220 protein-coding genes, 1 tRNA gene, 1 other RNA gene and 2 pseudogenes (1 of these 224 cut by a window edge) are annotated in these 222,211 nt (G+C 68.6%); 99 read left to right on the top strand and 125 right to left on the bottom strand.

The annotated features are described in order from the left end of the window. Positions 1 to 579 carry the 5' portion of a rod shape-determining protein RodA gene (rodA, locus tag EZ313_RS01105; RefSeq protein ID WP_135261383.1) on the bottom strand. 576 nt of this gene lie to the left of the window's left edge, so 579 of the gene's 1,155 nt are visible here — the first part of the coding sequence; it begins with the start codon at positions 577 to 579; its stop codon lies off the left edge, out of view. 119 nt (positions 580 to 698) lie between these two features. On the opposite strand from rodA, the gene EZ313_RS01100 reads away from it, so the two are divergent. The 5 genes from EZ313_RS01100 to EZ313_RS01080 all read left to right on the top strand — a co-directional run bounded on the left by EZ313_RS01100 (position 699) and on the right by EZ313_RS01080 (position 5,820). After that, on the top strand, positions 699 to 1,289 hold the full coding sequence (locus tag EZ313_RS01100) for a YqiA/YcfP family alpha/beta fold hydrolase (RefSeq protein ID WP_135261382.1): 591 nt from the start codon (positions 699 to 701) through the stop codon (positions 1,287 to 1,289). 25 nt (positions 1,290 to 1,314) lie between these two features. Further along, positions 1,315 to 3,372 (top strand): ribonuclease catalytic domain-containing protein, encoded by a 2,058-nt coding sequence (locus EZ313_RS01095; protein WP_135261381.1) that lies wholly within the window; start codon positions 1,315 to 1,317, stop codon positions 3,370 to 3,372. A gap of 62 nt (positions 3,373 to 3,434) precedes the next feature. After that, positions 3,435 to 4,223 carry an energy transducer TonB gene (locus EZ313_RS01090; RefSeq protein ID WP_135263518.1) on the top strand — a complete coding sequence of 263 codons (789 nt, stop codon included), beginning with the start codon at positions 3,435 to 3,437 and terminating at the stop codon, positions 4,221 to 4,223. Between the two features lie 3 nt (positions 4,224 to 4,226). Next, the gene (gene aroE, locus EZ313_RS01085) at positions 4,227 to 5,060 is read left to right on the top strand and encodes a shikimate dehydrogenase (RefSeq protein ID WP_135261380.1); all 834 of its coding nucleotides are present in this window, start codon (positions 4,227 to 4,229) and stop codon (positions 5,058 to 5,060) included. Positions 5,061 to 5,064: 4 nt separating this feature from the next. After that, on the top strand, positions 5,065 to 5,820 hold the full coding sequence (locus EZ313_RS01080) for a transglycosylase domain-containing protein (RefSeq protein ID WP_135261379.1): 756 nt from the start codon (positions 5,065 to 5,067) through the stop codon (positions 5,818 to 5,820). Between the two features lie 13 nt (positions 5,821 to 5,833). Here EZ313_RS01080 and EZ313_RS01075 read toward each other — a convergent pair whose 3' ends face one another. Then, positions 5,834 to 6,655, bottom strand: coding sequence for a CAP domain-containing protein (locus EZ313_RS01075; protein WP_135261378.1), 822 nt, complete (start codon positions 6,653 to 6,655; stop codon positions 5,834 to 5,836). 206 nt (positions 6,656 to 6,861) lie between these two features. Between EZ313_RS01075 and EZ313_RS23525 the strand changes: the two are divergent. Next, positions 6,862 to 7,007, top strand: a pseudogene (locus EZ313_RS23525) (phosphatidate cytidylyltransferase); the annotation flags it as partial. A gap of 13 nt (positions 7,008 to 7,020) precedes the next feature. Here EZ313_RS23525 and EZ313_RS01070 read toward each other — a convergent pair. After that, positions 7,021 to 7,338, bottom strand: a complete 318-nt coding sequence (locus EZ313_RS01070) for a BON domain-containing protein (protein ID WP_135261377.1) — start codon at positions 7,336 to 7,338, stop codon at positions 7,021 to 7,023. Positions 7,339 to 7,467: 129 nt separating this feature from the next. Between EZ313_RS01070 and ruvC the strand changes: the two genes are divergently transcribed. Continuing rightward, positions 7,468 to 8,016, top strand: coding sequence for a crossover junction endodeoxyribonuclease RuvC (gene ruvC, locus EZ313_RS01065; RefSeq protein ID WP_135261376.1), 549 nt, complete (start codon positions 7,468 to 7,470; stop codon positions 8,014 to 8,016). Here ruvC and EZ313_RS01060 read toward each other — a convergent pair. The 24 genes from EZ313_RS01060 to EZ313_RS00945 all read right to left on the bottom strand — a co-directional run bounded on the left by EZ313_RS01060 (position 8,010) and on the right by EZ313_RS00945 (position 35,161). Continuing rightward, complete coding sequence (locus EZ313_RS01060; RefSeq protein ID WP_135261375.1) at positions 8,010 to 8,192, bottom strand: hypothetical protein; 183 nt, start codon at positions 8,190 to 8,192, stop codon at positions 8,010 to 8,012. The genes ruvC and EZ313_RS01060 overlap by 7 nt on opposite strands. A gap of 8 nt (positions 8,193 to 8,200) precedes the next feature. Then, positions 8,201 to 9,124: a UDP-3-O-acyl-N-acetylglucosamine deacetylase gene (gene lpxC, locus EZ313_RS01055; protein ID WP_135261374.1), complete on the bottom strand. Its 924-nt coding sequence runs from the start codon at positions 9,122 to 9,124 to the stop codon at positions 8,201 to 8,203. Between the two features lie 114 nt (positions 9,125 to 9,238). Then, complete coding sequence (locus EZ313_RS01050; RefSeq protein ID WP_135261373.1) at positions 9,239 to 9,856, bottom strand: FHA domain-containing protein; 618 nt, start codon at positions 9,854 to 9,856, stop codon at positions 9,239 to 9,241. A gap of 170 nt (positions 9,857 to 10,026) precedes the next feature. After that, a complete protein-coding gene (ftsZ, locus tag EZ313_RS01045; protein WP_135261372.1) occupies positions 10,027 to 11,274 on the bottom strand; it encodes a cell division protein FtsZ in 1,248 nt (415 codons plus the stop codon). Between the two features lie 148 nt (positions 11,275 to 11,422). Further along, positions 11,423 to 12,652 (bottom strand): cell division protein FtsA, encoded by a 1,230-nt coding sequence (ftsA, locus tag EZ313_RS01040; RefSeq protein WP_135261371.1) that lies wholly within the window; start codon positions 12,650 to 12,652, stop codon positions 11,423 to 11,425. A gap of 12 nt (positions 12,653 to 12,664) precedes the next feature. Beyond that, positions 12,665 to 13,456, bottom strand: coding sequence for a cell division protein FtsQ/DivIB (locus EZ313_RS01035; RefSeq protein ID WP_135261370.1), 792 nt, complete (start codon positions 13,454 to 13,456; stop codon positions 12,665 to 12,667). Further along, a complete protein-coding gene (locus tag EZ313_RS01030; protein ID WP_135261369.1) occupies positions 13,453 to 14,469 on the bottom strand; it encodes a D-alanine--D-alanine ligase in 1,017 nt (338 codons plus the stop codon). Before EZ313_RS01030 ends, EZ313_RS01035 begins: the two co-directional genes overlap by 4 nt. A gap of 139 nt (positions 14,470 to 14,608) precedes the next feature. After that, a complete protein-coding gene (murC, locus tag EZ313_RS01025; protein ID WP_135261368.1) occupies positions 14,609 to 16,021 on the bottom strand; it encodes a UDP-N-acetylmuramate--L-alanine ligase in 1,413 nt (470 codons plus the stop codon). Continuing rightward, positions 16,018 to 17,061: an undecaprenyldiphospho-muramoylpentapeptide beta-N-acetylglucosaminyltransferase gene (murG, locus tag EZ313_RS01020; protein WP_240788603.1), complete on the bottom strand. Its 1,044-nt coding sequence runs from the start codon at positions 17,059 to 17,061 to the stop codon at positions 16,018 to 16,020. Before murG ends, murC begins: the two co-directional genes overlap by 4 nt. 113 nt (positions 17,062 to 17,174) lie before the next feature. After that, entirely contained in the window at positions 17,175 to 18,395 is a 1,221-nt protein-coding gene (gene ftsW / locus EZ313_RS01015) for a putative lipid II flippase FtsW (RefSeq protein ID WP_135261367.1), read from the bottom strand. Next, positions 18,392 to 19,984 (bottom strand): UDP-N-acetylmuramoyl-L-alanine--D-glutamate ligase, encoded by a 1,593-nt coding sequence (gene murD / locus EZ313_RS01010; RefSeq protein ID WP_135263515.1) that lies wholly within the window; start codon positions 19,982 to 19,984, stop codon positions 18,392 to 18,394. The genes ftsW and murD overlap by 4 nt, the downstream gene beginning before the upstream one ends. A 71-nt stretch (positions 19,985 to 20,055) precedes the next feature. Then, on the bottom strand, positions 20,056 to 21,234 hold the full coding sequence (mraY, locus tag EZ313_RS01005; protein ID WP_135261366.1) for a phospho-N-acetylmuramoyl-pentapeptide-transferase: 1,179 nt from the start codon (positions 21,232 to 21,234) through the stop codon (positions 20,056 to 20,058). Continuing rightward, positions 21,224 to 22,606 (bottom strand): UDP-N-acetylmuramoyl-tripeptide--D-alanyl-D-alanine ligase, encoded by a 1,383-nt coding sequence (locus EZ313_RS01000; RefSeq protein WP_135263516.1) that lies wholly within the window; start codon positions 22,604 to 22,606, stop codon positions 21,224 to 21,226. Before EZ313_RS01000 ends, mraY begins: the two co-directional genes overlap by 11 nt. A gap of 2 nt (positions 22,607 to 22,608) precedes the next feature. Beyond that, entirely contained in the window at positions 22,609 to 24,084 is a 1,476-nt protein-coding gene (locus EZ313_RS00995; protein WP_135261365.1) for a UDP-N-acetylmuramoyl-L-alanyl-D-glutamate--2,6-diaminopimelate ligase, read from the bottom strand. Continuing rightward, on the bottom strand, positions 24,084 to 25,817 hold the full coding sequence (locus EZ313_RS00990) for a peptidoglycan D,D-transpeptidase FtsI family protein (protein WP_135261364.1): 1,734 nt from the start codon (positions 25,815 to 25,817) through the stop codon (positions 24,084 to 24,086). The genes EZ313_RS00995 and EZ313_RS00990 overlap by 1 nt, the downstream gene beginning before the upstream one ends. Next, complete coding sequence (ftsL, locus tag EZ313_RS00985; RefSeq protein ID WP_135261363.1) at positions 25,814 to 26,092, bottom strand: cell division protein FtsL; 279 nt, start codon at positions 26,090 to 26,092, stop codon at positions 25,814 to 25,816. The genes EZ313_RS00990 and ftsL overlap by 4 nt, the downstream gene beginning before the upstream one ends. Continuing rightward, on the bottom strand, positions 26,089 to 27,000 hold the full coding sequence (gene rsmH, locus EZ313_RS00980) for a 16S rRNA (cytosine(1402)-N(4))-methyltransferase RsmH (protein ID WP_135261362.1): 912 nt from the start codon (positions 26,998 to 27,000) through the stop codon (positions 26,089 to 26,091). Before rsmH ends, ftsL begins: the two co-directional genes overlap by 4 nt. A gap of 9 nt (positions 27,001 to 27,009) precedes the next feature. After that, complete coding sequence (gene mraZ, locus EZ313_RS00975) at positions 27,010 to 27,438, bottom strand: division/cell wall cluster transcriptional repressor MraZ (RefSeq protein ID WP_135263514.1); 429 nt, start codon at positions 27,436 to 27,438, stop codon at positions 27,010 to 27,012. Between the two features lie 243 nt (positions 27,439 to 27,681). Then, a complete protein-coding gene (gene hslU, locus EZ313_RS00970) occupies positions 27,682 to 28,983 on the bottom strand; it encodes an ATP-dependent protease ATPase subunit HslU (RefSeq protein WP_135261361.1) in 1,302 nt (433 codons plus the stop codon). Then, on the bottom strand, positions 28,980 to 29,531 hold the full coding sequence (hslV, locus tag EZ313_RS00965) for an ATP-dependent protease subunit HslV (RefSeq protein ID WP_135261360.1): 552 nt from the start codon (positions 29,529 to 29,531) through the stop codon (positions 28,980 to 28,982). Before hslV ends, hslU begins: the two co-directional genes overlap by 4 nt. 43 nt (positions 29,532 to 29,574) lie before the next feature. After that, a complete protein-coding gene (locus tag EZ313_RS00960) occupies positions 29,575 to 31,470 on the bottom strand; it encodes an STAS domain-containing protein (RefSeq protein WP_135261359.1) in 1,896 nt (631 codons plus the stop codon). A gap of 42 nt (positions 31,471 to 31,512) precedes the next feature. Further along, positions 31,513 to 32,517, bottom strand: coding sequence for an RNA polymerase-binding protein DksA (dksA, locus tag EZ313_RS00955; RefSeq protein ID WP_135261358.1), 1,005 nt, complete (start codon positions 32,515 to 32,517; stop codon positions 31,513 to 31,515). 329 nt (positions 32,518 to 32,846) lie between these two features. Next, entirely contained in the window at positions 32,847 to 33,905 is a 1,059-nt protein-coding gene (locus tag EZ313_RS00950) for a CobW family GTP-binding protein (protein WP_135261357.1), read from the bottom strand. Between the two features lie 74 nt (positions 33,906 to 33,979). Next, positions 33,980 to 35,161 (bottom strand): class I SAM-dependent rRNA methyltransferase, encoded by a 1,182-nt coding sequence (locus EZ313_RS00945; RefSeq protein WP_135261356.1) that lies wholly within the window; start codon positions 35,159 to 35,161, stop codon positions 33,980 to 33,982. A gap of 35 nt (positions 35,162 to 35,196) precedes the next feature. Between EZ313_RS00945 and EZ313_RS00940 the strand changes: the two genes are divergently transcribed. Then, a complete protein-coding gene (locus EZ313_RS00940; protein ID WP_135261355.1) occupies positions 35,197 to 36,939 on the top strand; it encodes a sensor domain-containing diguanylate cyclase in 1,743 nt (580 codons plus the stop codon). Here EZ313_RS00940 and EZ313_RS00935 read toward each other — a convergent pair. Genes EZ313_RS00935 through dapF form a run of 4 tightly spaced genes read right to left on the bottom strand, consistent with a single transcriptional unit; the run spans position 36,926 to position 41,030 of the window. Then, complete coding sequence (locus tag EZ313_RS00935; protein ID WP_135261354.1) at positions 36,926 to 38,476, bottom strand: FAD-dependent monooxygenase; 1,551 nt, start codon at positions 38,474 to 38,476, stop codon at positions 36,926 to 36,928. The genes EZ313_RS00940 and EZ313_RS00935 overlap by 14 nt on opposite strands. A 54-nt stretch (positions 38,477 to 38,530) precedes the next feature. Next, on the bottom strand, positions 38,531 to 39,457 hold the full coding sequence (locus tag EZ313_RS00930; RefSeq protein WP_135261353.1) for a tyrosine recombinase XerC: 927 nt from the start codon (positions 39,455 to 39,457) through the stop codon (positions 38,531 to 38,533). A 2-nt stretch (positions 39,458 to 39,459) separates the two neighbouring features. Continuing rightward, positions 39,460 to 40,164, bottom strand: a complete 705-nt coding sequence (locus EZ313_RS00925) for a DUF484 family protein (protein ID WP_135261352.1) — start codon at positions 40,162 to 40,164, stop codon at positions 39,460 to 39,462. Continuing rightward, positions 40,161 to 41,030 carry a diaminopimelate epimerase gene (gene dapF / locus EZ313_RS00920; RefSeq protein WP_135261351.1) on the bottom strand — a complete coding sequence of 290 codons (870 nt, stop codon included), beginning with the start codon at positions 41,028 to 41,030 and terminating at the stop codon, positions 40,161 to 40,163. The genes EZ313_RS00925 and dapF overlap by 4 nt, the downstream gene beginning before the upstream one ends. A gap of 144 nt (positions 41,031 to 41,174) precedes the next feature. On the opposite strand from dapF, the gene EZ313_RS00915 reads away from it, so the two are divergent. Next, entirely contained in the window at positions 41,175 to 42,809 is a 1,635-nt protein-coding gene (locus tag EZ313_RS00915; RefSeq protein ID WP_135261350.1) for an MBL fold metallo-hydrolase, read from the top strand. A 5-nt stretch (positions 42,810 to 42,814) separates the two neighbouring features. On the opposite strand, the gene rnpB is transcribed toward EZ313_RS00915, so the two are convergent. Beyond that, positions 42,815 to 43,185: RNase P RNA component class A (rnpB, locus tag EZ313_RS00910), an RNA gene on the bottom strand. Positions 43,186 to 43,247: 62 nt separating this feature from the next. Here rnpB and EZ313_RS00905 point away from each other — a divergent pair. From EZ313_RS00905 to EZ313_RS00895, 3 genes are all read left to right on the top strand, one after another. Then, entirely contained in the window at positions 43,248 to 44,903 is a 1,656-nt protein-coding gene (locus EZ313_RS00905; RefSeq protein WP_135261349.1) for an NAD(P)/FAD-dependent oxidoreductase, read from the top strand. Next, positions 44,900 to 45,550: a ProQ/FINO family protein gene (locus EZ313_RS00900; RefSeq protein ID WP_135261348.1), complete on the top strand. Its 651-nt coding sequence runs from the start codon at positions 44,900 to 44,902 to the stop codon at positions 45,548 to 45,550. Before EZ313_RS00905 ends, EZ313_RS00900 begins: the two co-directional genes overlap by 4 nt. A gap of 101 nt (positions 45,551 to 45,651) precedes the next feature. Continuing rightward, entirely contained in the window at positions 45,652 to 46,743 is a 1,092-nt protein-coding gene (locus EZ313_RS00895) for a GSU2403 family nucleotidyltransferase fold protein (protein ID WP_135261347.1), read from the top strand. A gap of 65 nt (positions 46,744 to 46,808) precedes the next feature. Here EZ313_RS00895 and htpX read toward each other — a convergent pair whose 3' ends face one another. From htpX to EZ313_RS00870, 5 genes are all read right to left on the bottom strand, one after another. Then, positions 46,809 to 47,678: a protease HtpX gene (gene htpX / locus EZ313_RS00890; protein ID WP_135261346.1), complete on the bottom strand. Its 870-nt coding sequence runs from the start codon at positions 47,676 to 47,678 to the stop codon at positions 46,809 to 46,811. A 107-nt stretch (positions 47,679 to 47,785) separates the two neighbouring features. Then, a complete protein-coding gene (locus EZ313_RS00885; protein WP_135261345.1) occupies positions 47,786 to 48,517 on the bottom strand; it encodes a DUF3025 domain-containing protein in 732 nt (243 codons plus the stop codon). Further along, entirely contained in the window at positions 48,510 to 49,295 is a 786-nt protein-coding gene (locus EZ313_RS00880; protein WP_167772455.1) for an NYN domain-containing protein, read from the bottom strand. Before EZ313_RS00880 ends, EZ313_RS00885 begins: the two co-directional genes overlap by 8 nt. A gap of 4 nt (positions 49,296 to 49,299) precedes the next feature. Beyond that, positions 49,300 to 50,331: a dihydroorotase gene (pyrC, locus tag EZ313_RS00875; RefSeq protein ID WP_135261343.1), complete on the bottom strand. Its 1,032-nt coding sequence runs from the start codon at positions 50,329 to 50,331 to the stop codon at positions 49,300 to 49,302. Between the two features lie 29 nt (positions 50,332 to 50,360). Further along, positions 50,361 to 51,311: a helix-turn-helix domain-containing protein gene (locus tag EZ313_RS00870; protein ID WP_135261342.1), complete on the bottom strand. Its 951-nt coding sequence runs from the start codon at positions 51,309 to 51,311 to the stop codon at positions 50,361 to 50,363. Between the two features lie 160 nt (positions 51,312 to 51,471). Here EZ313_RS00870 and EZ313_RS00865 point away from each other — a divergent pair, with 160 nt between their 5' ends. The 6 genes from EZ313_RS00865 (at position 51,472) to EZ313_RS00840 (ending at position 57,848) form a co-directional block, all read left to right on the top strand. Next, entirely contained in the window at positions 51,472 to 52,689 is a 1,218-nt protein-coding gene (locus EZ313_RS00865; protein WP_135261341.1) for an amino acid ABC transporter substrate-binding protein, read from the top strand. A 55-nt stretch (positions 52,690 to 52,744) separates the two neighbouring features. After that, entirely contained in the window at positions 52,745 to 53,635 is an 891-nt protein-coding gene (locus EZ313_RS00860; RefSeq protein WP_135263513.1) for a branched-chain amino acid ABC transporter permease, read from the top strand. Next, positions 53,632 to 54,648 carry a branched-chain amino acid ABC transporter permease gene (locus tag EZ313_RS00855; protein WP_135261340.1) on the top strand — a complete coding sequence of 339 codons (1,017 nt, stop codon included), beginning with the start codon at positions 53,632 to 53,634 and terminating at the stop codon, positions 54,646 to 54,648. The genes EZ313_RS00860 and EZ313_RS00855 overlap by 4 nt, the downstream gene beginning before the upstream one ends. Positions 54,649 to 54,712: 64 nt before the next feature. Next, positions 54,713 to 55,510 carry an ABC transporter ATP-binding protein gene (locus EZ313_RS00850; RefSeq protein ID WP_420849295.1) on the top strand — a complete coding sequence of 266 codons (798 nt, stop codon included), beginning with the start codon at positions 54,713 to 54,715 and terminating at the stop codon, positions 55,508 to 55,510. Next, a complete protein-coding gene (locus EZ313_RS00845; RefSeq protein ID WP_135261339.1) occupies positions 55,507 to 56,370 on the top strand; it encodes an ABC transporter ATP-binding protein in 864 nt (287 codons plus the stop codon). Before EZ313_RS00850 ends, EZ313_RS00845 begins: the two co-directional genes overlap by 4 nt. A 23-nt stretch (positions 56,371 to 56,393) precedes the next feature. Continuing rightward, positions 56,394 to 57,848, top strand: coding sequence for an aldehyde dehydrogenase (locus tag EZ313_RS00840; protein WP_135261338.1), 1,455 nt, complete (start codon positions 56,394 to 56,396; stop codon positions 57,846 to 57,848). An 84-nt stretch (positions 57,849 to 57,932) separates the two neighbouring features. Here EZ313_RS00840 and EZ313_RS00835 read toward each other — a convergent pair whose 3' ends face one another. From EZ313_RS00835 to EZ313_RS00785, 11 genes are all read right to left on the bottom strand, one after another. Next, positions 57,933 to 58,670, bottom strand: a complete 738-nt coding sequence (locus EZ313_RS00835) for an amino acid ABC transporter ATP-binding protein (protein ID WP_135263511.1) — start codon at positions 58,668 to 58,670, stop codon at positions 57,933 to 57,935. A gap of 45 nt (positions 58,671 to 58,715) precedes the next feature. Then, positions 58,716 to 59,387, bottom strand: a complete 672-nt coding sequence (locus EZ313_RS00830; RefSeq protein ID WP_135261337.1) for an amino acid ABC transporter permease — start codon at positions 59,385 to 59,387, stop codon at positions 58,716 to 58,718. Between the two features lies 1 nt (position 59,388). Further along, positions 59,389 to 60,144, bottom strand: a complete 756-nt coding sequence (locus EZ313_RS00825) for an amino acid ABC transporter permease (RefSeq protein ID WP_135261336.1) — start codon at positions 60,142 to 60,144, stop codon at positions 59,389 to 59,391. Between the two features lie 112 nt (positions 60,145 to 60,256). Next, complete coding sequence (locus EZ313_RS00820) at positions 60,257 to 61,156, bottom strand: amino acid ABC transporter substrate-binding protein (RefSeq protein WP_135261335.1); 900 nt, start codon at positions 61,154 to 61,156, stop codon at positions 60,257 to 60,259. A 119-nt stretch (positions 61,157 to 61,275) separates the two neighbouring features. Continuing rightward, positions 61,276 to 62,703: an aspartate ammonia-lyase gene (locus EZ313_RS00815; RefSeq protein ID WP_135261334.1), complete on the bottom strand. Its 1,428-nt coding sequence runs from the start codon at positions 62,701 to 62,703 to the stop codon at positions 61,276 to 61,278. Between the two features lie 125 nt (positions 62,704 to 62,828). Continuing rightward, entirely contained in the window at positions 62,829 to 63,761 is a 933-nt protein-coding gene (locus tag EZ313_RS00810; protein ID WP_135261333.1) for a LysR family transcriptional regulator, read from the bottom strand. A gap of 54 nt (positions 63,762 to 63,815) precedes the next feature. Continuing rightward, the gene (locus tag EZ313_RS00805) at positions 63,816 to 64,277 is read right to left on the bottom strand and encodes a metallophosphoesterase family protein (RefSeq protein ID WP_135261332.1); all 462 of its coding nucleotides are present in this window, start codon (positions 64,275 to 64,277) and stop codon (positions 63,816 to 63,818) included. A 7-nt stretch (positions 64,278 to 64,284) separates the two neighbouring features. Then, positions 64,285 to 64,686: a hypothetical protein gene (locus tag EZ313_RS00800; RefSeq protein ID WP_135261331.1), complete on the bottom strand. Its 402-nt coding sequence runs from the start codon at positions 64,684 to 64,686 to the stop codon at positions 64,285 to 64,287. A 3-nt stretch (positions 64,687 to 64,689) separates the two neighbouring features. Further along, a complete protein-coding gene (locus EZ313_RS00795) occupies positions 64,690 to 65,631 on the bottom strand; it encodes a threonine/serine dehydratase (protein ID WP_135261330.1) in 942 nt (313 codons plus the stop codon). Next, positions 65,628 to 66,563 carry a 4-hydroxy-3-methylbut-2-enyl diphosphate reductase gene (gene ispH, locus EZ313_RS00790; protein ID WP_135261329.1) on the bottom strand — a complete coding sequence of 312 codons (936 nt, stop codon included), beginning with the start codon at positions 66,561 to 66,563 and terminating at the stop codon, positions 65,628 to 65,630. The genes EZ313_RS00795 and ispH overlap by 4 nt, the downstream gene beginning before the upstream one ends. After that, positions 66,560 to 67,036, bottom strand: coding sequence for an FKBP-type peptidyl-prolyl cis-trans isomerase (locus EZ313_RS00785; RefSeq protein WP_420849273.1), 477 nt, complete (start codon positions 67,034 to 67,036; stop codon positions 66,560 to 66,562). The genes ispH and EZ313_RS00785 overlap by 4 nt, the downstream gene beginning before the upstream one ends. A 79-nt stretch (positions 67,037 to 67,115) precedes the next feature. Between EZ313_RS00785 and radC the strand changes: the two genes are divergently transcribed. Together radC and EZ313_RS00775 are read left to right on the top strand one after the other, a co-directional pair. Continuing rightward, positions 67,116 to 67,793, top strand: a complete 678-nt coding sequence (gene radC / locus EZ313_RS00780) for a RadC family protein (protein ID WP_135261327.1) — start codon at positions 67,116 to 67,118, stop codon at positions 67,791 to 67,793. A 198-nt stretch (positions 67,794 to 67,991) separates the two neighbouring features. Further along, positions 67,992 to 68,639 (top strand): Smr/MutS family protein, encoded by a 648-nt coding sequence (locus EZ313_RS00775; RefSeq protein WP_135261326.1) that lies wholly within the window; start codon positions 67,992 to 67,994, stop codon positions 68,637 to 68,639. A 15-nt stretch (positions 68,640 to 68,654) separates the two neighbouring features. Here the strand turns inward: EZ313_RS00775 and EZ313_RS00770 are convergent, their stop codons facing one another. From EZ313_RS00770 to EZ313_RS00760, 3 genes are all read right to left on the bottom strand, one after another. Continuing rightward, positions 68,655 to 69,650, bottom strand: coding sequence for a M48 family metalloprotease (locus EZ313_RS00770; protein WP_135261325.1), 996 nt, complete (start codon positions 69,648 to 69,650; stop codon positions 68,655 to 68,657). A 6-nt stretch (positions 69,651 to 69,656) separates the two neighbouring features. Further along, the gene (locus EZ313_RS00765) at positions 69,657 to 70,250 is read right to left on the bottom strand and encodes a LemA family protein (protein WP_135261324.1); all 594 of its coding nucleotides are present in this window, start codon (positions 70,248 to 70,250) and stop codon (positions 69,657 to 69,659) included. 91 nt (positions 70,251 to 70,341) lie between these two features. Beyond that, positions 70,342 to 70,746 (bottom strand): group II truncated hemoglobin, encoded by a 405-nt coding sequence (locus EZ313_RS00760; protein ID WP_135261323.1) that lies wholly within the window; start codon positions 70,744 to 70,746, stop codon positions 70,342 to 70,344. Between the two features lie 61 nt (positions 70,747 to 70,807). On the opposite strand from EZ313_RS00760, the gene EZ313_RS00755 reads away from it, so the two are divergent. Next, the gene (locus EZ313_RS00755; protein WP_135261322.1) at positions 70,808 to 71,131 is read left to right on the top strand and encodes a hypothetical protein; all 324 of its coding nucleotides are present in this window, start codon (positions 70,808 to 70,810) and stop codon (positions 71,129 to 71,131) included. Between the two features lie 16 nt (positions 71,132 to 71,147). Here the strand turns inward: EZ313_RS00755 and EZ313_RS00750 are convergent, their stop codons facing one another. Both EZ313_RS00750 and EZ313_RS00745 read right to left on the bottom strand, forming a co-directional pair. Next, positions 71,148 to 71,357, bottom strand: coding sequence for a hypothetical protein (locus EZ313_RS00750; RefSeq protein WP_135261321.1), 210 nt, complete (start codon positions 71,355 to 71,357; stop codon positions 71,148 to 71,150). A gap of 124 nt (positions 71,358 to 71,481) precedes the next feature. Beyond that, a complete protein-coding gene (locus tag EZ313_RS00745) occupies positions 71,482 to 73,323 on the bottom strand; it encodes an ABCB family ABC transporter ATP-binding protein/permease (protein ID WP_135261320.1) in 1,842 nt (613 codons plus the stop codon). A gap of 112 nt (positions 73,324 to 73,435) precedes the next feature. Here EZ313_RS00745 and EZ313_RS00740 point away from each other — a divergent pair, with 112 nt between their 5' ends. Then, positions 73,436 to 73,798 (top strand): acyl-CoA thioesterase, encoded by a 363-nt coding sequence (locus tag EZ313_RS00740; RefSeq protein WP_240788602.1) that lies wholly within the window; start codon positions 73,436 to 73,438, stop codon positions 73,796 to 73,798. A 69-nt stretch (positions 73,799 to 73,867) separates the two neighbouring features. Continuing rightward, positions 73,868 to 74,965, top strand: coding sequence for an AI-2E family transporter (locus EZ313_RS00735; RefSeq protein ID WP_135261319.1), 1,098 nt, complete (start codon positions 73,868 to 73,870; stop codon positions 74,963 to 74,965). Positions 74,966 to 74,970: 5 nt separating this feature from the next. Here EZ313_RS00735 and EZ313_RS00730 read toward each other — a convergent pair whose 3' ends face one another. Continuing rightward, positions 74,971 to 75,456, bottom strand: a complete 486-nt coding sequence (locus EZ313_RS00730; RefSeq protein ID WP_135261318.1) for a thioesterase family protein — start codon at positions 75,454 to 75,456, stop codon at positions 74,971 to 74,973. Positions 75,457 to 75,571: 115 nt separating this feature from the next. Here EZ313_RS00730 and EZ313_RS23135 point away from each other — a divergent pair, with 115 nt between their 5' ends. Continuing rightward, positions 75,572 to 75,838 (top strand): H-NS family nucleoid-associated regulatory protein, encoded by a 267-nt coding sequence (locus EZ313_RS23135; RefSeq protein ID WP_167772454.1) that lies wholly within the window; start codon positions 75,572 to 75,574, stop codon positions 75,836 to 75,838. 13 nt (positions 75,839 to 75,851) lie between these two features. On the opposite strand, the gene EZ313_RS00720 is transcribed toward EZ313_RS23135, so the two are convergent. From EZ313_RS00720 to EZ313_RS00645, 16 genes are all read right to left on the bottom strand, one after another. After that, on the bottom strand, positions 75,852 to 77,120 hold the full coding sequence (locus tag EZ313_RS00720) for an RNA polymerase sigma factor (protein ID WP_135261316.1): 1,269 nt from the start codon (positions 77,118 to 77,120) through the stop codon (positions 75,852 to 75,854). Between the two features lie 10 nt (positions 77,121 to 77,130). After that, positions 77,131 to 77,544, bottom strand: a complete 414-nt coding sequence (locus EZ313_RS00715; RefSeq protein ID WP_135261315.1) for a VOC family protein — start codon at positions 77,542 to 77,544, stop codon at positions 77,131 to 77,133. Between the two features lie 19 nt (positions 77,545 to 77,563). Next, positions 77,564 to 77,986, bottom strand: a complete 423-nt coding sequence (locus EZ313_RS00710; protein WP_135261314.1) for a YciI family protein — start codon at positions 77,984 to 77,986, stop codon at positions 77,564 to 77,566. A gap of 14 nt (positions 77,987 to 78,000) precedes the next feature. After that, positions 78,001 to 78,396 (bottom strand): VOC family protein, encoded by a 396-nt coding sequence (locus EZ313_RS00705; RefSeq protein ID WP_135261313.1) that lies wholly within the window; start codon positions 78,394 to 78,396, stop codon positions 78,001 to 78,003. Between the two features lie 25 nt (positions 78,397 to 78,421). Further along, a complete protein-coding gene (locus EZ313_RS00700) occupies positions 78,422 to 78,874 on the bottom strand; it encodes an SRPBCC family protein (protein WP_135261312.1) in 453 nt (150 codons plus the stop codon). A 132-nt stretch (positions 78,875 to 79,006) separates the two neighbouring features. Continuing rightward, entirely contained in the window at positions 79,007 to 79,363 is a 357-nt protein-coding gene (locus EZ313_RS00695) for a YciI family protein (protein ID WP_135261311.1), read from the bottom strand. A gap of 51 nt (positions 79,364 to 79,414) precedes the next feature. Next, the gene (locus tag EZ313_RS00690) at positions 79,415 to 80,296 is read right to left on the bottom strand and encodes a cytochrome c oxidase assembly protein (RefSeq protein ID WP_135261310.1); all 882 of its coding nucleotides are present in this window, start codon (positions 80,294 to 80,296) and stop codon (positions 79,415 to 79,417) included. 183 nt (positions 80,297 to 80,479) lie between these two features. After that, entirely contained in the window at positions 80,480 to 81,247 is a 768-nt protein-coding gene (locus EZ313_RS00685) for an enoyl-CoA hydratase (RefSeq protein WP_135261309.1), read from the bottom strand. Further along, on the bottom strand, positions 81,244 to 81,834 hold the full coding sequence (locus EZ313_RS00680; protein ID WP_135261308.1) for a 2-hydroxychromene-2-carboxylate isomerase: 591 nt from the start codon (positions 81,832 to 81,834) through the stop codon (positions 81,244 to 81,246). The genes EZ313_RS00685 and EZ313_RS00680 overlap by 4 nt, the downstream gene beginning before the upstream one ends. Then, complete coding sequence (locus EZ313_RS00675) at positions 81,834 to 82,556, bottom strand: SDR family oxidoreductase (RefSeq protein ID WP_135261307.1); 723 nt, start codon at positions 82,554 to 82,556, stop codon at positions 81,834 to 81,836. The genes EZ313_RS00680 and EZ313_RS00675 overlap by 1 nt, the downstream gene beginning before the upstream one ends. A 3-nt stretch (positions 82,557 to 82,559) precedes the next feature. Beyond that, positions 82,560 to 83,366: an acyl-CoA thioesterase gene (locus tag EZ313_RS00670; protein WP_205960305.1), complete on the bottom strand. Its 807-nt coding sequence runs from the start codon at positions 83,364 to 83,366 to the stop codon at positions 82,560 to 82,562. A gap of 11 nt (positions 83,367 to 83,377) precedes the next feature. After that, the gene (locus EZ313_RS00665; RefSeq protein WP_135261306.1) at positions 83,378 to 84,583 is read right to left on the bottom strand and encodes an acetyl-CoA C-acyltransferase; all 1,206 of its coding nucleotides are present in this window, start codon (positions 84,581 to 84,583) and stop codon (positions 83,378 to 83,380) included. Positions 84,584 to 84,603: 20 nt separating this feature from the next. Continuing rightward, the gene (locus EZ313_RS00660) at positions 84,604 to 84,936 is read right to left on the bottom strand and encodes an endonuclease domain-containing protein (protein WP_240788493.1); all 333 of its coding nucleotides are present in this window, start codon (positions 84,934 to 84,936) and stop codon (positions 84,604 to 84,606) included. 107 nt (positions 84,937 to 85,043) lie between these two features. Further along, positions 85,044 to 87,503, bottom strand: a complete 2,460-nt coding sequence (locus EZ313_RS00655; RefSeq protein ID WP_135261304.1) for a 3-hydroxyacyl-CoA dehydrogenase/enoyl-CoA hydratase family protein — start codon at positions 87,501 to 87,503, stop codon at positions 85,044 to 85,046. A gap of 98 nt (positions 87,504 to 87,601) precedes the next feature. After that, positions 87,602 to 89,398: an acyl-CoA dehydrogenase C-terminal domain-containing protein gene (locus tag EZ313_RS00650; RefSeq protein ID WP_135261303.1), complete on the bottom strand. Its 1,797-nt coding sequence runs from the start codon at positions 89,396 to 89,398 to the stop codon at positions 87,602 to 87,604. A gap of 7 nt (positions 89,399 to 89,405) precedes the next feature. Continuing rightward, positions 89,406 to 90,107 carry a TetR/AcrR family transcriptional regulator gene (locus tag EZ313_RS00645; protein WP_135261302.1) on the bottom strand — a complete coding sequence of 234 codons (702 nt, stop codon included), beginning with the start codon at positions 90,105 to 90,107 and terminating at the stop codon, positions 89,406 to 89,408. A gap of 209 nt (positions 90,108 to 90,316) precedes the next feature. On the opposite strand from EZ313_RS00645, the gene EZ313_RS00640 reads away from it, so the two are divergent. From EZ313_RS00640 to EZ313_RS00630, 3 genes are all read left to right on the top strand, one after another. Continuing rightward, positions 90,317 to 91,384, top strand: coding sequence for an alpha/beta fold hydrolase (locus tag EZ313_RS00640; RefSeq protein ID WP_135261301.1), 1,068 nt, complete (start codon positions 90,317 to 90,319; stop codon positions 91,382 to 91,384). A 121-nt stretch (positions 91,385 to 91,505) separates the two neighbouring features. Further along, entirely contained in the window at positions 91,506 to 91,796 is a 291-nt protein-coding gene (locus EZ313_RS00635; protein WP_135261300.1) for a hypothetical protein, read from the top strand. 423 nt (positions 91,797 to 92,219) lie between these two features. Next, positions 92,220 to 92,927: a hypothetical protein gene (locus EZ313_RS00630; protein WP_135261299.1), complete on the top strand. Its 708-nt coding sequence runs from the start codon at positions 92,220 to 92,222 to the stop codon at positions 92,925 to 92,927. Between the two features lie 56 nt (positions 92,928 to 92,983). Here the strand turns inward: EZ313_RS00630 and EZ313_RS00625 are convergent, their stop codons facing one another. Both EZ313_RS00625 and EZ313_RS00620 read right to left on the bottom strand, forming a co-directional pair. Further along, complete coding sequence (locus EZ313_RS00625) at positions 92,984 to 93,832, bottom strand: fumarylacetoacetate hydrolase family protein (RefSeq protein WP_135261298.1); 849 nt, start codon at positions 93,830 to 93,832, stop codon at positions 92,984 to 92,986. A gap of 81 nt (positions 93,833 to 93,913) precedes the next feature. Continuing rightward, positions 93,914 to 94,651, bottom strand: coding sequence for an SDR family oxidoreductase (locus EZ313_RS00620; RefSeq protein ID WP_135261297.1), 738 nt, complete (start codon positions 94,649 to 94,651; stop codon positions 93,914 to 93,916). Positions 94,652 to 94,755: 104 nt separating this feature from the next. Here EZ313_RS00620 and EZ313_RS00615 point away from each other — a divergent pair, with 104 nt between their 5' ends. The 6 genes from EZ313_RS00615 to EZ313_RS00590 all read left to right on the top strand — a co-directional run bounded on the left by EZ313_RS00615 (position 94,756) and on the right by EZ313_RS00590 (position 101,125). After that, entirely contained in the window at positions 94,756 to 95,487 is a 732-nt protein-coding gene (locus EZ313_RS00615; protein WP_135261296.1) for a FadR/GntR family transcriptional regulator, read from the top strand. A 31-nt stretch (positions 95,488 to 95,518) separates the two neighbouring features. Next, positions 95,519 to 96,496 (top strand): sialic acid TRAP transporter substrate-binding protein SiaP, encoded by a 978-nt coding sequence (locus EZ313_RS00610; protein WP_135261295.1) that lies wholly within the window; start codon positions 95,519 to 95,521, stop codon positions 96,494 to 96,496. A gap of 80 nt (positions 96,497 to 96,576) precedes the next feature. Continuing rightward, positions 96,577 to 97,131, top strand: coding sequence for a TRAP transporter small permease (locus EZ313_RS00605; RefSeq protein WP_135263508.1), 555 nt, complete (start codon positions 96,577 to 96,579; stop codon positions 97,129 to 97,131). Between the two features lie 19 nt (positions 97,132 to 97,150). Next, positions 97,151 to 98,548 (top strand): TRAP transporter large permease, encoded by a 1,398-nt coding sequence (locus EZ313_RS00600; RefSeq protein WP_135261294.1) that lies wholly within the window; start codon positions 97,151 to 97,153, stop codon positions 98,546 to 98,548. Positions 98,549 to 98,552: 4 nt separating this feature from the next. Further along, entirely contained in the window at positions 98,553 to 100,067 is a 1,515-nt protein-coding gene (locus tag EZ313_RS00595) for a UxaA family hydrolase (protein WP_135261293.1), read from the top strand. 2 nt (positions 100,068 to 100,069) lie between these two features. Then, positions 100,070 to 101,125: a malate/lactate/ureidoglycolate dehydrogenase gene (locus EZ313_RS00590; protein ID WP_135261292.1), complete on the top strand. Its 1,056-nt coding sequence runs from the start codon at positions 100,070 to 100,072 to the stop codon at positions 101,123 to 101,125. Between the two features lie 8 nt (positions 101,126 to 101,133). Here the strand turns inward: EZ313_RS00590 and pdeM are convergent, their stop codons facing one another. From pdeM to EZ313_RS00560, 6 genes are all read right to left on the bottom strand, one after another. Beyond that, positions 101,134 to 101,820, bottom strand: a complete 687-nt coding sequence (pdeM, locus tag EZ313_RS00585) for a ligase-associated DNA damage response endonuclease PdeM (RefSeq protein WP_135261291.1) — start codon at positions 101,818 to 101,820, stop codon at positions 101,134 to 101,136. Between the two features lies 1 nt (position 101,821). Beyond that, complete coding sequence (slmA, locus tag EZ313_RS00580) at positions 101,822 to 102,487, bottom strand: nucleoid occlusion factor SlmA (protein WP_135261290.1); 666 nt, start codon at positions 102,485 to 102,487, stop codon at positions 101,822 to 101,824. A gap of 110 nt (positions 102,488 to 102,597) precedes the next feature. Continuing rightward, a complete protein-coding gene (locus tag EZ313_RS00575) occupies positions 102,598 to 103,965 on the bottom strand; it encodes an ATP-binding protein (RefSeq protein ID WP_135263507.1) in 1,368 nt (455 codons plus the stop codon). 50 nt (positions 103,966 to 104,015) lie between these two features. Beyond that, complete coding sequence (locus tag EZ313_RS00570) at positions 104,016 to 104,720, bottom strand: response regulator transcription factor (RefSeq protein WP_135261289.1); 705 nt, start codon at positions 104,718 to 104,720, stop codon at positions 104,016 to 104,018. A 22-nt stretch (positions 104,721 to 104,742) separates the two neighbouring features. After that, positions 104,743 to 105,633, bottom strand: coding sequence for an acetylglutamate kinase (gene argB / locus EZ313_RS00565; RefSeq protein WP_135261288.1), 891 nt, complete (start codon positions 105,631 to 105,633; stop codon positions 104,743 to 104,745). Positions 105,634 to 105,681: 48 nt separating this feature from the next. Further along, positions 105,682 to 106,605 (bottom strand): NAD-dependent epimerase/dehydratase family protein, encoded by a 924-nt coding sequence (locus tag EZ313_RS00560; protein WP_135261287.1) that lies wholly within the window; start codon positions 106,603 to 106,605, stop codon positions 105,682 to 105,684. 48 nt (positions 106,606 to 106,653) lie between these two features. Here EZ313_RS00560 and EZ313_RS00555 point away from each other — a divergent pair, with 48 nt between their 5' ends. After that, positions 106,654 to 107,715 carry a CDP-6-deoxy-delta-3,4-glucoseen reductase gene (locus EZ313_RS00555; RefSeq protein ID WP_135261286.1) on the top strand — a complete coding sequence of 354 codons (1,062 nt, stop codon included), beginning with the start codon at positions 106,654 to 106,656 and terminating at the stop codon, positions 107,713 to 107,715. Between the two features lie 27 nt (positions 107,716 to 107,742). Here EZ313_RS00555 and EZ313_RS00550 read toward each other — a convergent pair whose 3' ends face one another. Then, the gene (locus EZ313_RS00550; protein ID WP_135261285.1) at positions 107,743 to 108,747 is read right to left on the bottom strand and encodes an NAD(P)-dependent oxidoreductase; all 1,005 of its coding nucleotides are present in this window, start codon (positions 108,745 to 108,747) and stop codon (positions 107,743 to 107,745) included. Between the two features lie 106 nt (positions 108,748 to 108,853). Here EZ313_RS00550 and galU point away from each other — a divergent pair, with 106 nt between their 5' ends. Continuing rightward, on the top strand, positions 108,854 to 109,741 hold the full coding sequence (gene galU / locus EZ313_RS00545) for a UTP--glucose-1-phosphate uridylyltransferase GalU (protein WP_135261284.1): 888 nt from the start codon (positions 108,854 to 108,856) through the stop codon (positions 109,739 to 109,741). Positions 109,742 to 109,809: 68 nt separating this feature from the next. On the opposite strand, the gene EZ313_RS00540 is transcribed toward galU, so the two are convergent. Then, positions 109,810 to 110,037, bottom strand: a complete 228-nt coding sequence (locus EZ313_RS00540) for a sulfurtransferase TusA family protein (RefSeq protein ID WP_135261283.1) — start codon at positions 110,035 to 110,037, stop codon at positions 109,810 to 109,812. A gap of 94 nt (positions 110,038 to 110,131) precedes the next feature. Here EZ313_RS00540 and rfbB point away from each other — a divergent pair, with 94 nt between their 5' ends. The 5 genes from rfbB to EZ313_RS00515 are packed head-to-tail and all read left to right on the top strand — an operon-like array spanning position 110,132 to position 113,847. Continuing rightward, on the top strand, positions 110,132 to 111,193 hold the full coding sequence (gene rfbB / locus EZ313_RS00535; RefSeq protein ID WP_135261282.1) for a dTDP-glucose 4,6-dehydratase: 1,062 nt from the start codon (positions 110,132 to 110,134) through the stop codon (positions 111,191 to 111,193). Beyond that, the gene (gene rfbD, locus EZ313_RS00530; protein ID WP_135261281.1) at positions 111,190 to 112,113 is read left to right on the top strand and encodes a dTDP-4-dehydrorhamnose reductase; all 924 of its coding nucleotides are present in this window, start codon (positions 111,190 to 111,192) and stop codon (positions 112,111 to 112,113) included. The genes rfbB and rfbD overlap by 4 nt, the downstream gene beginning before the upstream one ends. A 1-nt stretch (position 112,114) precedes the next feature. Then, positions 112,115 to 113,002, top strand: a complete 888-nt coding sequence (rfbA, locus tag EZ313_RS00525; RefSeq protein ID WP_135261280.1) for a glucose-1-phosphate thymidylyltransferase RfbA — start codon at positions 112,115 to 112,117, stop codon at positions 113,000 to 113,002. Between the two features lie 6 nt (positions 113,003 to 113,008). Further along, positions 113,009 to 113,566 carry a dTDP-4-dehydrorhamnose 3,5-epimerase gene (gene rfbC, locus EZ313_RS00520; RefSeq protein ID WP_135261279.1) on the top strand — a complete coding sequence of 186 codons (558 nt, stop codon included), beginning with the start codon at positions 113,009 to 113,011 and terminating at the stop codon, positions 113,564 to 113,566. Beyond that, positions 113,560 to 113,847: a hypothetical protein gene (locus tag EZ313_RS00515; protein ID WP_135261278.1), complete on the top strand. Its 288-nt coding sequence runs from the start codon at positions 113,560 to 113,562 to the stop codon at positions 113,845 to 113,847. The genes rfbC and EZ313_RS00515 overlap by 7 nt, the downstream gene beginning before the upstream one ends. Before the next feature lie 6 nt (positions 113,848 to 113,853). Here EZ313_RS00515 and EZ313_RS00510 read toward each other — a convergent pair whose 3' ends face one another. Both EZ313_RS00510 and cysM read right to left on the bottom strand, forming a co-directional pair. Continuing rightward, positions 113,854 to 114,387, bottom strand: coding sequence for an NUDIX hydrolase (locus EZ313_RS00510; RefSeq protein WP_135261277.1), 534 nt, complete (start codon positions 114,385 to 114,387; stop codon positions 113,854 to 113,856). Further along, positions 114,384 to 115,295 (bottom strand): cysteine synthase CysM, encoded by a 912-nt coding sequence (gene cysM / locus EZ313_RS00505; protein WP_135261276.1) that lies wholly within the window; start codon positions 115,293 to 115,295, stop codon positions 114,384 to 114,386. The genes EZ313_RS00510 and cysM overlap by 4 nt, the downstream gene beginning before the upstream one ends. A 41-nt stretch (positions 115,296 to 115,336) precedes the next feature. Here cysM and EZ313_RS00500 point away from each other — a divergent pair. Next, positions 115,337 to 115,423, top strand: a tRNA-Leu gene (locus EZ313_RS00500). A 44-nt stretch (positions 115,424 to 115,467) separates the two neighbouring features. Here the strand turns inward: EZ313_RS00500 and pyk are convergent. From pyk to EZ313_RS00465, 7 genes are all read right to left on the bottom strand, one after another. Next, positions 115,468 to 116,916: a pyruvate kinase gene (gene pyk / locus EZ313_RS00495; protein WP_135261275.1), complete on the bottom strand. Its 1,449-nt coding sequence runs from the start codon at positions 116,914 to 116,916 to the stop codon at positions 115,468 to 115,470. 42 nt (positions 116,917 to 116,958) lie between these two features. Then, a complete protein-coding gene (glxR, locus tag EZ313_RS00490; RefSeq protein WP_135261274.1) occupies positions 116,959 to 117,867 on the bottom strand; it encodes a 2-hydroxy-3-oxopropionate reductase in 909 nt (302 codons plus the stop codon). Next, positions 117,864 to 118,667, bottom strand: coding sequence for a hydroxypyruvate isomerase (gene hyi / locus EZ313_RS00485; protein ID WP_135261273.1), 804 nt, complete (start codon positions 118,665 to 118,667; stop codon positions 117,864 to 117,866). The genes glxR and hyi overlap by 4 nt, the downstream gene beginning before the upstream one ends. Positions 118,668 to 118,678: 11 nt before the next feature. Then, the gene (gene gcl / locus EZ313_RS00480; protein WP_135261272.1) at positions 118,679 to 120,469 is read right to left on the bottom strand and encodes a glyoxylate carboligase; all 1,791 of its coding nucleotides are present in this window, start codon (positions 120,467 to 120,469) and stop codon (positions 118,679 to 118,681) included. A gap of 101 nt (positions 120,470 to 120,570) precedes the next feature. Then, positions 120,571 to 121,485, bottom strand: a complete 915-nt coding sequence (locus tag EZ313_RS00475) for a LysR family transcriptional regulator (RefSeq protein WP_135261271.1) — start codon at positions 121,483 to 121,485, stop codon at positions 120,571 to 120,573. A gap of 15 nt (positions 121,486 to 121,500) precedes the next feature. Then, positions 121,501 to 122,208, bottom strand: coding sequence for a GntR family transcriptional regulator (locus EZ313_RS00470; protein WP_135263506.1), 708 nt, complete (start codon positions 122,206 to 122,208; stop codon positions 121,501 to 121,503). A gap of 74 nt (positions 122,209 to 122,282) precedes the next feature. Further along, entirely contained in the window at positions 122,283 to 123,008 is a 726-nt protein-coding gene (locus EZ313_RS00465) for a maleate cis-trans isomerase family protein (protein WP_135261270.1), read from the bottom strand. Between the two features lie 308 nt (positions 123,009 to 123,316). Between EZ313_RS00465 and hydA the strand changes: the two genes are divergently transcribed. From hydA to EZ313_RS23420, 10 genes and pseudogenes are all read left to right on the top strand, one after another. Then, positions 123,317 to 124,741 (top strand): dihydropyrimidinase, encoded by a 1,425-nt coding sequence (hydA, locus tag EZ313_RS00460; protein ID WP_135261269.1) that lies wholly within the window; start codon positions 123,317 to 123,319, stop codon positions 124,739 to 124,741. A 10-nt stretch (positions 124,742 to 124,751) separates the two neighbouring features. Further along, positions 124,752 to 125,498 (top strand): aspartate/glutamate racemase family protein, encoded by a 747-nt coding sequence (locus tag EZ313_RS00455; RefSeq protein WP_135261268.1) that lies wholly within the window; start codon positions 124,752 to 124,754, stop codon positions 125,496 to 125,498. A gap of 28 nt (positions 125,499 to 125,526) precedes the next feature. Further along, a complete protein-coding gene (locus EZ313_RS00450; protein WP_240788492.1) occupies positions 125,527 to 126,579 on the top strand; it encodes a TRAP transporter substrate-binding protein in 1,053 nt (350 codons plus the stop codon). 14 nt (positions 126,580 to 126,593) lie between these two features. Further along, positions 126,594 to 127,235, top strand: a complete 642-nt coding sequence (locus EZ313_RS00445; protein ID WP_135261266.1) for a TRAP transporter small permease subunit — start codon at positions 126,594 to 126,596, stop codon at positions 127,233 to 127,235. A gap of 5 nt (positions 127,236 to 127,240) precedes the next feature. Continuing rightward, positions 127,241 to 128,524, top strand: a complete 1,284-nt coding sequence (locus tag EZ313_RS00440) for a TRAP transporter large permease (protein ID WP_240788600.1) — start codon at positions 127,241 to 127,243, stop codon at positions 128,522 to 128,524. 1 nt (position 128,525) lies between these two features. Further along, entirely contained in the window at positions 128,526 to 129,932 is a 1,407-nt protein-coding gene (locus tag EZ313_RS00435) for an amidase (protein ID WP_135261264.1), read from the top strand. 31 nt (positions 129,933 to 129,963) lie between these two features. Further along, positions 129,964 to 130,941 (top strand): Bug family tripartite tricarboxylate transporter substrate binding protein, encoded by a 978-nt coding sequence (locus tag EZ313_RS00430; protein WP_135261263.1) that lies wholly within the window; start codon positions 129,964 to 129,966, stop codon positions 130,939 to 130,941. Beyond that, positions 130,934 to 131,713 (top strand): fumarylacetoacetate hydrolase family protein, encoded by a 780-nt coding sequence (locus EZ313_RS00425; RefSeq protein ID WP_135261262.1) that lies wholly within the window; start codon positions 130,934 to 130,936, stop codon positions 131,711 to 131,713. Before EZ313_RS00430 ends, EZ313_RS00425 begins: the two co-directional genes overlap by 8 nt. A 12-nt stretch (positions 131,714 to 131,725) precedes the next feature. Further along, positions 131,726 to 132,997 (top strand): annotated as a pseudogene (locus tag EZ313_RS23425) (malic enzyme-like NAD(P)-binding protein); the annotation flags it as partial. Between the two features lie 96 nt (positions 132,998 to 133,093). Then, complete coding sequence (locus EZ313_RS23420; protein WP_205960303.1) at positions 133,094 to 133,807, top strand: ankyrin repeat domain-containing protein; 714 nt, start codon at positions 133,094 to 133,096, stop codon at positions 133,805 to 133,807. 74 nt (positions 133,808 to 133,881) lie between these two features. Here EZ313_RS23420 and EZ313_RS00415 read toward each other — a convergent pair whose 3' ends face one another. Continuing rightward, a complete protein-coding gene (locus EZ313_RS00415; protein ID WP_135261261.1) occupies positions 133,882 to 135,117 on the bottom strand; it encodes a pyridoxal-phosphate-dependent aminotransferase family protein in 1,236 nt (411 codons plus the stop codon). A 276-nt stretch (positions 135,118 to 135,393) separates the two neighbouring features. Here EZ313_RS00415 and EZ313_RS00410 point away from each other — a divergent pair, with 276 nt between their 5' ends. The 3 genes from EZ313_RS00410 to EZ313_RS23130 are packed head-to-tail and all read left to right on the top strand — an operon-like array spanning position 135,394 to position 138,400. Beyond that, positions 135,394 to 136,884 carry a DUF7125 family protein gene (locus EZ313_RS00410; protein ID WP_135261260.1) on the top strand — a complete coding sequence of 497 codons (1,491 nt, stop codon included), beginning with the start codon at positions 135,394 to 135,396 and terminating at the stop codon, positions 136,882 to 136,884. Further along, positions 136,884 to 138,164, top strand: a complete 1,281-nt coding sequence (locus tag EZ313_RS00405) for a sensor histidine kinase (RefSeq protein WP_135261259.1) — start codon at positions 136,884 to 136,886, stop codon at positions 138,162 to 138,164. The genes EZ313_RS00410 and EZ313_RS00405 overlap by 1 nt, the downstream gene beginning before the upstream one ends. After that, positions 138,071 to 138,400 carry a response regulator gene (locus EZ313_RS23130; RefSeq protein WP_338106277.1) on the top strand — a complete coding sequence of 110 codons (330 nt, stop codon included), beginning with the start codon at positions 138,071 to 138,073 and terminating at the stop codon, positions 138,398 to 138,400. The genes EZ313_RS00405 and EZ313_RS23130 overlap by 94 nt, the downstream gene beginning before the upstream one ends. 63 nt (positions 138,401 to 138,463) lie before the next feature. On the opposite strand, the gene EZ313_RS00395 is transcribed toward EZ313_RS23130, so the two are convergent. Next, a complete protein-coding gene (locus EZ313_RS00395; RefSeq protein WP_205960302.1) occupies positions 138,464 to 139,387 on the bottom strand; it encodes a class I SAM-dependent methyltransferase in 924 nt (307 codons plus the stop codon). Between the two features lie 249 nt (positions 139,388 to 139,636). Between EZ313_RS00395 and EZ313_RS00390 the strand changes: the two genes are divergently transcribed. Continuing rightward, positions 139,637 to 140,707, top strand: a complete 1,071-nt coding sequence (locus EZ313_RS00390) for an FkbM family methyltransferase (RefSeq protein ID WP_167772451.1) — start codon at positions 139,637 to 139,639, stop codon at positions 140,705 to 140,707. A 222-nt stretch (positions 140,708 to 140,929) separates the two neighbouring features. On the opposite strand, the gene EZ313_RS00385 is transcribed toward EZ313_RS00390, so the two are convergent. Further along, positions 140,930 to 141,259: an H-NS histone family protein gene (locus tag EZ313_RS00385; protein WP_135261255.1), complete on the bottom strand. Its 330-nt coding sequence runs from the start codon at positions 141,257 to 141,259 to the stop codon at positions 140,930 to 140,932. Positions 141,260 to 141,388: 129 nt separating this feature from the next. On the opposite strand from EZ313_RS00385, the gene EZ313_RS00380 reads away from it, so the two are divergent. From EZ313_RS00380 to EZ313_RS00370, 3 genes are all read left to right on the top strand, one after another. After that, positions 141,389 to 142,435 carry a S1C family serine protease gene (locus EZ313_RS00380; protein WP_240788490.1) on the top strand — a complete coding sequence of 349 codons (1,047 nt, stop codon included), beginning with the start codon at positions 141,389 to 141,391 and terminating at the stop codon, positions 142,433 to 142,435. A 115-nt stretch (positions 142,436 to 142,550) separates the two neighbouring features. Then, complete coding sequence (locus EZ313_RS00375) at positions 142,551 to 142,733, top strand: hypothetical protein (protein ID WP_135261254.1); 183 nt, start codon at positions 142,551 to 142,553, stop codon at positions 142,731 to 142,733. Then, positions 142,730 to 144,850, top strand: coding sequence for a hypothetical protein (locus tag EZ313_RS00370; protein WP_135261253.1), 2,121 nt, complete (start codon positions 142,730 to 142,732; stop codon positions 144,848 to 144,850). The genes EZ313_RS00375 and EZ313_RS00370 overlap by 4 nt, the downstream gene beginning before the upstream one ends. A 25-nt stretch (positions 144,851 to 144,875) precedes the next feature. Here EZ313_RS00370 and EZ313_RS00365 read toward each other — a convergent pair whose 3' ends face one another. The 5 genes from EZ313_RS00365 to EZ313_RS00345 are packed head-to-tail and all read right to left on the bottom strand — an operon-like array spanning position 144,876 to position 149,734. After that, positions 144,876 to 145,559 (bottom strand): class I SAM-dependent methyltransferase, encoded by a 684-nt coding sequence (locus EZ313_RS00365; RefSeq protein ID WP_135261252.1) that lies wholly within the window; start codon positions 145,557 to 145,559, stop codon positions 144,876 to 144,878. Then, entirely contained in the window at positions 145,552 to 145,995 is a 444-nt protein-coding gene (locus EZ313_RS00360) for a GtrA family protein (RefSeq protein WP_135261251.1), read from the bottom strand. Before EZ313_RS00360 ends, EZ313_RS00365 begins: the two co-directional genes overlap by 8 nt. Then, positions 145,992 to 146,972: a glycosyltransferase gene (locus EZ313_RS00355; RefSeq protein ID WP_240788489.1), complete on the bottom strand. Its 981-nt coding sequence runs from the start codon at positions 146,970 to 146,972 to the stop codon at positions 145,992 to 145,994. Before EZ313_RS00355 ends, EZ313_RS00360 begins: the two co-directional genes overlap by 4 nt. Position 146,973: 1 nt before the next feature. Continuing rightward, a complete protein-coding gene (locus EZ313_RS00350) occupies positions 146,974 to 148,599 on the bottom strand; it encodes a hypothetical protein (protein ID WP_135261250.1) in 1,626 nt (541 codons plus the stop codon). 25 nt (positions 148,600 to 148,624) lie between these two features. After that, positions 148,625 to 149,734: a glycosyltransferase family 4 protein gene (locus tag EZ313_RS00345; protein WP_135261249.1), complete on the bottom strand. Its 1,110-nt coding sequence runs from the start codon at positions 149,732 to 149,734 to the stop codon at positions 148,625 to 148,627. Between the two features lie 190 nt (positions 149,735 to 149,924). On the opposite strand from EZ313_RS00345, the gene EZ313_RS00340 reads away from it, so the two are divergent. The 8 genes from EZ313_RS00340 (at position 149,925) to EZ313_RS00305 (ending at position 160,534) form a co-directional block, all read left to right on the top strand. Then, entirely contained in the window at positions 149,925 to 151,343 is a 1,419-nt protein-coding gene (locus EZ313_RS00340; protein WP_135261248.1) for a mannose-1-phosphate guanylyltransferase/mannose-6-phosphate isomerase, read from the top strand. Then, the gene (locus tag EZ313_RS00335) at positions 151,343 to 152,134 is read left to right on the top strand and encodes an ABC transporter permease (protein ID WP_135261247.1); all 792 of its coding nucleotides are present in this window, start codon (positions 151,343 to 151,345) and stop codon (positions 152,132 to 152,134) included. The genes EZ313_RS00340 and EZ313_RS00335 overlap by 1 nt, the downstream gene beginning before the upstream one ends. Continuing rightward, a complete protein-coding gene (locus tag EZ313_RS00330) occupies positions 152,134 to 153,423 on the top strand; it encodes an ABC transporter ATP-binding protein (RefSeq protein WP_135261246.1) in 1,290 nt (429 codons plus the stop codon). The genes EZ313_RS00335 and EZ313_RS00330 overlap by 1 nt, the downstream gene beginning before the upstream one ends. An 11-nt stretch (positions 153,424 to 153,434) precedes the next feature. Then, entirely contained in the window at positions 153,435 to 154,655 is a 1,221-nt protein-coding gene (locus EZ313_RS00325) for an FkbM family methyltransferase (protein ID WP_135261245.1), read from the top strand. After that, the gene (locus EZ313_RS00320) at positions 154,652 to 157,153 is read left to right on the top strand and encodes a glycosyltransferase family 4 protein (RefSeq protein WP_135261244.1); all 2,502 of its coding nucleotides are present in this window, start codon (positions 154,652 to 154,654) and stop codon (positions 157,151 to 157,153) included. The genes EZ313_RS00325 and EZ313_RS00320 overlap by 4 nt, the downstream gene beginning before the upstream one ends. 72 nt (positions 157,154 to 157,225) lie before the next feature. Next, complete coding sequence (gmd, locus tag EZ313_RS00315; protein ID WP_135261243.1) at positions 157,226 to 158,281, top strand: GDP-mannose 4,6-dehydratase; 1,056 nt, start codon at positions 157,226 to 157,228, stop codon at positions 158,279 to 158,281. Continuing rightward, entirely contained in the window at positions 158,281 to 159,156 is an 876-nt protein-coding gene (locus tag EZ313_RS00310; protein ID WP_135261242.1) for a GDP-mannose 4,6-dehydratase, read from the top strand. The genes gmd and EZ313_RS00310 overlap by 1 nt, the downstream gene beginning before the upstream one ends. A 76-nt stretch (positions 159,157 to 159,232) precedes the next feature. Continuing rightward, a complete protein-coding gene (locus EZ313_RS00305; protein WP_135261241.1) occupies positions 159,233 to 160,534 on the top strand; it encodes a glycosyltransferase family 4 protein in 1,302 nt (433 codons plus the stop codon). Here EZ313_RS00305 and EZ313_RS00300 read toward each other — a convergent pair. The 4 genes from EZ313_RS00300 to EZ313_RS00285 all read right to left on the bottom strand — a co-directional run bounded on the left by EZ313_RS00300 (position 160,510) and on the right by EZ313_RS00285 (position 165,753). Next, complete coding sequence (locus tag EZ313_RS00300; protein ID WP_135261240.1) at positions 160,510 to 161,625, bottom strand: glycosyltransferase; 1,116 nt, start codon at positions 161,623 to 161,625, stop codon at positions 160,510 to 160,512. The genes EZ313_RS00305 and EZ313_RS00300 overlap by 25 nt on opposite strands. 70 nt (positions 161,626 to 161,695) lie before the next feature. After that, on the bottom strand, positions 161,696 to 163,570 hold the full coding sequence (locus tag EZ313_RS00295) for a class I SAM-dependent methyltransferase (RefSeq protein WP_135261239.1): 1,875 nt from the start codon (positions 163,568 to 163,570) through the stop codon (positions 161,696 to 161,698). Next, positions 163,554 to 164,927 carry an ABC transporter ATP-binding protein gene (locus tag EZ313_RS00290; RefSeq protein ID WP_135261238.1) on the bottom strand — a complete coding sequence of 458 codons (1,374 nt, stop codon included), beginning with the start codon at positions 164,925 to 164,927 and terminating at the stop codon, positions 163,554 to 163,556. The genes EZ313_RS00295 and EZ313_RS00290 overlap by 17 nt, the downstream gene beginning before the upstream one ends. Next, entirely contained in the window at positions 164,917 to 165,753 is an 837-nt protein-coding gene (locus EZ313_RS00285) for an ABC transporter permease (RefSeq protein WP_135261237.1), read from the bottom strand. The genes EZ313_RS00290 and EZ313_RS00285 overlap by 11 nt, the downstream gene beginning before the upstream one ends. A 315-nt stretch (positions 165,754 to 166,068) precedes the next feature. Here EZ313_RS00285 and EZ313_RS00280 point away from each other — a divergent pair, with 315 nt between their 5' ends. The 5 genes from EZ313_RS00280 (at position 166,069) to EZ313_RS00260 (ending at position 168,916) form a co-directional block, all read left to right on the top strand. Then, entirely contained in the window at positions 166,069 to 166,593 is a 525-nt protein-coding gene (locus tag EZ313_RS00280; protein ID WP_135261236.1) for a phasin family protein, read from the top strand. 12 nt (positions 166,594 to 166,605) lie between these two features. Next, positions 166,606 to 167,283: a TetR/AcrR family transcriptional regulator gene (locus EZ313_RS00275; RefSeq protein ID WP_135261235.1), complete on the top strand. Its 678-nt coding sequence runs from the start codon at positions 166,606 to 166,608 to the stop codon at positions 167,281 to 167,283. A gap of 16 nt (positions 167,284 to 167,299) precedes the next feature. Further along, positions 167,300 to 168,073, top strand: a complete 774-nt coding sequence (locus EZ313_RS00270; RefSeq protein WP_135261234.1) for a tetratricopeptide repeat protein — start codon at positions 167,300 to 167,302, stop codon at positions 168,071 to 168,073. 71 nt (positions 168,074 to 168,144) lie between these two features. After that, positions 168,145 to 168,600, top strand: coding sequence for a hemerythrin domain-containing protein (locus tag EZ313_RS00265; RefSeq protein WP_135261233.1), 456 nt, complete (start codon positions 168,145 to 168,147; stop codon positions 168,598 to 168,600). Positions 168,601 to 168,661: 61 nt separating this feature from the next. After that, positions 168,662 to 168,916 (top strand): acyl-CoA-binding protein, encoded by a 255-nt coding sequence (locus tag EZ313_RS00260; protein ID WP_135261232.1) that lies wholly within the window; start codon positions 168,662 to 168,664, stop codon positions 168,914 to 168,916. A 15-nt stretch (positions 168,917 to 168,931) separates the two neighbouring features. On the opposite strand, the gene EZ313_RS00255 is transcribed toward EZ313_RS00260, so the two are convergent. The 3 genes from EZ313_RS00255 to EZ313_RS00245 form a co-directional block, all read right to left on the bottom strand. Next, entirely contained in the window at positions 168,932 to 169,306 is a 375-nt protein-coding gene (locus EZ313_RS00255; protein ID WP_135261231.1) for a polyhydroxyalkanoic acid system family protein, read from the bottom strand. Beyond that, a complete protein-coding gene (locus EZ313_RS00250) occupies positions 169,299 to 170,318 on the bottom strand; it encodes an aminopeptidase (protein ID WP_135263503.1) in 1,020 nt (339 codons plus the stop codon). Before EZ313_RS00250 ends, EZ313_RS00255 begins: the two co-directional genes overlap by 8 nt. 80 nt (positions 170,319 to 170,398) lie before the next feature. Further along, entirely contained in the window at positions 170,399 to 172,465 is a 2,067-nt protein-coding gene (locus tag EZ313_RS00245) for a molybdopterin-containing oxidoreductase family protein (protein WP_135261230.1), read from the bottom strand. Between the two features lie 67 nt (positions 172,466 to 172,532). Here EZ313_RS00245 and EZ313_RS00240 point away from each other — a divergent pair, with 67 nt between their 5' ends. Then, a complete protein-coding gene (locus EZ313_RS00240) occupies positions 172,533 to 173,666 on the top strand; it encodes an ABC transporter substrate-binding protein (RefSeq protein WP_135261229.1) in 1,134 nt (377 codons plus the stop codon). Positions 173,667 to 173,790: 124 nt separating this feature from the next. Beyond that, positions 173,791 to 174,132: a hypothetical protein gene (locus tag EZ313_RS00235; protein ID WP_135261228.1), complete on the top strand. Its 342-nt coding sequence runs from the start codon at positions 173,791 to 173,793 to the stop codon at positions 174,130 to 174,132. Between the two features lie 51 nt (positions 174,133 to 174,183). Here the strand turns inward: EZ313_RS00235 and argE are convergent, their stop codons facing one another. Further along, on the bottom strand, positions 174,184 to 175,356 hold the full coding sequence (gene argE, locus EZ313_RS00230; RefSeq protein ID WP_135261227.1) for an acetylornithine deacetylase: 1,173 nt from the start codon (positions 175,354 to 175,356) through the stop codon (positions 174,184 to 174,186). Positions 175,357 to 175,442: 86 nt separating this feature from the next. Between argE and EZ313_RS00225 the strand changes: the two genes are divergently transcribed. After that, a complete protein-coding gene (locus tag EZ313_RS00225; protein WP_135261226.1) occupies positions 175,443 to 176,639 on the top strand; it encodes a M20 aminoacylase family protein in 1,197 nt (398 codons plus the stop codon). Further along, positions 176,636 to 177,730, top strand: coding sequence for a M14 family metallopeptidase (locus tag EZ313_RS00220; protein ID WP_135261225.1), 1,095 nt, complete (start codon positions 176,636 to 176,638; stop codon positions 177,728 to 177,730). The genes EZ313_RS00225 and EZ313_RS00220 overlap by 4 nt, the downstream gene beginning before the upstream one ends. Before the next feature lie 7 nt (positions 177,731 to 177,737). Here EZ313_RS00220 and EZ313_RS00215 read toward each other — a convergent pair whose 3' ends face one another. Next, a complete protein-coding gene (locus EZ313_RS00215; RefSeq protein ID WP_135261224.1) occupies positions 177,738 to 178,778 on the bottom strand; it encodes an adenosine deaminase in 1,041 nt (346 codons plus the stop codon). Positions 178,779 to 178,898: 120 nt separating this feature from the next. Here EZ313_RS00215 and EZ313_RS00210 point away from each other — a divergent pair, with 120 nt between their 5' ends. After that, a complete protein-coding gene (locus EZ313_RS00210; RefSeq protein ID WP_135261223.1) occupies positions 178,899 to 181,094 on the top strand; it encodes a type IV pilus assembly protein FimV in 2,196 nt (731 codons plus the stop codon). Then, complete coding sequence (locus EZ313_RS00205; protein ID WP_167772449.1) at positions 181,091 to 181,495, top strand: surface-adhesin E family protein; 405 nt, start codon at positions 181,091 to 181,093, stop codon at positions 181,493 to 181,495. Before EZ313_RS00210 ends, EZ313_RS00205 begins: the two co-directional genes overlap by 4 nt. Positions 181,496 to 181,601: 106 nt before the next feature. On the opposite strand, the gene EZ313_RS00200 is transcribed toward EZ313_RS00205, so the two are convergent. The 5 genes from EZ313_RS00200 to EZ313_RS00180 are packed head-to-tail and all read right to left on the bottom strand — an operon-like array spanning position 181,602 to position 187,395. Further along, positions 181,602 to 182,795: a BMP family ABC transporter substrate-binding protein gene (locus tag EZ313_RS00200; protein WP_135261221.1), complete on the bottom strand. Its 1,194-nt coding sequence runs from the start codon at positions 182,793 to 182,795 to the stop codon at positions 181,602 to 181,604. 41 nt (positions 182,796 to 182,836) lie between these two features. Next, complete coding sequence (locus tag EZ313_RS00195; RefSeq protein WP_135261220.1) at positions 182,837 to 183,757, bottom strand: ABC transporter permease; 921 nt, start codon at positions 183,755 to 183,757, stop codon at positions 182,837 to 182,839. Further along, positions 183,757 to 184,929 (bottom strand): ABC transporter permease, encoded by a 1,173-nt coding sequence (locus tag EZ313_RS00190; RefSeq protein WP_167772448.1) that lies wholly within the window; start codon positions 184,927 to 184,929, stop codon positions 183,757 to 183,759. Before EZ313_RS00190 ends, EZ313_RS00195 begins: the two co-directional genes overlap by 1 nt. After that, the gene (locus tag EZ313_RS00185) at positions 184,922 to 186,460 is read right to left on the bottom strand and encodes an ABC transporter ATP-binding protein (protein WP_135261219.1); all 1,539 of its coding nucleotides are present in this window, start codon (positions 186,458 to 186,460) and stop codon (positions 184,922 to 184,924) included. Before EZ313_RS00185 ends, EZ313_RS00190 begins: the two co-directional genes overlap by 8 nt. Further along, complete coding sequence (locus EZ313_RS00180; protein WP_135261218.1) at positions 186,457 to 187,395, bottom strand: LysR family transcriptional regulator; 939 nt, start codon at positions 187,393 to 187,395, stop codon at positions 186,457 to 186,459. Before EZ313_RS00180 ends, EZ313_RS00185 begins: the two co-directional genes overlap by 4 nt. Positions 187,396 to 187,488: 93 nt before the next feature. On the opposite strand from EZ313_RS00180, the gene xdhA reads away from it, so the two are divergent. From xdhA to EZ313_RS00165, 3 genes are read left to right on the top strand one after another with little or no spacing between them, the layout of a single operon-like run. Beyond that, the gene (gene xdhA / locus EZ313_RS00175; protein WP_135261217.1) at positions 187,489 to 188,958 is read left to right on the top strand and encodes a xanthine dehydrogenase small subunit; all 1,470 of its coding nucleotides are present in this window, start codon (positions 187,489 to 187,491) and stop codon (positions 188,956 to 188,958) included. After that, entirely contained in the window at positions 188,955 to 191,348 is a 2,394-nt protein-coding gene (gene xdhB, locus EZ313_RS00170; protein WP_135261216.1) for a xanthine dehydrogenase molybdopterin binding subunit, read from the top strand. Before xdhA ends, xdhB begins: the two co-directional genes overlap by 4 nt. 29 nt (positions 191,349 to 191,377) lie before the next feature. Next, entirely contained in the window at positions 191,378 to 191,707 is a 330-nt protein-coding gene (locus tag EZ313_RS00165) for a hypothetical protein (RefSeq protein ID WP_135261215.1), read from the top strand. Positions 191,708 to 191,734: 27 nt separating this feature from the next. On the opposite strand, the gene EZ313_RS23125 is transcribed toward EZ313_RS00165, so the two are convergent. The 3 genes from EZ313_RS23125 to EZ313_RS00155 all read right to left on the bottom strand — a co-directional run bounded on the left by EZ313_RS23125 (position 191,735) and on the right by EZ313_RS00155 (position 192,637). Then, positions 191,735 to 191,902 (bottom strand): hypothetical protein, encoded by a 168-nt coding sequence (locus EZ313_RS23125; protein WP_167772447.1) that lies wholly within the window; start codon positions 191,900 to 191,902, stop codon positions 191,735 to 191,737. A 164-nt stretch (positions 191,903 to 192,066) separates the two neighbouring features. Next, positions 192,067 to 192,273, bottom strand: coding sequence for a hypothetical protein (locus EZ313_RS00160; RefSeq protein WP_135261214.1), 207 nt, complete (start codon positions 192,271 to 192,273; stop codon positions 192,067 to 192,069). Between the two features lie 76 nt (positions 192,274 to 192,349). Then, the gene (locus EZ313_RS00155; protein ID WP_135261213.1) at positions 192,350 to 192,637 is read right to left on the bottom strand and encodes a hypothetical protein; all 288 of its coding nucleotides are present in this window, start codon (positions 192,635 to 192,637) and stop codon (positions 192,350 to 192,352) included. 200 nt (positions 192,638 to 192,837) lie between these two features. Between EZ313_RS00155 and EZ313_RS00150 the strand changes: the two genes are divergently transcribed. Together EZ313_RS00150 and EZ313_RS00145 are read left to right on the top strand one after the other, a co-directional pair. Next, positions 192,838 to 193,017, top strand: coding sequence for a hypothetical protein (locus EZ313_RS00150; protein WP_135261212.1), 180 nt, complete (start codon positions 192,838 to 192,840; stop codon positions 193,015 to 193,017). Positions 193,018 to 193,383: 366 nt separating this feature from the next. Then, positions 193,384 to 193,629 (top strand): hypothetical protein, encoded by a 246-nt coding sequence (locus tag EZ313_RS00145; protein WP_135261211.1) that lies wholly within the window; start codon positions 193,384 to 193,386, stop codon positions 193,627 to 193,629. A gap of 185 nt (positions 193,630 to 193,814) precedes the next feature. Here the strand turns inward: EZ313_RS00145 and EZ313_RS00140 are convergent, their stop codons facing one another. Both EZ313_RS00140 and EZ313_RS00135 read right to left on the bottom strand, forming a co-directional pair. Further along, the gene (locus EZ313_RS00140; RefSeq protein WP_135261210.1) at positions 193,815 to 194,960 is read right to left on the bottom strand and encodes an alpha/beta hydrolase family protein; all 1,146 of its coding nucleotides are present in this window, start codon (positions 194,958 to 194,960) and stop codon (positions 193,815 to 193,817) included. Positions 194,961 to 195,003: 43 nt separating this feature from the next. Then, on the bottom strand, positions 195,004 to 195,909 hold the full coding sequence (locus EZ313_RS00135; protein WP_205960301.1) for a LysR family transcriptional regulator: 906 nt from the start codon (positions 195,907 to 195,909) through the stop codon (positions 195,004 to 195,006). Positions 195,910 to 195,994: 85 nt separating this feature from the next. Between EZ313_RS00135 and EZ313_RS00130 the strand changes: the two genes are divergently transcribed. The 6 genes from EZ313_RS00130 (at position 195,995) to EZ313_RS00105 (ending at position 203,836) form a co-directional block, all read left to right on the top strand. Beyond that, positions 195,995 to 198,145, top strand: a complete 2,151-nt coding sequence (locus EZ313_RS00130) for a thiamine pyrophosphate-dependent enzyme (RefSeq protein WP_135261209.1) — start codon at positions 195,995 to 195,997, stop codon at positions 198,143 to 198,145. 4 nt (positions 198,146 to 198,149) lie between these two features. Continuing rightward, positions 198,150 to 199,793 carry an indolepyruvate oxidoreductase subunit beta family protein gene (locus tag EZ313_RS00125; RefSeq protein WP_135261208.1) on the top strand — a complete coding sequence of 548 codons (1,644 nt, stop codon included), beginning with the start codon at positions 198,150 to 198,152 and terminating at the stop codon, positions 199,791 to 199,793. Positions 199,794 to 199,829: 36 nt separating this feature from the next. Beyond that, the gene (locus EZ313_RS00120; protein ID WP_135261207.1) at positions 199,830 to 200,834 is read left to right on the top strand and encodes a Bug family tripartite tricarboxylate transporter substrate binding protein; all 1,005 of its coding nucleotides are present in this window, start codon (positions 199,830 to 199,832) and stop codon (positions 200,832 to 200,834) included. Continuing rightward, positions 200,834 to 201,247, top strand: coding sequence for an acyl-CoA thioesterase (locus EZ313_RS00115; RefSeq protein ID WP_135261206.1), 414 nt, complete (start codon positions 200,834 to 200,836; stop codon positions 201,245 to 201,247). Before EZ313_RS00120 ends, EZ313_RS00115 begins: the two co-directional genes overlap by 1 nt. Positions 201,248 to 201,317: 70 nt before the next feature. Continuing rightward, positions 201,318 to 202,277, top strand: coding sequence for a DUF2243 domain-containing protein (locus EZ313_RS00110; RefSeq protein ID WP_135261205.1), 960 nt, complete (start codon positions 201,318 to 201,320; stop codon positions 202,275 to 202,277). A gap of 1,289 nt (positions 202,278 to 203,566) precedes the next feature. Then, positions 203,567 to 203,836 (top strand): YkvA family protein, encoded by a 270-nt coding sequence (locus tag EZ313_RS00105; RefSeq protein ID WP_135261204.1) that lies wholly within the window; start codon positions 203,567 to 203,569, stop codon positions 203,834 to 203,836. A gap of 136 nt (positions 203,837 to 203,972) precedes the next feature. Here the strand turns inward: EZ313_RS00105 and EZ313_RS00100 are convergent, their stop codons facing one another. The 4 genes from EZ313_RS00100 to xdhC are packed head-to-tail and all read right to left on the bottom strand — an operon-like array spanning position 203,973 to position 207,768. Further along, positions 203,973 to 205,295 (bottom strand): glycerate kinase type-2 family protein, encoded by a 1,323-nt coding sequence (locus tag EZ313_RS00100; RefSeq protein WP_135261203.1) that lies wholly within the window; start codon positions 205,293 to 205,295, stop codon positions 203,973 to 203,975. Positions 205,296 to 205,297: 2 nt separating this feature from the next. Next, positions 205,298 to 205,714: a secondary thiamine-phosphate synthase enzyme YjbQ gene (locus tag EZ313_RS00095; RefSeq protein ID WP_135261202.1), complete on the bottom strand. Its 417-nt coding sequence runs from the start codon at positions 205,712 to 205,714 to the stop codon at positions 205,298 to 205,300. Positions 205,715 to 205,744: 30 nt separating this feature from the next. Further along, positions 205,745 to 206,950, bottom strand: a complete 1,206-nt coding sequence (locus tag EZ313_RS00090; protein WP_135261201.1) for a urate hydroxylase PuuD — start codon at positions 206,948 to 206,950, stop codon at positions 205,745 to 205,747. An 11-nt stretch (positions 206,951 to 206,961) separates the two neighbouring features. Further along, the gene (gene xdhC, locus EZ313_RS00085) at positions 206,962 to 207,768 is read right to left on the bottom strand and encodes a xanthine dehydrogenase accessory protein XdhC (RefSeq protein ID WP_135261200.1); all 807 of its coding nucleotides are present in this window, start codon (positions 207,766 to 207,768) and stop codon (positions 206,962 to 206,964) included. A 149-nt stretch (positions 207,769 to 207,917) separates the two neighbouring features. Between xdhC and EZ313_RS00080 the strand changes: the two genes are divergently transcribed. Further along, positions 207,918 to 208,454: a hypothetical protein gene (locus EZ313_RS00080; RefSeq protein WP_135261199.1), complete on the top strand. Its 537-nt coding sequence runs from the start codon at positions 207,918 to 207,920 to the stop codon at positions 208,452 to 208,454. A 4-nt stretch (positions 208,455 to 208,458) separates the two neighbouring features. On the opposite strand, the gene uraH is transcribed toward EZ313_RS00080, so the two are convergent. Next, on the bottom strand, positions 208,459 to 208,812 hold the full coding sequence (gene uraH, locus EZ313_RS00075; RefSeq protein ID WP_135261198.1) for a hydroxyisourate hydrolase: 354 nt from the start codon (positions 208,810 to 208,812) through the stop codon (positions 208,459 to 208,461). Positions 208,813 to 208,876: 64 nt separating this feature from the next. On the opposite strand from uraH, the gene EZ313_RS00070 reads away from it, so the two are divergent. From EZ313_RS00070 to EZ313_RS00055, 4 genes are read left to right on the top strand one after another with little or no spacing between them, the layout of a single operon-like run. Beyond that, positions 208,877 to 209,545, top strand: a complete 669-nt coding sequence (locus tag EZ313_RS00070) for a GntR family transcriptional regulator (protein ID WP_135261197.1) — start codon at positions 208,877 to 208,879, stop codon at positions 209,543 to 209,545. A gap of 19 nt (positions 209,546 to 209,564) precedes the next feature. Beyond that, the gene (gene puuE, locus EZ313_RS00065) at positions 209,565 to 210,545 is read left to right on the top strand and encodes an allantoinase PuuE (RefSeq protein ID WP_167772446.1); all 981 of its coding nucleotides are present in this window, start codon (positions 209,565 to 209,567) and stop codon (positions 210,543 to 210,545) included. A gap of 2 nt (positions 210,546 to 210,547) precedes the next feature. Then, positions 210,548 to 212,329 (top strand): 2-oxo-4-hydroxy-4-carboxy-5-ureidoimidazoline decarboxylase, encoded by a 1,782-nt coding sequence (gene uraD / locus EZ313_RS00060; protein WP_135261196.1) that lies wholly within the window; start codon positions 210,548 to 210,550, stop codon positions 212,327 to 212,329. Beyond that, positions 212,326 to 213,606, top strand: a complete 1,281-nt coding sequence (locus EZ313_RS00055; RefSeq protein ID WP_135261195.1) for a M20 family metallopeptidase — start codon at positions 212,326 to 212,328, stop codon at positions 213,604 to 213,606. The genes uraD and EZ313_RS00055 overlap by 4 nt, the downstream gene beginning before the upstream one ends. Before the next feature lie 210 nt (positions 213,607 to 213,816). Here EZ313_RS00055 and EZ313_RS00050 read toward each other — a convergent pair whose 3' ends face one another. Further along, positions 213,817 to 214,083 (bottom strand): GlsB/YeaQ/YmgE family stress response membrane protein, encoded by a 267-nt coding sequence (locus EZ313_RS00050; RefSeq protein WP_055891594.1) that lies wholly within the window; start codon positions 214,081 to 214,083, stop codon positions 213,817 to 213,819. A gap of 333 nt (positions 214,084 to 214,416) precedes the next feature. Here EZ313_RS00050 and EZ313_RS00045 point away from each other — a divergent pair, with 333 nt between their 5' ends. The 6 genes from EZ313_RS00045 (at position 214,417) to EZ313_RS00020 (ending at position 219,003) form a co-directional block, all read left to right on the top strand. Continuing rightward, a complete protein-coding gene (locus EZ313_RS00045) occupies positions 214,417 to 215,454 on the top strand; it encodes an ABC transporter substrate-binding protein (protein ID WP_240788598.1) in 1,038 nt (345 codons plus the stop codon). Positions 215,455 to 215,459: 5 nt separating this feature from the next. Further along, entirely contained in the window at positions 215,460 to 216,278 is an 819-nt protein-coding gene (locus tag EZ313_RS00040; protein WP_240788488.1) for an ABC transporter ATP-binding protein, read from the top strand. Then, complete coding sequence (locus EZ313_RS00035) at positions 216,275 to 217,045, top strand: ABC transporter permease (RefSeq protein ID WP_135261192.1); 771 nt, start codon at positions 216,275 to 216,277, stop codon at positions 217,043 to 217,045. Before EZ313_RS00040 ends, EZ313_RS00035 begins: the two co-directional genes overlap by 4 nt. Before the next feature lie 6 nt (positions 217,046 to 217,051). Then, positions 217,052 to 217,882, top strand: a complete 831-nt coding sequence (locus EZ313_RS00030) for an urease accessory protein UreD (protein ID WP_135261191.1) — start codon at positions 217,052 to 217,054, stop codon at positions 217,880 to 217,882. 147 nt (positions 217,883 to 218,029) lie between these two features. Beyond that, positions 218,030 to 218,536, top strand: a complete 507-nt coding sequence (locus tag EZ313_RS00025; RefSeq protein ID WP_135261190.1) for a hypothetical protein — start codon at positions 218,030 to 218,032, stop codon at positions 218,534 to 218,536. Positions 218,537 to 218,721: 185 nt separating this feature from the next. Further along, positions 218,722 to 219,003, top strand: coding sequence for a hypothetical protein (locus EZ313_RS00020; protein ID WP_135261189.1), 282 nt, complete (start codon positions 218,722 to 218,724; stop codon positions 219,001 to 219,003). Positions 219,004 to 219,222: 219 nt separating this feature from the next. Here EZ313_RS00020 and urtE read toward each other — a convergent pair whose 3' ends face one another. From urtE to urtC, 3 genes are all read right to left on the bottom strand, one after another. Next, positions 219,223 to 219,915 (bottom strand): urea ABC transporter ATP-binding subunit UrtE, encoded by a 693-nt coding sequence (urtE, locus tag EZ313_RS00015; RefSeq protein WP_135261188.1) that lies wholly within the window; start codon positions 219,913 to 219,915, stop codon positions 219,223 to 219,225. Positions 219,916 to 220,035: 120 nt separating this feature from the next. After that, entirely contained in the window at positions 220,036 to 220,911 is an 876-nt protein-coding gene (gene urtD / locus EZ313_RS00010) for an urea ABC transporter ATP-binding protein UrtD (RefSeq protein ID WP_135261187.1), read from the bottom strand. Positions 220,912 to 220,993: 82 nt separating this feature from the next. Next, positions 220,994 to 222,085, bottom strand: a complete 1,092-nt coding sequence (gene urtC, locus EZ313_RS00005) for an urea ABC transporter permease subunit UrtC (RefSeq protein WP_135261186.1) — start codon at positions 222,083 to 222,085, stop codon at positions 220,994 to 220,996. Between the last annotated feature and the right edge of the window lie 126 nt (positions 222,086 to 222,211).

Here is a 222,211-nt window from a genome sequence, read left to right as displayed (position 1 = left end):
CGCCAGCGGCGGCAGGATCAGCTTCCAGGACAGGCCGGCGAAGAAGATCACCGACAGCCCCGCCGCCAGCACCAGCAGCGAGGTGCCCAAGTCCGGCTGCTTCATGATCAGGCCGACCGGCGCGACGAGGAGGAGGACGGCCATGACGTAGTCCAGCGGCCGCAGGTGCCCTTCGCGCTTCTGGAACCACCAGGCCAGCATCAGCGGCATGGCGATCTTCATGATCTCGCTGGGCTGGATGACGACGCCCACGTTCACCCAGCGCCGCGCACCCTTCTTGGCGATGCCGAAGACGGCGACGGCCACCAGCAGCGCCACGCCCACGGTGTAGAGCGGCACGGCCAGGCTCATGAGCCGCTGGGGCGAGATCTGCGCCACCACGAACATGATCGCGCCGGCGATGAGCATGTTGCGGCCGTGGTCGCGAAAGCGCGTCCCGTGGTCGAAGCCGGACGAGTACATCACCAGCAGCCCGGCGCAGGCGAGCAGGAAGACCGCGAAAGCCAGCGGGCCGTCGAAGCCCTGGAACATCGGCGCGGCGCGTTGCCAGATCGGGGGCTTTTCGAGGACGGCGGACATGGCCGCGATTATCGGGGCGGCGGCGCCCGTTTCCCCAGTGTCCGCGCCTGGAGCGGAATGGGTGCGATGTTCGTCACGCCCGCGTGTCCGGCGCTGCGAAGCCGCCGCTACGATGGCGCATGCCCCTCACCCACCTGCTGTACCTGCACGGCTTCCGCTCCTCGCCGCAGTCCGCCAAGGCGCGGCAGGTCGCGGCCCGGGTCGCCGAGCGCCACCCGGAGGTCCACTGGTGGTGCCCGCAGCTGCCGCCCTCGCCGCGCGCGGCGATGGACACGGTGATGCGGGGCATCGAAACCTGGCCGCGGGACCGCATGGGCGTGATCGGCTCGTCGCTCGGCGGCTTTTACGCCACCCATGTGGCCATCGAGACCGGCTGCCGCGCGGTGGTGCTCAATCCCGCCGTGCACGCGGCCCGGGACCTGGCCCGCCACATCGGCGAGCAGACGTCCTGGCACGACCCGCAGCAGCATTTCTACTTCGAGCCGCGCTATGTGGACGAACTGCGCGAGCTGGAACACGGGCCGCTGCCGCATCCGGAGCGCCTGTTCGCCGTCATCGCCAAGGGCGACGAGGTGCTCGACTGGCGCGAGATGACCGGCCGCTACCCGGGTTCCCGCATCAAGCTGCTCGAAGGCGGCGACCACGCGCTATCGGATTTCGGCGAGCACATCGACGACGTGCTGGCCTTCCTCGGCCTGCCGCCGCGCTGAACCCCGGGATGTGACAATCCCGGCGATGTATGCATTGTTCGAAGAGGCCGGCAAGTTCCAGGCGGGCCGCGTGCTCTCGCAGGCCGATGCCTCGGCGCAGGTCGAGCTCGACAGCGGCAAGCGGGTCAAGGTCAAGGCCGCCAACCTCCTGCTGACATTCGAAAAGCCGCAGCCGGCCGAACTGGTGTCGGCCGCGCAGGCGCTCTCGCAGAGCATCGAACTGGAACTCGCCTGGGAGTTCGCGCCCGACGAGGAATTCGGCTTCGCCGACCTGGCGCGCGACTACTTCAGCGACAAGGCCACGCTCGAACAGCAGGCGGCCGCCCTGTTCCGCCTGCACGAGGCGCCGCACTACTTCCGCCGCGCCGGCAAGGGGCGCTTTCGCAAGGCGCCGGCCGAGATCGTGCAGCAGGCGCTGGCCGCGCTGGAGAAGAAGAAGCAGGTGCAGCAGCAGATCACCGCCTGGGCGGCCGAACTCGCCGCCGGCCGCTGCCCGCCGCCCGTGCGCGACCAGCTCTTTCGCATCCTGTTCAAGCCGGACAAGAACGCACCCGAATACAAGGCGGTGGTCGAGGCCGCGCGCAGCACGCAGCTGGCGCCGCTGGCGCTGCTGCAGAAGGCCGGCGCGATCGACTCGCCCTACCAGTTCCACTGGAAGCGTTTCCTGTTCGACTTCTTCCCCAAGGGCACGGGCTTTCCGCCGCTGGCCGCCCCCGCGATCGCGGACGACCTGCCGCTGGCGCCGGTGAAGGCCTTCTCTGTGGACGACTCCAGCACCACCGAGATCGACGACGCGCTCTCGGTCGAGGGGCTGGGCACCGGCACGGTGACGGTCGGCATCCACATCGCGGCGCCGGGGCTGGCGCTGCAGCCCGGCACGCCGCTGGACCAGGTCGCGCGCCAGCGGCTGTCCACCGTCTACATGCCGGGCCACAAGATCACCATGCTGCCCGACGAGGTGGTGCAGGCCTACACGCTGCTGGAAGGGCGCGACTGCCCCGCGGTGTCGCTGTACGTTTCCTTCGACGAGGAAAGCCTGGTGGTGAAGGAGACGCAGACGCGCCTGGAGCGCGTGCCGATCGGGGCCAACCTGCGGCACGACCAGCTCGACGAGCACATCACCGAGGACTGGCTGCAAGGCGCCGCCACCGCGCATGCGGTGCCCGAACCCGCCGCCCACCTGCGCGAGCCGCTCTCGTTCCTGTGGCGCCTCGCGCGTCACCTGAAGGCGCTGCGGGAACTGGTGCGCGGCAAGCCCGAGACGTTCAACCGGCCCGACTACAACTTCCACCTGGTGGGCCACGACGGCAGCGAGCCGCGCGGCAACGAGCAGGTCGAGATCACCGTGCGCCGGCGTGGCGCGCCGCTGGACATGATCGTCGCCGAGGCCATGATCCTGGCCAACAGCAGCTGGGGCCAGTGGCTGGCCGAGCTGGGCGTGCCGGCCATCTACCGCAGCCAGGCCAGCCTCGCCCCGGGCATCAAGGTGCGCATGGGGACCAAGGCGGCGCCGCACGCGGGCATCGGCGTCAAGTGCTACGCCTGGAGCACCTCGCCGCTGCGCCGCTACACCGACCTGGTGAACCAGTGGCAGATCATCGCGGCCGCCCGCCACGGGCGCACCGCCGCGCTGGCCGCGCCCTTCAAGCCGAAGGACGCCGACCTGTTCTCCATCATCTCCAGCTTCGACGCGGCCTACACCGCATACAACGGCTACCAGGCCGGCATGGAGCGGTTCTGGACGCTGCAGTACCTGCGCCAGCACGGCGTCAAGGAGCTGGCGGGCACGGTCTTCCGCGAGGGCCTCGTGCGGGCCGACGAGCTGCCGCTGGTGCTGCCCGTGCTCGGCACCGAGCAGTTGCAGCGCGGCGCCCGCGTGCGGGTGCGGCTGGGCGACATCGACGACATCACCCTGGACGTGTCCGGCACGCTGCTGGAGCGGCTGGACACCGCGCCCCAGCCGCTGTCGGCGGAAGACGACACCGGGGAGGAGGAAGAACCCGTGGCCGGACCCATCGCCATCGCGGTGGACGTCGCGGAAGGTGGCGAACTCGACAATGCGGCGGATAATCCGCCTTCGTGAACCTCAAGTCCCTCAGCACCCTGCAGATCGCGCTGGGCGTCTCGTTCGCGGCCCATGCCGCGATGCTGACCGTGCGCATCGTGGACCCGGAAGGATTCAACCGGGTGTTCCAGGACACGCCGCTCGAGGTGGTGCTGGTCAACGCCCGCAGCACCGAGAAGCCCGAGAAGGCGCAGGCGATCGCCCAGGCCGCGCTGGCCGGCGGCGGTGAGGCCGCCAGCGGGCGGGCCACGTCTCCCCTGCCGCCGTCGGCATTGACCGCAACCGGCGATGCGGACGAGGACGCGCAGCGCCGCGTCGAGGCGATGCAGGAACAGCAGATGCTGATGCTCGCGCAGGTCAAGCGCATGCTGGCCGCGATGCCGCCGCCCGACCCGAAGCAGCCCACCCGCACCGCCGAGGCGAAAGCGCGCGAGGAAAAGCGCCGCCAGCTGGTCAAGCTGCTGGCCGAGATCGAGCGGCGCATCAACGAGGAGAACGCGCGCCCCAAGAAGCGCTACGTCAGCCCTTCCACGCGCGAGGAGGTGTACGCGGTCTACTACGACCAGCTGCGCCGGCGAATCGAGGAGCGCGGCACGCACAATTTCCCCGAACTCGCCGGCCGCAAGCTGTACGGCGAGCTCACCATGATCGTCACCGTCAACTTCGACGGCCGCGTGCTCGAGACCGAAGTCGTCGAGACGTCCGGCAACAAGACCCTCGACCGGCGCGCGCAGAGCATCGCGCGCGCGGCCGGTCCGTTCGGGCGCTTTTCGTCCGCGATGCGCCAGCGCGCCGACCAGATCGTGGTGGTCTCGCGCTTCAAGTTCACGCGCGACGAGACGCTCGAGACCAAGCTCACCGCCCGATAGAAGATGGACCGGTATTGCGTCGTCGGCCACCCGGTCGAGCACAGCCGCTCGCCGTGGATCCACGCGCGCTTCGCCCAGCTCACCGGCGAGCCGGTGCAGTACGGCAAACTCCCCGCGCCGCGGGACGGCTTCGCGGCCACCGTGCGGCGCTTCCGCGATGAAGGCGGCCGCGGCTGCAACGTCACCGTGCCGTTCAAGTTCGAGGCGGCCTCGCTCGCGGACACGCGCAGCGAGAGGGCGCGTCTGGCCGGCGCCTGCAACACCTTGCGCTTCGATCCGGACGGCGTGTTCGGCGACAACACCGACGGCGCCGGGCTGGTTCGCGACATCCAGGCGCAGGCGGGCGTCGATCTCGCCCGGCGTGACGTGCTGCTGGTGGGTGCGGGCGGGGCCGCCGCCGGCGTGCTCGGCCCCTTGCTGCACACCGGGCCGGCGCGGGTAGTGATCGCCAACCGCACGGTCGACAAGGCCAGGGCGCTGGCGGACTCGCACGCGGCGCTCGCGAGGTCGGCCTCCGTTCAACTCTCGGCCACCGGGCTCGACGCAGCGCCCGGCGCTTTCCACATCGTCGTCAATGCAACGGCCAGCAGCCTCGCGGGCGGCGCCGTCCCGGTGCCGGGGTCCGTGCTGCGGCCCGGCGCGCTGGCGTACGACATGATGTACGGCCCGGCCGCCGAAGGCTTCCTCGCCTGGGCGCGCGAGCACGGCGCGGTGCCCCGCGACGGGCTCGGCATGCTGGTGGAGCAGGCGGCCGAAGCCTTCCTGGTCTGGCGCGGCGTCCGGCCCGATACCGCGCCGGTGCTGGCCGAACTGCGGGCCCTGCTCGCGGCGGAGTGATGCCTTGAAGGCGGTGTTGCGCTGGTTGCTGCTGGTGGTCGTGGCCGCCATCGGGCTGCAGCTGTTCTTCCTCCTGAGCATCGCCGCCGCGGTGGTGATGGACCCGGTGTCTACGACTTTCCAGCGTTCCGAAGCGTGGCGCATCGCCACCGAACGCGATCGCCTGCGCTGGCGCCAGCAGTGGGTGCCGTACGAGCGGATTTCCGATCACCTGAAGCGCGCCGTCATCGCGGCGGAGGACGACGGCTTCGCCACGCACGAGGGCGTCGACTGGGAAGCGCTCGAAAAGGCCTGGGAGAAGAATGCAAAAGCGGAGGAGCAGGCGGCGAGGCTCGCGCTGCGGCTGCGCTCTTCTTCGTCGCAGTCCCGCCTGAGGCCGGTGCGTCCGCCCAAGGTGGTCGGCGGCTCCACCATCACCCAGCAGCTCGCCAAGAACCTGCTGTTGTCCGGCGAGCGGACCCTGCTGCGCAAGGGGCAGGAATTCGTGCTGACCTTCGCGCTGGAGGCGATGCTGTCGAAGCAGCGCATCCTCGAGATCTATCTCAACAGCGTCGAATGGGGCGAGGGCATCTTCGGCGCGGAGGCTGCCGCGCACCACTACTGGCGAAAGCCGGCCAGCCAGCTCTCGGCGTACGAAGCCGCGCGTCTCGCCGTGATGCTGCCGCGGCCGAAGTTCTTCGAGAAGGTGCCGAACTCGGGGTACCTGGCCCACCGCGCCGGCCTGATCGCCGGACGCATGCGGCACGCCGAGCTGCCTTGATCCGCAAGCGGCCTCACCTGCGCCCGAACGTCTGGGCCCAGTAGATGCCGCCCTCGCTGGCGGTGTTCACGGCGAAGGCCACGCCCATCTCGGTGAAGCGCGCCTCCATGATGTTGGAGCAGTGCTCCGGGCTTTTCAGCCACTCCTGCACCACGCGCTCGGGCGTGGTCTGGCCCATGGCCACGTTCTCGCCGACGCTGCGCCAGTTGTAGCCGGCCCGGCCGATCCGGTCGGCCGGCGAACTGCCGTCGCGGCCGTGGTGCTCGAGGTAGCCGAAGCGCGCCATCGACTGTGCGTGGACGGCGGCGGCCTGCGTGAGCTGGGCATTGAGCGCCAACGGCCCCGCCGGCGAGAACGACTCGCTGCCGCAGCGGCGCGGCTGCGAGCGGGCCTGGTTCACCAGGGCCAGCACCCGCTCGGCCACGCCGTTGGCCTCGGCCACGGCCGGCGGGTCGAACGGGACGGCCGCGATGATCCAGTACGAGTTCCCCGAGCGCTGCACGCCCACTTCGCGCAGCGCCGCGTCGCCCAGCGCGCGGCATTGCGAAGGCGCGAGCGCCTGCGCCACGGCCTGGGGCGAGCGGTAGCCGCTGAAGTTCCACTGGAAGCTGCGCTGGGCGCGGTAGCCGCTGCCCTGCAGCGCGCGCTCGAGCGATGCGCCCTGCGACAGCCGGCGCGCGGCATCGTCGAGCCGCGCGTTCGGCTTCAGCGGTGCAGGCGCGCCGCACTGCTGCCGCGCCCGACCCAGCGCCGCCAGCAGGTCGTCCTGCTGCGCGGTGGCCGCGCAGGCAGCCAGGCCCAGCGGCACGCACGCGAACAAGGCATGCCAACTCATTGGGCCAGCATAGGGTGGGCCGCAAGCCGGCTTTTGTCGGCCGCGTGCGCGTCCGCTTGAAGGCAGCTGGCGACGCACGGGACGAAGCCCGGCACGAAAGCCTGCGCGACTTCCGCAAGCTACTCCCCAAGTCTTGTGGTGGTGGTCGTGTTCTGGATCGCGTGGATCGCCGGGACCACCGTGGCCGCGCTACTGTTCGCGCTGATCGCGCCGCGCTGCGCGATCACGGTGTCCCCGCCTGGGGACACGCGCTTCGGTCACGGGCGCCAATGGGCTGTTGGACCGGGTGGATGCGCTGTGCTTCGGCGCACCGGTGTTCTTCCACTCGGTGCGCTGGTACTTCGGCGCCTGACGTCAGCCGGCGGTCAGCCGGTGATCACCAGCTGGTTGTCGACCGACTTCACGCCTTCGACCTTGCGGGCCACGTCGCCGGCCTTGCGCCACAGCTGCATGTTCTTCACTTCGCCGCGCAGGCGCACGTTGCCTTGCGTGGTGTCGACGTTGATCTTCAGCGCGCTCAGCTCGGGGTCGGCGGCCAGGGCGGCCTTCAGCTTGGTGCCGATCGTCGCGTCGTCGACCGCCTGGCCCGCGGTGCGCGTGCCGGTCGTGGTGTTGCCGCTGCCCATGCCGGCGCAACCGGCGAGGCCCAGGGCGATGAAGCAGGCGATGAGGATTTTGTTCATGAGTTCTCCTTCTTGGATGAAAGCGCAGGCCGTACTTTGCAGCCCTGCAACACGAGGGCCTGTAGGACACCGCCGTTAGAGCATACACGCGGCTGAGCCACCCCCTGCGCAGGTAGACTCGCCTCGCACATGCGCATCCTCGGCATCGACCCCGGCCTGCAGACCACCGGTTTCGGCGTGGTCGACGTGCAGGGATCATCGCTGCAGTACGTCGCCAGCGGCACCATCACCACGACCCATCTGGCGCGCGGCGACCTGCCGGCGCGGCTGAAGGTGCTGTTCGACGGCATCCGGCAGGTGCGTGACAGCTACCGGCCGGACGCCGCCGCGGTCGAGATCGTTTTCGTCAACACCAATCCGCAATCCACGCTGCTGTTGGGACAGGCGCGCGGCGCATGCGTCACCGCGCTGGTCGCCTGCGAACTCGCGGTCGCCGAATACACGGCCGTGCAGATGAAGCAGGCGATCGCCGGCCATGGCCGGGCCGCCAAGGCCCAGGTGCAGGAGATGGTCAAGCGGCTGCTGAAGCTGCCCGGCGTTCCGGGCGAGGACGCCGCCGATGCGCTGGGCCTGGCCATCACCCATGCCCATGCGGGGCAGTCGATGGCCCGCATCGCGCAGGCCACCCCGACCGCGCGCCGCACCAGCGGCATGTACCGGGCCGGGCGAACCTACTGATCGATCAGCCGTTCGGCGATCAGCACGGCGAAGAAGCCGAACGCGGCCACGAGGGTCCACTTGAGGGTAGCCAAGCCCATCCGCTTGTAGCGCGGCTGGCCCGTGTACGCGTACATGCCGAACAGGACGGCGGCGGCCAGCAGGAGCAGGAAGACCGCTGTGCGGACGACGGCCATCGCCGCCGCTACCAGGCGCGGGCGAGTTGCCCGAAGCCGGCGGGCGCCTGGCGCTCGTCCTCGAAGCTCACCACCTCCCACGCGTCCCGCTGGGCCAGGAGCGCGCGAAGCAGCTTGTTGTTCAGCGCGTGGCCGGAGCGGAAGGCGCTGTACGCGGCCAGCAGCGGCTTGCCCAGCAGGTACAGGTCGCCCATGGCGTCGAGGATCTTGTGCTTGACGAACTCGTCCTCGTAGCGCAGGCCTTCCGTGTTCAGGACGCGGTAGTCGTCCATCACGATCGCGTTGTCCATGCCGCCGCCCAGCGCCAGGCCGTTGGCCCGCATCATCTCCACGTCCTTGGTGAAGCCGAAGGTGCGGGCGCGGGCGATGTCGCGCTGGTAGTTGCCCTTGCCCAGGTCGAACTCGACGCGCTGGCCGGTGGAATCGACCACGCGGTGGTCGAAGTCGATCTCGAAACTGAGCTTGTAGCCGTGATAGGGCGACAGGCGCGCCCACTTGACCGCATCGCCCTCGCCTTCCCGCACTTCGACGGGCTTGAGCACGCGGATGAAGCGGCGCGGCGCGTTCTGTACCTCGATGCCCGCGCTTTGCAGCAGGAACACGAAGGACGATGACGAGCCGTCGAGGATGGGCACTTCCTCGGCCGTGATGTCGATGTAGAGGTTGTCCAGGCCCAGGCCGGCGCAGGCGGACATCAGGTGTTCGACCGTGTGCACCTTGACCGCGCCGTTGGAGATCGTGGAGGCGAGCCGGGTGTCCGTCACCGCTTCGGCCGACACCGGGATGTCCACGGGCTGCGGCAGGTCGGTGCGGCGGAACACGATGCCGCTGTCGGGCCGCGCAGGGCGCAGCGTGAGTTCCACCCGCTGGCCGCCGTGCAGGCCCACGCCCACCGCGCGGGTGAGGGTCTTGAGCGTGCGCTGGGCGAGCATGGAACGAATTTTAGAGGCGAGGGACGAGGGACGAGGGATGAGGGAGAAGTTCATTTAGCTATGCCACCCATTGATTGCAAAGGTCAACCGCGAGCGCATCCTCATCCCTCGCCCTCAATTGGCCAACACGAACTGCATCTGCGTTCCCGCCAGTTCCAGCACGTCGTGGTGGGCCAGCAGCACCGGGTCCTGTCGCAGCGGACGGCCATTGAGCTGGGGAACCTCCTCGCCGTCGAGGTGGGCCGCGTAGTAGCCGCTGGGCCGGTGCGCCACCACGATCACCGCCACGCCCGGCTTGCCGAAGGTGGACACGGCCTTGTTCACCGGCACCTCGAGGCCGGCGGAACTGCCCGTGAGCACGCGGAAGCTGGCATGCGCCGCGGCGGCCGGCTGCGACGGCGAGAACGCCATCGCCGCCGTCGCGCGGAAGCCCGAGTCGGCGCTGGCGGTCAGGAAGCGGATGCGGAAGCTCGAGATCGCGACCACGTCCTCGTCACGCAGCCTCTGCCGCTTGACGCGCTTGTTGTTGACGAAGGTGCCGTTGGTGCTGCCCAGGTCCTCGACGAACACGTCCGACAGGCGCTTGAGGTCGAAAGCGCAGTGCTGGCTGCTGATCGCGGGGTTCTGCAGCACGATGTCGTTCTCGGGCGCGCGGCCCAGCGTCGTGCGGTCCCTGGAGAGGTAGACCTGGCGAACCTCGACGCCTTCCACCGTGATGATCAACTGCGGCACGAATCCTCCTCGCAAACTCCATGCGGCGCTGACGCCGCACCCTCTCCGCAGGGGCACCGTCCGCGCGGAATAACATGCAGCGCGGACACCCCTTGAGCGAGGATCCGGCTTTGCCGGTCCTCGCTCAACCGTTCAGAACACGGCGAAAACGCGCAGCGTTTTCGTCGTGATCAATCGGCCTGCTTGCGCAGGAACGCGGGGATCTCGAAGTCGTCCATGCCGCCCGAAGACAGCGCGTCGACCTTCGCCGCGGCCTGCGTGCGGTTGGTGCGCCACACGCTGGGCACCGTCATGCCGCCGTAGTCCGGCTGCTGCGGGGCGCCCATGCCGCCCGTCTCGCGCGTGGCGATGGCGCCGGGGCCGGCGACGGCATGGTTCACCGTGGGCACGTTGAACGGCACGTTGTCGGTGCCGGTGCGCAGCACCTGCAGCGGAGGCGCCGTGCGGCGCTGCTGGCCCTGGCGCGACAGGCCGGTGGCCACCACCGTCACGCGCACCTCGTCGTCCAGGCTGTCGTCGTAGGCCGTGCCGTAGATGACGTGAGCGTCCGGCGAGGCGTAGGCGCGGATGGTGTTCATCGCCAGCTTGGACTCGGCCAGCTTCAGGCTGCCCTTGGCCGCGGTGATCAGCACCAGCACGCCCTTGGCGCCCGACAGGTCGATGCCGTCCAGCAGCGGGCAGGCCACGGCCTGTTCCGCCGCGATGCGCGCGCGGTCCGGGCCCGACGCGACCGCCGTGCCCATCATCGCCTTGCCCGGCTCGCCCATCACGGTGCGCACGTCCTCGAAGTCCACGTTGACGTGGCCCGGCACGTTGATGATTTCCGCGATGCCGCCCACCGCGTTCTTCAGCACATCGTTGGCGTGCGCGAACGCCTCGTCCTGCGTGATCTCGTCGCCCAGCACGTCGAGCAGCTTCTCGTTGAGCACCACGATCAGCGAGTCGACGTTGGCTTCCAGCTCCATCAGGCCCTGGTCGGCGTTCGTCATGCGGCGGCCGCCTTCCCAGTCGAACGGCTTGGTCACGACGCCCACGGTGAGGATGCCCATCTCCTTGGCGATGCGCGCGATCACCGGCGCCGCGCCCGTGCCGGTGCCGCCGCCCATGCCGGCGGTGATGAACAGCATGTGCGCGCCATCGATCGCGTCGCGGATGCTTTCAGCCGCGGCTTCGGCCGCGTCGCGCCCGCGGTCGGGCTTGCCGCCCGCGCCCAGCCCGTTGTTCCCCAGCTGGATCACCTTGTGCGCCGCGCTGCGCACCAGCGCCTGCGCGTCGGTGTTGGCGCAGATGAACTCCACGCCCTGGACCGCGCGCGAAATCATGTGCTCCACCGCGTTGCCGCCGCCGCCACCGACACCGATCACCTTGATCTGGGTGCCCAGGTGGAACTCCTCGACTTCGATCATTTCGATGCTCATTTGAATCTCCTGTACTTCGTTGCAGTTGCCACTTGCTGATTTGTTGGATGAGGGGTGAACGCTCATGAGGGCGGATCGGTGCACCGCCATCGCTCCCTTCGTCGCAAAGGCGGGCTGCCCCGCGCGAGCCAGCGTTTCATGGTGAACATCAGAAGTTCCCCACGATGAAATCCTTGAACCGCGAGAAAGCGGTCTTCATCGACCCGTTCTTCTGCGCGACCTTGTGCCCGCGCACGCGTGCCAGCCGCGCTTCCTCGAGCAGGCCCATGACGGTGGCCGCACGGGGCTGCGCCACCATGTCGGCCAGCGCGCCGGTGTACTGGGGCACGCCCCGGCGCACCGGCTTGAGGAAGATGTCTTCGCCGAGTTCGACCATGCCCGGCATCACGGCGCTGCCGCCGGTGATCACCACGCCGGAGGACAGCACCTCCTCGTAGCCGGACTCGCGCACCACCTGCTGCACCAGGGAGAAGATCTCCTCGACGCGCGGCTCGATCACGCCGGCCAGCGCCTGGCGCGACAGCATGCGCGGGCCACGGTCGCCCAGGCCCGGCACCTCGACCTGCTGCTCCGGGTCGGCCAGCAGCTGCTTGGCGTAGCCGCTCTCGACCTTGATGTCCTCGGCGTCCTTGGTGGGCGTGCGCAGCGCCATCGCGATGTCGCTGGTGATCAGGTCCCCGGCGATCGGGATCACCGACGTGTGGCGGATCGCACCGCCCGTGAAGATGGCGACGTCGGTGGTGCCGGCGCCGATGTCCACCAGCGCCACGCCCAGTTCCTTCTCGTCCTGCGTCAGGACGGCCTGGCTGGAGGCCAGCGGGTTGAGCATCAGCTGCTCGACCTCCAGCCCGCAGCGGCGCACGCACTTGATGATGTTCTCGGCCGCGCTCTGCGCGCCGGTGACGATGTGGACCTTGGCTTCGAGCCGGATGCCGCTCATGCCGATCGGCTCGCGCACGTCCTGCCCGTCGATCACGAACTCCTGCGGTTCGACCAGCAGCAGGCGCTGGTCGGTCGAGATGTTGATCGCGCGCGCCGTCTCCACCACGCGGGCCACGTCGGCCGGGGTCACCTCGCGGTCCTTCACCGCCACCATGCCGCTGGAGTTGATGCCGCGGATGTGGCTGCCCGTGATGCCGGTGTAGACGCGCGTGATCTTGCAGTCGGCCATCAGCTCGGCTTCCTTCAGCGCCTGCTGGATGCTCTGCACCGTGGCGTCGATGTTCACCACCACGCCGCGCTTCAGGCCGTTGGAGGGCGCCACGCCCAGCCCCGCCAGCTTGAGCTCGCCGCCCGGCAGGACCTCGGCCACCACCGCCATCACCTTGGCGGTGCCGATGTCCAGGCCGACGACGAGGTCCTTGTATTCCTTCGCCATGTTCCCGTTCCCCTATCCCTTCCTCGACTCGGCCGTCACCGTGCCGACGCCCCTCAACCGGATCGCAAAGCCGTCGCCGTAGCGCAGGTCGGCCGAGACCAGCGCCTCCGGCCGGCGCCCGTAGCGCGACGTCACCTGGGTCAGCGTCTGCGCGAAGCGCTGCACGCGCGGCAGCACTTCGGCGATGTCGCCGCGGCCCAGTTCGACGGTGGCGCCGGTGTCCAGCGACAGCTGCCAGCTGCCGCGCCCGGTCAGCACCAGCTCCTCGGCCGCCAGCTCCAGCGGCTCGAACAGCGGCGCGATCGCCCGGTACATCGCCAGCACCTGGGCCGCGTGGCCGTCCGGCCCCGCCAGCCGCGGCAAGCCATCGGCCTCCACATCGCCCGCGTTCGCTTCGAACAGTTCGCCGTGGCTGTTGACCATGCGCGAGCTGCCCTCGTCGCCCCAGAAAGCCACGGCCTCGTGCTCCTGCAGCACCACGCGCAGCCGGTTCGGGAACTCGCGCCGCACGATGGCCTGCCGCACCCAGGGCACGTCCTCGAATGCACGGCGCGCGGCGTCGAGATCGACGGTGAAGAAGTTGCCGCGCAGCCGGGGGGCCACGTTGGCGCGCACCGTCGCCACGTTGTTGTGCGTGACGTCGCCCTGCAGGCTGATGCCGCCCAGCGCGAACGCCGGGTGCCGCACCGCCCACCAGCACAGCGCCGCCAGCAGCAGCACGCCGAACGCCGCGAACAGCACCATGGCGGTGTTGTTCATCAGGCGCACGTCCAGCGGCGGCGGGGCGGCTTTTTTCTTCTTCATGCGCTCGCGCCCTCCCCGTTCGCCGTGCCGCGGGGCGTCTTGCGGCGCTCGACGCGCTCGTGGTCGAGCGCCGCCGACGCCAGCAGCTGCAGGCACAGCTCTTCGTAGCTGATGCCCGCCGCGCGCGCCGACATCGGCACCAGCGAGTGCCCGGTCATGCCGGGCGAGGTGTTGATCTCCAGCAGGTAGGGCTTGCGGGTGGCGCCGTCGATCATCACGTCGATGCGGCCCCAGCCGCGGCAGCCGAGCACCCGGTACGCCTTGACCACGAGTTCCTGGATCGCGGCCTCCTCGCCTTCGGGCAGGCCGCAGGGGACCAGGTACTTGGTGTCGTCGGTGAAGTACTTGTTCTGGTAGTCGTAGTTGCCCTCGGGCGCCACGATGCGGATGACCGGCAGCGCGCGCGCCGAATCGCCCGTGCCCAGCACCGGGCAGGTGACTTCGTCGCCGGCCACGAACTGCTCGCACAGGATGTCGCTGTCCAGCGCGGCGGCCGCTTCCACCGCGGCCTGGATCTCGGAGTAACCCTGCACCTTGGCCACGCCGATGGACGACCCCTCGCGGGCCGGTTTCACGATGAGCGGCAGGCCGAGTTCGTCGGGGATCGCGCGCACCTTCTCGCGGTCGAAAGCGCCGCGGCGCAGCAGTTGGTAGCGCGGGGTCGGGACGCCTTCGGCGATCCAGATCCGCTTGGTCATCACCTTGTCGATGGACACGCTGGAGGCCATGACGCCCGAGCCGGTGTAGGGGATGCCCAGCAGTTCCAGCGCGCCCTGCACCGTGCCGTCCTCGCCGAAGCGGCCGTGCAGCGCGATGAAGCAGCGCTTGAAGCCCTTGCGCTTGAGCTCGCCGATGTCGCGCTGGGCCGGGTCGAACGCATGCGCGTTCACGCCCCTGGACTGCAGCGCCTTGAGCACGCCGGCGCCCGACATGAGCGACACCTCGCGCTCGGCCGACTTGCCGCCCATCAGGACGGCGACCTTGCCGACGGACTTGGGGTCGATGGTGCTCATGCGATGTCCCTTGCATGCGGACTGCCGTACGCAGAAAACGCAGAAAGGACGCAGAAAAGAAGCGAGGAAGAATCCATGAAGATTTCCGCGCTTTCTGCGTTCTTTCCGAGCTTTCTGCGTACCGGATTTCCTGCGGCCTTCATGCAGCCCCCCCTGCTTCCACCAGCCGCGCCGGCACGCCGCCGATCGAGCCGGCGCCCATGCACATCACGACGTCGCCGTCGCGAACCATGTCCAGGATGGCCTGCGGCATCGCGCCGATCTCGTCGACGAACAGGGGCTCCACCTTGCCGGCCACGCGAACGGCGCGGGCCAGCGAGCGGCCGTCGGCCGCGACGATGGGCGCCTCGCCCGCGGCGTAGACCTCGGCCAGCAGCACGGCGTCGGCCTGGCCCATCACCTTGACGAAATCCTCGAAGCAGTCGCGCGTGCGCGTGTAGCGGTGCGGCTGGAAGGCCAGCACGAGGCGGCGGCCCGGGAAAGCGCCGCGCGCTGCGGACAGCGTGGCGGCGATCTCCACCGGGTGGTGGCCGTAGTCCTCGATGACCGTGAAGCGCCCGCCGCCGTTGGCCGCCGGCACCTTCACGTCGCCGTAGCCCTGGAAGCGCCGGCCGACGCCGCGGAATTCGGCGAACGCCTTCTGGACTGCGGCATCCGGCACGTTCAGCTCCACCGCTACTGCGATGGCGGACAGTGCATTGAGCACGTTGTGGTGGCCCGGGAGGTTCAGCTTCACCGGCAGGTCGGGCAAGGTGATGCCGTTGCGGCGCTGGGCCGTGAAATGCATCTGGGCGCCGACCGCGCGGATGTTCACCGCGCGAACCTGCGCGTCCTCGCTCACGCCGTAGCTGGTGATCGGGCACTGCACGTCCGGCACGATGGCGCGCACCGCGGGATCGTCGACGCAGAGGATCGCCGTGCCGTAGAACGGCATGCGGTGCAGGAAGTCGAGGAAGGCGCCCTGCAGCCGGCCGAAGTCCTGGCCGTAGGTCTCCATGTGGTCGGCGTCGATGTTGGTGACGACCGCCATCACCGGCATCAGGTTCAGGAAGGAGGCGTCGGATTCGTCGGCCTCGACCACGATGTAGTCGCCCGCCCCCAGCTTGGCGTTGGCGCCCGCGCTGTTCAGGCGGCCGCCGATGACGAACGTGGGATCCAGGCCCCCTTCGGCGAGCACGCTGGCCACGAGGCTGGTCGTCGTCGTCTTGCCGTGCGTGCCGGCGATGGCGATGCCCTGCTTCAGGCGCATCAGCTCGGCCAGCATCATGGCGCGCGGCACCACCGGGATCTTCTTCTCGCGCGCGGCGACCACCTCGGGGTTGTCGGCCTGCACGGCGGTGGACGTGACCACCGCGTCGGCGCCCGCGATGTGCGAAGCCTGGTGGCCGATGCAGGTCTTGATGCCCAGGCCCTGCAGGCGGCGCAGCGTGGCGCTGTCCGACAGGTCGGAGCCGGAGATCGTGTAGCCCAGGTTGCGCAGCACTTCGGCGATGCCGGACATGCCGGCGCCCCCGAGGCCCACGAAGTGGATGTGTTTGACGGCGTGTTTCATGCCTTCGCGAGCTCCTCGCAGGCTTGCACCATGTCGGCCGTGGCGCTGGTGCGCGCCACTTTCTGCGCGGCTTGCGCCTTGCGCAGCAGTTCGGTCCGGTCGATGCCTTGGATCAGTCGGGCCAGGCCCTCGGGCGTGAGGTCGCGCTGCTGGATCAGCCAGCCGCCTCCCGCGTCGACGATGAACCTGGCGTTGGTGGTCTGGTGGTCGTCCACCGCATGCGGAAACGGCACGTACACCGCCGCGGCGCCGACGGCCGCGATCTCGGTGACGGTGCTCGCGCCGGCACGGCAGATCACCAGGTCGGCTTCAGCGAAGCCTTCGGCCGTGTCTTCGATGAAGGGCGTGAGTTCGGCGTGCACGCCGGCGGCGGCGTAGTTGGCGTGCAGTTCGTCGATCTGTTTTGCGCCGCTCTGGTGCAGCACGTAGGGGCGCTGCTCGGGCGGCATGAGCGCGAGCGCCTTGGGCACGATCTCGTTCAGCGCCTTGGCGCCGAGGCTGCCGCCCACCACCAGCACCTTCAGCGGACCGGTGCGGCCGGCAAAGCGCTCTTCGGGCGAGGGCTGCTGCAGGAAACCTGTGCGCAGCGGGTTGCCGATCCAGCGGCCCTTGGACATCACCTTCGGGAAGGCGGTGAACACGCGGTCGGCCACTTCGGCCAGCACGCGGTTGGACATGCCGGCGATCGAGTTCTGTTCGTGCAGCACCAGCGGCTTGCCCAGCAGCACGGACATCATTCCCGCGGGGAAGGTGATGTAGCCGCCCAGGCCGATCACCACGTCGGGACGCACGCGCCGCACCACGCGGATGCTTTGCCAGAAGGCGCGCAGCAGCCGCAGCGGCAGCAGCGCCAGCGTGACCGGCCCTTTGCCGCGCACGCCGCCGAAGTCGATGGTCTCCAGCGTGAATCCGCGCGGCGGCACCAGCCGGCTTTCCATGCTGCCGGGTGCGCCCAGCCAGTGCACGCGCCAGCCGCGCTCGCGCAGCGCTTCGGCCACGGCGAGTCCCGGGAAGATGTGGCCGCCCGTTCCGCCAGCCATCACGAGCGCCACGCGCCCTTCACGCTGCGAGGCGGCGGGGGCGGGCTCGCCATGGCTCGGCTCCGCGCCGCCCTGCGGCGGCACGGCGTCCTTGGCCAGCATGAGTCCGGTGATCATCTGGAGCGCCCTCCCCGCATGAGGACGCGGTTCTCGTAGTCGATGCGCAGGACGACCGCGATCGCGACCAGGTTCATCAGGATCGCGGAACCGCCATAGCTCATGAGCGGCAGCGTCAGGCCCTTGGTCGGCAGCGCGCCGAGGTTCACGCCCATGTTGATGAAGGCCTGGAACCCGATCCACAGGCCGATGCCCTGCGCCACCAGCCCGGCGAACACGCGGTCCAGCGCCACGGCCTGCCGTCCGATATGCATGATGCGGCGCGTCATCCAGAGGAAGCAGAGGATGACGGCCAGCACGCCGACGAGGCCGAACTCCTCCCCGATCACGGCCAGCAGGAAATCGGTGTGGGCCTCGGGCAGCCAGTGCAGCTTCTCCACGCTGCCGCCGAGGCCCACACCGAAGATCTCGCCGCGGCCGATGGCGATCAGCGAATGTGACAGCTGGTAGCCCTTGCCGAGCGCGTGCGCTTCGCTGAACGGGTCGAGGTACGCGAAGATGCGCTCGCGGCGCCACTCCGACAGCGCGATCATGAGCACGAACGCCACCACGATCACGGCCGCGATCAGGAAGAACATGCGGGCGTTGACGCCGCCCAGGAACAGGATGCCCATGGCGATGACGGCGATCACCATGAAGGCGCCCATGTCGGGTTCGGCCAGCAGCAGCACGCCGACAACCGCGACCGCGCCGGCCATCGGCAGCACCGCGCGGAAGAACCGCTCCTTCACGTCCATCTTGCGGACCATGTAGTCGGCGGCGTACAGCAGCACGGCGAACTTGGCCAGCTCCGAGGGCTGGAAACTCATCGCACCCAGGCTGATCCAGCGGCGCGCGCCGTTCACGCCCTTGCCGACGTGCGGGATGAGCACCACGATCAGCAGGGCGAGGGAGGCGACGAACAGCCACGGGGCCGCCTTCTCCCACGTGCCCACCGGCACCTGGAACGCGATCAGCGCGATGACGAAACCCAGAACCAGCGACAGCAGGTGGCGCACGAGGAAATGCGTGTGCGCGTAGCGCGCGAACTTCGGGTTGTCCGGCAGCGCGATCGAGGCCGAATACACCATCACCAGCCCGAACGCGAGGAGGGCCACCGTGACCCAGAACAGCGGCTGGTCGAAGGCCTGCACGCGCGATGGCGCCGCACGGCCCGGATACCTTTCGCGGCTACCGCCGCCGAACCAGCCGCCCACGCGCGACACCAGCGCGTTCATGCCTCACCTCCCAGCTGCACGCCGGCTTCGTCGGCCAGCGCCTGCACGGCGGCGCGGAACACCTCGGCCCGGTGCGGGTAGTTGCGGAACATGTCGAAGCTGGCGCAGGCGGGCGACATCAGCACCGCGTCGCCGGCATGGGCGCGCTCGGCGCACAGGCGCACAGCGTCTTCCATCGAGCCGGCGTCCAGCAGCGGCACGCCGGTGTTTTCCAGCGCCGCGCGGATGCGCGGGCCATCGCGCCCGATCAACACCGCGGCGCGGGCGAAGCGCGCCACGGGCTCGGCCAGGGGCGAGAAGTCCTGGCCCTTGCCGTCGCCGCCGAGGATCACGACCAGCTTGCGGTCCGCGCCGAGGCCCGACAACGCGGCCACCGTGGCGCCGACGTTGGTGCCCTTGCTGTCGTCGAAGTACTCGACATCGTTCAGCACGCCGACCGATTCGACCCGGTGCGGCTCGCCCCGGTATTCCCGCAGGCCGTAGAGCATGGGCGCGAGCTGAGCGCCGGCGGCCGTGGCCAGGGCCAGCGCCGCGAGCGCGTTCACTGCGTTGTGGCGGCCGCGGATGCGCAGCGCGTCGGCGGGCATCAGGCGCTGGATGTGCAGTTCCTCTTGCTCGCCGCGGCGCTTCTTCTGCGTCTCGTCCGCTTCCAGCGCGCGCACCAGCCACGCCATGCCGTTGACCACCTCGATGCCGAAGTCGCCCGGGCGCTGCGGCATGTCGGCGCCGAACGTGACGTGGTCGCGCTGTTCCATCCGCCCGCCCTTGAGCCGCACGGGCGCGGGCAGCATGCGCATCACCAGCGGATCTTCGCGGTTGAGCACCATCAGCGATCGCGCGCCGAAGATGCGCGCCTTGGCGGCGCCATACGCGTCCATGCTGCCGTGCCAGTCCAGGTGGTCCTGGGTGACGTTGAGCACCGCGGCGGCCGTGGGTTCGAAGCCTTCGACGCCTTCGAGCTGGAAGCTGGAGAGCTCCAGCACCCAGGCCTGCGACAGCGACTGCGCCTGCGTCTTCGCGGCGAGCGTGTCGAGCAATGTCGGGCCGATGTTGCCGGCGACGGCCACCGTGCGGCCGGAGCGCTCGACCAGTTGCCCGGTGAGCGAGGTCACGGTCGTCTTGCCGTTGGTGCCGGTGACGGCCAGCACCGCGGGCGCATAGCCTTGCTCGTGGCGCAGCCTGGCGAGGCCGCGCATGAAGAGCGTCAGCTCGCCGGACATCGCCATGCCGCGCGCGGCGAGGGCGCCGGCCAGCGGCTCCACCTGCGCGGGCGAAAGGCCGGGGCTGCGGTACACGGCCTCGACGCCGTCGAGCAGCGATTCGGAAAAGGCGCCGGACACGAACCGGGCTTCGGGAAATTCCTGGCGCAGCGCCTCCAGCCCCGGCGGCTGCTCGCGCGTGTCGGCCACCGTGACCTGCGCGCCCTCGCGCGCGCACCAGCGGGCCATCGCCAGGCCCGACTCGCCGAGGCCCAGCACCAACACCGAGTCCGGAAACGCCGGAAAGGGCTGCGGGGCCGCGGGCGGCCCGGCCTGAGGCACGACAGGCTCCTGCTCGCCCGAACCTTGCACGGGCGCGAAATCCTCCATCGGCTCGTCCGCCGACGGCGCGCCGTTCGGCTCGTCGGGGGGTTGGAGGTCGTCGTATCCGGTCGCCACGATCACCTCAGCTTCAGCGTCGTCAGGCCCGCCAGGCACAGCAGCATGGTGATGATCCAGAAGCGCACCACGACCTGGGTCTCGGTCCAGCCGCTCTTCTCGAAGTGGTGGTGCAGCGGCGCCATCTTCAGGATGCGCCGGCCCTCGCCGAAGCGCCTGCGCGTGTACTTGAAGTACGCGACCTGCGCCATCACCGACAGGGCCTCGACCACGAACACGCCGCCCATGATGGCCAGCACGATCTCCTGCCGCACGATCACGGCGATCGTGCCCAGCGCGCCGCCGAGCGCCAGCGCGCCGACGTCGCCCATGAACACCTGCGCGGGATGGGTGTTGAACCACAGGAACGCCAGACCGGCGCCCGCCATCGCGGCGCAGAAGATCAGCAGCTCGCCGGAGCCGGGGATGTGCGGGAAGAACAGGTAGCGCGAATACATTGCGCTGCCCGTGACGTAGGCGAAGACGCCCAGCGCGGAACCCACCATCACCACCGGCATGATGGCCAGCCCGTCGAGGCCGTCGGTGAGGTTGACCGCGTTGCTGGACCCCACGATCACCACGTAGGTGAGGAACACGAAGCCGAACACGCCCAGCGGATAGCTCACTTCCTTGAAGAAGGGCACCAGCAGGCCGGCCTTGGGGGGCAGGTTCACGTCGAAGCCGGAGCGCACCCACTGGAAGAACAGTTCCACCACGCGGACGTTGTTGCTCTCCGAGATGCTGAACACCAGGTACAGCGCGGCGATCAGGCCGATGACCGACTGCCAGAAGTACTTCTCTCGCGAGCGCATGCCTTCCGGGTCCTTGTTGACCACCTTTCGCCAGTCGTCGGCCCAGCCGATCATCCCGAAGCCCAGCGTGACCACCAGCACGATCCAGACGAACCGGTTCGACAGGTCGAACCACAGGAGCGTGGCGATCGCGATCGACATCAGCACCAGCACGCCGCCCATGGTGGGCGTGCCCTTCTTGGACAGGTGCGTCTGCATCGCGTAGTCGCGCACCGGCTGGCCGATCTTCAGCTCGGTCAGGCGGCGGATCACCCACGGGCCGGCGACGAGGCCGATCAGCAGCGCCGTCATGGCCGCCATCACGGCGCGGAAGGTGATGTACTGGAACACGCGCAGGAAGCCGAACTCCGGACTGAGCCCCTGCAGCCACACGGCCAGGCTAAGCAGCATCGCCGTTGTCTCCTCGTTGTCGTTGTTGTGCCTGCTGCTGGATGGCCTCGACCACCCGCTCCATCTTCATGAAGCGCGAGCCCTTGACCAGCACGCTGGCGCTGGCCGGCAGCGCTTCGATCACGGCAGCATTGAGGGCGCCGATGTCGTCGAAGTGCTTGCCGCTCATCGCAGTCGATTGCTCGCCCAGCGTGTAGAGCCGCTCGATGCCGCGTTCGCGCGCGTAGCGGCCCACCTCGGTATGGAACTGCGGCCCCTGGTCGCCGACCTCGCCCATGTCGCCCAGCACCAGCAGGCGCGGCCCGGGCAGTTCGGCCAGCACGTCGATCGCGGCGCGCACCGAATCGGGATTGGCGTTGTAGGTGTCGTCCACCAGCGTGAGCGTGCGGCTCCCCACCTGGACGGCCTGCGCGCGCGAGCGGCCCTTCACCGGCTCGAAGGCAGCCAGGCCGGCCTGGATGGAAGGCAGCGGAACGCCCGCGGCCAGGGCGCACGCGGCCGCTGCCAGCGCATTGCGCACGTTATGGCGGCCGGCGATATGGAGTCGGAAGTCCAGCGGGCCGGCGGGCGTCTTTGCCCGTACCGTCCACCGGCCCTCAAGCCATTCAGACCCGGCCAGAACGAGGTCGGCGCCGCTGCCCGCGTCGCCGAAAGTGAGGCAGGCGCGGCCGCCTGCGAGTCGTGTCCACAGCGCGCTGTACTCGTCGCTCGCCGGGAACACGGCGGTGCCGGTGCGATCGAGCGAATCGAACACCGCGGCGTTCTCGCGCGCCACGGCTTCCACCGTGGCCATGAACTCCTGGTGCTCGCGCTGGGCGTTGTTGACCAGCGCGACGGTCGGTTGCGCGACATCGGCCAGGTACGCGATCTCGCCCGGGTGGTTCATCCCGAGCTCCACCACCGCGACGCGGTGCTCCGCGCGCAGGCGCAGCAGCGTGAGCGGAAGGCCGATGTCGTTGTTGAAGTTGCCCTGCGTGGCCAGGTGGTTCTGCGGCTGCCAGGCGCGCAGGATGGAGGCGACCATCTGCGTGACGGTCGTCTTGCCGTTGCTGCCCGTGACGGCCACGAGCGGCAGCCGGAACTGCTGGCGCCATGCGCGCGCGAGCTTGCCGAGCGCCGCCTTGCTGTCGTCGACCTCGACGCCCGGCAGCCCGCCCGGCAGTCGGCCGGGCTGCGCGATGGCGGCCACGGCGCCCTGGGCGCGCGCCTCGGAGAGGAAGTCGTTGGCGTCGAAACGCTCGCCCCGGATGGCGACGAACAGGTCGCCGGGCTGCAGGGTGCGGCTGTCGGAGTGCACCCGCTCGAACTGCACGTCGCCGTCACCGATCAGGCGGCCGCCGGTCCATTGGGCCACTTGGGACAGGGTCGTCATGCTCATGCCCTCGCCTCCAGCGCCTTGCGCGCATGCACGCGGTCGTCGAACGGGTGCTTGACGCCCGCGACCTCCTGGTACGTCTCGTGGCCCTTGCCGGCGAGCAGGACCACGTCCTGGGGTGCGGCAGCGGCCACCGTCTCGGCGATGGCCTGCGCGCGGTCGGCCTGCACTTCGACGCTGGCGTGGTGCGTGAGGCCGAGAAGGATCTGGCTGATGATGACCTCGGGTTTCTCGCTGCGCGGGTTGTCGCTGGTGACCACGACGCGGTCGGCATTCTTCTCGGCGACCGCCGCCATCACCGGACGCTTGGTCGGATCGCGGTCGCCGCCGCAGCCGAACACGCACCACAGGCGCCCCTGGCGCTGCTCGGCGAGCGGCCGCAGGGCCAGCAGCGCCTTGTCCAGCGCGTCCGGCGTGTGCGCGTAGTCCACCGCCACCAGGGGCTGGCCCGGGTGCTGCAGGCACTCCATGCGCCCCGGCACCGGCATCAGTCCACAGCAGGCGCGCGCCGCGTCCGCGAGGGAGACGCCGAGGGTGCGCATCGTCGCGATCACGCCCAGCAGGTTGGCGACATTGAACTGGCCGATCAGGCCCGTCGTGACGCCGTGACGCTCCTCGCCTTCCGCGACGGTGAAGCGCAGCCCCTGGGGGCCGTAACCGATGTCGACCGCTTGCAAGCGGGCCTCGCGCTCGCAGGAGACGGACCACAGGTCCAGGCCGCTGCCCTGCATGTCGGCCAGCAGTTCGGCGCCCTTGAGGTCTTCGATGTTCACCACCGCGGCGCGCAGGCCCGGCCAACGGAACAGCTCCGACTTGGCCGCCCAGTACGAGTCCATCGTGCCGTGGTAGTCCAGGTGGTCCTGCGTGAAATTGGTGAACACCGCCACGGCGATGCGCGTGCCGTCCAGACGGCGCTCGACCAGGCCGATGGAGGAGGCCTCGATCGCGCAGGCCTTCAGGCCCTGGTCGGCGAAGCGGCGGAGCTCGGACTGCAGCAGCACCGGGTCGGGCGTGGTGAGGCCGCTCGATTCGAGGTGCGGCGGACGGCCCGTGCCCAGCGTGCCGATCACCGCGCACGGCCAGGCATCGCCTTCGAGCTGCGACAGCGCCTGCGCCAGCCACCACGCGGTGGACGTCTTGCCGTTGGTGCCGGTCACGGCCAGCACCTGCAGTTGCCCGCTGGGATGGCTGAAATACTCGGCGGCGATCGGGCCGGTGGCCGCCTTCAGCTGCGCATAGGTGGCGACGGACTCGTCCCGGAAAGCGAACGCTTCGACGCCCTCGTGCTCGACCAGGCATGCGGCCGCGCCGTTCGCGAGCGCGGAGCCCACGTGCTTGCGGCCGTCGGTCGCGGCGCCCGGCCAGGCTATGAAGCCGTCGCCGGCGCGCACGCGGCGGCTGTCGCAGCTGAGCGAGCCGCGCACGCGGCCGCGCAGCCAGCGAGCGGCTTCCTCGGGCGTGCGCAGCTGCTGCATCAGAACGACTCCTCCACGGCGTCGACCACGACCTGCGGCTTGACGTTCATGTCGGGCTGCACGCCCAGCATGCGCAGCGTCTGCTGCACGGTGGCGCTGAACACCGGCGCGGCGACGTCGCCGCCGAAGTACTTGCCCCCGCTGGGCTCGTCGATCATCACGGCCACCACGATGCGAGGCTGCTCGATCGGCGCCATGCCGACGAAGAAGCCGCGGTACTTCTTGTCGGCGTAGCCGCGGCCTTCCTGCTTGTGCGCGGTGCCGGTCTTGCCGCCCACCGAGTAGCCCATGGCCTGCGCCTTGGGCGCCGTGCCGCCGGGGCCGGTGGCCATGTGCAGCATCTTGCGCACCGCCTGCGCGTGGCCGGGGTCGAGCACGCGCAAACCTGCGGCCGGGCCCTGCGCCTTGAGCATCGTCACGGGCACCAGCTCGCCGTCGCGAGCGAACACGCTGTAGGCACGCGCCAGCTGGAACAGGCTGGCGGACAGGCCGTAGCCGTAGCTCATGGTCGCCTGCTCGATCGGCTTCCACGTCTTGGCGGGACGCAGCCGGCCGCTCACGGAACCGGGGAAAGGCACCTGCGGCTTCTGGCCGAAGCCGACCTGCGTGTACAGCTCCCACATGTCGCGCGGCGCCATCTGCATGGCCATCTTCACCGTGCCGACGTTGCTCGACTTCTGGATCACCTGGCTGACGGTGAGCACGCCATGCGGGTGCGCGTCGGTGATCGTGGATCCGCCGATGGAGATGCGGCCCGGCGCGGTCTGGATCGGCGTGTCGGGGCGCACCAGGCCTTTTTCCAGCGCCAGCGCCGCGACGAAGGGCTTCATCGTCGAGCCCGGCTCGAAGGTGTCGGTGAGCGCGCGGTTGCGAAGCTGGGCGCCGGTGAGGTTCTGGCGCCTGGCGGGCGAGTAGCTCGGGTAGTTGGCCAGCGCCAGCACCTCGCCGGTCTGCACGTCCAGCACCACCACGCTGCCCGCCTTGGCCTTGTGCTCGGCCACCGCGTCGCGCAGCTTCTGCCAGGCGAAGAACTGCACCTTGCTGTCGATCGACAGCTGCAGGTCGCGGCCGTCCACCGGCGGCACCTGCTGGCCCACGTCCTCGACGATGCGGCCGAGGCGGTCCTTGATCACGCGCCGCGAGCCGGGCCGGCCGGCCAGGTCGTCGTGGAACGCGAGTTCCATCCCTTCCTGTCCCCGGTCCTCCACGTTGGTGAAGCCGACCACGTGCGCGGCGGACTCGCCCTCGGGGTACTGGCGCTTGTATTCCTTGCGCTGGTAGATGCCCTTGAGGCCGAGCGCCGAAACCTGCTGCGCCACGGATTCCTCGACCTGGCGCTTGAGCCAGACGAACGTCTTGTCCTCGTCTTCCAGCTTCTTCCCGAGTTCGGCCGGCGTCATCTCCAGCAGGCGCGCCAGTTGCGCGAGCTTGACCTTGTCCCGCTCGATGTCCTCGGGGATCGCCCAGATGCTGGGCGTCGGCACGCTGGTGGCCAGCAGCAGGCCGTTGCGATCCAGGATGCGGCCGCGATTTGCCGGCAGTTCGAGGGTGCGAGCGAACCGCACTTCACCTTGGCGACGGAAGAAGTCGTTGCCCAGCACCTGCACCCACGCGGCGCGGCCGGCCAGCACCGCGAAGCCGAGCGCGAGCCCGGCCACGATGAACTTGCTGCGCCAGACCGGCGTCTTGCTCGCCAGCAGCGGGCTGGAGGTGTAGAGCACGCTCCGGGTCATGGCTGCACCCTCCCGTCCGGCGAGACGTACTGGGTGATGGCCGGCGTGGCCGGCCGCATCTGCAGCTGGTCCTTGGCCAGGCGCTCGACACGCAGCGGCGTGGCCTGGGCGCGCTTTTCCACCTGCAGGCGTTCGTGCTCGATCTCCAGCCGCCGGGCGTCGCCCTGCGCGCGCTCGATCTCCGTGTAGAGCCGGCGCGACTCGTACTGCACCTGCACCAGGTGCATGGCGCTGAGGAGGACGGCGAGCAGGAGGACGAGGTTGAGGCGGGTCACGCTTGCGTCCTCTCGGCAACCCGCAGGATCGCGCTGCGCGCGCGAGGATTCGCGGCCACTTCTTGCGCCGACGGCTTGATGCGATCCAGCGCGCGCAGCTTCATCGCACGCGGCGCGGCGAAAGGCACGCGGCGGTCGACCACCTCGCGCGAATGCTTCGCGATGAACTGCTTGACGATGCGGTCTTCCAGCGAATGGAAGCTGATCACCACGAGCCGTCCCTGTGGTTGCAGGATGTCCAAGGCGGCCCCTAGCGCTTCCTGCAGCTCTTCAAGCTCGGCGTTGATGAAAATCCGAAGAGCCTGAAATGTGCGCGTTGCAGGATCCTGGCCCGGCTCGCGGGTTTTGACCGCGCCAGCCACGAGGTGGGCCAGCTCGGCGGTGGTTGAAACAGGGCCCCGTTCCTGTCGGCGAGCGACAAGCGCCTTTGCAATCTGAACAGCAAACCGTTCTTCGCCGTAGTCACGAATCACCTCCGCGATCTGGCCCTGCTCGGCCGTTGCCAACCACTGCGCCACGCTCTGCCCCCGCGTGGGATCCATGCGCATGTCCAGCGGCCCGTCGGCGCGGAACGAGAAACCGCGCGCCGGGTTGTCGATCTGCGGCGAACTCACGCCCAGGTCCAGCAGCACGCCCGCGACGCTCGCCGGCGGCAGCGCGGCGATCGACGTGAAGGCTTCGTGCCGGATGGAAAAGCGCGGGTCCGCGATGCGTGACGCTTCGGCCACGGCTTCCGGGTCCTTGTCGAAGGCGATGAGGCGCCCCTGCGGCGCCAGCTTCGAGAGCAGCAGGCGCGAATGCCCGCCGCGGCCGAACGTGGCGTCGACGTAGGTTGCATCCGGCCTGGTGATCAGCGCTTCGATCGCTTCGGTCAACAGGACGGTGGTGTGTTGCCATTGGGTGTCCACCGCCTGCGATCAGAAAGAGAAGTCCTTGAAGACGTCGGGCATCTGGCCGCGCATTGCCTCGGCCTCCTTGGCCTCGTACGTGGCCTTGTCCCAAAGTTCGAAGTGGTTGCCCATGCCCAGCAGCATGGTTTCGCGCTCGATGCCGGCGGCGGCGCGCAGCTCAGGAGAGACGAGAACGCGTCCGGTGCCATCGAGCTCGACGTCCATCGCGTTGCCCAGGAAGATTCTCTTCCACCACTGCGCGTCCATCGGTAACGCTGCGATACGGGCGCGAAATTGTTCCCACTCGGGTCGCGGGAAGATCATCAGGCACCCATGCGGATGCTTCGTGATCGTCAGCTGGTTGCCGGCAGTCGCGGACAGCACGTCGCGGTGCCGGGTCGGCACGGAGAGCCGACCCTTGGCATCGAGACTGACCGACGAAGCGCCCTGGAACACGGCTGAGCCTGCTTTGGTGGAAACCGGTGCGACGTGGGCTGCGAAGGCAGCTTTCACCACTTAATTGCACTTTTTTCCACTGTAGCAGGAAAACTCGGCTGTGCAAGACTTCTCGCGTGCGAAATTTCCAATGAAATCAAGGACTTAGAGGCGATTCTGGCAGCTCTTCGGCAGCCAAAAGTGCTCTAAATCAACGACTTAGCGGTGCGACTGAAAGTGGAACATGAAGCCCAGCGGGCTTTGTCAAAGGATGTACCGCGAGAGATCTTCGTTGCGGCTGAGCTCGCCCAGCCGTGCATCGACATACGCAGCGTCGATGTTCACGGTTTGCCCGCCCAGGCGCGCTGCCTCGAAGCTCACCTCATCCAGCAGGCGCTCCATCACCGTCGCGAGCCGCCGCGCGCCGATGTTCTCGGTGCGCTCGTTGACGTCGTAGGCGATGTTCGCCAGCCGCGTGATGCCTTCGGGCGTGAAGGCGAGCTGCACGCCTTCGGTGGCGAGCAGCGCCTGGTACTGCTTGACGAGCGAAGCGTGCGTGCTGGTGAGGATGGCTTCGAAGTCCTGCACCGAGAGCGACTGCAGCTCGACGCGGATCGGCAGCCGGCCTTGCAGCTCGGGGATCAGGTCGCTGGGCTTGGAGAGATGAAACGCGCCGCTCGCGATGAACAGGATGTGGTCGGTGCGCACGGGCCCGTATTTGGTGGAGACGGTCGTGCCCTCCACCAGCGGCAGCAGGTCGCGCTGCACGCCTTGGCGGGAGACATCGGCGCCGGCGTGCTCACTGCGTGAAGCCACCTTGTCGATCTCGTCGATGAACACGATGCCGTTCTGCTCGGCGTTGTGGATCGCCTGGGCCTTGATCTCGTCCTCGTTGACCAACCGCGCGGACTCCTCTTCCACCAGCAGCTTCATCGCTTCGGCGATCTTCAGCTTGCGCGTCTTGCGCCGCTGCCCGCCGAATTGCGAGAACAGGCCGCGCAGCTGCTCGGTCATCTCCTCCATGCCGGCAGGGCCCATCACTTCGAGCTGCGGCCGCGCCTCGGCGACGTCGATCTCGATCTCCTTGTCGTCCAGCTGGTTCTCGCGCAGCTTCTTGCGGAACGACTGGCGCGCCGCGCTGTCGGCGGAGACACCGGGGATCAGCACGTCCAGCACCCGGTCCTCGGCCGCGTCCTCCGCGCGGGTGCGCACCTTTCGCATCTCGGCCACGCGCGTCTGCTTGACGGCGATCTCGGCCAGGTCGCGCACGATCGAGTCCACGTCCTTGCCGACGTAGCCGACCTCGGTGAACTTCGTCGCTTCGACTTTGATGAAGGGCGCATCGGCCAGCCTGGCCAGGCGCCGCGCGATCTCGGTCTTGCCCACGCCGGTGGGGCCAATCATGAGGATGTTCTTGGGCGTGATCTCCGGGCGGAGCTTCTCGTCGACCTGCTGGCGGCGCCAGCGGTTGCGCAACGCGATGGCCACGGCCCGCTTCGCCTCGGCCTGCCCGACGATGTGGCGGTCCAGCTCGGACACGATCTCCTGGGGCGTCATGCTGCTCACTCGAGCACCTCGATCGTGTGGTTCATGTTCGTGTAGATGCACAGCTCGCCCGCGATTTCGAGCGACTTCTTGACGATGTCGCGAGCGCCAAAGTCGGTGTTCTCCAGCAGAGCGCGCGCCGCGGCCTGCGCATACGAGCCGCCCGAGCCGATGGCGATGATCCCCTGCTCCGGCTCGAGCACGTCGCCGTTGCCGGTGATGATCAGGGACGACTCTCGGTCGGCCACCGCCAGCATCGCTTCCAGCCGGCGCAGCACGCGGTCGGTGCGCCAGTCCTTGGTGAGTTCGATCGCCGAGCGCACCAGGTGGCCCTGGTGCTTTTCCAGCTTGCCTTCGAAACGCTCGAACAGCGTGAAGGCGTCGGCCGTGGCGCCGGCGAATCCGGCGAGCACCTTGTCGTGGTAGAGCCTGCGCACCTTGCGGGCCGAGCCCTTGACGACGACGTTGCCCAGGGTCACCTGGCCATCGCCCCCGATCGCCACCTGCCAGCGGCCGTCCGGCATCTTGCGCCGCACGCTGACGATGGTCGTGCCGTGAAATTGTTCCATCGGCGGCAAATGGGGCCGCTGCACCCGAATGCAAGCGGGACGTTCAGTCGCGCCGGGCGATGACGCGCGAGTGCTCGCTGATGCCGATGACGTTGTAGAACGCGGCGACGAGGCGGTGCACTTCGACGAACTGGACCTGCCGGCCCTCGTGCTGCCGCGCGCTCACCCAGTTGAGCAGCGTGCCGGCCGCGGTGAAGTCGATGCGGATGAGGCGCGCACACGAGATCACCATGATGTCGGCGCCGACCAGCTTGCTGTCGAGCATGTCGATGGCGTCCTTGGCATCGCCGAGGATCTGCCCAGCGAGTTCCACCGTCGCCACCTGCGCCATCTGCGACGAGAGCCCGGCCGCCTGCGTGTCGCCGAAGCCGATGTTGGAGCTCAGCGAGTCGCGGAACGCCTCGCCGATGATGGTGTGGCCCGCCACCGCGCTGCCATCGGCCTGCAGCGGCTTGTAGTCGCATCGCGCGCTCTCCCACGAGGGCGGAGAGACCTCGTAGGTCACGCAGTAGTCCAGCGCGACCAGCTCGAACTCGTCGGGCCGGTGCATGACGCGCAGCACCTCCATGCGCAGGCGCCACCAGGCGGGATTCACGCCCTTGTCGCCCGACGGCGTGGCGGCGCGCAGCAGGTTCTCGAGATTTTCCGCGCCGATGAAGCGCAGCTGCACCGGTTGCGTCGCCCACTGCGTGAACAGGCGCGTGAGGCCTTCGAGCGCCGGCTCTTCGATCGTCACCAGCTTGGTCCACGACAGCCGCCACGGCTGCGGGAAGCGGGCCAGCGCGGCGTTGAGCGCGGCCAAGGTCTGCGTGCCCAGGCTCGAGGGGCAGGTCCAGTCCGCCGAGAAGGCGCCGCCACTGGCGGGCGACGCGGCGGCGCCCATCCTGCCCACCGCCTCGGGCAGCGAGATCCACTGCGGCGCCGAGCGGCCGAAGCGGCCGGCGAATTCGATGGCCACGCTCTCGAAGCGATCCTGCTGCCCGGTGGCGCGGTACAGGTCGAACAGCGTCAGCCACGTCTCGTCGTGGTCGATGCGCGAGCCGCCCGGGCGCAGCACTTCCATCAGGCCGGCTTCGGCTCCGGCGTCATCGCCGTTGGCGAAGCGGATGGCGGCTTCTTCCAGTTCGGGGTCGTGCGCGAATTCCTCGACGTCGACCGCGGCCAGCTTGGAGGACGAGAAGCCGCCACTGGGTGGGACGGATTCGGCGGGCGCGCCGGTTCCCGGAGCCGCGACGGGCCGAGCGGCCGCCGGCGCGGGTGGCTTGACGGGCGCACGCACCGCAGCGGCGGGGACCACTGAAGGTGCACGCGCGGCGGGGGGCGCGGCAGCCGGAACATCCCACTCGAGCGCGTCGAGGACCGGCGGCGCGGCCTTCGGCTGCGCGGGGGCCGGCGTCGCCAGTGGCATCGGTTCGGTGCGCTGCTGGAAGTGGTTGAGCGCTGCAGGTGCCGCCGCCGGCCGCACGGGCGCAGGTTGCGGGCGCGGCACGCCGCCGTGCTCCGTTGCGACCGGGGCGCGACTGGACTCGGGCGGCACGCTGGAGGTGGGAAAGGCGCTGCTGCCGGTGCGCACGGCCTCGGCGCCATGCTTGGTCTTCCACCACTGCATGGACATCTGCGCCTCGATCTCGTCGATCTTCTTGAGCGTGCTGGCGCGGTCGTCCGGCTTGGACGGCATAGAGCTCTGGAAGAACGAGGGGCGCGCCGCCGGGTCCTGGCCCGCCATCACCTCGCTGCGGCGCATCTTGCGGAGCATGTCGAACTCGCGCTTGCGGACGAAGTCGTTGCGCCGCTTGCGCTCGATCATCTCCTTGAGCATCTGCTTGGAGTAGTTGCTCTCCTGCTCGGAATCGGGCGCGCCCTCCGACCAGCTCGATGCCGGGTTGCGGACGAACTTGACGACCTTGGAAAGGATTCCGGAGCTCTCGTCCTTGGGCATGGTCTGCGGGGCTCGGTACTGCAGCGGCGCGAAGGAGCGGCGTCAGTCGCCGAACATCTTCTGTTTCAGCTCGCGCCGCTGCTGCGCCTCCAGCGACAGCGTGGCGGTCGGGCGCGCCAGCAGGCGGCCGACGCCGATCGGCTCGCCGGTCTCGTCGCAGTAGCCGTAGTCGCCGGCATCGATGCGCGCGATGGACTGCTCGATCTTCTTGAGCAGCTTGCGTTCGCGGTCGCGCGTGCGCAGCTCCAGGGCGTGTTCTTCCTCGATGGTGGCGCGGTCCGCCGGGTCGGGGACGATGACCGTGTCCTCGCGCAGGTGTTCGGTGGTCTCACCCGCGTTGTTCAGGATGTCCTGCTTGAGCTGGACAAGCTTGCGGCGGAAGAACGCCATCTGCTTGTCGTTCATGTACTCCGAATCGGGCATCGCCATCACCTCGGCGTCGGTCAGTTCCTCGGCCGGCTTGGTTTTCCAGTTGTTGGCGAGCTTCGGGTCTTTCTTGACGTTGACGAGGGGAGGAGGTGTCAGCACGGATGGAGCAGTCGTCTGGATGTAGCTCGCCTTGGCGGCGGTGGACGCGACCGATTGCGCCATCGAGGGCACGGTGATCTGCGCCAGGCGCGCGGACGGCTTGGCCGCACGCGGCGGCGTGGCCTGGGCCGGGGGCCGCGGCGGCATCGCCGAGACGGGCGCCGGCGCGGGAGCTACGGGGGTTGGTCGGGCGTTCGCCCCGTGGGCAGCGGCAGGGGCGGCGGCCTTGGGGACGGCGGTCGTGGTTTTCTTTGCGGGCGCCTTGGCGGGCGCCGCCGCTTTCTTTGCGGGAGCCGCCGTCTTGGGCGCGGCTTTCGCGGGCGCCGCCTTCTTGGCGGCTACCGTCTTGATCGGGGCCTTGGCGGGGGTCTTGGCCTTCGCGGCCGGTGCAACCTTCTTGGCGGGGGCCTTCTTCGCGGGGGCCTTGGCGGCCGGCTTGGCGGTCTTGGCCGGGCTCTTGGCCTTGGCCTTCGGGGCCGTCTTTGCGGTCTTCGCCGGCGCCTTGGGCTGGGGCTTCACGTCCTGTCTCCTCGCAGCGCCGGCTCGGGGATGCGGACTCCCGGCAAGCGTCGTTTCTCTGGGGTGGCCTTCATCGGTGCGAGTTATACCCTGATTGTCGGGCACGCCTCTGCGGGAATTCGGCTTTTGCGCGCCTGCGTGGCCGGGGTGTTCCCCCGAGGACACAGGCCCTCCAAGGGGAAACCCCATCATTTGCAAAAGCGAGACAATCATGTGGCCGGCTCCTCCCTTCGTGGACGCGCGAGCCTAACTCAAGCGCAGCCCCTTTCCGCGGGAAATCAGCGCCGAAGCATCGAATCCGCCGCGGGCCGAGAACTTCCGAACAGGCCTCACGCCAGACATTGCTCCAGTCCCTGCAGGAAGATGTCGCGCGGCAGGTCGATGCCGATGAACACCATCTTGCTCATACGCTGCTCGCCCTCGGCCCAGTTCGGCCCCAGGTCGCTGCCCATCAACTGGTGCACGCCCTGGAAGATCACCTTGCGGTCGGTGCCGCTCATGTTCAGCACGCCCTTGTAGCGCAGCATGCGCGGGCCGTAGATGTTCACGATCGCGCCGAGGAAGTCCTCCAGCCTGGCCGGGTCGAACGGCCGCTCCGACTTGAACACGAAGCTCTTGACGTCGTCGTCCACGTGGTGGTGATGCCCGTGGCCCTCGTGCGCGTGCGAGGGGTGGTCGCAGTGCTCGCCATGCTCGTGGTCATGGTCGTGGTCGTCGTGGTCGTGCGCGTCGTCCTTCAGGAAGTCCGGGTCGATGTCCAGTTTCGCGTTCAGGTTGAAGCCGCGCAGGTCGAACACCTCCTTGATCGTCACGTCGCCGAAGTGCACCGGCTTCTGCGGCGCGCGCGGGTTCATGTGCTTGAGGCGGTGCATCAGCGCCTCGGTCTCGTCCTTGGCCACCAGGTCGGTCTTGCTGATGAAGATCTGGTCGGCGAACCCGACCTGGCGCCGCGCCTCCTGCCGGTCGTTGAGCTGCTGGGCCGCATGCTTGGCGTCCACCAGCGTCAGGATGGAGTCCAGCAGGTAGGTCTCGGCGATCTCGTCGTCCATGAAGAAGGTCTGGGCGACCGGGCCGGGATCGGCCAGGCCGGTGGTCTCGATCACCACCCGGTCGAAGTCCAGCAGGCCCTTGCGCTTCTTGGCCGCCAGCAGCTGCAGCGTGGAGCGCAGGTCCTCGCGGATGGTGCAGCAGATGCAGCCGTTGCTCATCTGGATGATCTGCTCCTTGGTCTCGGTGACGAGGATGTCGCCGTCGATGTTCTCCTCGCCGAATTCGTTCTCGATCACGGCGATCTTCTGGCCGTGCGCCTCGTTGAGAACGCGCTTGAGCAACGTGGTTTTTCCGGACCCGAGGAAGCCGGTGAGGATGGTGGCGGGGATGAGGCTCATGGCATGGCTCTTTCGCGGGGAGGCGGGAGTTTAGCGGGCATCGGCCCGCCGTGCCGAGCGTCGGGGACGCTGGCTCATCTGCGCACGATCACCAGCCCCTTGAGGTATTCGCCCTCGGGGAAGACCAGCGTCATCGGATGATCGGGCGCGCCGCCCAGTCGCTGCGTGACATAGCCGTCGACCCCGGCGTCGATGGCCGCGGAGGCCACGATCTTGTGGAACAGGTCGGCGCTGATGCCCCCCGAGCACGAGTAGGTGAAGAGCACGCCGCCCGGCTCCAGCAGCTTCAACGCCAGCCGGTTGATGTCCTTGTAGGCCCGCGCGGCTCGCTCGGCATGCGCCACCGTCGGCGCCAGCTTGGGCGGGTCCAGCACGATGGCGTCGAACCGGCGCCCTTGCTCGCCGAGGCGGCGCAGGCTCGCGTTGGCGTCGGCATCGAGGAACTCCGCTTGCGCGGTGTCAAAGCCGTTCAGCGCCAGGTTGGCGCGGGCGCGCTCCAGGGCGGGCCCCGACGAATCGATCGACGTCACCTGCGCCGCGCCGCCGGCCAGGGCGGCAACCGTGAAGCCGCCGGTGTAACAGTAGCAGTTGAGCACGCTTTGCAGCCCCAAGCGGCGGGTGTGCTCACTGAACAGCCGGCGGCTGTCCCGCTGGTCCAGGTAGTAGCCGGTCTTGTGTCCGGTGGCGATGTCCAGGCCCAGGCGCCAGCCGTGCTCACGCAGCACCAGATCGGTCGGCCCCTCGCCACGCAGCCAGCCCGCCTCCATGGGCAGCCCTTCGAGCGCGCGCGAGCTGGTGTCCGAACGTTCGTAAAGGCGCGACAGGCCGGTCGCGCGCAGCAGCGCGTCGGCCAGGACTCCTTTCCAGCGCTGTGCGCCGGCCGAGAGGAATTGCGCCACCAGCGTGTCGCCGTACCGGTCGACGATCAGGCCCGGCAGGCCGTCGGATTCCCCATGCACCAGGCGCACGCCGTCGCTGTCGACGAAGAAGCGCTCGCGCGCCTTCACCGCCGCCGTGATGGAGGCCTCGAAGAACGACGGATCGATGCGCTGGCCTGCCTCGAAGCTCCAGCAGCGCGCGCGGATGCGGGAAGCGGGGCTGAACGCCGCCCAGGCCAGGAAGCTGCCGTCGTGGGCCTCGATGCGCACGGTCTCGCCGGCGTCGGCGCTGCCCTTGCCGATGGCCGATTCGAAGACCCAGGGATGGCGCCGCAACAACGAACGCTCCTTGCCGGGCCGAAGTCGGATGGATTTCACGGGGCCGATTGTCCAACCGGCGCAAAATCAGCCGAATGGATGACCTAGGAACTTGCCGGACGGCGTTTTCCAGGTGGCTGGGTGTCGCCGCCCTCGCGGCGTTTGCGCTGGCGCTGCTGCTGGCGGGCGTGCCGCGGCCGGCCTGGGCGGAAGGCGCGGTCGTCACGCTCGATGGGGCCGCCGGCCAGCAGTCGCTCGACGCGGCCGGCCACGCCTGGCTCGATGTGACGGGCAGGTCCGGGGTCGACGCCGTTGCGCGCGATGCGGGGATCGCCTGGTCGTCCACCCAAGCCGGAACCATCTACCCGCTGCGCAGCGGCCAGTCGCTCTGGATCCGCTTCACGCTCGCGGAGCTGGACGACAGCGAACGGTGGTACCTGGAGATCCCCTATCCGGCGGTGAACCGGGTCACGCTGTACACGCAGGATCGCCTCGGCCAGTGGTCGTCGCTGTCGGCCGGTGACGCGCTGCCCGTGGCGGAGTGGCCGCTGCCGCACCGGCATCCGATGCTGCCCCTGATGCTCTCACCCGGCCAGCCGCAGCAGTTCTACCTTCACGTCCAGAACGGCCAGAGCTTCAGCGCGCCGCTGCACTTCACCAGCGAGCGCCAGTTGATCCGGCAGGAGCAGCGCACGGCGCTGGTGCTGGGCCTGTATTTCGGGCTCGCCGGACTCTCGGTGCTGGTGGGCGGGGTGGTGGCCGTGGCGCTGCGCGACGCGGCCTTCGGCCTGTATGCGCTGGCGGTGGTGATGCTGGCGCTCACGCAGGCGTCCATCACCGGGATCGCGGGGCTGCACCTCTGGCCGCGGCTGCCGTGGTGGAACGACGTCTCGGTGATGGTGCTGCCCATGCTGGGCATGGCCGCCCTGCTCTGTTTCTTTGCGGCGGCGGTGTCCGTCGCGCAGCGCTCGCCGCGACTGAATCGCGCGCTGCTGGCCCAGGCCGGAACCACCGTGCTGGCCGCCCTCGTGCTCATGGCGGTCGAACCCTCCTGGCGCTTCCAGATCATGGTCATGGCCGTGGTGATGGGCACGGTGGTCGGGATCGGAGTCCTGTTGTGGGCGGCGCGGCTGGGGGATCGCCACGCAGTCTGGCTGCTGGTCGGCCTGGCGCCGGTGGCCATCGGCTCCATGTTCCCGATGGCCCGTTCGGCCGGCCTGCTGCCGGTGGGCTTCTGGACCACGCATGCGATGCAGATCGCCATCGCGATGGAGCTGCCGCTGCTGCTGGCCGTGCTGATCGTGCGCAGCCAGGACCGTCGCGAGAACTGGCGCCGCCTGCACGCACTCGAGCGCACGGATCCGGCGACCGGCCTGATCAACGGGCAGGTGTTCCGCGAACGCTTGTCGCGGCTGGTCGACCGCTGCGAACGCCTGAAGCAGCAGGGCGTGGTGCTGCTGGTCGACATCGCCAACATCGAGCAGCTCCGGCGCGACTTCGACCGCCGCTCGGCCGAGGAGATGCCGCTGCAGGTCGCAGGGCGGCTGCTCTCGGTGGCACGCGACATCGACAGCGTCGCGCGGCTCTCCGAACACCGCTTCGGCATGATCGTGGAAGGACCGCTCAGCCCCGAGCAGGCGACCGGCACCGGCCCCAAAGTGGTGGCGCGTTGCCTGATGCCATTCAAGGGCAAGCCGCTCGAATGGGTGGCGCAGGTGCGGGTCGCCCAGAGCATCGTGCCCTCCGAAGGGGACGCGAAGAGCCTGGTGGACCGGCTGGAAGCGGTGCTGGCCGGCGTGCCGGCGCAGAGCCGCCGGGCGGTGTTCACGCTGCGCTGAAGCCGGCCTTGGCCCGGAGGAAGCGCCGCAGCGCCTGCGGGTCGGCCTGCGGATCGGCCAGGGCTACGTAGCCATCGGGTCTGACCAGGTAAGCGGCCCCGCGCCGCAGCCCTACGCGCCCCATGACGGGCTGCCACGCGAAGATGTGGGTTGCCAGGCCGAGGTCCGTGCAGGCCTGCTCCAACTCCCGCCGCGCCTCTCCGTAAACGTGCACCTGCCAGCGCAGCGAACGCAGCGCGGCGAAGTTGTCCTCCGCTGCCGCGACCTGCACCCACGGCAGCCGATCGCCGCCGTGCACCCTGCCCGCCACGCCCTCGCTCAAGGCGCTGCCGCGGTACTCGATCGCGGTCTGCGACACGGTCGCGAACAGCAACCGGCGCGTCACCGCCAGGCGCGGCATCAAAGGCACCACCAGCGGGAAGAGCCGCGTGCGGACGATGCGCGCCACCGGACCGCGCGCACTCACCGCCGTGAAAGCCCGGTCCGTGGTCGCGACCAGCCGGCGCGCGAAGGCGATCCGCTCCGGCTCGAAGGTGTCGAGCAGCGCGGGCGAAGCCTCGCCCTTGACGACGGCGGCGAGCTTCCAGGCCAGGTTGATCGCGTCCCCGATGCCCGTGTTCATCCCCTGGCCGCCCACCGGGCTGTGGATGTGCGCGGCGTCGCCGAGCAGGAACGCGCGCCGGTCACGCAAACGCTGCGCGACGCGGTGGTGGACGCGGTAGGTGGAAAACCAGTTCACTTGCTCGACCTGGAGCCGCATCTGCTCCAGCGCCTTGCCCCGCACGTCTTCGAAGGTGAGCGGACCACGGTCCGGTCCCGGGACCTCGTGCACCATGCCCACCAGCCGCGCGTGGCCCCTTGCCTTCAAGGGGAAGACCAGCAGGAATTCGGCGTCCTCCAGGTCGACGTGGATTTCATCGTTGACCGGCGGCCCGGCCGCCTGCACGTCGGCGACGTAGAACAGGCCGGTGTACGTGCCGCCGGGAAAGTCGATGCCCAGCACCTGCCGCACCGTCGACGACGCGCCGTCGCAGCCCGCCAGGTAGGACGCTTCGCAAGTCTCGCGCGAGCCGTCCGGACGCCCCAGCGTCGCGCGCACGCCGCGCTCGTGCTGCTCGAAGTGCAGCAGCGACACGCGCCGCTCGACCCGCACGCCGTGCGCCTCCAGCTGCGCGATCAGCAGCCGCTCGTGCGCGTCCTGCGGGAAGATGAGCGCGAACGGATGCGGGCTGCGCCCTTCGCCGATGCGCCGCAGCGGCATGCGGGCGGCGCGCCGGCCATGGGCCCAGATGTTGACGTTGCCGACCTGCACGCCGCCGTCGATCACCTCGCCCGCGATGCCGATCTGGTCGTAGAACTCCAGTGTGCGCGCCTGCACCGCCAGGGCGCGCGAGGTGGTGCCCGGCTCCGCCAGCTGTTCGACGATGCGCACGCGGATGCCCAGGTGCGTGAGCCAAAGCGCCAGCACCAGTCCGGTGGGCCCGGCGCCGACGATCAGGACGGGCAGGTCGCCCGCCGGCCGAGGGTCGTTGTCCATTTTTCTTGGCGTTCGTTCGGCCCGAATCCTAGGGCCGGCCGGCGCCGAAGTGGCTCAGCGCTTGCGGTGCGCCCGCGGATGAGCCGCGTCGTAGGCGTTGGCCAGGTGCTGGAAGTCCAGCCGCGTATAGACCTGCGTGGTTGCGATGTTCGCGTGGCCCAGCAGTTCCTGCACCGCGCGCAGGTCGCCGCTGGACTGCAGCACATGGCTCGCGAAGGAATGCCGCAGCATGTGCGGATGCACGGGTACGGGGAGCCCTGCCCGCAGGCTGCGCTGCTTGAGCCGCAGCCAGATGGATTGCGAGCTCAGGCGCTTGCCGCGCTGGCCGACGAACAGGGCCGGGTCATCGGCGGCCACCTGACCGCGAAAGTCCATCCAACGCTGCAGGGCCTCCACGGCCTTGCGGCCCACAGGCACGGTGCGACGCTTGCTGCCCTTGCCCAGGACGTGCGCCTCGCCGGCTTCCAGGTCGATCCAGCCGCGCGCCGCGTTGCTGGCCACGGCGTCCAGGCCCACCAGTTCGCCGACGCGCAGCCCGCAGCCATAGAGCAGCTCGATCATGGCAACGTCGCGCGCTTCCAGCACCGGGTCGGCCTCGCCGTCCTGGTGGTCGGCCAGCTGCATCGCGTCGTCCACGCCCAGGGCCTTGGGCAGCGGCCGCGGGGAGCGCGGCGCGCGCACGTCCTGCACCGGGTTGCTGGTCACTTGGCCATTTCGGCCGAGCCAGGCGTAGAAGCCACGCCAGCCCGAGAGGATGAGAGCGATGCCGCGGCCGCTGCGTCCCGCGCCGTGCATCTGCGCGACCCAGCGGCGGATGTTGGCGTTCTGCACCTTCAGGAGGGGAATGCCCGCCGCGGCAGCGCATTGCCGCAGCTTCTCGAGGTCGAGCGCGTAGAGCTCGACGGTTCGTTGCGCCAGGCGTTTCTCGACCCGGACGTGCTCCAGGTACTTCTCGACCAACGCCTGGTCGCCCGACTCCATCGCTATTCGTCGCGCAACCGCGAAAGCGCCGCCGACGCCAGTTCGGCGATGCGCTCGAGGAAGTCCGTGCCCATGCCGGCGGAAAAGCGCTGCGGGTCGGGCGAGGCCAGCACCAGCATGCCGAACGCCTTGGACGCGTTGTTCAGCGCGCCGTCGCGAAGCGGGAGCAGCGCGACGGACATCGCCATCGCGGTGTCGTCCAGCCAGTTCACCGCCTCGAAGCCGGAGTTGACGCCGCAGTAGGGCTGCGTCAGTGACGAGGCGAAGCTCTTCGCGTCGTCGCTGACGCCGGTGGCGAACGGCTCGTCGGAGAAGCGCGGCGCCACGTCCCAGACCTTGATGCCGACCTGCGGCACCATGAACTGCGTCATGAGCTCCGACGCGATGCTGGCCGGCAGCGCATGCCGGGAGCGCACCAGCATGATGTTGCGGGCCCAGCGGTGCAGCCGGTCCGCGATGATCACGTTGTCGTTGCCGTGCCGCACCATGTCCATGATGCGGTGCTCCAGCGCCTTGATCTTCTCGCGCAGCATCTCCGCCTGCCGCTCCTGCAGGCTCACCGCGCGGTGGCCGTGCGGGCTGCTCAGCTGCACGCTTGCCAGAAGCTGCGCGTGGCGCACGAAGAAGTCGGGCGTGTTCGCCAGGTAGTCGGCGATGTCGTCCTCGGTGATGGGAGGGATGCCGGAGGTGGGTGTGGTCAAGCTCATTCTGGAATCTCGATCTCGCCTTCGAAAACGGTGACGGCCGGGCCCGTCATGAAAACGGAGGCGTTGCCCCCAGCCCATTCGATGGTCAACAAACCGCCGCGGGTGTGCACGTCCACGCGCGAGTCCAGGCGGCCGAGCCGGATGCCGGCCACCACCGCCGCGCACGCGCCGGTGCCGCAGGCCAGCGTCTCGCCGGCGCCGCGCTCCCACACGCGCAGGCGCACCTGGCCGCGGTCGATCACCTGCAGGAAGCCGGCGTTGACGCGCCGCGGGAAGCGCGGGTGGTTCTCGATCAGCGGGCCCTGCACATGCACCGGCGCGGCATCGACGTCGTCGACCTCCTGCACCGCGTGCGGGTTGCCCATGGACAGCACCGCCACCGCCACGATCGGCGCATCCGCGCGCGTGCCCAGGGCCAGCTTCCATTTCTGCCAGCCGCCTTCGCGGTGCGGCTCGATGCCGGCCGCATCGAACGGGACTTCGCCCGGATCGAACACGGGCGGCCCCATGTCGACCGTGACGCGTCCGTCCGCGTTGAGCCGAGGCTCGATGACGCCCGAGAGCGTGCGAACCCGCACCGTGTCGCGAGTGGTCAGGCCCTTGTCGCGCACGTACCGCACGAAGCAGCGCGCGCCATTGCCGCACTGCTCGACTTCGCCGCCGTCGGCGTTGTGGATCACGTATTCGAAGTCGATGCCCGGCGCCGGCGAAGGCCGCACCGAGAGGATCTGGTCGGCGCCCACGCCGAAATGGCGGTCGGCCAGCCGGCGGTACTGGGCGGGCGCGAGGTTCAGCCGCTGGAGGGTTTCGTCGAGCACCACGAAGTCGTTGCCCGCGCCCTGCATCTTGGTGAACCGGATCCGCATGCCCGGATTATCGGCGCTGCGGACGCCTTGTCACCCGAACGTGTGCGTCGGCCGCACACCGGCACGCCTTTGTGCGCGGCCCTGTGCGGCCGTGGCGATCCCCCGCGCCCGCGTGCGGCCCGCGCGAAGTGCTGTAATCCCGCGATGGTCAGAGCTTCCCAACTGCTGCATGCCCAGCGCGAGCCGGTGCCCACCCGGCCGGCGGCCACGGTGATCCTGATGCGCGACACGCCTGAAGGCCCCGAGCTGTTGATGACGCGCCGTTCGCCCACCGCCAGCTTCGCGCCCGGCGCCTACGTCTTTCCCGGCGGGGGAATCGACGCCGCCGATGCAGCGGCGCATGAGATCGCGTCCCGCCGTCCGGGCCAGGCGGACGCCCATCTCACCCAGGCCATCGCCGCCATCCGCGAGAGCTTCGAGGAACTGGGCGTGCTGCTGGCGCGGCATGCCGACGGCCGCTTCGCCGACGGCGCCGACGTCGAGGCGCTCGACCGCCACAGGCCTCTCTCGCCGCAGTGCCGCGACCGCGGACTCACGCTCGCCGCCGACTGCGTGTTCCTGCTGGCCCACTGGATCACCGACCGCGACCTGCCGCGCCGTTTCGACGTGCCCTTCCTCGTGGCCCGCATGCCAGAAGGCCAGGAGCCGGTGGCCGACGAGGCCGAGCAGTTCGAGCCCGTGTGGGTGCGCCCCGCCGACGCGCTGACGCGCCACCACGCGGGCCAGTTCTTCATGATCTATCCGACCCTCCGCACGCTGGAGCGCCTGCAGCCGTTCGCGAGCGTGCAGGCCGTGCTCGACGCCTGCGCCGGCGAGAAGCCGCTGTGGACGAGCTGCCCTCGCGCCGGATTCCTCGCCGGCAAAGAAGCGCGCTACATGGAGCACGACCTGCCCTACGGCGAGCTGGAACTGGTCTCGCCCGACGGGCAGATCGTCCACCACCTCGACTGGCAGTGCGAGCGGCCGGTGCAGCTGCTCAAGAACGTCAGGCGGCTGACGGCCGGCAATCCGGGCGTGATGACCGGGCCGGGTACCAACAGCTACATCGTGGGCGATGCCGGCACCGGTTACCTGGTGATCGATCCCGGCCCGAACGATCCGCCGCACCTGCAGCGCCTGTTCGATGCGACCGGCGGCGACATCCGCATGATCGTCTGCACGCATTCGCACTCCGACCATTCGCCGGGCGCCCGCCCGCTGCAGGCGATGTGCGCGCGCAAGCCGCCGATCCTCGGCCTTCGGTCGCAGCCCACGGCGCGCCCGGGCAGCGTTTTCACGCCGGACCGCGAACTGGCCGACGCAGAAGTGCTGGGCCTGTCGGGCGGCGGGCAGGAGCACCACCTGAAAGTGATCCACACGCCGGGGCATGCGGCCAACCACCTGTGCCTGGTGCTGGTGGAGGACGGGCTGCTGTTCTCGGGCGACCACATCCTGAACGGCAGCACCACGGTGGTCGATCCGCCGGACGGCGACATGACGGCCTATCTCGATTCGCTGGACCGCCTGAGCGCGGCGTGCGCGGAACATGGCATCGGCTTCATCTTCCCGGCCCACGGCCATGTGATCGGGTCGGCGATGGATGCGATCGCGCGGCTGAAAGCGCACCGCCTGCAACGCGAAGCCAAGGTGATCGCGGCGATGCGCGCCCGGCCGGGTGCAACGCCCGAAGACTGGGTGCCGCTCGCGTATGACGACGTGCCCCAGCGAATGTGGCCGGTCGCGCAGCGGTCGCTGATCGCGCACGTCGAGCGCATCCAGGCGCTCGGCCTGGTGCGCTGAAAAAGTTGTGAAGCGCGCCGATAGGCCGGATTCTGTGCGGCTCGGTTTCCCTCGCCGTGACCGCCATTCCTCTGGGCCGGGGGTCGCCCCCACGGCTCGGTGCTACCTACCCGCCGGCTCCGCGGAGCCACATCATCGCCGGCCTATTTGGTATTGCTGCGCGTAGAGATTGCCCGTTTCACCCCGCCCAAGCGAGTGGGCTACGTACCTCCGGCTGCGCCTTCGGTGCGAGCCCGCCTGCGCGGACTACGTCTCTGTTGCTCTGATCCTCACCTCGCGGTGGACAGGTGTTGCCTGCTACGCTGCCCTGTGCAGTCCGGACCTTCCTCCAGTGCCGCCTTCCGGCGATCGCACCAGCGGCGGTCTGGCGTGCTTCACGTTGCGTATTATCCCGGACCGGCCCGCGCTTCGCAGGCCGCTGCTTGATCGACACAAGCCTTGATCCGTCTTTCCGAACTCAAGCTCCCGCTCTCGCACGCGGAGCAGCCCGAAGCACCGCTGCGCGCCGCCGCCGCGGGGGTGCTGGGCGTCCCCGAATCGGCCATCGCGCGCCTGGAGGTCTTCAAGCGCAGCTTCGACGCGCGCAAGGCCGAGCTGCTGGCGGTCTACATCGTCGACGTGGCGCTGGCCGATCCGTCGAATGAGTCCGCGCTGCTCAAGCGCCTGGCTTCGCATCCGCACGTCGCACCCACGCCCGACATGGCCTGGCGCCCGCCGGTCACCGCGGCCGCCGCGCCGGATCCGCGCCCGGTGGTGATCGGCTTCGGCCCGTGCGGCATCTTCGCGGCGCTGGTGCTGGCGCAGATGGGCCTGAAGCCGATCGTGATCGAGCGCGGCAAGAAGGTCCGCGAGCGCACCCAGGACACCTGGGGCCTGTGGCGCAAGCGCGTGCTGCATCCGGAGAGCAACGTGCAGTTCGGCGAGGGCGGCGCCGGCACCTTCTCCGACGGCAAGCTCTACAGCCAGATCAAGGATCCGCGCCACCTCGGCCGCAAGGTGATGACGGAGTTCGTCCAGGCGGGCGCGCCCGAGGACATCCTCTACGTCGCCCATCCGCACATCGGCACCTTCAAGCTGGTGAAGGTGGTGGAGCGCCTGCGCGAGCAGATCCAGGAACTGGGCGGCGAGATCCGCTTCCAGCAGCGCGTGACCGACTTCGTGATCGAGGACGGCCGCCTGCGCGGGCTGGTGGTGCTGCACCAGGACAGCGGCGCCACTTCAGAGCTGCGGGCCGACCACGTGGTGCTGGCCCTCGGCCACAGCTCGCGCGACACCTTCGAGGCGCTGCACCGGCGCGGCGTGCACCTGGAGGCCAAGCCGTTCTCGATCGGCTTTCGCATCGAGCATCCGCAGGGGATGATCGACCGGGCCCGCTGGGGCAAGCATGCCGGCCACCCGCTGCTGGGCGCGGCCGACTACAAGCTGGTGCATCACGCAAGCAACGGCCGCGCGGTCTACAGCTTCTGCATGTGCCCGGGCGGCACGGTGGTCGCCGCCACGTCCGAGCCGCAGCGCGTGGTGACCAACGGAATGAGCCAGTACTCGCGCAACGAGCGCAACGCCAACGCCGGCCTGGTGGTGTCGATCGAGCCGAAGGACTACCCGGGCGGCCCGCTGGCCGGCGTCGTGCTGCAGCGGGAACTGGAGTCGCGCGCTTTCGTGCTGGGCGGCGGCACCTACGAAGCGCCGGGCCAGCTGGTCGGTGATTTCGTCGCGGGCCGCCCCTCGACAGAGTTCGGCGACGTGCTGCCCTCGTACAAGCCCGGCGTGCGCCTGGGCGACCTGCATCCCTCACTGCCGCCATACGCCATCGAGGCGCTGCGCGAAGCGCTGCCGGCGTTCGGCCGCAAGATCCAGGGCTTCGACCGGCATGACGCCGTGCTCACCGGCGTGGAGACGCGCACTTCCTCGCCGGTGCGGATCACGCGCGGGGACGATTTGCAGAGCCTCAACGTGCGCGGCCTCTACCCGGCCGGCGAAGGCGCCGGCTACGCGGGCGGCATCCTGTCCGCCGGCGTCGACGGCATCAAGGTCGGCGAAGCCGTTGCGCGCAGCATCGCCGGCAGCACCCGGATCGCAGAACTCACGACATGAACGAACCCACCTCCCCCGCCGCGGCGCCCGCCGAAGGCACGGCCGCCCGGCCGCCGAAAAAAGAACGGCGCGCCGCGCGCCCGCTGCATCCGACGCTGCACACGCTGTTCGAGCTGTACCCGCGCCTGTTCGGCGCGCGGTTCGTGCCGCTCAAGCTCGGCGTGTTCGAGGAACTGACCGCGGCCCATCCCGACCGGCTCAAGCCGGAGGACCTCAAGGTGGCGCTCGGGCTGCACACGCGCTCGACGCGCTACCTGGAAGCGGTCGCAGCCGGCTTGCCGCGACACGACCTGGAGGGCCGACCGGTGGATGCGGTGGCGCCGGAGCACGTGCATCACGCCATCCTGGAGCTCTACCGGCGCAAGAGCTCGACGCCGCAGGAGCCGCAAGCGCGCCGGCGCGCCGTGTCGCAGCTGGCCGAGGCCATCGGCCGATCGGGCCTCGGCCGCGACGGCTACCGGGAGCGCTTCGGCGGGGGGCCGGACTACGCGGTCGCGCTGCTCGATGAGGCGCTGATGGTTCTTGGCCAGAAGTCGGCCCGGCAGGAGGCGCTGCGGCGCGCTTTCCAGGCGAGCGGGAAGAGCGCGGAGGAGTTCGCCGAGATGTACGGGCTGGGCGTGGCGGAGGTGAGGGCGCTGACCGCCTGACGCGCCGGCGCACGCCCTGCGCGACACAGAGTTATACTGCAGATGTGATATTCAGCAGTATAACGCGTTATACTGCACACCGACCTCGCCGCAGGATAACCATGGCAGAGCCTCCACGACTCTTCACGGACCTTTCGCCCGCCGCGCAGACCAACTTCGCCGAGTTGTTCGAGCAGGCGCGGGCGGCGGCGTTCGACCGCTCCGTGCGGAACCTGCCGGGCTCCTTCAACCGGAAGACGGTCAAGGGCCGCGACTACTGGTACTGGCAGGTCCGGGACCTGCAAGGGGTGAACCGGCAGGTCTACCTGGGCCCCGACGATGAGAGGCTCGCGCGCCTCATCGAGCTGCATGAACAAGGCAAGACGCAATCCTCCGGCGACCTGGCCGCCCTGGTGACCGCGTGCGTCTCGCTGGGCTGCATGACGGTGATCGCGCAGCACTTCGCGATCGTCAACAGGATGGCGGAGCACGGGTTCTTCCGCGCCGGCGGTGTCCTGATCGGCACGCATGCGTTCATCGCCATGGCCAACATGCTCGGCGTGCGCTGGTCCAGCGGCTGGCGCACCAATGATGTCGACGTCGCGCATCCCGGCCGCAATGTCTCGCTGGCCCTGGCGGACAACGCCAAGGCCGACATCCATGACGCGATCACCTCGCTGGAGATGGGCCTGCTGCCCCAGCACACGCTGGCCGCCGAACCGTCGTCCACGTACCTGACGGCGAAGAAGGACATCCGCGTCGATCTCCTCACCGCGGCGGGCCGCAAGGCGGAAGCCTATCGGTACGAGCCGCTGAACGTCAGCCTGCAGCCGCTGAAGTTCATGGAGTTCTCCCTAGAGCACACCACGCAGACCGCGCTCCTCGCCGGCGAACAGGTCGTGGTCGTGAACGTCCCTTCGCCCATGCGCTACGCGCTGCACAAGTTGGTGATCATGGGCGAGCGGGAAGAGGCGTTCCGCACCAAGATCGTGAAGGACGCGGGCCAGGTGGCCGCCCTGGCGGAGTACGGGTTGGCGCGCTCTCCTGCTGCGCTCAAGAATGCCGCCGAAGACCTGATGGGCCGCGGCCCGGGCTGGCGAAACCGGGCTGCCGAAGGGTTGGCGCACGTGGCGGCGCACCACCCTCGGATCGCGGAAAGCCTCGGGGCCGTCCTGAAGGCCGCCAGCCCGCGAGCCACGCGCAAGGCGGCCTGACGCCGCCTGCCTCGCCCGCAACGAAAAAGCCGCCCTGAGGCGGCTTTTCCTTCATGCGCGACGGCTCAGGCCTGGGCCGCCTGCAGCGCGGCGATACGCTCCTCGATCGGCGGGTGCGTCGAGAACAGCTTGCCCACGCCGGACGTGATGCCCATGGACTGCAGGCCCTTGGGCAATTCGCCCGGCACCATGCCGCCCAGGCGCGCCAGCGCATTGATCATCGGCTGGCGCCGCCCCATCAGCTGGGCCGAACCGCGGTCGGCGCGGAACTCGCGCTGCCGCGAGAACCAGGCCACGATGATGGCGGCCAGGAAGCCCAGCAGGATGTCCAGCACGATGGTGGTGACCATGTAGCCGATGCCCGGGCCCGAGCGCTCGCCACGGCTGAGCCAGCTGTCCACCAGGTAGCCGATCACGCGCGACAGGAACACGACGAACGTGTTCATCACGCCCTGGATCAGCGTCATCGTCACCATGTCGCCGTTGGCGATGTGCGCCACTTCGTGGCCGATGACCGCCTCGACCTCCTCGCGCGTCATGCCCTGCAGCAGGCCGGTGGAGACCGCGACCAGCGCGTTGTTCTTGAACGCACCGGTGGCGAACGCGTTGGGCTCGCCCTGGAACACGCCGACCTCCGGCATGCCGATGCCGGCCTTGTCGGCGAAGCGGCGCACCGTCTCGACGATCCAGCGCTCGTCCGGGCCCTCGCTGCCGGTGATCAGGTGGACGCCCGAGCTCCACTTGGCGATCGTCTTGGACAGCAGCAGCGAGATGATCGCGCCGCCGAAGCCCATGACGAAGGCGAAGCCCAGCAGTGCGCCCAGGTTCAGGCCGTTGGCCGTGAGATACCGGTTGACGCCCAGCAGGCTGGCGACGATCCCGAGCACCACCACGACCGCGAGGTTGGTGGCCAGGAACAGGACGATGCGTTTCATAAGGCTCCGAAAAGTGAAGTCCGGGATTTTCCCAGCGCTCAGGTGAGGTGCCGGCGTCCGGATTCAAGGGCCGGCCCACCCGTCGCGCGCCGCATTCTGCCCTGCCTTCACCGCCTGCGCGGCCGGAACACCACAGAGTCCTCGTAGAACGAAAAGTTCTGGTTGGCCGCATCCCAGCCCGGGATGCCCGACAGCGGCAACGGGGTGAACGGCTTGCCGGCCAGCCGCTCCGGCGTGCAGCGCCCGGCCAGCCAGGCGTCGGCCGCTTCTACGCTGTCCAGCGCGCAGGGCTCGCACCAGACATGGGCGGTGAGGTCCTTGCGCGGCGCGGCCAGCTTCTCCAGCAGCGCGTGGCCGAAGACGAGCACGCGCGCGTGCTGCCACTGCGGCCGCAGCTCGATGAAGAGCCGGTTCCAGTCGCGTTCGATCAGCGCGTACCACAGGGGCTGCGGCGCCTCCAGCAGGGCGCCGTTCTCGTCGAACAGCGTGATCGCATCGCGTACCGGCCCGCGTCTGTCGCCGATGCCGTGCGCGGCGATCTCGCTCGCCTGCAACTCGTTCAGCCGCGCCTTGGCACGCGGCATGCGATGCCAGACCAGGCCGTTGAAGAAGTCGTGCAGGTTGTCGCGCGTGGGGCATTGACGGCGTTCGAAGATGAACTGCTCGTAGGGCGTTCCTTCGGGGAGCGCGTCCTGCGGCACGAAACGGACCGGAGCCGGAGCCCCTGCGTTGAGTGCGTCCTGCAACAACGCGGATCCGGCGAGGAGTTGCTCGACCGCCCTCCCCGGCTCGCGCCAGGCCGCGTACCAGGGCGCCTGCCAGTCGAGGCGGTCAGGCAACGGCGTCCAGGCGCCGCAGCTTGTTGGGCGCGCGCGCCGGCATCAGTTCGACGGGCAGGCCGAGCTTCTTGAAGAAGCTGGGCGCGGTGGCGCTGCGCGTCATGGCTTTCGCGTCGCGCAGCTTCTTGACCACGGCGTTGAGTTCCACCGCCTCGCCGTCCGCGAAGCCCGGTATCTCCTCCAGCAACGACCAGACAGATGACGCGATGTCAGGCGCCTCGGCGGGTGCGGCCGCCGCCTTCCGGCCCGCCGCGCTGGTGGTTTTCCTGCCTGACTTGCGAGCAGCGCTGGTCGCAGCCGGCGCTGCGGCCGGTGCGGGCGCCGGGGCGGGAGCAGCGCGCGCCGCCTTGCCGGGGGCCAGCGGGATCACTTCGGCATAGACGCGCTGCAGCACGCCGAGGTCGGCCTTGTGTCCCTGGGCGTAGCACAGGACGTGGCGGCCGGACTCGCGCAGCCGGACGGCCAGGGGAGCGAAATCACCATCGCTCGAACCGATGGCGACGATGTCGGGCAGCCCGTTGGAATGCAGGAGATCCATCGCGTCCACGACCAGCGCCGCATCGGTGGTTCCCTTGCCCTGGTTCACCACCACGCGCGCGGCATGCTTCTGCAATACCTCGCGCGCCGCCGCGAGCGTTTCAGGGCTGCCGTAGGCACGCAGCACAGAGACCATCAGCCCGCGCTTGGCGAGATCGGCGATCGCCTTCTCGGCCACTTCGGGCGACAGGTTGTCGGCGTCGATCAGGAGTGCCGCTGCGGGCCGGGCGTTCGGGCTCACGGCGTCAGGCCGCTTTCCACCGCAGCATTTCGCCGGCGCGCAGCGGCTTGAGCTGCGCTTCGCCGAACCCATAGGTGTCGGGCACCGTCCATTCCTGGCGTTTCAGCGTCAGCTTGCCGGTGTTGCGCGGCAGGCCGTAGAAGTCGGCGCCGTAGAAGCTGGCGAAACCCTCCAGCCGGTCGAGGGCGCCGGCGGCTTCGAAGGCTTCGGCATACAGCTCCATCGCCGCATGCCCCGTGTAGCAACCGGCGCAACCGAGCGCATGCTCCTTCAGGTGCGAGGCATGCGGCGCGCTGTCGGTGCCCAGGAAGAACTTCGGGCTGCCGGAGGTCGCCGCCTCCACCAGCGCGACGCGGTGCACCTCGCGCTTGAGCACCGGCAGGCAGTAGTAGTGCGGCCGGATGCCGCCGGTGAAGATGGCATTGCGGTTGTAGAGCAGGTGGTGCGCGGTGATGGTCGCGGCGGTCAGGCGGTCGGCATCGCGGATGTACTGCGCGGCCTCGCGGGTGGTGATGTGCTCCATCACGATCTTGAGGCCGGGGAAGTCGCGCCGCAGCGGGATCAGCTGCTCGTCGATGAACACCGCCTCGCGGTCGAACAGGTCCACGTCCGGTGAGGTGACCTCGCCGTGCACCAGCAGCGGCAGGCCCTCGCGTTGCATCGCTTCGAGCGTGCGCGCCGTCTTGCGGATGTCGGTCACGCCGAAGTCGCTGTTGGTCGTGGCGCCGGCCGGATAGAGCTTGACCGCGGCGACGCCCGCTTCGCGCGCCCGGCGGATCTCCTCCGGCGGCAGGTTGTCCGTGAGGTAGAGCGTCATCAGCGGTTCGAACGCGATGCCCCTGGGGACCGCTGCGCGGACCCGCTCCCGGTACGCGGCCGCCTGCTGCGCGGTGGTGACGGGCGGCTTGAGGTTGGGCATGACGATCGCGCGCGCGAACTGTGCCGCCGAATGCGGCACCACCGCCGCGAGGGCGGCGCCGTCGCGCACGTGCAGGTGCCAGTCGTCGGGGCGGGTGATCGTGAAGGAGTCGGCCATGGGCCGATTGTCCCAGAGCGAGCCGGGACTCAGCGGACCGGCGCGTGGCGGAACGCGGAAGGCGTCATGCCGGTGTGGTCGCGGAACACGCGGCTGAAATGCGAAGGGTTGCCGAAGCCCCAGGACAGCGCGATGTCCGTGATCGGCCGCGCGTTCGCACCGGAGTGCTGCAGCTCGCGGATGCAAGCCTCCAGCCGCAGTCTCTGGATGAACGCCGCGATCGACTCGCCCTCGCCGGAAAAAGCGTTGTACAGGTGCCGCCGGCTGCAGTTCAGCGCACGCGCGACCGTGTCCACCGAGAGCTCCGGGTCGCGCAGGTGCTGCTGCACGTGCGCGCGGATGCGGTCGCGCAAGGCCTCGCGTTGCGTGACGGCCGTTTCCAGGCCGGCGAGTTCCATCAGGGAGAGCTGCACCAGCTGCTTGATCATCTCGCCGGCACCGCGCGCGGCCGCCTCGCTCATGTGCGGCAGCTCCTGGTAGGTGTTGCGCATCGTCTCCAGCGCCACGCGCGAGATTCCGCTGGCGCCCAGGCGGCGAGCCATCACGCCGTCGACGCGCAATGCGCGCTCGATCACCGCGTCCTTGGGCACCATCACGATCAGGTGGTCGACGCGCTCCGGGTTCGCGATCTCGTAGGCGGCCGTGGTGTCGTAGATCACCCAGGCGCCAGCGCGGGCGCAGGCCTCGCGGCCCTGTTGCTGGACGGTGGCGCTGCCCTGCCACGGCGCGACGATCTTCAGGTAGGCCGTGTCGCTGGTTCGCGCCATGCCCGGCGTGCGCAGCACCCGGTGGCGGTTGGCTTCCAGCCGCGTGAGGATGACGTCGCCCGCGTGCGAAGCGACCAGTTGCCCGTCGAATTGGGTATCGCCATACAGGTCCGAGCCGAGGCCGCCGAAGTGCTGCCACACCCACTCGCACCACTGCGGCGCGCGGTCGCGCGGCGCGACGGCATCGGTGGTGAAGCTCAGGGACTCGGCCATGCGCGGGATTATCCGCGCCGCCTCTCAGGCCCGTCCGCAGGCCCTTGAGGGAAAACCCGACCCCCGGTGCACGGGCAGTACAGCGCAAAGTGCCCGGGCAGCAAAGCGCGCGCCGCGCCCGCTGCATACGATCCCGCACCACCTCTCGAGGAGACCTGCGATGTCCCAGCGCACGAGCTTCAATCCCAGCAACCGCCGCCAGTTCATCCGCGGCGCCGCCGCGGCGGTCGGCGCGATGTCGGTCGCGCCCCACCTGATCGCCCAGTCGGGCCCGGTGCGGGTGGGCTACGCGATCGCCCGCACGGGCCCGTGGACGGGCGGCGCGCAGGTCAGCCAGGAACCCAACTACCTGCTGTGGGCCGAGCAGCAGAACGCCGCCGGCGGCCTGGACGTGAAGGGCGTCAAGCGCCAGATCGAGCTGATCAGCAGCGACGACCGCAGCGAGGTCGAGACCGTCGTGCGCACCTACGAGAAGCTGATGGGCAGCGACAAGGTCGACCTGGTGCTGCCGCCGTGGGGCAGCAACGCCAACTTCGCTGTCGCGCCGCTGGCCAACCGCTTCGGCTATCCGTTCCTCGCTCCCACGGCGCTGTCACGGCGGCTGGTCGAGATGAAGCTGCCCTACTTCTTCCTGCTGCTGCAGCAACCCAAGCCGATGTGCGATGCGCTGGTCGACATGCTCAAGGCCAACGGCGCGAAGACGGCGGCCTGCATCTACGTGGACGACCTGTTCGGGCTGGAGAACTACGCGGCGCTGAAGGTGGCGCTGGCCGGCAGCGGCATCCAGCTGGTGCAGGACACCAGCTACCCGGGCGGCGTGAAGGACCTGTCGCCCACGCTGCGATCGATCAAGGACAAGAACCCCGACGCGTTCATCGGCTTCACCTACCCGCCCGACACCATCCTCGCCAGCCGCCAGGCCAAGGAAGTCGGCTTCAACCCGAAGTTCTTCTACGCCTCGGTCGGCACTGCGTTCCAGCTTTACAAGAACGTCATGACGCCCGCGGGCGCCGAAGGCGTGCTGGGCATGGGTTCCTGGAACGCGAAGACCAGCCCCGGCGCGAAGGCGTACTTCGAGGCGCACACCAGGAAGTTCGGCGGCAAGGAGCCGGACCGCTGGGCGAGCGGCCACTGCTGGGCCGGGCTGGAGATCCTGACCAGCGCCGTCAAGCAGGTGGGCCTGGACCGCAAGGCGATGCGCGACTACATCGCGAACACCACGCACAAGACCATCATCGGCGACGTCAAGTTCACCGGCAGCGAGAACACCGCCACGCCGGGCACGGTGGGGCAGTGGCAGAACGGCGAGATGGAGGTCGTGTGGCCGCCGAAGGTGGCGACGGCGAAGCTCAATCCGGCCAAGCCGGCCTGGAAGTAGCCCCTTCATCCATGTGCAAGGACACGCCCCGGCACGGGGCGTGTTTTCCTCTGTGATCTCCCTCGGCGCCTGGCTCGAACTCCTCACCTCCGGCCTGATCACGGGCGGCATCTACGCGCTCGTCGCCCTCGGGCTGAACCTGCAGTACGGGCTGATGCGCATCCTGAACATCGCCCATGGCGAGTTCCTGATGGTGGGCGCGTACCTGACCTGGATGGTCCAGACCTCCTTCGGCATCCACCCGCTGGTGATGGTGCCGGTGTCGTTCGCGCTGCTCATGGCGCTCGGGCTCGCCGTCCATTTCCTGTGCTTTCGCCGCCTCACGGCCACCTCCCCGAACCTGGATGTCTTCGAGGCCCGCGGCCTGATGGTCGCCTTCGGCCTGATGTTCCTGGTGCAGAACTTCGTCAACTGGATCTGGGGCGGCGACCTGCGCGGCTACGAGTTCCTCACCGAGCCGGTTCGGTTCGGCGGCGCGCAGTTCGCGGCCAACAAACTGCTGGTGTTCGCCCTTTCCTTGCTGTTCGCGGGCGCGATGATCGTGCTGCTGCGGATGACGCTGCTGGGCAAGGGCGTGCGGGCGCTGATGCAGTCGCCGGTCGGCGCGCAGCTGGTCGGCATCAACACGCGGATGCTGCATCCGCTGATGTTCGGCATCGGCCTGGGGCTGTCGGGCGTCGCGGGCTGCCTGCTGTCCATGGCCTACACGATCTCGCCCTCGATGGGCGAGCCCTACACCGTCACCGCGCTGATCGTCATCACGCTCGGCGGCTTCGGCAGCATGTCGGGCGCGCTCGCGGGCGGACTGCTGCTCGGCGTGGTGGAAGCGCTCGGCATGCACTTCACCAATCCCTCGCTCAAGGCGCTGCTGTCGTACGCGGTCTTCATCGCCGTGCTGCTGCTGCGGCCCGAAGGGCTGTTCACGCGAAAGAGCCGCAAGGCATGACGAGTCGCCAACTCCTCGTGCGCGACATTCTCGTGCTGTTCGGCCTGACCGGCTGGGCGCTGGCCCTGCCCTACTGGGGAAGCGATTTCATCGTCTCGCTGGCGCTCACCTGCCTGATGTACATCGCCCTGTCCTCCAGCTGGGCCCTGTTCTGCGGCTTCACGCGCTACCTGTCGCTGGCGACGTCGGCCTTCTTCGGCATCGGCGCGTATGCGTGCGCGCTGTCGCTGGAGACAATGCCTTGGGGCCAGGCCATTGCGCTCGGCGCCGGGCTTGCCGCGCTGGTCGCGGTGCTGATGGGCGCGGCGGTGCTTCACCTGCGCGGCACCTACTTCGCCGTGCTGACGTTCGGGATGACGGAGCTGATCCGCCACGGCGTCACCTATTTCGAGAAAAGCGTCACCGGCACCGTCGGGCGCGTGCTCACCGTCGTGCCCGAGCGCGACACGGTCTACCTCACCGTGCTGGCGCTCGCGATGTCCGTCGTTGCGGTCTCGATCTGGGTGCGCCGCACTCGATTCGGGCTGGCGCTGGCCGGCATCGGCGCGGACGAGCAGCGCGCGCAGACGCTGGGCGTGAACACGCGCTGGGTCAAGCTGGCCGGATTCGCGATGACCGCGGCTTTCGCGGGCGCGATCGGCGCCGCCATGTCGGTGCGCTGGACCTACATCGACCCGGTCACGGTGTTCAATCCCTTCATCGGGTTCCAGACCGTGCTGATCGCGCTGATCGGCGGCGCGCTGACGCTGTGGGGCCCGCTGATCGCCGCCATCGTCTTCAGCCTGCTGGCCGAGACGCTGCGGCTGCAGGCGCCACAGGTCTACATGATGACGCTGGGCCTGCTGCTGATCCTGTCGGTGCTGTACCTGCCCGGCGGCCTGGCTTCGCTGCGGTGGGACACGCTGCGCGGCTGGTGGCGCGACGCCGGGGCGTGGTGGAAGGAGCGCCGCTACGAGTGGAGCGGCGACAAGGCGCGCGACAAGCAGCGGGCCCGGGAGCGCCGCCTTGTCTAGTCTCAGCGCCCCCACGCTTGGCGCTTCGCGCACTGCGCCGCCCCCCGAGGGGGCTGCGGACGGCTTGGGGCGGCCCGGCGCGGCCGCCCGCATCGTCCTGGACGCGCGCGACGTCACGGTGCGCTTCGGCGGCCTGGTGGCGGTCGACGCGGTGAGCGCCACGTTCCGCGCCGGCGAGCTGGTGGGCATCATCGGCCCCAACGGCGCCGGCAAGACCACCTTCTTCAACGCCATCTCCGGCGTGCAGGCGCCCACCTCGGGCCGGATGGTCGTGCTGGGCGATGACCTCACCGGCAAAGGTCCGCACCGCTACGCCGCGCACGGCCTCGCGCGCACGTTCCAGACCCCGCGCGTCTTCGCCGACATGCCGGTGGCCGCCAACATCGCCTTCGGCCTGAAGTTCGCGGGACGCCGTCAGCGCAAGTACTGGTTGTGGGGCGAGGAGAGCACCGTGCCCTGGACCCTGCGCGACGCCGGGCGCATCCTGCAGCTGATCGGCCTGTCGCAGCAGGCGGACCTTCCGGCCGGTGCGATCACGCCGTCGCAGCAGCGGCTGCTCGAGATCGGCATGGCGCTGGCGACACGGCCGAAGCTGCTGCTGCTCGATGAAGTGGCGGCGGGCCTGACCGAGGCGGAGATCGACAACATGGCGCACCTGATCCGCCGGCTGCGGGACGAACTGGACCTGACGGTCGTGTGGATCGAGCACGCCGTGCGGGTGCTGCTGCGGCACGTCGAGCGCGTGATCGTGCTGCACCAGGGCCGCAAGATCGCCGACGGCACGCCGCACGAAGTGGTGCACGACCCCGAGGTGGTCGAAGCGTACCTGGGCGACGAGATGACCGAGGAGCAGCCCGCATGATGTGGTGGCGCGAGATGGCTTTCGAGCACGGCGCCGCCGCGCGCCGTGCCCACCTGAAGGTGCGCGGCCTGTCCGCCGGGTACGGCGCGTTCCCCGTGTTGCGGGACCTCGCCTTCGAAGCCCGGCCGGGGCTGACGGTGATCCTGGGCCCGAACGGCGCGGGCAAGACGACGCTGCTGCGCGCGCTCAACGGCCTGATCCCGCGCAAGGGCGAAGTGCTGCTGGACGGCGACGACCTGCCGGAGAAGACGCACGAGATCGTGCGCGGCGGCGTGGTCCTGGTGCCGGAAGGGCGCCAGCTGTTTCCGCAGCTCACCGTGCTGGAGAACCTGGAGCTCGGTGGCTGGCTGGTCCCGAAGTCCGAGCGGTCCGCGCGCATCGAGCAGGTGCTGGCCGACTTCCCGAAGCTGCGCGAACGCTCGGGCCAGCTGGCCGGCACCATGAGCGGCGGCGAACAGCAGATGGTCGCCGTGGCGCGCGCAATGGTCAGCTCGCCGCGGTTGCTGATGCTCGATGAACCGTCGCTCGGGCTGGCGCCGCGCATGGTCGACGAACTGCTGGCGATCGCGCGGCGCATCGCCGACAGCGGCACGACGGTGCTGATGGTCGAGCAGAACGTCAAGAAAGCCCTCGCCGTCGCCGACCGCGGCTACGTGCTGGAGCGCGGTACGCTGGTCGCCAGCGGGCCGGCGAAGCTGCTCGCCCGCTCCACGGTGATCCGCGAAACCTACCTCGGCGCGCAGAGCAGCGAGACCACCACCGCGGCACGGGCCGCTCGAGACGCGGTTCGAGATCCCAACGCCGCTCGCCCGGAGCCTGTCGAAGCGCCTCGACAAGCCCGGCCCGAACGCATTTCCTGAACCTTGCCCCAAGGAGCACCGCCATGTCCGACCTCTCCATGCTGATCAACGGCTTGAAAGTCACCGCCGAGAAGAATGCGACGTTCGAGCGCCGCAATCCGCTCGACGGCACCGTCGCCACGCGCGCGCCCGCCGCGTCCGCCGCCGACGCGAAGATGGCGGCGGATGCCGCGGCCGAAGCCTTCCGCACCTGGAGCGAGACCGGCCCGAGCGAACGGCGCGGCCTGCTGCTCAAGGCGGCGGAGAAGCTGGAAGCCAAGCTGCCGCAGTTCGTGGAAGCCGTGGCCGCCGAGACCGGCGCCACGGGCATGTGGGCGGGCTTCAACGTGATGCTGGCCGCCGGCATGATCCGCGAGGCGGCTTCGCTGACCACGCAGATCTCCGGCGAGGTGATCCCCTCGGACGTGCCCGGTTCGCTGGCGATGGGCGTGCGGCAGCCGGCCGGGGTGGTGCTGGGGATCGCGCCCTGGAACGCGCCCATCATCCTGGGTGTGCGCGCCATCGCGACGCCGCTGGCCTGCGGCAACACGGTCATCCTCAAGGGCAGCGAGAACTGCCCGCGCACGCACCAGCTGATCGTCGAATCGTTCATCGAGGCCGGGTTTCCCGCGGGGGTCGTCAACTACATCACCAACGCGCCGCACGAGGCCGGCATGGTGGTCGAAGCCATGGTGTCGCACCCGGCGGTGCGCCGCGTCAACTTCACAGGGTCGACCCGCGTCGGCAGGCTGATCGCGCAGACCTGTGCCAAGTACCTCAAGCCCGCGGTGCTGGAGCTGGGCGGCAAGGCGCCGCTGGTGATCCTGGACGACGCCGACCTGGACGACGCGGTCAACGCGGCCGCCTTCGGCTGCTTCGCCAACAGTGGCCAGATCTGCATGAGCACGGAACGCATCATCGTCGACGAGAAAGTGGCCGACGATTTCGTCCGCAAGTTCGCGGCCAAGGCCAGGTCGCTGCCGGTCGGCGATCCGCGCAAGCCCGAGCCGGTGGTGCTGGGCAGCGTCATCGGCATGAGCACTGTGGAGCACTGCAACGCGCTGCTGGACGACGCCTTGTCCAAGGGCGCCAAGCTCCTGTGCGGCGGCAAGGCCGACAGCACCCTGATGCCCGCCACGGTGCTGGACCACGTGACGCCGCAGATGCGCATCTATCACGAGGAAAGCTTCGGACCGGTCAAGCCGATCGTGCGCGTGCGCGGCGTGGAGGAAGCGATCGCCTGCGCGAACGACAACGAGTACGGCTTGTCGGCGGCGGTGTTCGGGCGCGACCTGGCGCGCGCGTTCAACGTCGCGCGACGCATCGACTCGGGGATTTGCCACGTCAATGCACCCACGGTGCACGACGAGGCGCAGATGCCGTTCGGTGGCGTGAAGGGCAGCGGGATGGGAAGGTTCGGCGGGCGAGCGGGAGTCGCGGAGTTCACCGAGCTGCGCTGGATCACGATGCAGACGCAGCCGCGGCACTATCCGTTTTGATGGACCGGCAAAGCCGGCTCCATCGTCAAAGGGTGTCTGCGCTGCATGTTATTGCGCGCAGGCGGCTCGACCTGCGGTCGTGAACTAGTGGCTGAGGATCTTGTTCAGGAAGTCTTTGGTCCGCGCCTGCCGCGCCTCCGGATTCCCGAAGAAATCGTCCTTGCTGCAGTCCTCCAGGATGCGGCCGCCGACGTCGATGAAGATCACGCGGTTGGCAACCTTGCGCGCGAAGCCCATCTCGTGCGTGACCACCATCATGGTCATGCCTTCCTTGGCGAGCGTGACCATGACGTCCAGCACCTCGCCCACCATCTCCGGGTCGAGCGCGGAGGTGGGCTCGTCGAACAGCATCACGATGGGGTCCATCGACAGCGCACGCGCGATCGCCACGCGCTGCTGCTGGCCGCCCGACAGCTGGCCGGGGAACTTGTCCTTGTGCGCCATCAGGCCCACGCGGTCGAGCATCTTCAGGCCGCGCTTGCGGGCCTCCTCGGTGTTTCGGCCGAGCACCTTCATCTGCGCCAGCGTGAGGTTCTCCGTCACCGACAGGTGCGGGAACAGCTCGAAGTGCTGGAACACCATGCCCACCCGGCTGCGCAGCTTGGGCAGGTCGGTCCTGGGTTCGTTGACCTGGATGCCGTCGACGAAGATGCGGCCCTTCTGCACCGGCTCCAGCCCGTTGACCGCCTTGATCAGCGTGGACTTGCCCGAGCCCGAAGGGCCGCAGACCACCACCACGTCGCCCTTGTTGATGCGGACCGAGCAGTCCTGCAGCACCTGCACGGGGCCGTACCACTTGGAGATGTTGTCGATCTCGATCATCGGTCTGTCGTTCTTCGCTGTGTCCATGGGTCCCTCGTTGTTCGTTCAGCGGATGATCTGCACCCTGTTCTGGACCGCTCGAACGACCTTCGAGAGAGCCAGGCACATGAAGAAGTACAGCACGGCGGCCAGCAGGTAGGCCTCGATGGGGCGGCCCAGGTTCTTGCCCGCGGTCTCGAAGCCCTTGAGCATGTCGTAGGCGCCGATGGCGTAGACGAGCGAGGTGTCCTGGAACAGGATGATGGTCTGCGTCAGGAACACCGGCAGCATGTTGCGGAAGGCCTGCGGCAGGATGATCAGCTTCATGTTCTGCCCGTATGTCATGCCCAGCGCGTAGCCGGCGTTGACCTGCCCGCGCGGGATCGACTGGATGCCGGCGCGCACGATCTCCGAGAAGTACGCCGCCTCGAACGCGATGAAGGTGATCACGGCCGACATCTCGGCGCCTATGGGCCGCCCGATCGCAAACGGAATCAGCAGGAAGAACCACAGCAGCACCATCACCAGCGGGATGGAGCGCATCGTGTTGACGTAGGCGGCCGACGGGATCTCCAGCAGCTTGACGCCCGACAGGCGCATCAGCGCCAGGATGGTTCCGAAGACGATGCCGCCGACGGTGGCCACCACAGTCAGCCAGATGCTGAAGATGAAGCCCTTGATGACGAAGGGCGCCAGCAGGTCCCAGCTGAAGAAGGACAGGTCGAGGCTGCCGAGCATTTCAGTGCCCTCCCATGCCGCCGGCGGCGACGAAGCCGGGCACGCGGGTCCTCTTCTCGATCACGCCCATCACCCGGTTGATGGCGAACGCCGAGATCGCGTAGAGCACCGTCGCGGCCAGGTACATCTCGACGGGCGCGGACGTCTCCTCGCCCGACTGGCGCGCGAAGAACGTCAGTTCCGCGATGGACACCGCGAAGGCCACCGACGAGTTCTTGACGATGTTCATCGACTCGCTGGTGAGCGGCGGGATGACGATGCGCAGGGCCATCGGCAGCAGCACGAAGCGGTACGTCTGCCCCGTCGTGAGCCCCAGCGCCATGCCGGCATAGCGCTGCCCCCGGGGCAGTGACTGGATGCCCGCGCGCACCTGCTCGGCGACCCGGGCCGACGTGAACAGGCCCAGCGCCATGATCACCAGCACCACCGAGGGCACGCCTTTCATCGCCGGGAAGATGCCCGGGATGACGAAGTACCAGAGGAAGATCTGCACCAGCAGCGGGATGTTGCGGAACAGCTCCACCCATGCATTGCCCAGCCGCACCAGCCACGGACTGTTGGGCAGCGTGCGGATGGTGCCGATGATCAGCCCGCTGACCAGCGCCACCACCAGCGCGCAAAGCGCCACGAACAGGGTCCAGCCCCAGGCCGTGACGATCCAGTTCAGGTACGTCTCGTCGCCGCCCCTGCCGAAGCAACCGACCACCGTCTCACCGGAGGTGGTTTCCCTGCAGAAGACCTGCCAGTTCCAGGCCATGCGCTTCTCCTCTCCGTCTTGCTCTTCTTTGCATCTTCACGGTCGCCCCCTTCAAAAGCAAGACCCCTGCCCAACGCGCTCGGACAGGGGTCCTTCGGGGGGCAGCCGCGAATTACTTCTTCGCGTACTCTTCCATCGGCTTGTCGTTCGGGCTGGCCCACGCCTGTTTCGTGTTCTCGGACAGAGCCAGGCCGATCTTGATGTTCTTCGGCGGGATCGGCTGCAGGAACCACTTGTCCCACAGCTTGTTCATCTCGCCGGACTTCACCAGGCCGGCGATGACGTCGTTGCCCAGCTTCTTCAGGGCCGCGTCGTCCTTGCGGACCATGATGGCGATGGGCTCGACGTTGAGCACTTCGCCGAGCAGCTTGAAGTCGCCCGGATTGCGCGAGTTGGCGATGTTGCCCGCCAGGATGGAGCCGTCCATCACGAAGGCGTCGGCACGGCCGGACTCGAGCAGCAGGAAGCTGTCGGCGTGGTCCTTGCCGAAGACTTCCTTGAAGTCCAGGCTGGCGGCGCGCTCGTGCTTGCGCAGGTGCTGCACCGAGGTGGTGCCGGTGGTGGTGGCCACCGTCTTGCCATTGAGCTTGGCGATGGTGTCGATGCCGGAGTTGGCCTTGACCGCGACCTTGACCTCCTCGACGTAGGTGGTGTTCAGGAACGAGACGTCCTTCTGGCGCGCGGCATTGTTGGTGGTGGAGCCGCACTCGATGTCCACCGTGCCGTTCTGCACCAGCGGGATACGGTTCTGCGAGGTGACGGCCTGGTACTTCACCTCCAGCTTCTTGCCGGCCTGCTTCTCCAGCTCGGCCAGGATGCGCTGGCAGATCTCCACATGGAAGCCGGCGAACTTGCCGTCGCCCAGCGTGTACGACAGGGCGCCGGAGGACTCGCGCACGCCCATGGTGACCACGCCGGAGGACTTGGCCTTGGCGATGGTGTCGTTCGCCTGCGCGAACGCGGCGCCGGAAGCGGCGGCGGCGATGGCGGCGGCCAAGAGGACCTTCTTCATGCAAATCTCCTGAAAGGGGAACGAGGGTGAAGTGAAAACGAAATTCTAGAGACTCGGCGTTCGGGGATTACCCTGTATGTCCTTCGAAGCCACCGTCGGGTCGTTCTCAAAAGCAGGCTTCATGCCGCTTTCCCACCGATGGCTTCGAGCCGCAAGGGCTGCGTCAGCTTTTCCGGCACCAGCAGCGCCTGCATCTGCTCGCGCGTCATGATGCCCAGCGTGTGCGCGACGTCGACGATGGGCGCGCCGCTCGCGATCGCCGTCTTGGCGATCAGAGCCGCCTTCTCGTAGCCGATGATCGGATTCAGCGCCGTGACCAGCGTGACCGACTCCCGCACGCGGCGCGCCAGCAGCTCGTGGTTGGCCTCGATGCCCGACACGCAGTGGGCCTGCAGCGTGAGGCAGGCGTTCGCCAGGTGCAGGATGCTCTTGTGCAGGCTCCAGCCCATGATCGGCTCGAAGGCATTGAGCTGCAGCTGGCCCGCTTCCGAGGCCATGGTCACCGTCATGTCGTTGCCGATCACCTCGAAGGCCACCTGGTTCATCACCTCCGGGATCACCGGATTGACCTTGCCCGGCATGATGGATGAGCCGGCCTGCCGCGGCGGCAGCTTGATGTCGCCGAAGCCCGCCTGCGGCCCGCTGGACAGCAGGCGCAGGTCGTTGCAGGTCTTGGACAGCTTGGTGGCCACGCGCTTGAGCACGCCCGAGAGCTGCACGAAGGCGCCCGTGTCCTGCGTCGCCTCGACCAGGTTGGGCGACTTGATGACGGGCACGCCGCTCACTTCGGCCAGGTGCCGGCAGGCCAGCTCGGCATAGCCGTGCGGCGCGTTGATGCCGGTGCCGATGGCGGTGGCGCCGAGGTTGATCTCCTGGATCAGGGCGCGCGCCTCGCGCAGGCGCTGCTCGTCCTCGCCGATCATCACCGCGTAAGTGGAGAACTCCTGCCCGAGCGTCATCGGCACCGCGTCCTGCAACTGCGTGCGGCCGATCTTGAGCACGTCCTTGAACTCCTCGGCCTTCGCCTCGAAGCCGGCACGCAGGATGGCCATCGCGTCCAGCAGCCGGTCGATGCCGAACCACAGCGCAAGGCGCACCGCGGTGGGATAGACGTCGTTGGTGCTCTGCGAGGCGTTGACGTGGTCGTTGGGATGCAGCACGTCGTAGCGGCCCTTCTCGAACCCGAGGCGCTCGAGCGCCAGGTTGGCGATCACCTCGTTGGCGTTCATGTTGGTCGAGGTGCCGGCGCCGCCCTGGATCACGTCCACCACGAACTGCTCGTGGTACTGGCCGTCGATCAGCTTCTCGCACGCGCTCATGATCGCGAAAGCGCGCTTGGACTCCAGCACGCCCAGTTCGAGGTTGGCTTTCGCCGTGGCCTTCTTGACGAAGCCGAAGGCGCGAATCAGCTCCGGCATCGCGGAAACGGGCGTCCCCGAGATCGGGAAGTTCTCCACCGCTCTCGCTGTGTGCACCCCCCAGTACGCTTCGGCAGGGATCTGCTTGTGTCCCAGGAAGTCTTGCTCGATGCGGTGTTCGGACGGCATGTGGTGGAGGTGGTTGGTTCAGTGGCGCGAACTTTAGTCAGCGCTTCCGGCCGCCGCCAATGCTGTTTGGGAGCCGGGTTATGCAAATTGCTCATGACCACCGCCCGATGCGGCCCGCCAGCCCATCAGGACGCAGTCGCTTGCCCGACGAGGTAGGCCCACAAGGCCTGGGCCGTGCTCTTGGGAGCATCGCGACCGGATGGCTTCTCGCGGTACGCGCGGATGTCCATCGCGAGCTCCATGCCGGCCATGCCCGGCGGCGCCGCAGGCACCAGCCGCCGCGAGCGCAGTTCCTTCTTCACCGCGCTGTGCGGAAGGAAGGCGACGCCGTGGCCTTCGAGCGCCATCACCTTCAGGCCCTCGGCCATGTCCGTCTCGTAGACGCGGTCGAGGTGGATGGCCATGGCCGACTGCTTGAGGATGAGGTCGGTCACCCGCCCCAGGTACGCCCCCGGCGCGTAGCCGAGATAGGGCAAGGGCTGGTTCGCGCGGCCGGGCAGCTTGAAGAGCGGCTCGCCGTCGGCATCCGCCTTGCAGTACGGGGCCAGCACTTCCTGCCCGAGCGTGACCATCTCGTAGCGCTCGGCGTCCAGCTGCAAGGGCTGCGAGGCGTGGTGGTAGGCGATCAGCACGTCGCAGCCGCCTTCGACCAGGCGCATCACCGCGTCATGGACGTTCAGTGCGATCAGGCGGCTCTTGATCGGCCCGAACTTCTCGCGCAACGAGGACACCCAAGCCGGGAAGAAGGTGAAGGCCAGCGTGTGCGGTACGGCGAACTCGATGACGTCCTGCCCCGCGGCCGAGTGGCCGCGCAGCATGGCGCGCGTGCTTTGCAGCGCCTGCAGCATCTCGAGCGATTGCGTGTAGAGCGTTTCGCCGGCGGGCGTGAGCCGCGTGGGATAGGAGCTGCGGTCCACCAGGTCGGTGCCGGCCCAGGCCTCCAGCGCCTGGATGCGGCGGGAGAAAGCCGGCTGGGTGACATGGCGCAGCTGCGCGGAGCGGCTGAAGCTGCGCGTCTCGGCCAGGCTCACGAAATCTTCCAGCCACTTGGTTTCCATGGGACCTCACTGCCATCCGCTGATGCTGATGGCCCGGGATTGTCGCCCGCCCCGTCAGGCCGGGAACTCGGTGATGCGCGCGCTCACATGGTCGCCGTCGACGTGCAGCTCGCCGGCCGCGATCGGCAGCTTGAAGCGGCGCGGCCCCGCGCTGCCCGGATTGACGAACAGCACACCCTCGCGCTCCTGCACCACCGGCTTGTGCGAATGCCCGGACACGACCACCCGCGCGGCGCGTGCGCGCGCATGCCGCGGCAGGTCGGCCAGGTCGTGCAAGACGAAGATGCCGACGCCCTCGACGGTGACGAGCTCCGCTTCCTCGAGCCGGTCGGCCCACGGTCCCCAGTCGTTGTTGCCCCGCACCGCCTTCACCGGTGCGATCTGGCCAAGCTCCTGCAGCACCTTCGCATCGCAGATGTCGCCGGCGTGCAGGATCAGGTCGCTGCCGCGCAGGAACTCCAGCACGGGCGGCCGCAGCAGGCTGTGCGTGTCGGAAATGAGGCCGATGCGGGTCATGGCGCGTTCAGTCCTGGTTCCAGCGCACGGTGAGGATCGTGGAGCGCCGCTCGCAACGCCAGCGGTGGTACACGCCCGCGCCCCAGGCCGCGTAGTCGCCCGCGCGCGTCATCACCAGCGTGCGCGTGTGGTCCGGATGGAAGTCCGGCTCGTCGCTGAAATCCAGCTCGAAATGCGAGCCCGTGGTCACCAGCATCGACATCGTGCGGCCCGCGCTCACCTGCTTGTCGCTGCGGCTCACGTGCCCGTCCGGGTGGTCGTACCACTTCACGCACAGGCCCGACAGGGGCGCGTCCTGCGGCACGTGCAGCAGGTCCGAGCCGGGCAAGCGCGTCCAGTCGGAAAAGCCGATCACCCAGCCGGTGCCGCTCGTGTCGGCGTCGTAGAAATTGCCGGTGATCAGATCCATGCGTCAGGCGAGCGTCGCCGGGTCCAGGTTGGCGCCGCAGACGATGAGCGCCACGACCTCGTTCTTCGCCGGACGGTAGATCCCGGTGTGCAGGGCCGCCAAAGGCAGCGCGGCCGCCGGTTCCAGCGCCAGCTTCATTTCCTTCCACAGCCACAGCTGCGCACTGCGGATGGCCTCGTCCGGCAGCAGCAACGACTGCGGCACGAAACGCTGCGTGATGTCCCACGCGAGCGAGCCGATGCGCTTGGCGCCGAGCGAGTCGGCGGCGATGCCGCTCACGCTGACGTCGACCGGCTCGCCGGCCTGGCGCGCGCGATGCAGCGTCGGCGCGAGTTCCGGCTCCAGCGCCACGACCCGGCTGCGCTGCTCGAACCAGGCCGCGACGCCCGCGATCAGCCCGCCGCCGCCGACGCTCACCAGCACCGAATCCGGCACGGCGCCGCCCTGCTCCTCGATCTCGCAGGCCAGCGTGCCGGCGCCCGTCACCACCTCGGGCTGGTCATAGGCATGCGTGAGCAGAGCGCCGGTTTCCTTCTGGCGCTGCAGGCAGGCTTCGAGCGCTTCGGCGTAGACGGAGCCGGTGACCACCACCTGCGCGCCGAGCTGGCGCAGCTTGGCCTGCTTGGCGGAACTGCTCACGGTGGGCACGAACACTTCGCAGCGGACGCCCAGCTCGCGCGCCGCGGCCGCGGTGGCGATGCCGGCGTTGCCGCCGGAAGCGACGATCACGCCGCTGGCCGGGATCTCGTTCGACAGCAGGCGATACAGCATGCCGCGCGCCTTGAAGCTGCCGCCGGCCTGCAGGTGCTCGAGCTTGAGCCAGACCTCGCGGCAGTCCACGCCCAGCGCGCTGCCGGGCAGCTTCCACAGGGGCGTGCGGCGGATGAAATGCGGGAAGCGCTCGCGGAAGGCCTGAGCGGCCTGGCCGATCTGCGCGCGGTTCAAAGCTTCAGCCCCTTGGGCAGCGGGAACTTCATCGTCTCCTGCACGCCATCCATCTTCTGCACGGCGACGGCGCCCAGCGACTTGACGCGGTCGATCACCTGGTCGACCAGCAGCTCGGGCGCCGATGCGCCCGCCGTGAGGCCGACGCGCGACTTGCCCTCGAGCCACTCCGGCTTGAGTTCACCCGCGTTGTCGACCATGTAGGCCGGCACGCCCAGCTTGCGCGCCAGTTCCGCGAGCCGGTTGCTGTTGCTGCTGGTGGGGCTGCCGACCACGATGACCACGTCGACCTGGCGCGAGAGCAGTTTCACCGCATCCTGGCGGTTCTGCGTGGCATAGCAGATGTCCTGCTGCTTGGGCTCGCGGATGCTGGGAAAGCGCGCGCGCACGGCGGCGGTGATCTCGGCCGCGTCGTCCACCGACAGCGTGGTCTGCGTCACCACGGCCAGCTTCTCGGTCTGCGAAGGCTGCACCTGCGCCACGTCGGCCACGTCTTCGACCAGGTGGATGCCGCTCTCCAGCTGGCCCATCGTGCCTTCGACCTCGGGATGGCCCTTGTGGCCGATCATGATGAATTCGTAGCCCTCGCGGGCGAGCTTGGCCACTTCCACGTGCACCTTCGTCACCAGCGGGCAGGTGGCATCGAATACCTCGAAGCCGCGCTGCCGCGCCTCCTCCTGCACCGCCTTGCTCACGCCGTGCGCCGAAAACACCAGCGTGGACCCGGGCGGCACTTCGGCGAGGTCCTCGATGAAGATCGCGCCCTTGGACTTGAGGTCGTTGACGACGTAGGTGTTGTGCACGATCTCGTGCCGCACGTAGATGGGCGCGCCGAACTTCGCGAGCGCACGCTCCACGATCTCGATGGCGCGGTCCACCCCGGCGCAAAACCCGCGCGGCTCGGCCAGGACGATCTGCTTGGGGTCGTTCACAGCACTCCGATCACATGGACTTCGAACGTGACGGGCTGGCCGGCCAGCGGATGGTTGAAGTCGAACAGCACGGCGTCGGCCACGCCGTCGCCATCGCCGTCGCGGCCGACCTGCTGCACCGCGCCCGCGTAGCTGCCCATGCCGTCGGGCGTGGGGAACTGCACCACGTCGCCGACGTGGTACTCCTCATCCGGGTCGCCCAGTTCGCGCAGCAGCTTGCGCGCGACCCACTGGACCATCTCCGCGTTGCGCTCGCCGAAGGCTTCGCCGGCGGGGATCTGGAAGGTCGCACGGGCGCCCTCCTCCAACCCGAGGAGACGCTGCTCGACGGCCGGCGAAAGTTCGCCGGTGCCCAGTGTCAAAGTCGCGGGCTTGTCCTGGAAGGTGTTGATGATGTCGCCGCCGGGCCCGGCCAGGCGGTAATGCAAGGTCAGGAAGGAGCCCGGCTGCACGCGGGGCGGAGAGGAAGCCATGGAGTGGGAAGCCAAGAGACGTGATTTTAGGGCGCGAGCCCCGGCCGGGCCGGACCTGCGGGCTCTCCAAGGCTGATCCGTGACACTGCTGGAACTGCCGCTGGACGCCCGCCCGCGCGAGAAGCTGCTCACGCGCGGCCCCGCGGCGCTGTCCGACACGGAGCTGCTCGCGCTGCTGCTTCGCACCGGCATGGCGGGCAAAGGCGTGTTCGCGCTGGCGCAGGAACTGGTCGACGGCTTCGGCGGCGTCGCGGGCCTGCTGCACGCCGGGGCCGACGAACTCAAGCGCATCAAGGGCCTGGGTGGCCCGGCCAAGCGCGCCGAACTGCTGGCCGTGCTGGAACTGGCGCGCCGCGCGATGGCCCAGCAGTTGCGCGCGAGGGAGGTGTTCAGCTCGCCCGACGCCGTCAAGCATTACCTTCAATTGCACCTGGCGCGGCAGGTGCACGAACTGTTCGCCGTGATGTTCCTGGATGCGCAGAACCGGTTGATCCAGATGGAGGTGATGTTCCGCGGCACGCTCACGCAGACATCGGTGTATCCGCGCGAGGTGGTGGTGCGGGCTCTCAAGCTGGACGCCGCCGCGGTGGTCCTCGCCCACAACCACCCGAGCGGCACGGTGCTGCCTTCTCGCGCCGACGAGGCGCTCACCCAGACACTGAAATCGGCGCTGGCGCTGGTGGACGTGCGTGTCCTGGACCACGTCATCGTCGCGCCGGGCGAGGCGCTGTCGATGGCGCAGCGCGGGCTGCTTTGACCCGCGGCTGCGAGGCGCGGGCTCCTCCCCGACGTCATCCCCGCGAAGGCGGGAATCCAGTGCTCCCCATTTTCGGTCCGGGGAATTGGAAGCACTGGGTCCCCGCCTCCGCGGGGATGACGGCTGATTCGCGATCGGCCGTGGTGTCTAATCGGAGTGAATCCCCATCCCACGGTCCCGTTCGGGGCCGCGCGTGCCGTGAAAGCCAGATCCCTCCAGGACCTCCAGCAGATCCAGCGCAAGCTGGCGGAGCAGCAGAAGCTCGCCGCGCAGCAGGAGGCCGCGCGCAAGGAGGCGCAGCAGAAGGCCGACGCGGAACGCAGCCTGTTCGTTCGGGCGGCCGGCGAGGTGCAGCCGCTGCGGCACGCGCCGCGGGTGCACCTGGCGGGCGAACCGCCGGCGCCCATCGCCGTGCAGCAGCAGCTGGACGAACAGCGCGTGCTGCTCGAATCCATCAGCGACGAATTCGACGCCAGCACCCTGCTGGACGTGGACGACGCTCTCAGCTTCCGCCGCCCCGGCGTCGGCCTGGACGTCACCCGCAAGCTGCGCAAGGGCCACTGGAGCATCCAGCGCGAGATCGACCTGCACGGCCTGCGGCGCGAGGACGCACGCGAGGCGCTGGCCGCGTTCATCCGCGAAGCGCACCGGCAGGGCGTGCGCTGCGTGCGCGTGGTCCACGGCAAGGGCCTGGGCTCGCCCGGCCGCACGCCGGTGCTCAAGGCGCGGGTGCAGGGCTGGCTGGTGCAGAAGAAGGAAGTGCTGGCCTTCGTGCAGGCTCGTGGTGACGAAGGCGGCGCCGGCGCGCTGGTGGTGCTGCTCAAGCCGCTCGGGCCGGGCGCCTGAGCGGCCCCCCACCGCTCAGGCCGCGAGAGGCGGCGCGGGCTCCTGCGCCAGCGGCAGGCCGGGCATCGGGCGGCCGTACAGCCGGCGGATCCTTTCCTGCAGCGGCGGGTGCGAGTCCAGCCAGCGGCCACGGGCTGCCGCGTCCCCCACCAGCAGCAGGTGCTGCGCCGCCCCCGGCCAGGCCGGCCCGCGCACGTTCTGCGCCTGTTGCGTGAGCGCCTTGCGCAGCACGCCCCCCAGGCCATCGCGGCTGCGCGTCCACTGCACCGCGCGGGCATCCGCCAGGAACTCGCGCTGGCGTGACACGGCCGCCTGCAGCCAGCGTCCGGCCCACCAGCCGAACGAACCCATCGCCATCACGGCGCCGCCGACCACCAAAAGCGGGCCACCGCGCTCACGCACCGCGTCACCGAAACGCCAGACCAGCTCCAGGCCCGTGACCATGCCGGCCAGCTTCATGTTCAGCCGGGTGTCGCCTTCGTGGATGTGGCTGCACTCGTGCGCCACCAGGCCCTGCAGTTCGTCGCGGGTGAGCGCGTCCAGCGCGCCTTCGGTGACGGCCAGCACGGAATCCTCCTCGTCCCAGCCCGCCGCGAAGGCGTTGATCGTCATCGCGCGCGGCACCACCATCACCTGCGGCCTGGGCATGTGGGCGGCGATGCAGACCTCATCGACGATGTTGCACAGGCGCTGCTCCTGCTGCGACGCCGAAGGCCGCGCCTCGCGCGCCCCGATGCGCCGCGCCAGCCGCTCGGCCCCGCCGCGCGCGCGCAGGTTGGACGTCTCGATCCACCAGCCGCCCAGCACCAGCAGCAGCGTGACGCCGACGTTGATGGCCGCGAAGCCGGGCGGCCGGGCCAGCGAGAAAAGCGCGATCCAGTCCAGCGCCCGGAAGATCGCAGCGAGCGCGGCATGGACACCCACCACCGTGCCCGCCACCGCGAGCATGAACAGCAGCACCAGCCGCAGCGACCCGGCCCGCGCGCTGTCCTGCAGCTCGAAGAAGCGCACGGTGCGCTAGAACGCGACGCGCGGCGCCTGCCGCTCCTGCTCGCTCTGGGTGGACTGCAACATGCCGGCTTCGTCGAAACCGAACAGCCGGGCCACGACCACGTCCGGGAAGCGGATGGCGGCGTCGTTGTACTCGAGCACTTCGTCGTTGTAGGCCTGGCGCGCGAAGCCGATGCGGTTTTCCGTGCTCACCAGCTCTTCGCTCAGGGAGAGCATGGTCTTGTTGGCCTTCAGCTCGGGATAGGCCTCGGCGACCGCCAGCAGCCGCCCGAGGCTGCCGCCCAGCGCCTGCTCCGCGTGGGCGAGCGCCGCCACGACGGCGGGGTTCGCGGGCCGCGCCCGCGCGTCCGCGGCGGCGCCAAGCGCCGTGCCCCGCGCGCGGACCACCGCCTCCAGCGTGGCGGCTTCATGCGCCATGTACTTGCGCGCCACCTCCACCAGGTTGGGCACGAGGTCGTAGCGCCGCTTGAGCTGGACGTCGATCTGCCCGAAGGCGTTCCTGATGCGGTTGCGCCGCTCCACCAGGCCGTTGTAGGCCGCCACGGCCCACATGACGATGCCCGCGGCGATCGCCACCATGATCCAGCCCGCCGTCGTCATGCGTCCCTCCCGAAGCCAGCGACGCGGACATTATTTGAGTGGATGAGCCAGGCGCACAAGCGAGGCCTGCGCCGGGCGTCGCTCCCGCGCGTCAGCCGCCGACGTTGCGCATCCAGTCGGCGGTCTGGAAGAAAGACGTGCGCAGTCGCGCGCGCAGCGCCTCGTCGACGCCGACTTCACCCATGGCCTGGTCCATGCAGGCCAGCCACTGGTCGCGCTCCCTGATGCCAATGGAAAACGGCAGGTGCCGCGCGCGCAGGCGCGGATGGCCGAAGCGGTCGGTGTAGTACTGCGGTCCGCCGAGCCAGCCGCACAGGAACCAGAACAGCCGCTGCCGCGCGTTGTCCAGCGTGCTGCCGTGCGTGCCGCGCAGGGCGTCGTAGCCCGGCTCGAGGTCCATCAGGTCATAGAACCGGTCCACCAGCGCGCGGACCTTCTCCTCCCCGCCGATCCACTCGAAAGGGGTGGCGTGCGGTGCTTTTTCCTGGATCTGCATGAGCTGGATTGTCGCCCGCGGCCCACTTGCAATCGCGCCGTAGGGCCATAGCTACCAGGGCATGAACACCCCGATGACCACCCGCCGCAACCTGGTCACGCTGGTGCAGATCCTCGCGAGGATGGAGCGCAGCAGCGTGCCTGTCGATGCCGACCAGTACCGGTCCGTCATCGAGCACCTGAAGGACGAACTGCTGGGCCACCCGCACGACGCGGGGCTCGAGGCGCTGCTGGCCGCGGTGCCGGAATTCGCCGAGCTCTACGAGAACCTGCAGTACGAGTACGCCGGCCTGTGCCGCTCGCCGCTGGAAGCGGGGGTGCGCGCCGAACAGGCGGCGCGCGCGGCCATCGCGGCCGCCGCGCGCAAGGACACGCCGACGGCCTGATCGCCAGGCGCAGCGATCAGCTGCGCTGCTTGCCGCCCGGGCTCTTTTCGGACGTTCCGCCGGCCGACGCCCGCACGTCGCTGGCCTTGTTCGCGGCAGCCTTTTCCGACTGCCGGCGGGCCGGCTTGGCGCTGCTCGCCGTCTTGCTGCCGCTGGCCGCGCGGCCGCGATCGCCGCTGCTGGCGGAAGATTCCTTGGCGGCTTTCCTGGCGGATTTCATCTTCATGGCGCGCTCCGGTGATGCGATCGCTCGCGGAGCGGCCATGATGCGCCGGTCGCGCCATCAGGCGGGCGCCGTCGTTTCGAACGGCGTGTAACAGAAGTCGGCGGGCGTTTTCCGGCGCGGCCGTCTAGGCCGCGTCTTCGCCGCTCTGCTGCTGAAGTTGCCACATCTGCGCATACCGGCCGCCGCGCGCCAGCAGCTGCTGGTGCGTGCCGCGCTCGATGATCCGGCCGGCGTCCATCACCAGGATCTCGTGCGCGTCGATCACGGTGGAGAGCCGGTGCGCGATCAGCAGCGTGGTCTTGTTCTGCGCGGCGCTCTTGAGCTCAGCCTGGATAGCGCGCTCGTTGGCCGAGTCCAGCGCCGAAGTGGCCTCGTCGAAAATCAGGATCGGCGGGTCCTTCAGCAGGGTGCGCGCGATCGCCACGCGCTGCTTCTCGCCGCCCGAGAGCTTCAGCCCGCGCTCGCCCACCATGGTCTGGTACCCCCGGGGCGTGCTCTCGATGAAGGAGTGGATGCGGGCGGCGCGCGCGGCCTCCTCCACCTCGGCCCGGCTCGCGCCCGGGCGGCCGTAGGCGATGTTGTATTCGACGGTGTCGTTGAACAGCACCGTGTCCTGCGGAACGATGCCGATGGCGCGGCGCACGCTGGCCTGCGTGACCTCGCGGATGTCCTGGCCCGCGATGCTGATTCGGCCCTGCTGGACGTCGTAGAAGCGATAGAGCAATCGCGCCAGCGTCGACTTGCCCGAGCCCGAAGGACCCACCACCGCGACCGTCTTGCCGGCCGGGATCTCCAGGCTCACGTCATGCAGGATCACGCGGGCCGGTTCGTAGGCGAAGGTGACGTGCTCGAAGCGCACCGTGGCGTCGCCCGGCCCGAGCGCCAGCGCCAGCGCGCCGGGCTTGTCGGCCACCTCGCGCTCCCGCTCCATCAGCGCGAACATCTTGTCCAGGTCCGTGAGGCTCTGCTTGATCTCGCGGTACAGCACGCCCAAGAAATTGAGCGGGATGTACAGCTGGATCATGAAGGCGTTGATCATGACCAGGTCGCCCAGCGTCATCCGGCCTTCCACCACGCCCTGCGTGGCGCGCCACAGCATGGCCACCAGGCCGATGGCGATGATCAGCTGCTGCCCCGTGTTGAGCATGGACAGCGTGGTCTGCGATTTCAGGCGGGCGCGGCGCAGGCGCTCCAGGCTCTCGTCGTAGCGGCGCGCCTCGAACCCTTCGTTGTTGAAGTACTTGACCGTCTCGTAGTTGAGCAGCGAGTCGATGGCCTTGGTGTGCGCGGCCGAATCGAACTCGTTGGCTTCCTTGCGGAACTTGGTGCGCCACTCGGTCACGCTCACCGTGTAGACGATGTAGATCGCGAGCGCAGTCAACGTGATCCACGCGAACCAGGCGTCGAAGCGCACCGCCAGGATGCCCAGCACCAGCGTCACCTCGATCAGCGTGGGCACGATGCTGTAGAGCGAATAGGAGATCAGCGATTCGATGCCGCGCACGCCGCGCTCGATGTCGCGCGTCATGCCGCCGGTCTGGCGTTCCAGGTGGAAACGCAGCGACAGCGAGTGCAGGTGCTCGAAGGTCTGCAGCGCGATGCTGCGCGCAGCGCCCTGCGTGGCCTTGGCGAACACCAGCTCGCGCAGTTCGGTGAAGAGCGACGTCGACAGCCGCAGCAGCCCGTAGGCCACCAGCAGCCCCATGGGCACGACCAGCACCGCGGCCGCGTCGCCCGGCTTGAAACTCATGGCGTCCACCAGGTGCTTGAGCAGCACCGGCACCCCCACGTTGGCCAGCTTGGCGCCCACCATGAAGGCCAGCGCCGCGACGACACGCCACTTGTACTCCCACAGGTAGGGCAGCAGGCGCTTCAGCGTGGCCCAGTCGGCGCCCTGCTTCGGGGGGGCCGGCTGCGCGGCGGAGGGAACGTAGGAGGATGAGGTGGCTTCGCCAAAGCGGCGCATCGGGGACAATCCAGGCGGTTTGCGAGGAGAGATTGTGCCCACGTCCCCGAATCCCAGCGCCGAGCAGGCCGCTTCCGCGCTCGGCCGCGCCACCCCGCCGAGCGACAAGGAACTGGTCCTCAAGGTGATCCCGATGCCCGCCGACACCAACGGCAACGGCGACATCTTCGGCGGCTGGGTCATGGCCCAGGTCGACCTGGCCGGCTCGGTGATCCCGGCGCGCCACGTGCAGGGTCGCATGGCCACGGTCGCGGTCAACCAGTTCATCTTCAAGCAGCCGGTGCGCGTGGGCGACATCCTGTCCTTCTATGCCAGCGTGACGCGCATCGGCCGCACGTCGATCACGGTGCAGGTCGAGGTCTATGCCGAGCGCTTCCGCGCGCAGGGCCAGTTCGTCAAGGTGACAGAGGCTTCGCTCACCTACGTCGCGATCGACGACCAGGGCAAGCCGCGGCCCGTTCCGAAGCAGGCCTGAACCTCGCAGACGCGCGGACGCGCCGCCCGCCGACAACCCGCCGGCACATCGGGTGCTAATCTCAGCCGCATGACCGACCCGCGCCAGCCGCCCGATCCGCTCCGCTCGCCTTCGCTGGAGCACAAGACGCTGATCTGGCTGGTGGTGGGCTTTTCCGCCGCCTTCCTGCTGGTGCTGTGGCCGCTGACCGGTGCGGTGCTCTGGGCGCTGTTCCTGGCCATCGTGTTCTGGCCGATGCACCAGCGCGTGCGCCGGCGGGTGACCAGGCGGCAGTCGCTCGCGGCCTTCCTCACGCTTCTGACGATCGTGCTGATCGTGATCCTGCCGATGTCCCTGGTCAGCGCGTCGGTGGTGGAGCAGGCTTCCGTCGTCTACCAGAAGATCAAGACCGGCGAGCTGCAACCCGGCCAGTCGCTGCAGCGGGTGATGGACTCGCTGCCCGTGTGGGCCCAGGGGGTGCTGCAGCGGTTTGGCCTGGAGGACATGCCCGCCATCCTGCGGCGAGCCGGCGAGCTCCTGCAGCGCAGCAGCCAGGCGATCACCAGCGGCCTGGTCGGCATCGGCCAGGTGACGCTGGACTTCTTCGTGTCCTTCTTCATCATGCTCTACGTGTTGTTCTTCCTGCTGCGGGACGGCACCGCGTTGACCAACAGGATCGAGCGATCGGTGCCGCTGCAGCCGGAGCAGACGCGCAAGATGCTGACGCAGTTCGTCGCCGTCGTGCGCGCCACCGTCAAGGGCAACGTGGTCGTCGCGCTGGTGCAAGGCGCGCTCGGCGCCATCGCGTTCTGGTACCTGGAGATTCCCGGCCCGATGCTGTGGGGCGCGCTGATGGCGCTGCTGTCCCTGCTGCCGGCGGTGGGCGCGGCGCTGGTCTGGGGGCCGGTGGCGCTCTACCTGATGTTCACCGGCGAACTAGTGGGCGGCGTGGGGCTCACGTTGTGGGGCGTGCTGGTGATCGGCCTGGTGGACAACGTGCTGCGGCCCATCCTGGTGGGCCGCGACACGCGCATGCCGGACTACCTGGTGCTCGTGGCCACGGTCGGCGGCATCAGCCTCTTCGGCCTGAACGGCTTCGTCATCGGCCCGGTGATCGCCGCCATGTTCCTGGTCAGCTGGAACCTGCTGACCGAGGTGCGCCAGCAGACGCCGGATTCACCGGGCTGATCCGCTCAGGAGACGATGTAGGCCGCGGAGCCGGTGCACAGCAGCTTGCCCTGCGCGTCGAAGAATTCCATGCGGGTGGACGCGACACGCGAACCCAACCGCAGCACTTCGCCGCGCAGATCGAAGTGCTCGCCGATCGCCGGACGCAGGTAATCGATGCGCAGGTCGATGGTGCCCAGCTTCGCGAAGCGGTGCAGCCGCGCGAGCGGGGGCTCGTCCATGTGGCGCGAGCCGATCGCCGCCATGCAGGCCAGCCCACCCATCGCGTCCAGCCCCGCCGCCACCGCGCCGCCGTGCAGGCGGTTGTGCAGGAAGTGGCCGACCAGGTCCTTCTTCATGGCGATGCGGCCTTCCACGTGATCGGGCTCCAAGCGCGTGATCTTCAACCCGAGCACGCGGTTGAAGGCGATGCGCTCCTCGAAGATGGCCTTCAGGCCTTCCACGAACTCGGGTTCGAACCCGGCGAAGGCGGACAGGGAGTTGCGCGTCATGCCGCCATTGTCCCGCACGGACTCGACCGTGGAAGCTGTCCGACGCGGGCGCCCGCGTTGCCGGGCCATACTGCCGCAGCAGCGGCCCGGCGGCGCCGGCGGAAAGGATGGACCCGTGAAGAAGACCTACAGCCAGATGCTGGAGGAGATCGAACAGCTCAAGCAGCAGGCCGAAGAGGTGCGCCGCAGGGAGGTCGAGGTCGTCATCGCGCGGATCAAGGACGCCATCGCGTTCTACGGCCTGACGGAGGAGGACCTCGGATTCCGCAAGAAGGTCGAGAAGGCCGCCACGCCTCCGCCGCCCCCTGCTCCCGCGCCGGCCAAGAAGAAGAAGCGCAAGTCGCGGTATACGGAGCGGCCGCTGGCCGGGCCAAAGATCTGAGGCCTTGTTTGACTTACATCAATCCCGCCGCCCGCGCCATCAGCAGCGTCTTCTCCCTCGCATTCCCCGCCAGGTCGGCCGCGCGCAGGAACGCCTCGCGCGCCTCTTCGCGCCGCCCCAGCTTCTCCAGCAAGTCGCCCTGCACGCTCGGCAGCCAGTGGTACTGGCGCAGTGACTTGTCCTCCAGCAGCCGCTCGACGATCGCCAACCCCTGAGCCGGGCCATCCGCCATGCCCACAGCCACCGCGCGGTTGAGCTCCACCACGGGCGAGGGCGCGACCTGCGCCAGCTCACCGTACAGCGCCGCGATGCGCTTCCAGTCGGTGGCGTCGGCGGTGGCCGCGCGCGCATGGCACGCGGCGATGGCGGCCTGCAGCGTGTAGGGCCCGCGCTGCGGCGCAAGGGCTTCGGCCCGCGCCAACGCGGCCAGCCCGCGGCGGATCAGCAGCCGGTCCCAGCGCGAGCGGTCCTGGTCGGCCAGCAGGATCGGGCGCCCTTGCGAATCGGTGCGCGACTTCATGCGCGACGCCTGCAGTTCCATCAGCGCGGCCAGGCCGTGCACCTCCGGCTCCTGCGGCGCCAGCTCCGCCAGCATGCGGCCCAGGCGCAGCGCTTCATCGGTCAGCGCGGGCCGCATCCAGTCTTCCCCCGCGGTGGCGGTGTAGCCCTCGTTGAACACCAGGTAGACCACTTCCAGCACCGACGCCAGGCGCTGCTGCAGTTCCTCGCCGCGCGGCGCCTCGAAAGGCACCTTCGCGTCGCGCAGCTTCTGCTTGGCGCGCACGATGCGCTGGGCGATGGTGGGCTCGGGCACGAGGAAGGCGCGCGCGATCTCGTGCGTGGTCAGCCCGCCCAGCAGCTTGAGGGTGAGGGCCACCCGTGCCTCCGTCGGCAGCACCGGATGGCAGGCGGTGAACATCAGGCGCAGCAGGTCGTCGCCGATCTCGTCCTGCCGGGCCGCGTCGAGCGCTTCGGTGAAGTCCGGCACGATCAGCGCTTCCTGCGCCTCGAGGTCGCGGCCGAGCTCCTCGTGCTTGCGCTGCTGCATCTGCACGTGGCGCAGGTGGTCCAGCGCCCGGTTCTTGGCCGCGGCCATGAGCCAGGCGCCGGGCTTGTCCGGCAGGCCGTCGAGGGGCCAGCGCTCGAGTGCGGAGACCAGCGCTTCCTGCGCCAGTTCCTCCGCGATGGCGACGTCGCGCACCATGCGCGCGACTGTGGCCACCACCTTGGCCGACTCGATGCGCCAGACGGCGGCGATGGTCTGGTGGACCTGCGAGTGCATCGGCGCGCGGTCAGCCCTGCTGCGCCGGCGTTGCCGACGGATTCATCCACACCAGCTCCCACACGTGGCCGTCCGGATCCTCGAAGCCGTGCGCGTACATGAAGCCGTGGTCCTGTGGCGCGTTGGGCGCCGCGCCGCCCCCGGCCAGCGCCTTGCGAACGAGATCGTCCACCTCCTCGCGGCTGTCGCAGCTCAGGCACACCAGCACCTCGGTGGTTTCGCGCGCATTCGCCACGGGCTTCTTGGTGAAGGTCTGGAAGAACGGCTCCACCAGCAGCATGGCGTAGATGTCCTCGCTCACCACCATGCACGCCCCCTTGTCGTTGGTGAACTGCGGGTTGAACGAGAAGCCCAGCGCGGCGAAGAAGGCCTTGGAGCGCTCCAGGTCGCGCACGGGCAGGTTGACGAAGATCTTGCGTGCCATCGGGTGCTCTCCTTTTCTCTCATTCGAACGTGCCGAGCTTGCGGAACCGCTCGGCGCCGTGGATGCCCTTCTGCTCGAAGTGCTCCATCTCGTACAGCGGCCGCACCTCGATCTCGGCGGGACGGCCCTCGCCCATCGGGTTGGGGAAGCGGCGCGCCCATTCCAGCGCCTCCTCGCGGTTGCGCACCTGGATCAGCGTGTAGCCGGCAATCAGCTCCTTGCTTTCGGCATACGGGCCGTCGATCACCTTCTGGCGCGCGCCGTCCCAGCGGACGCGAAAGCCTTCGCTGGAAGGCTGCAGGCCGCTGCCGTCCAGCAGCACGCCGGCCTGGGCCAGCTCCTCGTGATATGCCGCCATGTCCGCCATCAGCTTGTCGACGTCGGGCGGGAAGCGGCCGGCTTCCGTGTCGGCGTTCGCGCGGACCATGATCATGAATCGCATCGCCCTGCCCTCCTTCAGCGGCCCATCGGCAGCGGTTGCAGCATGCTGGAGCGGTTTCCCTCGGTGTCCAGGAAGGCCACATAGGCGCCCACGCCCGGAATGTCCATCGGCTCGCCGAGCACCTGCCCGCCCGCCTCGCCGACCTTGCGCATCGAGTCGCGGATGTCGCGCACGGCGATGACGATGCCGGGGAACTGCGCCGGCATCTCCGCGGTGCGCGTGAAGAAGCCGCCGTTGATCGCGCCTCGCGGCGCATCGGGCCGCGCGTCCTGCTCGGCCGTGGTCACGACCACGTAGTTGCCCATCTCGGGGCCGAACATCTGCGCCTTCCAGCCGAATGCGCGCTCGAAGAAGCGGGCCAGCCGCTCGCGGTCGTCGCAGGGGAGTTCGAAGTGCACGACGGGGTCCATGGCGATCTCCTTTCAGTGCGGGTGATCAGGCATTGACGCGCTCGCACAGCTCCTTCAGCCGCGCCAGCGCCTTCGGGAAGGTGTCCTGCATGAACTGTTCGTAGTCGGGCAGGACGTCGACATCCACCCGCAGCTGCGTGCCGCCGCCCGCGGCCGCTTCGTAGGTGTAGTTCTCGTAGGCCGGCGCCCAGGCCCGGACCTTCTCGCTCGTCGTGTCCTCGACGCCGTCCTTGATCTCGCCCAGGTGGCGGATCGAGACGAACTCATACGGACGGCTCTCGACGATCTCGGACACCATGCCTTCGCCGCTGGGCGTGAGGAACCGGATGCGGTCGCCCTTGTTCCAGCCACCCTCGTAGTACGAGCCCTCGCAGAACGGCTCGGTCCACTGGTTGAAGGTGTCGGGGTCCAGCATCACGGACCAGACCCGCTCGCGCGGGGCGTCGATGCGGATGGGGAAGTGCAGCGTCTTCTTCATCACGTACTCCTTTCCGGTGTTCAACCGAACGCAGCTTTCTCGCGGGGGCGCTGATTGCGCCCTCGATAGCACGACGAAGGAGCGGACCGGAAATCGACAGCCGTCCGGCCCGGGACTAACCCTGAATCGGGCTCAGGTGTAGCAGGGGCCGAGCTTGCGGACCTCGACGGTGGCCCATTCGGCGGCCGGGCATTCGCGTGCGAGGGCGAGCGCCTCTTCGCGCGTCTTGCAGTTGAGCAGGAAGAAGCCGCCGACCATTTCCTTGGCCTCGGCGAACGGCCCGTCGACCAGGCGCGTCTGTCCCGATCGCACCTGGATGCGGGCTGAGTCCTGGTCGGGCGAGCTCAGCGACTCCATGGCCTTGAGCAGCCCGCGCTGCTTGAGCCCGTTGCCCCAGCTCAGCATGCGGTCGAACACCTCGCGCCCCTGCGCTTCGGTGCGCGAGGCGCGCTGTCCGGGTTCTTCCACGATCAGCAGCATGTAGGCCATGGCGGCGCATCCTAGCGCAAGCCCGAGCCCCTGTCCGTCATCGAGGATTCTTCAAGCCCGCTGTCTCGTCAGCATCCGACCGAGCAGGCCCAGCGCGGCGATGACGTAGGCCAGGCCGGCCGGCACCCACATCACCAGGCCGCCGAGTTGCTGGTCTTCCAGCGGGTCCATGCCGAGCGCGGCGGTGGTCGTCAGGTAAGGCGGATACCAAGGCGTTGGCGCCAGGCTCAGAAGCGCGCCGAGCGCCGCCGTGTGTAGCATCGTGGTGAACAGCGACGCGACCGCGACGCCCGTGCCGCGGCCGATGCGCGGGTCCCCGCCGAGCGCCGTCCACCAGAAGAACAGCCCGCTCACCAGGAAAGTCGTGTGCTGCAGCGTGTGCACGCCCTCATGCAGCAGGGCGGCGGTGAACAGTGCGGGCACGTGCCACAGCCACAGCACGGTCGCATGGAGGCACCACGCCATGACCGGTTCCGTCAGCGTCGACCAGGTCGACACCAGCCAGCGCGCCTGCACCGCGCGGCCGATCCGGCGGCGGTTCTTCGAGCCGAACGCCCACGTCCAGGCCGCCAGCGGCCGTCCCAGCACCAGCAGCGGCGCGGCGAGCACCATCAGCAGTTCGTGCTGCAGCATGTGGGCCGAGAAGAGGCGGCCGCCCAGCGAATCCACCGGCGAGACCAGCGCGATGACCAGCGTCAGCCACCCGGTCGTGAAGGCGATGACCGGCGCCTTGCCGATGCCGCGGCCCCAGCCCGCGACGGCCCAGAGCCGCCAGACGCCGCGCGCGTACAGCAGGGCGGAAATCGCCAGCAGCCCGATCACCCACGGGTCGGTGCTCCACTGCCAAAGGGGCGCGGCCGGGGGCAGTCCTTCCCGCGTGTGCGCCCGCGCCGCGATGGGCAGCAGCGCCATTCCGAGCAGGGCACACCTCATCAACGTCTCCCGCGTCGTGCCCCTGCGCTCCGCGCCTCGCGCGCTCCCTTTTCCGAGTGCGGCGGGCGTGTGATTCCCGCTCTTGTGTGTTCAACAGTTTACGGTGGCAGCGCACCTGATTGCGGCATCGCGGCTACCCGGATGGACTACCGCACGGCGCTCTTGGAGCCCATCCGCGCGAACTCAGACCTTGCTGAAATCCGGCTTGCGCTTCTCCATGAACGCGGTGAACGCCTCCCGTGCGGCGGGCTCGCGCAGCATGCGGCTGAAGCTGGCGCCCTCTTCCTGCATCTGCTGCAGCACGGCGGGCAGGTACGGCTTCTTCATCAGCCGCTTGGTTTCCACCAGGCTGGAGAGCGGTTTGGCCGCGAGCTTGCGGGCCTGGGCGTTGGCGTAGGCGTTGGCCTCGGTGGGCGGCAGCACGCGGTTGACGAAGCCGGCCTCCAGCGCCGCTTCGGCCATGAAGGGCTCGCCCATCAGCAGCGCTTCGGCCGCGCGGTGGTAGCCGAACATCTGCGGCACCAGCAGGCTGGAGGCGGCTTCGGGACACAGCCCGAGGTTCACGAACGGCATGGAGAACGCGGCGTTGTCGCCGGCGAAGACCAGGTCGGAATGGAACAGCATCGTCGTGCCCACGCCCACTGCAGGACCGCACACGGCCGCGATCAGCGGCTTCGGAAACTGCGCGATGCCGCCCAGGAACCGGAACACCGGCGAGCCCTCGCCCGAGGGCGGCTGGTTGAGGAAGTCGCCGATGTCATTGCCGGCCGAGAAGATCGTCTCGTGCCCTTGCAGCACCACGACCCGCGTTGCGCTGTCCGACGCCGCGGATTGCAGCGCGTCGGCCATCGCGCCGTACATCGCCGACGTGATGGAGTTCTTGCGCTCCAGCCGGTTGAGCGTGATGGTGAGCACGCCGCCTTCGGCGTGGGTGAGGATGTCCTGTGTCATTGCAAAGCCTCTTTCACGAAGTCGAGCCGGTCCTGCCCCCAGAACATCTGGTCGCCGACGAAGAAGGTGGGCGCGCCGAACACGCCGCGCGCCACCGCCACCTGCGTCACCGTCTTGAGGTTTTCCTTGACCTCGGCGTCCTGGGCCAGCGCCAGCAGGGCCTGCGGATCGAACCCGGCCCGCTGCAGCACCGCGCCGACCTCGGCCGGACCGTTCATGTTGCGGCCCTCGACCCAGATGGCGCGGTACACCGCGTCGCCGTAGGGCAGCAGCTTCGCGGGCTCACGCATCTGCAGGCCGAGCGCGCCGCGCATCAGCGTCAGCGTGTTGATCGGGAAATGCGGGTTGTGGCGGAACTCGACGCCGTAACGGCGGGCGAAGCGGCCGAGGTCCTCGTTCATCCACCGGCTCTTGGCCGGCACTTCCATGGGGGAGCGGTTGCCGGTGGCCTGGAACACGCCGCCCAGCAGCATGGGCTTGTAGTGGACGGCCGCGCCGGTCTCGCGCGCCAGCCGCGGCATCTGCGTCCACGCCAGGTAGGCGGCGGGACTGCCGACGTCGAAATAGAAATCCAGGTCCTTGGCCATCAGAATTTCTCCATCCAGGGTCGAAGGTCGAGCTCGTGGGTCCAGGCGTCGCGCGGCTGGCAGTGGAGCATCCAGTACTGGTCGGCGATGTGCTCGGGATTCAGGATGCCTTCCTGCGACTTGAGCGCGTAGCGTTCGGGGAAGTTGTCGCGGATGAACGCCGTGTCGATGGCGCCGTCGATCACCACATGGGCGACGTGCACGCCGCGCGGGCCGAGTTCGCGCGCCATGCTCTGCGCCAGCGCGCGCAGGGCGTGCTTGGCGCCGGAGAAAGCGGCGAAGTGGGCGCCGCCGCGCATCGAAGCCGTGGCGCCGGTGAAGAGGATCGTGCCGCGGCCGCGCGGCACCATGCGCCTGGCGACTTCCCGCGCGCTCAGGAAGCCGGAGAAGCAGGCCATCTCCCAGACCTTGAAGTAGCGGCGCGCGGTTTCCTCCAGGATGCTGCTGGGCACGTTGGCGCCGATGTTGAACACCAGCACCTCGATCGGGCCGACCTGCGTCTCGATCTGCTCCACCAGCGCGACAACTTCTTCCTCCTTGCGCGCGTCGGTGCCGAAACCGTGGGCCACGCCGCCCGCCGCGCGGATCTCGTCGAGCAGCGGCTGCAGCTTGTCGGCGCTGCGCCGCACGGCGCAGGTGGCGAAGCCCTCGCGGGCGAAGCGGCGCGCGATGGCGCCGCCGGTGGCGTCGCCGGCCCCGATGACGAGCGCGACCTTCTGCATGGCCTACTCCTTGTAGTACATCAGCTGGTGGGTCGTGGCCAGCAGGTCGCCCTGCCGGTTCCACAGCTGCCCCGCCTGGTCGAGGTAGCCGTTGCGGAACCCCTGGCCCTGCGCCTGCGCGAGCACGTAGTCCGTGCCGGTCGCCTGCAGCAGCGTGGAGTCGGCATGGTAGTAGACGGTCATGCTGACGGTGCCGATGGGCACCTGGGTCGCGCGCCGCAGCCACAGGCGTGGAAAGAAGTTGTCCGCCATCGCGGTCAGGGACGCGAAGTCGAGCGGACGATCCGGCGCGTCGCGCAGCCACAGGCGCGTGCGGCTGGAGGGACCGCCCTGGCCCTTCCATTCCGTCGGTACGTTGCCTTCGGCGTAGCGGCGCTCGTAGTGCCGCACCCAGGCCACGCCCCGCGCCGCCTCGCGCGGAAGGTCCTGCGGCGGGGGCACCTGCGGCATCTCGGCCTCGGTGGCGCCCCAGGTCCGGCGCCGCACGGCCGTCATCGCCGTGCCGGTGGCGACGGGCTGGTCGTCCTGGAGCATCTCGACGACCCAGTGCTGCGTGGACCGGTTGGTGCGCGCGGGCCGCGCCCGCACGTGGAACTCGCCGTCCGCGACGGCCGCGGCGAAATTAATGGTGAAGGCCACCAGCTCGCCGAGCCGCTGCGGGTGCAGGAGCACCGCCTGCAGGAGCTGGGCCGCCGTCACGCCGCCGTAGGGGCCGATGAAGTTGGCGTACTCCGCGTGGGTGCGGCCGCGCCACAGGTCGTCGCCGGCCGGCTCCAGCGCGATCGCCTGGTCGAGGACGTGCGGGCTCATGCGGTGCGCTCTCAGACGCGCTCGAAGATGCCGGCGGCCCCCTGGCCCATGCCCACGCACATCGTCACCATGCCGTACTTCAGGTTCTTGCGGCGGAGCGCGTGCACCACGGTTGCGGAGCGGATGGCGCCCGTCGCGCCGAGCGGATGGCCCAAAGCGATGGCGCCGCCCATCGGGTTGACCTTGGCGGGGTCGAGCTTGAGCGTGTCGATGACGGCGAGCGACTGCGCGGCGAACGCCTCGTTGAGTTCGATCCAGTCCAGCTGGTCCTGCTGGAGTCCCGCCGCCTTGAGCGCGGCCGGGATGGCCTCGACCGGGCCGATGCCCATGATGTGCGGCGGCACTCCGCGGCTTGCGTAGCTGACGAAGCGGGCCAGCGGCTGCAGGTTGAAGCGCTTGAGCGCGGCTTCGCTCACCAGGATCAGCGCGCCGGCGCCGTCGGACGTCTGCGAGCTGTTGCCTGCCGTCACCGATCCGCGTGCGGCGAACACCGTCTTGAGCTTGGCCAGGCCTTCCGGCGTGGTGTCCGGCCGCGCGCCTTCATCGAGGTTCACGGTGCGCTTGTCGACGCTGACTTCGGCGGATTCGAGGTCCACCGAACGCTCGGCCACTTCCACCGGCGTGATCTCGTCGGCGAACTCGCCGGCCTGCATCGCCGCGACCGCCTTCATGTGCGACTGGTACGCGAACTGGTCCTGCGCCTCGCGCCCGACCTTCCACTGCTGAGCGACCTTCTCCGCCGTGAGGCCCATGCCGTAGGCAATGCCGTAGCTTTCGATGTCGTCCGGGTTGGAGAAGATGGTGGGCGACAGCGACGGCGAATTGCCCATCATCGGCACCATGCTCATGCTCTCCGTGCCCGCGGCGACCATCACGTCGGCCTCGCCCACGCGGATGCGATCCGCCGCCATCTGCACTGCGGACAGGCCCGAGGCGCAGAAGCGATTGACCGTGATGCCGCCCACGCTCTTGGGCAGGCCGGCGAGCACCGCGCCGATGCGGGCGACGTTCAGGCCCTGCTGCGCTTCGGGGATCGCGCAGCCGCAGACGATGTCTTCGATGGCCTTCGGGTCGAGGTTCGGCACTTGGGCGAGCGCGGAGCGCAACGCCGTGGCGAGGAGGTCGTCGGGGCGCGTGTTGCGGAAATAGCCGCGGTGCGAGCGCCCGATGGGGGTGCGGGTGGCGGCGACGATGTAGGCGTCTTGGATTTGTTTCATGGAAGCCAGCTCCTTTGTGTTCAGCTCCCTCCCCCTCCGGGGGAGGGTTGGGGTGGGGGCGCTCCGGCGCCAATGTGCTGCAGGATGTCCAGCAGCACCCCGTCCAGGTTCGTCATGGGCGCGTTGCAGGGGTAGCGAAGCACCTTGAATCCATTTCCGCGGAAGAACGCATCGCGGCGAGCGTCATACGCGGTCTGCTCCGCGTGCTGCGAGCCATCAAGTTCGATGACGACTTTCGGATCTAAGCAGGCAAAGTCAGCGATGTAAGGTCCGAAAGGATGCTGTCGCCGGAATTTCACGCCAAGCTGCTCCATGCGAAGCCGGGACCACAGCAGCCGCTCCGCGTCTGTCATCTCCCTTCGGAGCGACTGCGCGCGGACATGTGTGAGTGAAGTTGCTTGTTGTCGCATCGGAGCGCCCCCATCCCGGCCTTCCCCCGGAGGGGGAAGGAGAAGGGCGATCAGTTCCGAACAGGATTCCCTGTGCCCAGCATCCCCAAAATCCTCTCCTGCGTCTTCGGATGCTGCACCAGCTCGCAGAACGCCTGCCGCTCCAGCGTCATCAGGTACTCCTCGCTGACCGGCGTGCCCGCATCCACGTCCCCGCCCGTGACCACGTTGGCGATCAGCGAAGCGATGTGGAAGTCGTGGCGGCTGATGAAGCCGCCGTCGCGCATGTTCACCAGCTGGCCCTGGATCGTCGCCTTCCCGCTGCGTCCCGCGACCGGGAACAGCCGCTTGAGCGGCGCGCGCCAGCCGGCGTCGTGCAGGGCCTTGGCCTGCGCGATGGCCACGTACAGCAGCTCGTCCTTGTTCGGCACCATCACGTCGCTGTCCAGCAGGTAGCCGAGCTTGCGCGACTCGATCGCGCTCGTGCCCACCTTCGCCATCGCGGCGGCGGTGAAGCCCTCCGTGAGGAAAGGCAGCAGGTCCTTGTGCGTGCTCTGCGCCATCGCTTCGGCCGCGCGGCGCGCGATGTACGTCAGGCCGCCCGCGCCGGGTACAAGGCCCACACCCACTTCCACCAGGCCGATGTAGCTTTCCATCGCCGCAACGCGGTGCGAGGAGTGGATCGCGAGCTCGCAGCCGCCGCCCAGCGCCATGCCGCGGATCGCCGAGACCACCGGCACCGCCGCATAGCGAAGCCGCAGCATCGTCTGCTGCATGAAGCCTTCTGCGTCCTCGATCGCGGCCACGCCCACGGCCATGAAGGCCGGCAGCATCGACTGAAGGTCGGCGCCGACCGAGAACGGCTCGTCGCCGGACCAGATCACCAGCCCCTGGAAGTCCTTCTCCGCGGTCTCGATCGCCTGCTGCAGGCCTTCGCACACCTCGGGGCTGATGGCGTGCATCTTGGTCTTGAGGCTGGCGACCAGCACTTCGTCGTCCAGCGTCCAGAGGCGGATGTTGGCGTCCTCGTGCAGCGTGCGGCCGGCGGTCTCCCACTTCGGGGCGCCGCTGCCGAGCACGTTTTCGGGGAAGTACTGGCGACGGTGCACGGGCAGCAGCCGGCGTGGCTCGAACTTCTTCGTGGTCGGGTTCCAGGAACCCTCAGGCGTGTGCACGCCACCCGCCTCGGCCACCGGCCCCTTGAACACCCACTCCGGCAGCGGCGCCTTCGACAGTGCACGGCCGGCCTCGATGTCCTCCTGGATCCACTTGGCCACCTGCAGCCAGCCGGCTTCCTGCCAGAGCTCGAAGGGGCCCTGCTTCATGCCGAAGCCCCAGCGCATCGCGAGGTCCACGTCGCGGGCCGTGTCGGCGATCGACGCCAGGTGCACGGCGGCGTAGTGGAAGCTGTTGCGAAGGATGGACCAGAGGAACTGGCCCTGCGGCCCTTCGCTGTGGCGCAGCAGCTTCAGGCGCTCGGCGGCGGGCTTCTTGAGCATGCGGCCGTACACCTCGTCGGCCTTTTCGCCGGCGGGGACGTAGTCCTTGCGGGCCGGGTCGAACCGCAGCACTTCGCGGCCCACCTTCTTGTAGAAGCCGGCCTTGCTCTTCTGGCCCAGGTGGCCCATCTCGAGCAGCGTCTTCAGGACATCGGGTGTCGCGAAGCTGGCGTAGAACGGATCGGTGTCAGCGTTCAGGTTGTCCTGCAGTGTCTTGATCACATGCGCCATCGTGTCCAGGCCCACGACGTCCGCGGTGCGGAAGGTGCCGCTGGACGCGCGCCCCAGCTTCTTGCCGGTGAGGTCGTCCACCACGTCCCAGGTGAGGCCGAACTTCTCCACCTCGCGCATCGTGGCCAGCATGCCGGCGATGCCGACGCGGTTCGCGATGAAGTTGGGCGTGTCCTTGGCGCGCACCACGCCCTTGCCCAACCCGCTGGTGACGAATGTTTCCAGGTCGTCCAGGATCTCGGGCCGCGTCGCCGGCGTGGCGATCAGCTCCACCAGGTACATGTAACGCGGCGGATTGAAGAAGTGGATGCCGCAGAAGCGCGGCTTGATCGCCTCGGGCAGCGCTTGCGAAAGTTTCGTGATCGACAGGCCCGAGGTGTTGGACGCGACGATCGCATGCGGCGCCACGTGCGGCGCGATCTTCCTGTACAGGTCCAGCTTCCAGTCCATGCGCTCGGCGATCGCTTCGATCACCAGGTCGCATTCGCCGAGCAGGGAAAGGTGCTCCTCGTAGTTGGCCTGCTGGATGAGCACCGCGTCTTCGGGCACGCCCAGTGGCGAGGGCTTGAGCTTCTTCAGGCCTTCGACCGCCTTGGTGACGACGCCATTCTTCGGGCCTCCCTTCGCGGGGAGGTCGAAAAGAACGACGGGCACCTTGACGTTGACGAGGTGCGCGGCGATCTGCGCGCCCATCACGCCGGCGCCGAGCACGGCGACTTTCTTCACCTGGAAGCGCCGCGTGGTTTTCTCGTTGTCCTGCCCCGCCGGTGCGGCGGTGCGATCGTCCTGATCCTTGTACATGGAACTCTCCTGTTTCCTACTTCACCCGCACCGGACGGGCCGATCGAGCCGCGCAACTGGAGGCGCTTGCCGCAGTCCTGCGAGCAGGACGGCTCCCCTCACGCGAGCGCCTCTTCCGTGTCCAGCAGGGAGCGCACGCCGGCGCGCGCCGTGCGCATCAGCGTCGCCGTCTCGGGGAACAGGCGGGCGAAGTAGAAGCGCGCCGTCTGCAGCTTGGCCTTGTAGAACGGATCGGTGTTTCCGGCCGCGATCTCGCGCAGCGCCACTTGCGCCATGCGTGCGAAGAAGTAGCCGAACACCAGGTGCCCCAGCACGCGCAGGTAGTCCACCGCTGCGCCGCCGACTTCATCCGGGTTCTGGAACGCCTTGAAGCCGATCTCGGTGGTGAAGCGCGTGAGCTGCTCGCCGAGCATCGCGATCGGGTTGATGAACTCGGCCATCTTCTCGTTGACGCCCTCCTCCTCGACCAGCTGCGCGACCAGCTTGCCGAACTTCCTGAGCGTCGCGCCCTGGTTGCCCAGCACCTTGCGGCCGAGCAGGTCCAGCGACTGCACGGTGTTCGTTCCCTCGTAGATCATGTTGATGCGGTTATCCCGCACGAACTGCTCCATGCCCCACTCGGCGATGAAGCCGTGGCCGCCGAACACCTGCAGGCAGGCGTTGGTGGCGATGTGGCCGTTGTCGGTGAGGAAGGCCTTCACGATCGGCGTGAGCAGCGCCACCATCTCGGCGGCTTCCTTGCGCACCTTCTCGTCGGGGTGGTTCAGCTCGCGGTCGATCAGCAGAGCGCTGTACAGCGAAAGCGCCCGGCCGCCTTCGGCGTACGCCTTGGCCGTGAGCAGCATCTTGCGCACGTCGGGGTGCACGATGATCGGATCGGCCGGCTTGTCCTTGGCCTTGGGGCCGGACAGAGAGCGCATCTGGATCCGGTCCTTCGCGTAGGCCAGCGCGTTCTGAAAGGCCACTTCGGTCAGCCCCAGCGACTGCATGCCGACGCCCAGGCGCGCGGCGTTCATCATCACGAACATCGCCTGCAGGCCCTTGTTCGGCTCGCCCACCAGCGTGCCGACGGCGCCATCCAGCACGATCTGCGCCGTGGCATTGCCGTGGATGCCCATCTTGTGCTCGAGGCCACCGCACCAGATGCCGTTGCGCTGGCCGAGGGAGCCGTCCGGGTTGACCAGGAACTTGGGCACGATGAACAGGCTGATGCCCTTGCTGCCCTGCGGCGCGTCGGGCAGGCGGGCCAGCACCAGGTGCACGATGTTGGAGACCAAGTCGTGCTCGCCGGCCGAGATGAAGATCTTGTTGCCGGTGATCTTGTAGGTGCCATCCGACTGGGGCTCGGCCTTGGTGCGCAGCAGGCCCAGGTCGGTGCCGCAGTGCGGCTCGGTCAGGCACATGGTGCCCGTCCACTCGCCGCTGGTGAGCTTGGGCAGGTACATCTTCTTCTGCTCGGGCGTGCCGTGCTCATGCAGCGCCTCATAGGCGCCGTGCGTCAGGCCCGGGTACATGGTCCAGGCCTGGTTGGCCGAGTTGAGCATCTCGTAGATGGCCTGGTTGACCACGATGGGCAGGCCCTGGCCGCCGTACTCCGGGTCGGCCGAGAGCGCGGGCCAGCCGCCTTCGACGTACTTGGCGTAGGCCTCCTTGAAACCCTTGGGCGTCGCGACCTCGTGCGTCTTCGGGTCGAGCTTGCAGCCTTCCGTGTCGCCGGTCTGGTTGAGCGGGAAGGTCACCTCGCTGGCGAACTTGCCGCCCTCTTCCAGGATGGCATTGATGGTCTCCTCGTCCACCTCGGCGTGGGCGGGCATGGCCTTGTACTCGTCGGCGACCTTGAGCACTTCGTGCATGACGAACTGCAGGTCGCGCAGGGGCGGGGTGTAGGTGGGCATCTGCGGATCACTCCTTGGTGGCAGGTTTGGGCGTGCGTTGCGCGCGGGCGGCGGCTTTCGCGCCCGGCTCGGCGCCATAGCGGCGCAGGATGTTGTCGAAGCCCGCGTTGGCGCGGGCTATCGAGCCGGGATTCTTCAGGAAGCGCGCTTCGTAGTGCAGCGCGAGGATCAGGCCGTGGATCTCGAAGAGCATCTGCTCTTCATCCACGTCGGCACGCAGGTGGCCCTCTTCCTTGGCGCCGGTGATCGCCCGCTTCATCGCGGAATGCCAAGCCATCACGGAGCTGGCCAGCGCGTCGCGCACCGGGCCGGGCCGGTCGTCGAACTCCACGGCGCCGCTGATGTAGATGCAGCCCGAATCGATCTCGACCGAGGTGCGCTTCATCCAGTTGGCGAACATTGCGCGCAGGCGCGGCAGCCCGCGAGGGGCCTGGAGCGCCGGGTAGAACACTTCTTCCTCGAAGCGCGTGTGGTACTCGCGGACGACCGAGATCTGCAGCTCCTCGCGCGAGCCGAAGTGGGCGAACACGCCCGATTTGCTCATCTGCGTGACCTCGGCCAGCGCGCCGATGGACAGGCCCTCCAGCCCGATCTGGGTGGCCAAGCCGAGGGCGGCGTCGATGATGGCGGCCTTGGTCTGCTGGCCCTTCTGCATGGCGCGGCCCTCGCGGGCGAGGCGCGACTTGAGGGGCAGTTCGGTGACGGACATGGCGGGCAAAAAAATACGAACGGTCGTTCTATTTTGCAGGATTTCTGGGCGGCGGCAATGGGGTCGGCGCAAATTTCCTGGCTTGTCCTGCGACGCGCGAGCTGCGGCGGAGCTGCGAATGCGCCGCAGCAGCGGCCTTGCAGCTATCGTGCGGCATGCAGGTCGCGGGTCCGCGCGGCCCTGCAGCGCAGCCGCCGCCAAGGTCGTCCATGAGCCGCTTCGTCCAGGAAATCCGCTTCGCCCCGTCCACAGGCGGCGCCTCGATCGCCTATGCGACGAGCGGGCGCGGCTGGCCGCTGGTGCGCGCGGGCCACTGGATGACGCATCTGGAATGGGACTGGCAGATGCCGGTCTGGGGGCCCTGGATCGAAGCGCTGAGCACCCGCTACCGGCTCATCCGCTACGACAACCGGGGCTGCGGCCTGTCTTCCGCCGCCACGGAGCCGGTGCTGCTCGAGACGCTGGTGACGGACCTCGCCGCGGTGATCGATGCCGCCGGGCATGAGCGGGTCGCGCTGCTCGGCGCCTCGCAGGGCGGCGCGGCCGCGATCGCGTACGCGGCGGCGAACCCGCATCGCGTCAGCCACCTCGTGCTGTGCGACGCGTTCGCGCGCGGGGCGCTCGTGCGCCAGCCGGGGCAGCGCCCGATGATCGACGCGCTTGCCAGGCTGGTGGAGGACGGCTGGGGCCAGGACAACGCGGCTTTCCGGCAGGTCTTCACCACCCAGTTCTTTCCGGGCGCCAGCCAGGAGCAGGCAAAAGCATTCAACGACATGCAGCGGCTGTCCTGCTCGCCGGCGCAGGCGGCACGCATCGTGAGTGGGTTCGCGGAGATCGATGCCTCGCCCCACCTTGCGGCGCTGCGCTGCCCGACGCTGGTGATGCATTGCCGCGGCGATGCCCGCATCCCGTTCGAGGAGGGGCGATTCCTCGCCGCGAACATCGCCGGCGCGCGCTTCGAAATCCTCGACTCGATCAACCACGTCCCGCTCGCGGGCGAGCCGGCGTTCGACCGCATGATGGCCCTGATCGACGGCTTCCTTCCCGGTTCCGCGGGCGGCGCAGGCGAGCCGGCCTTCGCCGGCCTGAGCGCGCGGGAGCGCGACCTGCTGGAGCTGCTCGCGCAAGGTCTGGACAACGCGCAGATCGCCGCGCGCTTGGGCCTGGCCGAGAAGACCGTGCGCAACAACGTCTCGGCGCTGTTCACCCGGCTCGAGGTGGAGAACCGCGCGCAGGCGATCGTGCGTGCGCGTCAGGCCGGTTTCGGCATCGGCTGAGCAAGCCGCGGGACGGCGGTCCCGGGTCCGCGACCGAGTGCTGCCCGACCGTAGGACTCGCGTCCCGCGACGGCGCGCGCTGCGGCGTCTTCAATGAGCCCATGGTTCAAAGGAGATCGCCATGAGCACACAAGCCCAGTCCCGCGCCGCCCGCAAGCTGTCCGTCCACGTCGACGAGCACGGAGGCTTTCACGTCATCCAGCTGGGAGAGGCGTTGCCGAAGCCCGCCGCGATCAGCCTGCGCGAGCAGACGGAACGCCAGGCGGCCCGGCTGCGGCAGCAGGCCGTCGACGAGGCCGCGGTCCAGGTCGGCCGCTGGACGTTGAGCATGGCGGCGCTGTGCGCCGCGGCCCTTCGCAGGGGAGAGGCGGAAGGGCGCGGCGCACCCCGCGAAACGTACGTCAGCTCTTGAAGGCGACGACTTCCTGCCGCTGTTCGCCCCTGATGCGGCAACCCAAGGCCGGGCCGTTCCCCTCGCGGGACCTTATGCACTGACCGGGCTGCTTCCCGGCCCCAATGATCGCGCGTCGCCTTGCTGTCGAGGTGGCACTTTCATTGGAGCCATGGAATGCAAAGAACTTCCCGATCTAGATTGGCAGCGCTGGGTGCTGTCTTCCTGTGCGTAGCGATTGCAGCCTGCGGAGGTGGAGGCGGGGGCCAAGATCCTGTCTCTCCGCCTGTGGCCGGGCCGCCGCCCGCACCACCTGCACCGCCAGCACCTCCGCTTGCAAGTACAGCCTACCTTCTCTACCGAAACAAAGTCGAGGTATGCAAGATCGCAAGCAGCGGCGCGCTGGTCGACTGTGCCGACGCGGGAGTTTCGGGATTCGAGTTCATGACCGCGATGGCGGTTTCGGGGGGCCACGCCTACATCATCAACCACAGTCAGCTCGGTGTTGCGCTCATTCGCTGCAGCATTGCGGCCGAGGGGACACTTTCCGGCTGCGCCGACACTGGTGTGACAGGTCTTGTGGACAACTATGGGATGACGGCCCATGGGTCGAATCTGTACATCGCGAGCTATCGCGCACCTCATGTCCGCAAGTGCGAAATCGGCGACGACGGATCAGTGGCCGCTTGCGGCGATGCCGGATTTCCGCAGGCGATGGCGGTCATGGTGGAAGACATCCGGCTCGTGGATTCGACCGCGTACATATTGGACTATGACCTCCAGCAGGTCTCCACGTGTGCGGTGCTGCCCAACGGCTCTCTGTCTGCTTGTAAAGACGCAGGCGCCACGGGGCTTGTGGAGCCTTCGGGTTTCGCCATCAGCGGAAACCACATGTACCTTACGAATGGGGCTGACGACGTCGTCCGCTGCATCATCGACGGAGACGGCTCCCTCACGGATTGCAGGGGCGCCGGCACTGATGGGTTCGCGTACGCCACCCAAGTCGCAGTCCGGGGCTCCACTGTCTATATCACCGATGGCGATGAAGCTGACGTCACTATTTGCCCCGCCGGGAGCGACGGGCTTCTGACTGGCTGCTCAGTGATTCAGGGTGGGACAGATGCCGCCCTCAACAGCATCGTGCTCAGGTAAGTGCGTCCTGGCTGAGCGCGCCGCGCCCGGCCAGGAGCAGCACCAAGGCGATGGGCTCAGGCCTTGAATCCCACCACTTCCTGCCGCTGCTCGCCCAGCCCTTGGATGCCCAGGGTCATCACATCACCCTTCTTCAGGTACATCGGCGGCTTCATCCCGAGCCCGACGCCGGGCGGCGTGCCGGTGGTGACCACGTCGCCGGGCAGCAGCGTCATGAACTGGCTCACGTAGCTCACCAGCGTGGCGCAATTGAAGATCATGGTCTTCGTGTTGCCCGTCTGCATGCGCTTCCCGTTCAGGTCGAGCCACATGTCCAGCCGCTGGACGTTCTCGATCTCATCGGGCGTCACCAGCCAGGGGCCGATCGGGCCGAAAGTGTCGCAGCCCTTGCCCTTGTCCCATTGCGGCCCGCGCTCGAGCTGGTACTCGCGCTCGCTCACGTCGTTGACGAGCGTGTAGCCGGCCACGAACGACAGCGCGTCCTTCTTGGACACGTAGCGCGCGCGCGTGCCGATGACCACGCCCAGCTCCACTTCCCAGTCGCTCTTGACCGAGCCCTTGGGCAGCATGACCGGGTCGTTCGGCCCCTGGATGCAGCTCGTGGCCTTCATGAAGACGATCGGCTCCTTGGGGATCGGCGCGTTCGACTCGGCGGCGTGGTCGGCGTAGTTCAGGCCGATGGCGATGAACTTGCCGATGCCGTTGACCGGGCAGCCCATGCGCGGCTTGCCTCGCACCAGCAGCAGCTTGGCGGGATTGGCCTTGCGGATGCGAGCCAAGCCCGCCTGGCCGAGTTGCTCGGGGCCGATGTCCGGCACCACGCCGCTCAGGTCGCGCAGCTTGCCTTCGTCGTCGATCAGGCCCGGCTTCTCGCGGCCCGGGTTGCCATAGCGCACCAGCTTCATGTTCGTTCTTCCTTTCGTGTGTTGTTCGTTCGTGGAATCAGTCCGTGCGCGTGAACGCCCGGAGCCGGAAATCGAGGAGGTTCAAATCGTGATGCCGCCGTCCACGGCGTATGCCTGGCCCGTGACGAACACCGACTCGTCGCTGGCGAGGAAGACGACCAGCGGGGCGATCTCCGGCGCCTGCGCGAGGCGCCCCACCGGCTGGCGCGCGATGAAGGCCTTGCGCGCGGCCACCGGGTCGGGCTGCGCGTTGATGCGGTCCTGCAGCGAAGGCGTGTCGACCGTGCCGGGGCAGATCGCATTGCAGCGGATGCCGTCGGCCACGTAGTCGGCGGCCACGCTCTTGGTCAGGCCGATCACCGCGGCCTTGGTGGTGCCGTAGATGAAGCGGTTGGGCAGGCCCTTGATGCTGCTGCACACGCTGGCCATGTTGATGATGCTGCCGCCGCGGCCCTGCGCCAGCATCTTCGGCAGCGCGGCCTGGATGGCCCAGAACTGCGACCGCACGTTCAGGTTGAGCGCGAAGTTCCACTCCTCGTCCGTCGCCTGCTGGATGCTGCCGCTGTGCACGTAGCCGGCGCAGTTGAAGAGCACGTCGATCGCCGGCATCTCGCCGATCACGCGCTGGATGGCCGCCTTGTCCAGCACGTCCAGTGTGACGGCACGGATGCGCTCGTGCCCCTCGTACGCCGACAGCAGGGAAGCGTTCACGTCGGTCGCCCACACCTGGGCGCCCTCGGCCGCGAGCGCCAGCGCGCTGGCGCGGCCGATGCCCTGGCCCGCGGCGGTGACGAGGGCGGTCTTGTTCTTCAATCGCACGGAAGGCTCCTGGCGCGGGTCGGGTTTTGCCGGATGCCGCGCATCCGGATTGGCCCGATCCTAATTGGCCTGACCACTTGGCCAATCAGCACAAGTCCCTAGCCATGCCTCTGCAAGCCGTCGAATCCCAGCGCCTGTACCGGCAGATCGCCGAGCAGCTGCGCGGACTCATCGCGCAGGGCGAGTTCGGCGCGGGCAGCAGGCTGCCTGCGGAGCGCGACCTGGCGCGCCAGCTCGGCGTGAGCCGACCCTCGGTGCGCGAAGCGCTGATCGCGCTCGAGGTCGAGGGCTGGGTCGAGGTGCGCGTCGGTTCCGGCATCTACGCCCGGCCGCAGCACGTCAACGGCAACGGGCGCGTCAACGGCCACGGAGCCCATGCCGCCGCCGGCGAATGGGGCCCGCTGGAACTGATGAAGGCGCGCGAACTGGTCGAAGGCGAAGTGGCCGCGCTGGCCGCCCGCCACGCCCGCAAGGCGCAGGTGGCCGCGATGGCGGCTGCACTCGAGCAGATGCGCGAAGACGCGGAGGCCGGGGTGATCCCGCGCCGCGGCGACGAGGCTTTCCACATCGCGATCGCCGACGCCTGCGCCAACGAGGTGCTGCGCGACACCGTGCTGGGCTACTGGCACGCCCGCGGCGGCGCGCTGTTCGAGCGCATGAGCGGCTACTTCGAGAACCCGGCGTCGTGGAGCGCCGCGCTGGAAGAACACGAGGGCGTGCTGGAGGCGGTCCGCGACCGCGATGCGGCCGCCGCGCGCGACGCGATGCACCACCACCTGCAGCGAGCCTACAAACGTTACAGCGCGAGCTGGCGCCGCGCCAACAACAGTTCCTGACGCCAGAACCACCACCCTAGGAGACAAGCGAATGAGCAAGCGCCTCACCCTGAAACTGATCGCGGCCTGCGCCCTGGCCGCCGCCGCCGCGGCACCCGCCATGGCGCAGACCAAGCTCAAGTGGGCCCACGTCTACGAGACGTCCGAGCCGTACCACAAGTGGTCGGTGTGGGCCGGCGAGGAATTCAAGAAGCGCACCAACGGCAAGTACGAGATCCAGGTGTTCCCCGCTTCCAGCCTGGGCAAGGAAAGCGACATCAACCAGGGTCTGCAGCTGGGCACGGTGGACATCATCCTGACCGGCGCTTCCTTCGCCGCCACCTCGTTCCCGCGGCTGGCCGTGAGCTACTACCCGTTCACCTTCCGCGACGCCGACCACGTCGTGAAGTACAGCAAGAGCGACGTGTTCAAGGAGCTGACCGAGGGCTACAAGAAAGCTACCGGCAACACCGTCACCGCCCTCACCTACTACGGCGCGCGCCACGCCACCAGCAACAAGCTGTTCAAGAGTTGCGACGAGATGAAGGGCCTCAAGATCCGCGTGCCGGACGCGCCCGCCTACACCGCGCTGCCGCGCGCGTGCGGCGCCAACCCGACGCCGATCGCGTTCGCCGAGGTGTACCTCGCGCTTCAGAACGGCACCGTCGACGCGCAGGAGAACCCGCTGCCCACCATCGAGGCCAAGAAGTTCTACGAGGTGCAGAAGAACATCATCCTGACCGGCCACATCGCCGACTCGCTGCTCACCGTGGTCTCGCCCACCCTCATGGGCAAGCTCACGCCGGCGGAGCAGAAGATCCTGGCCGAGGTGACGCAGGAAGCGGCGGAGAAGGCCACCAACGACATCCGCAAGCGCGAAGGCGAGCTGGTGGACGAGTTCAAGAAGAAGGGCATCAACGTCGTGACCGTCGACCGCAACGACTTCCAGCAGCGCGTGCTCAAGGCCATCACGTTCGAGTCCATGAAGCTGGACAAGAAGGACTGGGACCGCGTGGTCGGGCTCAAGTGAGCCAGACACCGCTGCAAGGGGTCGGCCCCGGTTCCCTGGGCGGGCAGCCTGTCGTCGCGGGTGGCAGCACCATCGACGACATGCCGCCCGTGATGGGCGCGGACGGCGAGTTCCATGCGCAGGACGAGGCGGTGGTGCTTTCCGGCACCGCCCCCGAGGCCTGGGTGGCGCTCGCCTTCTTCTGGGTCCTGGGAGGGGTGGTCCTGTACCAGTTCGTCACCCGCTACGTTTTCAACGACTCGGCGGCCTGGACCGAGGAAATCGCGCGCTACCTGCTCATTGCGACGGTCTTCACCGGCGCGACGATCGGCGTGATCAAGAACAACCACATCCAGGTGGACTTCTTCTACCGCTACATGCCGCGCCGGTTCGCGCGCGGCCTGGCCACAGCCGTCGACATCGCCCGGATCGTCTTCTTCGCGGCCGCCTCCGTGCTCACCGTGCTGATGATGCTCAAGCTGGGCAGCAATTCGCGCATGACGATGGTGGACCTGCCGATGAACTGGGTGTACGGCGTGTGCCTGGTGGGCTTCATGGCCATGGCGTTCCGGTCCGTGCTCGTGATGCGCAACCACCTGCGGCGCGGCTACTCGGTGCTGGAGCGGCCCGAGAGCGCTTTCGAGGACCACCGCTGACGCGGCACCGAAGGAACCCATGCTCAAGCTCATCTTCCTCGGCCTGATGGGCACCGGCCTGCCGGTGGCCATCGCCATGGCCGGCTCGGCGCTGCTGTTCATCATGCTGTCGGACAGCACGCTGCCGCCCTTCGTCGTCATCCACCGCATGGTGAGCGGCATCGACAGCTTCCCGCTGCTCGCGGTGCCGTTCTTCATCCTGGCCGGCAACCTGATGAACAACGCGGGCATCACCAACCGCATCTACAACTACGCGCTCGCGCTCGTGGGCTGGCTCAAGGGCGGCCTCGGCCACGTCAACGTGGTGGGCTCCGTGGTGTTCGCCGGCATGAGCGGCACCGCCATCGCCGACGCCGCGGGCCTGGGCACGATCGAGATCAAGGCCATGAAGGACCATGGCTACGAGACCGAGTTCGCCGTGGGCGTGACCGCGGCGTCGGCCACGCTCGGGCCGATCATCCCGCCGTCGCTGCCCTTCGTCATCTACGGGATGATGGCCAACGTCAGCGTGGGCGCGCTGTTCCTGGCCGGCATCCTTCCCGGCGTGCTGATGGCGATCCTGATGATGCTGACGGTGGCCTGGTTCGCGCACCGCAACGGCTGGGGCGGCGACATCCGCTTCGAATGGCCGCGCGTGCTCAAGGCGTTGGCCGAGACGCTGGTGGTGATCGCCTGGCCCACCGCGCTCTGGCTGCTGGTCGCCAAGGCCGGCCTGCCGCCCCAGGCCACCGTGGTCGCGGGCATCGTCGTGCTGTTCGCGATGGACCGCATCTTCCGCTTCCAGGCCGTGCTGCCGATCATGACGCCCGTGCTGCTGATCGGCGGCATGACGACCGGGCTGTTCACGCCCACCGAAGGCGCCATCGCCGCCTGCATCTGGGCCATGGCGCTGGGCTTCGCCTGGTACGGCACGCTGTCGTGGAAGATGTTCGTCAAGGTCTGCCTCGATACCGTCGAGACGACGTCCACGGTCCTCTTCATCGTCGCCGCCGCCAGCATCTTCGGCTGGATGCTCACGGCCACCGGCGTGACGGCCGCCATCTCGCAGTGGGTGCTGGGCTTCACGCGCGATCCCTGGGTGTTCCTGCTGCTGGCCAACCTGCTGATGCTGTTCGTGGGCTGCTTCCTGGAGCCCACGGCGGCCATCACCATCCTCGTTCCGATCCTGGTGCCGATCTGCCAGCAGCTGGGTATCGACCTGGTCCACTTCGGGCTGGTGATGGTGCTGAACCTGATGATCGGGCTGCTGCACCCGCCCATGGGGATGGTGCTGTTCGTGCTGGCGCGCGTCGCGCGGCTGTCGGTGGAGCGCACGACCATGGCCATACTGCCGTGGCTGGTGCCGCTGCTAGGCTCGCTCGTGGTCATCACCTACTTCCCCAAGCTGGTGCTGTGGCTGCCCAAGATGTTCTATTGATCCCATGACTCCCTTCATCCGACTCCATCCGCAGGACGACGTCCTGATCGCCCGCGCGCAACTCGTGGGCGGCACCAGCGTCGAGAACGTGCAGGTCAAGGGCCTGATCCCGCCCGGCCACAAGGTGGCGATGCGCGACATCTCGCCCGGCGAGCCGGTGCGCCGCTACAACCAGATCATCGGGTTCGCAAGCAAACCCATCGCAGCAGGCGAGCACGTGCACACGCACAACATTGCCATGGGCGATTTCGAACGCGACTACGCCTTCGGAGCCGACGTGAAGCCGGAACCGGCGCGCAGGCAGGCGACGTTCATGGGCATCCGGCGTGCCGACGGCCGGGTGGCCACGCGCAACTACATCGGCGTGTTGTCCAGCGTCAACTGCTCGGCCACCGCGGCGCGCGCCATCGCAGACCATTTCTCGCGGCAGACGAACCCGGGCGCGCTGGCCGACTTTCCCAACATCGATGGCGTGGTCGCCCTGACCCACGGCACCGGCTGCGGCATGGACACGCAGGGCCTGGGCATGCAGATCCTCGAGCGCACGCTGGCCGGTTATGCGACGCACGCCAACTTCTGGGGCGTGATCGTGGTCGGCCTGGGTTGCGAGGCCAACCAGATCAACGCGTGGCTCGCACACAGCAGCCTGCGCGAGGGCGAGTCGCTGCGCGTGTTCAACATCCAGGACACGGGCGGCACTCGCAAGACGGTCGAGAAGGGCATCGCGCTGGTCAAGGAGATGCTGCCCCAGGCCAACCGCGTCAAGCGCGAGCCTTGCGGCGCCGAGCACATCACCATCGGCTTGCAATGCGGCGGCTCCGACGGCTATTCGGGCATCAGCGCCAACCCGGCGCTCGGCGCGGCAGTGGACCTGCTGGTCGCGCACGGCGGCACGGCCATCCTCTCGGAGACGCCGGAGATCTACGGCGCCGAGCACCTGCTGACGCGCCGCGCGGTACGGCGCGAGGTGGGCGAGAAGCTGATCTCGCGCATCCGCTGGTGGGAGCAGTACACCCGCGTCAACGAGGGCGAGATGAACAACAACCCCTCGCCCGGCAACAAGGCGGGCGGGCTGACCACCATCCTGGAGAAGTCGCTGGGCGCGGTCGCCAAGGGCGGCACCACCAACCTGCAGGCGGTGTACGAATACGCAGAGCCGGTGACGGCGCACGGCTTCGTCTACATGGACACGCCGGGCTACGACCCGGTCAGCGCCACCGGCCAGGTCGCGGGCGGCGCCAACATGATCTGCTTCACCACCGGGCGCGGCTCGGCCTACGGCTGCGCGCCCTCGCCTTCGCTCAAGCTGGCCACCAACACGGCGCTGTGGCAGCGCCAGGAGGAGGACATGGACATCAACTGCGGCGAGATCATCGACGGCGCCTCGTCCATCCAGGCGATGGGCGAACGCATCTTCCGGCTGGTGCTGGCCACCGCGTCCGGCGAGGCGACCAAGAGCGAGAAGCACGGCTACGGGCAGAACGAGTTCGTGCCGTGGCAGGTCGGGGCGGTGATGTAGCCATGGCCGTCACCCTGCAATCCAACGAACTCGAAGCGCGCGTCGCTTCCATCCTGCAGGCAGCGGGCAGCTCGGCGCAGGAAGCGCGCCAGGTCGCGGCCAACCTGGTGCTCGCCAACCTCAGTGGCCACGACTCGCACGGCGTCGGCATGGTGCCGCGCTACGTCGACGCGGTGCTCGAAGGCGGGCTCAAGCCCAATACCTCGGTGACGACCACGCTGGACGGCGGCGCGCTGCTCACGCTGGACGGCGGCCAGGGCTACGGCCAGGTCGTCGGCGTGCAAGCGATGGAACTGGCGATGGAACGCGCGCGACAGCACGGCACCTGCGTCATGGCGCTGGCCCGCTCGCACCACCTCGGGCGCATCGGGCACTTTGCCGAGATGGCGGTGGCGCGCGGCCTGGTGTCGATCCACTTCGTCAACGTGCTCTCGCGGCCCATCGTGGCGCCCTGGGGCGGCGGCGACGGACGCTTCGGGACCAACCCCTGCTGCATCGGCATTCCGCTCGCCGGCGCGCAGCCCTTCGTGTTGGACTTCGCCACCAGCCGGGTGGCGCAAGGCAAGATGCGCGTGGCGCACAACGAGCGCCGGCGCGCCGATCCCGGCCTGCTGATCGACGAGTCCGGCCATCCGACCACGGATCCCGGCGTCGTCGTGGTGCAGCAGCCCAAGGGCGGCTTCGGCGCGCTGCTGCCTTTCGGCGAGCACAAGGGCTACGGCCTCGCGCTGGCCTGCGAGCTGCTCGGCGGTGCGCTCACCGGCAGCGGCACTTGGCATCGCGCGCCGGACTCCGCGCGCTCGGTCTACAACGGAATGCTCGCCGTGGTCATCGATCCGGCGAAGCTCGGCACTGCGGCGGCGTTCGAGCAGGAAGCTGCAGCCTTCATGGAGTGGCTGCGCCGCAGCCCGCCGGCGCCCGGCAGCGAAGGTGTGCTGATCGCCGGCGAGCCGGAACGCGCCGCCCGTGAGGCTCGGCGCCGCGACGGAATCGTGATCGACGGCGCGACCTGGGGCGAGATCCTGGCCGCCGGCGAGAAGGTCGGCGTGCGCGACTGACCGCGGCCTCAGGCCACCGGCAGCTGCGGCAACGCCCGCACCACGCCTTCGGCGACCGGGAAGATGCGGTCGCCCGCTCCGGGATCGATCCGGTGCATCCCGGTGAAGCTGCCGAAGGCCGGCAGCACGCCCACCGCCCTTTCCGGCAGCGCTCCGCTGTCGTCTCCCAGCCAGAAGCACGGAAGCCGCAGCCGTTCGAACGCGCGGCCGCTGACGCTGATGCAGGGATGCCAGTGGCCCGCCAGCACGTAGGCGCCGGGCACGGGTTCGGGGTGGTGGCAGAAGGCGAACGGGCCCGCTGCGAACGGCTCGTCCACGACCCGGATCAGCAAGGAGGCCGGCGGATCGCCGGCACGAGCGTCGTGGTTGCCGCGCACCAGCGTCAGGCGCACGCCGGCATGGCGCTCGCGCCAACCGTGCAGCGCATCGAGCGTCTCGCGCGCGTGCGAGCGGGCCGAATGCAGGAAGTCGCCGAGGAACACCACTTCGCGCGCGCCGGCCTGCTCGATCGCGTCGGTGAGCGCACCGAGGGTTTCAAGAGTCGTGTCCTCCGGCACCGGAACGCCGAGCTTGCGGAAGCTCACCGCCTTGCCGAAGTGCGCATCGGCGACCAGCAGCGTGTGGCGGGACGACAGGAACAAGGCGCCGCTCGGATGCAGGACCGCATCCTCGCCCGCCAATCGGATTCTCAGCACCTCACAACATCAGGGCGAGGCTGGCCTCCAGGTGCTCCGAGGGGCTGCGGCGGAAGCCGGATCGCGCGAATCGCTGCAGCCGGCCGACCACGAAGGCAGTGAGCATGGAGGCTCGCACCTGGGCATCGACCGTCGGCGTAGCCGAGCCGTCGTCGGCGCCACGCAGGCACTGCTTGAGGGTGGATTCGATCTTGTCGAAGAACTGGTTCATCCGCTGCTGCAGGCGGTCGTTCTCGAACACCAGCGCGTCACCCACCATCACCCGTGTCATCCCCGGGTTCTTCTCGGCGAACTGCACCAGCATCGTGACGATGCGGGCGGCCTGGCGGGCGCCGTCGCCCTGCCCGTTGGCGGCGCCCTCGCGTTCCTGGATCTGGTTGACCAGGGTGAAGACGCTCTGCTCGATGAACTCGATCAGGCCCTCGAACATCTGCGCCTTGCTGGCGAAATGACGGTACAGCGCCGCTTCGCTGACCTCGAGCTTTCCCGCCAGGGCGGCGGTGGTGATGCGCTCGGCGCCGGGCTGCTCGAGCATCATGGCCAGCGCTTCCAGGATCTGGACACGCCTCTCGCCGGGCTTGGGCCGCTTGCGCGCGGGCGCCGCGGCGTCGGCGGCGGCGTCGGCTCCGGCGGGAGTGGCGGGCGTGCTCAGGTCGGCTTCAGGCATGGCTTGGCAATGGATGGGTTGCGGGCCATTCTCGCACACGGCCGCTTGGGGCCCCCACAGGCCTCGGCACCGCAACAAGCGGCTTGCGGGCCAAGTGCGCACTTACAACATCAGATTGCGAGAGGCAGCGCGACCCGCAGGCCGCGGCCGCCGGCGCCCGTGTGCAGTTCGAGTTGCGTGCGGTGCACACGCGCGATCTCCTGCGCGATCGCCAGGCCCAGGCCGTTGCCCTCGCCGGCCGTCCCTTGCACGCGATAGAAGCGCTCCAGCACCCGGCCCCGCTCGGCTTCGGGCACGCCGGGACCGTCGTCCTCGACTTCGAGGAAAGCGTGGCCGTCGCGCGTTCCGCATCGCAAGGTGACGGTGCCGCCCTCGGGCGTGTACTTCACGGCGTTGTCGACCAGGTTGCCCAGCAGTTCGCGCAGCAGCCACTCGTGACCCTTCACCTCGACCGGCTCCGCGTCCAGGCCGAGGTCGATGCGGCGGGCGGTGGCCGCGTCCAGGTGGACCTGGAGCTGGTCCTCGCACAGCGCCTTGAGATCGATCCGCTCGCGCGGCTGCGCCTCCATCGTGCGGGCATCGGCTCGCGAAAGCGCCAGCAGCTGGTGGGCCAGTTGCGACGTCCGCCGGGTCGCGCCACGCAATTTGTCGACCTGGTCGGCCTTGAGCTCCAGCCGGCCCTGCCGGCCGGCGCCGTGCGCCAGCTGCGCCCAGGCTTCGACCTGCGCCTGCAGCCCGGCCAGTGGCGTGCGCAACTGGTGTGCGGCGTCGGCGACGAAGCGGCGCTGGCTCTCGGCCTGCGCGTTCACCAGCCCGAACAGGCGGTTGAGCGATTGGACGAGAGGCCGCACCTCCTCGGGCGAGCCGGTCTCGTCCAGCGCGCTCAGGTCGCGCGGCGACCGGCGCTCCACCGCGTCCTTCAGTTCGAGCAGCGGCTTGAGCGCGCGCTCGACGGCCCAGCCGACGGCGAAGGCGGCCGCCGCGATCAGCACCAGGTTGGGCAGCAGCACCTTGAACAGGACGGAGCGGGCCCACTGCTGGCGCGGATCGGAGCCGTCGGCCACCGCGACGACCACCGGCCCGATCACCGTCTGCTGGCGCTGGCGCGCGATGCGCCAGGTGGTGCCGCCGTTCTCCTCACTGTGGAACTCCAGCAGGTCGTCGGGCGGCGGCAGGCCCGCGAGCCACTCTTCGCCGAGCAGCAGCTTGCCGTCCGGATCGGTGAGCGCGAAGGCGCGGCTGCCGACGAAGAACTCCGCCGCGGCAGGCGGCATCAGCACCAGCGGCGGATCGGTCTTGCGCACGCCCTCGCCGATCACCGAGTCGGCCAGCAGCGGCACGACGGATGCGAGCCGCTTGTCCTGCTGCAGCGCGACGTTGTCTGCCGAGCGGTAATCGAACCAGGCATTGAGCAGCGCCAGGCCGACCAGCGGGACCAGCAGCATCACCAGCAGGCGGCGCCGCAGGCCCGAAAGCATGCGCTCGCCGGCGGCGGCCCGGCGCGCCGCAGAGCCTTCGCGGAAGTACATCACGACGCGGCCGCGTCCTGCTGCAGTTCCAGCCGATAGCCGAAGCCGCGGATCGAGCGCAGCGCGACGCCGTGCGGCTCCAGCTTGCCGCGCAGGCGCGAGATGTAGACCTCCACCGCATTGGGCGTGATCTCCTTGTCCCAGCCGGTCAGGGCCTGAAGCAACTTCTCCTTGCTCGCGGGCTTGGGCGCGTGGATCAGCAGGTACTCCATGACCGTCCACTCGCGCGGGCCCAGCTCCAGCGTCACCTTCTGCGAGCCGCGTTGCGCGCTGGCGCGGCGGTTGGCCGTGTCCAGCTCGATCGGCCCGAAGCTGAGCACGGCGCTGGTCGCGGCCTGCGAGCGCCGCAGCAGCGCGCGAAGGCGCGCCAGCAGTTCGGGCAGCTCGAAAGGCTTGATCATGTAGTCGTCCGCGCCGAGGTCGAGGCCCTGCACCCGGTCCTGCAGCGCGTCGCGCGCGGTCAGGATCAGCGCCGGCAGCTTCTGGCTGGCCATCTCGGGCCTGCGGAGGCGCCGCGTGAGCTCCAGGCCGTCCATGTGCGGCAGGCCGATGTCGATGATGGCGGCGTCGAAGACTTCGGTGCGCAGCACTTCCTCCGCCCGCTCGCCGCTGCCGACCCAGTCGACCGCGTAGCCGGCATCGGCGAGGCCCAGCTTGATGCCGCTGGCCACCATCACATCGTCTTCGACGAGGAGCAGGCGCATGGAACTTCCGGCGCAAGCCCCGCTATTTGGACCGGATCATCGTCCCGTACGCCTGCTCGGTCAGGATCTCCAGCAGCATCGAATGCGGCACGCGGCCGTCGATGATGTGGACCGAGTTCACGCCGCTGCGGGCGGCTTCGAGGGCGCCGCTGATCTTGGGCAGCATGCCGCCGGAGATGGTGCCGTCGGCGAACAGGTTGTCGATCTCGCGCGCGGTCAGGTCCGTGAGCAGCTTGCCCAACTTGTCCAGCACGCCCGGCGTGTTGGTCAGCAGCACCAGCTTCTCGGCTTTCAGCACCGTGGCCAGCTTGCTGGCCACCACGTCGGCGTTGATGTTGTAGCTCTCGTTCTCGTCGCCGAATCCGATCGGGCTGACGACGGGGATGAAGTGGTCCTCCAGCAGCGCGCGCACAACGCCGGGATCGATCTCCACGATGTCGCCGACCTGGCCCACGTCGTGTTCCTTCGACGGGTCCTTGTTGTCGACCATCTTCAATTTGCGCGCGCGGATCAGGCCGCCGTCGCGGCCGGTCAGGCCCACGGCGCGGCCGCCCGCCTTGTGGATGAAGCCGACGATGTCCTGCTGCACCTCTCCGGCGAGCACCCACTCGACGACTTCCATCGTCTCGGCATCGGTGACGCGCATGCCCTGGACGAACTCGCCCTTCTTGCCCAGGCGGTTGAGGGCCTGCTCGATCTGCGGCCCGCCGCCGTGCACCACCACGGGGTTCATGCCCACCAGCTTGAGCAGCACGATGTCCTCGGCGAAGTCCGCCTGCAGTTCCGGGTCGGTCATCGCGTTGCCGCCGTACTTGATCACCATGGTCTTGCCATGGAACTTGCGGATGTAGGGCAGTGCCTGGGCGAGGATCTCGGCCTTGTCGCGCGCGGCGATGTGGGAGGTGTCGGTCATGGCGGCAGCGGATGGGGACCGCAAATTGTAGAAGGACCCTCGCCGGCCTCAGCCGCTGCGCAGGCCGTGGTCCACGGTGGGATAGCGCAGCCGCAGCCGCAGTTCGCGCTTGAGCCGCGTGTTGTCCAGGCGGCGCGACTCGCCCATGAAGCTCAGCACGGCGATCGGGAGCGCCCCTTGCGCCTGCTCGCGCGCGACGCGAGGCGGCCGCGCCAGCCCATACACGTCGGCCGCCAGGTCGAACCAGTCGCCCATCTTCATTTCGGTGTCGTCGACCGTGTTCACCACCCGTTGCGGGCGGCCGCGCCAGAGCGCGGCCACCACCGCGCGCGCCAGGTCGTCGGCGTGGATGTGGTTGGTGTAGACGTCGTCCTGCGGCCGCAGCACGGGCGTGCGTTTGAGCAGGCGTTCGCGCGGCGTGCCGCCTTCGCGGTCGGGCGCGTAGATGCCGGGGATGCGCAGGATGCTGGCGCGCACCGCCGCCGAGCGGCCGAAGAAGCGCAGCGCCTGTTCGGCGTCGACGCGGCGCGAGGCGCGCGACGTACGCGGCGACACCATGCGGCACTCGGAAACTTTCTCGCCGCCGCAGTCGCCGTACACGCCGGTGGTGGAGCCGTAGACGATCGATGCCGGCGGCGTGCGCAGCCGCAATGCACGCAGCAAGGTCGTCGTGCGCGGGTCGGTCGCCACCCGGGCTTCACCCGGCGGCGGCGCGAGATGCACGAGGCGTGTGGCCAACCCCGCCAAGCGCGCGATCGAGTGACGGTCGTCGAGGTTGCCTTGCAACGGCAACAGGCCCCGCTGCCGCAGCACGGGCACGCGCTCCGGCGATGAGGTCAGCGCCAGCAGGCGAACACGGCCGTGGAGTTCGCGTGCAACCCGCAGGCCGACGTCGCCGCAGCCGACCACCAGCACCCGCTCGCGCCGGAAGCGGGTGGGCAGCGCGCCGAGGGGCATCTGGTTCGAGGGCAAAATACGGAGTTCGTCGTGTGAAGACCAGCTCCCGAGGATACCCAACCCATGACCACCGCCGAGGCCGCCGCAGGCCCCTTCCAGGTGACGGTGCAGCCCAGCGGGCGGACCTTCAGCACCAATGCCGATGAGGCCCTGCTCGCCGCGGCGATCCGCCAGGGCATCGGCCTGCCCTACGGCTGCAAGGACGGTGCTTGCGGCTCGTGCAAGTGCAGGAAGCTCGAGGGCCAGGTCGTGCACCGCATGCACCAGAGCAAGGCCCTGAGCGCCGAGGAGGAGGCCAACGGCTACATCCTCACCTGCAGCGCGACGCCGCTCACCGACGTGGTGCTCGAGTCGAGGCAGGTCACCGACGAATCGGCGTTCCCGGTCAAGAAGATGCCCTCGCGCGTGATCTCGCTGGAGAAGAAGTCTCACGACGTGATGGTCATCAGGCTGCAGCTGCCGGCCAACGACACGATGCGCTACCACGCGGGGCAGTACGTCGAGTTCATCCTGCGCGACGGCGCGCGCCGCAGCTACTCGATGGCCAACGCGCCGCACAACGGCCCCGGCCTGGAGCTGCATGTCCGGCACATGCCGGGCGGCAAGTTCACCGAACACGTGTTCGGCGCGATGAAGGAAAAGGAGATCCTGCGCGTGGAAGGCCCGTACGGCAGCTTCTTCCTGCGCGAGGACTCGGACAAGCCGATGATCCTGCTGGCTTCGGGCACCGGCTTCGCGCCGATCAAGGCGCTCATCGAGCACATGCAATACAAGGGCATCTCGCGCCCGGCCACGCTCTACTGGGGCGGGCGCCGCCCCGCGGACCTGTACATGGACGACTGGGTGCAGGCGCGCTGCGCGGAGATGGGCAACCTCAAGTACGTGCCCGTGATCTCCAATGCGCTGCCCGAGGACAACTGGACCGGCCGCACGGGCTTCGTGCACAAGGCCGTGATGGAGGACCTCCCGGACCTTTCAGGCCACCAGGTCTACGCCTGCGGCGCACCCATCGTGGTGGACTCGGCGCGCGACGAATACAGCGCCAACTGCAAGCTGCCGCCGGAGGAGTTCTACGCGGACGCGTTCACGACCGAGGCGGACAAGCACAAGGATGCGGGGACCTGAAAACGCGCGCGGCGTTTTGCAGGCGAACTATCTGACGATGAACGCCGGCTCGCTGCGCCGGGCGCCGCCTTCCAGGTCCATCATGCCGGTGGGCATTTCGGACACCGGACCATCCTTGGGCGCGGACAGCGTCTCGTGGATGCGATGCGCCACGTACCAGCTGGCGCGCAATCTCGCCTCCCTGGTCTGCGAACCAAGGCGAGGCGTGAGGAAGAGGTTGGTGCACTCGTGCAACGGCGAACCCTTGCTCGCGAAGCCGGCATCGGCCCCGTCGAGCAGCGCCGCTTCGATGCGGCCGTCGCCCAGGGCGCGGGCGAAAGCCTCGGGCTCGAACAGCTGCGAACGGCTGATGCCCACCCAGACCTGGCCGGGCTTGCAGTGCGCGAGCAGCTTCTCGTTGATGAAGTTGTGATAGCGGGACGCGTACATCACCTGCACGGTGACCGCGTCGGAATGCACCATCAGGTCCTGCAGGCCCACGGGCTGGATGTTCAGCCGCTGCCAGATGGGAGCGGTGTGGTGCACGGCCGGGTCGTAGCCGATCAGCTTGGCGCCCAGCGAATGCAGCATCAGCGCGAGCGTGTGCGCGGTGGGCGCGAGGCCCAGCACGCCGACCACGCTGCCATTGAGTTCGCGGCCGAGCCGGATCTCGGCATTTCGGTCCGCACTGAGTGCAGCGCCGATGCCGCGGCGGTAGAGCAGCAGCAGGCTGGCCAGCAGGTACTCGGCGTTGGAACGCACGTTGGCCGTGGTGGCCTGGATGACGCGCACGCCACGCTCGCGGCAGGCTTCGAGATCAGTGTTGTCGGTGCCGCCATGCATGCGCGCGATGGCTTTCAGGCGCGGCGCGAAGTCGAGGAATTCCTGCGTGACGACGACCTTGCGCGGCAGCACCACGGCCTCGGCCTTGTAGAGGGCCTTGCGCAGCGCGCTGGGATCGGCCGCGAGTTCGGGGCGGGATTCGAGGCCGTGGCGTTCCTGCAGCCAGGCAAGCGCTTCGGGGACCAGACGATCGACCAGTAAGATGTCCACTCGAATTGCGCCCTTGTCCGACAGAGTAATCAGCCGTTGAGAAAGCTCGACACGGCCTGCTCGTGAAACACTTCACGGACTCTAACCAAGATCGTCTTTCCAGTCGATGAAAAATGTCACGAGGATCAACAAGGCCGTTTTTCCTGTAGCCGGCCTCGGCACTCGATTCCTTCCGGCCACCAAGGCCATCCCCAAGGAAATGCTCCCGGTCGTCGACCGGCCCTTGATCCAGTACGCGGTCGAGGAGGCCTATGAGGCCGGCATCCGCCACATGGTGTTCGTCACCGGCCGCAGCAAGCGCGCGATCGAGGACCACTTCGACTCCTCGCCTGAACTCGAGATGGAACTCGAGGCAGGGAAGAAGAAAGAACTACTCGACGTCGTGCGTTCGTTGGCTCCACCCGACATGTCCTGCTCCTTCGTGCGCCAGGCGCGTGCGCTGGGTCTTGGCCACGCCGTGCTGTGCGCAGCGCCGATCGTGGGCGATGAGCCGTTCGCGGTGCTGCTGCCGGACGACCTGATGACCGGCCTCGAGGGCGGGCCTTCCGTGCTCGCGCAGATGGTCCAGCAGTTCGAGCGCACGCCGACGTGCATCCTCGCGGTGCAGGAAGTGCCGCGTGAGCACGTCAAGCGTTACGGCATCGTCGCGGGCGACACGGCCGGCGAGCGGCTCACCCGTGTGAAGCGCATGGTCGAGAAGCCCGATCCGGACAGCGCGCCTTCGCGCATGGGCATCGCGGGCCGCTATGTGCTGACGCCGGCCGTGTTCGACATGATCCGCACCAACCCGCGCGGCGCGGGCGGCGAGATCCAGCTGACCGATGGCATCGCTCGGCTGATGGAAACCGAAGGCGTCCACGCCTACCTGTACCAGGGCCGCCGCTACGACTGCGGCAGCAAGGACGGCTTCCTCGAAGCCACCGTGGATTTCGCGCTGAAGAACCCGCAGCTCGGGCCCGGCTTCCGCGAGTACCTCAAGGGGCTCAAGCTCTGACGAGCCTTTCGGGTCCCGAATGAAAAAAGGCGCCGGTCCGGCGCCTTTTTCTTTGCGTAAGCCGTGCCTCAGCGCCGGCGCAGCACGTGGATGATCTCCTCGCCCTGCTGCTGCTGCTCGACCAGCTCGTTGCCGGTCTGCCGCGCGAACGCCTGGAAGTCCCGCAGCGAGCCGGGGTCCGTGGCCACCACCTTCAGCAGCTGGCCGGACTGCATGTCCGTCAGCGCCTTCTTGGCGCGCAGGATGGGCAGCGGGCAGTTCAGGCCGCGGGTGTCGATTTGCTTGTCGATGTTCATGGTGCGCCGTCGAGGGTGTCTGATTCTAGGCACGTTGCCGGCAGGCGCGCTGCGGGCATTTGCTATCGTCGCGGTGTTCTGGGCAGACCACTTCATGATCCTTGTCACCGGCGGCTGCGGATTCATCGGTTCCGCGTTCATCCTCGACTGGCTGCACCAGGGGCGAGAGCCCGTGGTCAACCTGGACCTTCTCACGTACGCCGGCCACCTGGGCAACCTGCGGGAAGTCGACAGCCAGCCCGCCTACCGTTTCGTCCGCGGCGACATCGGCGACGCCGACCTGGTGGCGCGATTGCTCGGCCAGCATCGGCCGCGCGCGATCGTTCATTTCGCCGCCGAGAGCCATGTGGACCGCTCCATCGCCGGTCCGGAAGCCTTCATCCAGACGAATGTCGTCGGCACGACGCGGCTGCTCCAGGCGGCCTGCGAGTTCTGGAAGGCCTTGCCGGAATCCGAAGCAGAGGCATTCCGCTTCATCAACGTGTCCACCGACGAAGTGTTCGGCTCGCTCCAACCCGGGGAGCCGGCGTTCAGCGAGCGCCACCAGTACCAGCCCAACAGCCCCTACTCGGCGTCCAAGGCGGCGGCCGATCATTTCGCCCGGGCCTGGCACCACACTTTCAAGCTGCCGGTCATCACCACGAACTGCTCCAACAACTACGGTCCGCGGCAGTTCCCGGAGAAGCTCATCCCGCTGATGATCCACAACGCGCTGGCAGGCAAGCCGCTGCCCGTGTACGGCGATGGGCGACAGGTGCGCGACTGGCTGCATGTCAGCGACCACTGCTCCGCGCTGCGCGCCGTGCTCGAACACGGCAAGCCCGGCGAGACCTACAACATCGGCGGGCGTTCGGAGCGCACCAACCTGGAGGTGGTCCACACGGTGTGCAAGGTGCTGGACGAGGCGCGGCCTGGCTGTCGTCACGCCGACCTGATCCAGCACGTGCCCGATCGTCGCGGGCACGACCGGCGCTACGGCATCGACGACACGAAGATCGCCGGCGAGCTGGGCTGGAAGCCGTCGACCGGTTTCGAGCAGGGCATCCGCGACACCGTGCACTGGTATCTCACCAATCCGGAATGGGTCGAGTCGGTCACCAGCGGCGCGTACCGGCGCTGGGTCGAGCAGCAGTACCCGACCATCCAGGCGGCATGAAGATCCTGCTGTTCGGCGCCAACGGCCAGGTCGGCTGGCAGCTGCGCCGCAGCCTTGCGGTGGTCGGCGAGGTGATTCCGCTGGATCGCAGCAGCACGCCACTGTGCGGCGACCTTCGCGATGCGCAAGGCGTCGCCGCATCCGTCGCCGACGTGGCGCCGGACGTGGTGGTCAATGCTGCGGCCTACACGGCGGTCGACCGGGCCGAAGACGAGCCGGACGCCGCGTTCGCGGTGAACGCATCCGCCTGCGACGCCTTGGCGAAGGCAGCGACACGGCAAGGCGCGTGGCTGGTGCACTACTCCTCCGACTACGTGTACGACGGCAGCGGCGAGAAGCCCTGGCGCGAGACCGATGCCACCCGCCCATCGAGCATCTACGGCCGCAGCAAGCTCGCCGGCGACCAGGCCATCGCGCACGGAACACGGCGCCATCTCGTGTTGCGCACGAGCTGGGTCTTCGACAGCTGGGGACAGAACTTCGCCAGCAGCATCCTCAAGGCTGCGGCTGTTCGCGATGAACTGACCGTGGTGGCGGACCAGTGGGGTGCCCCCACGCGCGCCGCCCTCATCGCCGACGTGACGGCGCACGCGCTGCGCGTGCTTGCGGCCGAACGCAATCCCGAGCGCCTGGCCGGCATCTATCACGTCGCGGCCGGTGGCTCGACCAACTGGCACGAGTACGCGCAGCTGATCGTGCAAGAAGCAAACGCGCGCGGCTGGCCTTTGCGGGCCAGCGCGGATCGGGTCAGGGCCATCGCCTCCGCCGACTACCCCGCGCGCGCCACGCGCCCGAAGAACTCCCGGCTGGACACCACCCGCCTGCGCGAAACGTTCGGCCTCGCCCTCCCGCCGTGGCAGGACGGCGTGCGCGCCGTCATCGCAGAACTGGCGCAGCATCGCGCCGCCGCAAGCACCTGATATGCCGACCACCGCTCCCGCCCGAAAGGGCATCATCCTCGCCGGCGGCGCCGGCACGCGCCTGCACCCGGCCACGCTGGCGATCTCCAAGCAGCTGCTGCCGGTGTTCGACAAGCCCATGGTGTATTACCCGCTGGCCACGCTGATGCTGGCCGGCATCCGCGAAGTGCTGGTGATCAGCACGCCGCAGGACACACCGCGCTTCGAGCAGCTGTTGGGCGACGGCAGCCAGTGGGGCATGCGCATCGCGTACGCGGTGCAGCCGCGCCCTGAAGGCCTGGCCCAGGCCTTCATCATCGGCCGCGCCTTCCTGGGTGGTGCGCCGAGCGCCCTGGTGCTGGGCGACAACATCTTCTACGGCCACGATCTCGTGAAGCTTCTCAGGGAAGCCAACGACACCGTAGACGGCGCGACCGTGTTCGCGTACCACGTGCGCGACCCGCAGCGCTATGGCGTGGTCGCCTTCGGGCAGGGCGGCAAAGCGACCTCGATCGAGGAGAAGCCGCTGCATCCCAAGAGCAACAGCGCAGTCACCGGCCTGTATTTCTACGACGCCGAGGTCTGCGACATCGCAGCCGCGGTCAAGCCTTCGGCGCGCGGCGAACTGGAGATCACCACGGTCAACCAGCATTACCTCGAGCGGGGTCGCCTGCGTGTGCAGATCATGGGCCGCGGATTCGCCTGGCTGGACACGGGTACGCACGAGAGCCTGCTGGAAGCGACACAGTTCATCCACACGCTCGAGCAAAGGCAGGGCTTGAAGGTGGCGTGTCCGGAAGAAGTCGCCTGGCGCAACGGGTGGATCGACGATGCGCAGCTCGTGGCGCTCGCCGAGCCGCTGGGCAAGAGCAGTTATGGCAGCTACCTGACGGGGCTGCTCAAGGGATGATCGGGAATGAAGGCCACGCCCACCCGGCTGCCGGAAGTGCTGCTCATCGAGCCGCGCGTGTTCGGCGATTCGCGCGGCTTCTTCATGGAGAGCTGGAACGAGCGTGCGTTCGACCAGGCGACCGGCGCAGCCGTGCGTTTCGTGCAGGACAACCATTCACGGTCGGCACGCGGCGTGCTGCGGGGCCTGCACTACCAGCTCACGCGGCCGCAAGGCAAGCTGGTGCGCGTGGTGAGCGGCCGCGTCTTCGACGTCGCGGTCGACCTGCGCAAGGCCTCTCCGCGCCTGGGCCAATGGGTCGGCGTGGAGCTCAGCGCGGACAACCAGCGCCAGCTGTGGGTGCCGCCGGGCTTCGCGCATGGCTTCCTGGTTCTCTCCGGGCAGGCGGACTTCCTGTACAAGACCACTGATTACTATGAGCCGAGCGACGAGCGCGCCCTGGCCTGGAACGACCCGCACGTGGGCGTGCAATGGCCACTGGACGAGGCCGGCAACCTTCCCACGCTGTCGGCCAAGGACCAGGCCGCCCCGCGCTGGGCATCGGCGGAGCTTTACCCATGGTGAACAACACTTGCGCCAACTGCCGCTTCAAGGGACCGGCCGTCGTGCATCTCGACTCCGAGCCGCCCCAGCCTTCGCTGGTGGCCACCGCCACCGGTCTCTTCGTCTGCCTGGCAATGCGCCAGCTCGGCGCCGTGCGGGTGGGCGCCGGTGAAGCCACGATGGGTGGCTCGGCCCGATCGTTCGACCTGCGCACGGGCGCGGGCGTGGCCGACCGCAGCGGCCACGGGGCCTCCCTGTGCGTCACCGACGATTTCGGCTGCAACCGCTGGCAGCCGGCCTGAGCGCCCCTACTGCGAGCGGCGCTGCCACTCGACGAACTGCGGCTCGTAGCCCTTGCCGCGCAGCCAGTCCGCGAGCGCGTAGCCCGTGCCCGCCGGCCAGCACTTGACCTGGTCATAGGCGTAGAGCCGCCAGTCCACCAGCTCCGGCGACAGCTTCACCTCGCCTTCGGCGCGCACGTGGTAGGCGATGATCACCTGGTTCATGCGCTGGAAGTCGTAGACGCCGATCAGGCTGACCTCCTGCGCGTCGAGGTTGGTTTCTTCCTTCAGCTCGCGCCGGATCCCGTCCTGCGGCGACTCGCCTGCCTCCATGAAGCCGGTGATCAGCGCATAGACCTTGGGCGGCCAGGCCGCGTTGCGCGCGAGCAGGATCTGGTCCTGGTACTGCACCACCGCCGCCAGGACCGGGGTGGGATTGTTCCAGTGCGTCCACTGGCAGGCCGGGCAGCGCATCCGCTCCCGGGGGCCGCTGTCCTCGACCTGCGTGATCGGCTGCAGCGCAGTGGCGCACTGCGGGCAGAACTTCCAGTCCGCGTTCACGCGGGAAAGACGCCGGTGGAGAGGTAGCGATCGCCGCGATCGCACACCACGAACACGATGGTGGCGTTCTCCACCTGCGCCGCAACCTGCTGCGCGACCCAGCACGCGCCCGCGGCCGAGATGCCGCCGAAGATGCCTTCCTCGCGCGCGAGACGCCGGCACATTTCCTCCGCGTCCTCCTGGCTCACGTAGACGAGCTCGTCCACATGCGACGGGTCGTAGATCTTCGGCAGGTATTCCTGCGGCCACTTGCGGATGCCGGGGATGCGCGAACCTTCGCTCGGCTGCGCGCCGATGATGCGCACGTTCGGGTTCTTCTCCTTCAGGTAGCGCGAGACGCCGGTGATCGTGCCGGTGGTGCCCATCGCGCTGACGAAGTGCGTGATGCGGCCGCCGGTCTGCTCCCACAGCTCCGGCCCGGTGGTCTCGTAGTGGATGCGCGGGTTGTCGGCGTTGGCGAACTGGTCGAGCACCTTGCCCTTGCCGTCGCGCTGCATGTTCTCGGCCAGGTCGCGCGCGTACTCCATGCCGCCGCTCTTGGGCGTGAGCAGCAGCTCCGCGCCGAAGGCCTTCATCGTCTGCGCGCGTTCGATGGACAGGTCCTCCGGCATGATCAGCACCATGCGGTAGCCCCTGATCGCCGCCGCCATCGCGAGCGCGATGCCGGTGTTGCCGGATGTCGCCTCGATGAGCGTGTCGCCCGGCTTGATCTCGCCGCGCTCCTCAGCGCGCTTGATCATCGACAGCGCGGGCCGGTCCTTCACCGAGCCGGCCGGGTTGTTGCCCTCGAGCTTGCCCAGCACCACGTTGCCGCGGCGCTTGTTGGCTTCGACCCCGATGCGCTGCAGCGCGGCCAGGGGCGTATTGCCGATGGCGTCTTCGATGGTGGGATAGGTGCGCGGGTCCATTCGCCCACTGTGCCATAATTTTTTTCTGCGCTCTCAACGCTGCCGGAGTGGCGAAATCGGTAGACGCAGCAGACTCAAAATCTGCCGGTGGCAACACCGTCCCGGTTCGATTCCGGGCTCCGGCACCAATCCAAGCCCATCGCTGGAGCACCTCTCCCCGAAGACGCGGAGCTCAGCGCGAAACTGGAGCGGCTGGCTCAGGTTCGACGGCTGCGATGCGCAGCAGATTGGTGGTGCCGGCGCGCCCAAACGGCATGCCGGCCACCACAGCCACGAGCTGCCCGGGCCGCGCGAAGCCCTCATCGCGTGCGCATGCCACGGCGCGCAGCGTCATCTCGTCAACGTCGCGCACGTCCTGGATCTGCAGGGCGTGCACGCCCCAGGCCAGCGCGAGCCGGCGGGCGACCTCGCGACGCGGCGTGAGGCTCAGGATGGGCGCCTCCGGCCGCTCGCGCGCCGCCCGCAGGCAGGTCTTGCCCGAGCTGGTATAGCAGACCACCGCGGCGACGCGCAGCAGCGAGACGGCACGTCGGGTGGCGCAGCACACCACGTCGGCGACGCTGCTGCCCGGCGCAGATCCGCTGTGGCTGGCGTCGATCGCTTGCCGGTAGAAGGGATCCTGCTCCACCTGCTGGATGATCCGGTCCATCATCGACACCGCCTCGGCCGGATAGAGGCCCGCAGCCGACTCGGCCGAGAGCATCACTGCATCGGCGCCGTCATACACCGCCGTGGCCACATCGGAGGCTTCGGCCCGAGTCGGCACCGGCGCTGCGATCATGGACTCCAGCATCTGGGTCGCGACGATAACGGGCTTGCCGAGCTGGCGGCACGTGCGAACGATCCGCTTCTGGATGGCAGGGACGCGCTCGGCCGGCAGTTCGACCCCCAGATCGCCGCGCGCCACCATCGCGGCATCGGCGAGCGCGACGATGGCCTCCAGCTGGTCCAACGCGGAGGGCTTCTCCAGCTTGACCACGATGCCGGCGCGCTCGCCGATCAGCGCGCGCGCTTCGGCCACGTCCTCGGGTCGCTGCACGAACGACAAGGCGACCCAGTCCGCCCCCAGTTCGAGCGCCAGTTCCAGGTCGCCGCGATCCTTGGCCGTCAGGGCGCTGATCGGCAGCAGCGCGCCCGGAACGTTCACGCCCTTGCGGTCGGAGAGCACGCCGCCCACCAGCACGCGCGTGGCGGCGAATCCGCTGCCGCAGTCTTCCACCGCGAGGCGCAGCTTGCCGTCGTCGAGCAGCAGCTCGTCGCCCGGCTTGAGCGCCTGGAAGACTTCCGGGTGCGGCAGGCTCGCCCGGCGGATGTCGCCCGGCGCGGCGTCCAGGTCGAGGCGGAAAGCGGCGCCGGCCTGCAGGCTCACCGGCCCGCCGGCAAAGGTTCCCACCCGCAGCTTGGGACCCTGCAGGTCGGCCATGATGCCGATCGGACGCCCCGTTTCCTGCTCGAGCCGCCGCAGCAAGTCGAACCTGCGCCTGTGGTCCTGCGCCAGGCCGTGGCTGAAATTCAATCGAAACACGTCGGCCCCGGCCAGGAACAGCCGCCGGATCACCTCCGGCTCCGAGCTGGCGGGTCCCAGCGTGGCCACGATCTTCGCGTTACGGCTGCGTCGCATCCCGTTTCCCTGTCACGGTGTCGATCAGGATCGCGTAGTCGTTCACGTTGGCGCGGCCTGGCCGAGCTCGAAATTCGACAGCCTCTCGAGCGCGCGCACCAGCGCCGAATGGTCCCAGGCCTGCCCGCCCTGGGCCACGCAGGCATTGAACATTTCCTGCGCCGTGGCCGTGTTGGGCATCGCCAGCCCGAGCTGCCGCGCGCTGGACAGGGCGAGTTTGAGGTCCTTCTGGTGCAGCCCGATGCGAAAGCCCGGCTCGAACGCCCGCCTGATCATCCGCTCGCCGTGCACCTCCAGCACCTTGGAAGACGCGAAGCCGCCCATCAGGGCTGCGCGCACGCGCGCGGGATCGGCGCCGGCGCGGGCCGCGAACAGCAACGCCTCGGCGACGGCCTGGATGTTCAGGGCCACGATGACCTGGTTGGCGACCTTGGCGGTCTGGCCGTCGCCGTTTCCTCCGACCAGGTTGATGTTCTTGCCCATCAGCTCGAAGAGCGGGCGCACCTGCTCGAACACGCTTTCGGCGCCGCCGACCATGATCGAGAGCGTCGCGTTCCGCGCCCCCACCTCGCCGCCCGACACCGGCGCATCCAGGTACTCGCAGCCGAGCTCATTGATGCGGCGTGCGAAGTCCTTGGTCGCGACGGGCGAGATGGAGCTCATGTCCACCACGATCTTGCCCTTGGACAGCCCGGCGGCGACTCCACGCTCGGAGAACAGCACGTTCTCGACGTCCGCGGTGTCGGGCACCATGATGAAGACGATGTCCGCGCGTTCGGCGACGCCCCGCTGGCTGGTGCACACGGTGGCGTCGCTCTTGGCGATCGCCTCCGGGACGCGGCCCCGGGTGTGCACGAACAGCTTGTGCGCAGCCTTGATCAGGTGCTCGCACATCGGCGCGCCCATGATGCCGAGGCCCACGAAACCCAGTTTCATCCGATCCGTATTCATTGCGCGACTCCTTCAGCCTGTTGTCGGCACAGCGCCCCTCGCCAATCGAGACCGGCTTCGGTGGATGCCGCCGGCTTGTATTCGCACCCGACCCAGCCGGCGTAGCCGATCCGGTCCAGGTGCCGGAACAGGAATCGATAGTCGATCTCCCCGGTGCCGGGCTCGTTGCGGCCCGGGTTGTCGGCGACCTGGACGTGGCCGATCTTCGGTAGTGCCCTCGCCAGCGTGGCCGCCAGCTCGCCCTCCATCCGCTGGGCGTGGTAGACGTCGTACTGCAGCAGGAGGTTGGGTGCCCCGACCTCGTCGATCAGGTCCAGTGCCTGGCTCGTGCGGCACAGGTGGAACTGCGGGATGTCGAAGGTGTTGATCGGCTCCACGAGCAGGTTGATGCCGGCTTTGTGCAGGCGCCCGGCTGCATGGCGCAGATTGGCCACCAGGGTGTCATGGAGCACCGAGGCGGGTACGCCGGCGGGCGCCTTGCCCGCCAGGCAATTGAGCTGGCGCACGCCCAGTTCCTGCGCGTAGCGGATCGCCTGGCCGACGCCGATGCGGAACTCCTCGATCCGGTCGGGATGGCTGGCGATGCCCCGCTCGCCCGCGGCCCAGTCGCCCGCCGGCAGGTTGTGCAGCACGAGCGAAAGCCGGTTGGCTTCGAGGCGGCGCCGGATCTCGCCGGCGGGGTAGTCGTAAGGAAAGAGGAACTCGACGGCCGTGAACCCGGCCTGCGCGGCACGCTCGAACCGGTCCAGGAAGGGGACTTCCGTGAACAGCATCGTCAGGTTGGCGGCGAATTTGGGCATGTCGAGGTTCCTCAGTCGAGCAGTGCGAGCGCGGTCGGCGCGTCGGCCGCGGTGGCGGCGAGCTCTTCGAACTCGACGACGTTGTCGATCTCGGTCCCCATCGCGATGTTCGTCACCCGCTCCAGCAGGACTTCGATGACGACGGGCACCTGGTACTCGGACATCCAGGCTTCGGCCTGCCGGAGGGCGGCCGCGAGTTCCCCGGGCGCATGCACCCGGATCGCCTTGCATCCCAGGCCTTCGACCACCTTCACGTGATCGATCCCGTAGCCGGCGGCGACTTCCCCTTTGGGAACGTTGATGTTGTCGAAGGCCAGCTGGACGCAGTAATCCATGGAGAAGCCGCGCTGCGCCTGCCGGATCAGGCCGAGGTAGCTGTTGTTCACCACCACGTGGACGTAGGGCAGCTTGAACTGCGCCCCCACGGCCAGCTCTTCCAGCATGAACTGGAAGTCGTAGTCACCGGAGAGCGCGACGAGCCTGACCTGCGGATCGGCCGCACGCACGCCCAGCGCCGCCGGCACGGTCCACCCGAGCGGACCTGCCTGGCCGCAATTGATCCAGCGACGGGGACCATAGACGTGCAGGAACTGGGCGCCGGCGATCTGCGACAGGCCGATCGTCGACACATACGTGACGTCGCGTCCGAAGACCTCGTTCATCGCCTGGTACACGCGCTGCGGCTTGATCGGCACGTTGTCGAAGTTGGTCTTGCGCTGGTGCCCCAGGTCGGCCTTGCGCCGCCGGCAGTCGCCGGCCCATTCGCTCCACTTGCGGAACCTGCCGGCCGCGATCCGCTCCGAGGCGACTTCCAGCAGCATGCGCAGCGCCGCCCCGGCGTCGGACACGATGCCGAGGTCCGGCGCGAATACGCGGCCGATCTGCGTGGGCTCGATGTCGATGTGGACGAAGCGCCGGCCCTTGCAGTAGACCTCGGGGGAGCCCGTGTGCCGGTTCGCCCAGCGGTTGCCGATGCCCAGCACGAAGTCGGAAGCCAGCATCGTCGCATTGCCGTAGCGGTGGCTGGTCTGCAGGCCGCACATGCCGGCCATCAGCGGGTGGTCGTCGGGGATGGCGCCCCAGGCCATGAGCGTCGGAATGACGGGGATGCCGGTCAGCTCGGCGAACCGCACCAGTTCGTCGGCCGCGTCGGCATTGATGATGCCGCCGCCGGCCACGATCAGCGGCCGCTCCGCGGTTTCCAGCATGTCGAGAACTTTCTCGATCTGCTTGCGGCTCGCCGCCGGCTTGTAGACCGGCAGCGGCTCGTAGGCCTCGATGTCGAACTCGATCTCGGCCATCTGGACGTCGACGGGAAGATCGATCAGCACCGGACCCGGCCGGCCGGAGCGCATCAGGTGGAAGGCCTGCTGGAACACCTGCGGCACCTGCGCGGGCTCCAGCACGGTGGTGGCCATCTTGGTCACGGGCCGGGCGATCGAGGCGATGTCGACGGCCTGGAAATCCTCCTTGTGCAGGCGCGCGCGCGGCGCCTGCCCCGTGATGCAAAGGATGGGAATGGAGTCCGCGGTGGCCGAGTACAGGCCGGTGATCATGTCCGTTCCCGCCGGGCCGGACGTTCCGATGCACACGCCGATGTTGCCCGCCTTGGCGCGGGTGTAGCCCTCGGCCATGTGGGAGGCGCCTTCGACATGCCTGGCCAGCACGTGCGAGATGGTCTGCCGCTCCTTCAGTTGCGCGTAGAGGGGGTTGATCGCGGCACCGGGCACGCCGAAGGCCTGCGTCACCCCTTCCTTCTCCATCACGAGAACAGCGGCCATCGCGGCCTTCATCTTGGACATCGAGTCGCTCCTATCAGGTGCGCTCGATTGTTCCGAGGCCGCTTCAGCCTGTGAACGGCAGTCCCGGCGATATCACATATTCCGGGACGGAATCCGTCGCATCACGCGCGCGGCAGTTGCTCCCACCAGCGGCCAGCGAAGTGGCCCTCGAGGAAGCCGATGAACGCCTGGACCTTCGCGGGCACCAGCTTGGGCGACGGATAGACGGCGTGGATCTCCTGTTCGGGCAGTTCATAGCCATCCAGCACCTGCTGCAGGTCTCCCCGGCGCAGGGATCGTTCGGCCACGTACCAGGGCAGCGCGGCGATGCCCAGATGGCCCCGCGCCGCGGCGAGCACGGCCGACAGGTTGTTCGAGCGCAGGCTCCCGGTAACCGGGATCGCGACGGTCTCCCGGCCCGGCGACTTGAGCAGCCAGACATCGTTGCCTTGCACGCTGCTGTAGATGAGCGCCGTGTGCTCCTGCAGGTCTCCCGGACTTGCCGGCACGCCTGCCTTGCGCAGGTACTCGGGCGAAGCGACGAGCAGCCACGGATTGACGCCGAGGAACCGTGCGCCGAGCGTGGAATCGGCCAGCTTTCCGAGGCGCAGGGCCACGTCGATGCCCTGTCCGACGAGGTCCGTGTAGCGGTCCTCGAAGCTCAGGTCCACCCTGACCTGCGGGTGGCGCGAGATGAACTCGAGCGCCAGCGGCACGACCACCCTGCGCCCGAAAGCCACCGAACTGCCGATGCGAAGGAGCCCCTGCGCATGCTCCTGCCGCGAGCGGACCGCGCTGTCGGCCTCCTCGGCGTCGCGCAGCAGCACCTTGCACTTGTCGTAGTAGATCGCGCCGGCTTCGGTCGCGCTCACGCCGCGCGTGTTGCGGTTGAGCAGTCGGACTTTCAGCCGCGACTCCAGGGCGGCGATGTGCTTCGTGATCGTCGGCTGCGTCGTCCTGAACTCGCTCGCGGCCTTGGAGAAGCTCCCCAGCTCCACCAGCCGGACGAACATCTCCATGACTTGCAGGCGATCCATGGCCGGCCGCCGGCCTCAGGCCCTGAAGATCGCCTCGAGGTCCGCTTCGCCGTTGCCGTCGTCCAGGCTCAGGCTGCTCTCGATGTGGTCCAGGTGCTCGAGCATCAGTTTTTCCGCCCGGCCGCGGTCCCGCTTGGCGACCGCGTCGATGATCATCTGGTGCTCGTCGTCCCGGCAGCTCTGGGCCGTGGGCGCGTCGTACAGGAAGATGATCAGGCAGGTGAGCATGCACAGCTCGCGCATGGTGCGCGCGAGCGACGAGTTGCCCGCCAGTTCGGCCGCCAGCGTATGGAACTCACCGGACATGCGGATCACGGCGCGCTTGTCGCCGCGCCGCCGCGCATCCGCCTCGAGTTCCACGTGCTGGCGCAAACGGGTGACCTTTTCCGGGGTCAGCGTGTCCACCAGGCGCCGCAGCACCGCCGGCTCGATCAGGCGCCGCGCCTCGAAGACGTCGCGCGCCTGCTCGATGGTGGGCTTGGCGACGTACGCGCCTCGCTGCGGGACGAGTTCGACGATCTGCTCGTGCGCCAGGCGCGCGAGCACTTCCCGCACGCGCGCGCGGCTCACGCCGAAGATGTCGGCCAGGCGTTCCTCGCCCAGCTTCGTGCCGGGGTGCAGGCGGTGCTCCAGGATCGCGACGTAGATCCGCTCGTAGATCTCGTCAACCGACTTCTCTCGCTCGGCGCGGCTGCCGGGCGCCTTGCGCTCGTTGCCGGACATCAAGGTCGCAGTGCCGTGGGAGTGGTCCTGCCGGCCGCCTGCGTTCCGGTCGGCGGCCTTCGCGTGCCGGGGCTTCAGTTCCATTGGAACAACTCCCCCCAGCCGGTGATCGCGGCTGGCGAGCCGCCGGCGGCGCGAACCATGCCCCAGACCGTGGTGCTCACCGTGTCCAGCAACGGGATGCCGTGAGCGCGCTCGATGTCCGGGGCGAGCTGCGCCGCCCGCAGGTTGGTGCAGAACGTGGTGATGGCCTGGGGCCGCTCGAGCGCCACCTGCGCCATCAGCTCGCGCAGCTTGCGCGGGTCCACGCCGGCGAAGTCGTGGTTCACGCGGATGCCGAGGTGCCTTTCCGCCACCGCGTCGACGCCGAGGGCGCGGTAGTTGGCGACGATGCGCTGCTGCACGTCGTCCGTGTAGGGCGTGACGAAGCCCAGCCGCGTGATCTTTCGCAGGCCGAGCAGCTCGTTGAGCGCCAGCACTGCCGTGGTCGCCGGGATGCCGGTCCGCTCCCGGATGCGCTGCACCAGCTGCCGGTCGCGATCGAAGCCGAGCCAGCCCGAGGAAGTGCCGCTCCAGCCGATCGCGTCCACCTTCGCATCGGCCAGCAACTCCGCGGCGGCCAGGATGTTGCTGTCGTCGAACTGCCCGAGCGCGCCGGCGTCCAGCGCGATCTCCGTCACCTTGAACCGCGAGAAATGGACGCTGGCGCCCGGAAGCATGCCCACGATGGCCGTGGTCAGCGGCTCCAGGGCCGTATTGGAGGACGGGGTCAACACCCCCAGGCGGAGGGCACGGCTCATGGGTTCCTTCGAAAGTTTCCGGGCCTGAGTATGCGCGATGGGCCTGCGGCGATTCCATCAATTCAGGTCAGTTTTGTCGACACTAGTGTAAACACCAGTGCCGCCATGCTCGCCCTGGACGATAGTGCGGCTACCTGAACTCGCTCTCATCGCGCCGGGGCGAAGGCCTGAATCTTGCCTCAACCCTGGAACCTTCCGTATGCACTCTCCCCTCGCACTCTTTTCGATCGGCGTCGTTTTGTCGACAACCGTGTCTGCACTTTCTTGGCGTCTTTGCAGCACCAAGCCGGTGCAACAAAGGGGCCGGCATGGCTGAGCGCAGCAAGCTGGACCTCGTGATCCGCAATGCCCGCGTCGCAACTGCGAGCGACACGTTCGACTGCGACGTCGGCATCCGCGACGGCCGGATCGCCCTGCTGGGCCAGGAGCTGCCCGCGGGTGCGCGGGAGATCGACGCGGCCGGCCGCACGGTGACGCCCGGGGGCGTCGACGCCCATTGCCACCTGGACCAGCCGATGGAAGGGCCGGCCAGGATGGCCGACGACTTCGCCACGGGCAGCCGCTCGGCCGCCTGCGGCGGCACCACGACCATCATCCCGTTCGCGGCCCAGATGAAGGGCCAGTCGCTGCGCGCCGCCGTGGCCGACTACCACGGCCGCGCCGAAGGCAAGGCCTGCATCGACTACGCCTTCCACCTGATCGTGAGCGACCCCACGCCTGAGGTGGTGTCGAACGAATTGCCGGGGCTGATCGGGGAGGGCTACACCTCGTTCAAGGTCTACATGACCTACGACGACCTGAAGCTGGACGATGCGCAGATCCTGGACGTGCTGGACGTCGCGCGCACCCACGGTGCGCTCGCCATGGTCCATGCGGAGAACGCCGACTGCATCGAGTGGCTGACCAAGCGGCTGGAAGCGGCCGGCCGCACGGCGCCGCGCTGGCACGCGCACGCGCGGCCGATGCTGGTGGAGCGCGAGGCCACGCATCGCGCGATCGCGCTGTCCGAGCTGGTGGACGTCCCGATCCTCATCGTGCACGTGTCGGGTCGCGAGGCGATCGAGCAGATCCGGTGGGCGCGCAGCCACGGCCTGTCGATCTTCGCGGAGACCTGCCCGCAGTACCTGTTCCTCACCGCGGAGGATCTCGGTATCGACGACAGCTATCTTGGTGCGCGCTGCGTCTGCAGCCCGCCGCCGCGCGACAGGGCCAATCAGCAGCGCATCTGGGAAGGGCTCACGGACGGGCTGTTCACGGTGTTCTCCTCCGACCACGCGCCGTTCCGCTACGAAGATGCCCAAGGCAAGAAGATCGGCGGCCAGGAAGTGCCGTTCCGCCACATCCCCAACGGCATCCCGGGACTGGAGACGCGCCTGCCGCTGCTCTATTCCGAGGGCGTGCTGGGTGGCCGGATCACGCTGCAGAAGTTCGTGGAGCTCACCGCCACCAATCCCGCCAAGGCGTACGGCCTGCATCCGCGGAAGGGAACCATCGCCGTGGGCAGCGATGCAGACCTGGTGATCTGGGACGAGCGCGAGGTCACGGTGGACAACGGGAAGCTGCACCACGCGGTCGACTACACGCCCTATGAGGGCATGAAGCTGAGGGCCTGGCCCGGGCTCACGTTGTCGCGCGGCGAAGTCGTGTGGGACGGCACGAGCTTCACCGGCAAGGCCGGCCGCGGCAAGTTCCTGCCTTGCGGCAGGCCTTCGCTGCTCCCGAGGCGCGGCTGAGGAGACGGCCATGCGCGTGTTGCTGATCAACCCGAACATCTCCGACAGCGTGTCGGACCTGATCCGCGCCGAGGCGCAGCGCAGCGCGTCGCCCGGAACGCAGGTCGAGGTGCTGACCGCGCGCTTCGGCGTCGCCTACATCGAGACCCGCTTCGAGGCGCTGATCGGGGCGTACGCCGCCGCGCAGCTGGCGGCGGAGCACTGCGCGCGGGCCGACGCCATCGTGGTCGCCGCCTTCGGCGACCCGGGGCTCGGCGGTCTGCGCGAGGTCATGCCGGTCCCCGTGACGGGCATGACGGAAGCGGCGCTCGCCAGCGCCCACCTGCTGGGCCACCGCATCTCCATCATCGCGATCTCGCAGCGCATCCAGGCCTGGTACCGCGAAGTGGTCGAGGCCTGCGGCTTCGGTCCGCGGCTGGCCAGCATCCGTGCGCTGGACCGCCCGATCTCCGCCATCGGCGGCGTGCAGCAGGAACATGCGCAGGCGCTGAAGGCGCTGGCCGAACGCGCCGTCGCCGAGGACGGCGCCGAAGTGATCATCCTGGCCGGCGCGCCGCTCGCGGGACTGGCCCGCTCCCTGCACGGCCAGTTGCCCGTCCCCGTCGTCGACGGCGTCTCCAGCGCCGTGCGCCACGCCGAAACCCTCGCGGCGCTCAAGCCAGGCCGCGCGCTGCGCGGCAGCTTCGCCATGCCACCCGCCAAACCCCATGCCGGCCTGCCCGATGCCATCGCGCGGCTGCTCGATTCCTCTCGCTGAACCTTCCTCGCCACCAAAGGAGCCACCCGTGACCTTCCGTCCTTCCCTCAAAACCGTCGTCGCGGCCGCCATGGCCGCAGGCCTGATGCTGCCGGCGCTCGCGCAGGACCGCATCAAGTTCAAGGCCATCGGCCAGCCGCTGGCCACCGGCCTGATCCAGAAGAACAAGGAACAGCCCTTCTTCGAAAACTTCGCCCAGCGCACCGGGCTGCCGGTCGACGTGGACTACAAGCCGATCGACACGCTCGGCGTGAAGGACACCGAGCAGCTGCGCGTCATGAAGGCCGGCCTGTTCGACATCGTCTCGCTGCGCGTCTCGCAGAACTCGCGTGACGAGCCGACCATCCTGGGCCTGGACCTGGTGGGAGCCGCCCCCGACTACGCCACCGGCCGGAAGGTGGCCGACGCGTACTTCAGCACCATCGACGAGCGCCTGCAGAAGCAGTTCAACGTGAAGCTCCTCGGCGTCTGGCCCTTCGGTCCGCAGATCCTCTTCTGCAAGAAGCCGATCACCAAGCTGGCCGACGTCAAGGGCATGAAGGTCCGCGTCTACGACCAGAACCTGGCCAAGTTCATCGAGATGGTGGGCGGCACCCCGGTTCCCGTCTCCTTTGCCGACACCCACCAGTCGCTGTCGCTCGGTGTCGTGGACTGCGCCATCACCGGACCCAGCTCCGCCAACTCCGCCGGCTGGCCCGAAGTCACCACGCACCAGCTGCCCGTCGGCTTCCAGATGGCCCTGAACGGCTACGCGATCTCGCTCAAGGCCTGGAACCAGCTCAAGCCCGACCAGCAGGCCAAGCTGAAGACCGCCTTCGACGGACTGACCAACGAGATCTGGAAGTATTCCGAGGAACTGTTCCAGGATGCGCTGAACTGCAATGCGGGCAAGGACCCGTGCACCACCGGCAAGAAGTTCAAGCTCACCAACGTGGCCGTCACCCCCGGCGACCTGGAGCTGGTGCGCGGCGCGGTGACGAAGGTGTCGCTGCCGGTCTGGGCCGAGGTGTGCGACAAGTCCAACCCGGGCTGCTCGCAGAAGTGGAACGCCACCGTCGCACCGGTGCTGGGGCTGAAGTGAAAGCGGCTGCGAACATGAGCGAAATGCTGGTGCCCCCGGCACCGGAGGCCGCGGCCTCCGGCGGGTTGGCCCGCCTGAGGGACCGGACCGAGACGGTGCTCGCCACCGTCTTCGGGACGATCTTCATCGGGCTGGCGGTGGTGGTCACCGTCGAGACCCTTGCACGCAAGCTGTTCAACATCTCGCTGCAGGGCGCCGACGAACTGGGCGGCTATGCGCTGGCGGTGGGCTCCACCATCGCCTTCAGCCTCGCCCTGATGGGCCGCGCGCACATCCGCGTGGACGTGTTCCACGACAAGTTCCCGCCGCGCGTGCAGGCGGTGCTGAACTGGGTGTCGATCGTCTCGCTTGCCGTCTTCGGGCTGTTCATCAGCTGGGTGGCGTTCAAGGTCATCGGCGACACGCTGCAATACCGCAGCACGGCGCAGACGCCCTGGGCCACTCCGCTGATCATTCCGCAGGGCGTGTGGTATGGAGGCTTGCTGATCTTCGGTTTGCTGGCCCTCGTCTATGCCTTGCGCGCGACCGCCCTGCTGTTCGGCGGCCGCATCGACCTCCTCAACCGCGACTTCCATCCGAAGAGCGCGAAGGAGGAGCTGAAGGAAGAACTGGATGACCTGGTGCAGCGCCAGGGGGCCGAAGGAGACAAGCCGTGAACGTGATGGTGATCGGATTCGCCTTCCTCGCCATGCTGGGCATGATGCTGGTGGGCATGCCCATCGCGGTGTCCATGGCGGTGATCGGCATCGTCGGCGGCATCGCCGCGTATGGCGCCCCCTTCATGGACTCGATCGCCCCGGTGGTCTGGGGCGTTCAGAACGAGAACCTGCTGACGTCCATCCCGCTGTTCGTGCTGCTGGGCGAGCTGCTGCTGCGGTCGGGGATCGCCGATCGCATGTACATCGCGTTGTCGGCGTGGCTCGGGCGTCTGCCCGGTGGCCTGCTGCACACGAACATCGGCAGCTGCGCCCTGTTCGCCGCGACCTCGGGGTCTTCGGTGGCCACGGCGGCGACGGTGGGCACCGTCGCGCTGCCCTCGCTGCAAAAGCGCGGCTACTCGATGCGTTCTTCGCTGGGTTCGCTGGCGGCGGGCGGCACGCTGGGCATCCTGATCCCGCCTTCGGTCAACATGATCGTCTACGGGTCGCTCACGAACAACTCGATCGGCCAGCTGTTCATCGCGGGCATCATCCCCGGCCTGCTGCTCACCGGCTTGTTCATGGTGTGGATCTACATCCAGGCCGTGATGAGCGGAGACGTCAAGCGCGAGGCGCACGTGCCGCTGGGCGAGCGACTGCGCGCGCTCGTCCACCTGGTGCCCCCGATGGTGGTGTTCGGCATCGTGATGGGAAGCCTGTACTTCGGCATCGCCACCGCGGCCGAGAGCGCGGCCCTGGGCGTGATGGCGGCCCTGGCGTTCACCTGGCACTCCGGCCGGCTGAACCTGGAGCTGCTGCGCACCTGCTTCATCTCCACCGCGCGCATCAGCGGCATGATCCTGCTGATCATCACCGCGGCGTTCATCCTGAACCTGGCGATCAGCCTGACGGGCGTGGCCGAGGCGATGACGAAGTGGGTGGCCGGCCTGGGGCTGTCGAAGACGGGCCTGATCCTGGCGCTGATCCTGTTCTACCTGGTCCTGGGCATGTTCATGGACGTGCTCTCGATGCAGGTCGCGACCATCCCGATCACCTACCCGATCGCGGTGGCGCTGGGCATCGACCCGATCTGGTTCGGCATCTTCATCGTGCTCATGTGCGAGCTCGGGCTGATCACGCCGCCGGTGGGCATGAACCTGTTCGTGGTGCACGGGATCCGGCCGGACAAGGGCGACATCAAGGACGCGATCTGGGGTGCGCTGCCGTACGCCGTGATCATGATCCTGTTCACCCTGCTGCTGACCGCGTTCCCGCAGATCGTGACCTGGCTGCCTTCGCGGATGTGAGATGGAAGACCGCAATCTCTGGCGCCTGTCCGCCGCCGACATGCAAACGGGCTTTCGCGACGGGAGCCTGACGCCCCTGGCCGTGGCACGGGCCTGCCTGGCACGGCTGGAGGCGGTGAACCCGCGCATCAACGCGGTCGTGGCACGGCGCGACCAGGACTTCCTGCGGGAAGCGGAGGTCTCCACGGCTCGGCATGCGCGTCGCCGGCCGTTGTCCGCCCTCGACGGCATCCCGCTGTCGGTGAAGGACAGCCTGTACACGCAGGACCTGCCGACGACCTGGGGTTGCCCAGCCCTGCGCTCGCACGCCACCGGGCAGGACGAACTCTCGGTCGCCCGTGCCCGCGCGGCCGGGGCCCTCGTGATCGGCAAGACCAACGTGCCGGAGTTCGCGCTGGAGGGTTACACCGCCAACCCGGTGTTCGGCGTCACGCGAAATCCCTGGAACCTGGACCTCACGCCTGGCGGTTCCAGCGGTGGCGCGGTCGCCTCGGTGGCGGCCGGCATCACGCCGCTGGCCATCGGCCAGGACGGCGGCGGCTCGATCCGCCGACCGGCGTCGCACACTGGCCTGGTGGGCCTGAAGCCTTCGCTGTCCGCGGTGCCGCGTGAGCACGTGCTGCCCAGCCTGCTGCTGGACTTCGAGGTGATCGGGCCGCTCACCCGCACGGTCGCCGACGCGCGCATGCTGTTCGACGTGATGCGCGGTCCGGCGGCGGTGGACCGTTCCTCGCTGGCCGCCGAACAGGCGCGTTCGCCGGCGCGGCCCTCGGCACAGCTGCGCATCCTGTACGTGGAGCGCTTCGGTTCCGCGCCGCTCGATCCGCAGATCGCCGACAGCGTGGGCCAGGCGGTGAGCCGGCTCGCCGCGCTCGGCCACCGGGTCGAGACCGGCGCGCTCCCGCTGGACCTGGACTTCTACGCGCAGGCCTGGCCGCAGATCGGGCAGGTCGGCCTTGCGCAGCTGTTCGAGCGCCATCCCGACTGGGCGGCGCAGGCCTCGCCCAAGTACCTCGACATGGCGGAACAGGGCAGGCAGCTGCCGGCCACCCGCCTCTGGCAGATCCTGGAACAGGTGAAGAAGCTGCGGCGCGACAGCCTGGCCCTGTTCGACAACATCGACGTGATCGTGCTTCCCTCGGCGGCTGCGCTGCCCTGGAAGGCGGAAGACGCCTATCCGACGCACATCGCCGGCCAGGAAGTCGGTCCGCGCGGCCACGCCGTCTACACCGGCTGGGTCAACGCCGCCGGCCTGCCCGGCTTGGCCGTGCCGTGCGAGCCCTCGCGCGAGGGCCTTCCGATCGGCATGCAGCTGGTGGGCCGCTACGGTAGCGACGACACCCTGCTGGACCTGGGCGCCGCCTACGAGGCGGCGCATCCCTGGGCGGACCGCTGGCCCGCCCTCTGACATTCAAGCATCCATCCAAAAGGAGACAAACATGCAAAGACGCCTTCTGCTGCAGGCGGGAACAGCCGCCGCCGTTCTTGCCGCAACTCCTGCGCTGCGAGCGCAGGCCTGGCCGAGCGGGCCGATCAGGATCGTGGTGGGCTTCCCGCCCGGCGGCGGCGCCGACGCGCTGGCCCGCGTGGTGGGCCAGAAGCTGGGCGAGATCTGGAAGCAACCGGTGGTGATCGAGAACAAGGCGGGTGCGTCGGGAACGCTGGCCGCCGAATACGTCGCGCAGCAGGCGAGCGACGGCACCACCCTGCTGCTCACCACGATCAACAGCCACGCGCTCGCACCGGCGGTGCTGCCCAAGCTGCGCTACCACCCCGAGCGCGACTTCGTGCCGGTGGCGCTGCTGGGCCTCACGCCCAACCTGTTGATCGCCGGCACGCAGCAGCGTGCGAAGACGGTGAAGGACATCGTGGAGCTGTGCAAGGCGCAGCCCGGCAGGGTCACCTTCGGCTCCGCCGGCCCGGGCACGGCGCAGCACTTCGCGCTGGAGCTGTTCAAGCTGCGTGCCAAGGTCGACGCCCTGCACGTGCCGTACAAGGGCAGCGGCCCGCTGCTGACGGACCTGATCGGCGGCCAGATCAACTACAGCTTCGAGACCATGACGGCCGCCACGCCGCACGTGAAGTCGGGCCGCGCGATCGCCATCGCGCAGACCCGCGCCAAGCGCGTCAAGGCCTATCCGGACGTCCCGACGATGCAGGAGCAGGGCTTCGCCGATTTCGAGACCTTCAACTGGTACGGCATCTCCGGGCCCGGCAAGCTGCCGGCGGCCATCGCGCAGAAGATGAACCAGGACATCCAGACCGTGCTGGCGATGCCCGACGTGCGCGAGCGGTTCGACGGCTTCGGCGTGGAGGACGGCGGCGGCTCGACGCAGCGGTTCGCCGAACTCATGCGCTCCGAGATCGCCAAATGGGCGAAGGTCGCGAAGGAAGCCAATGTCCGGGCGGATGGTTGAGACGCACGTGCGCTCCAAGACCGCGGTCGTCGCGAGCGCCCTGCTGGACGCAAGGCGCGGCGGCCCGCCGGCGGACGCCGTGGCCCTGGCGCCGCTGCTGGAGTCGCCGGAGGACGCCTACGAGGTGCAGCGCCTGGTCGCAGGGCAGCTCGGCGCCGCGAACGCGAGTTCGCCGTTCTGGAAGTCGGGCGGTCCCTCGCGCACTGCTGCAATGACGCATGCGCAGCTGCTGCCGCCGGCGGTGTGGCCCAGCCCGGCCGACGCACGCAGCCACCCTTTTCGCCTCCGCCTCATCGAGGCCGAGGTCGCGCTGAGCCTGCGCGCCGATGTCACTGCGGAAGCGGCTGCCAGCCTCTCGCATGCGCAAGCCGTTTCGCTGATCGATGCCGTGGCGGTTTCGATCGAAATCGTGGATTCGCGGTGGGCGCAGGCGCTGGATGCACCGGCGCTGCTGAAGCTTGCGGACCTGCAATCGCACGGCGCGCTTGTCCTCGGCGAATGGCGACCCTGGCAGCCGCGTGACTGGAACGAGCAGGTCTGCCGGGTGAGCATCGGCAGCGCTGAACCTCGCATCTTCCGCGGCACGCACTCGCTGCAGGACCCCACGTGGCTGCTGTCGGCCTGGCTGCGCCACGCGACGAGCGACGGCCGGCCGCTGCGGCGTGGCAGCGTCGTGACCACCGGGACCTGGTGCGGCATGTTGCCGGCCGGTGCCGGCGATGCCGTGCAGGTGCGCTTCGATGGCATCGGCGAAGCCTTCGTTCAACTCTAGGTATTTTCGACAATGGATTTTTCGTCCCAGGAGAACGCGCTGCGCGATGCCGCGCGCGAATACCACCTCAGCCCCCAACGCGGGAAGATTTCCGTCACGCCGACCAAGCCGCTGGAGAACCAGCGCGACCTGTCGCTCGCTTACTCGCCGGGCGTCGCGTATCCCTGCCTGGACATCCAGGCCAATCCGGAACTGGCGGCCGAATACACCTCGCGGGCCAACCTGGTGGGCGTGATCACCAACGGCACGGCGGTGCTGGGCCTGGGCGACATCGGGCCGCTGGCCGCCAAGCCCGTGATGGAGGGCAAGGCCTGCCTGTTCAAGAAGTTCGCGGGCATCGACGTGTTCGACATCGAGCTGGCGGAGAAGGACCCGGACAGGCTCGTCGACATCATCGCCGCCCTGGAGCCGACGCTTGGCGGCGTGAACCTGGAGGACATCAAGGCGCCCGAGTGCTTCTACATCGAGCGCGAACTGCGCAAGCGGCTCAAGATCCCGGTGTTCCATGACGACCAGCACGGCACCGCCATCACCACGGCGGCGGCGCTTCTCAACGCGCTGGAGCTGACGGGAAAGGGCATCCGTGAAGTGAAGCTCGCCGTCTCGGGCGCCGGTGCAGCCGCCATCGCCTGCCTGGACATGATGGTGGAACTGGGCTTGCGTCGCGAGAACGTCCTGGCCTGCGACTCCACCGGCGTGATCTACCGCGGCCGCGCGGGGAGGATGGACGAATCCAAGCAGGGGTATGCCCGCGAGACGACGCTGCGCACCCTGGCGGAAGCCGTGCGCGGGGCCGACGTGTTCCTGGGCTGTTCGGCGGCGGGCGTGCTGACGGCCGCCATGCTGGACACGATGGCGCAGCGGCCCGTCCTCCTTGCGGTGGCCAACCCGGAGCCGGAGATCCGGCCCGAGGTCGCGAAGTCGGTTCGCCCCGATTGCATCATCGCCACCGGCCGCTCGGACTACCCGAACCAGGTGAACAACGTGCTGTGCTTCCCGTACATCTTCCGCGGCGCACTGGATTGCGGCGCCACCCGCATCACCGACAGGATGAAGCTGGCGTGCGTGCGGCAGATCGCGGCCCTCGCCAGGGAAGAAACCACGCCGGAGGTCCGTGCGGCCTACGGGGCGAGGACGCTTTCGTTCGGCCCCGATTACCTGATCCCCACCCCGTTCGATCCGAGGCTGATCGCCCGAATCGCGCCGGCCGTGGCCGAAGCGGCCGCGCAGGACCGCGTCGCCACCCGGCCCATCCGGGACCTGGAAGCGTACCGGCAGCGCCTCGCGGCGCTCCCCGCCACCCCGACGAGGAGTGCGCCGTTTGCCGCCCGCGAGCGCGCCAATGACCTGCCGACGTAAGCTGAAGGACCGGAGATGAACATGACCCCCACCCGCAGGAGCCTGCTGCAGGCGCTGCTCGGAGCCGCGGCGTGCGGCCTCTTGCCGGGCGCCGTGGCGCCGGTTGCGGCCCAGGTCGCGCCCGATGCGGCGGAAGTGGCCGGCTACGCCGGGCTGCATGCCGCAGCCCATGCCGGCAACCTGCCGGAGATCCGCAAGCTCGCAACGGACAAGGCCCTCCTGGACAGCCGCGACGGGCGCGGCCGCACGCCCGTGCACGTGGCCACCTTCGCGCGCCAACGCGAGGCGATCCGGCTGCTGGCGGCGGCCGGCGCCAACCTGGATGCGCTGGAACGCGATCGCTACGACGCCGTCACGATCGCGTCCGTGGCCGACGACGAGGAAACGCTGCGCCTGCTGCTGTCACTCGGCGCCAGCGCCAGGCAGGTCACCAGCCGCTACGACGGCACGGCGCTCATTGCCGCGGCGCACCTGGGGCACGCAGGCGTCGTGCGGCAGTTGATCGCCGCCGGCGCGCCCCTGGACCACGTCAACAACCTGCACTGGACCGCGGTGATCGAGGCCATCGTGCTGGGCGACGGCGGCCCGCGGCACCAGCAGACGCTGCAGGCGCTGATCGATGCCGGCGCCAACCTCGGGCTGCGTGACCGGCAGGGCAACACGCCCCTGCAGCTCGCCCGCGCCCGGGGCTTCACGCGCATGGTGCAGATGCTGGAACAGGCGGGCGCGCGCTAGCGGCTAGCGGCTCGAGCGGCTGCGCCCGCCGGCCGCGATGCCAGGCGGGCGCGCTCGCGCGATCGCCCCGCGCGCTACGAGGCGCGATCCTGGCGGGTCGCGGTGGAGCCAAGATATTCCAGGGCCGCGAGCGTGCCGCTCTCGCGCACGCGCACGCCCGCCAGCTTCAGCCCCATCTCGCAGCCACCGAGTGCCGCCACCAGCGCCAGGTCATTGCATTCGCCGAGGTGCCCGATGCGGAACATGCGCCCTTTCACCTTGCCCAGGCCGGCACCGAGCGACATGTTGAAGCTCTGGTAGACGACCTGGCGCACCTTGTCGGCGTCCACGCCTTGCGGCAGCAGCACGCCGGTGAGCACCGGCGAGTAGACGGCCGGGTCCGCGCACTGGATTTCCAGGCCCCAGGCCTGGACCGCGGCGCGGCAGGCAGCAGCGAGTCGTTGGTGCCTGGCAAAGACCTGCTCCAGACCTTCCGCCTCGATCATCTCGATGGATTCGGCCAGCGCGTACAGCAGGTTGGTGTTGGGCGTGTACGGCCAGTAGCCGGTCTGGTTCATGTCGATGATCTCGTCCCAGGCCCAGAAGGACTTCGGCAGCGTCGCGGTCCGGCTGGCGGCGATCGCCTTGGGCGAGACTGCGTTGAAGCTGATGCCCGGGGGCAGCATCAGGCCTTTCTGCGAGCCGCTCACGGTCACGTCCACGCCCCACTCGTCGTGCCGGTAGTCGGCGGACGCCAGGCCGGAGATGGTGTCCACCAACAGCAGTGCGGGGTGCCCGGCCGCATCGATGGCGCGCCGCACCGCGGCGATATCGGAAGTGACGCCGGTGGAGGTCTCGTTGTGCACCACGCAGACCGCCTTGATCGCGTGCCGGGCATCGCGACGCAGCCGCTCCTCGATCAGGCTCGCTTGCACGCCATGGCGCCAGCCCGGCGCTTCGGGCAGGTGCGGGTCCGCCCCCGGGTAGCGCAGGAACTCCGGCTTCAGCCCGAGACGCAGCGCCATCTTGTTCCACAGCGTGGCGAAGTGGCCGGTCTCGTACATGAGGACCTGGTCGCCCGGGCTGAGGGTGTTGGAAAGTGCCGCTTCCCACGCGCCCGTGCCGGAGGCCGGGTAGATCACCACGGGATGCTGCGTCTTGAAGATGCGCTTGATGCCGGCCAGCACGAGGCGGCCGAGAGCGCCGAACTCCGGCCCGCGGTGATCGATGGTTGGATAGCTCATTGCCCGCAGCAGCCGGTCGGGCACCGGTGATGGCCCGGGGATCTGCAGGAAGTGGCGCCCGGCGGGATGGAAGTTCAGGTTCAGCATTGCTCGTTGGCTCAGTTGCGGTGTGCGTGGTCGCTTTGCCGCGCCAATGTATGCGGCGGGGGGAGGCCCGCGGAAGCCTCAGCTCCGCGATAAGACATATTCCGCTTCAGAATAGGCCGGCGTGGCGCTGGCGCTCATAGCAAGCCTTTCAGCTCTGCAGGACGGGCGCGCCAGCTCCCGCACGCCTGCGAATCGTGCTGTTAGGATGGGATAAACCTGAAGGGCCGCACGTTGATGGCCCAAGCATGCGTGCGCGGGGTTATTGAAAGGCTCCACATGAACCCAGCAGGCGCACCCGACCTTCTTTCCACGGGTATAGCGGGACTGGACGTGATTCTTGGCGGCGGGCTCACGCCGCACCGCATCTACCTGGTCGAGGGTGAGCCCGGAACCGGCAAGACCACTACCGGCCTCCAGTTCCTCAACGAAGGCGTCCGCTCCGGCGAAAGGGTTCTGTACATCACCCTGGCCGAGAGCCGCGAAGAGCTGGCCGCTGTCGCGCGGTCGCACGGCATCGACGTGGCCGGCATCCACATCCACGAGGTCCTTCCGACCGAAGACCTGCTGGCCGCCGAGCAGCAGTACACCACCTTCCATCCCTCGGAGGTGGAGATGGCGAGCACCCTCAAGCTGATCCTGGCAGCAGTGGATGAGCTCAAGCCCAGCCGCATCGTGCTGGATTCGCTGTCGGAATTGCAGTTGCTCGCCGACTCCCCGCTGCGATACAGGCGACAGGTGCTGGCCCTCAAGCAGTTCTTCTCCAACCGGCAGTGCACCGTGCTGCTGCTGGACGACCGCACTTCGTCGGCTTCCGGCGACCTGCAGGTGCGCAGCATCGCCCACGGCGTCATCCAGCTCGATCACCTGGTGAAGGACTACGGCGCCGAGCGAAGGCGCATCCGCGTCGTGAAGTTCCGCGGCCGCAGCTTCCTGGGCGGGATGCACGACTACAACCTGGTGCGCGGTGGCCTGGCCGTGCATCCCCGCCTGGTCGCGGCCCAGTCGCGCGGCATCACGGATCGCAAACAGATGAGCACGGGCCTGCCCAAGCTCGACCAGCTGCTCGGCGGCGGCATCGAGCAAGGGACCAGCACCCTGGTCGTCGGCCCTCCCGGCACGGGCAAGTCTTCGCTCGCTTCGCAATTCGTGGCCGCCGCGATCGCCAAGGGCGAACGCGCGGCCATATTCCTCTTCGAGGAATCCGCCAGCAACATGCTTCACCGCAGCGACGGCCTGAACCTGGGCATACGCGAGGCGATGGAGTCGGGCGCCCTCACCGTGCAGCAGGTGGATCCCGCCGAACTCTCGCCCGGGCAGTTCTCCGCCGCCGTGTGCAAGGCCGTCGAAGCGGGTGCGAAGGTCGTGGTGATCGACAGCCTCAACGGCTTCCTCAATGCCGTCCCCGACGAGCGCTTCCTGACAACGCACCTGCACGAGCTGCTGACGTACCTCGGCCAGCACCAGGTGATGACGGTGCTGGTGGCGGTGCAGCAGGGGATGCTGGGCGGACAGATGTCCTCGGCGATGGACGCGAGCTACATCGCCGACAACGTGCTGATGCTTCGTTACTTCGAGGACAACGGCGAGATCCGGCAGGCCGTGTCCGTCTTCAAGAAGCGAGGCAGCGTTCATGAACGCACCATCAGGGCCTTCTCGATGTCTTCGAAGGGCATCGAGGTGGGTGAGATCCTGCGCGGCTACCGCGGGGTGCTGACGGGCGTACCCCTGCCAGTGGCGGGCCTCGCGGTCCCCGACGCGAAAAGCTGATGGAACGGCGAATCGTGGTGTATGGCCCGCCCGGCCGCGATGCGATGCTGGTCGAGAAGGTCTTCCGGGCGGCGGCCCTCGAAGTGGCCCACTGCGACACTCCGGCCAAGCTCACGGCGCAACTGCGGCTCGGGGCCGGTGCCCTCATGCTGGGAGAGGAAGTCCTCAGTCCCGCGACGATGGGCGTCCTCTCGGAGCACCTCGGGCAGCAGCCGGCGTGGTCGGACCTCCCGATCCTGCTGCTGGCCAAGCATGGCGCCGACTCGCTGGAGGCGCAGCGCGCGATCGAGAAGCTGGGCAACGTGACGCTGCTCGAGCGGCCGGTGCGCACCATGGCCATCATCAGCGCCGCCCGTTCGGCCCTGCGCGCTCGCGATCGTCAGTACGAGATGCGTGCGCTCAGCCAGCGCAAGGATGAATTCCTCGCCGCGCTGGCGCACGAGCTGCGAAATCCCCTCGCGCCGATCAACAACGCGATGGCCATCCTGCTGCGCCTGCACCCTTCGGCGCAGACCGAAAAGCTCACGGGGATCGTGGATCGCCAGGTGAGCCACCTGAAGCGGCTGGTGGACGACCTGCTCGACATCGCACGGATCACGAACGGCAAGCTGGAGCTGCAGCGCTCGGTGACGACCGTCGAGCAAGTGATCCGGCACGCCGTGGAGCTCGCACAGGAAGGCATCACGGCGAAGGCGCACCGGCTGACGATCCATCGCCCGGACCCCCGGGTGGACTTGTACGCCGATCACGTCCGGCTGGTACAGAGCGTCGCCAACCTGCTGGTCAACGCCGCGAAGTTCACGCCGCCATCGGGCGAGATCACCTTGTCGGTGAACCTGAATCCGCCGGTGGCGGAGTTCCTGGTGCGCGACAACGGCAAGGGCCTGGAGCCGGAATTCCTGGGCCGCATCTTCAACATGTTCTCCCAGTCGCGCACCGTGGGCGAGCCGACCAGCGGACTGGGATTGGGGCTTCACCTCACGCGCGCCTTCGCGGAACTGCACGGCGGGACGCTCACGGCGCGCAGCGACGGACCCGGCCGCGGCAGCGAATTCGTGCTCAGCGTTCCCGTCATGGTGAACGCGCCGGGAGTGCAGGCCTTGCAGCAGCGTTCGAGACCGGCCAGCCTGAAACGCAGCATCCTGGTGGTGGACGACAACTGGACGCGGCCAGTACGCTCGGAGCCTTGCTCACCTTGCAAGGCGCGTCGGTCGAGGTCGCCCACGACGGCGCGCAGGCCGTTGCAGCGGTCCAGCAGCAGCGTCCCGAGGCGGTGGTGATGGACATCGGCATGCCGGTCATGAACGGCTACGAAGCCGCGCGCGCCATCCGTGCCGCGATGCCGAAAGGCGCGCCGACGCTGATCGCGCTGACTGGCTGGGGCCAGTACGCGGACAAGGCGCGGGCGCTCGAGGCCGGGTTCGATTTCCATTTCGTCAAGCCGCTGGACATCGACGACTTGATTGGGTGTCTCGACAGTATCCAGTCGGCGGCTGCGGCGGCCACTAATGGATAAGCGCAGCCAATATCGCACGGGGAAGGGGTGACCGTGCACTCCCGTCACCCATAGCACAAGGAGCTATGCCCGCTGCATGATGCAGGCCATGAACTCGCCATCGCGCACCCACTCCTCGATCTTCATCCCGGCCCGCTCCGCCAGCACCTGCGGAGACCTGCCCGTAAAGAAGAAGACGTGAAAGCGCGTGTACTCGTACAGGTACTCAAAGCACGGAGTGGTGTGAACTAAGCGCGCGCCGGGTTCAAGTAGCTGGCCGAGCCGGCGAGTTGTACCGGCCGGATCGAACAGGTGTTCGAGGACGTTGTGCGTCAGGATGCCGGCGAATCTGCGGGACTCAATCTCTTCCCACTTGGTGAACACGAATTCGGACGAGACGGGCACGCTCGGCTCGAAGCCGAAGATGTTCCAGCCCTCTTGCCTCAAACGCTGGATCGCCGCCGACCAGGCACCGCCGGAACCGAAGTCCAGATAGACCCCTTCCTTGCGAGGCCTGAGCAGGTGGAACGTCCGGATGATGGATTCCGTGGAGTCGCCCTCCGAGTAGGTCCGGTACAGCATGCGGTAGTCGAGGTCCAGCATCGACTCGTCCAAAGCCAGCACCTTCTGAGGGCCGAAGATGACGTCGCACCTTGGGCAGACATGGCGCAGCAGCCGCCCGCCGGAGAAGATGCACTCGCTGACCACTTCCTGGAACCCGCCGTCCGCGTACCCGCACAGGGCGCACGCCTTCGGCTCGTCGTCGCCCGAGACGCGGTCGATCAGGTCCACCGTGCGCCAGTGGGCCTTCATGGCGTAGCGGATGATGTTCTGAACCGTGGCTTCGTCCTGCTGCCGCTGTTCGTCCGCACGGGCCAGCCGGCGCTCCAGTTCGGCGATGCGCCTTTCGAGTTCGACGTGCGCGTGAAGCGTTGAGGTTCTGACTACTTGAAGCCCGGAGGGCCGCAACAGGCCGTTCACGGCCCGAGGAAGGAAGCGGGAGACCATTGAAGGAATGGTAGCGGATGCGAGCCGCCGCGCGCACTCGCGTAGGCCGTGCCGGGCACTGACCGAGTGAATCGTGCTGCAGGAAATGCTGGGCGACCACGCTCGTCCCATGGATGCGAGTTACATGGCCGCTGATGTTCTGATCTGCGTGACCTGAAGCGGATGGGGGAGAACCACCGCCCGTCTGTGTCTTCGAGAAGCGCCGGGGCAGCCAATATCATCCCGTCAGGAAAACCCAAAACAGTCAAGATGAAACCGCGCCAGTGGTATTCCCGCTTCGGATTCTCACTTCCCGCGTCTCCGGGTAAATCCGTTGTGGCACTGTTCCGCGCCCTCCTCGGCCGGGACCCCGAGCCCAGCGCGATTCGCGCCTACGGCGGGTTAGGCAGCGTCGAGGCGATCGCACGGTCCATCGCCTCCTCGGTGGAATTCAGGCAGCGTCACAGCAGCCCGTTCTGGCACTACCGCGCACGCTTCGACCCGGTCGCGCTCATGCACAAGTACGCGGCCCCGCAGCCGAAGCCGCGGGCGGACCTTATCGTGAACTTCCTCGATGTCGCGATCGCCCCGAAGTTCCTGCCGGCGATCCTGGGCAGCATGCCTCGCGAAGTGCAGCCCATGCCGTTGCCGGCGAACTGGCACGCGGACATCGCGGAGTTCGGGGCGGTGCTGCGCGCGATCGACCTCTCGAAAGGCAGCTTCACGATGGCGGAACTGGGCTGCGGCTGGGGATGCTGGATGGTCAACTCCTGCGTCCCCGCGAAGCGGCACGGACGCAGCGTGCATGCCATCGGCGTCGAAGGCGATCCGGGGCACGTCGCATTCGCCAGGGAGGCCGCCCAGTTGAACGGCCTCACGCCAGATGAAGTGACTTTGCATCATGCGATCGCGTCCGGCACCGACGGCTACGCCCTGTTTCCCTTGCAGGACAAGGCTGGACACTCGTGGGGACTGCAGGCGGTCTTCGACGCCACCGCTGAGCAGCGCGAGCGTGCCGCGCGCGAGAAGACCCATACGGAATTGCGCTCCATGTCGCTGGCCTCCGTGGCCGGCGACAGGCGCCTGGACCTGCTGCACATCGACATCCAGGGGGCGGAGGTCGATGTCGTGCGCAGCGGGCTGGACTTCATCTCGAGCAAGGTGGCCTACATGGTGATCGGCACCCACTCGAGGCAGATCGAAGGCCGGCTCATGGACCTGCTGCAAGGCCGCGGATGGTCCCTGGACATCGAGCGGCCCGCGATCCTGGCATTGGACCGTGAGCAGCCCTACGTGGAGGTGGATGGCGTGCAGGGCTGGCGCAACCTGGCCCTGACCTGAAGCCCGGGTTGATGCATTGCGCCAGTGCCTCAAAAAAAGACGCCCGGCGCGCGGCCGGGCGAAGAACCTCCATGGCTGGGACCGTAACCAAGGACCGATCCCGCTGTCATAGTGGTCGAACAGCCGAGCCAGCGCAGTAAGGCTGAGTCTCGTCGTGTGGCTCGGCAGTTTCCCACGGCCGTGTAGGCCGACACGCCGTCCCGGTAGCCCTTCGCCGAAGCTTCAGCGGATCGCGAAGTCCTCGAGCTTCTTGCCCCTGGCCAGCGCGTCCACCACCCACTGCGGCTTGCGCCCGCGACCGCCCGACCAGGTCTCGCCGTTGGGCCCGCGGTACTTGGCGGGCGAGGCGCTCTTGGCAGTCGAACGGCGCGTCGCACGCTGGCCTGCGGAAGAGCTCGCGGTCGTCAGCCCGAGGTCTTGCGCCGTCAGGCCATAGGCCTTGATCTTGGCCTTGATGTCGGCGATGGCCTCCTCGGTCTCCTGCCGGCGCATCTGCTCCGCCTGCGCGAGCAGCTTCTCGGCCTGCTCCTTGAGTTCCAGGTAAGTGGGCATGGACGAATCGCTCCTGAAGACGTGATCGGGGCCGGATTCTAGGCTGCGGTTGGGGTGAGGCCTGCCGATGCGGTTGCAGGGACACCACCGTTGGCGCATCCTTGCAGACCCCCTTCGCAAGGAGCTGCCATGTCGTCCGCTCGCCTGGTGATGCTGGCCCGAATCGGGTTCCGGTGCTGCGTCGCCGCAGCGCTCGTGCTGGGCGCGCTGCCGCTCGCGGACGCCGCCACGCCGGGCTCGCAGCAGCAGGCCGCGATCGACGCGCTGACGCGTGCGCATGCAGCAGTGGTCGGGGTGGAAGTCAGCGCAACGCCGGGGGCGCGATCGGCCGAAACGCTCGGACGGCAGCGCAGCGGCTCCGGCGTGGTGATCGGTCCCGATGGCCTGGTCCTCACCATCGGCTACCTGATGCTGGAGGCCGAGAACATCCAGATCGTCACGCTCGACAAGCGCACCGTGCCCGCCCGCGCTGTCGCCTACGACCTGGCCACGGGCTTCGGCCTGATCCGGCCGCTGCTGCCCTTGCGCGGCATCGCGCCGGTGCCGCTGGGCTCGATCGCAGACATGAAGACCGGCGACGCCGTGATGGCGGCGATCGGCGGCGAGGACGGGGGCGTCGGCCTTACGCAGGTGGTCGACAAGCGACCCTTCTCCGGCTACTGGGAGTACCACATCGAGTCGGCCCTGTTCACCAGCCCGCCGATCGGCAACCACAGTGGAGCGCCCGTGTTCAACCAGCGTGGCGAGCTGCTCGGTGTCGGCAGTCTGTTCGTGGGCGATGCGTCGGGCCAAGGACGTCCCCTCCCGGGCAACATGTTCGTGCCCGTCGACCTGCTCAAACCCATCCTGGCCGAGCTGCAGCAGAACGGCATCAGCCGCCAGAGCCGGCGTCCCTGGCTCGGGCTCACTTCCAGCGAACAGAGCGGTCGGGTGAGGGTGGTTCGCGTCAACCGGGAAAGCCCCGCGGAAGCCGGCGGCATGCGCGCGGGCGACGTGGTGCTCGAGGTCGACGGCGCCAAGGTCGCCACGCTGGAAGAGTTCTACAAGAAGCTCTGGGACCGCGCGGCGCCCGATGCGGAAGTGCGCCTCACGGTCCTGCAAGGCGCCGACGTCCGCACCCTCACGCTCAAACCCGTGGACCGGATGAGCACGATGGCGCGCCCCGCGGGCATCTAGACTTGCAAAGCCGGCGCCGATCGACTCCCCGCGGCGACGGCGCCCGCACCGACACGGCCAAGCCAGCCGTGCATAGTCTTGATTTCGAGGCCGCCGCAGGCCGGAGGGAACCACGTTGCAACCACCAACACCGCCCGATCGGCCGCACGGCCGCATCCGCCGGTTCGCCGCGCGCTGGGCAGGCGTGCTGGTCGCCGCGCTGGTCCTGCTGGCGCTTTCGCAGGCGTTGTGGTGGTGGGAGACCTGGCCGGTGCGCAGACTGCTGGATGCCCCGGCTGCCGGCGGAGGCCAGGGATGAGCGGTTGGCGGCGGGTGGTCGCGCGGTTGCGCGCGGTACGCATCGATGCGCGGCAGGTCGCCATCGCGTTGCTGGTCGCGTGGTTCCTGGGCCTCGTCGGCGCGACCGTGCAGCTCGAAAACTGGCAGGCGCAGCTGACGCGCACGCTGATGCAGCTGGAGGCCGACAAGGAGTTCCGCGCGCGCGTGTCGCAGCGCGACCAGATCGATCCGCAGTGGTACCGGCGCAAGGCGCTGGGGCTGCTCGCCGCGCTGGAAAAAGTCCGCCGCGACACCTGGTGGACGCTGTCCGTTCCCGGCTCCTGGAACTACTTCGACGACCTCGAGGAACGCCTGGCCGAGCGCATGGAACGCGAGTTCGCCGACATCGTGCTGGACACCCTTCGCCGCGAACTGCTCGCCCGCGCCGCACGCCTGACGGGCGCACCCCTCGCGCCCGGCGGCGCGGCCTTGCGCGAGCCGATCGAATGCGGCGCGCCGGCGCCCTCGCGCGCGTCCACCGCGCCCGGCAACACCGCCGAGAACCAGCCCGAATTCGCGGCGCTGCGCGACTGGATCGGATCGCTGGGCGAGCTGGAGTCGGCCGTGCAGGCCTGGCAGGCGCTGCACCAGGATCCGGGCGCGCAAGGCATCGTCCACCTGCGGCGGCTGGTGCGCTACACGCTCGATGCCGACCTGCCCGGGCCGCTCACGCGCAGCGTCGAACTCTTCAACGCCATCAGCCGCGCCGGCGGTGCGCCGCCTTCGCAGCTGGTTACCGCGATGCAGGCCGCGGCGCGTTGCACGCTGCTGCAGGGCTCGGCGGCCCTGGACGCGCGGCTGCTCGCGCAGAACGAACTGCTGGCGCTGGAGCAGTCATTGCTCGACCGCAGCGCGGGCATGTTCGAGCTGCGACGGCAGGAGCCCTTTGTCGTGGGCCTGCAGCGCCTCTCGTCCGTGCTCACGCTGATGCAGCAGCAGGAAGCGCTGCTGGCGCGCGGCGGCACCGCCTGGATGCGTGAAGGCCGTCTGGCCACGGGGCCCGCGCACCAGGCGTTGATGGACCAGGCCGCTGGCATGGCGCTGCTCGGGCCCGAGGTCGTGCAGCAGGCGCGCGCGCAATCCGAGGCGGCCTTCACTCGGTTCCGCCGGCAGTTCGACGCGCTGTTCGGCCGCCAAGGCGAGCCCGGCCTGGTGTGGAACGAGGCCCAGGGCCGTTACCAGCTCTCGCCGCAGCGCGCCGCCCTGCGCAACGGGCTGGCCTTGTTGCTGCAGGAGCCCGTCATGCGGTTGCGCGGTGACGGCACCCTGGCACCGGCGCCGGCCTCCTTCGAAGAAGCGCTCGGGGTGATGGACGCGCGCAGGCGGCTGCGCCGCGACGTGCTGCCCGCGCTGCCCGATTTCGCCCGGCCGTCTGTCGCGCGCCTCATCGACGCGCGCCTCGCCTTGCTGGCGCACGATGCGGCCGCCAATGCGATCCGTGCGTCGCTCCCGCAGGACGTGCGCGCGCCATTCGATGCCACCGCGTTCCGGGCGCAACGAGAGAAGCTGGCCCAGGTGCGCGGCATGCTGGTGACGCTGGGCGCCGCCGACCTCGCGCAGCGGCTGGGCACGCAGCAAGCCGCGGAACTCGGCTCGCGGCTGGCGCGGGCCCGGGAGGAAGTGCGGATGCTGCCGCTGTTCTCCGCCCGTGTCGGCGATTTCAGCTGGTGGCGCGGCGAGCCCGCGCCCCTGCTGCGCGCGCTGGGCGTGGCCGACACCGCCGGCTTGCCGAATTTCGTGGGCGGCCAGTTCCGGCAGATCGAGGCGCTCTCACGCAACGCCGAGCGCTATATCGCCGTGGCCGATGGCGCGCTGGCCGCCGACCCGGCTGCGCGTGGCTGGGAGCGCATGGCGCGCGAAGTGGACCGTTACCGCTCCCACCTGCCGGACAGCAGCATGCTGGCCATGGAGCGCTACCTGACGACCGTCGGGCCGCAACTGCGGCGCGAGAACTGCGCGGAGCTGCTCATGTCGCAGAGCCCGCCGCGGCACGATGACGAAGTGGCGCTGACGCTGACGCAGTGGCACAACGCGCTGGTGCAGCGGTGTGTGCAGTTGCGCAGTGCTGCAGGGGCGCTTGGGCAGCCAGGGAATTAGCGGAGGCGGCGCTCAGGTCGTCGGACTATGCGCGAAGAGCGCGCACGAACACGTTCTTGCCGAAAAGCGGATGCGCGACCTTGTCGAGCAGCCGGCTGACGGGAAAGACGAGACGGTCGTAGGTACGCAGCATGGTCGGGTTGATGTCACCTTCACCGCGGTCGGTAAGCTTGTAGACGAGGGAGGCCGCGTATCCGACGCTGTCCGCGTAGCCCGCATCCCGGATCTGAAAGCCGGTCGAGCGCAGCCGGCTGCACAGTTCCCCTTTCGTGTACCTGCGGAAGTGGCCCACCTTCCTGTCCATGCTCGTGAACAGGGACTGGAAGGCAGGCACGTAAACCAGCAACTTCCCGCCCTTGCGCAGTTTTCTGTGCCATAGCCGAAGAATGGCCTCGTCGTCCTCGATGTGCTCGAGCACATTGAGCGAGTAGAGGTAGTCGACGCTCTCCTCGCCGACTTCGTCCAGTCCGGGAAGGACCTGAAGCCCTTTTCCTCGCAACATCTCGCCCAGGGTCGGATCCGTCTCGACGCACGTCACGTCAAATCCCATCGACGAGAGCGGGGCCGCGAACGTACCGGCGCCCGCTCCAAAGTCCACGATGCGCCTGCCCGGCTGCGCATCTTCCTTGACCAGGCGCAGCAGGAACTCGTTGTAGTTCGTGGCCCCTTCCATGACGGTCAGGTTATCTTTCCCTGAGTATTCAGCCATGCTTCTCCCGGAAAATGAGGTACTTGGTGACCAAGTAGTTGAACATCAGCGAAACAGCAGCACCAAAGGCCAGAGGCACCAGCGGCACGGACTTCAGATGCGGGATCAGCAGTACCAGCACGAAGAAGATGGACAGATTCAGCGCCGCGCCGGCAAGTTGAACCCCGAAGTAGCGCATGTACGCATTCCTGGGCACGGCCGCGGCCGCGGAGATGAACGTCCATCGCCTGTTCAGGAACCACGTGGAGGACACGGCGGCAGAGAACGACAGCGCGCGAGCCGCGAACAGGTTCCACTCGTTGGAAAGAAGCACCGTCAGCAAGCCGCCGTCCACCACGAATCCGAAGGCCCCCACCACGGCGAACCGCAGGAGTTGATCGAGCTTTACTGTCGCCATGAGATCACGGCTGCCGTTCCAGTATCGAAGCACGCTCACGGCCGACTCGGCGCCGACTTCCTGTATCGGAGCAGCCCCAGTTCGTAATTGAATGCCTGCTGATGCGAAACGGCATCCAGGATCAAGCCGATTGCAAGACTGATCACCGCGACCAGTTGCAAGCCCGTCGCCAGAACGGCCAGCGGCAGCCTGCTCACGAACTGCGTCTGGATGTATTCGTCGATCACGGGGTAGCCCGCAATCAGCCCCAGGCCGGAGAAACACACCGCGAGGAGCACGAAAAAGAAGAGCGGCCGGTAATAACGCAGGATCTGGGCGATCGTGAACAGCACCTTCGCTCCGTCGCGGACGGTATTCAGCTTGGAAACGCTGCCCGCCGGGCGGTCCCGATACTCAATGGGCACTTCCATTACGCGGTATCGCCGGTGCAGGGCATGCAGCGTCAGATCCGTCTCGACTTCGAAACCTTCGACAAGGATGGGATAGTTCTTCACGAACTCGCGGCTGAAGGCGCGGTACCCGCTCATGATGTCGACGAGCTTCGCGTTGAAAAGCGAGTTCACCAGCTGCTGGACCAGCCGATTCCCAAAACCGTGCAACGAACGCTTGTTCTCTCGCGCGTACTCGCCGCCCGAATGTCGATCGCCGACCACCATATCCGCACGGTTTTCAATGATGGGACGCAGCAGGTCGATGGCTCTCTCGGGCGGATACGTCAGGTCTGCATCGGAGAGGATGTAGATATCCGCGTCCACCTCCAGAAAAGCCCGGCGCACGGCGTTGCCTTTGCCCTGCCGCACCTCGCTGATCACCAGGCCATCCGCCCCCAGCTGCAGCAGAGTTTCCCTTGCAACCGCCGCAGTCGCGTCCCTGGAATTGTTGTCGATCACAACGATGCGGGCCTTCGGCAACGCCGCGGAGAAGCCCTGGATGGTGTCTCGGATCGTTGCCTCTTCGTTGTAGGCCGGGAGCACCACCGCCACTGCGGGTTCCCGATGCATCAACGCACTGTTCATCTCATCCCTCTACTGCAGCTGTTGTGCTGGTCTTGATCTTCTGGACATAGCGTCCGATCCAGGCCGGCCGGCCCAAACCAAACCTGTAATGGAACACACGAATCCGAAGCGGCTCAGCAGCGAACGCAAGCTCCTTCGGTTCGATCAGAACTTCTTTCGCGAACACCGGCCTCACGAACATCAGTCGTACGCCGGAAGGCGCCGGAAGAAATCTGAAATCGAACAAATAGCGCAATTCGACTCCGTCGACCACGACCCTGTTCTTGAAGCCGAAGTACGACTGGTGGAAGGAGCCGTGCAACGACTCCAGGTACACGAGATCCAGCCATCCACCAGTACCCGGGGCAATCAAGTGAACGCCCTGTCGCTGCGAACTGGTGAAGCTCGCTTTCCACACGCGCGTTTCGTCGATCAGGACGATGCGTGCCGAAAGAAGCGCCCACGCAACGGCACAGAATCCCAGGTACGCGACACGACGCCTCCGCGGCGTACTGCTGCGTACGACGTCGAACAGCGCAGCCAGCGCAATGAGACCGATGAAAGGAATCATCCATTTGAAATAGTGGATGTTGTGGTACATCCACACGCCCGTCGGAAGGAGATCGACGAAGCAGGCATAGATGGCGAGCTGCAACAGGATGGTGACCACCAGGATGCGCAAGGTGGACGGCCCGTACCACAGCACATAGAAGAATGCAGGAACACCCAAGGCAAGCCACGGCAAGCGGCGAAGGATGGCATCTTCCCCGGAAAGGTAGAGCGCGCCCGCGTCCAGGAACAACGACACAAGCTTCTCGGCCAGGTCCATCGCATTGAAGCCGTTGCTGGTGGTCGGTTGCTGCACGTAGTAGCCGAGGACGTTCCCGTGCATCACCAGGTTGGAACCCAGGAAGAACGCCACTCCAAGCAGACCTGCAATGACCAGCAGCACGCAATTGCGCACTGCTGCAGGCAGATTGCCTGTTCGGCTGCCGGTTACGAGTTGCAGCGCGAGAAATGCGACGAAATACGGGACCAGGATGACGGCCTCCGGTGGACGCGTGCACAGGACGGCGCCGCCCACCAACCCCATGGCAACCACTCGTCCGCGTCCCGCCGGGCCGCCGTCCTTGCGGCTGCGCTCCCATTGCAAAAACAGCCATGCGTAAAGAGGAGCGACGAGGGACGTCGTCCACGGCTCCACCCACAACTGCATGAGCTCTGGAACCCAGAACAGCGAAGCCCCTACGACGAGCAGCGAGGGCAGCCAACCGACGTAGCTCTTGCCGAACTCGAGGAAGAACCAGAAGAACAGGAGAAAACAGGCGACATTGACGAGCGCGAACGGGTCTTCCAGGCCGGCCCACACGAATGGCACTGCCGTCAGGGAGTAGCCCGGGAGATAGACCTGCGGGCCGAACTCCATCCGCGCGAAGGCTTTCGCCGCCTTCAGGTACTCGCCTTGGTCGGCCCAGCCGAACCAGCCCTCGGGATGCGGACGGTCGGCTCCAGGGGCCGCAGCGTGGCCCGAATAAGCCAGATAGAAGGCGATCGCCAGCGCCAGCAGGATCAGCCAGTTGACTGCACGTGGCGCGTCCGCGTCGAAAAGGCTGAATTTCTTGAAGGGATTCTTTGGCGCCATTTGCATGGTTGCCCATCTGCGGAAAGAACTGCTATCGGCGCAGCCAGCGCGGCACCTTGAACCGCACGATGCTGACATACGCGTAGATGTAGCTGACGACGAACAGCAGGCAAAACGCGATCAGCACGTACGTGTTCCGCCAGAAGAGGACGGCCGGCACGACCGTCAGCAGTGTGAATCCCCACAGGTAAGGCGAGGTGCGGTTGTTGCGCATCAGCATGCGGCGCGCCTCGTTGTGGTCGTCGAACACGCCGCGGACGATGCGGCGGTAGATCAGCTGGTGGAAGTGGAGCGCATCGGCGACGCCGGGCGATTGACCGCGTACCGCCTTGCGGTAGATCGAGAAGACCGTCTCCCAGACGGGATAGATCAGCAGCAGCATGGGGAACCAGGGCGAGACCTGCGGATGCCGCTGCACCAGCTGGATGGCCGCCACTGCGATCACCACGCCCCACAGATACGCACCGCCGTCGCCGGCGAAGATCAGTCCACGCGGGTAGTTCCACAGCAGGAAGCCCGCCGTGGCCCCTGCAAGGACCAGCATGATCGCGGCAAGCTGCCGGTCGCCCAGCTGCAAGGCCACGTGCGCGACCGCCAGGCAGCAGATGGTGGCCACGATACCGGCCAGGCCGTTGTAGCCGTCGATCAGGTTGAACGCGTGCGGCAGGCCCGCCACCGCGAAGGCCGCCAGCAGGAAGGAGGGCCATGGATACTGGGTCCACAGGGCGTCGAGGGCCGGCAGCCCGAGACTCGGGACCTGCACGCCCAGCAGCCAAACGGCCGCCACGCCCGCGGCCGCGGAAAGCGCGAGCCGCCAGCGTGCTCCCAGCCGATGCGTGATGTCCTCGGCCACGCCGCCGAGAACCGGGATGAGCACGACGATCCACCACGCCAGCGCCAACTCCGGCGCGAAATCGATGCCGATCGGGATTGAAAGGTAACGCTCTGCAACGCCCATCCAGATCCAGCCCGCGGTGCAGGCCAGCATCATGGCGACGCCACCCAGCCGCGGAACATGGCCGGTGTGGAATCGCTGGGGCATGTCGATGGCGTAGCGGCGCGCGCTGCGGCGGCCATAGCGCACGAGCGAAGCGCACGCGACAGCCGACACGAAGGCGCAGAGAATCAGGAGAGCCAGCATGTCAGCTGCTGCGCCCTTCCGCCCGCCAGCAAGAGGGGCCGCGACACGGCTGCCCAGATCGCCTCATATCACACGCCGTCTGTTGCTTCTGTTGAGGTCGCGCATTCTAAGCGCCCACTCCGGGAGTGGCCCATGCGCTGGCTAGAATCGGCAGCGCAACAACAAGCCTGTTTTCAGGTCATCACCAAGCATGAAACTCGTTTCAGTGGTTCTCTCGGGAGGAGCCGGCACGCGCCTGTGGCCGGCATCCCGGCAGGCATTTCCCAAGCCTTTCATGAAGCTGGGGGGATCCACCCTGCTCGCGCAGGCGATCTGCCGTGGCCAGGCCTGCGGCACCGACGAGCTGCTGGTGATCACCAACCAGGACCACCTGTTCCTGACGAAGGGCGTCATCGAGAATTTGGCCGACCCGCCCAGGACGCACTTCCTGCTGGAGCCGAACGGCCGCAACACGGGTCCCGCGATCGCATTGGCCGCGCTGCATTGCGCCGCGGTGCACGGGCCGGACTCCGTGCTGGTCGTGCTGCCGGCCGACCACCTCATTCCCGACACCGAAGCCTTCGTCGCGTGTGCGAACGAAGCGGCGGAGATCGCGCAGCGCGGGCAGCTGGTCGTCTTCGGCATCCTTCCCACCGGTCCGGACACCGGCTTCGGCTACATCGAGGTCGAGCACGTGGTGCGCGAAAGTCAGGCGGTGCTGCGCTTCGTGGAAAAGCCCGATCTGCCGACCGCGCAAAGCTACCTTGCGACCGGCCGCTACTACTGGAACAGCGGCATGTTCTGCTTCACGGCGCAGACGATGCTCGACGCGCTGGCGGAACACGCGCCGCGGGCACTGCACGCGGCCAAGGCGGCGCTGAAGTCCAGCAAGGCCGCGGGCGAGGTCACCCGCTTCGATGCGCACGAATTCGGACTGCAGCCCGACATCAGCATCGACTATGCGGTGATGGAAAAGGCCAGGAACGTGACCGTCGTGCCGGCGCGGTTCGGCTGGAGCGATGTCGGCTCGTGGCCGGCCGTAGCGCAGGCGCATCCCGAGGACGCCAGCGGCAACACTTTCATCGCCGACGTCGTGTCGGTCGAAACGCAAGGCACGCACGTGCAGGTCGAGAGCCACGGGCCCAAGGTCGTGGCGACGGTCGGCGTCAAGGACCTGGTGGTCGTCGACACCCCTGATGCACTGCTGGTGGCCCACAAGTCCGCCGCACAGAAGATCAAGTCGGTCGTCGACACCCTGAAGGCGCGCGGGCACGAGAGCACCCAACTCCCCGCCGCCGTGCACCGGCCCTGGGGCACGTACGCAACCCTCAAGGAAGAGGCCGGCTACAAGATCAAGCGCATCACGGTGAAGCCGGGAGAGTCGCTCTCGCTGCAGTACCACCACCAGCGCGCGGAACACTGGGTCGTGGTCCAGGGCCTCGCCCTGGTGCAGATCGGCGAGAACGAGTTCCGCACCGAGCCCGGGCAGTACCGCTACATCCCCGTCAAGGAAAAGCATCGGCTGTCGAATATCGGCAGCGATGAGCTGGTGCTCGTGGAAGTGCAGTGCGGCGCGTATCTCGGGGAGGACGACATCGTCCGGCTTGCGGACACGTACGGCAGGGCTTGATGGGGATTGTCCGGGCCCTGTGGGCCTACCGCGGCTTCGTCGCGGGCAGCGTCAGGCGCGAGTTCCAGGCCAAGTACCGCAACTCGCTCCTCGGAGCGGCGTGGACGGTTCTGAACCCGCTGTCGATGATCGTCGTCTACACAGTGATCTTCGCGCAGGTGATGCGCGCCCGGGTGCCCGGCCTCGATTCGACGTTTGCGTACAGCATCTATCTCTGCTCCGGCATCCTCACGTGGGGCTTGTTCGCGGAGATCACGAGCAGGTCGCAGAACATGTTCCTCGAGCATGCCAACCTGATCAAGAAGCTCAGTTTTCCGCGGTTGTGCCTGCCCGTGGTCGTCCTGCTCAACGCACTGATCAACTTCGGCATCGTGTTCGGGCTGTTCTGCCTCTTTCTGCTGATCACTGGCAACTTTCCGGGGCCGGCCTTCTTGGCCGTCGTGCCCCTGTTGCTTCTGCAGGTGGCCTTCGGCATTGGGTTGGGCGTCACCTTGGGCGTGCTGAACGTCTTCTTCCGCGACGTGGGCCAGTTCTTCGGCATCCTGCTGCAGTTCTGGTTCTGGTTGACGCCTATCGTGTACCCGGTGGAAGCCCTGCCCGAGGGCGCGAAGTGGTTGATCAGCCTGAACCCCCTCACGAGCGTGATCACCGGCTACCAACGGATCTTCACGCAGGGCCTGTGGCCGCATTGGGGCCAGCTCCTACCGACAGCAGTGCTGGCGGTGCTCCTGTGCATGCTCGGCTTGCGCCTCTTCCGCAGGAACTCCGGCGAAATGGTGGATGAACTCTGATGGGCAGCGTGACCGTCGAGGGACTCGGGAAGGCGTACAAGCAATACGCCTCGCGCTGGGCAAGGCTGGCCGAATGGGTCACGCCGGGCCATAAGCCTCGCCACTCGCTCAAATGGGTGCTGCGGGACATGAACTTCTCCGTCTCCCCCGGCGAGGCGGTCGGCATCCTGGGGGTGAATGGCGCGGGCAAGAGCACGCTGCTGAAGATCATCACCGGCACGGTGCAGCCGACGGCGGGATCGGTGCGAACCACCGGGCGCGTGGCAGCGCTCCTGGAGCTCGGCATGGGCTTCCACCCGGACTTCACCGGGAGACAGAACGCCGTCATGGCGGCGCAGCTGCTCGGGATGAGCGTCGAAGAGATCGCCGGCCTCATGCCGGATATCGAGGCGTTCGCGGAGATCGGCGACTACATCGACCAGCCGGTTCGGGTGTACTCCAGCGGCATGCAGGTGCGCCTGGCGTTCGCGGTCGCGGTCGCGCGCCGGCCGGACATCCTGATCGTGGACGAAGCGCTGGCCGTCGGCGACGTCTATTTCCAGCAGAAGTGCTATCAGCGCATTCAGCAGTACATCGCCGCGGGCACGACGCTGCTGTTCGTGACCCACGGGATGTCGACCATCCTGGAGGTCTGCACGCGTGCGATCTACCTGCGGTCGGGCGCAATCGCCTATGACGGCTCGCCCAAGCAGGCCGTGAACCTGTATCAGGCGGACATGCTGGTTGCACAAGATCAGGGCAGCAGCAGGCCCGAGATCAAGCCGGCGCAAGTTGCCCCGGAGCCCGCTGCGGCGGAACAGTCGCAGGCGCAGCTGGAGGGAAGCACCGGGAGCCTCCTGACGGAGGCTGTCACTTGCGTGGACGCACGGCTGCTCGACGAGCACGGGCAGCGGGTTACGGTCGTTCTCAGTGAGTCCAGGCTTGAGCTCCGGCTGCGTTATCGGATTCACCGGGCCCTGGATGACCCGCATGTCGGATTCAAGATCCGCAGCAGGACCGGGGCCGTGATCTTCGAATCGAACACATACTGTATGCGCAAGGTTGTCGGCGGAGCGGGTCCCGGCGCGCTCCTGGAAGTCGCGTTTGCTTTCCCGGTCGACCTCAGTCCAGGTGATTACACGATCACGACCGGCCTGGCCAACGGCGGCTCGGCCGGCGGCATCTTCCGGGAGTCGCTGAGTTATCTCCACGATGTCCTTTCGTTCAATGTCCTCCCCAATCCGTCCAGCATCGTTTGGGAGGGCATCGTCAACATCCGTCCCGCAGTGCAGTGGCAACTGACGCGATAGCCGCTTCCAGCATGCAACTCATCTCCTATTCGCAGAACCACGAGGACATCGTCCTCTGGCGCGCCCTGCGCAACGTTCAAAACGGCTTCTACGTGGACGTCGGCGCGAATGACCCGACCGAAGACTCCGTCACCCGGCTTTTCTACGACCGCGGGTGGCATGGCATCAACATCGAGCCGTCCGACGAATACCACGACCGCCTGGCCCATGAGCGCTCACGCGACATCAATCTGAAGTGCGCCGTCGGCGACTGCAACGGGACGATCACCTTCTATGAAACTGCGACACGCGGCTGGTCGACTTCGGATCCAGGCGTTGGCCTGCAGTACGTCGCCCAAGGAGAGGCCCGCACGCATGAAGTCGAGCAGCTCACGCTCGATACCCTGTTGGGGCGGCACGCTCCCGACACCGAAATTCACTTCCTGAAGATCGACGTCGAAGGGGCCGAGGCGCAGGTGCTTCGCGGTCTCAGCCTGGGCAAGTTCCGCCCGTGGGTCCTGGTGGTGGAAGCCTTGGACCCGATTTCGCAAGAGCCGCGCTTCGCCGAGTGGGAGGGCGGCATCCTTGGGCAGGGGTATTCCTTCGTCTATTTCGACGGGCTCAATCGCTTCTACCTGGCGGCCGAGCGTCAGGCGATCGTGGACGCGTTCAACCATCCCCCAGGCGTGCTGGACCACTTCATGTCCAACACCGAAGTCCAGCTTCTGCGGGCCATCGACGAGCTGAACACGAAAATCGCTCACGGACCTGCCGAGCAGGCGTCGCAGCACCGAATCAGGCAGCTGGAAGCTGCGCAGGCCGATCTGCTGGACAGGCTTTCTGCAGCGCAGGAACAGGCCGCCATCGCACAAGGCGACTTGGCCGCAGTGCTTGCGAGCCGCTCCTGGCGCGTCACCAGGCCGCTGCGTGACTTGGCAGACCTGATGCGAGGCCGCCCGCGCGAGGTGGCCGCCCGCTTGCGACCGGGGCTCGTCCGTCGCATCCGCGGCCTGGCGCGTCGGGCGCAGGCCGTGGCCAACCGGCATCCGAAAGCGCGGGCTGCCGTGGTCACGGCGGTCACTCGTACGGGCCTGATCCACCCCTTCCGGCGCCTTCAAACCCGCTTGCTGAGGGAGCCGAGTGCGCAGACCTCAGCCCTCGACCAAGCCTGGAACAGCCCCTCCCCCGCGAGCCTCGCTTACCTGGAGCAGTTGCAGTCCAGGGTCGGGCGCGGCAATAGTCCGGCACGATGAGAGTTGTCGTCGACCTCCAGGGTGCGCAATCCGAAAGCCGGTACAGGGGCATCGGACGGTACTCCCTGGGCCTGCTTACGGCGATCGCGGAGATCGCGCGCGGTCATGAGGTCATCCTGGTCCTGAATGCGCGCCTGCCCCATGCGTCGAGGCAGCTCGTTCGCCATTTCGAGCGCCGGATCCCGCGCGAGCGCATCAGGTTCCTGTCATTGCCGGCGCCTACGCGGGCGAACTCGAGCGCGAACGAATGGCGCCGGAAAGCGGCGGAGATCCTCCGTGACGCCTTCATCGAAGACCTGCAGCCGGACGTGGTGCTGGTGACCAGCCTGTTCGAAGGCTATCTCGACGACGCGGTCGTCTCGAAGGGGTTGAGCGACCGCACGGCGATCATCCTCTACGACCTCATTCCCCACCTGAGCCCGGCGCACTACCTCACTGCTCCCGGGCAACGCGCGCACTACCAGGAGAAACTGGACACGCTCCGCGACGCAGGCCTGCTGCTTGCGATCTCGGACCACAGCCGGTCCGAGGCGATCCGCTCCCTCGGCCTTCCTTCCGCGAAGGTCAAGACCATCTACGCGGGCGTGGACGCCCGGTTCGTTGCACCCCGGAACCGAACGCCGCAGACGGCTGCGCGCCTTGGAATCACGGGCCGGTTCATCCTGTACGCCCCGGGAGGCTTCGACGCCAGGAAGAACTTCGAGCGGCTGATCAGGGCGTATTCGCTGCTACCGAAGCCGCTCCGAGAGGATTACCAGCTCGTCATCGTGAGCAAGATCGCTGACGCGCCCGCGCAGGAACTCCAGCGCCTCGCGTGGCGCCTCGGCTTGCTGTCGAGCAACCTCGTGTTGACGGGCTATGTCGACGACGATGCCCTGATCGACCTGTACAGCACGACAGACCTCTTCGTCTTCCCCTCGCTGCACGAAGGCTTCGGCCTGCCGGCACTGGAAGCCATGGCTTGCGGTGCCCCCGTCATCGGCTCCAATACGTCCAGCGTTCCCGAAGTCATCGGCCGTGACGACGCCGTATTCGATCCAGCGAACCCGGAGTCCATCGCCGCTGTGATGAGCCGTGTCCTGACCGACGAGGCCCTGCGGCAATCGCTTCGGGAGCACGGGCTGCGGCAGGCGCAGCGCTTTTCGTGGGACTCCGCCGCCCGGCTTTGCCTGGCTGGCCTCGAAGAATTGGCACAGCGGACCGGCCAAGCGACCAACCCGGCGCCCGCGCCGGAAGCCGATCTCGTCCAACGGATTGCCGCCATCCCGAGCAGCGTCAAGCCGACGCCGGCGGACTTGGTCCAGGTCGCGAACTGCATCGCGTTCAATGCGAGACCCGCCGCCGAGCCCAAGCTGTTCCTGGACGTGTCCGTGATCGTGCACGAGGACGCGAGGTCCGGCATCCAGCGGGTCGTCAGGAGCTTGCTGCTGGAACTGCTGGCGAATCCGCCTTTCGGCTTCGCGGTGCAGCCAATCTACTTCGATGGCGCCAGGTACGTCGCAGCCAACAGGTTCAGGGCAAGGGTCCGCCCCGAAGACGGCATTGCGCAAGACGACGAACCCGTCGACTTCCATCAGGAAGACGTTTACCTGGCGCTGGACCTGAACGCACACCTCACCGAGAACCTGCGCCCTGTCCACGAGCACCTCGCCGACCGCGGCGTCCGGCTGTACTTCGTCGTCTACGACATCCTGCTGGCCGAGCACCCGGAGTGGTGGCCAAGCGGCACCGGCGATGTCTTCAAGCGCTGGCTGGCCGATATCTCGCAGACTGCGGCAGGGCTCGCCTGCATCTCCGAGGCTGTCGCCGAGGAAGTGCGGGCATGGATCCCGAGGCACGTTGACGGGACCATGCTTCCCCCGATCGTCAGGAGCTTCCATCTCGGGTCGGATCTCGCGAACAGCGCGCCGTCGCGCGGTCTCCCGCACGACGCGGAATCCGTGATCCGGCGGCTCGGCTCCGGCACCACGTTCCTGATGGTCGGCACGCTCGAACCGAGAAAGGGGCATGCGCAGACGCTCGCGGCATTCGAGTCCCTCTGGAACCAGGGAGCACCTTTCAACCTCGTCATCGTCGGGAAGCAAGGCTGGCTGGTCGACGAGCTTGCCGCACGCCTGCTGGCGCATCCTGAACTGGGCAAGCGTCTGTTCTGGTTGCGGGGCATCAGCGACGAGTATCTCGAGCTGATCTATCGCAATTCGGACTGCCTGATTGCCGCATCGGAAGGCGAAGGGTTCGGACTGCCGCTGATCGAAGCGGCCGATCACAACATCCCGATCCTTGCAAGGGACCTGCCGGTCTTCCGGGAGGTCGCGGGCGAGCATGCCACGTACTTCAGCGGCAAGGACCCGGACGTCCTGGCCGATGCGATCCGGAAGTGGCTCGTCGCGCTGGAATCCGGCAGTGCGCCAGGATCGTCGGGACTGCCGCGATTGACCTGGCGCGAGAGCGCACTTCAACTGCTTGGTGCCATCGGCATGCAGGCGCGGGCTGAGTGAGGCAGCGCGAACAGTTGAACAGCTGAGCAGGGCCTGTGCGCCCTACCAAGATAATCTTGAAAAGGATCACCAATGCAATCACAAGGAACCAACTCGAAAAGGGCCCTGATCACCGGGATCACAGGCCAGGACGGTGCTTACCTCACCGAGCTGCTGCTCGACAAGGGCTATGAAGTCTTCGGGACCTACCGCCGCACGAGCTCTGTCAATTTCTGGCGCCTCGAGGAACTTGGCCTGTCGGCGCATCCGCGCCTGCACCTTGTCGAGTACGACCTGACGGATCTGGGGAACAGCCTCTCGCTCGTCCAGAAGATCCGCCCGAACGAGATCTACAACCTCGCCGCCCAGAGCTTCGTCGGCGTCAGCTTCGAGCAGCCCACCACCACCGCCCAGATCACCGGCATCGGCGCACTCAACCTGCTCGAGGCCATCCGGCTGGTGAATCCGAAGATCCGGTTCTACCAAGCCTCCACGTCCGAGATGTTCGGCAAGGTGCAGGCGGTGCCGCAGAAGGAGGACACGCCCTTCTACCCGCGCAGCCCGTACGGCGTGGCCAAGCTCTATGCGCACTGGATGACGGTCAACTACCGCGAGAGCTACGGCATTTTCGGCACCAGCGGTATCCTCTTCAACCACGAATCGCCGCTGCGGGCGCGTGAGTTCGTGACGCGCAAGATCACCGACAGCGTCGCCAAGATCAAGCTGGGCAAGCTCGACGTGCTCGAGCTGGGCAACCTCGACGCCAAGCGCGACTGGGGCTTTGCGAAGGAGTATGTGGAAGGCATGTGGCGCATGCTGCAGGCGGACCAGCCCGACACCTTCGTGCTGGCCACCAACCGGACCGAGACGGTGCGCGATTTCGTCATCATGGCCTTCAAGGCCGCCGGCTACCAGCTGGAGTTCAAGGGCAAGGGCGAGTCCGAAGCCGCGGTGGACGTCAAGACCGGCAAGACGCTGGTTCGCATCAACCCGCGCTACTACCGCCCCGCGGAAGTGGACCTGCTGATCGGCGATCCGTCGCATGCGAAGAAGGTGCTCGGCTGGGCGCCCAGGACCACGCTCGAAGAACTCTGCGACATGATGGTCAAGGCGGACCTGCGCCGCAACGAGCAAGGCTTCTCGTTCTGATGAAGATCCTGGTGACGGGCGCCCGCGGGTTCACGGGGCGGCATTTCATCCGTGCCGCGCAAGCAGCCGGGCACTCCGCGGTGCCGCTGGATTGCGACCTGACGCAAGCCGAAGCCGTGGCCGCGCAGGTCGACGCACTGGACTTCGATTCGGTGGTGCACCTCGCCGGCATCGCCTTCGTCGGCCATGCGGACGACCGGGCCTTCTACGACGTGAACCTGTTCGGCACGCTCAACCTGCTGGACGCTGTGCACAAGCGGGGCAAGCCGCTTCGAAAAGTGCTGGTGGCCAGCAGCGCCAACGTCTACGGCAACTGCGAGCAGTCCCCGATCCCCGAATCACAGCCGCCCTCGCCGGTGAACCACTACGCGATGAGCAAGCTGGCCATGGAGTGCATGGCACGCGCCCGGTTCGGCAGTCTCCCGCTGGTGATGACGCGGCCTTTCAACTACACGGGTCCGGGCCAGTCCCCCGATTTCCTGGTTCCCAAGCTCGTGGACCATTTCGTCCGCCGCGCCCCGGTGGTGAAGCTGGGGAACCTGGACGTCCGGCGCGAGTACAACGACGTGCGCTTCCTGTGCGACGCGTACTTCCGGCTCCTGGATTCATCCGCCTTCGGCACTTTCAACGTGTGCTCCTCCCGCACCTACAGCATCCGGGAGCTGGTCGCCGAGCTCTCCAGGCTGTCGAACCACACCATCGAGATCGAGGTCGATCCGGCCCTCGTGCGCCGCAACGAGATCCACGAGCTCAGCGGCGACCCATCGCGCCTGGTCGAGGCCGTCGGGCAGCCGGCCACGCACCCGATCGAGGACACCCTCTCGTGGATGCTCGGCGAGGCGCGCGCGCAGAGTGACTCCAAACGTGCGCACTGACCAGCCCGGCGGCGGCGAAGCCGAAGGACGCGGCGTAGAGCCAGTTCCCCACCGTGGCCGTCCCCAGGTTCTCTGGGTGAATGCCTCCACCATCCTGGAATGGACCCGCCCGCCCGTGGGCATCGTGCGCGTCGAGCAGGAGTTCTGCCGCTGGATCCTGTCGAACGCGGCGGACGCGGGGGTGAAGGTCCGCTTCTGCCGGTATCAACGCTCCACCGGACTGTTCACGGAGGCCGATGCCCAGGAGGTCAGGGCCCGGCTGGATCGCAGCGGCACCGGGGGCGGCAAGGTGGGCCTGGTCGCGCGGTGCAAGGCGCAATTCGGCCGGCTTCGGCCTTATCTGCCCGCGCGGCTTGGCGCGTGGTTGAACTCGCTGGCCCGCCGGACCGTGGAAGCCTCGCGGTGGGCCGCCGCTGCCGGCAATCGCGCATTCGCCGGCCGCCAATCGCAGGCACCCGAGCCGTTCTCCCCCGGCGATCACTGGCTGTCGCTCGGCACCGACTGGCTGATGGCCAGGGCCCTGCTGCGGTTGAAGCAGCAGCATGGGCTGGTCATGACGTCGATCTGCTACGACCTCATCCCGTATCTGTTTCCCAAGCTGGTGTCCACGAGCGCGAAGCGTTTCGAGCGCTACATGCTGGACATGGCGGCGTATTCGGCTCAGGTCCTGTGCATCTCACGGCAGACCGAGTCCGACTTCCGCTCGCTGCTGCGCAAGCATGGGGTCGCGAGTCCCGAGACGCATGTGATCCGTCTCGGGTCCGTGGTTCATCGAAGCCCTGCGGCCTCGTCGCCGGTGCTGCCGTTCGAGAACGACCGGCCCTTCGTGCTGTTCGTCTCGACCATCGAGCCGCGCAAGAACCACATGCTGCTGTACCGGGTGTGGCGCGAGTTGAGCCGCGCGGGCAAGACGCCCTACCGGCTGGTGGTGGTCGGCATGCCCACCTGGGGAGGCTCGGCCTTCGTGCGGAACATCGGGCGCGACCCGCTGGTGCGTGACCACGTCACCCTCCTCGACTCGGTGTCCGATGCGGCGTTGGCGGCCTTGTATTCGGCGTGCGCTTTCACGGTCTATCCCTCGCTGTACGAAGGCTGGGGATTGCCCGTCGCCGAGAGCCTGGCGCACGGCAGATTCTGCGTCTGCTCGTCGACTTCGTCGCTGCCGGAAGTGGGCGGCGCGTGGGTGGATTACCTGGACCCGCACGATGAGCAGGCGTGGGTGAAGACGCTCGACCATTACTTCTGTCGGCCGGACCTGATCCGGCAGCGGAACGACGCGGTCGCGGCCGGCTACCGGCCCACTTCCTGGAGCGAGACCGCAGCGCAGATCCACTCGCTGGTGCTCGGCCCGCCTCAGCGCGCCAGCAGCCCGGCGTAGATCTCCTCGTAGGCGCTCGCCATCCGCGAAGCGCTGAAGTGCGCGAGAAAGCGTTCACGCGCCTGCGCCCCCAGCTTTCGCGCGAGAGCGGGATCGTCCAGCAAGGTCTGCATGGCGACGCGCAGTGCGGCCGGATCGGCCGGGGGAATCGCGAGACCGGTCGTGCCGTTTTCATTGATGAAGGTCGTGCCGGTGCCGATCTCGCAGCTCACCATGGGCTTGCCGGCCATCGCCGCTTCCACCAGCGACATGCCATAGGCCTCCGAACGCAAGTGCGAGGGGAAGACGAAGGCGCGGCACAACTGCAGCAGCGCCATCTTGTCCTCGTCGGAAACCCGGCCCAGCAAATGAACGTTGCCAGCCCCCGTTGCCGCCCCGACCTGCCGCTCCAGCGCGCTCCGCTCGGGCCCGTCACCCGCGATCACCACCTGGCCCGCGAAGCCGCGCGCCGCCTGCACCAGGGTGTGCAGGCCCTTGTAGTAGCGCAGCACGCCCACGAACAGGAAGAACCCTTCTCCCAGGCGCGCGCGCCAACGCTCCAGGACTTCGGCGCGCGGTTGCGGATAGCTGGACTCCTCCACCCCGTTCGGCACGACTTTCACCGGCACCGGCAGGTTGCGCAGCACCTCGCTGCTCGCGTGGTACTGCGGCGAGGTCGTCACCACCGCGCCGACGGACAGCAGGAACCTGTCGCGCAGGGGCCGATAGGCCTTGAGCAGCCACTTCTGCCGGACGATGTCGGACTGGTAGGAGACGACGCTGGGCTTGCGCCTGGCCACCGCGACATGCAGCAGGTCGCCGAAAGGCCAGGGGAACTGGTAATGGACCACGTCGGCCCATTCGAGCTGCCGGCGGAAATCGCGGAAGGCCGAGAGCGACACGTTGTTGGAGGCGACCTCCAGCGTCTGCCGGCTGCGATGCACCTCGCCTTCGGGATAGCGCAATACGGCGGGCACCGGGTTCGGGCTCAGGGTGAAGATGCGGTTCTCGTGGCCCAGGGCCGCCAGGCCGCGACCCAGTTGCGAGATGACCTGTTCGATGCCGCCTACGGTGTCTGGGTAATAGCTCTTGTAGACGTGCAGGACTCTCATGCGGCGCGGCATTGTATTGTGGCGACCGTGACGGCCTGCCGCAGACCCGAACTCAGGCGGTGCGTCTGTCCTAGAGGCCAGGCGGTACGCGCCGCAAGGCCCGCCCCGCGTAAAGCTTCACCCGGTGGAGCGCCTCATGGAAGCGGCCTTGCGATATCAGCACCAGCAGACGCAAGGGCGCGGTGATGCGCCAGGATCGGCTCGCCCGCATGCCGGCGATTTCCCGCCGGCTGCGGTCAAGCTCCTGCGCCAGGCGTGCGTTCTCCTCGTGCAACGAGGGCACGCGACGGGGCACCTTCGATTGCGGCCCCCACTCCCGCAGCATTTCGATCGGCAGGCCGCTTATGTGCGCCTGCACCTCGGCCTCCTGTTCCGCATACGCGTCGAGCTGCTCGCGGGGGACCGCGAGACCCAGCGCAGCGTAAGTCTGCAGGAAGAATGCGGCCTTCGAAGGCGGGAAGCTGGTCGAGACGCCGAACCGGGTGACCGAATTCACGAGCGCGGACAGGACGCGAAAGACCAGCCAGCCAACAGTGAACTCTCGGTTGAAAATCCACTCCTGGTCGATCACCACCGGTTGCCCACCGTCGCCGAAGTGGATGTTCTGCGGCAGCAGGTCGAAGGCGCTCCCGGGGAGCACGGTCGCCGGACTCAGCGCCGTATCGGCCGGCTGCTTGCACAACGCCAGGACCATGCGGAGGTACTGCTGCATGAAGCTGGCGACGTCCTGCGGCGTCCACCCATCCTGGGTGACGATGCGCATCAATTCCAGCGACAGGGCCCGGCCTCCCGCATAGGCGGAGCGTGCCTGCGGCTGGAACCGGATCAGCGCCTGCGTTGGCGCCGGCGGGCCCAGCAGATCGACGACGACGTCGATCCGGCCGTCGCCGCCGAGCTCGAATCGAGTCTCCTTGCAGAAGTGCGGGACCCGGTTCGTGCTGTAGTAATGGGCCAGGACATTCGAACGGGCGGGCTCACCTTCCGCGAAAGCGACGACGAGGTGCGAGTTCGACAAACCCTGTCCGAGCCCGTTCACGCACAGCGGCGGCCATGCCAGTTCCGGGGCGAAGGCGAGACCGTCGGGCAGCTGCGGGTCATGGCGAGCCGTCTGTGCTGCGAGGATGCCGGCATCGAATTCCCTGCAGTCCCATCCCTCCTGCCCGATGACGGCCACGGGCAGCTTGTAGTCCGGCAAGGGGGAGAACAACGACGATGCGTTGAACCCCGCCCGGGTGAGAAGCTGCTTCAGTTCCACATGGCCGAACGTCCGCGGGCCATCGTCGGTGTACCGGTCTTCGATGCCGTACCCGACGATCCCGACGTGGTCTTCCCTGGCGCCGGCGAAGTACTTCAGGCCGACCTTGTTCTCGATCGCGAGCAAAAGGCGGCCGTCCGGCTTTAGCAGGCTGCGGGCGCGCCGGAGCATGGCCAGGAACGGATCCGCGCCGCCCACGTAGAGGTTGGCGTACTCGAGCACGCCGATGAGCGTGACGACGTCGAACCGATGCTCGAGGCGGAAGTCGTCGAACGTCTCGGCCAGGACCTCGACGTTGGCCAGGCCACGCGTGCGCGACCGCGCGATGCCGGCACGTCGAAGGCTGCCTTCCAGCGCCAGGACGCCGGCGCCCGCCTCGCCGAGGTATCGCGTGATGGCGCCGCAGCCCGCACCGATCTCCAGCACTTCCTTGCCCGCCAGGCTGGACTGGAACGGCCGCAGGAGATTCGACCGCGCGCTGCTCAGGTGGTAGCGGGACGGCCAGTCGTGGATCCTGCGCCGCAACTCCGGCGACAGGACGCTGACATCCTGCGCCTCGCGGATGGCCGCCGCCAGGCTGTTCTCGACTTCGTCACCGTCGCTGTAAGGGATCCCGGCGTAGCCGGGAGCCGACCAGACGAGGCTCCCCGCGTCCTGGCGGTAGCCGGCACGCTCAAGCAATGCTTTCATGCATCACTTTCCTGGCTTGCAGCTTGAGGCCGAGATCCGCCAGTCCGGTGAATCGCGCCTCGGGGCCGACGATGAGATGGATGCAGTCGTACCGGCGGTCATGCGGAACCACCTCCTCGCCGTGACGGGTTGCGATGCCGAGCGAGATGAAGTAGTCCCCGCCGGCAAGCGCGCAGGAGAACTCGATCTCCACGACGGCGACCGAGTCCTCCTCGCCCATTTCACGGAACGCGTCGACGTGGAGCGTCTCCGAGTTGGCGCCGTACACCGTGACACCTTCCTTGGTCTTCAGGGTCACGCCGAGAATCGGGCGGATCAGCCGCCGCATGAACAGCACCGAGACCGTGAGCCGGATCTTCGCCCCGCTGCGCACCACGACGGGATACTCCTCGCCATCGGCGACCATGTGGAAATCGAGGATCTGCGCCGTTCCGTCTCCCCAACGGTACTCGTGCGGGTTGTGGTTGGGGTGGGTTGCAAAAACGTCTTCCGCGCAACTGACCGGGAGCTCCGGGTCATCGCCGGCCGATGACTCCCGCCGCGGCTCGGGCAGCGTGTCCAGGCTGATGAGCCGCTCCCGGCCGAACAGGACGTCAAGGTACCTGTTGACCACCTTGCGCGGCTCGCCGATCTCGAGCACCTCGCCCCCGTCCAGCAGCAGCGCCTTGCTGCAATGCGTGACGATCTGCTCCGACGAATGGGTGACCAGGATGATGCTGGTGCCCGCCTCCTTCAGGGCACGCAGGCGGTCGAAGCATTTCGCCTGGAATTTCGCATCGCCGACCGCCAGCGCCTCGTCGACGACCAGGATGTCGGGGTCGATCTGCGCCTGCACTGCGAAGCCCAGGCGAACGACCATGCCGCTGGAATAGTTCTTCACCGGCTGGTCGATGAAGTCTCCGATGCCCGCGAAGTCCACGATCGCGTCGTACCGGGCCTCGGTCTCCTCCTGGGTCAGGCCGAGGAGCGCTGCGTTCAGGTAGATGTTGTCCCGGCCGGTGAACGCGGGATTGAAGCCGGAGCCGAGTTCCAGCAGCGCAGCGACGCGCCCGTACGTTTCCACCTGGCCGGTCGTGGGAAACAAGGTCCCGCAGATGATCTGCAGCAGGGTGGATTTGCCCGAACCGTTGCGGCCCACGATGCCGATCGTCTCGCCGCGCGCCAGTTCGAACGACACGTTCCGCAATGCCCAGAACTCCGAGTAGTAGTTCCCGGCTTGCGCCCCGAGCAACCGCCGCAAGGGCGGCACGATGGCCTGCTTGAGCCGGTCCTTGGGGTGCGCGTAGAGGTGGAAACACTTGCTCAGCTGATCCACGCGCAGCGCGATGCTTCCCGGGTCGTGCGGCCTAGAGGACATCTGCGAATTTCCTTCGTGCCAACTGGAAGCAGGCGAATCCCAGCCAGGCCACCAGGCAGGCGAGCAGGGAGTAGAGCGCAAGCGCCGGCCAGTGCGGTTGCCCGCCCAGAAGCAGCACGGTACGCGTCTGCTCGATGACGAACGTCAGCGGGTTCGCCATCATCCAGGGCTGCAGGTTCGCCGGCAGTGCGCTGAGGGGGAAGAACACGGGCGACATGAACATCGCGAGCATCGCGATGATCCCCGTCAGCTGCGCGAGATCACGGACGAAGACGCCGATGGAGCAGAGGATCCACGCCGCGCCCGTCGTCAGCACGACGAAGGGCAGGAGGACGGGGATCACGTAGACCGCCGAGGGTTGGAGGCGCCCCGTGAAAATGAGCTGCGCGGCGAGCAGGATCACCAGGCTCACGACAGCCTGGAAGACGGCCGCGAGGACGCAGACGATGGGCAGCGTTTCCAGCGGGAACACCACCTTCTTGACGAAATTGGGATTCGACGGGATCAGCTGCGGCGCCCTGCTGATCACCTCCGCGAAAAGGCCGTGGACGATCAATCCGGCGAACAGCATGAACGCGTGGGCGGTGCGGTCGTCCGCTGCGGAGGCTCCTTGGTCCCAACGAGCCTTGAACACGACCGAGAACACGAACGTGTAGATGGCCAGCATCAGCAGCGGGACCGCCACCGACCACAACATGCCACCCATCGAACCCTGGTACCTGCCTCGGATCTCGCGCACGGCGAGCGTGCGGACCAGGGCGCGGTGCTTCCAGACCGCATGCACCAGGGCGGCGGGCGATCGCCCCTGTCGTGCATGCGGGTTCAAGCCCGCACCTGCGCGACGGCGAGAGTCCCACGAGCCGCAAGCTGCGTCGGCAAGGTGATGCCCCTCCTGTTTTTCATGCTGTTCGACTGGCCCGCAATGTCGAAAATGCTGCCATGCAGGCCGTTGCTGATTATCCCATCGTTGAGTCAGTGCCCCGGGGATCGTCAGGGGCCGGCGGCCAACGGGTGTGGCGCACTTCCGTCAGAGGTGAGCCTCCTGCGGCATCTGCTGCGCCCCTCATTTAGGAGCAGCCACCTAACGCGCGTGGCCGCCCAGCCGTACATTCGAGCCGTCACCACCCACCGGAGCCGCACCATGGTCACGAAAAAGCAGTCCACCGGCGCTGACAACGAGAGCAAGGGCGTGCCGCCCTTCTCCAGCACCGTCAAGGAATCGGCCAGCCAGATCTGGCTGGCGGGGCTCGGCGCCTTTGCCAAGGCGCAGGAGGAAGGCGGCAAGGTGTTCGAGACGCTGGTCAAGGAAGGCCTGTCGATCCAGCGCAAGACGCAGGCGGCGGCGGAAGAGAAGCTCTCGGAAGCCGGCAGCCGCATGGCGGGGATGGCCACCGACATTTCGTCCAAGGCCTCCGGAGGGTGGGACAAGCTGGAAACCATCTTCGAGGAACGCGTCTCTCGCGCCCTCAACAAGCTGGGCGTTCCTTCGTCCCGTGACATCGACGCGCTCGCCGCGCGCATCGACGAGCTCAATCGCACCCTAAGCAAGCTCAGCGCGCAGGCCGGCACCAAGGTGCGGGCGGCCCGTCCCGCGGCCCGCGCCACGGGCGCCGCCAAGCCGGCGCGCAAGAGCCCGCGGGCTGCCCGGAAGACGGCGGCGGACTGACGCGGCCCGCGCATGGCCAGGAAAGCCCCGCGCCGCACCGCCGAACGCATCCTCGAAACCACGCTGGACCTGTTCAATCGCTTCGGCGAGCCGAACGTGTCCACCACCCTGATCTCGGCCGAACTGGGCATCAGCCCCGGCAACCTGTACTACCACTACCCGGCCAAGGACGAGCTCGTCAACTCGCTGTTCGACCGCTACGAGCGCGCGTTGACGGAGCTGCTCAACGCGGCCGACGGCGTGCGCGACGTGGAGGACGCCTGGTTCTTCATGCACACGCTGTTCGAGCGGATCTGGGACTACCGCTTCCTCTACCGCGACCTCAACGACCTGCTCTCCCGGAACCGCCGGCTGGAGACGCACTTCCAGCAGGTGCTGGAGAATAAGGTGCGCGCCATCCGCGCGATGCTGGACGGCATGAACCGCGCGGGATCCGTGCGCATCGATCCGCTCGAGGCCGCGCCCACGGCCGACAGCATGGTGGTGGTGCTCACGTACTGGCTGAGCTTCGAATACGTGCGCGATCCGCGCCGCGCGCTCGAGCCCGAGAGTGCGCAAGCCGCGCTGCTGCGGGGCGCCCACCACGTTCTCCATCTGCTGGTACCCTATCTCGAACATGGCCAGCGCATGCACCTGCTGGGCCTGGCGGGCGCCTACACCGACGCCGGGCGGCCGCAGAAGCAGAACTAGCACGACAGGAGACAACGTGGGCAAGTGGGCGCCGTTCCCGCACCCCGGCGAATTCGATCTCAGCCCCGAGGACGTGCGGGCGCGCTGGGGCCGGCTGCACGCGGGCGACGCCGAGCCGCTGCCGGCCGACGAAGCGGTGCTGAACGCCTGGACGCTGTTCCACCGGGGCGAATTCCACAAGGCCGTCGAGGCAGGCCTGAAAGCGCGCGGCGACGGGATCACCGTCGCCAACAAGGCCACGTGCATCTACGCCACCTACCTCGAGAAGAAGGAGAAGGCCCGGCTCGAGCTGTTCCAGGAAGTGGCGCAGCGCGCCGAAGCACAGGCCCAGCGCGAGCCGCGCAATGCCGCGGCCTGGTACATGCAGGGCTACTCCCTGGGCCGCTACAGCCAGGGGATCAGCGTCGCGAAGGCGCTCGCGCAGGGCTTGGGCGGCAAGGTCAAGGACTCGCTGGAGCAGGCCATCAAGCTCAACCCGCGGCATGCGGAAGCGCACCTCGCGTTGGGCGCGTTCCATGCCGAGGTGATCGACAAGGTCGGCGCGCTGATCGGGGGCATGACGTACGGGGCCAAGCGCGAGACCGGGCTCAAGCTGTTCCAGGAAGCGCTGCGTCTGCATCCGCAGTCGGCCATCGGCCTGATCGAATACGCCAACGGCCTCGTGATGCTGGAAGGCGAATCGAAGATGGCCGAAGCCACGGCGCTCTACGAGCGGGCCGCTTCGATGGACCCCGCCGACGCGGCGGAACGGCTGAACGTCGCCCTGGCGCAGGCCGAACTGCAGGAGTAGGCAAGGCTCGGCCGGCGTCAGCGGCCTCGGCCTACACCCCATCCGGGCGAGCAGCCCCAGACTGCCCGCCCATGGACATCTTCCAAGCACTACTTCAAAGCCATGAGCGCCAGCGCTCGATCTGCCAGCGCCTGCTGTCGGGCATCGGCGACCACGGCGAGCGCAAGCAGGCGTTCGATGAACTCAAGGCCGAGATGGCCGCCCACGAAACCGCCGAGGAGCGCGCGTTCTACGTGCCGCTGATCGAGCACGACGAAACGGTGGACGAGGCCCGCCACGCGATCGCCGAGCACCACGAGATGGACGAGATGGTCGAGGACCTCGACAAGTTCAAGGAAGGTTCGGCCGAGTGGCTGGAATCCATGGGCAAGCTCGTGCACAAGGTGCAGCACCACCTGAAGGAGGAGGAGCAGAAGTTCTTCCCCGAGGCGAAGAAGGTGCTGCAGCCCCAGCAGCAGCAGGAGCTGGGCGCGCTCTACATGCAGGAGCATGGGCGCCTGCACGAGAAGGAAACCCAGGAGCAGTGAGCTTCTCCCGGCTGAGCGCGGCGAATTAACATCGCGGACTTTCCGAAAGAGGAGCCCGCAGATGACCGACCTGAAAGCGCAGTTCGACGCCGCCGTCGCCAATTCGAAGAATCTCACCGCGCGTCCGGACAACGCGACGCTGCTGAAGATCTACGGCCTCTACAAGCAGGCCACGATCGGCGACAACACGGAGAAGAAGCCCGGTTTCGGCGACATGGTCGGCCGCGCCAAGTGGGACGCCTGGAACGCGAACAAGGGCACTTCGAGCGAAGAGGCGATGCGCAGATACGTGGACCTGATCGAGTCCCTGCGCTGATCCTCGGTGCCTTCGCTACGCCTTCCGGGTCTTCGGCGCGGGCTTGGCCTTCTTCGCCGCGACCTTGGCCAGGCCTTCCTCGAAGGCCCGCACGGGGTCGTCCTGGCGCAGCAACTCGTCGAGGTTGCGCGTGATCTCGGTCTCGATGCGGTGCCTGAACGCACCCAGCAGGAAACCCAGGCGCGCATGCAGCTCGAACCGGTCCTTCGTCACGCGCAGTTCGCCGTTGGCGCCGGAACGGGTGAAGCTGACCAGGTCGGAGCTCTTGCCCTCCTCGTAGGTGCACTGCATGTCCAGCCGCCCCTCGGCGGCTTCGGCCCACTTGAACGCGAGTTCGCGTGCGCGTGCCAGGCCCAGGCTGTGCTCGCGTTCGATGTGGATGTCAGGCACGGGGGCTCTCCTTGCTCTTGAGGTATTCGTGGCGCTGCGCCCGGGTCAGCGTGGCCAGCCGCCTGGCTTCGTCGTAGAACCGGGTCCAGTCGCGTCCGAGCGACTCGAACAGGCCTTCGAAGCCGGGCACCAGCTCGTCGTACGCGGCCTGCGCCCCGAACGATGCGTTGTTCGCGTTGGCGACCCATTCGTCGGTGGTGCGAAGCCGCGTGGGGTCCAGGTTCCAGCCGTCGCGGATGCGCGCGTACTCGGCGCGGAAACCGGCCAGCACCTGCGCCTTGCGCTCGCGCCGCTCGTCGTCGGTCAGCCCGTTGTTGCGCTCGTAGATCGCGTCCAGCTTCGCGCGCGTGGCGCGCGTGAGCGCGCGGAACTGGTTGCGGCGCGCGTTGTAGCGCTCGTAATCGGCGCGGGCCTGCGGGGTCGCCTGCGTCTGCAGCCAGCGCTCCACGCCCAGGCGCTCCACGGCCGTCGCGAACGACTCGTTGAACATGGTGTCGTCCTTGGCGTAGACCACCTGGTGCGCCAGCTCATGGAAGATCAGCCGCGCCAGTTCGCCTTCGGGGTAGTGGATGAAGGTGTTCAGCAGCGGATCGCCCCCGGCCCAGTTCATCCAGCCGAGCGTGGAATACGCGGGCACCGGGTAGCTGGTGGCCTCATACCCCTGCTGCCGCTGGCGCTCGGCCTCGGCGCGCGCCTCCGCTTCGTCGAAGTAGCCGCGGTAGCCCACGCATCCCGTGACGGGAAAGCACCACTGCTTGAGCTTGAGCGACAGCTCCGGTGCCGCCACCACGTTCCACACGACCGCGTTGCGCTGCAGGTCGGCATAGCGCCGGTAGCTGGGGTTGTCGGGCAGGTGCAGCTCGCCCGAGGCGAAGGCGCGGATGCGCTGGCTGAGCGCGAGGCGCTCCTTCAGCCGCTGCGGCGCGTGCTCGTCGCCCAGCCAGTCCTGCACCGGCCGCGCCGCCTGCAGCACGCGAAGGTGCCCGGTGGCCGACTGCCAGTAATAGCCCATGTTGGAGCAGCCCGTGAGGCAGGTCAGCGCGATCGCCGCCGCCACAGCACCCAGACCCGAAGCCACCACCCACCTGCCCTTCACGCCGGCTGCACGTCCACCAGGCAGTCGTAGAACACCGGCCCGCCGCCCAGGTCGGTGAGCCGCTGGCTGGTGAGCTGGTTGACGTTGGTGCCGGCCAGGCCGAACTTGCGCCACCAGATGCCCAGGCCGTTGACGACGCCGGGCCGTGCGCGCTCGCTGATCTCCGCCTTGCAGTGGTACTCGCCGCGCTCGTTGAACACGCGCACCACGGCGCCGTCCGCGATGCCGCGCGGCTGCGCATCGGCGGGATGGATCTCGAGCACCGGCTCGCGCTCGATGTCCCGCAGGCTGCGCAGGTTGACGAAGGTGGAGTTGAGGAAGTTGCGCGCGGGCGGCGAGATCATCGCGAGCGGGAAGCGTTCCGATGCGCCGGCGGGCTCGTAGTTCGGCAGGTGGTCCGGCAGGCCATCCAGCCCTTGTCGTGCGAGCGTGGCGCTGAAGAACTCGCAGCGGCCCGACGCAGTGGGAAAGCGCCCTTCCGCGAACGGCGCATCGGGCACCGGCAGCGTGGCGAAGCCCTTGTCCAGCAGTTCGTCGAAGTCGATGCGGCTGCCGCAGCCCTGCCGGCACATCTGCTCGTCGCTGTCCGCGAAGCACGGGTCGTCGAAACCCATGCGCGCGGCGAGTTCGCGGAACACCTGCGTGTTCGGCTTGGCTTCGCCCAGCGGCGCGATGGCCGGCCGGTTCAGCAGCACGTCGGTGTGGCCGTACGCGGTATGAAGATCCCAATGCTCCAGCTGCGTGGTGGCCGGCAGGACGTAGTCGGCGTAGTCGGCGGTGTCGGTCTGGAACTGCTCCAGCACCACGGTGAACAGGTCCTCGCGCGCGAAGCCCTGCACCACGCGAGCCGACTCCGGCGCCACTGCCACCGGGTTGCTGTTGTAGACCACGAGGGCTTCGATGCGCGGGCCGAAAGCGGGGGATGCGGACCGCAGCAGGTCGTCGCCGATCGTGACCATGTTGATCACCCGCGGCGAGCGGCCGGCCAGCAGGTCGATCCGCTGCAGGGCCGCCCTGTCGGCGGGCGACCAGCCGGAGCTGGAAAGCAGCACCCCGCCCGCCCGGTGACGCCACGCACCGGTGAGCGCGGGCAGGCAGGCGACCGCGCGGGCCGCGTTGCCGCCGCCGCGCACGCGCTGCATGCCGTAGTTCAGGCGGATCGCGGCCGGCTTCGTCGTGCCGTAGTCGCGCGCCAGGTCGCGGATCTGCTGCGCCGGGATGCCGCACACCGCCGCGGCGCGCTCGGGCGTCCAGCGCAGGGCGCGCTCGCGCAACGCCTCCCAGCCGAGCGTGTGCCGCTCGATGTAGTCGTGGTCCAGCCAGTCGTTTCGGATGAGCTCGTGCATCAGCGCGAGCGCCAGGGCCGCATCGGTGCCGGGCAGGATCGCCAGGTGCTCGTGGCACTTCTCCGCCGTCTCGGTGCGGCGCGGATCGATGCACACCAGCTTCGCGCCGCGGCGCTTGGCTTCCTGCGCCAGCCGCCAGAAATGCAGGTTGCTGGTGATCGAGTTGCTGCCCCAGATCACGATCAGCCGCGCTTCGGCGAAGAACTCCACCTTCATGCCCACCTTGCCGCCCAGCGTGTGCGTGAGCCCCGCGCCGCCGGCGGTGGAACAGATGGTGCGATCGAGCAGCGAGGCACCCAGCCGATGGAAGAAGCGCGCCGCCATGCCCTCGCCCTGCACCAGTCCCATCGTGCCGGCGTAGCTGTAGGGCAGGATGGCCTGCGGGTCGCGTGCGGCGATGGCCTTCAGGCGCCGCGCGATGTCATCCAGCGCTTCGTCCCAGCCCACCGGCTCGAACCGGCCGGAACCCTTGGGGCCGATGCGACGCATGGGTCGCAGCAGCCGGTCGGGGTGGTAGGTGCGCTCGGTGTAGCGCGAGACCTTGGCGCACAGCACGCCGTCGGTGGGGAGGTGCCCGGGATTGCCCTGCACCTTCACCGCCACGCCGTCGACGACGGTGGTCACGAGCGCGCAGGTGTCGGGGCAGTCGTGCGGGCAGGCGCCGCGCACATGCTGCGGCTCGCCGACGCTAGGGGGAATGCCGATTGAGGATGTCAAGACTGAATCCTATAGTTCCTGTCGAGCTGGCGGATCGTGAACCGTCGACTTGAGGAGAAACCCCCGAATGCACAACTTCCGCCACTGGGTGCAAGCCGCCATCGTAGCCGTCCTCATCGCCGCGGGTGGCGGCGCGGGCGCCCAGCAGGACGGCATCAGCAAGTCCAGCATCGTCGTCGGCCAGTCGGTGGCGCTCACCGGACCCGGCTCGGCGCTCGCGGCGCCGTTCGCCCAGGGCGCAAAGCTGTACTTCGACCGCGTCAACGCCGCCGGCGGGATCAACGGCCGCAAGGTCGAACTGGTGACGCTGGACGACCGCGGCAGCCCCGCCCTGACCGCGGAGAACACGAAGAAGCTGCTGGGCCAGGGCGTGTTCTCGCTGTTCGGCTACTACGGCTCGCCGCAGGTGGCCGCGGCGTACCCGCTGATCAAGGACAGCGACCTGCTGCTGTTCGCGCCGATGGCGGCTGCCGACGAACTGCGCGGCGCGCTCTATCCCAACGTGTACTCGATCCGGCCCGGCTACTCCGAAGAGGCCGCGGCCATCACCCGGCATGCCGAGACGCTGGGCGCGCGCAAGCTGGCCATCCTGCACGGCAGCGACGGCGAATCGTTAGCGGCGCTCGATTCGGCCGTGCGCACCATGGGCGGCATGGGCGCGAACCTGGTCGCGAAGAACGCTCTGAGCAGCGGCAGCGTGGCCACGAGCGTGGACAAGACCCTGGCCGGCAAGCCGGAATCGGTGCTGGTCGTCGCCGATGCCGCGGCCGCGGCCGGTGCCGTGCGCGACCTGCGCGCCAAGGGCTTCCGCGGGCCGATCTACGGCTTCTCCAGCACGGGTGAGAGCCTGCTGGCCGAAGAGCTCGGAGCGGCGGGCGCCGGCGTGGTGGTCGTGCGCGTGGTCCCCAAGAGTGACAGCGCCAAGGTCGCCGTGGTCCGCGACCTGCTGGCCGACGCCGCGGCGGCCAAGACGGGAAAGCCGAACGTCTACATGCTCGAGGGCTACATCGCGGCGGGCGTGTACACCGAGGCCCTGCGCCGCATGGCGCGCGATCCCTCGCGTGCGCGGCTGCGCAAGGCGGTGGACGGCCTCGACGACCTGAGCGTCGGCGGCTTTCGCGTGCACTTCGTCAACGAGAGGGTGGGTTCCAAGCTCGTCGAGCTCAGCCTGATCGACTCGCAGGGCCGGGTGCGCGAGTAGCGCATCAGCGGCGTCTGTCGGCGTGGCGCGACTGTTGTTGTAGGAAGCTCGGCCGTGGCCTCCTGCCACGGGCGGCGCCTTGCCACAATGCGCCTCATCTTTTTCTCATCAAAAGCGAGTGAACATGAAAGCTTCGATCCTCTGCGCCGCGATCGCTATCGCCTTCGCCGCCGCCCTGCCCGCCCAGGCCCAGGGCACCAACCCCACCGGCCCGGACAACAAGTCCACCCAGAAGGCCGGAGAGGCCTACCCGAACGACAAGACCGCGGGCACGGACAAGGGCAAGCCCGAGGCCGTGAAGAAGGCCGAGAACAGCCGTCCCGCCCAGGCGACCAAGAGGGTGGCCAAGAAGACCGGCAACGCGGTCAGCAACACCGCCAAGCGCGCGGCCGACGCCACGCGCAACGCCGGCGACAACATCGCGAAGAAGCTGCCGGGGAACAAGGAAGCGGCGCCGCAGCGCTGACGCGCTGCCCTCACCCCAACCCTCTCCCAGCGGGAGAGGGAGCAAGCCAGTTCAGCCGATCTCGCGAGCGGCCGCCAGGCCGCGCATGAAAGCCTCGCAGCGCGCCAGCTGCTCCAGGCTGACGTACTCGTCGGGCTGGTGCGCCTGCACGATGCTGCCGGGGCCGCACACCACCGTCGGGATGCCGGCCCGCTTGAACAGGCCCGCTTCCGTGCCGAAGGCCACCAGCGTCGTGCGCTGCTCGCCCGCCAGGCGTTTCGCCAGCCGCGTGACCGGGTCCTGCTCGGACCCGAGGAAGCTGGGGATCTCGCAGATCGTCTCGAAGCGGAAGCCCGAGTCGGCGGAAACCTTCTTCATCGCCGGCTCCAGCGCGCGCGCATGCGCCACCACCTGCTGCTGCATGGCCGCGGCGTCGGCCGTGGGCAGGTCGCGGAACTCGTAGCGGAACTCCGCGTCGCGCGGCACCACGTTGTCGGCGATGCCGCCGTGGAACTGGCCCACGCTGGCCGTGGAGAAGGGCACGTCGAAACCGTCGTAGCGCGGCCCACGCTCGAAGCCTTCGGCCATGTCGCGCAGCTTTCCGATCACGCGCGCGGCCATCTCGATGGCGTTGACCGATTGCGGCGTGAGCGAGGAATGCGCCTCCTTGCCGCGCACGCAGCACTTGTAGCGGTACACGCCCTTGTGCGCGATGGCGGGCACCATCGAGGTGGGCTCGCCGATGATGCAGGCCAGCGGCTTGATGTCCGCGTCGCGAAGGTCGGCGATGAGCTCGCGCACGCCGAAGCAGCCCACCTCCTCGTCGTAGCTGAAGGCGAAGTGGATCGCGAACGGCGCCTTGCTGGCCAGGAAGGTCTCGGCGTTGGCCACCGCCAGCGCGATGAAGCTCTTCATGTCGGCCGAGCCGCGCCCGAACAAGCGGCCCTCGCGCACCTCCCCCGACAGCGGGTCGGCCGACCACTCCTGACCATCCCAGGGCACGGTGTCGGTGTGGCCCGAGAGGATCACGCCCGCGGGCTTGCCTTCGCCCAGCGTCGCGAACAGGTTGGCCTTGGTGCGCTCCGCGTTGAACGTCAGGCGCGAGGTCACCCCCAGTTTGGCGAGTTCGTCGCGGATGAAATGGATGAGTTCGAGGTTGCTGTTGGCGCTGACGGTGTTCAGTCGGACGAAGGCCCGGGCGAGCTCGAGCGCGCGGGCCGAAGGCGTGGCGGAAGCGGCGGACATCGCCCGATTCTCGCGGATATCCCCTCATGCCCTGAGGGGTCCGCCGCGGCTAGACTGACCGGCTCGATCCCTTCGAAGCTGCAACCATGAACGTCCTCGATTCCATCGTCACGCAGGCGGCTGCCATCACGGCCGTGCGGCGCGACCTGCACGCCCATCCCGAACTCAGCTTCCAGGAAGTGCGCACCGCCGACGTGGTGGCGGCCAAGCTCACGGAATGGGGCATCCCGATCCACCGCGGCATGGGGACCACCGGCGTCGTGGGCATCGTGAAGAACGGCACCAGCGACCGCGCGATCGGCCTGCGCGCCGACATGGACGCGCTGCCGATGCAGGAGTTCAACACCTTCCCGCACGCGAGCAGGCACGCCGGCCGCATGCACGCGTGCGGCCATGACGGCCACACGGCCATGCTGCTGGCGGCGGCGCAGCACTTCGCGAAGAACCGCAATTTCGACGGCACCGTCTACCTGATCTTCCAGCCCGCCGAGGAAGGCGGCGGCGGCGCGCGCGAGATGATGAAGGACGGCCTGTTCGACAAGTTCCCGATGGAGGCCGTGTTCGGCATGCACAACTGGCCGGGCAACGAGTTCGGCAAATTCGCCGTCAGTCCCGGCCCGGTGATGGCGTCGACCAACGAATTCAGGATCACCATCCGCGGCAAGGGCGGCCATGCCGCGCTGCCGCACAACGGCATCGACCCGGTGCCGATCGCCTGCCAGATGGTGCAGGCCTTCCAGACCATCATCAGCCGCAACAAGAAGCCGATCGACGCCGGCGTGATCTCGGTCACCATGATCCACGCGGGCGAAGCCACCAACGTGGTGCCCGACAGCTGCGAGTTGCAGGGCACGGTTCGCACCTTCACGCTGGAGGTGCTGGACCTGATCGAGCAGCGCATGAAGCAGATCGCCGAGCACACCTGCGCGGCCCACGACGCGCAGTGCGAATTCGAGTTCGTGCGCAACTACCCGCCCACCATCAACTCCGCGGCCGAGGCGGAGTTCTGCCGCAAGGTGATGGCCTCCATCGTCGGTGACCCCAACGTGCTGGTGCAGGAGCCCACCATGGGCGGCGAGGACTTCGCGTACATGCTGCAGGCCAAGCCCGGCGCGTACTGCTTCATCGCCAACGGCGACGGCGCCCACCGCGAGATGGGCCACGGCGGCGGGCCCTGCATGCTGCACAACCCGAGCTACGACTTCAACGACGACCTGATCCCGCTGGGCGCCACCTACTGGGTGCGCCTCGCCGAGGCGTGGTTCGCCCAGGGGCGGGCATGACGCTGGACGACTGCTTCTCGCACAGCTACGGCGAGGCGCGCCGCAAGTTCATCGATGCGGCCGGTGGCGCCGGGCTGCTGGTGGAATCCAAGCGGCATCCGGAGCGCGGGCGCGAAGGCGAGGATCTGGCCATGGACGTGGCGCGCGAAGGCGACCCGAGCGCGTCGAAGGTCCTGATCCTGTCCAGCGCCTGCCATGGCGTGGAGGGCTTCTGCGGCAGCGGCGTGCAGGTGGCCGCGCTGCAGGACCGGGAGTGGCGCGAGCACGCCCGCCGCAAGGGCGTCGCCGTTCTGTACATCCACGCGCTCAATCCGTACGGCTTCTCGCACATCCGCCGCACGACGCAGGAGAACGTGGACCTCAACCGCAACTTCCACGACTTCAGCAAGCCGCTGCCGCAGAACGCCGGCTACCGCGAGTTGCACGACCTGCTGTTCCCCAGGGAGTGGCCGCCTTCGAAAGAGAACGACGAGGCGCTCGCGGCCTGGGTGGCGAAGAACGGCCAGATGGCCTACCAGGCGGCCATCAGCAGCGGCCAGCACGAGTACCCGCGCGGCATGTACTACGGCGGCGACAGCCCGACCTGGAGCAACCGCACGCTGCGCGAAGTGCTGCGCACGCACGGCCGCCGCGCCGGCCGCATCGCGTGGATCGATTTCCACACCGGCCTGGGCCCGAGCGGCCTGGGTGAGCGCATCTTCGCGGGACCGGACGACCCGGTGCAGGTGGCGCGTGCCCGCAGCTGGTGGGACGGCGGCGGCAAGACGCCGGTGACCTCGATCTACGACGGCTCTTCCACTTCGGCCAAGCTCACCGGGATGATGTGGGCCAGCGCCATCGAGGAATGCCCGCAGGCGCAGTACACCGGCATCGCGCTGGAGTACGGCACCCAGCCGCTGCTGCAAGTGCTGCATGCGCTGCGCGCCGAGCACTGGCTGGAGCAGCATCCCGAAGCGCCGCCGCAGCTCGCGGCGCAGATCAAGCAGCAGATGCTGGACGCCTTCTACACGGACACGCCGGAGTGGAAGCGCAGGATCGTGGAGCAGGCGCGCGAGGCGATGGTTCAGGCGGTGGATGGGTTGGCGGGCTGATTGGCCCTCAGGCGCCGAACTCCGCGAACACCTCGTCCAGCTTCTCCCGGTACTTCCGTTTCTCCTGCGCCGGGATGAAGCTCGCCTCGAAGCTGTTGTTCGCCAGCTGCCATGCCTGCTGCGCCGACAACCCGGTCGCCTCGAACGTCTGCAGGAAGTTGTCGTTGACGTAGCCGCCGAAGTACGCCGGATCGTCCGAGTTCACCGTCGCCATCAAGCCCGCATCGAGCAGCTGCCGCAGGTTGTGGTCCTGCAATTTCGGGAACACGCACAGCTTCAGGTTGGACAGCGGGCACACGGTCAGCGGGATGCGGTCCTGCGCCAGGCGGCGCATCAGCTGCGGGTCCTTGCTCGATTGCACGCCGTGGTCGACACGCTCGACCTTGAGCAGGTCCAGCGCGGTCCACACGTAAGCCGGCGGGCCTTCTTCGCCGGCGTGGGCCACCAGGTGCAGGCCCAGCTCGCGGCAACGCGCGAACACGCGCGCGAACTTCTCGGGCGGATGGCCGACCTCGCTGGAATCCAGGCCGACGCCGATGAACTTGTCGCGCCAAGGCAGTGCCTGCTCCAGCGTCTCGAAGGCTTCCTCCTCGCTCAGGTGCCGCAGGAAGCACAGGATCAGCGAAGCGCTGACACCGAGGTCCGTTTGCGCCTTTTCGCAGGCGCGGTGCAGGCCGTTGATCACCGTCTCCATCTCCACGCCCCGCGCCGTGTGGGTCTGGGGGTCGAAGAAGATCTCCGCGCGCACCACGTTGTCGCCCCGCGCCTTTTCCAGGTAGGCCCACGCCATGTCGAAGAAGTCGCGCTCGGTGATCAGCACGCTGGCCCCGGCGTAGTAGATGTCCAGGAAGCTTTGCAGGTTGGTGAAGGCGTAGGCGCGGCGCAGTTCCTCCACGCTGGCGTAGGGGATCGCGACGCCGTTGCGCCGCGCCATCTCGAAGATCAGCTCCGGCTCGAGCGAGCCTTCGATGTGGATGTGGAGTTCGGCCTTGGGCATGCGGCGCAGCAGCTCGGGCAGCCTCTGCGTGGGGATGGCGGGCTTGTTCATGGCGGACCATCGTAACAACCGGCCGAACCGCGCATTCCTGTGTCCTATCCGAGACGGGCCGCTTGCCAAGAACACAATTTGACACGATGCTCAAGAGCCATTGGTCAGGGCTTCGGGGCAGTGAGTAACAAGGTTTACCCGGCAGGACGGCAAACGGCCGCGCGCACCGCGCGCTTCGGCCTGCGCGCAGTCGCCTGCTGCGCGGCGGCCCTGCTCGGGGCTCCAGACGCCCTCGCCCTGTCGCTCGGCCGCATGCAAGGCGCCCCGCTGATCGGCCGCCCCCTGCAGCTCTCCTTGCCGGTGACGCTGCAATCCGACGAAGAACTGGCCTGCCTGCGCGCGGAGCTGCAGCAGCCCGATGTCCTGTCGGTGCCGCTCACCTGGCGCCTCGACCGCAACGCGGCGGGCGCAACCGTGCTGCGTCTGTCGTCCACGCAGGTCGTGCAGGAGCCGGTGATCACCGTGAAGGTGGTCGTCGGCTGCAACGACCAGCTCACCCAGGGTTACGTGTTGCTGGCCGATCCTCCGCCTGCGCGGGAGAGCGTTCCGCTCGTCGCCGAAGCGCAGGCCCCCGCCCCCACGGCCGCCCCCGCACCGCCCGCGGCCAAGCCGTCCCGCCGCGCTGAACCCGCGCCTGCCGCCCGCCAGGACGGCACGGGGCGGGAGACGGCGATCGCCGCGCCTGCGCAGCCGCCTGCAGTCCGCAAGCAGGCCAATGACGCGCCGTCGGGCGAGAAGTCCGCGCCGCCCCAGCGCCTCGCCCGCGCGCCGGCGCCGAAGGCGCCCGCCTCGCCCGCCGCCGCCCCGGCGAGCGAAGGCCGGCCGCGCCTGCAGGTGGACCTGCTCGACATCGCCATCGACCAGGCGCCGGCGCTGAAGGTCTCGACGTCCATTGCCCCGCCGGCGGCCAACGCGCTGACGCGAACCGAAGCCGTGGCGGCCTGGCAGCAGATCAACTCGCCGCCCGAGGACCCACTCGCCGCCGAACGCGCGCAGGCGAAGGCCCAGGCCGACGCGGTGCAGGCCGAACTCCGCGCACTGCGCGAGCAGACCCGCCGCCAGTCCGAACAGCTGCAGAAGCTGGTCGAGGAACGCAACTTCGCGCGCGACATCCTCTCCGGCATCGCCGGCGCCGTCGCGCTCGGCTTCGCCTTGCTGCTGTGGCGCCGTTCCCGCGAAACCGCCGGCGGCCCCTGGTGGCAGAAGTCGGCTGCGCCCGCGCCCGTGGCGGCCAAGGAAGACAGCAGCTTCGTGGACAGCAGCTTCCCCGAGGAGCCCGACCACCCGGTGCGCCTGGCGCCCGAGCCGGACAGCGGCTGGGCGCCCGCGAAGGCCGGCCCGGCGAGCGTGCTCGGCACTGCCCGCATCGCGGAGAGCGCATTCGGCCGCAGCCGCCTGCCCAGCGCCGAGGAACTGCTCGACGTGCAGGACAAGGCCAACTTCTTCATCGCGGTCGGCCAGCCGGAGAAGGCCATCGAGCTGCTCGAGTCGCGGCTGATGGAGCACTTGGGCGCCAGCCCCTTCCTCTGGCTGGACCTGCTGGACCTGTGCCGCAAGCTCAATCGCCGCGACGACTACGAGCGGGTGCGCTCGGCCTTCCAGAAGGCCTTCGCCGCGCGCATGCCGCGCTTCGAGGACGCCAGCACCAGCACCGAGGGCATCGAGCGCTACCCGAAGGCGCTGTCCCGCATCGCGTTGCTGTGGCCCACCTCGCGCGTGCTGCAGGAGATCGAACATTCGCTCTTCGAGGAGCCGGCGCCCGGCTCCATCCAGTTCGACCTGGAAGCCTCGCGCGACCTGCTGCTCCTCTACAGCATCGCGCTGGACGTAGTCACCTCGCAGCCGGACGGCCGCCCCTACGACAAGACCGAGGTGGTCAGCCTCCTGGACCATGAGGCCCAGAACAGCACGATGCCGATGCCGCTGATGGCGCTGGACACGCACGATGCCGTCGCGGAGCTTCCGCCCAGCCTGGACCTGGATCTGGGAATGGATTTCGGCGTGCCCGCAGCGGCCGTCGCGCCGCAGTCGAGGCCGCAGGAACCGACAGTGCCGGCCCTCGACCCCGGAAGGCTCGAGTACCTCGAGACGATGCCGCTGCGCCTGCAGGACCTGGGGCCCGCGGCCAGCGACTACGTCTCCACGCTGCCGCCCGAGTTGCAGGACTTCGCGCCGGTGGCCGGCCACGGTCCGGACGTCGGCCTGGATGTCGACCTCGACCTGACCAGCCTCGCCCTGGGACGCACTCCCGACGTCGACCTCGGCCTGGACGTCGATTTCGATCTCGGCCAGCCGCAACGCAGGCTGGCCAAGTGAAGGCCGCAAACCCCGCCGTGAACCTGCGCTCCGCCCTCCTGCCCCGCGCCGCCGCCGTGGCGGTGCTCGCCCTCGCCGCGCAGGCCCAGGCCGCCGAGTGGGTGAGCTACGGGCAGAGCGAGAACGGCGCCTACTACTTCGATCGCGGGAGCGTGCGCACCGAAGGCGACCGCAAGCGCGTGTGGCGGCTGTTCGCGCTGCGCGAGCCGCAGGGCGGCGTGCAGTCCGGCAAGGCGCTGGTCGAGATCCAGTGCAACGCCGGGACCTTCCGCTACCTGCGCACCATGTACTACTCGGGCCCAATGGGACAGGGCAAGTACGTCGGCGGCGCGAAGGAGCAATCAGTCGAACCGATCGGGCCCGGCACGATGATCGGCGAGCTGGCGCAGAAGGTGTGCTAGCTCGCGCGCTGCGCGCGGCTTCGCAGGGGCGAGGGAAAGAAAAAGGGGCTGGGGCCGGGTTTCACCCCCGCCCCTCGCCCCTCGTCCCTGGCCTGCTACGCAGGCCTTACTTCTTCTCTCCCCCCGGCACCTTCCCTTCCACGCCCTGCACGTAGAAGTTGATGCCGCCGAGGAACTTGTCGTCGGCCGTCGCGTCCTTGGCCAGCACTTCCTTGCCGGCGTTGTCCTTGAGCGGGCCCTTCCAGATCACGAAGCTGCCGTCCTTCAGGCCGGCCTTGATCTCATCGATGCGCTTCTTGGTTTCGGCCGGCACGTCGGCGGCGATGGACACCATGTCGATGGCGCCTTCCTTCACGCCCCACCAGGCCTGCTGCTTGCCCTGCCACTTGCCTTCCAGCGCGTCGCGCACGGCCTTCGTGTAGTACGGCGCCCAGTTGATGATGGCCGAGCCCAGGTGCGCCTTGGGGCCATAGGACGTCATGTCGCTGTCCCAGCCGAATGCGCGCTTGCCCATCTTCTCGGCGGTCTGCAGCACGGCCGACGAGTCGGTGTTCTGCATCAGCACGTCGGCGCCGCCGTTGATCAGCGACGTCGCGGCCTCGGTCTCCTTCGGCGGGTTGAACCACTCGCCCACCCAGACCACGCGCGTCTTGACCTGCGGGTTCACCGACTGCGCGCCCAGCGTGAAGCTGTTGATGTTGCGCACGACCTCGGGGATCGGGATCGAGCCCACCACGCCCAGCGTGTTGGTCTTGGTCATCTTGCCCGCGATCACGCCCGCCATGTACGCGCCCTCGTAGGTGCGGCTGTCGTAGGTGCGCAGGTTGTCGGCCGTCTTGTAGCCCGTGGCGTGCTCGAACTTCACGTCCTTGCTGTCCGCAGCGACCTTCATCATCGGCTCCATGTAGCCGAACGTGGTGCCGAAGATCAGCTTGTTGCCCTGGCCCACCATGTCGCGGATCACGCGCTCGGCGTCGGCCGACTCGGGGACCTTCTCGACGAAGCTGGTGACGATCTTGTCGCCGAATTCCTTCTCGATCGCCTTGCGGCCGTTGTCGTGCGCGAAGGTCCAGCCGCCATCGCCCACCGGCCCGACGTAGGCGAACGCGATCTTCAGCTTCTCGGCTGCGGGCGCGGGTGCGGCGGCCGAAGGTGCCGGGGCCGACGCCGTGGTTGCGGGTGCCGCTGCGCTGGGCGCCGGAGCCGGGGCTTCCGACTTGCCGCAGCCCACCAGGGCCGTGGCGGCCAGCGCCGACAGCGCGGCAGCCTGCAGCAGGGAGCGTTTTCTGAGATCGGTCATGGGGTCCTCTGGAGGTTGGAATGTGGCGGGGAAAGCGCAAATTATGTGCCCGGATGGAAGGGCTTCCCAAGCGACGCCGGCATGTTGATGCGGATCCAGGCCGGGTTGCGCGAGATCAGCGCCAGCACCGCGATGGTCGCCAGGTAGGGCAGCATGGTGAGGAACTGGCTGGGCACTTCGACTCCGCTGCCCTGCAGGTGGAACTGCAGCATCGTCACGCCGCCGAAGAGGTACGCGCCCAGCAGCACGCGCGCCGGACGCCAGGTGGCGAAGGTGGTCAGCGCCAGCGCGATCCAGCCCCGGCCGGCCACCATGCCCTCCACCCACAGCGGCGTGTAGATCACCGCCAGGTACGAACCGGCCAGCCCGCACAGCGCCCCGCCCGCCACGACGGCGGCCAGCCGGATGCGCCGCACCGGATAGCCCAGCGAGTGCGCCGAGTCCGGCGACTCGCCCACCGAACGCAGCACCAGGCCGGCGCGCGACCGGTAGAGGAACCACACGAGGAACAGCACCAGCGCGATGGCCACGTACACCATCGGGTGCTGGCGGAACAGCGCGGGGCCGACCAGGGGGATGTCGCCCAGCACGGGAATGGAGAACCGCGGCCGCTCCGGCAGCTTCTCCTGCACGTAGCGGATGCCGGCGAACGCCGAGAAGCCGGCGCCGAACAGGCTGAGCGCCAGGCCGGTCGCGTACTGGTTGGTGTTGAGCCAGATCACGAGCCAACCGAAGGCGGCTGCCAGCACGGCCCCGGCGGCGGCGCCCGCGACAAAGCCGAGCACGTCGCTGCCGGTGTGCACCACCGCCACGAAGCCCGCCAGCGCGGCGCACAGCATCATTCCCTCGGCGCCCAGGTTCACGACACCGGCCTTCTCGTTGACGAGCAGGCCGAGCGCGGCGAGCGCGAGCACGGTGCCGGCGTTGAGCGTGGCGGCGAAGAGGAGTGCGTAGCTTTCCATCAAGCGGTCCCCCTGCTCTCACCGTCATCCCCGCGGAGGCGGGGATCCAGGGCTTCCGTCTTTGCGGCTGTCGCCGGCGCGCTGCGCTGGGTCCCCGCCTTCGCGGGGACGACGGGTTCTCTGGCCCACCGCAACCGGTACGCGATCAACGTATCGCAAGCCAGCAGCGTGAACAGCAGCAGCCCCTGGAACACGCCCGTCAGCGACTTCGGCAAGCCCAGCCGCGACTGCGCCAGTTCACCCCCGATGTAGAACATGCTCATGAGCACGGCCGAGAACACCATGCCCACCGGATGCAGCCGGCCGACGAAGGCCACGATGATGGCGGCGAAGCCATAGCCCGCCGGCACGTACGGCGTGAGCTGCCCGATCGGCCCGGCCACTTCCAGCGCGCCCGCCAGCCCGGCGCAGCCGCCGCTCACCAGCAGCGCCACCCACAGGGCCCGCCGCGAGGAGAACCCGGCGTAGCGCGCCGCCGCCGGCGCCAGCCCGCCGACCTGCTGCGCGAAGCCGGCGCGGGTGCGGAACAGGAAGACCCACAGCACCGCCACGCCCGCCAGCGCGATCAGCAGCCCGATGCTCACCCGCGAGCCCTGCATCAACCGCGGGATCTGCGCCACCGATTCGAAGGTGCGCGTCTGCGGGAAGTTGTAGCCGGCCGGGTCCTTCCACGGCCCGAACACCAGGTAGAACAGCAGCTGCTCGGCCACGTACACCAGCATCAGGCTGACCAGGATCTCGTTGGCGTTGAAGCGGTCGCGCAGCAGCGCGGTGAGCGAAGCCCACAGCATGCCGCCCGCGACGCCCGCCAGCAGGATCGCCGGCACGATCCAGCGGCCGGTCGTCTTGTCGGCCATCAGCGCGACGCCGCCGGCGACGATGGCGCCGAGCACGAACTGCCCCTCCGCGCCGATGTTCCAGACGTTGGAACGGAAGCACACCGCCAGCCCCAGCGCGATCAGCAGCAGCGGCGTGGCCTTGACCGTCAGCTCGCCGAGCGCATAGGCCGACTTGACCGGTTCCCAGAAGAACACCTGCAGCCCGCGCACCGGGTCCTTGCCCAGGGCCAGGAACAGCAGCACGCCGATGACCACCGTGAGCGCCAGCGCGAGCACGGGCGAGGCGATGCTCCACACCCGTGACGCTTCGGGGCGCGCTTCCAGCCTAAGCATTGGCGGCCACCTGCGCGGCGACTTCGGTGGGCGCGTCCCACAGCCCGCTCATCCAGGCGCCGATCTTCTCGACCGTCGCCTCGCTCCTGCGCAGCGAGGGCGACAGCCGCCCCTTGGCGATGACGTGCAGCCGGTCGCTCACTTCGAACAGCTCCTCCAGTTCCTCGCTGACCACCAGCACGGCGCAGCCCGCGTCGCGCAGCCCCAGGATCTCGCCGCGGATCTGCGCCGCCGCGCCCACGTCCACGCCCCAGGTCGGCTGCGAGATCACCAGCAGCTTCGGGCGCGCGTCGATCTCGCGGCCGACGATGAACTTCTGCAGGTTGCCGCCCGACAGCGAGCGCGCGGCGGCGTCGGGCCCGCCCGCCTTGACGTTGAAGCGGCGGATCACCTCCTGCGCCTGCGAACGCAGCGCCTTGACGTCGATCCAGCCGGAGCGGCCCACGGATTCGGTGCGGGTGAGCATCAGGTTGTGCGCCAGCCCCAGCGAGGGCACGGCGCCGCGGCCCAGCCGCTCCTCGGGAACGAAATGCAGGCCGAGGCGGCGCCGCTGCGAAGGTCCCATGCGGCCAGCCGGTTGCCCTGCAACGCGCACCGCTTTGGGATCGGCCCGCGTGTCCTCGCCCGAGAGCGCATACAGCAGCTCGCGCTGGCCGTTGCCCGACACGCCGGCGATGCCCACCACCTCGCCCGCGCGCACCTGCAGCGCGATCCCTTCCAGGTCCACGCCGAACGGCGAGTCGCGCTCCAGCGTGAGACCGTCGACCTGCAGCACGACTTCCCCGGGCGTGTGGTCGCGGTGTTCGAGATGCGGCGGCTCGGCGCCGATCATCATGCGGCTGAGCGATGCGTTGCTCTCGCGGCGCGGATCGCATTCGCCGGTCACGCGGCCGCCGCGCAGCACGGTGCAGGCGTCGCACAGCTCGCGGATCTCGTGCAGCTTGTGGCTGATGTAGAGGATGCTGCAGCCCTGCTCGGCGAGCCGGCGCAGCACGACGAACAGTTTCTCCACCGCCTGCGGCGTGAGCACCGAGGTGGGCTCGTCCAGGATCAGCAGCTGCGGGTCGGTGAGCAGCGCGCGGATGATCTCGACGCGCTGCATCTCGCCGACGGACAGCGTGTGCACGGGGCGCGAGGGATCCACGTGCAGGCCGTACTCGGAGGCCTTGGCCTCGATGCGCCGCGCGACCTCGGCCAGCCTGAGGCTCTTCTCCAGGCCCAGCCAGACGTTCTCCGCCACGGTCAGCGTGTCGAACAGGCTGAAGTGCTGGAAGACCATGCTGATGCCCAGCGCGCGCGCCTCCTGCGGGTTGCGCACCTGCACCGGCTGGCCGTTCCACAGCACCTGTCCCGCGTCGGGCTTGACCGAGCCGTAGATGATCTTCATCAGCGTGGACTTGCCCGCACCGTTCTCGCCCAGCACGGCATGGGTCTGGCCCGGCAGCACTTCGAGCGACACGCCGTCGTTGGCCACCACCGACGGATAGCGCTTGGTGATGCCCTGCAGCTGCAGGCGGGGAGTGGCGCTCATGCTCCGGTGCTCCGCAGGCGGCCGGCCACGGCCTTGATGCGCCCTCGCAGCCAGCGCGCGGCGGCCGATGCGTGGCTGCGCTCGTGCCAGAGCTGGTAGTAGGTCAGGGGCGGGAAGTCGATCGGAGGCGGCAGCATCGTCACGGGCAGCCGGCCCGCGTAGCGCTCGCAGAACAGCCGGCCCGTGGTCATCACCAGCAGGCTGGACGCCACCATCGCCGGGATCAGGCCGAAATGCGCGCAGCGCGCGGTGATGTTGCGCGCCAGGCCCAGGCTTTCCAGGTGTTCGTCGATCACGCCGCGCGCGCCGGGATGCGTGGGCGTCGGCGCGACGTGCTCGGACGCGAGCCAATCCTCGACGGACCAGCCGCGCCGCACCGCGGGATGGTCGCGCGCCACCAGGCACACGACTTCATCGGTGAACAGCTCGCCGCGGTGCAGGTCGCCGGGCGGCTGCAGCCAGTTGCCGATCACCACGTCGGTGTCGCCCTGGGCCAGCCGCTCGTGGTAGTGGCCGTCGGGCGAGAGCGGATGGATCTCGATGCGCGTGCGCGGCGCGGCCTGCTTCACGTCGGCCACCAGGCCGGGCAGGAACTGCGGATCGAGGTAGTCGCTGGCGGCGACGCGGAACGTGTGGCTCGCGGTAGCGGGGTCGAAGCCGCGCGCATCGCTGAACAGGGATTCGGCCGCCTGCAGGATGCTGGCGCTGGGTTCGATCATGCGCAGGCCCGCATCGGTGGGCACCATCGTGGCGCCCGAACGCACCAGGAGCGGATCGCCCGCCAGCTCGCGCAGGCGCTTGAGGGCGGCGGAGACCTGCGGCTGGTACATGCCCAGGCGCAAGGCGGCGCGGGAGACGCTGCGTTCTGTCAACACGGTGTGCAGGACCCGGATGAGATGGAGGTCGATCTTGTCGAATGGCGCCTGGTCTCTCATACCCCCACCGGCATGGTTTACATACGGCACGGCTTATGCCGGTGGCATGCTGGCGTTCTACGCTCGACCCCGGGGCTCCCTCTTCCTGCCTGCATGCATTCCAAGACCATCCGATTCATCCGCCGTGGCGAGCTCGTCGCGCTGGGCAATGTACCACCCGACCGCACCCTGCTCGAGGTGCTGCGCGAGGACCTGGGCGCCACCGGAACCAAGGAAGGCTGCGGCGAAGGCGACTGCGGCGCCTGCACCGTGGTCGTCGCCGAAGAGGACGGCGGCCGGCTGCGCTGGCGCGCATTGAACAGCTGCGTCCAGCTCGCCCACGCCGTCGACGGGCGCGCGCTGTGGACGGTGGAAGACCTCGCGGCCGGCGATGGGGCGCTGCACCCGGCGCAGGAAGCCATGGTCGAGTGCCACGGCTCGCAATGCGGCTTCTGCACGCCCGGGTTCGTGATGAGCCTCTTCGGCATGTACCAGAACCATGTGTGCCGGGGCCGGGCGATCACGCGAGAGCTGGCGCAGGAAGAGCTCTCGGGGAATCTCTGCCGCTGCACGGGCTACCGGCCGATCCTGGATGCGGCGCAGAGGATGGGGGAGCTGCCGCGCGTCGATGTGGATGACGCCGCGCTCATCAGCAGCCTCCAGCAGATCCGTCACTCCGTTTCCGCGGGAATGAAGACGGAAGAGTCGTACCTCGCCCCTGAATCTCTCGGCGAGCTCCTGGCCGCCCGGGCCGCCCATACGCAAGCCCAGGTCGTCGCCGGCTGCACCGACGCCGGCCTCTGGATCACCAAGCAGCACCAGCGCTTCGGCCAGGTGCTCGACGTCACCCGCGCGCGGGAGCTGCGGCGCGTCGAGGACTACGAGAACCACATCGCCATCGGCGCGGCCGTGACGCTCAGCGATGCGTTCGACGCGCTGGTGGCGCAGCGGCCGCAGCTCAAGACCTTCGCCAACCGCTTCGCCGGCCTGCCGGTGCGCAACGCGGGCACGCTGGGCGGCAACGTCGCCAACGGCTCGCCGATCGGCGACACGATGCCGCTGCTGATCGCGCTGAACGCGCAACTCGTCCTCATGAAGCAGGGCGGGCACCGCCACCTGCCGCTCGAGGCCTTCTACACCGGCTACCGCCGCAACGTGCTCGCGCCCGACGAACTGGTCGCGTGGATCCTGGTGCCCAAGCCGCGGTCCGGCGAGTTCCTGCGGGCCTACAAGATCTCCAAGCGCTTCGACGACGACATCTCGGCCGTGTGCCTGGCCGTGCGGATGGAACTGCGCGAAGGACGCGTGGCGGACATCGGCATCGGCGCGGGCGGCGTGGCCGCCACGCCGGTGCGCACGATGCGGACCGAAGCCTTGCTGGCCGGCCGCGAATGGACGGCCGACGCGGCGCGCGAAGCCGCGCAAGCACTTCGCGACGAGTTCCAGCCCATCTCCGACATGCGCGCGAGCGCCGCCTACCGCAGCACCGTGCTGGGAAACCTGGTGCAGCGCTTCTGGCTGGAAACGCAAGGCGCCACGTCGATCAACCTCGAGCAGTTCAGCTTGCGGGAGATCGCGGCATGAACGCGCGCGAAGACGAATTCACTTCCGCCACCGGCGGCGGCCCGGCCGGCACCGCCGACGCGGGCGAGCGCAACCTGGCACCCGCGACCCGCTCGCCGCATGCCCCCGCTTCGCCGCAACCCGCGATGGGCCGCTCGCGTCCGCACGAAAGCGCGCGGGCCCAGGTGGCGGGCGCCGCCACCTACGTCGACGACATCCCGGAAGTGAAAGGCACGCTGCACGCGGCGCCGATCCTGTCCACCGTCGCGCACGGCCGCCTGCGCGGCGTCGACACGCGCGCGTCCGAGGCGATGCCCGGCGTGCGCGGCGTGCTGCTGGCGCGGGACATCCCGGGCGATCCCATCCTCGCCACCTTCGTCCACGACGAGCCGATCTTCGCCATCGAGGAAGTGCGCCACGTCGGCCAGGTGATCGGCCTGGTGGTCGCGGACACCGTGATGGAAGCGCGACGCGCGGCGCGGCAGGTCAAGCTCGATATCGAGCCGCTGCCCGCGGTGCTCGACGTGCGCCAGGCGCACGGGGCACAGAGCTACGTGCTGCCGCCGGTGGTCGTGCGGCGCGGCGAGCCGGAGCAGGCGCTTGCATCCGCGAAGCACCGCCTTTCCGGTCAGCTGGAGGTGGGCGGGCAGGAACACTTCTATCTCGAGGGCCAGGTCGCCTACGCGCTGCCGCTGGAGCAGAACCAGTGGTGGATCCACTCCAGCACGCAGCATCCGGGCGAAGTGCAGCACTGGGTGGCGCATGCGCTCGGGCTGGAGAACAACGCCATTACAGTCGAATGCCGTCGCATGGGCGGCGGATTCGGCGGCAAGGAGACGCAGGCCGGCCACATGGCCGTGTGGGCCGCGCTCGCGGCGCGCAAGCTCAGATGCCCGGTGAAGCTGCGCCTGGACCGTGACGACGACTTCATGGTGACGGGCAAGCGCCACCCGTTCGCCTACGACTGGGACGCGGGCTTCGACGACCACGGCCGTCTCACCGCGCTCAAGGTGACGATGCTGGCCAACTGCGGCTTCTCCGCAGACCTCTCGGGCCCGGTGGCCGACCGCGCGATCTTCCACACCGACAACGCGTACTACTTGTCGGACGTGGAGATCGCCTCCTACCGCTGCCGCACGAACACGCAGAGCCACACCGCGTTCCGCGGCTTCGGCGGTCCGCAGGGCGTGATCCTGATCGAGGCGATCCTGGGCGACATCGCGCGGCACCTGGGCCGCGATCCGCTGGACGTGCGCAAGGCGAACCTCTACGGCGTGGGCGAGCGGGACATCACGCACTACCAGATGAAGGTCGAGGACAACATCCTCGATCCGCTGATCTCGCAGCTCGAGCGCGACTGCGGCTACCGCCGGCGCCGGCTGGAGATCGCCGCCTGGAACGCGAAGAGCCCGGTCATCAAGCGTGGGCTGGCGATCACTCCGGTCAAGTTCGGCATCAGCTTCACCGCCACCTTCTTCAACCAGGCCGGCGCGCTGGTCCACGTGTTCACGGACGGCAGCGTGCAGGTCAACCACGGCGGGACGGAGATGGGCCAAGGCCTGCACACCAAGGTGATGCAGGTCGTGGCCGACGAGCTGGGCGTGCCCTTCGAGCGCGTGCGCTGCACGCCCACCGAGACCGGCAAGGTGCCCAACGCATCCGCGACGGCCGCTTCCAGCGGCACCGACCTGAACGGCCGCGCGGCGCAGTTCGCCGCGCGCAACGTGCGCGACAACCTCGCGGCCTTCGTGTCGGGGCTGGACGGCTGCGGCGCGGGGGCGGTGGTCTTCCGTGCGGGCCAGGTGATCTCACCCAAGTCCACGCGCAGCTTCGACGAGGTGGTGAAGGCCGCCTACGCCAACCGCATCCAGCTGTGGAGCGACGGCTTCTACCGCACGCCCAAGATCCACTACGACAAGGTGACGCTGACCGGGCGGCCGTTCTTCTACTTCGCCTACGGCGCGGCCTGCAGCGAGGTCGCGATCGACACGCTGACCGGGGAAAGCCGGCTTTTGAAGGTGGACATCCTGCACGACGTGGGCGCCTCGCTGAACCCGGCCATCGACATCGGCCAGATCGAAGGCGGCTTCATCCAGGGCGTGGGCTGGCTCACCACGGAGCAGTTGGTCTGGAACGACAAGGGCGCGCTGTCGACGCACGCCCCGAGCACCTACAAGATCCCCGCCACCGGCGACGTGCCCGAGCACTTCAGGATCGCGCTGTGGCACGAGGGCAACCGGGAGGACAACGTCGGCGGCAGCAAGGCCGTCGGCGAGCCGCCTTTCATGCTGGCCATCAGCGCCTGGGAAGCCCTGCGCGATGCGGTCGCGCAGGCGCGCGGCGACGGCCAGGCGCCGCTGGTCGCGCCCGCCACGGCGGAAAACGTCCTCCACGCGCTGATGAGCACCTGAACGAAGCGCGGCGGGGCAGAATGGCCCGCATGCGCATCGTCAGCACCTCGCTGCTGTTCTGGGCCGACGGCATGACCGTCGCGCCGGGACTCGTGGTCGTGCACCCGCGCGTGCGGTCCGACGCGGGATTGCTGGCGCACGAGGCCGTCCACTGCCGGCAGATGCGCGAAGTGGGACTGCTGCGCTTCTGGTGGCTCTACTTCACCTGCCCGGCCTTCCGGCTTTGGGCCGAGGTGGAGGCGTACCGGGTGTCGCTGCGCCACCAGCCCGCGGGGCTGCGGCACTTCGCCCGCGCCCTGGCGCACGGCTATCTGCTGCGCATCACGCCTGAACAGGCCGAGCGGCTGCTGCGCGGCTGACACGCCGCGCTTCTTGCGTGAGCTGCCCTAGAGGTACCAGACTGCGAGCAGGCTCGCACAACCCCACATCAGCAGACTGAGGGCGCCGCCCAGCAGGCCCACTGGCGAGTCCGGCTCGGCGACTTCGACGGCTTCCGCGACTTCGGGAGCCCAGGAGGTCCACATCGTGGTGGAAGAAGAATTGTCGGGTGGCATGACCTGCTCCATTGGGCGGATGCTCGCGGCCGCGTTGCGCGCGGCGTGTAGGAAGCAGGCCGCAGTGGGCGGCGGAAAACGTCGCCGCGCGCCGTGGCAAAACGTCGCGGGCGGTTGCAGGCATGCAGGAACGGGCAAGCCTGCATGCCTGGAGGAAAGCGCGACTAGCCCTTGTCGGACGTGTCGTCGCTGTCGTCGCCGTCGGTCAGCACGCCGGCCTTGCGCACACCGCGGCCGGGTCGCCCTTGCTCGCCGCGCGGCCGGGCCTGGCCTCCTGCGTCGGACGAGCCTTCCTGCACCGGCAGATCCGACTCGACGTCGGGCAGGTGCGTGTCGCCGGTGAGCTTGGCGTTGTCTTTGGGATCGGGCATTTGGGCGGACTCCTTGGTTTGGCTTCGCAGCCAATCTAGGTCCGCCCCCCGCCGGCGGTCTGTAGGCGACCGGCGACTAAGCCCGCCCGGCGCCCTCGCGCGCGAGGCGAAGGCCGGAGCCCAGGGCCCAGACGCCCCAGCAGACCAGCAGCGCCGCGGCGGTGTAGCCCGCGGGCGATTCCGGCACGACCCAGGTCGGCCAGTGGGGGAAGCGATCGGCGAGGTCCGCCGCCGAGCCTTTCGCGTCCATGTTCGCCAGCACGCCCAGCAGCAGCGCGACGGCGCCCGCGAAGAACGACCACAGTCCGGCCTGCACGCGGCGGCGTGCGGCCTGCAAGGCGACCAGAGAAGCAATGTCGAGCATCTGCCCATCATGGCGCGGCGAACGGCCACCTCGTCCGCAGCGCCTCATGGACGCGCCACGAAGCCGGGCCCGCGTGCCGCGCTGCGCGGCGGTGATGCGCAGTGCCCACAAAGACTTCAACCCATCCATTGCCCTTCGGTACAGCTCTGATGCGCTCGCGTGGCTAGACTGGGCGGGACCAATGTTGCGGGGCGGTGCGGATGAGCGAGAAAGAGGAAGAACGGCAGGATCAGGCCCAGGAGCCTTCGAAGGGCACGCCGGGCCGCCGGCGCCCGCGCAGCGGCGAGGGCATGGAGAGCGTGCTCGCCCACCTGCGCGAGCAGGAGTCCCAACGCGTCCAGGACGATCGGTCGCGCGGTGCGGTCACCCCCGGAAACTGACGCGTCTGTTCCGTCCGACAAGCGTGTGCGGCAACGGTCCCACGCACATGTCATGCACATTCCGACCTGCGAGCCAGTTTTGGCGGACAAGACTCGCATGCCGCAGGTGCAGCATGGAGCGCAAGCCGCAACCTCCCCCCAGCAAACCAGCGCCGGCCGCAGAGCCCCGGGCGCAGGAGGGCACAGCGCGTTCGGGCCGCGGGTCGGCGAGCGCCCTGGAAGCCTGGAAGAAACTCGAACGCTTCCGCGTGCCGCGCGGAAACCGCGACCCCGACGTACCGTCGCGTTGACTAGCCGCCGGCCCGCGTTGCCCGGGCGCGGATTCCTCCTCTACCGGCCGAGCCTCTTCCGTTGTAGGTTCTGGCCATGGCCACGAACGTCCAGGAAATTCCCGTCCACGTCGGCCAGCGGCTGCGCGATGCAAAGGGCCGCCTGTGGCTGGTGCGCGACCTGCTGCCGCTCGCCTGCGTCACGGGCGAGGCGCCGTGGTTCGTCGTGCGCCTCGACTTCCGCTCGAACACCGGTTCGGCGGGTTCCGTCGTCATGTCCATGCACGAATTCACCGCGATCGCGCGGCAGGCCACGGCCGAACGGCCTTTGGCTCAGGGCTGAGCTGTAGTCCGCGCAGCCCGGCAAGTCACCCGGCTCTCCTACAGGGGGGCCGCTGAGGCACCCGCACCATTCGTCCACTCCACCCCTTTACCGGGAGGCGAGACGGACTGGGAACCGCATGAGCGCTCCGTCGGCCCGCAAGGGCTTTGCCTCGCGCTCTGCGCCACGCCGATGGCGGGCCGCCCCTAGAGCGCCTTCATCCACGCGGCCATTTCGTCCGCCACCTGCTCCACCAGTTTCGGCTGCCCCGCGAGGTAGTGGTTGCCGCCCTTCACGTCGATGTTGCGGATGCGGCCGCGCGCCGCCGACAACCACGCGTCGCGCGTGCTCGGGAAGGTCGATTGGTCCGCGGTGTACGTGTGCAGCAGCACCGGCACCGAGGTCTTCGCGAGATTGCCGGGACCATCGGCGCGGCTGCGCGGCGACCACTGCGACAGGAATGCGGTCAGCGACGTGATGCGTCCCATCTGGCTGGCCGCGTAGTTGACCGCACGCGCGCCCGCGGCTCCCACACCCCACACGCTGCCCACCTCGCGGTCGTTCGGATCGAGTGAAAGATCGAGGCACCGCGGGTCGGCGTGAGTGCGGTGGATGACGAACACCTGGTCGCGCGGGCTGCCCGGCGCCTTCAGGCCGCGCAGCACCGCCAGCCGCTCCTGCACCCAGTGGTCGATGCGCGCCAGGCGCCCCTGCTGCGCCTCCTGGAAGCGCGCCAGGAACTGCGGCGGATACGGCGGCCCGTTGGCCGGGTCGTACATGTCCAGGTCGGGGTTGGCCGAAAGCGGATCGGCCTCGTCGAACACGGAAGGGTCGATCCAGCGGCGCATCAGGTGCGAGCGTCCCTCGTGCGCCGCGCACAGCGCGAGCCCCTGGACCGGCGGCAGGTCCTGCGGTGACAGGCCGGCCGGGTCGCCATCGAGCATGCGGTCGATGGTGAGGTTCTCGGCCTGCGCCTGGTAGAAGGCCGCGAGCGAGGCGCCACCGGAATTGCCCACCAGCACCACCTTGTCGTAGCCCTGCCCGTGCAGGAAGTGCACGCCCGCGCCCAGGTCCTGGATCACCCGCTCCATCAGCAGCAGCGTGTCGTTGCCCGCATACCGCGAGTTCAATCCCATGCAGGCCACACCGCGCTCGGCCAGCGGCGCGAGCAGGTAGTGCCCCATGAAGTTGCTGGCCGGGTGCATGACGATCGCGGCCACCTTCTTCGGGCCCACGGGCTCGGTCCAGGCGCCGTAGATGCGCGGGCGCAGCAGCTGCAGGCCCGACTGGCTTTCCATGGCGGCGCCCGGCTTGACGTCGATGACGGCCAGTTCCAGCTGCGGTGCGGTCATGGCGGTGTGGCGTGTTCGTGTTGTCGGGCCGACGATTGTGGCGTCACTCGCCTTCGCGGAACAGGGCCTCGATCCGCCCACGCAGCCAGGCATTGCCGGGGTCGGCCTCGAAGCGGCGGCTCCAGTGCAGCGAGACGGTGAAGTCGCGCCCGGCCACCGGCGGCTCGACGATGGCGTAGCCGCCCTGCGCCGCGAAGCCCAGCGCGATGTTGCGCGGCATCACCACCGCGAGGTCGGTCGCGCGCACGATCGCGGGCAGCACCATGAAGTGCTCGGTGGTCAGGCGCAGGCGGTCCTCCACCCGCAGGCGCTGCAGGATCCGCAGCGTGTCGGCGTGGGTCCGCACGTTGACGTATTCCAGTTCGCGCATCGCGTGCAGCAGGGCCGCGCCCGCGCGGCGCTTGCGGGTGAACGGATGCCCTTCGCGCAGCAGCACGATGTAGCGGTCGCGCAGGAGCTCGGTGCGCTGCGTGTCGCGCACCGCCGGGAGGAAGCCGAAGGCGAAATCGATGCGGCCCGAGTCCAGCGCATCCGTGATCTGCTCGCGCGGCAGCGGCAGTGTCTCGATGCGCACGCCGGGGGCCTCCTCGCGCAGCGCGACCATGAGCTCCGGCAGGAAGCGGCCCTCGCCGATGTCGCTCATGTGGATGCGGAAGGTTCGCTGCGCGGCCGCCGGATCGAACCCGGCCGATTCGCCCAGGGCCAGCTCCAGCGTGGCGAGGGCGCTGGCGACCGCGGGCGCCAGTCGCTCGGCCTTGGGCGTGGGCTGCACGCCGCCCGCGGCACGCATGAAGAGCGGATCACGGATGAGCGTGCGCAGGCGCGTCAGGCCCTGGCTGGCCGCCGGTTGCGTCAGGCCCAGCCGGTCGGCCGCGCGGCTGACGCTGCGCGCGCGGTAGACGGCGTCGAACAGCCGAAGCAGGTTGAGGTCGACGTCGTTGAGATGCATCCTGCTTATGTGGCTTAGTCGGTTCATTGTATTGATGGATACGGCGGCGAGCGGCACACTGGCCGGCTGCACCCGGAGCCACGACTTGGAAGTCTCATTCAGCAAGGAAATCGAACTCCTGCGCAAGAAGCGCGGCGAGGTGTTCCACGGCGAGGGCATCCTCGCCATCACCAAGGCGCTGCTGCAGTCCGGCGTCGCCTACGTGGGCGGCTACCAGGGCGCGCCGGTGTCGCACCTGCTGGACGTGATGGTCCAGGCCAAGCCCTACCTCGACGAGCTGGGCGTGCACGTGGAAGCGTGCTCGAACGAAGCCTCGGCCGCCGCCATGCTGGGCGCGTCCATCCACTACCCGTTGCGCGGGGCGGTGACCTGGAAGTCCATCGTCGGCACCAACGTGGCGTCGGACGCGCTGTCGAACCTGTCGTCCCCCGGCGTGAAAGGCGGTGCGTTGATCGTCGTCGGCGAGGACTACGGCGAAGGCGCCTCGGTGATCCAGGAGCGCACGCACGCCTACGCACTCAAGTCCACCATGTGCCTGCTGGACCCCCGGCCGGACCTGCCGCAGATGGTGAACATGGTGGAGCACGGCTTCCGGCTTTCGGAAGCGTCCAACATGCCGGCGATCCTGGAGCTGCGCATCCGCGCCTGCCACGTGCGCGGCAGCTTCGAGGCCCGGGACAACGTGCCGCCGGCGGTGTCCACGCGCCAGCTGATGGAGAACCCGGCGGCCTTCGACTACATGCGCCTGGCCCACCCGCCGGTGACCTTCCGGCACGAGAAGCTCAAGGCCGAGGAGCGCATCCCGGCCGCGCGCCGCTACATCGTGGAGAACAAGCTCAACGAGCTGATGGCGGGCAAGCACGGCGACGTCGGCATCATCGTGCAGGGAGGCCTCTACAACGCGCTGATCCGCAGCCTGCAGCAGCTGGGCCTGGCGGATGCGTTCGGCGCCAGCGACATTCCGCTGCTGGTGCTCAACGTCACGTATCCGCTGGTGCCCGAACAGGTCGCCGACTTCTGCGCCGGCAAGCGCGCGGTTCTGGTCGTCGAGGAAGGCCAGCCCGAATACATCGAGCAGGAGATCGCGACCCACCTGCGGCGGCGCGACCTGCAGACCCGGCTGCACGGCAAGGACCTGCTGCCCTCGGGCGGCGAGTACACGGTCGAAGTGCTGGCGCAGGGCCTGACGCAATTCGCATCGAGCTACCTGCCGGGCGAAGGGCCCGAATCGGCCAAGCGCTGGCTCACCTCGAACCGCGAAAGGCGCGAAGCCGCCGCGAAGCTGCTGGACACGCCGCTGCCCGCGCGTCCGCCGAGCTTCTGCATCGGCTGCCCCGAGCGCCCGGTGTTCGCTGCGCTCAAGCTCGCGCAGCAGCAGATGGGGCCGGTGCACGTCGCCGCCGACATCGGCTGCCACGCCTTCGGCACCTTCGAGCCCTTCTCGATGGGCCACTCCATCCTGGGCTACGGCATGAGCCTGGCCAGCCGCGCCGGCGTGTCGCCGATGATGCAGAAGCGCACGCTGGCCATCATGGGCGACGGCGGCTTCTGGCACAACGGCCTGCTCACCGGCGTGCAGAGCGCCCTCTTCAACGGGGACGACGCGGTGCTGCTGATCTTCAAGAACGGCTACACCTCGGCCACCGGAACGCAGGAGATCATCTCCACGCCGGGGGAGGACGCCAAGTTCGACGGCGACAAGTCGCGCAGCCTGGCCCACACCAACAAGACCATCGAGTCGACGCTGCAGGGCCTGGGCGTGAAGTGGATGCGCACGGTGCACACCTACGAGGTGGAGACGATGCGCCGCACGCTGATCGAGGCGTTCACCAGCGACTTCAACGGCCTGAAGGTGATCGTGGCGGAAGGCGAATGCCAGCTGGAGCGGCAGCGCCGCATCAAGCCCTGGATCGCGGGCCTGCTGAAGAAAGGCAAGCGCGTGGTGCGCGTGAAGTACGGCGTGGACGAGGACGTGTGCAACGGCGACCACGCCTGCATCCGGCTCTCGGGCTGTCCGACGCTCACGCTCAAGGACAACCCCGATCCGCTGAAGGTCGACCCGGTCGCCACCGTCGTCGACGGTTGCGTGGGCTGCGGCCTGTGCGGCGCGAACGCGCATGCGGCCACCCTGTGCCCGAGCTTCTACCGCGCCGAGGTCGTGCAGAACCCGCGCTGGCACGAGCGCCTTGTCCATTCCCTGCGAGGCGCCGTCGTGCGCGCGCTGCAACCCGCCTGACCCCATGAACGACAAGCACCCCATCACCCTGCTGGTCTGCGCCCTAGGCGGCGAAGGCGGCGGCGTGCTCACCGAATGGCTGGTGGAGACCGCGCGCCTGGCCGGCTACGCGGCGCAGGCCACGTCGATCCCCGGCGTTGCGCAACGCACCGGCGCGACCACCTACTACCTCGAAGTCTTCCCGGTGCCGCTGGCCGAGCTGGGCGGACGCAAGCCGGTGTTCAGCCTGAGCCCGGTGCCCGGCGCGCTGGATGCGCTGGTCTCGTCGGAGCTGCTGGAGACCGCGCGCCAGATCGGCAACGGCATGACGGCGCCCGATCGGACGCGCGTGCTCAGTTCCACCGCGCGACTGCTCACCACGCACGAACGCATGCAGATGGGCGACGGTCGCACCGACCCGGCCGAGCTGCTGAAGCTGGTGCAGGCGTTCAGCCGCGAGCACCAGGTGTTCGACATGAACGCCGTCGCGCGTGAATGCGGCACGGTGGTCAGCTCCGTGCTGCTGGGCGCGATCGCCGGCTGCGGGCTGCTGCCGTTCGAGCGGCGCTTCTATGAAGAGGCGGTGCGCGGCGGCGTGCCGCATGAGAAGGCGAATGCTTCGGCGGTGGCGAGCCTGCGGGGGTTTGCGCGGGCGTTTGAGCTGGTCGCACAACAGCGGCAACAGGCCGCCTTCGTTTCGAAGGTGCTGGAAGAGAAAGCACTGGATTCCCGCCTTCGCGGGAATGACGGCAAGGCCACGGCCGGGAAGGACCCCGTCATCCCCGCGGAGGCGGGGATCCAGGGCTTCCCCGAGCCCGTGCGTGAGATGTACGCGCTCGGCTACGCCCGCCTCGTCGAATACCAGGACCGCGCGTACGCAAACCTGTATACGAAGCGCCTGCAATCCGTGCTGGACGCCGAGCGCGAGGCCGATCCCGCCGGCGCGAACGCCTTCGCCATCACCCGCGAAATGGCCCGCTGGCTCGCCTTGTGGATGGCCTTCGACGACATCGTGCGGGTGGCCGACCTGAAGAGCCGCGCCACCCGGTGGGAGCGCGTGCGCGGCGAAGTCAAGCCGCTGCAGGACGACCTGCTCAAGGTCTACGACCACTTCAAGCCCGGCGTGCCCGAGTTCGCCGCGCTGCTGCCGACTTCGCTCGCGCAGCGCCTGGTCAAGTGGGACCGGCGCCGCATCGCTTCGGGCCGCGAGCCCTGGGCGATGCCGCTGAAGGTCGGCACGCACACGGCCGGCGGCATGCTGGCGCTGCGCACGCTCGCGGGCCTCAAGTGGCTGCGCGTGCGCGGCAGCCGCTTCGCGCTGGAGCAGCAGATGATCGGCCGCTGGCTCGAGGGCGTGCTGCAGGGCACGCGGCGCAGCTGGGCGCTGGGCCACGAGATCGCGCTGTGCGGCCGGCTGATCAAGGGCTACGGCTCGACCAACGAGCGCGGCAAGGAGAACCTGCTGCACGTGCTGGACCACCTCGCCGTCCTCCCCGAAGCCGCCACGGCCACGCGCGCGATCGCCGATGCGCGCGCCGCCGCCCTGGCCGACGACGCGGGCCGTGCGCTCGATGCAACGCTGCTGCAGCACGGCGCGCCGGCGCGGGAAGTGAAGCCGCAGCCGATCCGGTTCATCCGCAAGCCCGCGGCGTCGCGGACCGCCGCATGATTTCCAGAACGAACAATCGAAACGAAGGAGACCGACATGCGTGATTCCCGCTCCCTCTACGGCCCGCGCCGTGCGCTGCTGGCCACCGCCCTGGCCGCAGGCCTGCTGTCATCGCCGATCGCGTTCGCGCAGGGCGCCACGGGGTCGTGGCCCAGCAAGCCGATCCGGGTGGTGGTGAACTTCCCGCCGGGCGGCGCGGCCGACCAGCTGGCTCGCGCGGTCGGCCAGCCGCTGTCGGAAGCGCTCGGCCAGCCTGTCGTGGTGGAGAACCGCGGCGGCGCCAATGGCAACATCGGCGGCGAAGTGGTCGCCAAGAGCGCGCCGGACGGCTACACGCTGCTCATGAGCTCCGGCGGCATGGTCTCGGTCAATCCGCACCTGTACGCGAAGATGCCGTTCGATCCCGCCAAGGACCTGGTGCCGGTGGCTGCCGCCGCGCGCGTGGCGGTGTACCTGATGGCCAAGCCTTCGCTGCCGCCTGCCAACGTCAAGGAGTTCATCCAGTACGTGAAGGCCAATCCCGGCAAGCTCTCGTTCGGCTCGCCGGGCAACGGCAGCTCGCCGCACCTCGCGGCCGAGATGATGAAGAGCCAGGCCGGCCTGTTCGCCGTGCACGTGCCGTACCGCGGCGCGGCACCCGCGCTGCAGGACCTGCTGGCCGGCCAGATCGACTTCTATTTCGACCCCGGCATCGGCCTGCAGCATGCGAAGACCGGCCGGCTCAAGCTGCTGGCCGTCGGCAGCATGAAGCGTTCGCCGCTGTTCCCCGACGTGCCAACGCTGCACGAGGTCGGACTGAAGAACTTCGATGCCGACACGGTGTTCGGCTTCTACGCTCCCGCCGGCACGCCGCCGGAGATCGTCAACCGCCTCAACACCGAGATCAACAAGGTGCTGCGGACCAAGCCGATCCAGGACCGCATCGTCGCGATGGGCGGCGAGGCCCTGCCGATCTCGCCGGCCGAGTTCGGCGCAAAGGCGATGGAAGACTCCAAGCGATTCGGAGCCATCATCAAGGAACGCAAGATCGCGGCGGATTGATGGCCAAAGAGATCGTCTACACCCAGCGCGTCGAGTTCGGCGACTGCGACCCGGCGCGCATCGTCTGGTTTCCCAATTTCTTCCGCTGGATCGATGCGGCGTCGCGGCACTTCTTCATCGAGTGCGGCGTGCCGCCCTGGCACGAGACCGAGAAGACGCTCGGCGTGATCGGCACGCCGCTGGTGGACACGCACGCGCGCTTCATCAAGACCGCGAGCTACGGCGACACGCTGCAGATCCGCGTGAGCATCGCCGAGTGGCGCGGCAAGAGCTTCGTGCAGCGCTACCGCGTGACGAAGGGCGAAGAGCTGCTGATGGAGTGCGAGGAGATCCGCATCTTCGCGGGCCGGCGCGAGGGCGGCGGCATCTTCGCGATGCCGATCCCCGACGCGATCCGGCAGCGCTGCGAGTAATCGCGCGTAACGGGCGCTGGACGAGCAGCGCGGCTGGCCATACTGGCCGCTGAAGCTGCGAACCCGCGCCATGGCCGTCCTGCCCGCATCGCTCCGGTCGCCGTTCGGCGCGGCGCTGGTGCTCGGCCTCGCACTCGGCGGCTTCTTCGACGGCATCCTGCTGCACCAGGTGCTGGAATGGCACCACCTGCTGAGCAACCTTGACGCGGTGAGCGACCTGCGAACGCAGATCCTCGCGGACGGCCTGTTCCACCTGCTGATGTTCGTCCTAGCCGTCGCGGCGTTGCTCGCGCTCGGTCGCCGCTGGGGCGCGACGGGCCACGAGAGCGCGGGACGGACGCTGCTGGCAGGCGCGCTCTACGGCTTTGCCTTGTGGCACGTCATCGACGCGGTCGCCTTCCACTGGCTCCTGGGCCTGCACCGGGTGCGGGTCGACGTTCCGGATCCGCTGTTCTGGGACCTGCTGTGGCTGGCCGTGTTCGGTGCGGTGCCGTTTCTCATCGCGCACTGGTTGCGCCGCAAACCGCCCGGCGGCAGCGGGCGCCGCGCGACGGCCGGACTCGGCGTCCTCGTCCTCGGCGGCGGCATCGCATCGGCCTGGCCGGCCAGCAACAGCAGCGACGAAGCGATGGTGCTGTTCCTGCCGGGCATCAGCCCCGTTCACGCTTTCGAAGCGCTCGCGCGCATGGACGCGCGGGTGCGCTGGGTCGACGGCGGCGGCGGCGTGTGGGCTGTGCAGTGGTCGCGCCGGCCTTCCGCGCTCGAGCTGCTGCGCGAAGGTGCGGTGTTGGCGGGTGGAACGGCGCTCGGGCTGGGCTGCGTGGGCTCGATGCGCCTGGCGGAGCGGGGCGCGGGCTCAGCGCTGCAGACGCCCGCGCAGCAGCCAGACGCGGCTGTGCGAGTTCTCCAGCAGCGCGCTGTTGACGACGAGGATGTCGCCGCGCCGGCCGACCGCCAGTTTGGGGATCAGCAGCCCCTGGCTGCTCCCGTTGAAGCCGCCCCCCGGGTCCCGGCTGTGCGGCACCACTGACGCCGCCCCGAAGGTGGAGCCCCCGTCCGTCGACACGGCGAGCGCCAGGGCGCGCGGGCGCTGGCGCAGGTCTTCCTGCAGTTCGGCCAGCACGAACACCGCGCCATTGGCATCCACCCCCAGCGACGGGAATCCGGCGCTCACGTAAGGCGCGGGCAAGTCGGCGACGACGGCCCGCGGCGCTTCCCATCGCCGGCCGCCATCGCGCGAGCGGGCGTACAGCACGCGCTGGCGGCGGAACGGTCCGCCCTCGCTCTCACCCCACGCGAGGTGCACGACGCCCTCGCGGTCCACGGCGAGCCGCGGCGCGTCGGAGTAGCCGCGTTCGCCCACGATCGCCACGTTTTCGAATGACGCGCCGCCATCGGTGGAGCGCGCGATGCGCAGGTCCGCCATGGGATGGTCGCCTTCGGTCCAGGCCAGCAGCACGGCGCCGTCGTTCGCGAGCGCAAGCGTGGGCGCTCGCGCGGGACGTTCGCCGGGGCCGCCCGCGACGCGCCCGGGTTTGGAGAAGCGCTCGCCAGCGTCGGTGGAGCGAGCCACCCACAGCGGGCCGTCGTACTCGGTCCAGGCGGCATGCACGCGTCCGCTGGGCGCCGCGAGCAGGTCGTAGCTGCCGTTGTGCCAGTACTCCGGCGTGATGCGGCCCTTGCCGTCGCCGCCCTGCGAGGACGAGAGGTTCAGCGCCGCCGTGAAGCTGCGCCCGCCATCGGTCGAGCGCGCCAGCAGCATCTCGCCGCCGTGCGAGCCGCCCGAGAAGATGATCTCCTGCCAGAGCACGAGCACGACCTGCGGCCGATCGGGCGCCAGCGCGATGCGCGGAATCCAGGAGAACGTGTCGGGCCGCCGCGAGACATCCACCGGCGCGCCGGCTGCGCTGCCGTCCGCGACGCGCCGCTGCACGAACACGTCCTTGCGAGCCTGGTCGACCCACGCGACGAGCAGCGAACCGTCCGGCGCGATTGCCACCGCCGGGTCATCGACGAAGTCGTAGCGTGAATCGTTCTGCTGCCATGGCCCGCGCACGCCGCGGCCGCGCGCCAGCTCGACGGGTGCTTGCCATTGCAGCCCGTTGCCCGGCGCGGCAAGGGCGCTGCGCAGCGGCAATGCGAGCAGTGGGGCGGCCAGCAGGGTGCGTCGCGGCAACATGAGTGTTGGAGGCAAGCGCCGTACCGACGGTTCGATCGTGTGCGGGACGCTCAGGTGTAACGCCGCGTTCCCGCGCTTGCATTGGGGTCTGGGGCCGCCACATGCTTGCCGGGCCACCTGGCCTTTGCGGAGCCGATCGAATGTTCAAACGCCTGACCTTGTTGTGGACCGTGGTGCGCGGCGACGCGCGCCAGCTGTGGTTCGCGCTGCGGCATCCGGCCGCGCCGGCCTGGCTCAAGTGGGGCACGGCCCTCATCGCGCTGTACCTCATCTCGCCCATCGACCTGATCCCGGACGCGATCCCGTTCGTGGGCGCGCTGGACGACCTGGTGCTGGTGCCGATGGCGATCCGCTGGCTGCTCAAGCGGCTGCCGCCGGAGCTCTCCCGCGCGACCTCGGCCCGCCGCTGAGGCGCGTTGCAACTCCCTCCCCCTCCGGGGGAGGGCTGGGGTGGGGGCACGCACGCGGCTCATGCCAACGAAGTGCTTCTTCGAGCCCCCGGGAGCGCCCCCACCCTAACCCTCCCCCGGAGGGGGAGGGAATCGGTCAAAGAACCAGCACCGCCCGAAAGTCGTTCACGTTCGTGTGCGTCGGCCCGGTCACGACCAGGTCCCCGATCGCGCTGAAGAACCCATACGCGTCGTTGCGGTCCAGGTGCCGGTCCGCCTTGAGGCCGAGCGCCGCCGCGCGGCGCAGCGTGTCCGGCGCGACGAAGGCGCCGGCGTTGTCCTCGATCCCGTCGATGCCGTCGGTGTCCGCCGCCAGCGCCCACACCTGCGCCTGGCCTTGCAGCGCCTGCGCCAGCCCAAGGCAGAACTCGCCCGCGCGCCCGCCACGCCCGCGCGGCGTGCCCTCGGGCTGCTTGCGGACGGTCACGGTGGTCTCGCCGCCGGACAGGATCACGCAGGGACGCGAGAAGGGCTGCCCCTGGCGCGCGACGGCCCGCGCGAGCGCGGCGTGCACCTTGCCCACTTCGCGCGATTCGCCCTCCATCTCGTCGCTGAGGATGTAGGCCTCCAGGCCCGCCGCACGCGCCTGCGCGGCCGCGGCCTCCAGTGACTGCTGCGGCGTCGCGATCATGTGCACCTCGTGGCCGGCGAAAGCGGCGTCGCCGGGCTTGGGCGTCTCCAGCGAGCCCTGCTCGAGCCGGCTCTTGATCGCGGCCGGCGCCTCGATGCCGTAGCGCTGCAGGATCGCGAGGGCATCCGCGCAGCTCGTCGCATCCGGCACCGTCGGCCCGCTGGCGATCACGGAAGGATCGTCGCCGGGCACGTCGCTGATCGTCAGCGTCACCACGCGCGCGGGCGCGCACGCCGCGGCCAGGCGGCCGCCCTTGATGCGCGACAGGTGCTTGCGCACGGAGTTCATCTCGCCGATGTTCGCGCCGCTGTCCAGCAGCTGGCGGTTGATCCGCTGCTTGTCCTCCAGCGTCAGGCCCTCGGCGGGCAGCGTCAGCAGCGCCGAACCGCCGCCCGAGATCAGGCACAGCACCAGGTCGTCGGCCGTGAGCCCCTGCGCGAGGGCGAGGATCCGCTGCGAGGCTGCAAGTCCTGCTGCGTCCGGCACGGGGTGCGAGGCTTCGACCACTTCGATGCGCTGGGCCAGGCCCTGCGGCCTCGGTGGCGTGTGCCCGTAACGGGTGACGACGAGGCCCGAGAGCGGCGCGTCCTTCGGCCACAGCGCTTCGACCGCGTGGGCCATCGACGCGCCGGCCTTGCCCGCGCCCAGCACCACCGTGCGGCCGCGCGGCGGCGGCGGCAGGAAGGCGGCCGTGTTGTGCAGCGGCAGCGCGCGGCGCACCGCAGCGCGGTACAGGTGTTCGAGGAAGGCGCGCGGTTCGGCGCGCGGGTCCGGTGGAAGTCTGTTCATGTTCATTCGCCGATCACGGTGACCACCACGCTGCGGTGCTGCGGTTCGGTGCGGTGTTCCCAAAGATAGAGGCCCTGCCAGGTGCCCAGCAGCAGCCGGCCGTCGCCGATCGGCACGGTGAGCGATTCGCCGCTGAGCAGGGTGCGCGCATGCGCGGCCATGTCGTCCGGGCCTTCGGTGTCATGCCGGTACGCGGGGTCGCCGTCGGGTGCAAGCCGCGCGATCACGGTCTCGAGGTCGCGCCGCACGTGGGGGTCGGCGTTCTCGGTGATGATCAGCGAGCAGCTGGTGTGCTGGGCGAACAGATGGACCAGGCCGGTGCGCACGCGCGAATGCGCGACGACGTCGGCGACCGCGTCGGTGATGCTGCGCGTGCCGCGGCCGGGGGTGGCGAACTGGAGCGTGGTCTGGTGGTGCACAGCGGGATTGTGCCGTCGGGCAAAGACCGTTCAGTCGACCTTCGCCCCATCCCGAAACCACTGCCCCACCACGGCCCGCTCCTGCTCGGTCAACCCGGTGGCGTTGTTCAGCGGCATGAGCCGAGTCACCACCGTCTGCTGATACACCGAAGCCGCGTGCTGGCTGAGCGCCTCCGGCGAATCGAGGCGCACGTTCTTCATCTGCAATTGCGCGCCGTGGCACTGGTAGCAGCGCTGCTCGAGGATGGTTTTCACCTGCGCATACCCCGCCACCTTCGGCGCGCCCGGCGCGACCGCAGCCGTACCCGGTGCCGGAGAGAGCCAGATCGCGGTGGCCACGATCGCAGCGATGCCCACCGCCGCATAGGGCAGCGGATGCCGGTTGCGCCCCAGCTTCCACCCGTGCCGCAGCACGAAGAACTGGCGGATCGCGGCGCCCGCGAACATCAGCAGCACCAGCACCACCCAGTTGCGCGGGTGGCTCCACAGGAAGCTGTAGTGGTTGGACAGCATGGCCAGCAGCACCGGCAGCGTGAAGTAGGTGTTGTGCACGCTGCGCTGCTTGCCGCGCTTGCCGTGGATCGGATCGACCGGCCGGCCCTCGCGGATGGCCGCGACCACCTTGCGCTGGCCCGGGATGATCCAGAAGAGCACGTTGGCGCTCATGGCCGTGGCGATCATCGCGCCCACCAGCAGGAAGGCGGCGCGACCCGGGTACCAGTGGCAGGCCAGCCAGGAAGCGACAGCGACCAGCACCGCGGCCAGCGCGCCGACGATGGCGTCGCCCTTCTCGCGATCGCCGAACACGCGGCAGACCACGTCGTACGCGAGCCAGAAGACCACCATGAACCCGACCGCGGTGGCGCCCGCCGCCAGCGGCGACCAGTCCATGAGCGACTTGTCGACCAGGTAGCTGCCCGCGTTCCACAGGTAGGAGATCGAGAACAGCGCGAAACCGGAGAGCCAGGTCGTGTAGCTCTCCCAGTAGAACCAGTGCAGGTGCTGCGGCAGCTTCGGCGGGGCCACGGCGAACTTCACCGGGTGGTAGAAGCCGCCGCCGTGCACCGCCCACAGCTCGCCGCTCACGCCCTGGCGCTTCAGGTCCTCGTCGACCGGCGGCGTGAGGCTGGAGTCGAGGAACACGAAATAGAACGACGACCCCACCCAGGCGATGGCGGTGATCACGTGCAGCCAACGCAGCAGCAGGTTGGCCCAGTCAAGAAGGTAGCTTTCCATTTGTCGGTGGTTCAGGCGCGCGGCGGCGCCGCTTGCAGGAGTTGGGCCAGCGCGCTGACGGCGACGACGGCCGGCTGCTTGCCGGCGATGCCGGGCACGCCGATCGGGCAGTGCACCGCATCGAGCTCCGCGGCGGTGAAGCCGCGCTGTTCGAGCCGGTGGCGGAAGGTGGCCCACTTGGTCTTGCTGCCGATCAGGCCGACGAAGGGCAGGTCGGCGCGCTCGCGCCGGCGGTGAAGGCACGCCGCGAGGACGTCCAGGTCCTCGGCGTGGCTGAAGCTCATGATCAGCACGAGGCTGCCGGGTGCGAGGCCGGCGACCGCGCGATGCACGGGATCGGAATGCTCGCCGCGCACGTTGGCAGGCAGCGGCGAAGGGAAGATCTCGTCGCGGCTGTCGATCCAGGTGAGGTCGAAGGGCAGGCCTTCCATGCGCAGCGCGATCGCACGGCCCACGTGGCCACCGCCGAACAAGGCCACCGGCGTCGCGCGTTCGGTCAGCCGCACTCGAAGCGAAGCGACGTCGTCGGCCGTGACGCGTTCGAACGCGAGGTGCACGACGCCGCCGCAGCACTGGCCCAGGCTCGGGCCGAGCGCGTAGCGGCGCTGCTGCGGTGCGGCATCGCCCTTCGCCAGCACATCGCGCGCAGTGGCGATCGCGTCGAACTCCAGCCGGCCGCCGCCGATGGTGCCGATCTCGCCGTTCTCGAACACCAGCATCCAGGCCCCGGGTTCGCGCGGCCCCGAGCCTTCGACCGAAGCCACCGTGACCAGGACGGCCTGCCCCTGTTCGGCGAGCGCAACAAACCACTCGTTCATGTTTCAGCACCGCTCATCGGTGACCGGCTGCAACAACGGCACTCGGCAGTAATCTGGGTCATCCGTACGCGCGGGGCCCTCGTTGGCCGAAGACGTGACGACGTTCGTCCGTGGGAAAGGGGCGGCCTTAGCGCCCCCGAGGAGATGAAATGAAGAAAGCAATCGCAATGCGCCTGGGAGGGTGGTCGGCCATTTCGGCAGCGGTCTTGCTGGCCGCCTGCAGTTCCGCTCCGCCGCCTGCTCCGGAGGCCGCCCCGGCACCGGCGCCGGTCGCAGCACCCCCGGTGCTGGAGACGCCCAAGCCCCCGCCGGCCGTCGCCGAGGACCCCATCACCAATCCGCGCGTGTCGCAGGCCACCACGCCGCGCGCCTACCGCCGCGACGCCGCCACGCACCTCTATGGCCTGCACGGCGGCCGCATCTACAAGGGCCGCATGCCGCCACTGCTCTACGCCGTGGGCGTGCTGCAGGTCGAGGTCGATCGCAACGGCTCGGTCAAGGAAGTCAGCTGGATGCGCGCGCCCAAGCACGCGCCCGAGGTGATGGCCGAGATCGAGAAGATGGTGCGCGCCGCCGCGCCCTACCCCGCGCCCGCCAAGATCGGCCGCGTGACCTACACCGACACCTGGCTGTGGCACAAGAGCGGCCGCTTCCAGCTCGACACGCTGACCGAAGGCCAGGACTGAGCGGTCACGAGCCACGGTAGGTCGAATAGCTCCACGGGCTGACCAGCAGCGGCACGTGGTAGTGCTCCTGGGGCCGGGCGATGCCGAAGTCCAGCATCACCTGGTCCAGGAAAGGCGGCTCGGGCAGCGCGACGCCCTTGCCACGGAAGTAGCCGGCGACATCGAAAGCCAGCCGGTAGGTGCCCTGGCGCAGCTCGGCGTCCTTGTACAGGGGACCGTCCGGGTTGCGGCCATCGGCGTTCAGGACGAAGCGGCGCACCAGCGCCGGCTGTCCCCCCTGCATCGTGTAGAGCGCCACCGCCATCCCGGCGGCCGGCGTTCCATGCATCGTGTCCAGGACATGGGTGCTCAGGCCCATCGGCGCTCCTCGTTTGGTCCACAGAAGTGTATACACTTTTGGCGCACGCCACTATCATCGCCCCGTGCAGCCGACCACCACCAGCGTCATCGTCCATGAGCTCACCCAGGCCATCGCCGGCCACCGCTTGCAGCCGGGCACGAAGCTGGCCGAGCAGAAGCTGGCGGACCACTTCGGCGTGTCGCGCACGCTGGTGCGGCAGGCGCTGCACCAGCTGGCGCAGAACCGGCTGGTGACGCTGGAGCCGGCGCGCGGCGCCTTCGTGGCGGCGCCGACGGTGGAAGAAGCCCGCCAGGTGTTCGCGGTGCGCCGCATGCTGGAAGCGGGCATGGCAAGAGCCTTTGCCCGCGAAGCCACGCCGGCCCGCATCCGCGCCTTGCGCGAACACGTCGCCGCCGAAAAGGCCGCCGTGGATGCGCATGACGCGGCCGAAGGCATCGAGCTGCTGGGGGATTTCCACGTGCGCATGGCCGAGCTGATGGACAACGAGGTGCTGGCGCAGATCCTGCGCGACCTCATCTCCCGCAGCTCGCTCGTGACCCTCATGTACCAGCGCGCCGGCGCCGCCCGCCACTCGCAGCAGGAGCACGTGGAGATCGTGCGGGCGCTGGCGGCGCGCGATGCGGAGAAGGCGGTGCGGCTGATGGAGGAACACCTGCTGAACGTCGAGGCCAGCCTCGCCTTCGACCGGCCGCCGCCCACCCACGACATCGCCCAGGCGCTCGCGGCCTGAGCGGGGAAGGAAGGACAACGTGCCCGCGATCTACGACAGCAGCGCCTCCTATCCGCGCGACCTCGCCGGCTACGGCCGCAACCCGCCGCATCCGCAGTGGCCGGGCAAGGCGCGCGTCGCCGTGCAGTTCGTCCTGAACTACGAGGAAGGCGGCGAGAACGCGGTGCTGCACGGCGACCCGGGCTCCGAGCAGTTCCTCTCCGAGATGTTCAACCCGGCGAGCTATCCGGCGCGCCACCTGAGCATGGAGGGCATCTACGAATACGGCTCGCGCGTGGGTGTGTGGCGCATCCTGCGCGAGTTCGAGCGGCGGCGCCTGCCCCTCACGGTGTTCGGCGTCGGCATGGCGCTGCAGCGTTACCCCGACGTGGCCCGCGCGTTCGTCGAGCTGGGGCATGAGATCGCCAGCCACGGCTGGCGCTGGATCCACTACCAGGAAGCCGACAAGGCGCTGGAGCGGGAGCACATGCGGCTGGCGATCCGCGCCATCGAGCAGCTCACCGGCGTTCGCCACGGCACGCCCGGCGCGATCCACGGCGCCGGCTGGTACACCGGCCGCGACAGCCCCAACACGCGCAAGCTGGTGGTGGACCAGGGCGGCTTCGAATACGACAGCGACTACTACGGCGACGAGCTGCCGTTCTGGATGAAGGTGCGCCGCTCCGACGGCATCGTGGTGCCGCACCTGGTCGTGCCCTACACGCTGGACGCCAACGACATGCGCTTCTCGCTCCCGCAAGGCTTCTCGCAGGCGGAGGATTTCTTCGTCTACCTGCGTGACAGCTTCGACGCGCTCTACGCGGAGGGCGACCCGGACGGCCTGAACCAGCCGAAGATGATGAGCGTCGGCATGCACTGCCGCCTGCTCGGCCGCCCGGGGCGCATCGTCGCCCTGCAGAAGTTCCTGGACCACATCGAGCGGCACGACCACGTGTGGGTCTGCCGCCGCGTCGACCTGGCGCGCCACTGGAAACTGATCCACCCCTACCCGGCGGGATAGCCATGACCCTCACCCTCGAAAGACTGAACTCCGCCAGCGTGCAGGAGGCGGCGGCCCTGCTCGACGGCCTGTACGAACACTCGCCGTGGATCGCACAGGCGGCGATCGGGCAGCGGCCCTTCCGCTCGCTCGCGCATCTGAAGCACGCGATGGCGCGCTTGGTGGAGGAAGCGGGCGAAGAGCGCCAGCTCGCGCTGCTGCGGGCGCACCCGGAACTGGCGGGCAAGGCGATGGTGGGCAAGTCCCTCACCGCCGAATCCACCCGCGAGCAGGACAACGCGGGCCTGACGAACTGCACGCCCGCCGAGTTCGACCAGATCCAGCGCCTGAACGCCGACTACAACGCCAAGTTCGGCTTTCCCTTCATCCTGGCCGTGCGCGGGCCGCGCGGCACGGGCTTGTCGCGCGCCGAGATCATCGAGACGTTCGAGCGGCGCCTGGCCAACCCGGTGGACTTCGAGCGTGCCGAGGGCCTTCGCAACGTGCACCGCATCGCGGAGATCCGGCTGAACGACAAGTTCGGCGTGGCGCCCACGCAGGGCGAGCAGGTGTGGGACCAGTTGGAGCGCCTGTCGCAGTTCAGCGACCCCGGCTACAAGGACAAGGGTCAGCTGACGGTGACCTACCTGACCGATGCGCACCGATCGGCCTCGGCGCGTATCGAGCAGGACATGAAGGAGGCGGGCTTCGACGAGGTGTCCGTCGACGCGGTGGGCAACGTGGTGGGCGTCTACCAGGGCGCTTCCGCACAGGCGAAGCGGTTGCTGACCGGCTCGCACTACGACACGGTGCGAAACGGCGGCAAGTACGACGGCCGGCTGGGCATCTACGTGCCGATGGCCTGCGTTCGCGCGCTGGCGAAAGCGAAGCGTCGACTGCCCTACGGCCTGGAGGTGATCGCGTTCGCGGAAGAAGAAGGCCAGCGCTACAAGGCCACCTTCCTCGGTTCCGGCGCGCTGATCGGCGCCTTCGATCCTGCCTGGCTGGACCAGCGGGACGCCGACGGCGTCAGCATGCGAGAGGCGATGCACCATGCCGGCCTGCCGGGCACGGTGGAGGCGATCGCGGCGCTGCGGCGCGAGCCGGCGCGCTATCTCGGCTTCGTCGAGGTCCACATCGAGCAGGGCCCGGTGCTCAACGAACTGCACCTGCCGCTCGGCGCGGTCACTTCGATCAACGGCGGCGTGCGCTACCTGTGCGAGGTGATGGGCATGGCCAGCCACGCCGGCACCACGCCGATGAACCGGCGGCGCGATGCGGCCCTCGCCGTCGCGGAGCTGGCGTTGTTCGTCGAGCAGCGAGCGGCGCGCGATGGCGACTCGGTGGGCACCATCGGCATCCTCAACGTGCCCGGCGGCTCCACCAACGTGGTTCCCGGCCGCTGCCAGTTCACGCTGGACCTGCGCGCGCCCAACGACCGGCAGCGCGACGCGCTGGTGGATGACGTGCTGGCGCAGCTCAAGGCCATCTGCGAGCGCCGCGGATTGCGCTTCACGTGCGAGCAGACCATGCGTGCCGCCGCCGCGCCCAGCCATCCGCAGTGGCAGGCGCGATGGGAGCGGGCCATCGAGGCCTTGGGCGTGCCTTTGCACCGCATGCCCAGCGGCGCCGGCCACGATGCGATGAAGCTGCACGAGGTGATGCCGCAGGCCATGCTGTTCGTGCGCGGCCAGAACTCGGGCATCAGCCACAACCCGCTGGAGAGCACGACGGCCGACGACATCGACCTCGCGGTGCAGGCCTTCTCGGACCTGCTCGAGCAACTCGCGGGTGAGACCCGATGAACGATCACGCCAAGCTCGACGCCTGGATCGACGCGCATTTCGACGAGGAAGTGCGCTTCCTCCAGGAACTGGTGCGCGTGCCGACCGACACGCCGCCCGGCAACAACGCGCCGCATGCGGAGCGCACCGCGCAACTGCTCGAGGCCTTCGGCTTCCAGGCCGAGAAGCATCCTGTGCCCGCGGCCGAAGTGCACGCCGCGGGCCTGCAGTCCATCACCAACCTGGTCGTGCGCCGCCGCTATGGCGAAGGCCGGGTGGTCGCGCTCAACGCGCACGGCGACGTCGTGCCGCCGGGCGACGGTTGGAAGCATCCGCCCTACGGCGCCGACATCGAGGACGGTTTCCTCTACGGCCGCGCGGCCGCGGTGAGCAAGAGCGACTTCGCGACGTTCACTTTTGCCGTTCGCGCGCTCGAATCGCTCGGTGCGCCCCTGGCCGGCGGCGTCGAGCTGCACTTCACCTATGACGAGGAATTCGGCGGCGAACTGGGTCCGGGCTGGCTGCTCAGGCAGGGCATCACCCGCCCCGACCTGCTGCTCGCGGCCGGCTTCAGCTACCAGGTGGTGGTGGCACACAACGGCTGCCTGCAGATGGAAGTGACGGTGCGCGGCGAAATGAGCCACGCGGCCATCCCCGACAGCGGCACCGACGCCCTGCAGGGCGCGACGCACATCCTGCAGGCGCTCTACCGGCTCAACGAGCAGTACAAGCAGGTGCGCTCCCGGATCGAGGGGATCACGCACCCGTACCTGAACGTCGGCTGGATCGCGGGCGGCACCAACACCAACGTCGTGCCCGGCAAGGTGGTCTTCAAGCTGGACCGGCGGATGATCCCCGAAGAGAATCCCGCGCAGGTCGAAGCCGCGATCCGCAGGACCATCGAGGAGGCCGCCGCGAGCTTCCGTCCGCCGCGCGGCGGCAGCGGCATCCAGGTGGAAGTGCGCCGGCTGCTGCTGGCCCGATCGATGGTGCCGCTGCCCGGAAACGAGCCGCTGGTCGACGCACTGCAAAAGCACGGGCAGGCGATGTTCGGCCAGCCCATCCCGGCCGTCGGCACATCGCTCTATACCGACGTTCGCCTCTACACCGAAGCCGGAGTCCCCGGAGTCATCTACGGCGCCGGCCCGCGCACCGTGCTCGAGTCCAACGCCAAGCGCGCGGACGAACGGCTGAGCCTGGAGGACCTGCGCCGCGCGACCAAGGTGGTGGCGCGGACGCTGCTCGATCTGCTGGAGGGGAAGGCGGGAAGCACTGGATCCCCGCCTTCGCGGGGATGACGGAAGGGTGCGGAATCACACGGCAGGCGCGGACGACCCGGAAGGGCAGAGCGTGCGCCTACCCACCTCTTCAATTGCCGTCGCAGACGGCACTCCGGTCGCGCGCAATAGCATGCAGCGCGGCCGCCCATTGAAAAAGGCCGGGCTTTGCCCGGCCTTTTTCAACATGCTTTCACGCCGCGCTGGAATCGCGCAGCGATTTCAGTGCGCTCAGCGAACGCGGCCGCGACGGAAGAGATTCACGATGGCCAGCAGGATGACGGCGCCGACGAGCGATACCAGGACCGATCCGATGCTGATGCCTTCGTTGATGGTGGGAACGCCCACCATCGGGGAGATCACCCAGCCGCCGATGAAGGCGCCCACGATGCCCACGATCACGTTCAGCAGGATGCCCTGCTGGCCGTCGGTGCGCATGATCAGGCTGGCCAGCCAGCCGACGATCCCACCTACGATCAACCAAATCAGAAAGCCCATGATGCACTCCTTGAAGCCGCGAACGGCATTTTGTTGATAGTGGCCGGAGCCCGGGTGGGCCCCGACCCCCTGCCACCCCAAAACCGGCAGCCGGTGAAAGCAATATGGTTCTGCATGCCAAGCGCGGGCGTAGTCGCCGATAGAGCCTCACCGTGCGAGCCCGGCGCGCCGAAACGTCAGACAGCCCCTACTTTCACTCGACCATTTCCGGGCCTCGCGCGCCGGGGGAATTTCCGGAGAAGAAAGCAACCCGACAGGGCCGACAATCGCCCGCGGCACCGAACTTGCTTTTTTCGGTTTCTCCTTTTCGTTCCGGACCCGAGGCTATCCATGATCAACAAGAGACTCTTCCTGCAAACCGCCGGCGCCTGCGCGCTTTTCGCCGCCCTGGCGCCCGCCTCCGCGCAAGGGCTCACGCCCATCAAGTTCCAGCTGGACTGGCGCTTCGAAGGGCCCGCAGCGCTCTTCCTGCAGCCGGTGGCCAAGGGCTATTTCAAGGACGCCAAGCTGGACGTGTCCATCGACGCCGGCACCGGCTCGGGGGCGGCGGTGCAGCGCGTGGCCACCGGCACGTACGACATGGGCTTCGCCGACCTGGCGGCGCTGATGGAGTTCCACGCCAACAACCCCGACGCACCGAACAAGCCGGTGGCGGTGATGATGGTCTACAACAACACGCCGGCCGCGGTGATGGCGCTCAAGAAGTCCGGCATCAAGTCGCCAGCCGACCTGAACGGCAAGAAGCTGGGCGCCCCGGTGTTCGACGCGGGCCGCCGCGCTTTCCCGATCTTCCAGAAGGCCAACGGCATCTCCGCCGCCAACTGGGTTTCGATGGACCCGCCGCTGCGCGAGACGATGCTCGCCCGCGGCGACGTCGACGCGATCACCGGCTTCTCGTTCACCTCCCTGCTCAACCTGGAAGCGCGAGGCGTCAAGCTCGACGACGTCGTCACCATGCCCTATGCCGACCACGGCGTGAAGCTCTACGGCAACGTGATCATCGCCTCCCCCAAGCTGGTCAAGGAGAACCCGGCCGCGATCAAGGCGTTCCTGTCCGCGTTCACCAAGGGCGCCAAGGAGGTGATGGCCAACCCGGATGCCTCGATCGAGTACGTCAAGCAGCGCGACGGCATCATCAACACCGACCTGGAGAAGCGCCGCCTGCGCATGGCCATCGACGCGGTGGTTGCGAGCCCCGACGCGCGCGCCGAAGGCTTCGGCCAGGTCAACCCCGGCCGGCTGTCGCTGATGGCTTCGCAGGTCTCGGACGCGTTCAACACCAAGACGCGCGTCAAGGCCGACGAGGTGTGGAACGGCAACTTCCTGCCCGCAAAGGCCGAACTCAACGTCCTTCCTCCGGCGAAGAAGTGAGCGCGGTGTCCGGCACCGCCTTCATCGACTTCGAAGACGTCTGGCTGGCCTACAACGACGAACTGCTCGCCGCCGGGCAGTTCGCGGTGGAGGCCATCGACCTGCAGGTCACGCAGGGCGAATTCATCGCCATCGTCGGCCCCTCGGGCTGCGGCAAGTCCACCTTCATGAAGCTGGCCACCGGCTTGCGCATGCCCTCGCGCGGACGCATCCGCATCGACGGCCAGCCGGTCACCGGGCCGCTCAAGATCTCCGGCATGGCGTTCCAGGCGCCTTCGCTGCTGCCTTGGCGCACGACGGTGGACAACGTGCTGCTGCCGCTGGAGATCGTCGAGCCCTACCGCAGCAACTTCAAGGGCAAGCGCGCCGAGTACGAGCAGCGCGCCCGCGCGCTGCTGCAGAAGGTGGGCCTTGCCGGCTACGAGGACAAGTTTCCCTGGCAGTTGTCGGGGGGCATGCAGCAGCGCGCGAGCATCTGCCGCGCGCTGATCCACGAGCCCAAGATGCTGCTGCTGGACGAGCCCTTCGGCGCGCTGGACGCGTTCACCCGCGAGGAGCTGTGGTGCATCCTGCGCGACCTGTGGACCGAGCAGCGCTTCAACGTCATCCTGGTCACGCACGACCTGCGTGAGTCGGTCTTCCTGGCCGACACCGTCTACGTCATGAGCCGCAGCCCGGGGCGTTTCGTCGTGAAGAAGCAGATCGAGATGCCGCGCCCGCGCGAACTGGAGATCACCTACACCAAGGAGTTCACCGACGTGGTGGCCGAGCTGCGCGGGCACATTGGCGCGATCCGCAAGCCGGCCGCGGAGGTGGCGCGATGAAGGCGACCCGGCATTTCGAGCGCTGGGCGCCGCTGCTGCTGGCCGTCGCGCTCGTCCTGCTCTGGCAGGTGGGTGTCACGGGCTTCCAGGTGCCGGAGTTCATCTTCCCCAGCCCCTGGCAGATCGCGCAGCAGTTCGCCGAATTCAAGGGCCCGCTGATGGCCGCAGCCTGGAGCACCTTCTGGGTGACGATGGTGGGCTTCGGCCTGGCGATCCTGGTTGGCGTGCTGCTCGGTTTCCTGATCGGCTCTTCGCGCGTCGCCTATGCCGCGGTCTATCCGCTGATGGTGGGCTTCAACGCCGTGCCGAAGGCGGCCATCGTGCCGATCCTGGTCGTGTGGTTCGGCATCGGCATCGGACCGGGCATCCTCACCGCGTTCCTGATCTCGTTCTTCCCGATCATGGTGAACATCGCCACCGGGCTGGCCACGCTGGAGCCGGAACTGGAAGACGTCTTGCGCGTGCTCGGCGCGAAGCGCTGGGACGTGCTGGTGAAAGTGGGCCTTCCGCGCGCCATGCCGTACTTCTACGGCTCGCTGAAGATCGCGATCACGCTGGCATTCGTGGGCACGGTGCTGGCGGAGATGACGGCGGGCGACTCGGGCATCGGCAACCTGATCCAGACGGCGGGCAGCCAGCAGCGCATGCCGCTGGCCTTCGCCGGCCTGGTGGCGATCAGCATCATGGCCATGGCCATGTACGAGCTGTTCAGCTGGATCGAGCGCCACACCACCGCGTGGGCGCACCGCGGTTCGCAGAACGCCTAGGCACGAATGGCGTGGCACGCGCGGCTGCGGCTGGACCTGCGGCGGGAAGGCGAACGTTGCCTTGCGCGCTTCGAGCACCACGGCCCGCTGCGCGTGCTGCAGACGCTGTACCCGGAAGGGGGCGCGATCTGCCATAACGTGCTGGTGCATCCGCCCAGCGGCCTGGTGGGCGGAGACGAGCTGGACCTGCACATCCGCGTGGGCGCAGGCGCGCACGGGCTGGTGACCACGCCGGGCGCTGCCCGCTTCTATCGCAGCGACGGCGCACCCGCGATCCAGCGCACGCGCATCGAGGTCGAGGCCGGCGGCCGCTTCGAATGGCTGCCGCTGGAGGCGATCTGCTACAGCGGCTGCATCGCCGAGAACCGGCTCGACCTCGCGCTTGCGCCCGGCGCAGAGATGCTGGGCTGGGACGTGTGCGCACTCGGCCTGCCGGAAGCCGGCCAGCCGTTCGCCTCGGGCAGCCTCCTGCAGCACCTCGCGCTGGGCGATCAGTGGCTGGAGCGCGGGCGCCTCGAAGCGGCCAACTCGCGGCTGATGGAGGGTCCGCTGGGCCTGGCGGGCCGGCGGTGCCTCGCCACGATGTACTTCGCGTGCGGTGAGCCGATCGAGTCCGGCAGGCGCGAGCTCGCTCTCGAACTCGCGCGCGAGGCGATCGCGGCCCATTCACTCGCCGCGGATGCCGGCGCCACGTCGCCGTCCGATGGCGTGGTTGCCGTGCGCGTGCTCGCACCATTGGTTGAGCCGGCCATGGAGCTGCTTCGGTCGATCCGCAATGCCTGGCGACCCGCGCTATGGCACTTGCCCGCCGTGACGCCGCGCCTGTGGGCGCTTTAGACCTCGGCTGTTCGTAGGCACCCACCTGCAAGTTCGTTCCTACGGGGACGACGGTAGCGCTCCGCCCCGAGTGTCTCGCCTCCTCCGGCACCAGGCGTGCGGTCCGGCACCTAGAGTGAGCCCATCCAGATCCGCCAGGAGTCCAACATGAAACGCAAGCATCCGATGCGCTCGCGCAAGGGCCTGCTGTCGTTTGCGGCCGCGTCCTTGCTCGCCATGACGGCCGCGACCGCCCAGGTGGCGGGCGTGGGCGCGACGGGCATCGACGCCACGGGCCAGTACCAGTCCGAAGTCCAGGCCTGCCGCGACGGTCGCACCCAGCAGGACATCGACACGTGCCTGCGCGAGGCGCGCAACGCCGAAGCCGAACGCAGGAAGGGCACGCTGCGCGTGCAGGGAGCAGATCACCACGCCAACGCGATGGCCCGCTGCGAGCCTTTCACGAACGAGGAAGAGAAGGCGGCCTGCAAGGCCCGCGTGCTCGGCTTCGGCAACATGACGGGCAGCGTGGCCGGTGGCGGGGTGCTGCGCGAAGTCGAGACGGTCGTCGCGCCGCAGGGCACGACGGAACTCACGATCCAGCCCAAGACCTCGGAGCCGGTCGTGCTCGTCCCGGTGCCGATCCGGCCGAACGCGCCGCAACCGCAGCAGTAGCGCAACACTTCGCAGCACGCGGGGGCAGCTCGTTACCCCCGCTCTTCCTCACGCGCCCCGCGCCGCGGCTCGTAACAGAGCCAACACGGGGCGTTGTCCTACATGCGTCTTCCACGCCGCCGCTAGTCTTGCGATCGTCGGCCGTTGCGGCCGGGCCATGGCAAACACAACCGGGGAAGCAGGAAGTGAAAGCAGAGCAGACGACCGGCGCGAAGGCGCCCGCCCACAAGGAAGTCGCCCAGGCGCGCCACGGCTACCGCAACGAGGTGAACTGGGAAGGGGGCTCCGGCCGCCAAGAAGACCCGCCGCTCGGGCATTGGCAGCTCAAGGGCCGCCAGCCCTACAGCAACCAGGGGTCCGAAGAAACACAGAGCCCCGCCGCGAGCGAGGAGTACGCGGAAGGAAACCGCGCCGAGCGGTCCGGCCGGAACCTGGAGCAGCTCGAGCGCGTGAAGAGAAGGCCCTGAGGGGTACGGCGCCAGGGCACGCCGGAGTGCCGCGGCGTCAGAGCACGCCGAACAGCATCAGCAGGATGATGATGGTGAGCGGAACGCCCAGCAGCCAAAGGATGACCGGCATTTGAAGCTCCTTGGTTGACGTTGATGCTCCCAAGGTAGCTGCGGCTTCGGCCGCGCCGTGCCGGGCGGCGGCACCAGTCGAGGTAGGCACAAGCCTACCGGCACGTCTCAGATCGTCACCAGCCGGCGTACGCCGTCGGCTTCCATCGACTCGCCTTCCCCCTGTGCAATGACCTCGCCCCGCTCCATGACGAGGTAGCGGTCGGCCAGTTCGCGCGCGAAGTCGTAGTACTGCTCGACCAGCAGGATCGCCATATCGCCCCGGCCGGCCAGCATGCGGATGACGCGGCCGATGTCCTTGATGATGCTGGGCTGGATGCCTTCGGTGGGCTCGTCCAGCACCAGCAGCTTCGGGCCGGCCGCGAGTGCGCGCGCAATCGCCAGCTGCTGTTGCTGGCCGCCGGAGAGGTCACCGCCGCGGCGGCCGAGCATCTGCCTGAGCACCGGAAAGAGTTCGAACAGCTCGGCGGGGATCGCGGTGCCGGCCGGCCGATAAGCCAGGCCCATTCGCAGGTTCTCCTCGACCGTCAGCCGCGCGAAGATCTCGCGGCCCTGCGGCACGAAGCCGATGCCGGCGCGGGCGCGCTGGTACGGGGTCCACTGCTGGATCGGGCGGCCGAGAAACTCGATCGCACCGGACTTGATCGGCACCAGCCCCATCAGCGATTTCAGCAGCGTGGTCTTGCCCACGCCGTTGCGGCCCAGGATCACGGTGACCTGCCCCGCCTGCGCCTCGAGGCTGACGTCACGCAGGATGTGCGAACCGCCGTAGAACTGGTTGACGTTGCGGACGTTCAGCATAGGGAGGCGGAGACCAGTACGCAGAAAGCGCAGAAAGGACGCGGAAAAGAGAAATGAATCATTGAAGACCTCTGCGTTTTCCGCGTTCTTTCCGCGCTTTCTGCGTACGGGTGTCCGCTTTCACCGCCCAAGATAAACCTCGATCACCCGCTCGTCGTTCTGCACCTGCTCGAGCGAGCCCTCGGCCAGCACCGCGCCTTCGTGCAGCACCGTCACCTTCCCCGAGATGGTCTTGATGAAGCCCATGTCGTGCTCCACCACCATCAGCGAGTGCTGCCCCTTCAATGACAGGAACAGTTCGGCCGTGCGCTCGGTCTCCTCGTCGGTCATGCCGGCCACGGGTTCGTCCAGCAGCAGCAGCTTCGGGTCCTGCATCAGCAGCATCCCGATCTCCAGCCATTGCTTCTGCCCGTGGCTGAGGGTGCCCGCGAGCCGGTTCACGTGATCGGCCAGGTGGATGGTGCGGAGCACGGAAGCGAGCCGGTCCGATTGCTCCGAATCGAGCGAGAAGAACACGCAGGCGCGAACGCCCTTGTCGGTCTTGAGCGCGAGCTCCAGGTTCTCGAACACCGTCAGCTGTTCGAACACCGTGGGCTTCTGGAACTTGCGGCCGATGCCCAGCTGCGCGATCTGCGCCTCCTTGTAGCGGAGCAGGTCGATCGTGCTGCCGAAGAACACGGTGCCGCTGTCCGGACGGGTCTTGCCGGTGATGATGTCCATCATCGTGGTCTTGCCCGCGCCGTTGGGTCCGATGACGCAGCGCAGTTCGCCGGGCGCGATGTCCAGCGAGAGCTTGTTGATTGCGCGAAAGCCGTCGAAGCTCACGCTCACGTCCTCGAGGTACAGGATGCGGCCGTGGCTCACGTCCACTTCGCCGCGCGTGAGCAGGTGGGCGAATCCGGCGGCGCGCCCGCCGGATTCGGTCTTGCCGGGGGCCGCGCCGGCTGCCGCCGCCGCGGCGCGTCGCGCCCCCTCCTCCATGAGGTCCGGTGTCATTGACACCCCCCCACGCTTGTCACTTCGTGTACTGCGCTGCCCCCCAAGGGGGCGTTCGCACCTTGGGGCGGCCCGGCGGTGCTCATGCGGACCTCCTCTTCCAGACGCGGCGCGCGAGCCCCGCGATGCCGTCCGGCAGGAACAGCGTGACGACGATGAAGAGGCCGCCGAGGAAGTAGAGCCAGAACTCCGGCGCGCTCACCGTCAGCCAGCTCTTCGCCCCGTTGACCACGAACGCACCGGCGATCGGCCCGACGAGGGTGCCGCGGCCGCCCACCGCGGTCCACACCGCGATCTCGATGGAGTTGGCCGGGCTCATCTCGCCGGGATTGATGATGCCCACCTGCGGCACGTACAGCGCGCCGGCCACGCCGCACATCACTGCCGACAGCGTCCACACCGCGAGCTTGAAGCCGACGGGGTTGTAGCCGGAGAACATGACGCGCGATTCGGCGTCGCGGATCGCCTGCAGCACGCGGCCGAACTTGGCGCTGACCAGCCAGCGCGCGAGGAGGAAGAAGGCCAGCAGCGTCAGCCCGGTGATGACGAACAGCGTCATGCGCATCTGCGGCGTCTGCAGCGCGACGCCCAGGATTCGCTTGAAGTCAGTGAAGCCGTTGTTGCCGCCGAAGCCTGTCTCGTTGCGGAAGAAGAGCAGCATCGCCGCGTAGGTGAGCGCCTGCGTGATGATCGAGAAGTACACGCCCTTGATGCGCGAGCGGAAGGCGAAGTAGCCGAACACGAAGGCCACGACACCGGGCACGGCGACGATCAGCAGGCAGGTGGCGAGGAAGCTGTCGGAGAAGGTCCAGTGCCAGGGCAGCGCCTTCCAGTCCAGGAACACCATGAAGTCGGGCAGCTCGCTCCTGTAGTGCCCGTCGCGGCCGATCTGCCGCATCAGGTACATGCCCATCACGTACCCGCCCAGCGCGAAGAACAGGCCGTGGCCGAGCGACAGGATGCCGGTGTAGCCCCAGATCAGGTCCATCGCGAGCGCGGCGATGGCGTAGCACATGATCCTCGCGGTGAGCGCCACCGCGTAATCGCCCATGTGGAAGGCGCTGTCGGCCGGGACGGCGAGGTTGAGGATGGGAGCGACGGCGCAGACGAGGATCAGGGCGAGGAGGAAGGCGGTCCAGCCGGTTTTGGTCAGGAGCGGCGCACGTTGCGGCAACTCTTGCTCCCTCCCCCTCTGGGGGAGGGTTGGGGTGGGGGCACGCCCCGCCCCTTGGTCCGCGCCCCCAGCCTCGCGCGTGCCCCCACCCTGCCCTCCCCCAGCGGGGGAGGGTTCCAATACCGC

This window comes from Ramlibacter henchirensis (assembly GCF_004682015.1).
GTDB lineage: Bacteria > Pseudomonadota > Gammaproteobacteria > Burkholderiales > Burkholderiaceae_C > Ramlibacter > Ramlibacter henchirensis.
This window is presented reverse-complemented; position numbering and strand designations above follow the sequence as displayed.

Bases quoted from the DNA above. Each gene is read 5' to 3' on its own strand.
- EZ313_RS01100 (WP_135261382.1), top strand. From the start codon at position 699: ATGCCCCTCACCCACCTGCTGTACCTGCACGGCTTCCGCTCCTCGCCG.
- EZ313_RS01095 (WP_135261381.1), top strand. From the start codon at position 1,315: ATGTATGCATTGTTCGAAGAGGCCGGCAAGTTCCAGGCGGGCCGCGTG.
- EZ313_RS01090 (WP_135263518.1), top strand. From the start codon at position 3,435: ATGCTGACCGTGCGCATCGTGGACCCGGAAGGATTCAACCGGGTGTTC.
- aroE (WP_135261380.1), top strand. From the start codon at position 4,227: ATGGACCGGTATTGCGTCGTCGGCCACCCGGTCGAGCACAGCCGCTCG.
- EZ313_RS01075 (WP_135261378.1), bottom strand. From the start codon at position 6,655: ATGAGTTGGCATGCCTTGTTCGCGTGCGTGCCGCTGGGCCTGGCTGCC.
- EZ313_RS01070 (WP_135261377.1), bottom strand. From the start codon at position 7,338: ATGAACAAAATCCTCATCGCCTGCTTCATCGCCCTGGGCCTCGCCGGT.
- ruvC (WP_135261376.1), top strand. From the start codon at position 7,468: ATGCGCATCCTCGGCATCGACCCCGGCCTGCAGACCACCGGTTTCGGC.
- EZ313_RS01060 (WP_135261375.1), bottom strand. From the start codon at position 8,192: ATGGCCGTCGTCCGCACAGCGGTCTTCCTGCTCCTGCTGGCCGCCGCC.
- lpxC (WP_135261374.1), bottom strand. From the start codon at position 9,124: ATGCTCGCCCAGCGCACGCTCAAGACCCTCACCCGCGCGGTGGGCGTG.
- ftsZ (WP_135261372.1), bottom strand. From the start codon at position 11,274: ATGAGCATCGAAATGATCGAAGTCGAGGAGTTCCACCTGGGCACCCAG.
- ftsA (WP_135261371.1), bottom strand. From the start codon at position 12,652: ATGGCGAAGGAATACAAGGACCTCGTCGTCGGCCTGGACATCGGCACC.
- EZ313_RS01035 (WP_135261370.1), bottom strand. From the start codon at position 13,456: ATGAAGAAGAAAAAAGCCGCCCCGCCGCCGCTGGACGTGCGCCTGATG.
- EZ313_RS01030 (WP_135261369.1), bottom strand. From the start codon at position 14,469: ATGAGCACCATCGACCCCAAGTCCGTCGGCAAGGTCGCCGTCCTGATG.
- murC (WP_135261368.1), bottom strand. From the start codon at position 16,021: ATGAAACACGCCGTCAAACACATCCACTTCGTGGGCCTCGGGGGCGCC.
- murG (WP_240788603.1), bottom strand. From the start codon at position 17,061: ATGGCTGGCGGAACGGGCGGCCACATCTTCCCGGGACTCGCCGTGGCC.
- ftsW (WP_135261367.1), bottom strand. From the start codon at position 18,395: ATGAACGCGCTGGTGTCGCGCGTGGGCGGCTGGTTCGGCGGCGGTAGC.
- murD (WP_135263515.1), bottom strand. From the start codon at position 19,984: ATGGAGGATTTCGCGCCCGTGCAAGGTTCGGGCGAGCAGGAGCCTGTC.
- mraY (WP_135261366.1), bottom strand. From the start codon at position 21,234: ATGCTGCTTAGCCTGGCCGTGTGGCTGCAGGGGCTCAGTCCGGAGTTC.
- EZ313_RS01000 (WP_135263516.1), bottom strand. From the start codon at position 22,606: ATGACGACCCTGTCCCAAGTGGCCCAATGGACCGGCGGCCGCCTGATC.
- EZ313_RS00995 (WP_135261365.1), bottom strand. From the start codon at position 24,084: ATGCAGCAGCTGCGCACGCCCGAGGAAGCCGCTCGCTGGCTGCGCGGC.
- EZ313_RS00990 (WP_135261364.1), bottom strand. From the start codon at position 25,817: ATGACCCGGAGCGTGCTCTACACCTCCAGCCCGCTGCTGGCGAGCAAG.
- hslV (WP_135261360.1), bottom strand. From the start codon at position 29,531: ATGGAACAATTTCACGGCACGACCATCGTCAGCGTGCGGCGCAAGATG.
- EZ313_RS00960 (WP_135261359.1), bottom strand. From the start codon at position 31,470: ATGCCCAAGGACGAGAGCTCCGGAATCCTTTCCAAGGTCGTCAAGTTC.
- EZ313_RS00950 (WP_135261357.1), bottom strand. From the start codon at position 33,905: ATGAGCCTCATCCCCGCCACCATCCTCACCGGCTTCCTCGGGTCCGGA.
- EZ313_RS00940 (WP_135261355.1), top strand. From the start codon at position 35,197: ATGGATGACCTAGGAACTTGCCGGACGGCGTTTTCCAGGTGGCTGGGT.
- EZ313_RS00935 (WP_135261354.1), bottom strand. From the start codon at position 38,476: ATGGACAACGACCCTCGGCCGGCGGGCGACCTGCCCGTCCTGATCGTC.
- EZ313_RS00930 (WP_135261353.1), bottom strand. From the start codon at position 39,457: ATGGAGTCGGGCGACCAGGCGTTGGTCGAGAAGTACCTGGAGCACGTC.
- EZ313_RS00925 (WP_135261352.1), bottom strand. From the start codon at position 40,164: ATGAGCTTGACCACACCCACCTCCGGCATCCCTCCCATCACCGAGGAC.
- dapF (WP_135261351.1), bottom strand. From the start codon at position 41,030: ATGCGGATCCGGTTCACCAAGATGCAGGGCGCGGGCAACGACTTCGTG.
- EZ313_RS00915 (WP_135261350.1), top strand. From the start codon at position 41,175: ATGGTCAGAGCTTCCCAACTGCTGCATGCCCAGCGCGAGCCGGTGCCC.
- EZ313_RS00900 (WP_135261348.1), top strand. From the start codon at position 44,900: ATGAACGAACCCACCTCCCCCGCCGCGGCGCCCGCCGAAGGCACGGCC.
- EZ313_RS00895 (WP_135261347.1), top strand. From the start codon at position 45,652: ATGGCAGAGCCTCCACGACTCTTCACGGACCTTTCGCCCGCCGCGCAG.
- htpX (WP_135261346.1), bottom strand. From the start codon at position 47,678: ATGAAACGCATCGTCCTGTTCCTGGCCACCAACCTCGCGGTCGTGGTG.
- pyrC (WP_135261343.1), bottom strand. From the start codon at position 50,331: ATGGCCGACTCCTTCACGATCACCCGCCCCGACGACTGGCACCTGCAC.
- EZ313_RS00870 (WP_135261342.1), bottom strand. From the start codon at position 51,311: ATGGCCGAGTCCCTGAGCTTCACCACCGATGCCGTCGCGCCGCGCGAC.
- EZ313_RS00865 (WP_135261341.1), top strand. From the start codon at position 51,472: ATGTCCCAGCGCACGAGCTTCAATCCCAGCAACCGCCGCCAGTTCATC.
- EZ313_RS00855 (WP_135261340.1), top strand. From the start codon at position 53,632: ATGACGAGTCGCCAACTCCTCGTGCGCGACATTCTCGTGCTGTTCGGC.
- EZ313_RS00845 (WP_135261339.1), top strand. From the start codon at position 55,507: ATGATGTGGTGGCGCGAGATGGCTTTCGAGCACGGCGCCGCCGCGCGC.
- EZ313_RS00840 (WP_135261338.1), top strand. From the start codon at position 56,394: ATGTCCGACCTCTCCATGCTGATCAACGGCTTGAAAGTCACCGCCGAG.
- EZ313_RS00835 (WP_135263511.1), bottom strand. From the start codon at position 58,670: ATGATCGAGATCGACAACATCTCCAAGTGGTACGGCCCCGTGCAGGTG.
- EZ313_RS00830 (WP_135261337.1), bottom strand. From the start codon at position 59,387: ATGCTCGGCAGCCTCGACCTGTCCTTCTTCAGCTGGGACCTGCTGGCG.
- EZ313_RS00825 (WP_135261336.1), bottom strand. From the start codon at position 60,144: ATGGCCTGGAACTGGCAGGTCTTCTGCAGGGAAACCACCTCCGGTGAG.
- EZ313_RS00820 (WP_135261335.1), bottom strand. From the start codon at position 61,156: ATGAAGAAGGTCCTCTTGGCCGCCGCCATCGCCGCCGCCGCTTCCGGC.
- EZ313_RS00815 (WP_135261334.1), bottom strand. From the start codon at position 62,703: ATGCCGTCCGAACACCGCATCGAGCAAGACTTCCTGGGACACAAGCAG.
- EZ313_RS00810 (WP_135261333.1), bottom strand. From the start codon at position 63,761: ATGGAAACCAAGTGGCTGGAAGATTTCGTGAGCCTGGCCGAGACGCGC.
- EZ313_RS00805 (WP_135261332.1), bottom strand. From the start codon at position 64,277: ATGACCCGCATCGGCCTCATTTCCGACACGCACAGCCTGCTGCGGCCG.
- EZ313_RS00800 (WP_135261331.1), bottom strand. From the start codon at position 64,686: ATGGATCTGATCACCGGCAATTTCTACGACGCCGACACGAGCGGCACC.
- EZ313_RS00785 (WP_420849273.1), bottom strand. From the start codon at position 67,036: ATGGCTTCCTCTCCGCCCCGCGTGCAGCCGGGCTCCTTCCTGACCTTG.
- EZ313_RS00765 (WP_135261324.1), bottom strand. From the start codon at position 70,250: ATGACGACGGCGGGCTGGATCATGGTGGCGATCGCCGCGGGCATCGTC.
- EZ313_RS00760 (WP_135261323.1), bottom strand. From the start codon at position 70,746: ATGCAGATCCAGGAAAAAGCACCGCACGCCACCCCTTTCGAGTGGATC.
- EZ313_RS00755 (WP_135261322.1), top strand. From the start codon at position 70,808: ATGAACACCCCGATGACCACCCGCCGCAACCTGGTCACGCTGGTGCAG.
- EZ313_RS00750 (WP_135261321.1), bottom strand. From the start codon at position 71,357: ATGAAGATGAAATCCGCCAGGAAAGCCGCCAAGGAATCTTCCGCCAGC.
- EZ313_RS00745 (WP_135261320.1), bottom strand. From the start codon at position 73,323: ATGCGCCGCTTTGGCGAAGCCACCTCATCCTCCTACGTTCCCTCCGCC.
- EZ313_RS00735 (WP_135261319.1), top strand. From the start codon at position 73,868: ATGACCGACCCGCGCCAGCCGCCCGATCCGCTCCGCTCGCCTTCGCTG.
- EZ313_RS00730 (WP_135261318.1), bottom strand. From the start codon at position 75,456: ATGACGCGCAACTCCCTGTCCGCCTTCGCCGGGTTCGAACCCGAGTTC.
- EZ313_RS00720 (WP_135261316.1), bottom strand. From the start codon at position 77,120: ATGCACTCGCAGGTCCACCAGACCATCGCCGCCGTCTGGCGCATCGAG.
- EZ313_RS00715 (WP_135261315.1), bottom strand. From the start codon at position 77,544: ATGGCACGCAAGATCTTCGTCAACCTGCCCGTGCGCGACCTGGAGCGC.
- EZ313_RS00710 (WP_135261314.1), bottom strand. From the start codon at position 77,986: ATGCGATTCATGATCATGGTCCGCGCGAACGCCGACACGGAAGCCGGC.
- EZ313_RS00705 (WP_135261313.1), bottom strand. From the start codon at position 78,396: ATGGACCCCGTCGTGCACTTCGAACTCCCCTGCGACGACCGCGAGCGG.
- EZ313_RS00700 (WP_135261312.1), bottom strand. From the start codon at position 78,874: ATGAAGAAGACGCTGCACTTCCCCATCCGCATCGACGCCCCGCGCGAG.
- EZ313_RS00695 (WP_135261311.1), bottom strand. From the start codon at position 79,363: ATGGCCTACATGCTGCTGATCGTGGAAGAACCCGGACAGCGCGCCTCG.
- EZ313_RS00690 (WP_135261310.1), bottom strand. From the start codon at position 80,296: ATGAGGTGTGCCCTGCTCGGAATGGCGCTGCTGCCCATCGCGGCGCGG.
- EZ313_RS00685 (WP_135261309.1), bottom strand. From the start codon at position 81,247: ATGACACAGGACATCCTCACCCACGCCGAAGGCGGCGTGCTCACCATC.
- EZ313_RS00680 (WP_135261308.1), bottom strand. From the start codon at position 81,834: ATGGCCAAGGACCTGGATTTCTATTTCGACGTCGGCAGTCCCGCCGCC.
- EZ313_RS00675 (WP_135261307.1), bottom strand. From the start codon at position 82,556: ATGCAGAAGGTCGCGCTCGTCATCGGGGCCGGCGACGCCACCGGCGGC.
- EZ313_RS00670 (WP_205960305.1), bottom strand. From the start codon at position 83,366: ATGAGCCCGCACGTCCTCGACCAGGCGATCGCGCTGGAGCCGGCCGGC.
- EZ313_RS00665 (WP_135261306.1), bottom strand. From the start codon at position 84,583: ATGAAACAAATCCAAGACGCCTACATCGTCGCCGCCACCCGCACCCCC.
- EZ313_RS00660 (WP_240788493.1), bottom strand. From the start codon at position 84,936: ATGACAGACGCGGAGCGGCTGCTGTGGTCCCGGCTTCGCATGGAGCAG.
- EZ313_RS00655 (WP_135261304.1), bottom strand. From the start codon at position 87,503: ATGTACAAGGATCAGGACGATCGCACCGCCGCACCGGCGGGGCAGGAC.
- EZ313_RS00650 (WP_135261303.1), bottom strand. From the start codon at position 89,398: ATGCCCACCTACACCCCGCCCCTGCGCGACCTGCAGTTCGTCATGCAC.
- EZ313_RS00645 (WP_135261302.1), bottom strand. From the start codon at position 90,107: ATGTCCGTCACCGAACTGCCCCTCAAGTCGCGCCTCGCCCGCGAGGGC.
- EZ313_RS00640 (WP_135261301.1), top strand. From the start codon at position 90,317: ATGAGCCGCTTCGTCCAGGAAATCCGCTTCGCCCCGTCCACAGGCGGC.
- EZ313_RS00635 (WP_135261300.1), top strand. From the start codon at position 91,506: ATGAGCACACAAGCCCAGTCCCGCGCCGCCCGCAAGCTGTCCGTCCAC.
- EZ313_RS00630 (WP_135261299.1), top strand. From the start codon at position 92,220: ATGACCGCGATGGCGGTTTCGGGGGGCCACGCCTACATCATCAACCAC.
- EZ313_RS00625 (WP_135261298.1), bottom strand. From the start codon at position 93,832: ATGAAGCTGGTGCGCTATGGCAACCCGGGCCGCGAGAAGCCGGGCCTG.
- EZ313_RS00615 (WP_135261296.1), top strand. From the start codon at position 94,756: ATGCCTCTGCAAGCCGTCGAATCCCAGCGCCTGTACCGGCAGATCGCC.
- EZ313_RS00610 (WP_135261295.1), top strand. From the start codon at position 95,519: ATGAGCAAGCGCCTCACCCTGAAACTGATCGCGGCCTGCGCCCTGGCC.
- EZ313_RS00605 (WP_135263508.1), top strand. From the start codon at position 96,577: ATGCCGCCCGTGATGGGCGCGGACGGCGAGTTCCATGCGCAGGACGAG.
- EZ313_RS00600 (WP_135261294.1), top strand. From the start codon at position 97,151: ATGCTCAAGCTCATCTTCCTCGGCCTGATGGGCACCGGCCTGCCGGTG.
- EZ313_RS00595 (WP_135261293.1), top strand. From the start codon at position 98,553: ATGACTCCCTTCATCCGACTCCATCCGCAGGACGACGTCCTGATCGCC.
- EZ313_RS00590 (WP_135261292.1), top strand. From the start codon at position 100,070: ATGGCCGTCACCCTGCAATCCAACGAACTCGAAGCGCGCGTCGCTTCC.
- slmA (WP_135261290.1), bottom strand. From the start codon at position 102,487: ATGCCTGAAGCCGACCTGAGCACGCCCGCCACTCCCGCCGGAGCCGAC.
- EZ313_RS00575 (WP_135263507.1), bottom strand. From the start codon at position 103,965: ATGCTTTCGGGCCTGCGGCGCCGCCTGCTGGTGATGCTGCTGGTCCCG.
- EZ313_RS00570 (WP_135261289.1), bottom strand. From the start codon at position 104,720: ATGCGCCTGCTCCTCGTCGAAGACGATGTGATGGTGGCCAGCGGCATC.
- argB (WP_135261288.1), bottom strand. From the start codon at position 105,633: ATGACCGACACCTCCCACATCGCCGCGCGCGACAAGGCCGAGATCCTC.
- EZ313_RS00555 (WP_135261286.1), top strand. From the start codon at position 106,654: ATGACCACCGCCGAGGCCGCCGCAGGCCCCTTCCAGGTGACGGTGCAG.
- galU (WP_135261284.1), top strand. From the start codon at position 108,854: ATGAAAAATGTCACGAGGATCAACAAGGCCGTTTTTCCTGTAGCCGGC.
- EZ313_RS00540 (WP_135261283.1), bottom strand. From the start codon at position 110,037: ATGAACATCGACAAGCAAATCGACACCCGCGGCCTGAACTGCCCGCTG.
- rfbB (WP_135261282.1), top strand. From the start codon at position 110,132: ATGATCCTTGTCACCGGCGGCTGCGGATTCATCGGTTCCGCGTTCATC.
- rfbD (WP_135261281.1), top strand. From the start codon at position 111,190: ATGAAGATCCTGCTGTTCGGCGCCAACGGCCAGGTCGGCTGGCAGCTG.
- rfbA (WP_135261280.1), top strand. From the start codon at position 112,115: ATGCCGACCACCGCTCCCGCCCGAAAGGGCATCATCCTCGCCGGCGGC.
- rfbC (WP_135261279.1), top strand. From the start codon at position 113,009: ATGAAGGCCACGCCCACCCGGCTGCCGGAAGTGCTGCTCATCGAGCCG.
- EZ313_RS00515 (WP_135261278.1), top strand. From the start codon at position 113,560: ATGGTGAACAACACTTGCGCCAACTGCCGCTTCAAGGGACCGGCCGTC.
- cysM (WP_135261276.1), bottom strand. From the start codon at position 115,295: ATGGACCCGCGCACCTATCCCACCATCGAAGACGCCATCGGCAATACG.
- pyk (WP_135261275.1), bottom strand. From the start codon at position 116,916: ATGCGACGCAGCCGTAACGCGAAGATCGTGGCCACGCTGGGACCCGCC.
- glxR (WP_135261274.1), bottom strand. From the start codon at position 117,867: ATGAATACGGATCGGATGAAACTGGGTTTCGTGGGCCTCGGCATCATG.
- hyi (WP_135261273.1), bottom strand. From the start codon at position 118,667: ATGCCCAAATTCGCCGCCAACCTGACGATGCTGTTCACGGAAGTCCCC.
- gcl (WP_135261272.1), bottom strand. From the start codon at position 120,469: ATGTCCAAGATGAAGGCCGCGATGGCCGCTGTTCTCGTGATGGAGAAG.
- EZ313_RS00475 (WP_135261271.1), bottom strand. From the start codon at position 121,485: ATGGATCGCCTGCAAGTCATGGAGATGTTCGTCCGGCTGGTGGAGCTG.
- EZ313_RS00470 (WP_135263506.1), bottom strand. From the start codon at position 122,208: ATGTCCGGCAACGAGCGCAAGGCGCCCGGCAGCCGCGCCGAGCGAGAG.
- EZ313_RS00465 (WP_135261270.1), bottom strand. From the start codon at position 123,008: ATGAGCCGTGCCCTCCGCCTGGGGGTGTTGACCCCGTCCTCCAATACG.
- hydA (WP_135261269.1), top strand. From the start codon at position 123,317: ATGGCTGAGCGCAGCAAGCTGGACCTCGTGATCCGCAATGCCCGCGTC.
- EZ313_RS00455 (WP_135261268.1), top strand. From the start codon at position 124,752: ATGCGCGTGTTGCTGATCAACCCGAACATCTCCGACAGCGTGTCGGAC.
- EZ313_RS00445 (WP_135261266.1), top strand. From the start codon at position 126,594: ATGAGCGAAATGCTGGTGCCCCCGGCACCGGAGGCCGCGGCCTCCGGC.
- EZ313_RS00440 (WP_240788600.1), top strand. From the start codon at position 127,241: ATGGTGATCGGATTCGCCTTCCTCGCCATGCTGGGCATGATGCTGGTG.
- EZ313_RS00435 (WP_135261264.1), top strand. From the start codon at position 128,526: ATGGAAGACCGCAATCTCTGGCGCCTGTCCGCCGCCGACATGCAAACG.
- EZ313_RS00430 (WP_135261263.1), top strand. From the start codon at position 129,964: ATGCAAAGACGCCTTCTGCTGCAGGCGGGAACAGCCGCCGCCGTTCTT.
- EZ313_RS00425 (WP_135261262.1), top strand. From the start codon at position 130,934: ATGGTTGAGACGCACGTGCGCTCCAAGACCGCGGTCGTCGCGAGCGCC.
- EZ313_RS23420 (WP_205960303.1), top strand. From the start codon at position 133,094: ATGACCCCCACCCGCAGGAGCCTGCTGCAGGCGCTGCTCGGAGCCGCG.
- EZ313_RS00415 (WP_135261261.1), bottom strand. From the start codon at position 135,117: ATGCTGAACCTGAACTTCCATCCCGCCGGGCGCCACTTCCTGCAGATC.
- EZ313_RS00410 (WP_135261260.1), top strand. From the start codon at position 135,394: ATGAACCCAGCAGGCGCACCCGACCTTCTTTCCACGGGTATAGCGGGA.
- EZ313_RS00405 (WP_135261259.1), top strand. From the start codon at position 136,884: ATGGAACGGCGAATCGTGGTGTATGGCCCGCCCGGCCGCGATGCGATG.
- EZ313_RS00395 (WP_205960302.1), bottom strand. From the start codon at position 139,387: ATGGTCTCCCGCTTCCTTCCTCGGGCCGTGAACGGCCTGTTGCGGCCC.
- EZ313_RS00390 (WP_167772451.1), top strand. From the start codon at position 139,637: ATGAAACCGCGCCAGTGGTATTCCCGCTTCGGATTCTCACTTCCCGCG.
- EZ313_RS00385 (WP_135261255.1), bottom strand. From the start codon at position 141,259: ATGCCCACTTACCTGGAACTCAAGGAGCAGGCCGAGAAGCTGCTCGCG.
- EZ313_RS00380 (WP_240788490.1), top strand. From the start codon at position 141,389: ATGTCGTCCGCTCGCCTGGTGATGCTGGCCCGAATCGGGTTCCGGTGC.
- EZ313_RS00370 (WP_135261253.1), top strand. From the start codon at position 142,730: ATGAGCGGTTGGCGGCGGGTGGTCGCGCGGTTGCGCGCGGTACGCATC.
- EZ313_RS00365 (WP_135261252.1), bottom strand. From the start codon at position 145,559: ATGGCTGAATACTCAGGGAAAGATAACCTGACCGTCATGGAAGGGGCC.
- EZ313_RS00355 (WP_240788489.1), bottom strand. From the start codon at position 146,972: ATGAACAGTGCGTTGATGCATCGGGAACCCGCAGTGGCGGTGGTGCTC.
- EZ313_RS00350 (WP_135261250.1), bottom strand. From the start codon at position 148,599: ATGCAAATGGCGCCAAAGAATCCCTTCAAGAAATTCAGCCTTTTCGAC.
- EZ313_RS00345 (WP_135261249.1), bottom strand. From the start codon at position 149,734: ATGCTGGCTCTCCTGATTCTCTGCGCCTTCGTGTCGGCTGTCGCGTGC.
- EZ313_RS00340 (WP_135261248.1), top strand. From the start codon at position 149,925: ATGAAACTCGTTTCAGTGGTTCTCTCGGGAGGAGCCGGCACGCGCCTG.
- EZ313_RS00335 (WP_135261247.1), top strand. From the start codon at position 151,343: ATGGGGATTGTCCGGGCCCTGTGGGCCTACCGCGGCTTCGTCGCGGGC.
- EZ313_RS00330 (WP_135261246.1), top strand. From the start codon at position 152,134: ATGGGCAGCGTGACCGTCGAGGGACTCGGGAAGGCGTACAAGCAATAC.
- EZ313_RS00325 (WP_135261245.1), top strand. From the start codon at position 153,435: ATGCAACTCATCTCCTATTCGCAGAACCACGAGGACATCGTCCTCTGG.
- EZ313_RS00320 (WP_135261244.1), top strand. From the start codon at position 154,652: ATGAGAGTTGTCGTCGACCTCCAGGGTGCGCAATCCGAAAGCCGGTAC.
- gmd (WP_135261243.1), top strand. From the start codon at position 157,226: ATGCAATCACAAGGAACCAACTCGAAAAGGGCCCTGATCACCGGGATC.
- EZ313_RS00310 (WP_135261242.1), top strand. From the start codon at position 158,281: ATGAAGATCCTGGTGACGGGCGCCCGCGGGTTCACGGGGCGGCATTTC.
- EZ313_RS00300 (WP_135261240.1), bottom strand. From the start codon at position 161,625: ATGAGAGTCCTGCACGTCTACAAGAGCTATTACCCAGACACCGTAGGC.
- EZ313_RS00295 (WP_135261239.1), bottom strand. From the start codon at position 163,570: ATGAAAGCATTGCTTGAGCGTGCCGGCTACCGCCAGGACGCGGGGAGC.
- EZ313_RS00290 (WP_135261238.1), bottom strand. From the start codon at position 164,927: ATGTCCTCTAGGCCGCACGACCCGGGAAGCATCGCGCTGCGCGTGGAT.
- EZ313_RS00280 (WP_135261236.1), top strand. From the start codon at position 166,069: ATGGTCACGAAAAAGCAGTCCACCGGCGCTGACAACGAGAGCAAGGGC.
- EZ313_RS00275 (WP_135261235.1), top strand. From the start codon at position 166,606: ATGGCCAGGAAAGCCCCGCGCCGCACCGCCGAACGCATCCTCGAAACC.
- EZ313_RS00265 (WP_135261233.1), top strand. From the start codon at position 168,145: ATGGACATCTTCCAAGCACTACTTCAAAGCCATGAGCGCCAGCGCTCG.
- EZ313_RS00260 (WP_135261232.1), top strand. From the start codon at position 168,662: ATGACCGACCTGAAAGCGCAGTTCGACGCCGCCGTCGCCAATTCGAAG.
- EZ313_RS00250 (WP_135263503.1), bottom strand. From the start codon at position 170,318: ATGGGCTATTACTGGCAGTCGGCCACCGGGCACCTTCGCGTGCTGCAG.
- EZ313_RS00240 (WP_135261229.1), top strand. From the start codon at position 172,533: ATGCACAACTTCCGCCACTGGGTGCAAGCCGCCATCGTAGCCGTCCTC.
- EZ313_RS00235 (WP_135261228.1), top strand. From the start codon at position 173,791: ATGAAAGCTTCGATCCTCTGCGCCGCGATCGCTATCGCCTTCGCCGCC.
- argE (WP_135261227.1), bottom strand. From the start codon at position 175,356: ATGTCCGCCGCTTCCGCCACGCCTTCGGCCCGCGCGCTCGAGCTCGCC.
- EZ313_RS00225 (WP_135261226.1), top strand. From the start codon at position 175,443: ATGAACGTCCTCGATTCCATCGTCACGCAGGCGGCTGCCATCACGGCC.
- EZ313_RS00220 (WP_135261225.1), top strand. From the start codon at position 176,636: ATGACGCTGGACGACTGCTTCTCGCACAGCTACGGCGAGGCGCGCCGC.
- EZ313_RS00215 (WP_135261224.1), bottom strand. From the start codon at position 178,778: ATGAACAAGCCCGCCATCCCCACGCAGAGGCTGCCCGAGCTGCTGCGC.
- EZ313_RS00200 (WP_135261221.1), bottom strand. From the start codon at position 182,795: ATGACCGATCTCAGAAAACGCTCCCTGCTGCAGGCTGCCGCGCTGTCG.
- EZ313_RS00195 (WP_135261220.1), bottom strand. From the start codon at position 183,757: ATGGAAAGCTACGCACTCCTCTTCGCCGCCACGCTCAACGCCGGCACC.
- EZ313_RS00190 (WP_167772448.1), bottom strand. From the start codon at position 184,929: ATGCTTAGGCTGGAAGCGCGCCCCGAAGCGTCACGGGTGTGGAGCATC.
- EZ313_RS00185 (WP_135261219.1), bottom strand. From the start codon at position 186,460: ATGAGCGCCACTCCCCGCCTGCAGCTGCAGGGCATCACCAAGCGCTAT.
- EZ313_RS00180 (WP_135261218.1), bottom strand. From the start codon at position 187,395: ATGAGAGACCAGGCGCCATTCGACAAGATCGACCTCCATCTCATCCGG.
- xdhA (WP_135261217.1), top strand. From the start codon at position 187,489: ATGCATTCCAAGACCATCCGATTCATCCGCCGTGGCGAGCTCGTCGCG.
- xdhB (WP_135261216.1), top strand. From the start codon at position 188,955: ATGAACGCGCGCGAAGACGAATTCACTTCCGCCACCGGCGGCGGCCCG.
- EZ313_RS00165 (WP_135261215.1), top strand. From the start codon at position 191,378: ATGCGCATCGTCAGCACCTCGCTGCTGTTCTGGGCCGACGGCATGACC.
- EZ313_RS23125 (WP_167772447.1), bottom strand. From the start codon at position 191,902: ATGCCACCCGACAATTCTTCTTCCACCACGATGTGGACCTCCTGGGCT.
- EZ313_RS00160 (WP_135261214.1), bottom strand. From the start codon at position 192,273: ATGCCCGATCCCAAAGACAACGCCAAGCTCACCGGCGACACGCACCTG.
- EZ313_RS00155 (WP_135261213.1), bottom strand. From the start codon at position 192,637: ATGCTCGACATTGCTTCTCTGGTCGCCTTGCAGGCCGCACGCCGCCGC.
- EZ313_RS00150 (WP_135261212.1), top strand. From the start codon at position 192,838: ATGAGCGAGAAAGAGGAAGAACGGCAGGATCAGGCCCAGGAGCCTTCG.
- EZ313_RS00145 (WP_135261211.1), top strand. From the start codon at position 193,384: ATGGCCACGAACGTCCAGGAAATTCCCGTCCACGTCGGCCAGCGGCTG.
- EZ313_RS00140 (WP_135261210.1), bottom strand. From the start codon at position 194,960: ATGACCGCACCGCAGCTGGAACTGGCCGTCATCGACGTCAAGCCGGGC.
- EZ313_RS00135 (WP_205960301.1), bottom strand. From the start codon at position 195,909: ATGCATCTCAACGACGTCGACCTCAACCTGCTTCGGCTGTTCGACGCC.
- EZ313_RS00125 (WP_135261208.1), top strand. From the start codon at position 198,150: ATGAACGACAAGCACCCCATCACCCTGCTGGTCTGCGCCCTAGGCGGC.
- EZ313_RS00120 (WP_135261207.1), top strand. From the start codon at position 199,830: ATGCGTGATTCCCGCTCCCTCTACGGCCCGCGCCGTGCGCTGCTGGCC.
- EZ313_RS00115 (WP_135261206.1), top strand. From the start codon at position 200,834: ATGGCCAAAGAGATCGTCTACACCCAGCGCGTCGAGTTCGGCGACTGC.
- EZ313_RS00110 (WP_135261205.1), top strand. From the start codon at position 201,318: ATGGCCGTCCTGCCCGCATCGCTCCGGTCGCCGTTCGGCGCGGCGCTG.
- EZ313_RS00105 (WP_135261204.1), top strand. From the start codon at position 203,567: ATGTTCAAACGCCTGACCTTGTTGTGGACCGTGGTGCGCGGCGACGCG.
- EZ313_RS00100 (WP_135261203.1), bottom strand. From the start codon at position 205,295: ATGAACAGACTTCCACCGGACCCGCGCGCCGAACCGCGCGCCTTCCTC.
- EZ313_RS00090 (WP_135261201.1), bottom strand. From the start codon at position 206,950: ATGGAAAGCTACCTTCTTGACTGGGCCAACCTGCTGCTGCGTTGGCTG.
- xdhC (WP_135261200.1), bottom strand. From the start codon at position 207,768: ATGAACGAGTGGTTTGTTGCGCTCGCCGAACAGGGGCAGGCCGTCCTG.
- EZ313_RS00080 (WP_135261199.1), top strand. From the start codon at position 207,918: ATGAAGAAAGCAATCGCAATGCGCCTGGGAGGGTGGTCGGCCATTTCG.
- uraH (WP_135261198.1), bottom strand. From the start codon at position 208,812: ATGGGCCTGAGCACCCATGTCCTGGACACGATGCATGGAACGCCGGCC.
- uraD (WP_135261196.1), top strand. From the start codon at position 210,548: ATGACCCTCACCCTCGAAAGACTGAACTCCGCCAGCGTGCAGGAGGCG.
- EZ313_RS00055 (WP_135261195.1), top strand. From the start codon at position 212,326: ATGAACGATCACGCCAAGCTCGACGCCTGGATCGACGCGCATTTCGAC.
- EZ313_RS00050 (WP_055891594.1), bottom strand. From the start codon at position 214,083: ATGGGCTTTCTGATTTGGTTGATCGTAGGTGGGATCGTCGGCTGGCTG.
- EZ313_RS00035 (WP_135261192.1), top strand. From the start codon at position 216,275: ATGAAGGCGACCCGGCATTTCGAGCGCTGGGCGCCGCTGCTGCTGGCC.
- EZ313_RS00030 (WP_135261191.1), top strand. From the start codon at position 217,052: ATGGCGTGGCACGCGCGGCTGCGGCTGGACCTGCGGCGGGAAGGCGAA.
- EZ313_RS00025 (WP_135261190.1), top strand. From the start codon at position 218,030: ATGAAACGCAAGCATCCGATGCGCTCGCGCAAGGGCCTGCTGTCGTTT.
- urtE (WP_135261188.1), bottom strand. From the start codon at position 219,915: ATGCTGAACGTCCGCAACGTCAACCAGTTCTACGGCGGTTCGCACATC.
- urtD (WP_135261187.1), bottom strand. From the start codon at position 220,911: ATGACACCGGACCTCATGGAGGAGGGGGCGCGACGCGCCGCGGCGGCG.